This window comes from Pseudomonas fragariae (ex Marin et al. 2024), from assembly GCF_059621105.1.
The window spans coordinates 515,189-745,874 of the sequence record NZ_CM184369.1; the positions used below are offsets into that span (position 1 = coordinate 515,189).

Here is a 230,686-nt window from a genome sequence, read left to right on the forward strand (position 1 = left end):
GGCAACAGCTTGGAACCGGCCTGAAACGGCTTGTCCGGGTTCAGGTAATCCTTGGGCAGCCGGGTTTTCCAAGTACGGACAATGCGCCCGTCCGGGTGGCTCAGCTTGCCGTGTGCGCCTGCGCCGATGCCGATGAAATCACCGAACGCCCAATAGTTGAGGTTATGCCGCGCCGGTTTCCCGGGCTGTGCATACGCCGACACTTCGTATTGCGCGTAGCCATGAGTGGCCAGCAACTGCTGTCCGGTTTCCTGAATGTCCCAGAGAATGTCGTCTTCGGGCAGCACCGGTGGCTGATTCCAGAACACCGTGTTGGGCTCCAGGGTCAGTTGATACCAGGACAGGTGGGTCGGCGCGAGGGCAATGGCCTGGCGCAGATCGGCCAGCGCCTCGTCCTGGGATTGATCCGGCAGGCCGTGCATCAGGTCCAGGTTGAAGTTGTCGAAACCGGCCCGGCGCGCCATGTCGGCAGCACGAATCGCTTCGTCACCGTTATGAATGCGGCCCAGCGCCTTGAGTTTGGATTCCTGAAAGCTCTGAATGCCGATCGACAACCGATTGATGCCCAGGCCGCGATAGGCGCTGAACTTGACCTGTTCGAAGGTGCCGGGGTTGGCTTCCAGGGTGATCTCGATGTCGCTGGCAAAGCGGATGCGCTGTTCGACGCCTTGCAGCAGGCGCCCCAGCGCATCGGCGCTGAACAGGCTCGGCGTACCGCCACCAAAGAAGATCGATTGCAGCTCGCGGCCGTAGACGTGCGGCAGGTCAAGGTCGAGGTCGGCGAGCAGGGCGTCGACATATTCCTGTTCCGGCAGCACCGGGCTGGCGGTGTGCGAGTTGAAGTCGCAGTACGGGCATTTGCGCACGCACCACGGAATATGGATGTACAGCGACAGCGGCGGCAGGTGCGGCAGTGCAGGGCGCGGGCTCTCCGACGAGAAGCCGCTCTCGCCGAGAAACAGCGGCTGCGCAGGCGAATCGTGGGTCATTGCAGACCCAGGCGTTGCCGCAACAGGACCATGGCGCGGGCGCGGTGGCTGAGCTGGTTTTTTTCGGTCGGGCCCAGTTCGGCGCTCGAGCAGTTGCGCTCCGGCACCCAGAACAGCGGGTCATAGCCGAAGCCGTGTTCGCCGCTGGCGGCGTGCAGGATGCGCCCGTGCCACAGTCCTTCACAGAGGATCGGCAATGGGTCGTCGGCGTGGCGTACCAGTGCCAATACGCACACGAACTGCGCACCACGCTGTTCGTCCGGCACGTCTTTAAGCGCCTCCAGCAGCTTGGCGTTGTTGGCGGCATCGCCCTGGCCATCGGCGTAGCGTGCTGAATAGATACCCGGCGCACCGCCGAGAAAGTCCACTGCCAGCCCCGAGTCGTCGGCCAGCGCAGGCAGGCCGGACAGGCGCGCGGCGTTGCGTGCCTTGAGGATCGCATTCTCGACGAAGGACAGGCCGGTTTCTTCCGGCTCCACCAGACTGAACTCGCTGACCGAGCGCAGCGTTACGCTGTCGCCGAGCATGGCCTGGAGTTCCTTGAGTTTGCCGCCATTGTGGCTGGCCAGTACGAGTTGTGTGAGGTTCATGGTTGGCCTGTCGTGGTGCTTGGAAACGGTCGATTAAACGGCAATCCTGTGGTCCGTCAGCCCGGGGCTTGTGACGCGATAGATGCCGATCTCGCCGAGCAGATTAGGCCAGAGTTTGCTGGCCCAGCCGTGACGGTGCTGCTGATCGACCGCCAGCCTGTCGAGCACCTGCGCATCGCGCTCGCGGCACAGCTCTTCGAAGTCGCCGAAGGTGCAGAAGTGAATGTTCGGCGTGTTGTACCAGGTATACGGCAGGAATTCGGACACCGGCATGCGGCCCTTGCTCGCCAGATACCAGCGGCAGCGCCAGTGACCGAAATTCGGAAAGGTGATGATGCACTGGCGACCGACGCGCAGCATCTCGTCGAGGATGCGGTCCGGGTAATGCACCGCCTGCAGGGCCTGAGTCATGACCACGACATCGAAGCTGTTGCTGGCAAAGTTGCCCAGCCCCTTGTCGAGGTCCTGCTCGATAACGTTGATGCCCTTGGCAACACACTCGGCAATGTTGGCCGCGTCGTTTTCCAGCCCGTAGCCGGTGACCTGCTTGTGGTCACGCAGCCAGGTCAGCAATTCGCCGTCACCGCAGCCCAGGTCGAGCACGCGGCTGCCCGCGGGAATCCATTCCTGAATGATTTCCAGATCGGCTCTCATGGCGTCCTCACAACGAAATTCGGTTCATGTAATTACCGAAAGCCTGCAAGTAGCGCGGAATCGGGATCAGAAAGGCGTCGTGGCCCTGCGGTGCATCGATTTCCAGGTAGCAGACGTCCTTGCGCGCGGCCATCAGCGCGTCCACCAGTTCCCGCGAGCGGGCCGGCGAGAAGCGCCAGTCGGTGGTGAACGACATCACGCAGAACCTGGCGGTGGCGTTGGCGAAGGTCTTGGCCAGGTCGTCGTTGAAGTTTGCCGCAGGGTCGAAGTAATCCAGTGCCTTGGTCATCAACAGGTAGGTATTGGCGTCGAAACGCCCGGAAAACTCTTCGCCCTGATAGCGCAGGTAGCTTTCGACCTGGAACTCGACGCTGTGAAAGTCGTAGTTGAGTTTTTCGCTCTTCAGGCCACGGCCGAATTTCTCGCCCATCGAGTCATCCGACAGGTAGGTGATGTGCCCGACCATTCGCGCCAGCATCAGGCCGCGCTTGGGAATCACGCCGCGTTCCTGGAACGAGCCACCGTGAAATTCCGGGTCGGTGAGAATGGCCTGGCGGGCCACCTCGTTGAACGCGATGTTCTGTGCCGACAGCTTGGGCGCCGAGGCGATTGCCAGGCAATGGCGTACGCGGTTCGGATAACTGATGGTCCATTGCAGCGCCTGCATGCCGCCCAGGCTGCCGCCAATCACCGCAGCCCAGGTGTCGATGCCGAGCAGATCGGCCAGCCGGGCCTGGCTGTTGACCCAGTCTTCCACGGTCACCACCGGGAAATTGGCGCCGAACGGCTTGCCGGTGTCCGGGTCAATGCTGCTCGGCCCGGTCGAGCCGTTGCAACCGCCCAGATTGTTGAGGCTGACGACGAAGAACTTAGTGGTGTCGATCGGCTTGCCGGGACCGATACAGCTGTCCCACCAACCGGGTTTGCGGTCGTCAGCGCTGTGGAAGCCTGCGGCATGGTGATGCCCGGACAGCGCATGACAGATCAGCACGGCATTGCTGCGTGCGGCGTTGAGTTGACCGTAGGTTTCGTAAATCAGGTCATAGGCTGGCAACGAACGCCCGCAGGCCAGCGCCAGAGGCTCGCTGAAATGCGCCGTTTGCGGCGTGACCAGTCCGACAGAATCGTGAGGGAATACCGTGGGCATCGACCCTGCTCTCGCATAAATGAGGCGTAAGTCTAAAGACCGCGGGGTGCAGCGGCAATAAGGGATATTGTGAGACGCAAATCAACGGCACGATAGTTAAGGCTGTTGTAGGAGCGAACTTGTTCGCGAAGGCGTTGCTTGGGTCGATATATCCTCTTTGGATGTACCTACCCCTTCGCGAACAAGTTCGCTCCTACGGCCTACGGCCAGAATCAAAAGCGGACTTGTGTGTAACGTCGAGCATTGGAACGTTGGAACAAGAGTGCTTACATCAACAACCGCAGCACATCCGGCATGTTGCTCATGGCGGCGAGGTTGTTGATGACCAGCATGTCCAGCAGTTTAAGCACCAGGAATGCGAGGATCGGCGAGATGTCCAGGCCGCCCAGGTTCGGGACGATCTTGCGGAACGGTGCCAGTGCCGGTTCGCAGATCTGGTTGACCAGTTCCGCGCCGGGGTTGTGGCTGCCCGGTGCGACCCACGACAGAATCACGCTGATGATCAGGGCAAAGAAGAAGATCTTCAGGAACAGCGCGGTCACGCCGATGATCGACCACAGCAGCAGGTGCAGCGGGTCGCCCGTGGTGCCGAACATCAGCAGCAGGGTCAGGGCCATCAGGATCATCTGCACGATGATCGCCAGCACCAGCGACGACATGTCCAGCCCGAACAGGCTGGGGATGATGCGCCGCAGCGGCTTGAGCAGCGGCTGGGTGGCGCGCACGATGAACTGGCACAGCGGGTTGTAGAAGTTGGCCCGTACCAGTTGCAGGACAAAGCGCAACAGTACGATCAGCAGGTAAAGACTGCCAAGCGTCTGCAGGACGTAAATTGCAGCGGTGTTCAATCCGATCATCGATCTGCTCCAGAAAACCCGAAAATTATTTGCCCAGTTGTTCAGCCAGCTCGGCTGCACGATGGTCTGCGGCGGTCAGTGCCGTTTCCACGAGTGCCTCGAAGCCGCCCGCCTGAAATGCCTTGATAGCCGCCTCGGTGGTCCCGCCCGGCGAAGTGACGCGACGACGCAGTTCGCCCGCGCCTGCATCACTGCCAGTCGCGATCAGGGCCGAGCCCAGCGCTGTCTGCAGGGTCAGCTTTTTAGCGATGTCCTCCGGCAGACCCAGTTTTACGCCTGCCGCTGTCATCGCTTCCATCATCAGAAAGAAATACGCCGGGCCACTGCCGGAAACGGCCGTGACAGCATCCATGTGTTTTTCCTGCTCGACCCAGACCGCGATGCCGACCGCGGCCAGCAACGCCTCGGCCTGCTCACGCTGCTCGGGCGTGACGTTGTCGGTCGCGTACAGCCCGCTGGCACCCTGACGCAGCAGCGAGGGGGTATTGGGCATGCAGCGCACCACCGGCTGCTCGCCGAGCCATTGCGTCAGGCTGGCGCAGGTGATGCCGGCCGCGACCGAAACAATCAGCTGGTGAGGTTCGAGACTGGACTTCAAGGCCTGACAGACGGTTTTCATCATCTGCGGCTTGACTGCCAGTACCACCACGTCGACGCCCTTAATGGCTTCAGCGTTGTCAGCGAATACCTGGATGCCGTGATCGTTGGCAATGCGTTCGCGGGTTTCGGCACCCGGCGCACTGGCACTGATCAGTGCCGCCTCCACGCCCTGGGCGCGCAGGCCGCCGATCAGGCTGGCGGCCATGTTACCGGCACCGACGAAGGCAATACGGGTCTTGCTCATGAAGGGGTCCTTGTGAAGAGTTTATGGCTGGCCATAGTCGCGGGCGCCAAAAAGAGCGGTGCCGATGCGCACCCAGGTTGCGCCTTGTGCAATGGCGGCTTCCAGGTCGTGGCTCATGCCCATGGAAAGTGTGTCGAGCGCCAGGTTCAACTGCTCCTGCAGCGCGCGTACGGCGGCGAAGGATGCGTCCTGCGCCGCAGGATCGTCTGTGGGCTCGGGGATGGCCATCAGGCCGCGCAACCTGAGTCGCGGCAGGGCGATGATGGCAGCGGCCAGCGCAGGCAGGTCCTGAGGCGTACAGCCCGACTTGCTGGCCTCGCCACTGACGTTCACCTGAATGCAGATGTTCAGCGGTTCAAGCGCTTCGGGGCGTTGCTCGGACAGGCGTTGCGCGATTTTCAGGCGGTCCACGGAATGTACCCAGTCGAAGTTCTCGGCGATAGCTCGCGTCTTGTTCGATTGAATGGGGCCAATGAAGTGCCAGCACAAGGGCAGGTCGCTCAGTTCGAGCTGTTTGCCCAGCGCTTCCTGTAAATAATTTTCGCCAAAATCGCGCAAGCCTGCGTTGTAAGCTTCACGCAGGTCACTGGCAGGCTTGGTTTTACTCACCGCCAGCAGGCCGACGGACGCCGGATCGCGCTCGGCGGCAAGCGCTGCGTCGCGAATTCGCTGTTCGAGCGTTGAAATGTTAGCTGCTATCGTGGACATTGATTTGCGCCAGTCAGGCTAAGGTCTGCGGCATTCTATGTGATTGAGGAGCTGTATGGATATTACCGAGCTGTTGGCCTTCAGTGCCAAACAGGGCGCGTCGGACTTGCACCTCTCTGCAGGTCTGCCGCCGATGATCCGCGTCGACGGCGATGTGCGGCGTATCAACCTGCCCCCGCTGGACGCGAAGGAGGTCAAGGCGCTGATCTACGACATCATGAACGACAAGCAACGGCAGGATTTCGAAGAGCGGCTGGAAACCGACTTTTCCTTTGAAGTGCCGGGCGTGGCGCGGTTTCGGGTCAACGCCTTCAACCAGAACCGCGGTGCTGGCGCGGTATTCCGGACCATTCCCTCGAAAATCCTGAGCATGGAAGACTTGGGCATGGGCAATGTGTTTCGCAAGATTACCGACGTGGCGCGCGGCCTGATTCTGGTTACCGGGCCGACCGGCTCAGGCAAGTCGACCACCCTGGCGGCAATGATCGACTACCTCAATAACAATAAGCATCACCATATTCTGACCATCGAGGACCCGATCGAATTCGTCCACGAGTCGAAGAAGTGCCTGGTCAACCAGCGTGAGGTTCACCGCGACACGCTGGGCTTCTCGGAGGCGCTGCGCTCGGCGTTGCGTGAAGACCCGGACGTGATTCTGGTCGGTGAAATGCGTGACCTGGAGACCATCCGCCTGGCGCTGACCGCTGCTGAAACCGGCCACCTGGTATTCGGCACGCTGCACACCACGTCAGCCGCCAAGACCATCGACCGGATCGTCGACGTGTTTCCGGCTCAGGAAAAATCGATGATTCGCTCGATGCTCTCCGAATCGCTGCACGCCGTGGTCTCGCAGGCGTTGCTCAAGAAGGTCGGCGGCGGACGCGTGGCGGCGCACGAAATCATGATGGGCACCCCGGCGATCCGTAACCTGATCCGCGAGGACAAAGTGGCGCAGATGTATTCGTCGATCCAGACGGGCGGCTCAATGGGCATGCAGACGCTGGACATGTGCCTGGCCGATCTGGTCAAGAAGGGGCTGATCACCCGCGAAAGCGCACGCGAACGTGCCAAGGTGCCGGACAACTTCTGATCACAGGGATGCTGCAGGAACGAAAAAGGGGTCTTGAACGCGTTCAAGACCCCTTTTTCAGATGCAGCCTGCAGAGCGCAGATTCAGGCCAGGATCAGCGCTGAACCACGCGCATCTGCCCTGCCTGCTTGGGCAACACTCGCTTGGCGATCTTGTAGTGGCTGTTCCAATACGGCTTGTTCAGCGTATCGACAGTTACGGCCTTGCCACGGCGCGGCGCATGAACGAACTTGTTGTCGCCCAGGTAAATGGCGACGTGGTTGATGTTGCGGCTCTTGATGTTGAAGAACAGCAGATCACCGGGTTTCAGGTCCTTGCGATCCACCGTCTGACCATGACCCTGGGCCATGGCATTGGAGGTGCGCGGCAGGTCGACCTCACGGACATCCGTGTAGGCGTATTTGACCAGTCCGCTGCAGTCCAGGCCTTTGCCGGGCGTGGTGCCGCCCCAGCGATAAGGCGTGCCCACAGCCTGCAAGGCGCGTTTTACAACGGCGCTGCCTTGCTTGGCGGGGGCGGAAGCCTGCAAGGCCGCGACTTTCTTGGCGTTCTTGCGTGAAAGCGGCTTCTGGACGGCAGCGGTGGCGCCGTACTGAGTTCGGGTGGTGGTGGCTTCCTGGGGTGCATTGCGAGTCGCGAGTGCCGGTGAAGAGTGGCTTTTGGCGGTGTAGCCCGAGAAGCTCGCAGGAAGTTGTTGCTCACGATTGGTGGCGTGGGCGGCCAGAGGCATAAATAGGCAAATGGTTAGCCATGTCTTGAAAAAAGGACGCATTCGGCAGGGCTCATGGTGGTCAGCGCGCAACTTTATAACAGCTTTTTCAAAAAAACTGACCCCATTTGTCGAGCGCATCACAGTGGCATCATTGCGTTTTATGCGACAGACTCTTTCTTTTTTCGGGCTAATCCCTTTAGCGACAAGGGCTTGGCGGCATTAAACCGCCTCATGTGCCATACGTCGGAATAGGGAAACCAAGTCACAATTTTGTTATGTATTTTTTTCTATCAGCGCAAAGAGGGCAAAAATGAACGCCTATCGTTCAGACACACACAGCAAGGTCATGGGCTACCTGATGTGGATTTTCGGCTTCCTGGGAGCGCATCGCTTCTACTACGGCAAGCCGGTCACCGGGACCCTCTGGTTCTTCACGTTCGGTCTGTTTGGCATCGGCTGGCTGATCGACCTGTTCCTGATCCCGTCGATGGACCGTGACGCCGACCTGCGCTTCACACCCGGCTCCACCGACTACAGCGTGGCGTGGGTGCTGCTGACCTTCCTCGGCCTGTTCGGCGTGCACCGCATGTACCAGGGCAAGTGGATTACCGGGATCATCTACCTGTTTACCGGCGGGTTGTTTCTGGTCGGCATCCTTTATGATTTCTGGACATTGAATGACCAGATCTCGATGAAGAACGCCCGACGCGGGTGAGGCTGGGACGAAGGGCTGACGCAGAGCGCGGCCCGGACACCTATCGTTCCTCACGCTCTGCTTAGGAATGCCTGTCGTGACGCTCCGCGTCACAAATCTGCGCCGCGCCGCATGCTCAAGACCGGACGCAGAGCGTCCAGAACGGCATGCCGACGCGGAGCGTCGCACGGTAGTCGAAACCCTTCGCGAACAAGTTCGCTCCCACGGCCTTCGGCCAGAATCAAAAGCGGACTTGTGTATAACGATGAGCGCTCTGTGCGGGAGCGAGAGCCCGTAGCGGGCTCAGCGGCTGTAGCTGATCCGTCCATCCACCAGTGTGTAGCGTACCGAGCCGGGCAGGCAGTGGCCGATGAAGGGGCAGTTTTCGCCTTTTGACAGCCAGGTCTCGCCGGCAACCGTCGAGGCGGCCGGGTCGAACAGGACGATGTCGGCAGGCGCTCCTGCGCTCAGCTTGCCGGCTGGCAGGCGCAGCGCGGCGGCCGGGCCGCTGCTCAGGCGGGCGATCAGGGTTGGCAGGTCCAGCAGGCCGTCATCCACCAGCGTCATGGCCAGCGGCAGCAGCAGTTCGACGCTGCTGATGCCCGGCTCCGTAGCGCCAAACGGTGCCAGCTTGGCATCGCGTTCGTGCGGCTGGTGATGGCTGGAAATCGCCTGGATGACACCGCTCTTCACCGCTTCACGCAGGCCATCGCGGTCAGCGCGGGTGCGCAGCGGCGGCTGCACGTGATAGAGGCTGGAGAAGTCGATCAGCGCCTCGTCAGTCAGAATCAATTGATACAGCGCGACATCCGCCGTTACCGGCAGACCGCGCGCCTGCGCCTGGGCAATCAGCGCCGCGCCACGGGCACTGGTCAGTTGGCTGAAGTGCGCGCGTACACCGCTCTGTTCGACCAGCAACAGGTCGCGAGCCAGCGCCACGGTCTCGGCCGTCTCGGGAATGCCCGCCAGGCCCAGGAAGCTGGCCGTCGGACCATCGTGCGCCAGACCGCCTTCGGCCAGATCACGATCCTGCGAGTTGAAAATCACCGTCAGGTCAAAGGTCGCCGCATATTCCAGCGCCCGGCACAGCGTACGGGTGTTGCTGAAGCTGCTCAGGCCGTTGCCGAAGGCCACGCAGCCTGCGTCGCGCAGGGCGATCAGTTCTGCCAGCTGTTCGCCTTCCAGACCCTTGCTCAGCGCCCCGATGGGGAACACCTTGCTGAACCCGGCCTCACGGGCGCGATCCAGGATCAGCTCGGCCACTGCCGAGGTGTCGAGCACCGGTTTGGTACGTGGCGGGCAGCACAGGCTGGTCACGCCGCCTGCCACCGCCGCGCGGGTTTCGCTGGCGATGCTGCCCTTGCGACTGTAGCCAGGCTCGCGCAGGGATACGTTGAGGTCGACCAGGCCCGGTGCTGCGACCAGCCCGGTAGCGTCGATGGTCTGCGTGGGCTCGAAACCCGCCGGGGCCGAACCGATGGCGCTGAGTTTGCCTGCTTCGAGGTGCAGGTCAGTGATTTGATCCAGCCCGCTGACCGGGTCGATGACGCGAGCGCCGAGGATGCTGAGCTTCACTGGGCGTTCTCCTGTTCGAATTGGCGTTGTGCGTTCTGTCCGCTCATGGCCATGGACAGCACCGCCATGCGGATCGCGATACCGTAAGTCACTTGATTGAGAATCACCGAATGCGCGCCGTCGGCCACTGCCGATTCGATTTCCACGCCGCGGTTGATCGGGCCGGGGTGCATGACAATCGCATCCGGCTTCGCCGCCGCCAAACGGGCGGTGGTCAGGCCGAACAGGCGGTAGAACTCGCCTTCGCTGGGCAGCAGGCCACCGGTCATGCGCTCACGCTGCAGACGCAGCATGATGACCACGTCCACGTCCTTCAAACCTTCGTTGAGGTCGGTGTAGACCTTGACCCCGTATTGTTCGACGCCCACCGGCAGCAGGGTTTTCGGCCCGATCACGCGGATATCCGGGCAGCCCAGCGCCTTGAGCGCCAGCATATTCGAGCGTGCCACCCGTGAATGCAGGATGTCACCGACGATGGCCACCGACAGGTTCTCGAAACCGCCCTTGTGACGGCGGATGGTCAGCATGTCGAGCATGCCCTGGGTCGGGTGAGCATGGCGGCCGTCGCCGCCGTTGATGATCGCGACGTCCGGGCACACGTGCTCGGCAATGAAATGCGCCGCACCCGAGTCGGCGTGGCGCACGACGAACATGTCGGCGGCCATCGCTTCGAGGTTGCGCAAGGTGTCGAACAGCGTTTCACCCTTGCTGGTGGACGAGGTCGAGACGTTCAGCGTGATCACGTCGGCTGACAGGCGCTGGGCCGCCAGTTCAAAGGTGGTCCGGGTGCGCGTGGAGTTCTCGAAGAACACGTTGCACACCGTCTTGCCGCGCAACAACGGGACTTTCTTGACCGCCCGGGCGCCGACTTCGAGGAACGAGTCGGCGGTGTCGAGAATTTCGGTGAGCAGCTCGCGGGGCAAGCCGTCCAGAGACAGGAAATGGCGCAGCTGGCCCAGGTGGTTGAGCTGCAGCGGGCGCTTGGCGTCGAGAGGCGTCATCGCAATGGACTCTTAAAGGGCGGTGGAGAGGTCTTGAAGTTCGAGCGCCAGCGGCTCGGGGCCGGACAGCTTGATGCGTTCATTCGGTGCCAGCGACAGGGTGGCGCCGACCACGTTCGGACGTACCGGCAGTTCACCGGCGTCCAGGTCCAGCAGGCAGACCAGCGTGACACTGGCCGGGCGGCCGTAATCGAACAGTTCGTTGAGTGCAGCGCGGACGGTACGGCCGCTCATCAGCACGTCATCGATCAGCACCAGGTGCTGGCCTTCGATCTCGAACGGCAGTTCAGAAGGGCGCACTTGCGGATGCAGGCCGTTCTGGCTGAAATCATCGCGATAGAACGAAACGTCCAGGGTGCCCAGCGGAGCGGGGTTGTTCAGTGCCTTGAGCAGCGCCTGGGCAACCCAGACACCGCCAGTGCGGATGCCGATGAAACGAGGGTCGCTGATGCCGCGCTTGCTCAGGTGAGCGTTCAGGTCAGTGGCCATCTGACGAATCAGTTCGGCGGGATCGGGCAGGCTCATGGTTGCTCCTTAGAGGCTCGGGCAGCGTCGGTCCGTGGCGCGATGCTCAAGCGATAACGTGGAATCCGGGTATCTCGAAGCGATAAAGGCAGAAAAAGTCACACATTCAACAGTTCGGGGTGCTCGTCCAGCCAGCCTTGCAGCAAGAGTGCAGCGGCAATGGCATCCACCGGGTTGTCGCGATAGCTGCCTTTCTGGCCGCCGCGCGCCATGCGCTCGCCCTTGGCTTCGAAGGTGGTCAGGCGTTCATCATGGGTGTAGACCGTTACACCAAAGCGTCCGTTGAGCTTGCGCGAAAACTTTTCCGCGCGCGCGCTCATGTCGCTGGGCGTGCCGTCCATGTTCAAAGGCAGGCCGACCACGATCGCATCAGGTTTCCACTCGTTGATCAGCGCCTGGACCTTGTCCCAGTCCGGCACGCCATTCTGCGCCTTGAGCGTACAGAGTTCACGCGCCTGACCGGTAATCGCCTGGCCGACCGCAACGCCGATCTGTTTGGTGCCGTAATCAATGCCCAGCAGCAGCCGTAAGGCGGCCATCAAGCGTGCCCTGCCTGGGTCGAGATCAGGTTGAGATTGATACCCAGGCGTCTGGCGGCAGCCTCCAGACGCTGGTCGCTGTCGACATCGAACAGGATGGCCGGGTCGAACGAGCAGGTCAGCCAGGCGTTGTCGGCCATTTCAGCATCCAGTTGACCGGCATCCCAGCCCGCGTAGCCCAGAGTGATCACATTTTGATCAGGCCCGTAGCCATCGGCGATGGAGAACAGCACATCCTGCGAGGTCGACAAGGAAATCCCGCCCGGAAGATTGACCGTTGCCTGAAAGGTCTGGCCGCTGGGATGCAGGACAAAGCCCCGATCGGTCTGCACCGGCCCGCCGGTATGAATGACGATGTCCTGGCAGTGTCTCGGCGCCGGCAGTTCCGGTCGCAGTTGTTCGAGCACATCGGCCAGGGTCAGGCTTTGCGGGCGGTTGATCACCAGCCCCATGGCGCCATTGGCGTTGTGCTCGACAATGTAGGTCAAGGTCTGAGCAAAGTTCTCATCGTGCATGTGAGGCATGGCGATGAGGAAATGATGCTTGAGATAACTCGGAGAGACTTTTTTCATGAGCCCTAGTTTGGCGTTGCCTTGCCCGGCTGACAACTGACACGTGTGGGTGTCGGGCGTCAGCTGGCAAAAAGTTCAGTTGCTTGACAGCTTGTCTCCGCGTGCAAATTTCCAGGTGCGAATGATCTCCAGTCGATCGATATCCGCCAGATCGCCGGTGAACGGCGCAAAAGGCGCCGCCAGACGCACGATCCGCTGTGCGGCCTGATCCAGCAAAGGCTGTCCTGAAGATTCGAGCACCAGCACTTCATACAACGAGCCGTCCCGATTGATTGACACAAGAAGTCGCAAATTACCGTAGATCTGCTTGCGTCGTGCTTCCTCAGGATAGTTCAGGTTTCCGACCCGCTCGACCTTCTTGCGCCAGTCATCCTTGTACCAGGCGCCTTTGTCGCGCATGGTCGAGGCCGCATTGAGGCGATGGATCTTCGGGCGCTTGGCGTAAAGCTGCTGTTCGGTCGACAGTTCGGCTTCCAGGCTGGCGATTTCGTTGCTCAGTTCCGAGCTGTCGAAGGTTGGTGCGGCCTTGGTGGTGGGCTCGGGTTTGACCTCATCGCGCTTGGCAACGGTTTTCTGCTGGCTGGGCGCGGTGGTCGCGACGGCCGTCTTTGGCGCTTCCTGTTTGACCACCGGCTTGCTGGCTGGCGGCGGCGTGACCTTGTTGACCTTGGTGTCCTGATAGGGCGCCAGCTCAGTGGTCTTGAGCGTTTCGGCCTTGTCCAGGGTGCCGCTGCCCTGTTGATCGTCTTGCGCCAGAAAGTCAGCCTGTTTGGGCTTTTCTTCGCTTTTGAAGGTGGCCAGGGTGATTTCCAGCGTCTGCGAGATCTGCTCCGGCTTTACATAGGTGAACCCCACGCCAAGGATCACCGCGAGGTGAATCAGCGCCGCGATCATCATGGTAAAACCCAGGCGATCGGCAGGGCGCACACCGGCGTTGGCGAGTTCCAGGGGGAGGTCGTTGTTGGCCATGGATGTCATTGGCGGTTCAGCATCTCGTCAGCCTGCATGTCAAAATCCGTGTCGTGTTACAGGTGGCGCATGATAACGCAATGTGCCGCGCGGCTCTGCTGCGGATCGGACGAAGGGAATCGATCCGACGCCGTGGCGCACGGTGTTGCCCGTGGCCAGCGGCGTCAGCGGCTGATCAGCCCTTGCGCGCTTGCAGCTTCTTCTCGATCGCGTCCATCAGCAGGCCACCAATGTTGGTGCCGAAGGCGTTGTCGATTTCGCGGATGCAGGTCGGGCTGGTGACGTTGATTTCGGTAAGGTGCTCACCGATTACGTCGAGTCCGACGAACAGCAGGCCTTTTTCACGCAGGGTCGGGCCGATCTGTTCGGCGATCCAGTGGTCCTTGTCGCTCAATGGACGGGCCTCGCCACGTCCGCCTGCCGCCAGGTTGCCACGCGTTTCGCCGGCTGCCGGGATGCGCGCCAGGCAATACGGAACCGGTTCGCCATCGACCATCAGAATGCGCTTGTCGCCGTCCTTGATGGCGGGCAGGTAACCCTGCGCCATGATTTGCTGCGTGCCGTGGGCGGTCAGGGTTTCGAGGATCACTGACAGGTTCGGATCGCCCGCCCGATGGCGGAAGATCGATGCGCCGCCCATGCCGTCCAGCGGCTTGAGGATCACGTCGCCGTGCTGTTCGGCGAATTCGCGAATGATGTCCGCGCGGCGGCTGACCAGCGTCGGCGGCGTGCACTGCGGAAACAGCGTGGCGAACAGCTTCTCGTTGCAGTCGCGCAGGCTCTGCGGCTTGTTGACCACCAGGACGCCGGCACGCTCGGCCTGCTCCAGCAGGTAGGTGGCGTAGACGAACTCCATGTCGAACGGCGGATCCTTGCGCATCAGGATCACGTCCAGATCGTCGAGACCTGCGTCGACTTCGGCTTCGAACTCGAACCACTTGGCCGGATCGGCAAACACCTTGAGCGGCTTCATGCGTGCGCGGGCCTGGCCGGCGTTCTGATACAGGTCTTTCTGTTCCATATAGAACAGTGACCAGCCGCGTTCCTGGGCGGCAAGCAGCATGGCCAGCGAGCTGTCCTTTTTATAGGAAATGCGCTCAATGGGGTCCATGACAATCCCTAGGCGAACGCTCATGGGCAATATCCTCTGATCGGTAAGGGCCGCAACGGCCGTAAAATTGGCATCAGGGTGGCGCTCCGATTGCTCCCGGTCAAGGGGCAGGCCTGCCGCGATGCACCAGGGTGCACTTTATGGATTGCGTCTGGAGAGTGTGCTAAAAAGGCTCGGCATCCGGTCTTCGGTCCCAGTCGATCAACGAAGCGATACGGTCAGGCTCCCAGTGCCTCGCAGAATGCGCAAAAATTCGCTGCGGCGATGGAAGAGCAGCTATGGAACAACACGCCTCCGCCCTGAAAGTCATGGTCATCGATGATTCGAAGACCATCCGCCGCACCGCCGAAACACTGCTCAAGAACGCAGGCTGTGAAGTCATCACTGCGATAGACGGTTTCGACGCGCTGGCCAAGATTGCCGATAACCACCCGCGAATCATATTCGTCGATATCATGATGCCGCGTCTGGACGGTTATCAGACCTGCGCGCTGATCAAGAACAACCGGGCATTCAAGTCGACGCCGGTCATCATGCTGTCCTCCAAGGACGGCCTGTTCGACAAGGCCAAGGGGCGGATTGTCGGGTCCGATCAGTTTTTGACCAAGCCTTTCAGCAAGGAAGAACTGCTCAGCGCGATCAAGGCTCATGTGCCGGGCTTCGTTGCAGCAGAACAACACATATCATGACGCCCGCGCCTGATGTAGCGCGCTCGTAATCTGACGGGGAACACCCATGGCTCGAATATTGATCGTCGATGACTCGCCGACTGAAATGTACAAACTCACCGGCATGCTGGAAAAGCACGGTCATGAAGTGCTCAAGGCCGAAAACGGCGCTGATGGCGTGGCCCTGGCCCGTCAGGAAAAGCCCGATGCCGTGCTGATGGACATCGTCATGCCGGGGCTCAACGGCTTTCAGGCCACACGCCAGCTGACCAAGGATCCTGACACCACCAATATTCCGGTGATCATGATCACCACCAAGGATCAGGAAACCGACAAGGTCTGGGGCAAACGCCAGGGCGCGCGGGATTACCTGACCAAGCCGGTGGACGAAGAAACCCTGATGAAAACCCTGAATGCGGTGCTGGCCGGCTGATCGCCGGAATCGCCATGGCCGAGCCGCGCACCGCTTTTGAACTGCTTCTGGATATGGATCGACGCTGTCGTTCGCTGGCGGCGGGCCTGCCGCTGCAGGAAGCCCATCAGCAGGACTGGGTCGGCATCGGCTTTCGTATGGGCGAGCAACGGTTTGTCGCGCCGATTGGCGAGATCGCCGAGATCCTTCACGAACCCCATCATGCGGTAATGCCCGGTGTGAAGTTCTGGGTGGCCGGTATTGCCAACTTGCGCGGTCGGTTGTTGCCACTCATGGATCTGTGCGGGTTTTTCGGCCACGAACTGGTGCCGGTGCGCAAACAGCGACGGGTGCTGGTGGTCGAGCACCATGATGTATTTGCCGGTCTGCTGGTCGATGAAGTGTTCGGCATGCAACGTTTCAGTCAGTTGAGCCTCATACCCCAGACCCCGCAGGACATGGATCAGCGTATGGTGCCGTTCCTGCGCGGGCAGTTTATCCGCGAGCAGGCGTGGCTGATCTTCAGCCCGTGGGCGCTGGTGCAGTCTGCGGATTTCATGGACCTGGCTTCCTAGCATGTCGGGCCTGGTGTGTTTCACAATTGATCCAGGCGGGGGCCTGATTAATGAGTAGTACAGACCGGTCAAGGGAAGGCGCAAGAAGCCGGACGCAGATTATTCTGCTGTTCGTGGCGCTTATCGTTTTCATCATGTTGCTGTTCGCCAACTTCGCCTACCTCAACACTCAGTCCAACTACGACAAACAGTACATCGGGCATGCCGGTGAGCTGCGCGTGCTGTCGCAACGCATCGCGAAAAACGCCACCGAAGCGGCTGCCGGCAAAACCCAGGCGTTCAAATTGCTGGCCGATGCGCGCAACGATTTCGACGTGCGCTGGGGCTACCTGAGAAAAGGCGACCCGGCCACCGGCCTGCCTGCGGCACCCGAGCTGATACGCGACGAATTGCGCACCGTGCAACGTGACTGGGAAGGGCTGCGCAAGAGCACCGACGTGATTCTGGCCAGTGAACAGACCGTCCTGTCGTTGCATCAGGTGGCGGCAACGCTGGCCGAAACCATTCCGCAATTGCAGGCCGAATACGAAAAAGTCGTCGAGAGCCTGCTGCAAAGCCGTGCTCCTGCCGCACAGGTGGTGGTTGCGCAGCGCCAAGCGCTGCTCGCAGAACGGATTCTCGGCTCGGTCAATACCGTGCTGGCCGGTGATGAAACGGCTGTGCAGGCCGCCGATGCCTTTGGCCGCGACGCCAGCCAGTTCGGTCGTGTGCTCAACGGCATGCTGGAGGGCAACGCCACGCTGCGCATATCCCAGGTCGAAGACCGCGATGCGCGCGCGCGGCTGGCGGAGATCGCCGAACTGTTCGAATTCGTCTCAGGCTCGGTGGACGAGATTCTCGAGACTTCGCCCGAGCTGTATCAGGTGCGCGAGGCGTCGGGCAACATCTTCAACACCTCACAGACCCTGCTGGATGAAACCTCGGTACTCGCCAACAGCCTGGAAAACCTCGCCAAGCGCCGCACCGTGAACACCGTCGGCGGCTATGTGCTGGGCTTGCTGGCACTGGCGTCGATCATCCTCATCGGTCTGGTCATGGTGCGCGAGACCAATCGCCAGCTGCGCGAAACCGCGCAGAAAAGCGAGCGCAACCAGACAGCGATCATGCGCCTGCTGGACGAGATCGAGAACCTCGCCGACGGCGACCTGACGGTCACCGCCTCGGTGACCGAGGACTTCACCGGGGCGATTGCCGACTCCATCAATTATTCCATTGACCAGTTGCGCGAGCTGGTGGTGACCATCAACCTGACCGCCGAGCAAGTGGCGGCTGCGGTGACCGAAACCCAGGCGACGGCCATGCAATTGTCGGCTGCCTCTGAGCACCAGGCGTTGCAGATCAGTGCCGCTTCGACGGCGATCAACGACATGGCCGCGTCCATCGATCAGGTTTCGACCAACGCCTCGGAGTCCTCGGCCGTTGCGGAGCGCTCCGTGACAATTGCCAATAAAGGCAACGAGGTCGTGCAAAACACCATTCACGGCATGGACAACATTCGCGAGCAGATTCAAGACACCTCCAAGCGCATCAAGCGTCTGGGCGAGTCCTCCCAGGAGATTGGCGACATCGTCAGCCTGATCGACGACATTGCCGACCAGACCAATATCCTGGCCTTGAACGCCGCCATTCAGGCGTCGATGGCCGGTGATGCCGGACGAGGGTTTGCCGTGGTGGCTGACGAAGTGCAGCGCCTGGCCGAGCGTTCGTCGTCTGCGACCAAGCAGATCGAAACGCTGGTCCGGGCCATCCAGAACGACACCAACGAGGCGGTTATCTCCATGGAGCAGACCACCAGCGAAGTGGTGCGCGGCGCCCGGCTGGCGCAGGACGCCGGTGTGGCGCTGGGGGAAATCGAAGGGGTGTCCAGGGTGCTGGCCGAACTGATCGAAAGTATCACCGACGCTGCCCACCAGCAGGCCGAGTCTGCCGGGCAGATTTCGCAGATCATGACCGTCATTCAGCAGACCACTTCGCAGACCACCTCGGGCACATCGGCCACCGCCGAAAGCATCGGCAACCTGGCGAAAATGGCCAGCGAAATGCGTCGCTCGGTATCGGGTTTTGCCCTGCCGTCATCGAAGAAAGCCGGATGATGTACCGCACATGAACAACCTTGATTGGGTAACGGACGGTACTCGTCATGGCTGATCGTCACGATTACGTAGCTCTTGAATGGCTGAAGGGCGAAATCGCCGAAACGCTGCGCCAGGCCCGTCAGGCGCTGGACGGGGTCATCGAAGACCCGGCCAACGCTGCGGCGATGGCCGAGTGCCTGAACCTGGTGCATCAGGTTCACGGCAGTCTGCAGATGATCGAGTTCTATGGCGCCGCGTTGCTGGCCGAGGAAATCGAGCAACTGGCGTTGGCGGTCCAGCAGAACCGCGTCAGCCATCCGATCGAGTCCGAGCAACTGCTGATTCAGGCCATGAGTCAGTTGCCGGTTTACCTGGAACGCATTCATTCCGCGCGCCGCGACCTGCCGCTGGTGGTCTTGCCACTGCTCAATGACCTGCGCAGTGCGCGGGGCGAAAGTCTGCTCTCGGAAACCAGCCTGTTCGCCCCGCAACTGGTCGTCGTGCCGGCGCTTGATGAACAAGAGCTGGCGCGGCGCAATACCCCGGAATTGCCCAACCTGCTGCGCAAACTGCGCCAGACCCTGCAGGCGGCGCTGGCCGGCCTGATGCGCGAGCAGGGCGTGCAGACCCAGCTCGGCTACATGGCCAAGGTCTTTGCCCGGCTTGAGCAGTTGTGCGAAGACGCGCCGCTCGGTGCGCTCTGGCGGATCGCCTCGGCACTGGTCGAAACCATGCTCAACGGCAACTTCACCAACAGCCCGGCGCTGCGCAGCCTGTTGAAGGATGCCGACAAGGAACTCAAGCGTCTGGCCGAGCAGGGCGTCACCGGCATCAATCAGCCCGCCCCCGAAGAGCTGTTGAAAAGCCTGCTGTTCTATATCGCCAAGTCCGACAGCCTGGCGCCGAAGATGCTCGACCTCAAGGACCAGTACGCGCTGGCCGACGCCTTGCCCGGCAACGACGTGGTCAACGAAGAGCGCGCCCGCATGGCCGGTCCGGACCGTGACGCCATGCGTTCGGTGATCGTGGCCTTGTGCGAAGGGCTGGTCAGGGTCAAGGAACGGCTCGACGTGTTCGTGCGCGGCGACCGTCAGCATGTCAGCGAGCTCAACGCGTTGCTGCCGCCGTTGCGGCAGATTGCCGATACTCTCGCGGTGCTGGGTTTCGGCCAGCCGCGCAAGGTGATCATCGACCAGCTTTCCGTCGTCATCGGTCTGGCGCAGGGGCAGCGCGAGCCCAGCGACGCGGCGCTGATGGATGTCGCGGGTGCCTTGCTCTACGTCGAATCGACCCTTGCCGGCATGGCGGGCAGTCACGAGCAGGTCAGCCGCGAGGAAAGCCGCCTGCCGACCACCGACCTGACGCAGATTCATCAACTGGTGATTCGCGAAGCCCGCACGGTGTTGCAGCAGGCCAAGGACGTGATCCTCGATTACATCGACGGCGCGTGGGACCGACAGCGCCTCGATCCGCTGTGCGCGCTGATCGTGCAGGTTCGTGGCGCGCTGGCGATGATCCCGCTGGCCCGTGCTGCCAGCCTGCTGGCCGCCTGCAACGAATACATTCAGGAACACCTGCTGGTCGATGAAACCCGTCCCACCTGGGTTCAGCTCGATTGCCTGGCCGACACCATCACCGGCATCGAGTATTACCTGGAGCGCATGCTCGAAGACCATCAGGCGCCGGGCGACCAGGTGCTCGACATGGCCCAGCAGAGTCTGGCACGACTGGGCTATACGCCCGCTGCGGACACCCTCGACGTGCCATTGCTCGAAGAGGTCATCACTCAGGACGAGTTGCTGGAACTGGATGACCGCAAGGCGCTGGTCAGCCCCACGCAAACCATTGCTCAGGTCCTCGCCAGCCCGGTCTCGGCCGTCAACCCGCCCGCCCGCAACGTCCCCGCCAGCCTGTTGCCGCCCTCGGCCGGGGAAGAGGCGGTGGACGACGAGTTGCGCGATGTGTTTCTCGAAGAGGCCGACGAGGTGCTCGACGCGCTGCGCGAGTACCTGCCGCGCTGGTTCACCTCGCTCGGCAGCGACGGCCATTGGGACAGCACGGCGCTGACCGAAGTGCGTCGTGCGTTTCATACCCTCAAGGGCAGCGGCCGGATGGTGCGTGCGCTGATTCTCAGCGAACTGGCCTGGGCGGTGGAAAACCTGCTCAACCGGGTGCTGGAAGGCGACGTGTTGCCGGGCCTCGAAGTGCAGCAACTGATGACCGAAGTGCAGGCGCTGCTGCCGTCGGTCATCCGCGACTTTGCCGAAGGTGCACAGTGTCAGCGCGATGATGTCGACCTGCTGGCGGCCCGCGCCCATGCGTTGGCCAACGGGCTGGAGCCACCGATGCTGCCAGCCGCGGATGATCATGCGCCAGGCCAGCCTGTTGCCGACGAACCGCTCGATCCACAGTTGCTGGAGATTTTTCGTCAGGAAGCGCTCGGCCATCTGAATACCCTCGGTCGCTTCCTCGACAACGCCGAACAATCAGCGTCGCCGGCGATCAGCGACGCCGTGCTGCGTGCGCTGCATACGCTCAAGGGCAGCGCGCACATGGCCGGAGTGCTGCCGATTGCCGAACTGGCCAGCCCGCTCGATCAGCTGGTGCGTGAATACAAGGCCAACCTAATCGATATCGGCTCACCGGAACTTGCCCTGCTGCGCAGCGCCGAACCCTTGCTGCACAAGGGCCTCGAACAACTGGACAGCACGCCGCTGGCCGATATCCCGGGGGCCGCGCCGCTGATCGAGGCTGCCCTGGCGATGCTCAACGACCGCCTCACCGTGGTGCTGCGCGAGTCGGACAGCGGCCTGCGGATCAAGCGCAACCCCACGCTGCTCGCCGGTTTTCTGGCCGAGGGCATGGACATCGTGCTGGATGCGGAGAACCTGCTGCAGCGCTGGCGGCAGCACCCCGGCGAGCGCCAGGAACTGAGCGCGCTGCTCGACGAACTGACCACCCTCGGTCATGGCGCGCACCTGGCCGACCTGCCGCAGGTCGATGAGCTGTGCGAAGCCTTGCTCGACCTCTACGGTGCGGTCGAGGAAAGCAGTCTGGCGGTCAGCGAGCGGTTTTTCGATGTGGCAGAAAATGCTCACGAAGCGCTGATCAACATGCTCGATCAGGTGGCGGCCGGCCAGGATGTCGAGCCGCGTCCCGAATGCGTGCGCGCCTTGAACCAGTTGCTGGATCAGGCGCTTGACCCGTCGGCGACCGGGCTGGTCAAGAGCGACGGCCATCGTACCTTGAGCGTTACCGAGCTCAACGCCGCCACCGAGCAACTGGCCAGCGAGGCCGGACACACTGAAGTTGCCGGGCCGGACGACGAAATCGTCGAGATATTTCTGGAAGAGGCCGTCGATATCCTCGACAGCGCCGGTCAGGCGTTGCAGCGCTGGCTGGCCGATCCGGAAAACCCTGCGCCGCTGGCCTCCCTGCAACGCGACCTGCACACCCTCAAGGGCGGTGCGCGGATGGCTGAGGTGGCCGAAGTGGGCGATCTGGCCCACGAACTGGAAAACCTCTACGAAGGCTTGATCGACCGGCGCTTCAACCATTCGCCGACGCTGGCTGCGCTGCTGAACGAGAGCCACGACCATCTGGCGATTCTGCTCGAGCAATTGTATCGGCAGGAAGCGCTCAGCGACCCTTCGGCTTTGATCGAAGCGCTGCGCAGTTGCCGCACGCTCGAGAGCGCCGGACCCGAGGTGCAAGCCTCGCCTGCCGCCCATGAAGATCTTCCCGAGCATGACGCCGAGCTGCGTGAAGTCTTCCTCGAGGAAGGTTTCGACATCATGGAAAGCTCCGGTGCGGCGTTGGCCCGCTGGCAGGCTGATCCGCACAACATGCTGGAAGTCGAAAACCTGCTGCGCGACCTGCACACCCTCAAGGGCGGCGCGCGGATGGTGGAAATTGCTCCGATAGGCGACCTCGCCCACGAGCTGGAGACGCTTTACGAGGGGCTTTCCGCCGGGAGCCTGCAGCCTGCGCCGTTGATGATCGGCCTGTTGCAGAGCGGCCAGGATGTGCTGGCCGACATGCTCGATGCCGTGCGCAATGAAAAACCGCTGCCTGACGCCTCCTTGCTGATCGAGAGCATTCGCAGGCTGGCCACCGATGAGCCGTCGGGCGCACAGCTGGCTGCGCAGGACCCGGAAGTCCATCCGGAGTCCGTCTTAGCCGTGGCCCCGGTCGCCGAGGGCGAGGTCGAGCGCAGTGGCCCGGAAATGGTCAAGGTGCCTGCCGAGCAACTGGAAGACCTGGTCAACCTGGCCGGCGAAACCTCGATCTTCCGTGGACGCATCGAACAGCAAATTATTGACTCGCAGATCGCCCTGGTAGAGATGGAAACCACCATCGAGCGGATGCGCGATCAATTGCGTCGTCTGGACATGGAAACCCAGGGGCGCATTCTCAGCCGTGAGCAGGTCCAGGCCGAGCGGTTGGGCTATGAAGAGTTCGACCCGCTGGAAATGGACCGTCATTCGCAGTTGCAGCAGTTGTCACGCGCCCTGTTCGAATCGGCGTCCGACCTGATGGACCTCAAGGAAACCCTCGGTGCGCGCGCCCGCGACGCGGAAACGCTGCTGTCGCAACAGGCCAGGGTCAACACTCAGCTTCAGGAAGGCCTGATGCGTACGCGCATGGTGCCGTTCGAGCGACTGGTGCCGCGCCTGCGTCGCGTGGTGCGCCAGGTGGCCTCGGAACTGCACAAGAAGGTCCATTTCGAAGTGGGCAACGCCGACGGTGAAATGGACCGCAACGTGCTGGAACGAATGGTCGCGCCACTCGAGCACATGCTGCGCAACGCCGTTGATCACGGGCTTGAAAGCACCGAAAAACGTATCGCCGCCGGTAAGCCGGAACAAGGCCATATCAGTCTGGAACTGATGTACGAAGGCGGCGATATGGTCATCGAACTGAGCGATGACGGTTCCGGTGTCGACCTCGCTGCGGTACGCCGCAAGGCCATCAAGCGCGGCATGATCCATCCGGATGCCGATCTGTCCGACCATGAAGTGTTGCCGTTCATTCTGCAGGCGGGGTTTTCCACCAGCGAGATCATCACCCAGATTTCCGGCCGCGGTGTGGGCATGGATGTGGTGCACGCCGAGGTCAAGCAACTGGGCGGTTCGATGGTCATTGACTCGGTGCCGGGCAAGGGCACGCGCTTCCGTATTCGCCTGCCGATTTCGGTGTCGGTCAACCGGGCGTTGATGGTGACGTGCGGCGAAGAACAGTATGCGGTGCCGCTCAATACCGTCGATGGCATCGTGCGCGTCATGGCCAATGAGCTGGACGGCTATTACCAGACCAGCCCGCCGCGCTATCAATATGGCGGGCGCAGTTACGAGTTGCGCTATCTGGGCGAGTTGCTGGGCAGCAGTCCGCCCAGGCTGGCCGGGCAATTGCAGCCGCTGCCGGTGTTGCTGGTGCATCTGCAGGATCAGTGGGTGGCGGTGCAGGTCGATGCGCTGGCAGGCTCGCGCGAGATCGTGGTCAAGAGTCTTGGCCCGCAGTTCTCCAGGGTGCAGGGCATTTCCGGTGCGACCATTCTGGGTGACGGCCAAGTGGTGCTGATTCTTGATCTGATGGCGCAGATTCGTAACTTGCAGGGCTTGCCTTTCCGAGGGCTTATGGCGCCTGCCTATCACGAAGTCGAGCACGCCAGACCGTTGCTGGTGATGGTGGTGGACGATTCGGTGACGGTGCGCAAAGTTACCAGCCGTCTGCTGGAACGCCACGGTATGCACGTGCTGACCGCCAAGGACGGTGTCGATGCCATGACCCTGTTGCAGGAGCACACCCCCGACATCATGCTGCTCGATATCGAAATGCCGCGCATGGACGGCTTTGAAGTGGCCAGTCAGATCCGCCAGGACGAACAGCTCAAGGACCTGCCTATCATCATGATCACCTCCCGCTCGGGCCAGAAGCATCGCGATCGGGCGATGGCGGTAGGCGTCAACGAGTACCTGAGCAAGCCGTATCAGGAAACCGTGTTGCTGGAGAGCATCGCTTACTGGAGTCAGGCGCATGTCTGAAGGCACGTTCCAGACCAGCCGTCTGACCAGCCTGACCGGCTTGCTGGTGCCGTTGAGTGACCGGCATCTGCTGCTGCCCAACGTCGCGGTCGCAGAGTTGATCGATTACCAGGATTGCAGCGCAGAGCCGGGCGCCCCCGAGTGGTATCTGGGGCCGATCATCTGGCGCGAACTGACCTTGCCGCTGCTCAGCTTCGAAGCCGCCTGCGGAGGCCGCACCCGTGTCGGCGGCCGAGCCCGGATCGTGGTGCTCAACGCACTGGGCGGACGCAACGACGTCAGGTTCATCGCCCTGCTGACCCAGGGCATCCCGCGCTCGTGCAAGGTCGACAGCCAGTTGAGCTACGTCGACGTCCCGCTGGCCGAACTGGAACTGGCCGCCGTACAGATCGGCGAAACCATAGCCCGTATTCCCGACCTCGAAGGGCTGGAGCAATGGCTGGTGGATGCAGGGCTGTCATAGTTAAAGAGGACGCGGAGCGTCCAGAACTGCATGCGACGCGGAGCGCCGCACGATAGTTACAGGATTATCGTTCCTCACGCTCCAGCGTGGGAATGCCTTTCGTGACGCTCTGCGTCACAGATCTGCGTCGCACCGCACGCTCAAGGCAGGACGCGGAGCGTCCAGAACTGCATGCGACGCGGAGCGCCGCACGATAGTTACAGGATTATCGTTCCTCACGCTCCAGCGTGGGAATGCCGTGCGTGACGCTCCGCGTCACAAATCTGCGCCGCACCGCACACTCAAGACAGGACGCGGAGCGTCCAGAACGGCATGCGACGCGGAGCGCCGCACGATAGTTACAGGAGAGCGTCCAGAACGGCATGCCTACGCTGGAGCATGGCCACGATAGGGGTCAAACGCCTCACGACGAACAGCTGATTTCCAGGTGCTTGCCCCAGTCCGGCGGGCGTTGGGCGTAGCCTTGCATGCCGGATTGTTCGGTGAAGGGGTTGCAGAGCACCTGATGCAGGCGGCGGACTTCTGCGTAGTCGCCTTTTTCCGCTGCGGCGATGGCGTTCTGCGCCAGGTAGTTGCGCAGGATGTACAGCGGATTGACCGCATGCATGCGGTTCTGACGCTCCTGCTCGGTGCCGTTGTCCTCAAGGGCAATACGCGCCTGATACGCTTGCGCCCAGCCATCGAAGCCCTTGATATCGACAAAGTCGTCACGCAGCGTGCGCAACGCCTCGGCGGCTGGCTGGTCACCCAGGCGACGGAAGAACAGGGTGTAATCCACGCCACTGTTCTGCATCAATTTCAGCAATTGGCTGACCAGTTGTTCGTCCTGCTCATTCGCGACGGTCAGGCCCAGTCGACGGCGCATCAGGTCCAGGTAGTGCGCCTGATACAGCGGCAGGAACAAACCGATCGCCTCGCGCAACGCTTCCACGCTGATGAAAGGGGTCAGCGCCTGTGCCAGTGCGCTGAGGTTCCATTGCGCGATAGGCACCTGATTGCTGAAGGAGTAGCGGCCTTCATGGTCGGAGTGGTTGCAGATGAAGTGCTCATCGAAATCATCCAGAAACGCGAACGGTCCGAAGTCGAAGGTAATGCCCAGAATCGACATGTTGTCGGTGTTCATCACACCATGGCAGAAGCCGTAGGCCTGCCACTTGGCAATCAGCTCTGCGTTGCGCTCGACGATTTCCCGGAACATCGCCAGATACGGCTCCGGCTGCTCCTGACAGTGCGGGTAATGCATCGTCAGCACATGCTCGGCGAGGGTCTTCAACTGCTCTGGCTGCTTGGTGTAGAAGAAGTATTCCAGGCTGCCGAAGCGCACATGACTCTGCGCCAGACGCAGCACCATGGCTGCATGCTCCTGGGTTTCGCGCCATACCGGCGTGCTGGAGCTGACCACACACCCCGCGCGGCTGCTGGGGATGCCCAGTGCGTGCAGGGCTTCGGAGGCCAGAAACTCGCGGATCGACGAGCGCAGTACGGCGCGCCCGTCCCCCATGCGTGAATACGGCGTGCGGCCGGCGCCCTTGAGGTGCAGGTCCCAGTGCTCACCTGCATCGTTGTAGACCTCGCCGAGCAGCAGCCCGCGACCGTCGCCCAGGCGTGGGTTGTAGGAGCCAAACTGATGCCCGGAATACACCATCGCCCGAGGTTCTGCCTCCGACCACAGCTTGTGGCCGCTGAAGATTTCCGCGAACAGCGGCAGATCGGCCTGCTCAGGCGCCAGGTCCAGCAGCGCCAGCGCTGACTGGCTGGCTACTACCAGCTGCGGCGCATCGATGGGCTCAGGCAGCACGGAAGTGGAGAACGCATCGCCCAGACGGGCAAAGCGGTTGTCGAAAATGAGTTCGTCGAGTGCTTTCAAAGCGTATCGCCTCCAGAGGGGAATTTCAGGCTTTCAACGAAGCGGCGGCCTGCCTGGCTCGTCGGGCGTGTTGCAACGGTCAGAACCCGTAGACCGGGTGCCTGGGTGGTAGTTCTGGTGATCGGGCTGCGCCCGGACTACCGGTTCCGGCTTCGCTCGAAGGCGGCCAGGATCGTTCGTTCCGATTGCACCAGATAATCCTCGAGCATGCGCGTTGCCTCATCGGTCTTGCCCGCGTCCAGGCGCCCGAGTACCGCAGCATTCATGTCCAGATAGGGCGAATGCAGCAGTTCCGGATTGTTGAGCAAGCCGAAGGCCAGTCGCAACTCTGCCGATATCTGCGCATAAAACGCCACCAGTCGCGGGCTGTCGGACAGCTCGACGATGGCCTTGTGAAACATCATGTTGGCGGTACCCACGGCAATCCAGTCCTTCGCTTCACGCGCCTGCACGCCTGCCTCGACCGCATTGCGCATGTGCAGCACACCGGGATGCTGTGGGTAAGCCTGGGCAATCGCCCCGCACTCGATGAAGCGCCGAATTCGGTAGATATCGATGATCGACGCCATATCAGGCTTGGCCACGGTGACCCCGCGATTGGGCTCGTGGGTCAGCAGTCCTTCGCGGGTCAGTACTCTGAAGGCTTCTCTCAGGGTATTACGGGAAATATCCAGACTCTCGGCCAGAGCGGCTTCCGAGAGGCGCTGACCAGGCACCAGCTCGCCCTCGACCAGCATTCTGCGAAGCTCAGTGGTGATCGATTCTCCGAGGGTGCGAGGGAGGGCAGAAGCAGCGTCGTTCATAAAGGGTCCAGAGAAAGAAAAGCCAGGTCGATATTCCACGACAGCTGATTGGCTGGCAAGGACGAAGGTCAACAGATGCTTCATCAGGTAGCACACCTGAGTCCCTGCGTAACAACATGGTGCACATGGTTGATCCACACCATCTACATTGTTCAACAATATTATCTTTGTGTATCTACAACTTGGCGCGCTTGAATGACCTTTGGCATGGTCGTTGCTCAAGCAGATTACCTCTCATCTCAGGAATGCCGCCGTGACACAGACTGCCAATGAGTTCACCAAGGCGCGCCGCGCCTCATTGATCGCCGCGATCTTCATGATGGCGACCTCTGCCATCGGCCCTGGCTTTCTGACCCAGACAGCCACGTTCACCGCGACGCTGGGGGCGGCGTTTGCCTTCGGCATCCTGGCTTCGATCCTGATCGACTTCGTGGTACAGCTGAATGTCTGGCGCATCGTCACGCTGACCAGAATGCGCGCGGCCGACCTGGCCAACGCAGCGATCCCCGGCAGCGGTTATCTGCTCGCGGTATTGGTCATCTTCGGCGGCCTGGTATTCAGTCTGGGCAACATCGCCGGTGCGGGCCTGGGCTTGAACGCGTTGACCGGGCTTGATCCCAAATGGGGTGGCGCCTTGAGCGCGTTGATCGCCATCGCGATCTTTTCGTCGCACCGCGCCGGCATCGCCATGGACCGCATCATGATGGTGCTGGGCACCCTGAAGGTCTGCCTGATTCTGTTCGCCGCCTTTGCCTCGCATCCGCCGCTGGGTGAAGCGCTGCGCCAGACCGTCCTGCCGGACATGGTCGATTTCGCGGCCATCACCACCATTGTCGGCGGCACGGTCGGCGGCTATATCACTTACGCCGGTGCTCACCGCTTGCTGGATCGCGGTACCGTCGGGGTCGAGAACATCGATGTAGTGTCCAAGGCGGCGCTCACCGGTATTCTGGTCACCGGGGTTGTTCGTTACATACTCTTTCTGGCGATCCTCGGCGTGGTCGCCAGCGGCGTCGTCATCGACGTGTCCGGTAAGGGCGCAAACCCTGCGGCCCAGGCGTTCACCGCTGCCGCTGGCAACTTCGGCCTGATCATGTTCGGCCTGGTGCTCTGGGCGGCCGGTATCAGCAGCGTGATCGGCGCGTCTTACACGTCGATGTCGTTCATCACGGTGTTTTCCAAGCGCATCACCGAGCGAGCTCGTAACCTCGCCACGGTCGGCTTTATCCTGATCACCGTGGTCGTATACGTCATGTGGGGCAAACCACCGGCCGCGCTGCTGGTCTTTGCCGGGGGCTTCAACGGTTTGATCCTGCCACTGGGCCTGAGCATTTTTATGTACGTCGGCTGGCGCCGGTCCGACATGATGGACGGCTACCACTACCCGCGCTGGCTGCTGGTACTGGGCGTGCTGACCTGTCTGCTGTCGTGGTACATGGCTTTCAAATCAGTCGGTCCTATCTTTGCCTTCATCAATGCAGCCTGATTTCGGAGAATAAAAATGCCTGCAATAGACCTCAACAGTGATCTCGGTGAAAGCTTCGGCGCCTGGAGCATGGGCGATGACGAGGCGATTCTCGATGTGGTCAGCAGCGCCAACGTGGCCTGCGGCTTCCATGCCGGTGACCCGGCCGGGATCCTGCGCACCCTCGAGGCCGCTGCGGCCCGGGGCGTTGCCATCGGCGCGCATGTGGCCTACCCGGACCTGGTAGGGTTTGGCCGCCGCAACATGGACGTCCCGTCCGACCAGCTGACCGCCGATGTCATTTATCAGATCGGTGCGCTTCAGGGCCTGGCCCGCAGCGCCGGGACGAGCGTGAGCTACGTCAAACCCCACGGCGCGCTGTACAACACCATTGCTGGTGATCAGCGTCAGGCCGCGGCGGTCATTCAGGCGCTGCTGCGCATTGATCCCGAGTTGAAGCTGGTGTGCCTGGCTAATTCCCCGCTGCTCGACTGGGCACGCGAAGCCGGGCTTTCCTGCGTCGCCGAAGCGTTCGCCGACCGCGCCTATACCGCTCAAGGCACGCTGGTCTCGCGCTCGCGGCCCGGTGCGGTGCTGCACGACGCCGAACTGATCGCCGAGCGCATGCTGCGCCTGGTGCGCGAAGGCGTCATCGAGGCTGAAGATGGCCGCGAAATCAGCCTGCAGGCCGATTCGATCTGCGTGCATGGCGACAGCCCGGGCGCGGTGAACATCGCCCGCATCCTGAAAAACCGTTTGCACGATGCAGGCGTCACTGTCCGCGCATTCAATCGAGGCTGATCATGAACTCACTGCAACTCGCCCGCGAGGCAGCCAGCGCCGCCCGTACCCGTTATCGCCAGGGATTCGTCGCGCCGACCGCTGGCGAGGCGCCTGGTCTGACCCAGTGCAACATGATCACCCTGCCACGTGAATGGGCGTATGACTTTCTGCTGTTCGCACAGCGCAACCCGCAAGCCTGCCCGGTGCTGGATGTGACCGAGGCCGGCAGCCACACCACCCTGTTGGCCGAGCAGGCTGATCTGCGCACCGACCTGCCGCTGTACCGGGTCTGGCGCGACGGGCAACTGGCCGAAGAACTGAGTGATGTGAGCCACATCTGGGCGCAGCACACCGATCTGGTCAGCTTTCTGATCGGCTGCAGCTTCACCTTCGAAACCGACCTGATGCACGCCGGCATCGACGTGCGCCACATCAGCGAAGGCTGCAATGTGCCGATGTACCGCAGCAACCGCGTTTGCCGCCCGGCCGGGCGCCTGCAGGGCAACATGGTGGTGTCGATGCGCCCGATCGCGGCGGACCGGGTTGCCGAAGCGGCGCGGATCACCGGGCGCTATCCCGGTGTGCACGGCGCGCCAGTACACGTCGGCGAGCCTGGACTGCTCGGCATCAACGACCTGGCGAGCCCTGATTTTGGTGATGCGGTGACGATCAGGCCCGGCGAGATTCCGGTGTTCTGGGCCTGCGGCGTGACCCCGCAGGCGGTGGTCATGGCGTCCCGTGTGCCGTTTGCGATTTCCCACGCGCCGGGCCACATGTTCATTACCGATATCCCGGACAGCTATTACCACGTATAGGAGAGGCTCATGCGTTTCTACCCGGCCAACCTGGATGCACTCCTGGTTGAACTGTCGAATCTGGACGAGACCCTGGCCCTGTTCGAATCGTTACAGCAGATGCCCATCGCTGGCGTGGAGGAAATCGTCCCGGCCGCCCGAACGTTGCTGGTGCATTTTCGTCCGTCAGCCATCGGTTTCGAAGCACTGGCCACACAGATCGCCTCGCGCGACATTCGTGGCAAGGCGCGCGAGGCGGGCAAGCTGATCGAAATACCGGTACATTACAACGGCGAAGACCTGGCCGATGTCGCCCGCGAGCTGGACATCAGCGTCGAGGAGGTCATCAAGCGCCACACCGGCAGCGACTACAACGTTGCGTTCTGCGGCTTTGCGCCCGGATTTGCCTACCTCAGCGGCGGCGCCGGGTTCGTGGTGCCACGGCGCAGCACGCCGCGCACGCGTATTCCGGCTGGCGCAGTGGCACTGGCCGGTGGTTTCAGTGGCATTTATCCACAGGCCAGCCCCGGCGGCTGGCAGATCATCGGGGTGACCACCTCAACCATGTGGGACCTGGGCCGCGACGAGCCCGCCTTGCTCCAGCCCGGCTACCGCGTGCGTTTCCAGGATGCCGGTCCGCTCCCGGAGACCGGTGTGCAGGTTGCCGCACCTGTCCGGCCGCAGGCGACGACGGTCAGCGAAGACTATCTGCAGATCGAGACGCCAGGTCTGCAGACCCTGTTTCAGGACCTGGGGCGTCCCGGTCGCGCGGGGCAGGGTGTTTCCGCATCGGGCGCGCTGGATCGCGGCGCCTTGCGCGCTGCCAACCGCGCGGTGGGTAACGATCCGGCGACGGCGTGCCTGGAAATTCTCATGGGCGGCCTGACCTTTACCTGTCAGGGGCAGACCGTTGTGGCGATTACCGGGGCTCAGGTCAGCGTCGAGGTGCTGACCGCCGAAGGGCAAAAATTGCGGCCGCTGCTTTATGCGCCTTTTCCTCTACAGAACGGCGATCAGGTCAGCATCGGTTCCCCGACTGCCGGCCTGCGCAATTATCTGGCGGTTCGTGGCGGTTTCATTCATGAGCCGGTGCTCGGCAGCCTGTCCACCGACACGCTGGCCCAGGTCGGGCCCGCCGCGTTGGCAGCGGGTGACCGGCTGGGCTTCACGCGCAGAACCGGCGGCCTTTCAGTATCGACTGCCGAACAACCGGCCTTCGAGATGCCGCGTAGCGATGAGGTCATCACCCTGGATGTGGTCATGGGGCCGCGCAGTGACTGGTTCAGCGCCGAAGCACAGCAACTGCTGGCGCAACAGACCTGGCTGGTCACGCCGCAATCCAACCGTATCGGTATTCGCCTGGCGGGCGAGCAATCGCTGCAACGTGCCGTCGATGGCGAGTTGCCCAGCGAGGGCACCACGGTCGGCGCCATTCAGGTGCCGCCCAGTGGCCAGCCGGTGCTGTTTCTGGCCGATCACCCGTTGACCGGTGGTTATCCGGTCATCGGCGCAGTCGCCACCTACCACCTGGACAAGGCCGGGCAGATTCCGGTCAATGCCCGCATTCGCTTCAACCCGCTGAGCGCCTTCGAGCCAGTGCGCCCCGCCACTTCAGACGAGACCAAGAACAGATGAAAAAGGTTCTGATAGCCAATCGTGGCGAAATTGCCGTTCGTATTGCCCGTGCCTGCCGTGACTACGGAGTCGCCTCGGTGGCGGTGTACGCCGATGCCGATATCGACGCGCTGCACGTGCGTCAGGCCGATGAAGCCTACGGGCTGCAGGGCGAGCGCCCGACCGACACTTACCTGAACATCGAAAAGCTGCTGGCGGTTGCCGCGCGTGCCGGTGCCGACGCGGTTCACCCGGGCTACGGCTTCCTCTCGGAGCGCGCCGAATTCGCCCGCGCGGTGATCGACGCCGGTCTGATCTGGATCGGCCCCGATCCTGCGACCATCGACGCGCTGGGCGACAAGGTCCAGGCCCGACGTATCGCCCTGAAAGTCGGCGCACCCCTGGTGGCCGGTACGGAAGACCCGGTAAACGATGCCTCTGAGGTGGTCACATTTGCCGAGCAGCACGGCCTGCCGATTGCCATCAAGGCTGCCTTTGGCGGCGGTGGGCGCGGCCTGAAAGTCGCCTGGAAGCTCGATGAAGTCAGCGAGCTGTACGAATCTGCAGTGCGTGAGGCGGTGACCGCGTTCGGTCGTGGCGAGTGCTTCGTCGAGCGCTTCCTGGATCGCCCACGGCACATCGAAGCGCAGATCATCGCCGACCGTCATGGCCGGGTGGTTGTGGTCGGCACCCGTGACTGCTCGTTGCAGCGTCGCAACCAGAAGCTGATCGAAGAAGCGCCAGCGCCTTATCTGAATGACGAACTGCGCCAGCGCATTCACGAGTCGGCCCGCGCGGTCTGCGCCGAAGCGGGCTATGTCGGTGCCGGTACGGTGGAGTTCCTGCTCAGCGGCGATGGCACCCTGTCGTTCCTGGAGGTCAACACGCGCTTGCAGGTCGAACACCCGGTGACGGAAGAAACCAGCGGTGTGGACCTGGTCATCGAACAACTTCGCGTCGCCGACGGCCTGCCGCTGTCGTTCGATGGCACGCCTGTGCCGCGCGGTCACAGCTTTGAATTCCGCATCAATGCCGAAGACGCGGGCAACGGCTTTCTGCCGACGCCGGGGTCTATCACTTTATTTCAGCCGCCGTCCGGTCCGGGCGTGCGTCTGGACACCGGCGTGGCAGAAGGCTCACGGGTTTCACCAAACTTCGACTCGATGATCGCCAAGCTGATCGTCACCGGCGCCACCCGCGAACAGGCCATCAGCCGCGCCCGCCGTGCGCTGGCCGAGTTCAAGGTGGAAGGCGTGGCCACCGTGCTGCCGTTCCACCGGGCGGTCATGGACCATGCCGACTTCACCGCGGCCAATACCTTCGCCGTCCACACCCGCTGGATCGAAACCGACTTCGCCGAGCACGTCACCATCGCCCCGCGCAACGCAGAGCCGGTCGATCCCGGCGTGTTGCGCACCTTCGTTGAAATCGACGGCAAACGCCATGAACTGGGCCTGCCTGCTGCGCTGCTGGCCGGCATGAGCCTGAACGCTGCCGCCCCGGCTGACGCCAGCCAGCCAGTCGCCGATGCCCCGGACCCGCACGCCGTGCTGACGCCGGTAGCGGGCAACCTGCATGCCTGGGCGGTTGAAGACGGTGCGACGGTAGAAAAGGGTCAGGTGATCGCGATCATGGAGGCGATGAAGATGGAAACATCGATACTGGCACCGTGTGCCGGAACCGTGCAGATCAGCAAGGAGCCTGGGGGGTATCTGGAGGCGAAGGTGGTGATTGGGCGGGTTGAGGCCGCTACGTAATCAGGTTGTTAATTGCTCCGCGCAACCGGGTGTTGCAGCTCGGTTGGGCAGCATGGATAGCATCGCAGCGCGCAGTGCCAAGCTTCATGGTCGGCAGCAATCGCCAGCGCACCATCCACGGATCAGCACAACAGCATCAGCCCTTGCGCCGTATTCTTACCTCTCGTCCCCGCATGATTGGATGTTGGCGACGTTTCTCTCCGGAATTGCGGAGTTCGAACGTGATCTGATCCGCGAGCGAGTAAAATCAGGTCTCGCGGCTGCTCGTGCTCGAGGACGTAAGCTAGGGCGCCAAGTGGGAGTACGTCCAAAATCCGAAAAGCTTTATCCAAAAGTCATGGAAGCAATTGAAGCAGGCCGCAGCTACAGGTGGATCGCCCGAGATCTTGGTATCAGCAAAAACACCGTCACTGAAATTGTGCGTAGGCATCGCGAAACGGCTTAGGGTGTCATTTCGCTCCCAGCCACAACCGCCCCTATTTTGTCCGTTTTCTCTCTCCCCCAAGTAGATGAGGACCTGAGGGGGAAAGTGCGCCTGACATTAACGAAACACGTCGTAAAGTCGCGTAGGACCCGTTTTTAGAGGCCGATGACGCTCGAAAAAAGCGTCTCCCCAGTATCAATGCCACCTTAGCATCACGCGGAGGATGCCTTTTTCGACTGATTGGACACTACGTTACCTTTGTATGGAACCGAACCCATCTCAAGGGCCACTCAGGCGGCGCAACATATCTACGACATAGGTGTATGCATACGGGAGTGTAATTTTCAGGTAATCCTGGATGGTCCATTGGACTCCCTGCCAAACCATGTCAGCAACAATTGGGGTAGCGCCAATAGTTGCAATTTCAAGCGATCATATAGCTCAATTAACTTCTTAGGATAGTCATGATCACTCCGTCTCGACACCCAGGCATCTATATCGCCCCTCTCAGTAGCGAACCGACAGCAGCTCACACATTCAAAGAACAGGCAGAGGAAGCGCTTGACCATATCAGCGCCCGTCCCTCTGGCCGTGAGCTGTTACAAGAAATATCCAAGCTTGCCAGTAAAAAAGATAGAAAAGTCACCCTTAAAGAGATTGAAATAAATAACCAATGTTATACCGATGCTGTTCTGAGCAGGAGGCAACTGGAAAAGTACGAACCCGAAGACTTTAACGAGAATCGGCGCATTGCATCACGGCTATCACGAAAGGGGACCTTTACCAAAGGTGAAGGAAGCAATGCGATTATTGGCTGGTCACCAGACAAAGCAAGCATACGCTTAAATCAGAATGGCTCACCGTTACGCCTTGGAATGGATAACGACGACAAAATCACGACCTTGGCTCATGAGCTAGTTCATGTTCGACACGTGTTGAGTGGGAGTTCCTTAGCGGATGACGGAGATCGCTATAATCCACGTACGGGATCTGGCAAGGAGGAGCTTAGGGCCGTTGGATTAGATAAGTACAGCTATTCACTTACAAAAGAACCGTCAGAGAACTCCATCCGAGCTGAACACGGTCTGCCTCTGCGCATGAAGTACAGGCCACATCAATAGGGCAACCTACTGTAAGTTATTTTTTTAGATATGAGTACAGGCGATTATATCTCATTTCGCACAGAAGGAATTAAGACAAACGCCGAATTAGGACGCCCATGATTATCGATTTTTTTTTGCCTCGATTTGACTGGGCGTTCTGCCATCCAGCGTCGGCACATTATCGAGTTTGCGTATAAGCCCATCCAATTTTGCCAGGTCACCTTCAACAATAGCCCGCTCATCGGCCATCAGGGGCACGGCCTCCAGATAATGTCCGATGGAGGCTTTACTTTCCAACGCCTGCGCTCGGGCGCTGGCTTTAGGAACATTAAAATCACAGCCGGCACACGCCATTCGATGGGGGCAACTGCTCCAGAACGGATTTGAACAGTACGAATCGCCCAGATCATAAAAGGTATAGGGATCAGATGAATGGCGCGCGATTACGTCGTGGTCGATAAGCACTGACACCATGTGCGACATTTGATCCGCTTTAACAAATGATGCCGCCAGCTTGGTGGGGCGGATGCGGATGTAATGGAGCGTAGAACTGGGCGAACTGTGCCCAGACCACTGCATCAGCTCCATTAGCGACATACCCTGTGGAACACTGGCCAATGCAGTCACGACCGAGGCGCGCCCCCGATGGCTGGTAATACGACCGCGACTGTCGTCTAGCGGGACACCGGCCTTGGCACATAGCATCGGGATAATCGTACGGTTGATGACGCCCGCTCCCATGCGCTTGCCCCGAAACTGAAACAGGTAACTGACCTTCTCCCCGGTTCGTTCATCCACAAGCGGCGCCCGGTTCACCGGTCTTTCTTGAAGCCAGGCGTCGATTCGCTCTTTAACCACCACCGCCACGGGTTTGACAAAAGCCTTGAACGTCTTGCTGGCCGGAATATCGAGGTAGCACAAGGTCCCTGGTGGAATTGTGGTTCCGTCTTCGTGTACCACCTCATGGGGCTGGGCATGCGCACACCCTATGGACAGTCGCATAATTTCGTTACTCCGTAGCCCGGTGTGTGTCCACACTACAGCCGCCGCCTGCACCATCGCCAAGGGGTAGTGAATTTCCGAGAGCAAATCCTTACGCTGCAGGTTTAGGCTCACCCAGACCAGCTTGAGCCAGCTGGAGTCGTCGACAACGCGTGGATTGATACCCGAGTTGAACGCCACGGTACGAGGTGTGGCCAGGTGATGACGGGGGCTGAACTTTAGACGTCCCCAGCCCCACAATTCAAAGTCGATGAAAAAACGGCGTAAGGCATGCAGAAACGCTCGTTTTGAGTTCGGTGCAATCGGTTGACCAAGCCCTTTCAACTTCGTACCGAGCGCTGACTCCAAAGCCCACTCACCAACGGTCATCCGGTCAATAGCCGCGATGACGGCCGCGCAGGTTGATGTGTTCCAATCGACGGGGGAGCTCACCCACGGCTGCTCGCGCGTCAACCAGATGCCGGTTCTCAACATGAAGCTGTAGTTACTTTCCCGTGTACGGGGACGTAAGGTTGAGGTGTCTCGCCAGCGACGACACCACCTGACGCAGACAGGGTCAATGCCCTCTATACTCTTTTCACGCCAGTCAACATAGCCACGCATGCGTAACGGCTTCTCCAAAATACCCAGCGCAGCTAGGCCATGGGAGACTTTGCCAACTAGCCTGGTCTTTCGAGATACCTACCATAAACGTCAGACAGGCTACAGATAATGAATATAGGTTAAGGTACTTTGATGGGGTTAATGCGCAGAAAGAAGGGCGTTATCTGTTTGAAACTTTTCCGGCAAATCGAGAAAGCTTGGCCTTGAGAACAGAGTGGAATCAGATGACCTATCTTGCCCAGTTCAAGGTCGCCCCAGGCACAACGATAATCGAGGGGCGAGCCTCAGCCCAAGGCGTGGGTCTTTTGGGCGGCCAAATTCAAAAATATATTCTTAATCTTTCGGATCTTTTACAGCCATGAAATCCTTGAATAAATGCATAGAAAAAATCATACATGCCATCAAGTGTATTGACGAAGCTATCAACCTAGACGATCCAAACGTGCTGGCATTCACCACAGTAAGCCAGCTCAAGCATTTCAAACAAAAACTTCAAGTCGTTCCAGACTTGATTGCGCAAAATGATATCCCAGAAAAACAGAACCGCGATCTGGGTATCTCAAGAGTCATCGTCGACCAATGGCCCTATGACTCGAAGCTCGGCGTGGTCATTGTTGAAGCTGAAAAGGCCTTCAAAGGGCTGTAGAGTCCGGCTTGCACACCCTGAATGACCGACAGCAATTATAACGCTGCCGGTCATTCCACGCTCAACCTCAATCCAGCCGCAACTCAGGCGGCTCTGGCGCATCCTTGGTCGCCGGGGTCACTTGGGTATTCACCGGTTGCAGGGTCGTCTGCCCAGCCGGTGCGCCGTGCTTGTCGACCGGCTCTGCGGGCACCAGTTTGTATTCCAGGCCCTGGGTGTTCTTGAGGTAGATCTCCATCTGGCGGAACGAGATGTTGATGTGCTGCTTCTTGAACTCGCGATTGATGAAGCGGTTGATCTCGTCGAGCACCGGGTTGCGGTCGCCCAGGTCGCGTACGTGCATGCGCAGTTCGTGGTCGAGGGTGCTTTCGCCGAAGTTCAGGAAGTAGACGATCGGTTCTGGCTCCTTGAGCACCCGAGGGTTTTCCCGGGCGGCTTGCAGCAGCAGGGAGCGCACCAGGTCCAGGTCCGAACCGTAATCCACGCCCAGCTTGAGGGTTACGCGGGTGACGGTGTCGGTCAGCGACCAGTTGATGAGCTGGCCGGTGATGAAGGTCTTGTTCGGGACGATGATGTCCTTGCGGTCGAAGTCGGTGATGGTCGTGGCGCGGATGCGGATCTTGCTGACCGTCCCCGACAGGGCACCGATGGTGATGGTGTCGCCGATCCGTACCGGACGTTCGAAGAGGATCATGATGCCGGAAATGAAGTTAGCGAAGATTTCCTGCATGCCGAAGCCCAGGCCCACCGACAGTGCCGCGACCAGCCACTGCAATTTGTCCCAGCTCACGCCCAGCGTCGACAGCGTGGTGACGAAGCCGACACCGGCGATGGTGTACGACAGCAGCGTGGTCGTCGCGTAGGCACTGCCCTGCGCGAGGTTCATGCGTGACAGCACCAGCACTTCCAGCAGGCCGGGCAGGTTGCCGGCGAGCACGAAGGTGATGACGATGATCACCCCCGCACCCAGGAAGTCGCTCAGGCTGATCGGCACCATGCTCATGTTGGCACCGGTGCCACTGGTGTATTCGTAGAGAATGATGTTGTCCAGGTAGGCGAACACCGTGATCAGCTCGGCCCACACCAGGTACAGTGCGCCGACGAATCCGGCCAGCAGGGCCAGACGGATCAGGCGCAGCGACTGCTGGTTGACCTGTTCGATGTCCAGCTTGGGTTCTTCGACCGGAATGTCGCTGTCGCCGTTTTCTCTGGCTGCCTGACGCTTGGCCAGCGCACGCTGATAGGCCAGGCGCCGGGCGGCCACGCTCAGGCCGCGGACGAACGTCGCCTCGACCATCAGCCAGATCATCATCAGGTACAGGGTGTCGATCAGACGGTCGCTGAGCTTGAGCGCGGTGTAGTAGTAGCCAAAGCAGACTGCGAGGAAGAGCGCGACGGGCAACGCCGTGAACAAAACGCCGACGGTTTTGCGGAACAGTGAGGCATTGTGATGCGTGGGGCTAGAGATCAGCAGGCGGCCAAGCAGCCAGGTCATCAGGGCGTAACAGGTCAGCACCACGCCGATTCCCAGCACGTCGTCGGCCAGTGCGGCAGGCTGGTGTTCGGCGACGGCCACTACCGCCACCAGGGCCAGGACCACCAGCCCCAGGCGCCGCACCCAGCCACGCAGGAACTCGACCTGCGCCGTTTCCCAACGGAAGTGCAACTGCGCAACGCCAGACGGCGCAAGCACGCGATAGGCGGTGTAGAACACCAGCCAGGCCAGGGCGATCTGCAGCAAGGCCTCGCCCAGATTGGCGTTTTGACCGCGGGCGTCGATCTGCAGCGCGTAACCGCACAGCGCCAGCCCCAGTGCGACGGGCATGGCCAGCAGCACGTTGATCAGCAGCGCCAGAGGCGTCTTCCATTGGCTGTCACGCTTGAAGTGACCGATGTCGGCGTGCAGGCGATTGAGCTTCTGGTACAGCGCCTTGCGCCGCCAGGTCAGTATGCCGATCAACAGCAGCAAGGGCAGGAACAGCAGCGGCCGCTGGGTCAGGCCGTCTGACAGTTCGCTGAGGCTGGACGTCCACGGCAGGGTAGCGACCTGCTTTTTCAGGCGCGGCCAGATATTCTGAAACCATTCCACGTCCAGCGGCTTGTTGCTGGGGATCCAGAACATCTGCTCGTCGAGTGTGGCGCGCAGCCCCTGAGCAGTGCTGGTCAGTTGCTTCTGGTTCAGTTGCAGGGTGATTGATTCGTTGAGCAACGCGCTCAGTTCGCGATTGAGGCGCTCCAGCAAGTCACTGCGGGTGATGGCCAGGTCCAGCAGCGTCCGGCGCAGTTGCGGGGTGACGTTTTCAGGCGGCTGGGTAGCGAGCAGCTTTTCGACGTAAGCGGTCGGCGTGCTCATCTGTTCGCGTTGCTGGTTGATGTCGAACTGATACAGGCGAATGTTGGCGATTTCATCGGCCAGCCCCTTGTCCAGCTCAAGGTGCGGCAATGCCTGTTTCTGTTTGTAGAGAATCTTGGACAGCAGCAGGCTGCCGCTCAGCACGTTGATCTGCTCGCTGAGGGCTTGATCGGTCTGGGTCAGGTTGTCGAGCTGCTGCTTGGTCTTGAGGTTCTGCTGGGTCAGTTCGTTGAGGCGATCGGTGCCGCGCAACAGGTAGTCCGAGAGCTTGAGGTTGGCAGCGCTTTCGGTCGCCAGCAGGCTGCTGCCGCCTGACTTCTGCGCTTCCAGGGACAGGTCGGCAACCGTTTTCTGCGACTGGGCGCGGCGCTTGTCGTTGATCAGGGTCTGCAGGTCCTGAATTTCCTGCTCCTGGCGCGCGACCTTCTCGGTCAGCAAGTCATGCTGGCTGTTGCCCAGGTCCTGCAACTGGCTGTTGCCGGCCAGTTCCTGGCGGCGCAGCAGGTTGAGGGCGTTGATCGAGGCCAGCTCTGCATTGAGCAGGTTGCGCTGGTCGGCGCTCAGGGTCTTGCCGTTGTCCTTGCCATTCTTGAGGATGGCGTTGATCTGCTGGATGCGCGTCTGGTTGGCGCTGATTTCAGTCTGGGCACGCTCCGGCCGTGTTTGCGCGGTAATGGCCAGGCTGTTGGCGTCGTTGAGTTCGCTCTGCAGATCACTCTGCTGGGTGCTGCGCTGACTGAGCAGTTGCTCCAGCTGCGGCACGTCGAGGCCGCCATAGCGCTGGGCCACAGGCACCACTTTGCTTTCTTTCAGGCGGGCCAGTTCACGCTGGTTTTCCGAAGTCTGTTTTGGCGCCTGGGCGAGCTGCTGTTTGAGCGCTTCGAGTTTCTGTTCGCTGTCCTGCTTGCTGTTCAGAAACGCCAGTGTCTGTTCGAGGACCTGTTGCAGTGCCTTTTGCTCGGCATCAGGCAGCTTGCGGTCGGCAATCTTGTCGAGGCTTTGCTGAACAGCGGCGCTGCTGGGCGGGTCGGCGGCGAGCGCCGGGAAAGAAGACAGGCAGAGCGCAAACAGTGCGGCAGCACAAAAGGAACGCAGGGAAAACATAGACACCGGTCGCATGATGATACGTGTGGGTTGGCAGTTTAAAGGAACAGTCCGGGGCCCGGGCGGGTTCCTTCGGGGAATTTGACGCCCACTTTCTGGATCTTGTTCCCGTCCATGACGGCAACCGTCCAAATAGTTCCATTCCATTCAACCTGGTCGCCGACCACCGGTTCGCCACGGTTCTTCTGCACGATGAACTGGCTGAGCGGCATTCCAGGGTCGATGCCGTCGAGTTTCAGGCCATACAGGGCCGCCACTTCACCCAGCCTTGCGTCGCCTTCGAGCACGAAGTCGCCGAAGAAACGCAGGTCCAGCCCACGCTGCGGCGCCTGGCTGAACAATTTGCCCAGCGCTGGAAGGTCGTGTTCGTGGCCGATCACGCACAGCAGATCACCGACTTCCAGGGTTGTACTGCCGGACGGGTGGAGCAGTTGCTGGCCGCGGAACAGTGCCGCGATACGCGTGCCTTCCGGCATCTTCAGCTCACGCAGCGCCGCGCCGATGCACCACTTTTCAGCGCCCAGGCGGTAGACGAACAACTCCCATTCGCTGGTGACGTGTACCTCCAGCGCGGCCCGGGAAATCGGCGCGGGATCAGGCGGAACCGTCACTTTCAGCAGTTTGGCCATCCACGGCAGGCTGGTGCCTTGCAGCAACAGCGAAACCAGCACGATGAAGAACGCCAGGTTGAAGTACAGCTGCGCATTGGGCAGCCCGGCCATCAGCGGGAACACCGCCAGAATGATCGGCACCGCACCGCGCAGGCCGACCCAGGCGATAAAGGCTTTTTCGCGGCCATGGAAGGCCTTGAACGGCAGCAGGCCGACCATCACCGACAGTGGGCGTGCCACCAGAATCATCCACAGCGCCAGACCCAGCGCCGGTATCGCAATCGGCAGCAGATCGTGCGGCGTAACCAGCAGGCCCAGCACCAGAAACATGCCGATCTGCGCCAGCCAGGCCATGCCGTCGAGCATGTGCAGGATGCCATGGCGGCTGCGAATCGGTCGGTTGCCGAGCACCAGACCGCACAGGTAGACCGCGAGAAAACCGCTGCCGTGGATGGCGTTGGTCAGGGCGAAGATCGCCAGGCCACCGGCAATCACCAGAATCGGGTAGAGGCCAGCGGCCAGATTGATGCGGTTGACCAGCTGCAGCAGGATCCAGCCGCCGCCCAGACCGATGAAGCTGCCGATCCCGAATTCCTGGATCAGGTGCCCCAGCAGTCCCCAGTGCAAGCCGGTCTGACCGCTGGCGAGCATGCCGATCAGGGTGACAGTCAGGAACACCGCCATGGGGTCGTTGCTCCCCGACTCGATCTCGAGGCTGGCGGTAACGCGCTCGTTCAAACCTTTGCCGCCCAGCAGGGAGAACACCGCCGCGGCGTCTGTGGAGCCGACGATCGCGCCGATCAACAGGCCCTGGATAACGCTGAGATTGAACAGCCAGGCGGCCACCATGCCGGTCAGTACCGTGGTGATCAGCACGCCCACCGTCGCCAGCGACAAGGCGGGCCACAGCGCGACCCGGAAACTGGCCACCCGAGTTCGCAGCCCGCCGTCGAGCAGGATCACCGCCAGCGCAAGGTTGCCGACCAGGTAGGCGGTCGCGTAGTTGTCGAAGATGATCCCGCCGCCATCGACGCCTGCAACCATGCCTACGGCCAGAATAATGACCAGAATCGGAATGCCCAGGCGCGACGAAAGAGAACTGACCAGGATGCTTGCGGCTACCAGCAACGCGCCGATCAGGAACAGGCTGTTGATGGTGGTGGCGTCCAAGGGCGGTACTCCGTAGAAAACTGAATTGCAACGAGAGGGGCGAAAACTGACCATGCAGTCCGCATGCCAAGCGATTTAACCTGTTGAATTGCTTGGCTGTCAAAGATCAATTCAGGGCGATTGACCCAGAGCGACGCTCCCGGGCTCACGATTGGTTGCAATCCAGCGGCTGACGCATAGCTATATACCGCAGACCAGACCTTCTTGCTCACTACTGTCGGGGCTCCTACCACCAAGAAGGTTTTCATCATGGATGATGAGTTTGCAGCACATTACGACTTCGACGATGCCGACAGGGCTGGCGGTGATGACTCTGACGCAGCGTTCCGGAAACGGGTAGACGAAGACTTTTCGGTCAGCGATTACTTCCGGCTCAACCCGATCAACCTGCAGTCACCTGCCGCCCTGGCTGCGCGGGATGTGGCACAGGAATGCCAGTCGCGGTGGGGCGTCGAGATTGATCCGGACGACACCCTGATCGCCACGCTGTATATCGAAGATCCGAGGCTCTACCCCGCACCTCACCGCGCCAATGTCGTTCACTCGATGACACTGACCCAGGCGCTGCTGCGTAACTGGCAGCAAAAGGGCAATGGCAACTGGTTTGATCATCTCGGGCATTTGCAACCCCACAGTGACGGCGGTTTCGACTGCCAGGTCGTGGACGAGAAGCTGCTCGCTTCCGACTGCGTCGCTTACGAGGCCATCTACCGAAAAACCAGCCCGCAGCGCTATGACGCAACGACACAACTTGGCATCAATGCCGAGGCATTCAAGCAATACATCTGGGATCACAATCTGCAATCAGGGTATATCGCTTATCTGAAGCAGTTCTGGCACGCGCATGGCGAAGACTACAACCTGATGCTAAAGGCCGGGTTGTTCAAGGCAGCCTGGCTGCAAGCCGACGAAAATACCCTCAAGGCCGAGCACAAGGCCATGGTACTTGAGGCGCTTGGCCTGCCCGGCGATCAGGGCTGGAAAACGCTGAGTTTCGACGATTTTGTCGCTGCCCCGATTGCCACCCGTGTGACGATTTCCGAGCTGCTGGTCCACGGTTACAGTGCCGTCGACATCATGGTCATACGCAGCGCCGATTCGCCGACCGTGCTGCTCTATATACCCGGTAATTCGTCACCCATTCATGCCTTCAAGAACGCAGACGAACTCAAGGACTGGGTCGCGCTGATGTGCAGGGACCCCGGCAAGCGCCGTTCTTTGGAGGCGCACTTCAGTGCTGCCGATGACCTGGATGGCTTTTTCTACAGTGGTGTGGCCACTGCCCTGAAAGGCTTTGCCGTCTACCCGAAGCTGCTGGACTCCGCGACGGGGGCATGGAACCCCCGAAAGCTGGTGCAGTTTGGCGAACCTCTGCAGCCTTGGCCGTTCTCGCACTTCAAGACTCGGGTCAGGGCAAAGTCCGAAATCGATGCGCTGCAAAAAATCCGCAGCCATGGCGACTACTGGAAAGAGGAAGCCAGCAGCGGTTTGAGCGAATGCGTGTCCGTTCTGGGTGGCGTTGCCATCGTCTTTCCCGAGCTGATGCCGGTGGTCGCAGGGCTGTCTCTCGCGCTGGTCGGGTTGGGTGTTGACGCCGCCGTGAATGGTCACACGCTGGAGGAGCGTCAGGCTGGGCTCGGGCGGATTGCCTTCGGCGTCTTGAACGCGCTGCCGATTCTCGGCGAGGAGGGTGAGGCGGTCGAGGCCGGAGTTGAAACAGGGCTGGTTGACGAGACGGGTGGCGGCTATGAGGTGCCAGGGTCATCGACTGAGATCGACCCTGTCATCGATATTGAGCCAGCCCCGGTTTTCAGGCCCGAACCCCCGGCACTGCGCTCGCTTGACAAGAAAATGCGCCGTCTGTTGCGCGCGCTTGAAGCGCCTCAGGAACTGCCGGGACTTGCGTCGGGCGAAGTGGCGGGTATCTATCCGCTCGAAGGCAAACGCTACATCGAACTGCATGATCGTGCGTTCCGGGTGGAGTGGGTGCCGCAGGAGAAACAGTACCGAATTCGCTCCGCCGCGGATCCTCGTGTGTGGGGGCCCTATGTGAAGACTGTCGACACCGGCTACTGGGACCTGGACCTCAAGCTGGGGCTGCGCGGCGGGGAAAGTTTCGACGGTACGCAGTTGCCGCCTGCCAGTGAAGCAGAAAGCGTCGTAGTACCGGTGGTGCCCGGCGAGCCGAAAATCGAAGTCCAGCGCTGGGCCCCCAAGTTGCAGGTCGAATTGCCTATGGACGGTATCAGCATCGAGGAGGTACTGAGTCAATCAAGAGGGACCGTCATAGAGAAGTATTTCGTTCAGGTGAGGGGGGAAAAGACGAATGTCTATTACGACCCCGATATTCGTTGCTGGCGAACTGACCCATCTGACAGGGACGGCTTGGTGTGGCTGGATCGCGACGGGGTGTGGAACCGCGGTTCCAAAGACACATTCCAGAAACTTGAGGCAAATCTGCCACAGAGCCAGCGTTTCGAGTTCTATACTTTTCCTCGTGTACCGAGCCTGCCGGCAGACGCCAAACCCATAAGCCGCATCGTTCACCACATCTGGATGGGGGAACGAACGCCGGGTGCAGACCTCCTGGAAAAGATGCTGAGCAACATGCGCACCAGTCCGGATTTGCGCTTTCAACTGCACATAGATATCGATGACCCGGCAGCTGACCAGCAGTTGTTCGATTACTTTTTTGAACAGCCGCAAATGCATATTTCCCGCCTCAAGGAAGAAGCGTTCTATCCAGACTTCCTGAGCGGCGAAAACGGCGAGGCATTCAATTACTTCAGGCACTCGGATAACCGTAATTACGCCGCTGCCTCGGATATTTTGCGCTATCGGCTGATTGACGAGTATGGCGGTATCTATGTCGATTGCGACGACACGATCAACGTCCCTTTCGCAAAATTTCCATTGAAAGCCGGTCCGAATGACGTACTGCTGGGAAGGGAGCTGCAGGCGGAGCATCTGGGTTATAAAGGGCCGGGAAACAGTCACTTCGGCAGTCACCCGAACAATCCTGTTTTAAAACAGATGCTCAAGGAGATAAAGGTACGCTTCGACAGCGAGAAGCAGATCAACGAAGCGTTCTTCAGCACCCGCAGGCCCTACATCGACCGTACCGACGACGCCACGAAAGCCGCATCAAAAGCCAGGATGACGCCTTATATGACACGTATTTCGGACCTGACCGGCCCCAAGCTGATGTCAGATGTTTTGCGAAGGCTGCGACCTGACTGCTTCGATTTGCTGGCGCGCTCCTATCTTCCGCCTGATCAAGTCCTGTCCGTCATATACGAGGCCTATCTGAAGGATACCGTGGACTTCTATTTCCCCTTCAAGGCCACGGCGAAGATTACTCCAGGCTCTGCGAACGAGTGGTAGCGTTCAGTGGACAGTCCAGTGGCTGAGCCCGAACCATCGACAGGCGCGTGACGGCATAGATAGTTAGTGCCATGAACACTGCGATGGGTGATTACGTGCATGACTTCTCTCACACAGGAAGACGTTATGTCACCCCCACCCTCGCAAGCCTCCAAAACCGATCAGCAACTGCTGCGCGAACGTGCGCAGCAGTTTGTTCTCGACTATCCCGATCTGCACGATCTGGCCTATATCGCAGCCAGCAAGATCATTCTTCAACACACCCACAGGATGTTCAATCCTGAAAAGGTGTACTGGCATCGTTTCGGTTCCGCCAGCAGCAGCCCGCGTACCTTCACCGGCTGGCAGCATTCCGGAAAGCCTGTGCAGTCGATGACGTTGATCGAGCTGCTCATGAAGCACTTCAGCGCCCACGACCAGGAAGCCAGCGATGAGCTCTCCCTGTACGGTGGTTTTTATACCGATGGCCCGGACCACGGGTTTTTCGACGAGCGCAATGAGGTGCCCATGCTGCCTCAGGATGTGCTCAACGACATGTGGACGCTTGATTTCAGTTCGTTGTACACCCGCCGAATGGAGCGCTTCTGGAACACCCACAGTGACAACTTTTGCATTCTGGCCAAGGCGCAATATCTGGTTGCCGCCGGCCATTGCCTGCGCAAGGGCCAACTGTCACCCGACGATTTCAAACAGGTCACCCGCATCGTGATTGTCGATCCATTGCAAACGCCTACGCTGAAAGCGTTGCAGGAGCCGCTGCCGTTGCCGCCCGGTGTGTCGGTACATACGCTGGATATCGACGGCATCAAGGCCCACGACCTGCTGCGTATCGTCATTGCCGGTGGGCGGGAGGTGATTTACTGGCCTGATGCCGAACAGCCTTTTATGGCGTTCGACAGCGAGCGCGCCTTGTACCACTGGCTCAAGGAACAGTTCATGGGCGAGCAGGCAGCCAAGGCGATGACAGGCCATTTCCTGCGTGGTGAGGCGTCCCGGACACAAGATGGCGCCAGGTTTGCGCGCGCGGTGAGCGATTTGCTCGCGCACGATTGGCGTGCTGACGTTCGACTCATCAACCAGTCGCAAGCGCCTATTGCAGGGGATCCCTTTGTTTACCTGCGTGACGTTGCCCGGCAGGCAATGAGCGCCGATGCACGCGAGATCCTGACGTCCAATACCGACCTGCTCAAGCAGATATGGATCGGCTATCTGAGCGCATTCCTGCGGGCGTTTGGCGGGCTTGCGCCGCTGAGCTGGCCGGTTGCTTTGACGCTTGTCGGGGCAAGTCTTGCCAATACCGGGTTGAATATTGATCAGGCGGTCAATGGCAAAACCCCTGCGCAACGCAAGGCTGGTGTGCTGGGCGCGATTCTCAACACGCTTTATCTACTCTTCAATCTTCCTCTGCTGATGTCCATACGTGTCGCTCCCCAGCCTTTACAGGTAACGACAACGGACGTCGCATCGATCTCCAGTGAGGCCCTGGAGGGCGGCAGCGTGCTTGCCGACCCGCTGGATAACATGGAAGGCAACCTGCTGCTCGACACCCTCACGCCCTCAGCCGAAGAGGGCAGGTTGCGCGGCGTCTACACGCTGGGTAACGGCGAAACCTGGATCAAGCTGGCGCACTTGCCTTATCGCGTAATGTTCAATGAGCAACAGCAGTGCTGGATGGTCGTCAATCCTGATAACCCGTTTGCGTTCATCGGCAGCAAGCCGGTTCGTCTGAACGCCGAAGGGAAATGGACGCTGATGGCGTCGCCCGGCTTGCAGGGCGGCTCTCCCATGGATGTGCAGATTCCTTCTGGCAGCGCATCTGCCCCGGTTGGCAAACCTTATGCGACAGTAGGTTCCTCGTTCTGGGACCGGTATTTGCAAACTGACATTTTCAATGAGCAGCACTTTGCAGAAACAGCTCTGGCCCGGCAGAAACAGGTCATGTCAATCTGGGACGCGACCCCGGAGGATGTCCTGGAGTCCGATTCTTCGCCCGATGGCAACGAGGTATACAGGGACCCCTGGCAGGGCAAACATCGGGTTTTCAAGCTTGGCGATGACGACTATTACGCCGCCAACATCACGCTGTATACCCAGGATGATGCGCAATTCAACAGGTTCCTGCGTACCGGTGAGAGCCTGGGCCGAAACCAGGTCAGAGCCATCGAACGCCTGGCCGATGACATCCATGTGGTGGGGTACAACAATGATGTCGAGTTGTACCGTGGCGGCAGTGGTGATCGGGGCACCTCGGGTGCCGTGTTCCGCAGCGGGCAGATCAAGGTCGGCGACGTGCTGGTCAATACCGATGTCACCTCGTTCAGCGAAAACCCCTACGTGGTCAGCGCCTTCGCCAGCAGTCGGGCCGGTGCGCCCGCTAGCGCCATGCTTGGGCCGGTCACGTTCGATGACACCTCGGTGGTCTTCGTTTTGCCCAAAGGGCGTTATCTGCGGGCCACGCCCGTTGCGCCATTCTCGGCCTCGCCCGATGAGGCCGAATCGATCTTCTTGCCCGGATGCTACTTTCAGATCGACAGCATCGAAGAAGTGAGCGGTGAGTTTTATCGCATCATGAAAGTCCAGATGCAGGAGGTCGATCGTCCAATCCAGGGGCGGGCGCTTTACGATATGCGCACGGGCGAGCCATTCAGTCGAGAGCAATACGCGCTTAAGCTGGGGACAGATGCCAAGGTACTGGTCGACCGGTTTTTTCCGCAGAATCCAATGACAGACCTGTTCAGCCCGCACTGATCAACAGCCAGCCTGGTTTTGATCAGAACCAGTCATCGCGCATTGCCAGACAGGTGTCATCGCGGTTTTCCAGAATCGTCAGTTCATGATGGCAGCCCGGTACTTCCCACGTCAGGAAATACCGGGCAGCTTGCAGTTTGCCGTGGTAGAAGTCGCTGTCGGCCGAATTACCCTTACCCAGGCCTTCCTCGGCGCGGATTGCCTGTTCCAGCCAGCGCCAGCCGATTACCGTGTGACCGAATGCCTTGAGGTACAGCGCCGAGTTGGCCAGTGTGCTGGTGATCCTGCCTTGCGCCAGATCGCCCAGCAGCCCCAGAGTGACAGCCTGTAAGCGAGCAATCACTTGCTCCAGAGGCTGGCGCAGTTCAACGAGTGACTCGTGAGCCTGCGCGCGCTCGCAGGTGTTGGCGATCAGGCGCAGCAGTTGCTTGAGGCCGGTGCCACCGTTCTGCGCCAGCTTGCGCCCGAGCAGGTCCAGTGACTGAATGCCGTGAGTGCCTTCATGAATCGGATTGAGCCGGTTGTCACGGTAGTACTGCTCAACGGGGTACTCGCGGGTGTAACCATGACCGCCGAGCACCTGAATCGCCAGTTCATTGGCCTTCAGGCAAAACTCCGAAGGCCAGGATTTGACGACGGGGGTCAGCAGGTCCAGCAGCTCATGGGCGTGCTTGCGGACGTCTTCGGTTTCTCCGGTCTGGGTGTCGTCGAACAGCCGTGAGGCATACAGACACAGGTCAAACGCGCCCTCTACGTAAGCCTTCTGGGTCAGCAGCATGCGCCGCACGTCAGCGTGCTGGATGATCGGCACGGGCGTGCTCTCGGGGCTTTTGCTGTCGGGCAGGCGACCCTGAGGTCGATCCCGGGCGTAATCCAGCGAAAACAGATAACCGGAGTAGCCCAACATGACAGCGCCCAGGCCAACGCCGATACGCGCTTCGTTCATCATCTGGAACATGTAGCTCAAACCGTGATGAGGCTTGCCGACCAGATAGCCGACGCACTCGCCGTTATCGCCGAAATTCAGCGCTGTAGAGGTCGTACCTTTCCAGCCCATCTTGTGAAACAGACCTGCCAGCAGCACATCATTGCGTTTGCCGAGGCTGCCGTCGTCGTGGACCAGAAACTTGGGTACGATGAACAGTGAGATGCCTTTGACGCCCCCTGGCGCATCTGGCAGTTTCGCCAGCACCAGGTGCACGATATTTTCCGACAGCGAATGATCGCCCCCGGAAATGAATATCTTGTTGCCGCGCAGCCGATACGTACCGTTATCTGCCGGTTCGGCGCGTGTGCGGATGTCTGACAATGATGAACCCGCATGGGGCTCGGTCAGCGCCATGGTGCCGAAAAAGCGCCCCTCGATCATCGGTTGCAGAAAGCGTTGCTTCTGCTCGTCACTGCCAAAACTTTCGATCAGGTTTGCGGCGCCCATGGTCAGAAACGGATAGGACGTCGTCCCGACGTTGGCGGCCTGGAAGTGGGCAAAGCAGGCCTGCGACAGCAAGGTAGGCAACTGCATGCCACCCACGTCGAAATCACGCGATGCGTTGAGAAAGCCCGCCGCAATAAACGCATCCACCGCAGGCTTGACCTCCGGGATCAGAATCGCCTCGCCCTTTTCATAGCGCGGCTCGTTTTCGTCAGCCTTGCGGTTGTGCGGTGCAAAGTACTTTTCTGCAATGACTCGCGCCGTCCCCAGCGCCGCATCAAAGGTTTCCCGCGAGTGCTCGGCAAAGCGCTCGCGACGCGTCAGACCTTCGGCGTCCAGCACTTCATACAGCTCGAAAGCCAGATTTCGGGAACTGAGCAGCGACTCGGACATGATGGCGTACCTGTTCTTGGAATGGCTCAAGTCTAGGTCGGGTTGAGGGGCGAGGGTAGCAAGATTGATTCGGGTGATGGTCGAGCGTGGGTGAGGGTGCATCGAGAGCGGACGCAGAGCGTCCAGAACTGCGTGCCAACGCAGAGCATTGGCACGGTAGTCATTGCAGAGCAGGGGAACGGTCGGTGTCTTTCAGACACCTCTCGTTCCGCACGCTCCGCGTGGGAATGCCGTTCTTGACGCTCTGCGTCATCTGTTACCGAGCGGCATCAGCCGATCGTCATCAGGCTCGCATTGCCACCCGCCGCCGCAGTGTTGACGCTCAATGCCCGCTCGATCACCAGACGTTCCAGCGGTACGTTGGTTTCGCCGTGAGACAGGCCGTTTACGCCGACGATGGCACCGCTGCGTTGTGCGATCTGCTGGCAGATGGCACGTAGCTGATCGGAGTCGCCATGGTGCAGGACGGCGTCGAAGGTGACTTCGTCCTTGGCCCAGTCAGGTATCAGTTTGATGCGCGCCTGAACGTCCTTTGGCAGGCGAGCACGCAGCGGTTTGCTGATGTCGGTTTCCGGCCACACGGCAGAGCTGCCGACCGCCAGTACGGCTGCCAGTTGAATCAGCAGGTCGTTCTCTTCGTCAGCCAGGCAAAGTACGTGTTCACGCGGCAGGATCGCGTAGCTGTTGCGTTCGCCGGTCGGGCCTGCCAACTGGCGGGTGATGCCGCTTTGCGATTGCTCGGCGTATTGACTGCACAGGGCGTCCAGGTCGCTTTGCTGGTTGCTGGCAGCCCAGGCCTTCAATGCCTGCAACGGCTTGCCGAGGGCTTCACGCAGGCGGGTATCCGGCGCAGACAGCGCGTCGCTGCGGACGAACGATTTCTCGATAGCATCCTGCGGGCGCGTCGACAGCAGGCGATACAGGTACAACGGGCCACCCGCTTTGGGGCCGGTGCCGGACAGGCCTTCGCCGCCGAATGGCTGAACACCCACCACGGCGCCGACGATGTTGCGGTTGACGTAGACGTTGCCGGCATTGACGTTATCGATGACCTTGGCGATGGTCTCGTCGATGCGGGTGTGCACGCCCAGGGTCAGGCCATAACCGGAAGCGTTGATCTGATCGATCAGCAGGCCGAGTTCCTTGCGCTTGTAGCGCACCACGTGCAGTACCGGACCGAAGATTTCGCGTTGCAGCTCATCGAAGCTTTCCAGTTCGATCAAGGTCGGCATCACATAAGTGCCACGCTTGAGTTCGGCGCTGTCGGCGATGGCCACCTGATAGACCGTGCGGCCCTTGTCGCGCATGGCCTGGATGTGTTTTTCGATACCGGCCTTGGCCTCTGCGTCGATTACCGGGCCGATGTCTACCGACAGGCGCTCCGGATTGCCGAGGCGGTTCTCGGCCATCGCGCCCTTGAGCATTTCGATGACGCGGTCGGCAGAATCTTCCTGCAGGCACAGCACGCGCAGTGCCGAGCAGCGCTGACCGGCGCTGTCGAACGCCGAAGACACTACGTCGATCACCACCTGTTCGGTCAGCGCCGAAGAGTCGACGATCATCGCGTTCTGGCCACCGGTTTCGGCGATCAGCGGAATGGGGCGACCCTGTGAGTCGAGGCGACCTGCCACGTTGCGCTGCAGCAGGCGGGCGACCTCGGTGGAGCCGGTGAACATGACGCCTTTGACACGCTCGTCGCCGACCAGCCCGGCACCTACGGTTTCGCCGCGACCCGGCAGCAATTGCACCACGCCTTCCGGAATGCCCGCTTCAAGCAGCAGGCGCACGGCCTGTGCGGCGATCAGCGGCGTCTGCTCGGCAGGTTTGGCCAGCACCGGGTTACCGGCAGCCAATGCAGCAGCTACCTGACCACTGAAAATCGCCAGCGGGAAGTTCCACGGGCTGATGCAGACCACCGGCCCCAGCGGACGATGGCCGTCGTTAGTGAAGTCATTGCGCGCCTGCACGGCGTAGTAACGCAGGAAATCCACGGCTTCGCGCACTTCGGCGATGGCGTTGGCGAAGGTCTTGCCCGCTTCACGAACCAGCAGGCCCATCAACGGCTGGATTTCAGCCTCCATCAAGTCAGCGGCACGCTCCAGAATCGCAGCGCGCTCGACAGGCGGAGTGGCCTGCCAGATCGGGCCAGCGCTCAAGGCGCACTGGATGGCGTTATCGACATCCTGAAGGGACGCTTCCTGCACATGACCGACCACGTCACGCAGGTCCGATGGGTTCAGCGCGGCACTCAGCGTGCCAGCGCTGGCCGGGCAGCCCAGCATCGGGGCGGCTTTCCAGTCGTTGTGCGCGGTAGCCAGCAGGGCCGAAGACAGCGAAGCCAGACGATGCTCGTTGGCCATGTCGATGCCGCTGGAGTTGGCGCGTTCGGTTCCGTACAGATCACGCGGCAGCGGAATGCGTGGGTGCGGCAGGCCGAAACCGCCTTCCTGGGTCGCCATGCGTTCGATCTGGCTGACCGGATCGGCGACCAGTTCCTGAATCGAGATCGAGTGGTCGGCAATCCGGTTGACGAACGAGGTGTTGGCGCCGTTTTCGAGCAGGCGCCGCACCAGATAGGCCAGCAGCGTTTCATGAGTGCCAACCGGGGCGTACACGCGGCAAGGACGATTCAGTTTGCCGTCGGCGACTTTGCCTACAACCTGCTCATACAACGGCTCGCCCATGCCGTGCAGGCACTGGAATTCATACTGGCCAGGGTAATAATTCTGCCCGGCGATCTGGTAGATCGCCGCCAGGGTGTGGGCGTTGTGTGTGGCAAATTGTGGATAGATGACTTCCGGTGCCGCGAGCAACTTGCGGGCGCAGGCGATGTAGGACACGTCGGTGTACACCTTGCGCGTGTACACCGGATAGCCTTCCAGGCCTTCGACCTGGGCGCGCTTGATCTCGCTGTCCCAGTACGCGCCCTTGACCAGACGGATCATCAGGCGATGGCGGCTGCGGCGCGCCAGGTCGATCACGTAATCGATCACATAAGGGCAGCGCTTCTGATACGCCTGAATCACGAAGCCGATGCCGTTCCAGCCGGTGAGCTGTGGTTCGAAACACAGGCGCTCGAGCAGATCCAGCGACAGCTCCAGGCGATCGGCTTCTTCGGCGTCGATGTTCAGGCCGATGTCGTACTGCTTGGCGAGCAGGGTCAGCGACAGCAGGCGCGGGTACAGCTCATCCATCACCCGCTCGTACTGGGCGCGGCTGTAGCGTGGATGCAGTGCCGACAGCTTGATGGAAATCCCCGGGCCTTCGTAGATGCCGCGACCGTGGGAGGCTTTGCCGATGGAGTGGATAGCCTGCTCGTAGGACGCGAGGTATTTCTGCGCGTCATGTTCGGTCAGCGCCGCTTCACCCAGCATGTCGTAGGAATAGCGGAAGCCTTTGGCTTCGAAGCGGCTGGCGTTGGCCAGGGCTTCACCGATGGTTTCGCCGGTGACGAACTGCTCGCCCATCAGGCGCATGGCCATGTCGACGCCCTTGCGGATCATCGGTTCGCCGCTTTTGCCGATGATGCGGCTCAGCGAGGATGTAAGGCCCGCTTCATTGTGAGTGGCGACCAGCCTGCCGGTGAGCAGCAGGCCCCAGGTGGCGGCGTTGACGAACAGCGACGGGCTGTTGCCCAGGTGCGGCTGCCAGTTGCCGTTGCTGATCTTGTCGCGAATCAAGGCATCGCGGGTGCCCTTGTCCGGAATACGCAGCAGCGCTTCGGCCAGGCACATCAGCGCGACGCCCTCCTGGGAAGACAGTGAAAACTCCTGCAACAGGCCCTGAACGATGCCCGCGCGACCACCGGCACTTTTCTGGTTACGCAGTTTCTCCGCAATCGACGCGGCCATCTTGTTGGTGGCTTCGGCAACCGGCGCGCTCAGGCGTGCCTGCTCGAGCAGCATAGGCACCACTTCCGGCTCGGGGCGGCGGTAGGCGGAGGTGATGGCTGCACGTAACACGGACTGCGGTTGAATGCTCTCGGCAAAATCCAGAAAGCATTGCAGCCCCGCCTCTTCTGCCAGCTCGCCGCGGTCTTCGTTGTCCTTGCCGGCAGCACCGTCGAGCTCCAGCAGGGTTGCACCACTCTCGAGCTTTTCCAGGTAATTGAAAATCGCCTGCTTGATCAACCAGTGCGGCGTACGGTCGATGGAGTGAGCTGCGGCTTTCAAACGCTCGCGGGTCGGGTCGTCAAGTTTGACGCCCAGAGTGGTGGTGGCCATGTGTTGTCCTCTTTATAGCCACGTGGAAGTGGCATCGGCTTTGGCGCAGATTAGCCTCGGGACAGGGTGGGGTGCAACTGGGTGCAACCCGATTTGCAGGATATTTTGTGACGTTCCGGGTGAGCGGCTGATAAAAATGGCGCTACGCTCGGTGCTGGTGCGTGATTTTTTGTAGATTGCGCTGAAAGCGCCCTAAAATGGCGCGTAAATGCATGTGTCACGAGTTTTTTGTAACAGGTGCAACTTGCAGGATGAAATGGGTTGCACCTTGTTTGGATTGTTTAATAGGATTCGTTCCCGCGGTGCAACCGCCAGTCATTGATTGCCGATCCTTGCGGAGCGATCAGTCAACGCGGTGTCGGGTGCAAAAGCAGGGATGTGCCGAATATCGGTCGCTATTCCCTTTGGCATCGGGTGCCAACATAAAAACAATGCCAAGGCAGAACTCATGAGTGTCAGCAACCCTACCTTGATCACGTTCGTGATCTATATAGCGGCAATGGTATTGATCGGCCTGATGGCCTATCGCTCTACCAACAACCTTTCGGATTACATTCTCGGCGGACGCAGCCTCGGCAGCGTGGTCACCGCTCTTTCAGCAGGAGCCTCGGACATGAGCGGCTGGCTGTTGATGGGGTTGCCCGGTGCCATCTATATGTCCGGCCTGTCGGAAAGCTGGATCGCCATCGGCCTGATCATCGGCGCCTACCTGAACTGGCTGTTCGTGGCCGGCCGTCTGCGTGTGCAGACAGAGCACAACGGTGACGCACTGACGCTGCCGGATTACTTCAGCAGCCGTTTCGAAGACAACAGTGGCCTGCTGCGCATCATTTCGGCCATCGTGATTCTGGTGTTCTTCACCATTTATTGCGCCTCTGGCATCGTTGCGGGCGCGCGTCTGTTTGAAAGCACCTTCGGCATGTCCTACGAAACCGCCCTGTGGGCCGGCGCTGCGGCGACCATCGCCTACACCTTCGTCGGTGGTTTTCTGGCGGTGAGCTGGACAGACACCGTGCAGGCCACGCTGATGATCTTCGCCCTTATCCTGACGCCGGTCATCGTTCTGCTGGCAACGGGCGGCGTCGACACCACCTTTCTGGCGATCGAAGCGAAAGACCCGACCAGCTTCGACATGTTCAAGAACACCACATTCATCGGCATCATTTCCCTGCTCGGCTGGGGCCTGGGTTATTTCGGTCAGCCACATATCCTGGCGCGCTTCATGGCGGCCGATTCGGTCAAGTCGATTGCCAGCGCCCGACGCATCTCCATGGCCTGGATGATCCTGTGCCTGGGCGGCACCGTGGCGGTGGGTTTCTTCGGCATCGCTTATTTTTCCGCGCACCCTGAGGTCGCCGGGCCGGTTACCGAGAACCCGGAGCGGGTGTTCATCGAGCTGGCCAAGCTGCTGTTCAATCCGTGGATTGCCGGCGTGCTGTTGTCGGCCATTCTGGCTGCGGTGATGAGTACGCTGAGCTGCCAGTTGCTGGTGTGCTCCAGCGCGTTGACCGAGGACTTCTACAAGGCTTATCTGCGCAAGGGCGCTTCGCAGGTCGAGCTGGTCTGGGTAGGTCGGGCAATGGTGCTGCTGATCGCGATCATTGCCATTCTGCTGGCGGCCAATCCTGAAAACCGCGTGCTGGGCCTGGTGAGTTACGCCTGGGCCGGTTTCGGCGCAGCCTTCGGCCCTGTGGTACTGATTTCGGTACTGTGGAAGGGCATGACTCGCAACGGCGCTCTGGCCGGGGTCATTATGGGTGCGGCCACCGTGGTGCTCTGGAAGCAATTCAGTACCATGGGGCTGTATGAAATCATCCCCGGGTTCATCCTGGCCAGCATCGCCATCGTGGTATTCAGCCTGATCGGCAAGCCTGCTTCTGCGTCCATGCAGACCCGTTTCCTGGCCGCCGAACAGGATTTCAAAGCCAACCGCTGACAGGTCTGACTGAAACACAAACGGCCCGTTCTTCTTCGTGAAGCGCGGGCCGTTGTGTATTCAGGCTGAGAGCTGCGTGCCGCTCAGCTCTGGTTGTGATCGATGTCGAGGTTGTAGAACGTCGCCTTGCCACCCTCCGAGGTGTACCCGGTATTGTCCTGGGTATACACCCCCGCCTTGAAGTACAGAGGCTTGTCGCGCCAGGTCTCACTGATGCGCGTGCTCCAGTCCTGATCCTTGGCGCTGACGGACAGTTTTCCGCCCTTGCTCAGGTGAATGACGTAATTGAATGTCTCATTGAGCTTCACACCCTCTACGATGGTGTAAACCTTGCTTTCATCGTCGTCATAGCGGTTGCGGACTTTTGCAACGATATCGCCGGTCTTGGTGTCTTCCTTGTATTGAAACTCGACTTTCAGGAGCGGCTCTGTGCTCTCGTATGCGTGTATTTGTCCGATGACAATCTTGCCTGAGGAAGGTACTTGGTCGACTTCCAGTTTGGCATTCAGAAAGTTGTCGGCATCCGGGTACACCCAATTATGCAGCGAACCATCGGACCACGTTTCCCGAAGTTCGCTTCGGGAATATTTGGCGTTCTCGGTTTTAGTGCCGGTGACGGGCGACCAGAACACAATGGCGTCGGTTTTGGATTTGAAATATTTACCGTCGTAGCCTTTTACTAACTGAGCGGTTTCGATGGTCTTGGGGGGCGACCCCACCGGGATGCTGAGATTCCACGATCCAAGATCTACCATTTTGTCTCCGTCCGTAAATGTCTTTGTATCGCTCATAGAGAAAGCCTCTGGCACGAGGCTTCAGCCAGCTTTTATACGGCTTGTAGGACAATTTGTTAATAAAAAAATGTCGAACGGATGGCGTCAAAGTGCTGTCACTTCTTCTGCAGGGCAGAGCCTGTAAGGGGTGCAGAGAATGACCGTTAGTCGGCTAGATCGAACTTTGACAGTAGGGAAGAGGCGCCTTGCTTCTGCTTTTGGCGAGACGAGGCTAGAGTTATTCCAAAGTATGACGGTCGTCCTGAGTCTCAGGCGTCATGCCCACACAGAGAAGCAGCATGGAACGCGTGCCAAACCAGCCAGATGATGGCTCTTCAGTTTTACTTGTTGTAGACGATTACCCGGAAAATCTGGTGACGATGTGCGCTGTTCTGCAAAGAACGGACTGGCACATTGTGACTGCAAGTTCCGGAATAGAAGCATTGACCGTACTTCTCGAGCAGGAAGTCGACCTGGTTTTGCTGGATGTGCAGATGCCGGGTATGGACGGCTTCGAGGTCGCGCGACTGATGCGTGGCAGTCAGCGCACCCGCCTTACGCCGATTATTTTTCTCACCGCCAATGAGCAGACCCAGGATGCGGTGCAAAAGGGCTATGCGAATGGTGCGACGGACTATCTGTTCAAACCCTTCGACCCGAATGTGCTCAAGCCCAAGGTGCAGACCCTGCTTGAGCAACAGCGCAATCGTCGTGCGCTGCAACAGCTGTCACTGGAGCTGGAGTCGGCCCGTGCGTTCAACGCATCGGTGCTGGCCAACGTCGCCGAAGGCATTCTGGTCGTTGACGAAGCAGGCACCATCAGCTTTGCCAACCCGGCTATCTGTCAGTTATTGAACACCTCCGTCGATCACCTGCGCGGCACCCAGGTGCTGGACTACATCATCGAACCGAAGGTAGGCCACTGGCTGGATTCGGGCTTTTACCAGCACTATCGCAAGTCCGACACCTATCGGGTGCACGACGCCATTCTGCGTACGGCGCAAGGCACGCAACTGCCAGTGGCGTTGTCCTGCGCGGCGCTGCCCGCCGAACAGAAGGCAATGGTGCTGACGGTTCTCGATATGTCGGTGGTTCGTGATCTTTATCAGCAGCTGGAAAAACAGGCCGTCACCGATGCGTTGACCGGCCTGCTCAATCGCCGGGGACTTTATCAGGCCGTTGAAAGCATGCTGTTGCGCAACGAGCGGGCGGATAAATACCTGGTCGTGCTGTTCATGGATCTGGATGGTTTCAAGCAGATCAACGACACGCTGGGCCACGAGGCCGGTGATCAGGTATTGCTCTGGGTCGCCGAGCAGTTCAAGGACAGCATGCGCCCCTATGATGTGCTGGCACGCATCGGCGGCGACGAGTTCACCGTCGTAATCGACGGGCTTGATTACCCCGAACAGGCGGCCAAGATCGCCGAAAAGCTCATCGAGCGGGTATCCGGAAGACGCCAGGTCGACGGTGTCGAGATCACCCTGGGTGCCAGCGTCGGCATTGCGACCTTTCCGGATTGCGGCTCGAATCTGGACGGTCTGCTGCGCGCGGCAGATATCGCCATGTACGAGGCCAAGCGTGCAGGGCGGCAACAATACCGGTTTTACGATCAGAACATGAACGGGCGCGCCCGCTCGCGACTGATGCTTGAGGAAAGCGTGCGTACGGCCATCGACGGTCGGGATTTTTCAGTGGTGTACCAGCCCCAGATTCACGTGGCGGATGGTCGCTTGCGTGGTTTCGAGGCCTTGCTGCGTTGGCAGCATCCAGCGGTCGGAGAGGTCCCGCCTGCGCTGTTCATTCCGCTGCTGGAAGAGACCAGACTGATCAATCGGCTCGGCAGCTGGATCTTTGACCAGGGCGCCGAGCAGCGTCAGGCATGGAGCCACATCTTCGCGCCCGACATGGTGTTGAGTGTCTGTGTCAGCCCCACACAATTCTGCCTGCCCAATCTGGCCTCGGAATTGAAACGCGCCATGGATCGCTTCGAGCTGAAACCGGGGCAGATAGAGGTGGAAATCACTGAAACCGCCCTGGTCAACAACCTGACGCACAGCCACAAACAGCTGAAGTTGTTGCATGAGGTCGGTGTGCGCATTGCGCTCGACGACTTTGGTACCGGCGAATGCTCGCTGTCGCACCTGCGCAATCTGCAACTCGACACCTTGAAGCTGGACAGGCGTTTTGTGGCCAATATTGCAGGGTCAAAGCGCGAGGCGGCGATGGCCAGCAGTATCATCGACCTGAGCCGCAACCTCGATATGCTGGTTATTGCCGAGGGGGTCGAGACTGCCGAGCAATACCAGTGGCTGGCAGACAACGGCTGTCAGGTCATGCAGGGCTTTTTGATCGCTCATCCGATGTTGCCAGAAGATGCGTTGCGCTTTCCCGGGCACTTTGATGTGGCGGGCTTCAGGCAAACCAGATTGTTGTAGAATGGCGTTTTTCGATCTCATGCAAAGGCCCCATGACTGCATCCAGCCCTGCTCCGCTCAAATACCTGCAGGCCTATCCGCAGGCCCTGCAGGATCAGGTGCAGCAGCTGATTGCCGAGGATCGTCTGGCGGATTACCTTGAGCAGCGCTACCCCGCGCGGCATCAGGTCCAGAGCGACAAGGCCCTTTACGCCTATGCGCTGGCGCTCAAGCAGGATCACCTGCGCAACGCGCCAGCCATCAAGAAGGTTCTTTTCGACAATCGTCTCGACCTGACCCACCGCGCGCTGGGCCTGCACACCAAGATATCCAGAGTGCAGGGCGGCAAGCTCAAGGCCAGTAACGAGATCCGTGTGGCCGCGCTGTTCAAGGAAGCGCCGCCAGAGTTTCTGAAAATGATCGTCGTGCACGAGCTGGCTCACTTTCGTGAGTCGGATCATAACAAGGCCTTCTACCAGTTGTGCGAGCACATGTTGCCCGGTTATCACCAATTGGAGTTCGATTTGCGCGTGTACCTGACGTACCGCGATCTGCAGGCCGCGCGAGCGCCATGCTGAGCCAGGCACTGAAAAAGGATTCGACGATGCAGGTCAGCAAGACCAAAAGCAGTTTCTATCGCCGCCTGTACGTGGCGTATCTGATCGATTCACAGATCGCCAGCAGTGTTCCGGAGCTGATAGCGGCAACCGGCATGCCGCGTCGGACCGCGCAGGACACTATCAGTGCGCTTGCCGATCTGGACATTGTGTGTGATTTCGAGCAGCTCGAAGGCGGCCGCAATCACGCCGGCAGCTACCGGATCCGTGACTGGGGCGCCGTTGACAAGGGCTGGATTGCCGACAATCTGCCGCGCATCAAGGCCGTGCTGGAGTATCCCTGAGCGGCTTTCAGTCCAGATCGCGACGCATGCCGATATGCGGAATGTCGTCTTCCAGGTAGACCTCGCCCACCGGATTGAAGCCGTAGCGGCTGTAATAGCCTTGCAGATGGGCCTGGGCCGATAGGTAGATGGGCTGGTCGGGCCATTTGCGTTCGGCGTTTTCCAGGGCCTGCTCCATCAGTTCATGGCCGATGCCCCTGCTGCGGATCGAAGGCGCAGTCACCACCCGGCCGATGGTCACGTCGCCGCCTTGCTGGATCGGGTCGAGCAAACGCAGGTAGGCGACCAGCTTGTCTTCCTGCCAGGCCATCAGGTGGCAGGTGTCGCCCATCAGGTCCTGTCCGTCGACGTCCAGGTACACGCATTGCTGCTCGACCACAAACACCTCGGCACGCAGTTGCAGCACGGCATAGAGTTGCTCGATGCTCAGCTCGGTGTGATGTTTGCAGATCCATTTGATAGACATGTCGCAGACTCGCAGGGAAACCAGAAGCGAAGTCTAAACGTATCCGGCGACATTCCCAATAAACGCCGTCAACGATATGAATGCTGCGCCGGTTGAGCATGTTGCCTGCCCGGCTTGTCTACTGCCTGCTTGAGGTCTTCAATTAGAACTGCAGGCGCCCTCACGGGCGAGCGTTTTCCTGCCGATAGGATTAAATCGGGCATGCTGCCCCTTTCAGGAACCTGAGCATGTCGCAGTTGCTTCGAGCGGTGGGGGTGCTGGTCTTTCTGCTGATGGCGCACGTCAACGCAGCTGAAAAGTTGCGTCTTGTCGCCGATCCCTGGCCACCTTTTACCGACGCGCTGCTGCTCAACGGCGGGCTGGCAACCGATATCGTCAATACGGCGCTGCGCCGTGCCGGGTACACCACGCTGTATGAGCAAGTGCCCTGGGCACGGGCGATACTGGGCTTGAGCCAAGGGCGTCATGATGTGCTGATCAATGCGTGGTTCAGCGATGAACGTACGAAAATTGGCCAGTTTTCTGCGCAATACCTGCTCAACCGGATACGTTTCATCAAGCGCAAGGAGTCGCCCATTGGCACCCTGACCCATGACCAGCTCCACCAATACGTGATCGCGGTGGTCCGGGGTTATGCTTATGCCCCTGCGTTTGACAGCGACAGCCAGTTGCAGAAAGTCCCTGTGCAAAACTTCTCCACCGCCATACGCATGCTCGCCGCCGAGCGTGTCGACCTGACCCTGGAAGACGAATACGTAGCCCGTTACAACCTGGCGATGGAACCGGATGAGGTGCGTGACCGGGTCGAGTTTCTACCGGGCTCGTTGAGCGAGAACAGCCTGCATATTCTGGTCAGCCTGAAAAATCCCCACCACGACAAGATCGTCGCCGACTTTGATCGCGAAATTGCCGCCATGAAAGCCGACGGCACCTACGATGAGCTGCTCAGACTGCATGGGTTGCAGCAACCTCCGGAGCTTTGATCAAGTGCGCGGCGAGGGTGCGCAGCGGAGCCAGCTGGCGGCAGATCAGCGCCAGTTGGGCCTGCACCAGTCGCTGACTTTCGTCCATGTCTTCGGGCAGTTGCTCCAGTTGCGCGGCCAGCCCTTCCTCGGCATCGCTCTGCACCGCAACCGGCTTCTTCTCGGCCAGCCCTGCGGCGATTTCGTCGATGCTGGCGGCCAGTGTGGCACCGACGTTATCGATCAGGTGTTCGCGGACATCACTCGGCAACTGCGTATCACGGTGCGCGCCGAGGCCGGAGAGGTAGCTCAGCAGTGTGTGTGACAGCACCAGAAAGCGGAAGCCGACGTCGGCCTCCTTGCGGAAGTGGCCGGGCTCCATGAGCATGTTCGCCAGCGTGGTCGACAGCGCGGCGTCGGCGTTGTGGGCGTTGCGTCGCGCCAATCGATAGGCCAGGTCGTCACTCTTGCCCTTGGCGTACTGTTGCATGATCTGCCGCAGGTAGATGCTGTTGCAGGTCAGGGTATTGGCCAGCACCTTGTTCAGGCGTCGTCCCTGCCAGTCCGGCAGAAACAGGAACACGGCGAGACCGGCGATAAGGCTGCCCAGCAATGTATCGAACAGCCGCGGCAGGAACAGGCCATAACCATCACCGACCTGATTGAAGCAGAACAGCACCATCACCGTGATGGCGGCGGTCGACAGGGTGTAGCGCGTGGTCCGATTGACGAAGAACACCACCCCGGCCAGCACGGCGCACATCGATTGCAGGATCGGGCTGGTAACCAGATCGAACAGCACCCAGCCGACCGTCAGGCCGATCGCGGTGCCGATGATCCGCTGGCCGAGCTTGAGCCGGGTGGCGCCGTAGCTGGGCTGGCAGACGAACACCGTGGTCAGGATGATCCAGTAGCCCTGTGACGGGTGAATCAGGTGCACCATCGCGTAACCGATGGTCAATGCCAGCGGCAGGCGCAGGGCGTGACGAAACAGCAGCGAGGTCGGGGTCATCTGCAGGCGCAGGCGCGTCCAGACATCCTTGAGGTTGCGCGGCGAGCGGTCCAGCAGGCTGCTGTCGGTGGCATCGGCCACGGCGTCCGGGTTGCTGGCGTCGCTGATCAGGCGATCCAGGGTGCCAAGGTTGGCGGCCAGCGCGCGCAGCGAACGCAGCAGGCCGCGCCACGCAGGGTTGCTCTGGATGCGCAGATGTTCAAGGGACGCGTGCAGGTCTTCCATGGCTTCGGCGAAGCTTGGGTCATACACGAATGGCTGACGTAACTGGATGGATTCCGACAGCGCCTGGCAGGCGACGCCCTGTTGACGCAGCAGGCGCTGGCAGCGGAACAGCACGTCGCTGTGGAAAAACGCATCGGCCAGTGAGTTGTAGGGGTAATGCGACGAGCTGGCGCGCTCGTGGATGTCCTGGGCGATGAAGTACAGCTTCAGGTAGCGGCTGACTTTGGAGCCGGGGCGGCCGCTGCCGACGCGGTGCAGGATGATTTCCTTGGTGGAGTTCAGCGCAGCGACCACTTTGCCGTTCTGCTGCGCCAGCTCCAGGCGACGGGCCTCCACGTTGAGCGTGCGAATCGGTTCGAACAGGGTCGACTTGAGTTTCAGGTACTGGCCCAGCTCGCGAAACAGTCGCGCCAGCGCCTGTTGCACCGGCTGGTTGGAAAACAGCATCTGCCAGAGCACCGACAGCAGGCCGTACCAGGCTGCGCCCGCCACCAGCAGCATCGGTTCATGCCAGAAGTCCAGTACTTCACCGCCACGCTGATCGACGCCGATCATGGTGTAGACCGAAAGGATCAACGTGCCGTAGGCAATCGCGCCATAGCGTTCACCCAGTGCGCCGAGCATGGTCAGGCAGAAGCTGGCCAGCGCCAGTGAACAGACAAACAGGATGGGGTAGGGGAAGAGCAATTCGACGGCGAGGGCGGCGATGCTGAAACACACCAGTGTCACGGCCAGTGCATTGAGTCGGCCCTGCCAGCTGTCGTCGGTCTCGGCCAGGGCGCAGGCGATAATCCCCAGAAACAGCGGGATCAGTAACGCCATTTCATTTTGATACCAGCACAGTGCCATGCTGCCGGTCAGTGCGATAAAGACTCGAACGCTATAGCTGAATTTATCCAGCGCCCACAATCGACGGAATGTATGACGGAGAGATTTCGATGCCATGGGTTAGCTTGACGGCCCTGTTCGCAATTGATCGATCGTGCAGGAGGATATGTACAGACCAAATGACTGGCTGTACATCCGCCTCGCAAAATTTATACCGGTTTGCCGTGTCGTGATGTTGCATATCAGCGACCAGGTCACACGTAGTGTGCGGCAGCATAGGCCGAGGCCCACGCCCACTGAAAGTTGAAACCGCCCAGATGACCGCTCACGTCGAGCACTTCGCCCACGAAATAAAGACCGGGGGATTTCAGCGATTCCATGGTCTTGGACGACATTTCACGGGTGTCGATACCGCCCAGCGTCACTTCGGCCGTGCGATAACCCTCGGTGCCCGCCGGGACCACCTGCCAGCTCGCCAGCTTTTCGGCGATCTCGGCCAGTTCGGCGTGGGTGTACTGCTTCATCGGTTTGGAAACGAACCAGTGTTCGGCGATCAGGTTGGCCATCTTCTTGGTGAAAATCTCGCCCAGCAGGGTTTTCAGTTCACTGTTGGGGCGCTCGGCCTGCTGCTGGTTGAGCCAGGCGGGCACGTCATGATCGGGCAGCAGGTTGATTTCCACGGTGTCGCCGGGCTGCCAGAACGAGGAAATCTGCAGGATCGCCGGGCCGCTGAGGCCGCGGTGGGTGAACAGGATGTTTTCGCGGAAGCTGGTGTCGTTGCAGCTCACCAGACAATCCACCGAGGTGCCTGACAGCTCGGTGCACAGCTCCTTGAGCTGATCGGTGATGGTGAACGGCACCAGCCCGGCGCGGGTCGGCAGCAGCGTGTGGCCGAACTGCTTGCCGACCTGATAGCCAAAGCCGGTCGCGCCCAGCGTCGGAATCGACAGCCCGCCCGTGGCAATCACCAGCGACTGGCAGTTCAGGGTGCCCAGCGTGGTCTGCAGGCTGTAGCCGTCGTCGGTTTTTTCGATCTGCTGCACGGCGGTGTCCATGTGCAGGCTGACACCGGCTTGTCGGCATTCTTCCAGAAGCATTTCCAGAATGTCGCTGGACTTGTTGTCGCAAAACAGCTGGCCGAGCTTTTTCTCGTGATAAGGCACGCCATGCCTGGCGACCATCGCGATGAAATCCCATTGGGTATAGCGGGCCAGGGCCGATTTGCAGAAATGCGGGTTCTGCGACAGGAAGTTTGCCGGCTCGGTGTACATGTTGGTGAAGTTGCACCGCCCGCCACCGGACATCAGGATCTTCTTGCCGGGTTTGTTGGCGTGGTCGATCAACATCACCTTGCGCCCGCGAGCGGCAGCGGTGAACGCACACATCAGACCGGCAGCACCGGCGCCAATGATTACAACGTCAGTAACGGGCACAGCGTGGTTCCTCGATCTTCAGGTCACGATCGTTCCCATGCTCCGCGCCAAGCTATGCACAAGCCTGTTTTTGATTCTGGCCGCAGAAGCCTGAAAACCGCGTTTTCAGGACCTTCGGGGCCTGTATATGACGCTCGGCGCGGCGTGTAGGGACTATCAGGGTCAACGATAAACTTTACAAAATCCGCACGCGCAGCGACTTGCCCTTGATCTTGCCATTGTTCAAACGCTCCAGGGCCTGTTTGGCCATGCTGCGCTCGACGGCAACGTAGGCCTGGAAGTCGAAAATCGCGATCTTGCCGACCTGAGTGCCCGCAATGCCTGCCTCGCCGGTCAGTGCGCCGAGGATGTCGCCCGGACGCAGCTTGTCCTTGCGGCCCGAACCGATGCACAGGGTGGTCATGGCGGGCAGCAGCTTGCCGCCTTCCTTGATGCTCAGTCTGTCGTATTGCTGCCAGTTCAACGGCGCTTTCTGCAATTCTTCGATGGCACGGGCGCGCTGGCTTTCCGACGGGGCCACGAGGCTGACCGCGATGCCTTTCTCGCCGGCACGACCGGTACGGCCGACGCGGTGAATGTGGATTTCCGAATCACGCGCCAGCTCGACGTTGATCACCATGTCCAGCGCGTCGATATCCAGACCGCGCGCGGCTACGTCCGTGGCGACCAGTACCGAGGTGCTGCGGTTGGCGAACATCGCCAGTACCTGATCACGGTCACGCTGTTCCAGATCACCATGCAGGCCGACGGCAGACATGCCCTTGGCGGTCAGGTGATCGACCACTTCCTGGACCTGCTGCTTGGTGAAGCAGAACGCCACGCAGGACGTCGGACGGAAATGGCCGAGTACCTTGACCACCGCTTCCAGGCGCTGCTCCGGGGAGATCTCGTAGAAAATCTGCTCGATCTGGCTGTCGGCGTGCAGTGCTTCGACCTTGACGGTCTGCGGATCACGCATGAACTTCGAGGACAACTGCTTGATGCCGACCGGGTAGGTGGCGGAGAACAGCAGGGTCTGACGGCGCTGCGGGGTCTGCTCGATGATGTCGGCGATGGCGTCGTAGAAGCCCATGTCCAGCATGCGGTCGGCTTCATCGAGAATCAGCGTGTTCAGGCCGTCCAGGACCAGCGAGCCCTTGCGCAAATGCTGCTGTATGCGACCCGGAGTACCGACGATGATGTGCGCGCCATGTTCCAGCGAGCCGATCTGCGGGCCGAATGAAACGCCGCCACACAAGGTCAGGACCTTGATGTTGTCCTCGGAACGCGCCAGACGGCGGATTTCCTTGGCCACCTGATCCGCCAGTTCGCGGGTCGGGCACATGACCAGTGCCTGACAACCGAAGAAACGCGGGTTGATCGGGTTGAGCAGGCCGATGCCGAACGCAGCGGTCTTGCCGCTGCCGGTCTTGGCTTGCGCGATCAGGTCCATGCCCTTGAGGATCACCGGCAGGCTCTGCGCCTGAATCGGTGTCATTTCGGCATAACCAAGCGACTCCAGGTTAGCCAGCATGGCAGCGGACAGAGGCAGGGAATTGAAAGCGGTGTTAGTCACGACGGTGGACCTGCAAAACAAAAATGTCGCGTAGTGTATCACCCGCCAGTCAGACCTGGCACCGCGATAAAGGTCGTGGGAGCGAGCTTGCTCGCGAAGGGGCCCTTACAGTCCCAGAAGATGGGGCGTCTGGACCATGGTCTTCGTGAGCAATGCGGATCGCCGCCCCGGTCACTCCCACAGGATCCAGCAATGAGCGCGGAGCATGGGCGCGATATCCAGGGCAAAAAAATCCCCGCTGGAGGGCGGGGTTGAGGTTCGAGCGTGGCAGCTCGCAAGGGTGTACAGCAAGGCCCGTCCTGGGACGGGCCTGCAGGGCTTACAGCAGGATTGTGCGGATGTCCGCCAGCAATTCGCTCAAGCGCTTGGTGAAGCGGGCAGCAGCTGCGCCGTTGATCACGCGGTGATCGTAGGACAGCGACAGCGGCAGCATCAGTTTCGGCTGGAAGGCTTTACCGTCCCAGACTGGCTGGATGGTTGCCTTGGACACACCGAGGATCGCCACTTCCGGCGCGTTGACGATCGGCGTGAAGCCGGTGCCGCCAATGTGGCCGAGGCTGGAGATGGTGAAGCACGCGCCCTGCATGTCGTTCGCCGTCAGTTTCTTGTTGCGCGCCTTTTCCGCCAGTGCGGCGGCTTCGGCGGCCAGTTGCAACAGGCTCTTCTGGTCGACGTCGCGGATGACCGGGACCAGCAGGCCGTCCGGGGTGTCCACGGCAAAGCCGATGTGCACGTACTTCTTGCGAATCACGGCCTTGCCGCTAGGCGCCAGCGAAGCGTTGAAGTCCGGCAGCTCCTTGAGCAGGTGGGCGCAGGATTTGAGCAGCAGCGGCAGGACGGTCAGCTTGACGCCAGCCTTCTCGGCAGCGCCTTTCTGCGCCACACGGAAAGCTTCCAGGTCGGTAATGTCGGCCTGGTCGAACTGCGTGACGTGCGGAATGTTCAGCCAGCTGCGGTGCAGGCCGGAAGCGCCGAGTTGCATCAGGCGCGTCATCGGTACTTCTTCGATCTCGCCGAAACGGCTGAAATCGACTTCCGGAATCGGCGGGATGCCCGAGCCGCCGCTTGCGCCGCCAGCTGGAGCTTCCTTGGCCTTCTGCATCATGGTTTTGACGTAAGCCTGAACGTCTTCTTTCAGCACACGGCCGTGCGGGCCGGTGGCGCTGACAGCGTTCAGCTCGACGCCGAATTCGCGGGCCAGCTGACGAACGGCCGGGCCGGCATGAACCTTGGCACCGTCTTTGGCCGGAGCCGCTGGAGCCGCTGGCGCAGGTGCTGCTTCTGCTTTGGGAGCAGGGGCAGCTGGAGCCGCGGCCTCAGCCTTGGCCGGGGCCGCGGCGGGTGCGCTGGCGGCAGGCGCCGGAGCAGCGGCAGGCGCGGCGCCTTCGACTTTCAGTTTCAGGATCAGGTCGCCGGTACCGACTTCCTGGTCCAGCTTGACTTCGATGCTCTCGACAACGCCTGCTGCCGGAGAAGGGATCTCCATGCTGGCCTTGTCGGATTCCAGGGTGATCAGCGACTGATCGGCCTGGATGCTGTCACCGACCTTGACCATCAGTTCGATGATCTTGGCCTTGCCCGACGAACCGATGTCCGGTACGTGGATGTCCTGAACGCTGGCGCTGGCTGCCGGAGCAGGCTCGGCGGCGGCCGCAGGTGCAGGTGCCGCTTCAGCCGGCTTTTCGGCAGCAGCAGGGGCAGGGGCAGGGGCAGGGGCAGGTTCGGCAGCAGGTGCCGGGGCCGCAGCCGCAGCCGCTTCGCCTTCCACTTCCAGTTCGAACAGCTCGTCGCCTTCTTTCAGGCGGTCACCCAGCTTGACCTTCATGGTCTTGATGACGCCAGCCTTGGGAGCAGGGATTTCCATGCTCGCCTTGTCCGACTCAAGCGTCAGAACGCTCTGGTCGGCTTCGATGCGATCACCGACCTTGACCATCAATTCAATGACTTCGCCTTCACCGTTGCCGATGTCGGGTACACGAATTAACTCACTCACTATGTCTCTCCTTAGGAGAACCTGTTCACTCACGAATACGCTGGTTCAGTTACAACGAAACAGCGTTGGATGCTCATTTACGTCGAGTAAATTCCGCATCCTCGGCTGTTTACGCTCTGATCAGCGCTCTTGAAGCAGACTCTTAGCAGTCCAGTGGATTGCGTTTTTCAGGATCGATACCGAACTTGGCGATGGCTTCCGCCACGACTTTAGGTTCGATATCGCCACGATCAGCCAAGGCTTCCAGGGCTGCCAGCACCACGAAGTGACGATCGACTTCAAAGAAGTGACGCAGCTTCTTGCGGCTGTCGCTACGGCCGAAACCGTCGGTGCCCAGGACTTTGTATTCCTTGGTTGGAACCCACTGACGAATCTGATCAGCGAACAGCTTCATGTAATCCGTCGATGCGATGACCGGACCTTTGCGACCGTTCAGGCATTCCTCGACATAGCTCAGCTGCGGCTTCTGGCCAGGGTGCAGGCGGTTGTTGCGCTCTGCAGCCAGACCGTCGCGACGCAGCTCGTTGAAGCTGGTGACGCTCCACACGTCGGCACCGATGTTGAACTCGTCACGGAGAATCTTCGCTGCTTCGCGGACTTCACGCAGGATGGTGCCCGAGCCCAGCAACTGGACGTGGTGCGCCGCTTCCTTGGTGTCTTCTTCGAGCAGGTACATGCCCTTGACGATGCCTTCTTCCACACCGGCCGGCATGGCTGGCTGGGCGTAGGACTCGTTCATCACGGTCAGGTAGTAGAAAACGTCCTGCTGCTCTTCGAACATCCGGCGCATGCCGTCCTGGATGATCACTGCCAGTTCATAACCGTAAGTCGGGTCGAAGGTGCGACAGTTCGGGATGGTCGATGCCAGGATGTGGCTGTGACCGTCTTCGTGCTGCAGGCCTTCACCGTTCAGCGTGGTACGGCCGGCGGTGCCGCCAATCAGGAAGCCACGGGTACGGCTGTCGCCAGCGGCCCAGGCCAAGTCGCCGATACGCTGGAAACCGAACATCGAGTAGAAGATGTAGAACGGAATCATCGGCTGGTTGTGGCTGGAATACGAAGTACCGGCAGCGATGAAGGAGGACATGGCGCCCGCTTCGTTGATGCCTTCTTCGAGGATCTGGCCTTTCTTGTCTTCGCGATAGAACATCACCTGTTCTTTATCGACTGGCTCGTAGAGCTGGCCGACCGACGAGTAGATGCCCAGTTGGCGGAACATGCCTTCCATACCGAAGGTACGCGCTTCGTCCGGGATGATCGGCACGATGCGCTGACCGATTTCCTTGTCCTTGACCAGTTGCGTCAGGATGCGCACGAAGGCCATGGTGGTGGAGATTTCGCGATCGCCCGAGCCATCCAGGATGGCCTTGAGGGTCTCGAGTGGCGGGGTCGGCAGGCTGAAGCTCTGCGCACGACGCTGCGGCACGAAACCACCCAGCGCAGCACGACGCTCGCTCAGGTAACGGGCTTCGGCGCTGCCTTCTTCCGGCTTGTAGAACGGCAGGGCTTCGAGTTCGGAGTCCTTGACCGGGATGTCGAAGCGGTCACGGAAGTGACGCAGGCTGTCGACATCGACCTTTTTGGTGTTGTGCGCAGTGTTTTTCGCTTCACCGGCGCCGGTGCCATAACCCTTGATGGTCTTGGCCAGAACCACGGTCGGTTGACCCTTGTGGTTGACGGCTTCGTGGTAGGCCGCATAGACCTTGTACGGGTCGTGGCCGCCACGGTTGAGTTTCCAGATCTCGTCATCGGACAGATCGGCAACCATGGCCTTGAGTTCAGGCGAGTTGAAGAAGTGCTCGCGGACGAACGCGCCGTCCTTGGCCTTGTAGTTCTGGTATTCGCCGTCGATGACTTCGTCCATGCGACGTTGCAGGATACCGTCGACGTCCTTGGCCAGCAGTGGGTCCCAGAAACGGCCCCAGATGACTTTGGTGACGTTCCACTGGGCGCCACGGAACACGCCTTCGAGTTCCTGGATGATCTTGGCGTTGCCGCGAACCGGGCCGTCGAGGCGCTGCAGGTTGCAGTTGACGACGAAGATCAGGTTGTCGAGCTTCTCGCGACCGGCCAGGGCGATGGCGCCCAGGGATTCCGGCTCGTCGGTCTCGCCGTCACCCAGGAAGCACCAGACTTTCTGCTTGCCTTCCGGGATGTAACCGCGGTGCTCCAGGTACTTCATGAAGCGCGCCTGGTAGATCGCCTGGATCGGACCAAGGCCCATCGATACGGTCGGGAACTGCCAGAAATCCTTCATCAGCCACGGGTGTGGGTAAGACGACAGGCCATTGCCGTCGACTTCCTGACGGAAGTTGGTCATTTGCTCTTCGGTGATGCGGCCTTCCATGAACGCACGGGCGTAAACACCTGGCGATGCGTGACCCTGGAAGTAGATCAGGTCGCCGCCGTGTTCGTCGGTCGGGGCCTGGAAGAAGTAGTTGAAGCCGATGTCGTACAGCGTGGCGCTGGAGGCGAAGCTGGAGATGTGGCCGCCCAGATCCGGGTCGCCGATGTTGGTTTTGACAACCATGGCCAATGCGTTCCAGCGCACCAGCGAGCGAATGCGGCGTTCCATGAACAGGTCGCCAGGCATGCGTGCTTCGTGGGTGACAGGAATGGTGTTGCGATATGGCGTGGTGATGGCGTACGGCAGCTGCGAACCACTACGGGTGGCCAGCTCGCCCAAACGGGTCATCAGGTAGTGAGCGCGGTCTTCGCCTTCTTTGTCGAGAACCGATTCCAGGGCGTCCAGCCATTCCTGGGTTTCGACGGGATCGAGGTCTTGCATGGCTTGCTCCAGGGCGGAAAGGCTTCCAGAATCGGTTGCCTGAGTTTGCGACTGGCCTTGTGGGCAGACGACATAAATTCTTGGATTTCCGGAGGGTGGGATCCGGCGGCGTGTAGTTTTACTACAAATCGACGACGATTTCAGCCCTCCGAGTATCGGACCCAGTAGTAAAACTACAGAGAAGCGACTCAATCGCTCCTGTTGTCGTGTAGCTTAAAACGTTACTGTTGATCGCTATTGAACATCTTGCAGGGAAAAAGCGGATTTTTATGCTTCTAATTTGATTTTTCCAGCAATTTATAACCTTTGTTCGACAAGCGGTGCTGGCAGACGCGTCTCGCCGTAACGACGGACGGGCGTCTGCACGCCGATCAAGGATAGACCATGAGCCTACCTTTACTGGCCGAATTTCCGGCCATTCTGCTGCCATCGATCAGCCGCGCCCGCCAGATGTTTCAGGCTGCGCTGACTGCCCTGTCCGAGGACGCGCTGGCTTCTTTCCAGGCCTGGCCCGAGGCGCGACAGGCAGCCTTCGACCGGGTCTGCGCCGCCAGTGATTTTGTAACCGAACAAGTCTGCCGTGATCCGCAGATGCTCCTGCAGCTGGCCGATTCGGGCGAGCTGGAGCGTAGCTTCTCTGCCGGCCAATTGCGCGGTCAGCTTGCCGACGCGCTGTCGAGCGTCGCCAGCGAGGATGAATTGGGGCGTAATCTACGTCGACAGCGCGCGCGCCAGCAAGTACGGATTATCTGGCGCGACCTGAGCCGTCAGGCAAACCTGATCGAAACCTGCCGTGACCTGTCGGACATGGCCGATGCGTCGATCGATCTGGCTTACCAATGGTTGTACGCCCGGCATTGCCAGCAGTTCGGCACCCCGACCGGTCGTCATTCCGGAAAGCCGCAGCACATGGTCATCCTGGGTATGGGCAAGCTCGGCGCGGTGGAACTGAACCTGTCCTCGGACATTGACCTGATCTTCGGCTACCCGGAGGGCGGCGAAACCGTCGGTACCAAGCGTGCGCTGGACAATCAGGAGTTTTTCATTCGTCTGGGCCAGCGGCTGATCAAGGCGCTCGACCCGGTGACCGTCGACGGGTTCGTGTTCCGGGTCGACATGCGTCTGCGCCCCTACGGTTCGTCCGGAGCACTGGTGCTCAGCTTCAATGCGCTGGAGCAGTATTACCAGGACCAGGGCCGTGACTGGGAACGTTACGCGATGATCAAGGCGCGCGTGGTCGGGGGCGATCAGGCGGCCGGTGCCGAATTGCTGGCGATGCTGCGTCCGTTCGTCTATCGCCGCTATCTGGACTTCTCGGCCATCGAAGCGCTGCGCACCATGAAGCAGCTCATTCAGCAGGAAGTGAAGCGCAAGGGCATGGCGGAAAACATCAAGCTGGGTGCCGGCGGCATTCGCGAGGTGGAGTTCATCGCCCAGGCCTTTCAACTGATTCACGGCGGCCGCGACCTGAGTCTGCAGCAGCGACCGCTGTTCAAAGTGCTGAAAACCCTTGAGGGGCAGGGCTATCTGCCCTCGGCGGTGACCGAAGAGTTGCGCGAGGGCTACGAGTTTCTGCGCTACACCGAGCATGCCATTCAGGCGATTGCCGACCGTCAGACGCAGATGCTCCCGGACAACGAACAGGATCAGGCGCGTGTTGCCTTGATCATGGGCTTCGCTGACTGGGCTGCCTTTCATGAACGGCTGATGTACTGGCGTGGCCGTGTGGCCTGGCATTTCCGCCAGGTCATTGCTGACCCCGACGCCGATCCGGATGACGAGCAAGATGAAGATGGCGAAGTGGTGGTTGGAGGCGAATGGCTGCCGTTGTGGGAAGAGTCCCAGGACGAAGAGGCCGCAGGTCGCCAACTGTTGCAGGCCGGCTTCGTCGATGCCGAGAGGGCGCTGAAAAATCTGGCCAACCTGCGCAGCAGCCCCAACCTGCGTTCGATGCAGCGTCTGAGCCGTGAGCGGCTGGACGCGTTCATCCCCCGTCTGCTGGCTCAGGCGGTGGAGCATGAGAAGCCCGACCTGGTCCTGGAACGCGTGCTGCCGCTGGTAGAAGCCGTCGCCCGGCGCTCGGCGTACCTGGTGCTGCTCACGGAAAACCCCGACGCACTGCGGCAACTATTGACCCTGTGCGCCGCCAGCCCGTGGATTGCCGAACAGATCGCGCGTTTCCCGTTGCTGCTCGATGAATTGCTTAACGAGGGACGCCTGTTCAATCCGCCGCTGGCCCCGGAACTCGCCGCCGAGCTGCGCGAACGGCTGATTCGTATCCCCGAGGACGATCTCGAGCAACAGATGGAAGCCCTGCGGCATTTCAAGCTGGCGCACAGCCTGCGGGTCGCGGCATCCGAGATATCCGGCAGCCTGCCATTGATGAAAGTCAGTGATTACCTGACCTGGCTGGCCGAGGCGATTCTCGATCAGGTGCTCGCGCTGGCCTGGCGCTACAGCGTGGCCCGCCACGGTACGCCGTTACGCCCGGATGGCTCGTTGTGCGATCCGGGCTTCGTGATCGTCGGCTACGGCAAGGTCGGCGGCATCGAACTGGGGCACGGCTCCGATCTGGATCTGGTGTTCATTCATGATGGCGATCTGGAAGCCGAGACCGACGGTGCCAAACCGATCGACACCGCGCAGTTCTTCACCCGGCTGGGGCAGCGGGTGATCCATTTGCTGACCACGCAAACCAACTCCGGTCAGCTGTATGAGGTCGACATGCGCCTGCGGCCTTCGGGGGCGTCCGGCCTGCTGGTCAGCTCTCTGGGCGCTTTCGCCCGTTATCAGGCCAATGAAGCCTGGACCTGGGAGCATCAGGCACTGGTCCGGGCGCGGGTGATGACCGGCAGCCGGGATGTTGGCGAGCAATTCGAGAAAGTCCGTGCCGATGTGCTGGGGCGCGAACGCGATCTGGACAAGCTGCGCGCCGAAGTCAGCGAAATGCGCGCCAAGATGCGTGACAACCTCGGGACCCGCGTGACAGCGGCCGGCAGGGCGGCCAATGCCTTCGAGGCGGCGGTGCCATTCGACCTCAAGCAGGACGCCGGAGGTATCGTCGATATCGAATTTATGGTGCAATACGCCGCCTTGGCGTGGTCCAGAGAGCATCCCGCGCTGCTGCAATACACCGACAACATCCGGATTCTCGAAGGGCTGGAAGAGGCCGGGCTGCTGCCGGATACGGATGCCGGCCTGTTGCGCGAAGCCTATAAGGCGTATCGCTCGGCGGCACATCGCCAGGCCTTGCAGAAGCAGGCGGGCGTGGTCAGCGGCGATCAGTTTCATGCCCAGCGGCGTGAGGTGATGCGGATCTGGACGCAGATGGGGTTGAGCTGAGCCTCACGGCAACGCCACATTCCGCTGCAACACTCTATAAAGCTATGACAGGGAGGCGACAGGTTGTGTGGGAACGTCACGCAGTCTGATCGGCCTCCCTGATCGTTTCTGGTCGTTTTTGGATAGAACATGAAAATTCTGATCGTTGGGCCTAGCTGGGTCGGTGACATGGTGATGGCACAAACGCTGTTCCAGTGTCTGAAACAGCGTCATCCCGAGTGCGAAATCGACGTGCTGGCCCCTGAATGGAGCCGTCCGATACTGGAGCGCATGCCGCAGGTTCGCGCTGCGCTGAGTTTTCCGCTGGGGCACGGTGCCCTGGAACTGGCGACCCGTCGCCGGATCGGCAAGTCCCTGGCTGGCCAATACGATCAGGCTATCCTGCTGCCCAATTCGCTGAAATCCGCGCTGGTGCCGTTTTTCGCCGGTATCCCGAAACGTACCGGCTGGCGCGGCGAGTTTCGCTACGGCCTGCTCAACGACGTGCGCATCCTCGACAAGCAGCGCTACCCGCTGATGATCGAACGTTTCATGGCCCTGGCCTTCGACAAGGGCGCCGAGTTGCCGCGTCCTTACCCGCGGCCGAGCCTGCGCATCGACCCGGCCACGCGCGATGCCGCACTGAGCAAATTCGGCCTCACGCTGGATCGCCCAGTACTGGCGCTGTGCCCCGGCGCGGAGTTCGGCGAGTCCAAGCGCTGGCCTGCCGAACATTACGCACAGGTTGCCGACGCGAGCATCCGCGAAGGCTGGCAGGTCTGGCTGTTTGGCTCGAAAAAGGATCATCCGGTCGGTGAGAGCATTCGCCAGGAGCTGATTCCCGGCCTGCGCGAGGAGTCCGTCAACCTAAGTGGCGAGACCTCGCTGGCCGAAGCCATTGACTTGCTGTCGTGCGCCGACGCGGTGGTCTCCAACGATTCCGGCCTGATGCATGTGGCCGCAGCGCTGAACCGGCCGCTGGTGGCTGTCTACGGCTCGACCTCGCCGGGCTTCACGCCGCCGCTGGCCGACGCAGTGGAGGTGGTGCGACTGGGCATCGAGTGCAGCCCGTGCTTTGAGCGCACCTGCCGTTTCGGCCATTACAACTGCATGCGTCTGCTTGAGCCGGACGCGGTGACTCAGGCGCTGAGCCGTCTGAGTAGCACGCCGGTGGAGGTTGCCTGATTTTGCGGGTACTGCTGATCAAGACGTCTTCACTGGGTGATGTGATCCATGCCTTGCCCGCGCTGACCGACGCGGCGCGCGCGCTGCCCGGTATTCGCTTCGACTGGGTGGTCGAGGAAGGCTTCGCGGAAATTCCCGCCTGGCATCCGGCGGTCGACAGGGTCATCCCGGTGGCGATCCGCCGCTGGCGCAAGCACCTCTGGCAGACCTTCAGGTCCGGCGAATGGCGGCGCTTCAAGCAGCAGGTGCGCGAACAGCGTTATGATCTGGTGATTGATGCGCAGGGCCTGTTCAAAAGTGCCTGGCTGACACGCTATGTCGAGGCACCGGTGGCCGGCCTGGACCGCGATTCGGCACGCGAGCCGGTCGCCAGTCGCTTTTACGATCGCGCTTTTCCAGTGGCACGCGGGCAGCATGCGGTCGAGCGGCTGCGTCAGTTGTTCGCTCAGGCACTGGGCTATCCACAGCCGTCCGGCATGGGCGATTACGGTCTCAAGCCGCTGGCGACGCTGGATGACAGTTTGCAGGCCCCGTTCGTGCTGTTCCTGCATGGTACGACCTGGGACACCAAGCACTGGCCCGAGCTGTACTGGCGGCAACTGGCCGAATTGATGGCAGCGCGTGGTCTGCAGGTGCAGTTGCCGTGGGGCAATCCGGCAGAGAAGGCCCGCGCCGAGCGCATTGCCGAGGGGCTGAGCGGCGCGCACGTGCTGCCCAAGCTCAATCTGGCAGGGGTTGCGCGGGTGCTGGCCAGCGCGCAGGCGTGCGTCGCGGTAGACACCGGCATCGGGCACCTGGCCGCGGCACTGGATGTGCCGACCATTTCCCTGTTCGGCCCGACCAATCCGGGCCTGACCGGAGCCTACGGCAAGTCGCAGGTGCATCTGGCCAGCGACTACCCGGGCTGCACGCCATGCCTGCAAAAGAAATGCACGTACCAACCGACCGCCGACGATCAGCGCCGGTTCGACCTTAAGCGCGAGTGGCCGATGTGCTTCACTCGCTTGAATCCCGAGCGAGTAGCGAGCCAATTGGGCACGCTGTTGCTGGCAAAGGAACCTGGCTGATGCAACTGGCTTTTGTACTCTACAAATACTTCCCGTTCGGTGGCCTGCAACGCGACTTCATGCGCATCGCGCTGGAGTGTCAGCAGCGCGGTCATCAGATCCGCGTTTACACCCTGATCTGGGAAGGCGATGTGCCGCCCGGTTTCGAGGTGCTGGTGGCGCCGGTCAAGGCGTTCTTCAATCATCGGCGCAACGAAAAGCTCAGCGCCTGGATGGAGGCGGACCTGGCCAAGCGCCCGGTAGACCGCCTGATCGGTTTCAACAAGATGCCCGGTCTGGATGTGTATTACGCCGCCGACGGCTGCTTCGAGGACAAGGCGCAGAACCTGCGCAGCCCGCTCTATCGCAAGTGGGGCCGTTACCGCCACTTTGCCGACTACGAGCGCGCAGTGTTTGCCAGGGACTCGAAAACCCAGGTGTTGATGATTTCCGAAGTGCAGCAGCCGCTGTTCATCAAGCATTACGACACCCCGCCGTCGCGCTTCCATTTGCTGCCGCCGGGTATTTCCCAGGATCGCCGCGCGCCGCCGGATGCCCCTGAGATCCGCGCGGGCTTTCGCAAGGAATTCGGCCTTGCCGACGATGACCTGTTATTGGTGCAGATCGGCTCCGGTTTCAAGACCAAGGGCGTGGATCGCAGCCTCAAGGCGCTCGCGGCTCTGCCCGCCGAACTGAAGAAGCGCACGCGGCTTTTTGTAATCGGTCAGGACGACCCCAAAGTATTCCAACTGCAGAGCGCGGCGCTCGGCCTGGGTGATCAGGTGACCTTTATGAAAGGGCGCAGCGATATTCCGCGTTTTCTGCTGGGCTCCGACCTGCTGATTCATCCGGCCTACAACGAAAACACCGGGACCGTGCTGCTCGAAGCGCTGGTTGCCGGTTTGCCGGTCCTGGTCAGCGCGATCTGTGGTTACGCTCACTATATTGCCGAGGCCGATTGCGGGCGGGTGCTGGATGAGCCGTTCGATCAGGCGCAGCTCAATCGCTACCTGTCGGAGATGCTTCTGGACAACGCCGCACGCAGCGCGTGGTCGCGCAACGGCCTGACCTTTGCCGACACGGCAGACCTTTACAGCATGCCGCAACACGCTGCGGATGTGATTCTGGCGGAGCACTATTGATGAAGCTGTTCCTTGCTGAGCCGTTCAAGAGCCTGTGGGCGGAGCGCGATGCGTTCGTCGAGGTCGAAGGCCTGAGCGGTGAGGTCTACCGCGAACTGGAAGGGCGCCGCACGCTGCGCACCGAGGTCGACGGGCGCGGTTACTTCGTCAAGATTCACCGCGGCATTGGCTGGGGCGAGATCGCCAAGAACCTGGCAACCGCCAAGCTGCCGGTTCTGGGCGCGGGCAAGGAATGGGACGCCATCGAGCGTCTGCATGAAGTCGGCGTCCCGACCATGACCGCCGTGGCCTATGGTGAGCGTGGCAGCAACCCTGCCGCGCAGCACTCGTTCATCGTCACTGAAGAACTGGCACCGACCATCAGCCTTGAAGACATCAGCCTCAACTGGCGCAGCGAGCCGCCCGAGCCGCGTCTGAAAAGAGCCTTCATTGCCGAAGTCGCCCGCATGGTCGGCATGATGCACCGCGCAGGCGTCAATCATCGCGACTGCTACATCTGCCATTTTCTGCTGCACACCGACAAGCCAGTGACCGCTGACGATTTCAAACTGTCGGTCATCGACCTGCACCGTGCCCAGACCCGCCGTGCGATCACGCCGCGCTGGCGCAACAAGGACCTGGCCGCGCTGTATTTCTCCGCGCTGGACATCGGCCTGACCCGCCGCGACAAACTGCGTTTTCTCAAGGGTTATTTCCAGAAGCCGTTGCGCGAAATCCTGCTCAAGGAAGCGACGTTGCTGACCTGGCTGGATAAAAAAGCCGACAAGTTGTATCAGCGCAAAGTGCGCTACGGAGACGCTCTCTGATGGCGGGCTGGAAGCTCGAGCCCGAGTACGCGTTCCTGGAACAGGAATTCGGTAGCCTGGATGCCGTATTTGCCTTGCAGGGACAGCAGTTGACCCGCGACCCGCTGTCCGACGTCATTCGCGTCGAGCGCGGCGGGGTTTACTACTACGTCAAACGCTACGTGGGCGCGGGCAAGGGCCTGCGTCGCTATATGGGCAAGCCGAGGGTCAAGTCCGAGTGGCAGAACCTCAAGCGCTTTGCCAAATGGGGCATTCCCACCGCAGAAGTCGTGGCCTGGGGGCTGGAGCGCAACGGCGCGGCGTATGATCGCGGCGCACTGATCACGCGAGGCTTGCCGAACACCGAAGACTTGTCGGCACTGGCGCAACGCAAGGACCCGCGACTGGCCGACCGCCACTGGGTCGATGCAGTCAGTCGCCAACTGGCTGCCTTTACCCGGATCATGCACGACAACCATTTCACGCATAACGATTTGAAATGGCGCAACCTGTTGGTCGATAACGAGGGCAAGCTGTTTTTCATCGATTGCCCCAATGGTGCATTCTGGTGGAGCTTCATGCTGCGCTATCGGATCACCAAGGATCTGGCCTGCCTGGACAAGGTCGCCAAGTATCATTTGTCAGCCACCCAGCGCCTGCGCTTCTACCTGCAATACCGCCAGCGAACGCGTTTGAACTCCTCCGACAAGAAACGTATTCGACATATCGTCAGCTTTTTCGAGGGCCGTGAATGAGCGTTTTTATTGCCAGTGCCGACCAGCCTTTACTGGCGCGTCACAACCTGGCTGATTTTGAATCGCTTTGGAACATCAGGCTTGATGCGGTCGATGAGCCCAATACCGGGCGCGGCGGCTGGAGCAGTGTGTTCCGCCTCGACCTGGACGGTCAGGGTTTTTACCTCAAGCGTCAGAGCAATTACCTGACGCACACGTTGCATCACCCGTTTGGCGAACCGTCGTTTTCGCGCGAGTTTCGTAACATCAGTCGCTATCGCAAGCTGGGGATTCCGGCGTTGCAGGCGGTGTTCTATGGCGAGCGCAAGGTCGACGGCGAACGCCGGGCGATCCTGATGACGCGTGCGCTGGACGGCTGGACCGATCTTGACGAGCTGTTGCAGCAGTGGAACCAGATGGAGGCCCCTCAGCGTCAGGCAATACTGCACGCCTGCGGCCAGCTGGCGCGCACGCTGCACCGCGCCGGACAGGTACATGGCTGCTTCTACCCCAAACATATTTTTCTTCAGGCAGCCGGTACCGGGTATCAGGCGCAACTGATCGACCTGGAAAAGACCCGCCCGGTGATTTTTGGCAAGCGTGACCTTGCCCGCGACCTCGAACCGCTGCTGCGCCGCGCGCCGATGTGGAATGAGGCCGATCGGCGCGAGCTGCTGGCGGCTTATCTGCACGCCACGCCAAACAGCCTGCTGGTCGACGCCTGGAGTGCGCGCCTTGGCAAACGCGGCGCTCACAAACGAGACCTTCAACACAGCGATGATAAAGAGACCCGTTGATGCGCCTGTCTGAACTCAAGACCGCCGGCCGTACCCCCGAGTTGCCGATGAGCCTGACGCTGGCCGATGCTGCCGGATCGGCTGAACTGCAATTGCTGACCCTGCTGCGTGTATTGCCGGGGCAGCGCTATGTCGGGGCCGGTGTCTGGCGAGGCCGAGCGGTGCTGGCAAAACTGCTGGTGGGCGACAAGGCGGCCCGACACTTTCAGCGTGAGCTGGCCGGAGTAAGGCTGCTTGCCGAACAGGGCCTGACCACACCGCTGCTGCTGGCCGACGGTTTACAGGACGGCGAGGGTGGCTGGCTGTTGTTCGAGTTTCTCGAACAGGCGCCAAGCCTGGGCGATGCCTGGAACGCCGTTCAGCACCTGCCACCGCTGGCAGACGAGCAGCAAGCGGTGCTTGGCGAGGCGCTATCGGCCATTGCCCGGCAGCACGCAAAAGGCCTGTGGCAGGAAGACCTGCACCTGGACAACCTGCTGCGCCACAACGGGCAGTTGTACCTGATCGATGGCGCCGGCATTCGTGCTGAACAGGCCGGTACGCCGTTGTCCCGGCAAAAGGTGCTGGAAAACCTCGGCGTGTTCTTTGCCCAGTTGCCCAGGACTTTCGAACCGTTTACTGAAGAGCTGCTGGTGCATTACCTGTTGAGCAATGCCGAACATGGTTTGCCGATGGAAGCGCTGCAAAAGCAGATCGACAAGGTTCGCAGCTGGCGGCTCAGGGACTTCATGAGCAAGACCGTGCGCGACTGCAGTCTGTTCAGCGTCGAGGACAGCGCTTCGGTGTTCCGCGCCATTCGTCGCGAGGAAGAATCCGCAATGCTGCCGGTGCTAAGTCAGGCGGATGCCTTGCTCGACCAGGGGCATCTGTACAAGACCGGGGGCGCTGCGAGTGTCGGGCGGGTTGAGGTCAGTGGTCGTCCGTTGGTCATCAAGCGCTACAACATCAAGAATTTCAGCCACTGGCTCAAGCGCTTCTGGCGCCCCAGCCGGGCCTGGCATTCGTGGCGCGAAGGCAATCGGCTGATGTTCCTCGGTATCGCCACACCCAAGCCGCTGGCCGTGCAGGAAAAGCGCTTTCTCGGCTTGCGCAGCAAGGCCTGGCTGGTGACCGAATTCATCGATGGGCCGGACATCATCGAACGCTTCGCCCCCTATGTTGAAAGCGGTGATGCGCCAGAGGTCGAACTGCAGGCGCTGGATCGGCTTTTTGTGCAGCTTATCCAGGCGCGCATCAGCCATGGCGATTTCAAGGGGCATAACCTGTTCTGGCACGTCGATCGCTGGGCGATGATCGACCTGGACGCCATGCAGCAGCACAGTTCGCAATCGTCATTCGCGGCGGCCTACGCCCGTGACCGGGCCCGCTTCATGCGCAACTGGCCCGCGCACAGCGCGCTGCACCAGTTGCTGGAACAGCGCTTGCCGAAGCTCGCGTCAGACTGAATCCACCAGACTCTCGTGCCAGCGCGGAGCGCTCATCGGTAGGTGCAGGTTATCGTGCCAATGCTCTACGTTGGCATGCAGTTCCGGACGCTCCGCGTCCTGTGTGTGACGCAGAGCATGGGAACGATCATCGGTAGCGGCTGACTCTCGTGCCAATGCTCTGCGTGGGCATGCAGTTCTGGACGCTCCGCGTCCTCTGTGTGACGCAGAGCGTCACGAAAGGCATTCCCACGCGGAGCATGGGAACGATCATCGGTAGTGGCTGATTCTCGTGCCAATGCTCCGCGTTGGCATGCAGTTCCGGACGCTCCGCGTCCTCTGTGTGACGCGGAGCGTCTGCATCCTCAGGTAGCGCGCGTGAGGTTCATCGCTTCGAGTGCCGCCACCAGTGCATCGATGTCGTCGAAGGGTTTGAGGTGGATGCGCGGCCAGCGCAGGCGTTCGATGTACAGCTTGCCTTCGGCATTGCGCAGCACTGGCGTGCGGTGAATCCAGGTGTCGCGTGCGCGATGGACGATGGTTTGCAGGTTGCCTTCACCCTCCTGCACCAGAAACATTCCCGGCCTGGAAAGGCGGTTTTCGATGCTCGGCAGCCTGACCGGCTGTGACCGCAGTACCTCCATCTCCACCCGATAATCAGCTTTGATGTAGACCTTGTCATCCGCTATGCCACCCGAGACGAGCTCTCCCTGATCCAGCGTTATACCCCTCGAATGGCCCGGAGCCACATCGACGACCCGCAGGCCGATTCCTCCTTCCAGTTCGGCAATGCCAGGCACAACGCCCTGGTAGGTATTGGAATGGCTGTTGCCAACCAGCGCGATCCACTTGTGCGAGCCCATCACCTCCTGATGCCTGCGGATCGTGCGTGAGGCAAAGTAATTCATCATTTGTTGGCGGATAAGGGGCTCGTCCTCGGCGATGCCTTTGAGGTGGTAACTGCTTGCGCAATCGATGGCGCGAATCTCCAGGCCCTGCTGCCGCGCCTTGATGATCAGCCGCTCGAAGGTGTAGACGCCGTCCGGATCGGTGTGATGCCCGCGGTCCAGGGTTTTCAGGTCGTGCAGCAGGGTTTTGCTCATCTGCCCGGTTTCGAGGAAACGATCCAGGTCCGCCTGATGCAGATCGCTCAGCAGGTGCTCCATGTACAGCGTTTTGACGTTCTGCTGCGACAGCAACGGCAGGTTGTCGATGATCAGCTTTTTGCTGGCGACCGAAGAGTGTGACTCGCCAATGACGAGGCCTTCTGTATGGCGATACAGTGTTTCAAGCAGCCCGGCAGTGCTTGTCTGGGGTTCAATGGCTGGCAATGTCGGGCGAGGCGGCAGTTGCGCGGCACTGATGCTGGCGGCGTCCTTTTGCAGATTCTTGCGCCGCAGGTCGAACGTATTGCGCACAGTGTCGAGTTCGATGTCTTCAAAAAAATACTCCATATCGAGCCCCTTCTTTTCGAAGTTCGCCAGGCGATGCAGCGTGGTTCTGGTATCCGGCGGCATTTCGTAGGTGGCATCGGTCAGCGATTGCTGGATGGCCGTCATCGGCCTGTCAACGCTCCAGTCATCGGCTTCCACGCGCAGCCAGGTATGGTTTTCGTCAAGGACGAACCCGTACTCGCCCGCCCAGCGCTCACCCTCGGCAATCGCGGTCGGGTCGCCCAGCTCGCGGATCAACGTGTTATCCAGAGCAGTGGCAGGGGGCAGCGGCCTGGCGGGCAGCGTCGGGTCGGCAAACGCTATGCTGAAGTCGCAGTGAGACGGCGTGTTTTCATGCGCCTCACCAGCGCCTTGCCTGATGCGGGTCGGACGTCCGGCGGGGATGTCCTGGACCTGCACACTGACGGCGCCCTGCATTTCAGCGATGCCGGGCACTTGATCGTGCGTCGTGGCCAGCTTCTGGTCGAGCAGCGCTACCCAACGCCTGGCAGAGGCCGGCTCGATATCGTGGTTGATGAGCCTGTGCCCGAAGAAATTGCTCATTTTCATGGCGGCTGCCGGGTCATCGGCAGCGCTCAGCACTGTATGGCCGAGAAACGGATAGCTGATCGACGAACTGAACGGGCGCACCTCGATCCCGTAACGGTGGGCTGCCTTGATCAGGTGGTAGTAATCGAATTCGCTGCTGGCGTTGTTCAGGGCGCCGCGATTGGTCTCTTGCAGGTAATACTTGAGTTCATGAGAGCCGGAGCGACTCTTTTTGCCCAGTTGGCGATACCTGGCCAGCTTGCGCAGGTGTTTGTCGGTCAGCAGGTGCTCGATGTACAGCACCTCGACACGCTGCTCTGCGAGCAAGGGCATGTTGAGCAGCAGCAGACGCTTGCTGGCCACCGATTTCGGGGCTTCGCTGAACACCAGTCCGTTACTGTGACTGAAGATGTGCTTGATGAGCGTGTCGACGCTGCCGGGCAGGCCATAGGCGGGCAGGGTCGGCCTGGGTGGAGGCGTGAATCGGGCAAAAAAGGCCTGGGCGTCCTGATAGAGTTGTTCCCGACGCGCCGTGAAGGTCTGGCGCACCTCGGTGAAATACGTTTCGAAATAGACGTCCAGGCCTGCGCCGGTCGGGTCGAAGACTTCCTTGTTGATGACGATGTCCAGGTGCGCGCGCATGCCGCTCGGCATCTCATAGTCGCTCAAGGTATTCAGCGAGCTTGAGCTTGCGCTGGCTTGCTCAGGTAGCGGTCGATAAGTGCCCGGAGTGTCCAGCCCGCCGCCGCGCAGGCGCTGCCGTTCGACAAGCAGCCACTGGCCCTGATCATTCAGGCGAACCGGCTGTTTGCCGAAGAAGGCGAACGGATTGGCCGGGTCGATGATCTGCCAGTACTGCCAGTAGGCGTCGTACTGAACCTCAAAGGCCTGGTCTGAGAGCTGGATATAGTATTTTCCATTGATCGCATGCACGCCTTTTGCGTGACCCTCGGCGATACGTGGCACGTTCTCCAGGGAGATGTCGACGGCCAGATCGATGCGCAAACCTGATGGCGCGCGCTGTGCCGTCGGGGGCAACGGGAGCAGCGGCTGCCAGGCGCCCCCAATCTCGCGCGCAGCGAACTGGCCGGTTGCCAGCGGCGGTGCCGAGGCGACATGGGACGCCTGGAAAACCGCAGCATGCCCATGAACGTTGGGCTTGCCGAGCAGAAATACTTGCTCTTGCAGCTCTACCGGGTACAGATCCTCGTAACGCGGCAGGGAAGGCTGGCGCTGGAACGAGCGCAGTACCGGGGTCGAATGCTGACTGTTCTCAAGCTGGTGCAACGCGCCGCCAAGTCCTTTCAGACCCACCAGCAAATCGCTGCCTGCTCCGAGGCCGTTGAGCAGTGCCGACAGCATGTAGTTCGTGGCGCGTTCCCGGTCGCCTGCGCTCAGCGCGGCGAGTGCTTGCCCGCTGTCATGCAATGAAATCAGGCTGCCCACCGCAAAGCTTGCCGGCGGGAAGGGCAGGGTCAGGGCCGTGGCAACGATTTCGACACTGACCCGGATCAGCTTCGACAGCATGTCGTTACGGCCGGTGGTGGTTTCTTCCACGTCACGCAGCCTGCGCTCCAGCGGCCGGTTGAAACAGGTATCGGCAACGTCTGCAATGAATGCCCTGGGGATGACCGGAGGCTTGTTGGCGTTGCCCTTCTGCATGTCCCGCAGGAAGAACGACAGGGTCCGGCGTGCCTTGATGCGGCAGCGATCCTTGTAGTAATCGATCATCCCGTCGCTGTTCAGCGAGCTCACGAAGTCGCTGAACAGACGGAATTCGATACCATCAGGTGCCTGCGGCGTATAGAGCAGCGCGGCGTGACGGATCTGTGTCGGCAGGATGACCAGGCAGCCCTGAACGGTTTCGATGTGGGTCAGCAGCGGGCTGGGGATAACCAGTTGATCGACATCGGTCAGTCCCGAGGCGATCAGGGGTTTATCCACATGTATTTGCAGGGGGTAAAGGGGATATCGCTCGCGTGACGCCGGGTCGCTCAGGTGCGCGTTATCCAGTGATTGCGTGAGCCAGGCATACTGCGCGGCCTCGACATGACCTTTCAGCAGGCTGCGCAGTGCAGCCGCCTTCATCTGCAATTGGGTGATCATCACGCTGTATTGGCGACGGTAGGCGTAGCCATCGTTTTCGCTGTTCAGCAGGGTGTTTCTGATCAGCGCAATGTACTCGTCCGCCAGCCACTGGCCGCGTACCGAACCTGCGACAGCAGCGGGTGACAGCGCGCTCAGGTCGATCCCCGGCGGGCCGCTGAACGTGGCGTCGGTAGCTGCCGAAGTGCTCAAGGGGTCGATGCTGTCGTTGTAGCCTTTGAGCAGCATGTCGGTGTAGGTCTGCGTTTCGCGCTCGCTGGTGATCACGATCTGATCGGGGTCTACCGTGCCTGCGGGGACGCCCAGCAGTTTGCCGAGCTGCTGGCTGGCACGCTGGTGTACGTAGTCCTTGAACGACTGAACCCCGGTGTGCGCCTGGGCCTGATAGTTGTCGAGGGCGCCATTGATGGCGCGTTCAAGGGCCAGTAATTCCCGACGCTGGGCGCGGCTGGCGCGCAGGTACCAGTCCGGGGTATGGCGGGCCTGTTCGGAGAGCAATACGCGGGTCTGCTCGTCGGTAAAACGGCGCAGTGCCGTCTCGCAGTCGGGGTGATCGATGAATTGCAGGAAGTCCTTTGCGGGCTGGGGTTTCTCGCGCAGCGCGGTCAGTTGCGCAGCCAGTTCCGGGCGGGCAGCGACCTCTACCTGATCAAGCAGCCAGGCCGTCATTGCGGGCGATGCGGTCCAGCCGACCACCTCATGCAGCAGTTGGGTGTCGGTGTCGAAGGCCTTGAAATACTGCTGCCCGGGCGCCTCGCTGGCGAACATGATCAGCCGTTGCGTCCGGCCTTGAGCATCCTGCTTGCGACACACCAGCAGTCTGGCCATCACGTTGCGGTCGTTCAGCCTGATCTGCTGCACGCGCAGCGCGGGATCAGGCGTCCCCGTCGCCGCGCTGGTCAGCGCTGCGACGATGGCAAAGTCATCGGGCCGGATATGCCCCTGCATCTTCGCCGCCCAGCCGAGCGTGGTCAGTCGGACACGCGCCAGTGCGCGCAGCATCTGTTGGTTGTGTTCCTGTTGATAGGCCTGGCGTTGAAAATCGCCAAACACCGCGCGCAGATCGAGTTCGTCAATCACTCTGGCAAGGTAGGCCGGGTTCAAGGCCGAATAGGCGGCGTCCAGCGGCTGGCCATCGAGGGTGATGAGCGTCTGGTCGAGGAAGTCCGAGCCCGCTGTCTCGTCATCCGGATGCAGGCCATAGAGCGCCAGTTCGGTCAGCGGCAGCTTCACGCGGTAGGTCTCGCTCGTCGCTGGCAGCGTGCGGCGGGTGTCGATGGTCAAGGCCCCAGGGTCCAGATCATGGCCCAGGTCATTGGCCAGGCGTGTGCGCAACTGCATTTCGGCAAACCGCTCCGGCGACGCCGCGCTGCCCAATACACTCAGCATCGCAGCATGCGCCGCGTCGTAGCGTTGCAGGTGCAGGGCATAGGTCTGCAGATCAGCCGCGCTGGCGATCTTCATCCACTCCGGCAAGTCCCGCTCGTACTGACGTCGTCTGTTGGTCAGTTCACGCAGCTCTAGCATGGCCGCCGGGCCGAACAGGCCAGGCATGTCGATGGCTTGCTGGATCAGCGATTGACGCTTGAGCCGATCCGCCGTGCCGGGCTGTTCGCAGGCGTAACGGATGTCGTTGCGCTGCTTGTTCAGCAACCGGTCGAAGGCGTGAATGAACGGTGCCGTGGTAACAACCGGCTGCAATTGCACGTCGGCAGCCGTGAAGGGTTCCAGGTACAGGTCGGCGTCCTGGAGTATCTCGGTCAAACGCTCCTGATGCTGTCGTTGCGCGTTGCTGAGCAGCGCATCGCGCAGCGTTGGCGTGTTGAGCCACTGCACAAGGGTTGCGACCATCATGGCCTGCGTGGCAAAACCGCTGATCCCGAGCCCTGGCAGCATCAATAACGTGCGCCCCTGATCCTGGGAAATCACCAGCACGCCGGCCATTTCAATCTGTTCGTCATCATGCAACTGCACCCGCACTGTCGAATAGGCGAGCGCCGGGCCTTCCTGATCGGGCGAGTCGGGCGAGTCGGGCAGGCAGGCCAGGTAGCCACTGTCGAGATCGCGCTCGTGAATCCTGACGCGAGCTTCGTCATGCAGGGACCTTTGCAAGGCGGGCAAGAGGCGATCACGGCGGCTTTCACCGGTTTCGCCCGGGTCCGTCCAGTAGTCTTCGATCTGCTGCAACAGGCCGAAGATCTGCAACTCGCGTTCGGACACGTCAGCGCCGTCGAGGGCGCTCAGCAGGGCTTCGCCAGCCTGGGGCAGCGCGTCCAGCTCCCTGGCCAGCAGGGTGCGCAGTTCGTCGAGCCTTTTCAGCGCTGCGGACGCGCCAGCCCAGGTATCGCTGGGCGTCATCGGTACAGGACTCGGCGTTGAAAGGTTGAAATCCAAAGAGGGTGGTGTTTGCGTCATGACAGGCTTTCCATTGCGCTAGGCGCTGAGGTGTGATCGGCGGCCTCGGGGGCTGCGACTGAAGGCCTCAATTAATCAGGTGCAACGGGCAGCAACGCTGTAGATAAATATGCGAGGCGGCGAAAGAGACGTTTCGTACACCGTCTGGCGGGCCGCCTTGAGTGACATTTCAGCGCGTCGAGCCAATCCTTGGTCATTACGTTATAATCCCGCCCTTTAGCTGCCCTCAGCCCGCTGTGCGGGGGCACACTTTTTCCCGGGCGCCCTGCGCCTGCATGCAGACTAAAGAGGCTAGACATAGTGGCATTGACGATCCTTGGCCTGTCCGGCGCCCTTAGCCATGATCCTTCCGCAGCGCTTTACATCGACGGCAAGCTGATAGCAGCGGCCGAAGAAGAGCGCTTCGTTCGTGACAAGCACGCAAAGAACCGCATGCCCTACGAGTCGGCGAAGTTCTGTCTGGAGCAGGCAGGCATCAAGCCTTCGGACGTCGACGTGGTCGCGATTCCGTTCGCCCCGATCAGCCTGTTCGGCAAGGCCCGCTGGCATTACGCCAAGCGTTACTGGTACGCACCGGATCGCGCCCTCGATGCGCTGCTGATGGGCAATCGCCGTTACAAGCGCTACCGCAACAAGATTGTCTGGTGCCTCGAGCAACTGGGCTTCGATCCGAAAAAGATCAAGATCGAGCCGGTCGAGCATCACCTGGCCCACGCTTCCAGCGCCTACCACTGCTCCGGTTTCACCGAAAAAACGGCGATCATGGGCATCGACGGCAAGGGTGAGTACGCCACGACCTTCTTCGGCTATGGCGAAAACGGCAAGATCCACAAGATCAAGGAGTTCTTCGATCCGGACTCGCTGGGCGGCCTGTACGGCGCGATCACCGAGTTCCTCGGTTTCGAGATGCTCGACGGCGAATTCAAGGTCATGGGCATGGCGCCGTATGGCGATGCCAGCAAGTATGACTTTTCGCGTCTGGCGACCTTCGAGAATGGCGAGCTGGTCATCAATACCGAACTGGCCAACGTTATTGGTCTGCGTCGCTACAAAGAGAACGGCAAGGGCTTCTATTTCTCGCCAAAGCTGATCGAGTGGCTCGGCCCGAAACGCGTCGGCGACGTGGCCGACGAACCCTACATTCACTACGCCGCGAGCATGCAGGCGCTGTTCGAAAAGCTCGCGCTGCAGATGATGGATCACTACCTGGGTGACATCCTCAAGGAAACCGGCAAGATCGCTTTCGCCGGTGGTTGTGCGCTGAACGTCAAGCTGAACCAGCGCATCATCGCCCGTCCTGAAGTCAAGGAACTGTTCGTGCAGCCTGCGTCCGGCGATGCCGGTACGGCGGTGGGCGCTGCGGCTTATGTCTCGCACGCCCGCGGTGTGCCGGTCGAGAAGATGGAACACGTCTACCTCGGACCTGCGTACAGCAACGAAGATGTGATTGCGGCCTGTGCCCGTCATCCGAGCAAGCCGGTCTGGCGCCAGATCGACAACACGCCGGAGCGGATTGCCGAGATCATGGTCAAGGGCAACCCGGTTGCCTGGTTCCAGGGGCGTATGGAGTTCGGCCCGCGCGCGCTGGGCGGCCGCTCGATCATCGGTTGCCCGAGCGTGACCGGCGTGGCCGACCGTATCAACCATCAGATCAAGTTCCGCGAGCGCTGGAGGCCTTTCTGCCCGTCGATGCTCGACACCGTCGCCCCGCAGATGATCAAGATCGATCACCCGGCGCCGTTCATGACCTTCACCTTCGAAGTGGCCGAGGAGTGGAAAACCCGCGTTCCGGAAGTCGTCCATGAAGACGGCACCTCCCGTGCCCAGGTGCTCAAGCGCGAATACAACCCGCGTTACTACGACATGATGAAAGCGCTGGAAAACCTGACCGGCAATGGCGTGTCCCTGAACACCTCGCTGAACCGCCGTGGCGAACCGATGATCTGCTCGCCGACCGATGCGCTGAACATGTTCTTCGGCTCGGACCTCGAGTACCTGATCATGGAAGACATCCTGGTGGTTAAAGAGGGCGTCGAGGCTTATGACACGCTCGGTTGAACGACACGTACTGCAGTTCTGTCACGGTTATGACGGGCCGTTTCTGGACTGCGCGCGGCAATACGCCAGCCTGTTCGCCGGCAAGGGCTATCGGGTGACGACGGTGTTTCTGACCGGTGCCGCCGATCCGGATGTCGTTGCTGACTGCGGTTCGGACGAAGTGCTGTTCATGGAGTACAGCTCCAGTGCCATTCGTGGCCTGAAGCTGGGCGCCATTCGGGATCTGCGCAAAATTGCTGCCACGCGCAGTTTCAGCTTCTGCATCGCGCACCGCTTCAAGCCGGTGTACATAGCCCTGCTGGCGACGAAGCTGCCGGTGATCGGTGTGCATCATGCGTTCGGCGATTACCACCGGCGCAGTCGCAAGCTGTTCGCCAACCTGTTTCGCAAGCGCCTGAGCCTGCTCGGTGTTTCCGACGCGGTTCGCGACGACATGCGCGGCAGCCTGCCCAAGTGGCCGTCCGAGCGCATTCAGACCCTGTACAACCGGATCGATGTCGAGCAACTGCAGGGCAGTCAGTTTTCCGCTGAAGATGCCCGCGCAGAGCTGGGCCTGTCGGCGTCGGCCTGGATCGTCGCCAATGTCGGTCGTCTGCATCCCGACAAGGATCAGGCCACGCTGTTGCGCGGTTTTGCCGAAGCGCTGCCCGATCTTCCCGAGAACAGCCAGCTGGTGATTCTCGGCAAGGGGCGTCTGGAAGAAGATCTCAAGGCGCTGGCGCTGGAACTGGGCATCGGTCCGCAGGTGCTGTTCCTTGGGCAAGTGCCTGACGCGCGCCGCTACTTCAAGGCCTTCGACGTGTTCGCCTTGAGCTCGGACCACGAACCGTTCGGCATGGTCCTGCTGGAAGCGATGGTCGCCGGTGTGCCACTGGTTGCAACCTCATGCGGCGGCGCCAAGGAAGTGGTCGAAGACGTTGGCCTGCTGTTCCCGCTCGGTGATGTGCACAGCCTGGCACACGGCCTGGTGCACATGGCCGGCCTGGATGCCGAACAACGTCAGGATTGTGCCGAGCGCATGCTGTTGCGCTTGCGCGAACGTTTTTCCGATCACGCTGTGCGTAATGTCTTCTGGCGTCTGCCACAAGTCTCCAGCCTGACAGCGGGGGCCTGATGCTCAATCGATTCAAGGGCTGGCGCGAGCGTGGCTGGGTGCAGATCGATGCGGCTGCCTACGAGCAAGCCTGGCAGCGGTTTGGCGGCAGCGTCGCCACTCATCCGCTGGTGGTCGCGCGCCTGTCGGCCTTTTCCGGCATCGCTGTGCGTTATCTGGCCTGGGAGCAGGGCGGTGAAGTAAAGGCCGCGATTGCCACCTGGGGGCGCTCGCTGGCGCTGTCCAAGGACGAACTCAAACGCCACGGCAAGAAAGGGCTGTTCGACCTGGGTAATGCCGAGCTGATTCTGCCGGTGGCCGATGACATCGAGGTGCCGGTCCGGCATCGGGCCCGCTATGTGTCTGCGCTCAACGAAGGCCGCATCAGTACCTTCAAGCCACAGACCGAATCCCTGGCGATGGCGCGTACGCCTGAAGAACTGTCCAAGAAATTTCGTTACAACCAGCGTCGTGAGCTTCGCTTGCTGGAAGAGGCCGGCGGGACGGTAAGGCCTGTCAGCGAGTTCAGCAGCGCCGAACTGGCGAGCATGTACTGCGACCTGTTTCAGCGGCGCTGGGGCTTCGAAGCAACCGGCGCCCGGCACAAGGCCGAAGTCATCGAACTGTTGCGCGAGCTGCTGATCGGTTCGGTGGTGTTTCTCAACGATGCGCCGATTGCCATTCAACTGGTGTATCGCGTCGAAGCGCCGCAGTGGGTCAGCATCGAGTACGTCAACGGCGGTGTCGATCCCCAAACCCGTGATTTCAGTCCGGGCAGCGTGCTCAGCTTCGTCAATACCCAGTCCGCCTGGGAGAACGCCCGCGCACTGGGCAAATCGCTGCGTTTTTCCTTCGGTCGTGCCGACCGCGAGTACAAGGACCGATGGTGCAACCCCGTTCCGGTGTTCCAGATTTGAGTCGCAAGCAGCAGTTGCTCAAGCGCCATCGCCGTAACAAGCGACTGGCGTTGCTGGGTGGACTGCTCCTGCTGATCGCGGTGGGCGTGCTGGTGGCCTGGTGGCTGGCCCCGGTGCTGGCCGTGTGTGCCTGGGTCGCCCATGAGGCCTGGTTCGCCGATCATCTGTTCTATTCGCCGTCTGACGACTATCAGTACACCTTTGCTGCCGACAGCGAAGTGCCGGGCGTGCGCCTCGACGGCGGGACGTTGCTGATCGACCCCGCTGTGCAACTGAACGGCGACGAAACGCTGATACTGGCACTGACGGTCAAAAGCACCTGGCTCGGGCGCTTTCTCGATCCGGTGGTCGAGCTGCAAGGTCAGGGCCTCAACGACCAGCAGGCATTCGAACGCGGGGTCAGCGGCGTGCGCTATCTGAACCTGACCGGGCTGGGCGAGCCGTTGGCCGCAGGTGTGCTGAAACTGCGCGGGCGTTGCTGCCGCCTTGCCGGCACACCGCGTCTCTGGCTGTTTCGCCAACCGGATGCGCGAAAACAGCGTGTCATGGTCATCGCACCGCACGCCGATGATGCCGAGCTGGCCGCCTTCGGGCTGTACAGCCAGGCCGAGGAGGCGTGGATCATCACGCTGACCGCCGGTGAGATCGAGGCCGAGCATTATCGGCAGATGGGCATGGAGCGTGCCGAAGCTGCGCGTATGAAGGGCCGCTTGCGGGCCTGGGACAGTATCGCCGTGGCGCGCTGGGGCGGGGTGCCCGAGTCGCAGTGTGTGCAATTGGGCTATTTCTGCCTGCAACTGCCCGCCATGCAGGCTGCGCCGGATACGCCGATTGGTTCGCGGGAAGCCGATCTGACCGATACCCGCCTGTTTCGTCAGTTCAATACCCTGCCATTGCCCGGCGACAACGGCCAGCCGACCTGGAATAACCTGCTCGCCGACCTGCGCGCGCTGATTCTCAAGGCCCGGCCGCAGGTTGTGGTGATGCCGCATCCTGCCGTCGACCCTCATCCCGATCACATCTGCGCCCAGGCTGCGGTGCGTGAAGCGCTGCTCGGGCTCGAATGGCAGCCGGAGGTGGTGCTCGGTTATGCCAATCACCTGCACGACAACGACCGCTGGCCGATGGGCGATGCCTACAGCGGCATCAGCCTGCCGCCGGTTTTCGATGCCGCGCTGCCGCTGGTGCCGTACAGCCTTCAATTGTCGGTCGCCGCGCAACGCGACAAGGCCATGGCACTGGGCATGATGCATGACCTGCTGCCACGCATGCCGTTCAAGCGCCGTGTGCGCCGTGCGCTGCAACGCGTTCTGGCCGGTCGTCACTGGCCAGCCGAGGGCGAGAACGAATTCTTCCGCAAGGCGGTGCGACGACACGAGTTGTTCTGGTGCAGCCGTGATCTCTGATTCAGCAGGCGCAGTACTGCAAGGAAAACCATGAAAGTTCTACTGCTGGTCCAGAAAGAGCAGCGTGCGATTCTGGACCGTCTCTATGACGGCATCGCCGCACATTGTGAATGCGAAGTGCGCTGGCTGAGCTCTGCGGAGCAACGCAACCTGCGTGGTTATTTCCGCCGCGAGGTGGACGTCAGCCGCTATGACCGGATCGTGTTTTTCCTGCGTTTCAAGCAGGAAGTGCGTCAGGTCGGGTTTATCCGCACGATTCCCAATCTGGTCATCCTCGAACACGATGCCTACCAGAACTACATTCCGTGCAAATACACCGGCAAGTTCAGCGCGCACTACCGCAAGCTGCCCTGGGCGCGGGTGATCTGTTCAGGGTTCATGGTCAGCGAGCGCCTGCGCCAGGAAGGCTTCGACGCGGTGTTCGTGCCCAAGGGCTATGACCAGAGCCTGCTGCAGTTGCAGGCACGCGAGCGTGACATCGAACTGGCCTTCGTGGGCAGCACCAACAGCGTCGCCTACAGCGGCCGCAAGGCGTTGCTGGACGAGTTGGGCCAGGTCGAGAACCTGCTCGTCACACGGACCAAGTCCGGCGAAGAGTATTGCGACACCCTGAACCGCATCCGTTTTTTCGTCAGTGCCGACGTGGGCATGGGCGAATACATGATCAAGAATTTCGAGGCCATGGCATGCGGCTGCGTGCTGCTTGCCTTCGATCAGGGCGCTGAAGAAAACCGCGCGCTGGGCTTTGTCGACATGCACAACATCGTGCTCTATCGCGACATTCCCGAGCTTCGCGAAAAGCTGGCGAAATTGCGCGATAACGTCACACTGGCCAGTGAAATATCCTGTAATGGGCAGACTTTGGTCGAGGAACGCTTTACATTCCATGCCCTTGGAAAAGCCATCGTGGACGCCATGCATGCGCCACTGCGCAGCATGCCGGCGGCGAGCTGGATCGATCGCCTGCGGTCACGATTGGGATGGTAGGGAATTATGAATATTCAATGATTGGGAACGAATGATGGTATTCAGCGAAAACAGCGACATTACGCTGGTCGTCACCAGTTGTGGTCGATTCGACCTGTTGAAGCGCACCCTGGAAACGTTCGACCATTTCAACACTGCGCCCATACGCCATGTGCTGATTACCGAAGACTCCGGCGATGACCGGGTTCAGGCATGCATTCCCGAACACTGGCACCCGCATACGCGATTCATCATCAACAACCCCAAGCTGGGGCAGATGCGCTCTGTCGACGCGGCCTATTCGCTGATCGAAACGTCCTGGGTGTTCCATTGCGAAGATGACTGGGATTTCTACCGTCCGCACTTCATCGAAGAGTCGATGACGCTGCTGGAAAACGACCCTCAGGCCTTGCAGGTCTGGTTGCGCAGCTACAATCATGATCTGCGTATCCACAGCCCTTACGTTTACCTGAACGAGCGTGAAGTGGTCGAGGGTATCGCGTTTTACAAGTTGGGCTCGCACAAGCCGGAATGGCAGGGGTTTTCCTTCAATCCTGGGCTGCGCCGCCTGGCTGATTACCAGCAGCATGCGCCTTATGCCGAACACGGTGGCGAGAAGAAACTTTCACAATTATTCGCTGCACAAAACCGTTACGCTTTGATTCTGGAAAATGATGCCGTGTTGCACACCGGGTTTGGTGAGCACGTGGAGGTGCCGCAGGAGCGGCTTGACAAACAGCGTCGCAAACGTCGGGATCGCATCAAGCTGATCGTCGCTGTGCTCGCTGGCCTAGTAGCAGGTTGGTTGCTTAATAATGTCAGTTGACCCGATAAGAGTACCCGGCAGCAAAGTACAGCAGTACTTCACCGCTGCCATCGTCATCTTCCTGCTGAGTTTCATCCTCAACCCATCAGCCAAGATCACCAACAATCTGTTTTATGCATTCACGGCGCTGCCGGGCTTGTTCTTTCTGATCAAGTACCGCAGCGCTGGCGTATTTGCCAAGCCTCTGGGTATCGCCTGGGCGGTGTTCATGGCCTGCTTTCTGGTTCCCGCACTGCAGGCGCAGGAGTTCCAGTATTACAAGCACATCATCTACGTCAGCCTGTTTGTCTTTGTCGTGGCCGGGATTACCGACAACGGCTTCTTCAGGCGCGGGGTCTTCGTGCGCAGCATGTTCTGGGCCATATGCCTGTACATCCTGCTCAGCAGCATTCACAGCTGGGTGACCGGGCAGTTCGAATTCGGCCAGCGTGTGGCGATTCTGCCGGGGCGAATGGAGAACGTGATCTACGCCAGTGCCTGGCTGGTCTGCAGCCTTGCGTTGGCCATGCCGCTGTGGGCAAGAGAGCGTCGCTGGGTCGAGGCTGTCTGCGCCGTTCTTGTCACCCTGGTGATATGTGCCTTCGTAGTGCAGACGCGTACTGCACTGGTGGGTTGCGCCGTTCTGTTTGCCGTCTGCACCGCCTATTCGCTGTACCGTTTCCCTCTGCGTACGATAGTGGCTTTGTTGGCGCTTGGCGTTGTGGCGGCAGCAGCCTTCTGGTTCGTCAAGGATGAACAGTGGGTCGCGCTGCTGACGGCCAGAGGTGATTCCTACCGCATCGAGCTGTTTGAAATCATGACCGGTGAATGGCGTCGCTGTGGCTGGATGCTCGGCTGCGGTGTCGATTTCTATACGACCCAGACCCTGACGGGCGGCATACCGATCCAGCACCCGCACAATATTTTCGTGTCGCTGGGGCTGTATACCGGCGCGGCGTCGCTGGTGATGTTTCTGGTCGTGATGGCGATGACGCTGTGGGACGCCTTGCGCAACGGCGATGCCTGGGGTCTTTACCTGGTATGCGCGCTGGTCATGCTTAACTTCGACGGTGGCCAGCTGGTCGGTAATCCCGACGAGCTCTGGGTGCTGGTGCTGTTACCGGCGACCATGGTGCTCGGGAGAGTGGTGCAGACGCATCGGCTCAGGCAGCAGCAATAGCATCAAAAAAATGGCCGCTTCGACAGCGGCCATTTTTCATGGGGCAGGTTATTGAACAGCCTGGGCCAGTTCAGAGGTATCGCAGAGGGTCTGAGCGCTCATGTAGCCATCGAGGAAGGCCGGGTTGCCGTTGTCCAGCAGCCATTGGCGGTCTTCCTGATAGCGCAGCATGTGCTTGAAATTGCGCAAGCGGAGGCTTTTGCGCAAGGCGCGGCGATAGGTTTTCATGTCGGCGATGTCAATCAGGCCGAGGCTGCCTTCCGGCGTGAGGATCACGTTGCCAAGATGGGCCGAGCGAAAGTAGATGCCCTTTTCGTGCAACCCGGCAATGAAGCTTCCCAGTTGCGTGCGCAGCTTGTCGTCGGCAACCGCACTGCCCAGCAGCTGGCGCAGGGTGAAGCCTGCCAGCGGATCATAATGCACGGCATCGCGCTCGATCTCGGCGATGCGGCTGACCGAGCGTATGCGCGGGCAGGGAATACCGCGCCTGGCCAGCGTTTCACAGTTGTCTGCGAAGCGCTGCGCGTAGGGGTACCAGGCTGCGGAGCTGACAAGGCGTTTGCGCCGAAACAATTTCAGCATGGAGCCGTCACGCAGACGGAGTACCTTGTCGCCCGTGCCGTCGGCTTCAAGTACTTCGGCACCTTGAACCCGTTCAAGGTAATGGGCGTGGTCAAGCGCTTGCATCGATACTCCGGTTTTTACGCCCCAGGGAATGGACGAGCCGCCTATGTTACCGCAGCAGGCAGCCGCGAAAACCGCTGTGATACAATTCGGCCTCTTTTTAACACGACGGATTCTCATGACAACCTCCGAATCGTCCGCAACCTCCAGCGTGAAAATCTATTTCCGCCTGTTGTCTTATGTGCGTCCGTATGTGGGCATTTTCCTGCTCAGCATCATTGGTTTCGTGATCTTCGCCTCGACCCAGCCGATGCTCGCCGGCATCCTGAAATATTTCGTCGACGGCCTGACCAATCCCGAAGCGGTGCTGTTTCCCAATGTCCCTTATCTGCGCGAGTTGCAGCTATTGCAGGCCGTGCCGCTGCTGATCGTGCTGATTGCCGCATGGCAGGGGCTGGGCTCCTTTCTGGGCAACTATTTCCTGGCCAAGGTTTCCCTGGGGCTGGTGCATGACCTGCGGGTAGAGCTGTTCAACAAGCTGCTGGTGTTGCCCAATCGCTACTTCGATACAACCAATTCCGGTCATCTGATCTCGCGCATCACCTTCAACGTCACGATGGTGACCGGCGCTGCCACCGATGCTATCAAGGTGGTGATTCGCGAAGGCCTGACCGTGGTGTTCCTGTTCATCTATCTGCTGATGATGAACTGGAAGCTGACACTGGTCATGCTCGCGATCCTGCCGTTGATTGCCGTGATGGTCGGCACCGCGAGCAAGAAATTCCGCAAGCAGAGCAAGAAGATCCAGGTGGCGATGGGCGATGTCACGCATGTTGCCTCGGAAACCATTCAGGGCTATCGCGTAGTCCGCAGCTTCGGTGGCGAGGCCTACGAGCAGGCGCGCTTTGCCCAGGCCAGCAACAGCAACACCCAAAAGCAGCTGCGCATGACCAAGACCGGCGCCATCTATACGCCGATGCTGCAACTGGTGATCTACAGCGCCATGGCGGTGCTGATGTTCCTGGTGCTGTTCCTGCGTGGCGAGGCAACAGCGGGTGATCTGGTTGCCTATATCACCGCTGCGGGCCTGCTGCCCAAGCCGATTCGGCAGCTGTCGGAAGTCAGTTCGACGATCCAGAAAGGCGTCGCCGGTGCCGAGAGCATCTTCGAACAGCTGGATGTGGAAGAGGAAGTCGACACCGGCACCATCGAGCGTGAGCGCGTGACCGGCCACCTCGAGGTGAAGAACCTCAGCTTCTTCTACCCGCAGACTGCGCGTCAGGTGTTGAACGACATCAGTTTCTCCGCCGCGCCGGGGCAGATGATTGCCCTGGTAGGACGCTCCGGCAGCGGCAAGTCGACCCTGGCCAACCTGATCCCGCGTTTCTACGGGCACGACATCGGCAACATCCTGCTCGATGGCGTCGAGATCAACGATTATCGCTTGCGTAACCTGCGCAGGCACATCGCTCAGGTCAATCAGAACGTCACGCTGTTCAATGACACGATTGCCAACAACATTGCCTACGGCGATCTGGCCGGTGCGCCGCGTGCCGACATCGAAGCGGCTGCCGCTGATGCGTACGCCAAGGAATTCATCGACCAGTTGCCGCAGGGTTTCGACACCCAGGTGGGCGAAAACGGTGTGCTGCTGTCCGGCGGTCAACGCCAGCGTCTGGCAATTGCCCGCGCGCTGCTCAAGAACGCCCCGTTGCTGATTCTCGACGAAGCCACCTCGGCGCTGGACACCGAGTCCGAGCGGCACATCCAGGCGGCGCTGGATCACGTCATGAAGGGCCGTACCACGCTGGTCATCGCCCACCGCCTTTCGACCATCGAGAAGGCCGACCTGATTCTGGTCATGGACGCCGGGCAAATCGTCGAACGCGGTACGCACACCGAGCTGCTGGCGCAGAACGGCTATTACGCCCGCCTGCATGCCATGGGGCTGGACGAGCCGGCTCCGGTCGGCGCGGTCTAACCTGACTTTCACCGGGCGGACCCAGGCGGTCCGCCTGCCTTTTGAGTGGCGTGATTCAACAGCCTGTCGGTTGCAAACCCCTGTGCTAAGATTCCGCCCCTGTCCATTTTTCAAGTACGGGTTGTTCCATGAAGCTATCCATGCCGCGCTTTGATCAGGCCCCTGTCCTGGTGGTGGGCGATGTCATGCTCGACAGATACTGGCATGGTGGTACCTCGCGTATTTCCCCTGAAGCGCCAGTGCCTGTGGTCAAGGTCGATCAGATCGAGGACCGTCCGGGTGGCGCTGCCAACGTGGCCTTGAACATCGCTGCGCTGGGCGCACCGGCTTCGCTGGTCGGTGTGACGGGGGATGACGAAGCTGCCGAGAGTCTGACCAACAGCCTCAAGGCTGCTGGCGTGCTGGCGCGCTTTCAGCGCATCGCCGATCAGCCGACCATCGTCAAACTGCGTGTCATGAGTCGCCACCAGCAGCTGTTGCGCATCGATTTCGAAGAACCGTTCAGGACCGACCCGCTGGCCCTGAGCGCAGAGGTCTATAGCTTGCTGGATGGCATCAAGGTGCTGGTCCTGTCGGATTACGGCAAGGGCGCACTGAAAAACCATCAGGCGCTGATCCAGGCCGCCCGCAAGCGCGGCATTCCGGTGCTGGCCGACCCCAAGGGCAAGGATTTCGCGATTTATCGCGGTGCCAGCCTGATCACACCGAACCTCAGCGAATTCGAGGCCATCGTCGGTCATTGTGTCGATGAGGCACAATTGGTCACCAAGGGTGCGCAGTTGATGCAGGAGCTCGATCTCGGCGCGCTGCTGGTGACCCGTGGCGAACATGGCATGACCCTGCTGCGTCCTGATCAGCAGGCGCTGCACCTGCCGGCCCGTGCCCGCGAAGTGTTCGATGTGACCGGCGCTGGCGATACAGTGATTTCTACCCTGGCTGCGGCGATCGCTGCCGGTGAGGAACTGCCGCATGCGGTAGCGCTGGCCAATCTGGCCGCGGGCATCGTGGTCGGCAAGCTGGGCACCGCGGCCATCAGCGCCCCCGAGCTGCGCCGTGCCATTCAGCGCGAAGAGGGCTCCGAACGCGGCGTGCTGGGGCTGGAGCAACTGCTGCTGGCGGTCGACGATGCGCGCGCGCACAAGGAAAGGATCGTTTTCACCAACGGCTGTTTCGACATTCTCCACGCCGGTCATGTGACCTATCTGGAGCAGGCGCGCGCCTTGGGCGATCGCCTGATCGTTGCCGTCAACGACGATGCGTCCGTCAGCCGCCTGAAAGGGCCGGGCCGACCGATCAACAGCGTTGAGCGGCGCATGGCGGTGCTGGCAGGTCTGGGAGCCGTGGACTGGGTCATCAGCTTCCCGGAAGGAACCCCGGAAAACCTGCTGACCCACGTCAAGCCCGACGTGCTGGTCAAGGGCGGTGATTATGGTGTCGATCAGGTGGTCGGTGCCGATATCGTTCAGGCGTACGGCGGCGAAGTGCGTGTGCTGGGGCTGGTGGAAAACAGCTCCACCACCGCGATCGTCGAAAAGATTCGAGGGCAGGGGTAGGGGTAGGGGTTAGCTGCAAGCTGCAAGCCTCAAGCTGCAAGCTACAAGCTACAAGCTACAAGCTACAAGCCAAAGCAGATCAAATCAAAAGGCTTGAGGCTTGAGGCTTGAGGCTTGAGGCTTGAGGCTTGAGGCTTGAGGCTTACAGCTTGCCACTAATGGAGTGCAACAGCTCCCGGGCCTTGCCGGTCAGGCGTTTGAGTCCTGACTTCTTCGCCGGTGGGGCCATGCCCTGCTGACGCAGCCAGTCCTTCCAGCGAATCCGCTCTTCACGCACCACCCAGCCATCCTGCGCGGCGAAACTCTCGGCCAGGTACAGCCCTCTCGTGCCGGCCGGGATCAGCTTGTCGCGCTTGAGCGTGTACAGCTCAGGCAGAGGCGCGCCATTCTCCAGCGGCATGAGGTACAGGTCAGGTTTGCTGCGGTTGAGGCGGGCGACCAGTTGATCGTTTTCCAGGGCTTCGTCGACATGGAAAAGGCTGACCGGTCGCGCTTCCTTGGGGATTTCCAGGCGCATGTCGTAAATCAGCTGCAACGACGCCGTGGGCAAATGCACATAGGCCCGTGGGCGTTCCAGCAGGGTCAGGCTGCCGGTTCGCACAGGTCTCGCGGCGCCGGAGAGGGGGCTGAGACGAAACGGCATGGCCTCGCGATAATGCAGCGCGGCAGCATAGGGCGCAGGCAGCCAGGTCTCCTTGAACAGCCCGCTCAGCCAGCCCTGCGGTGTTTCGATCAGGCACTCTTCGGCCACTTCCTGAATCGCGGTGTGCAGCGGCAGTGTCAGCTCATGGGCCGGGACATAACCCGAGATCAGCTTGAGTACGACGTCGCCGCGGTCCTGACGACGCTGGCGGACCAGCACCCAGTAATCGCGATTCTGCCAACTGACGGTCAGGCGAACGGACACCCCCAGATTGGCCAGCTCGGTGGCGAAACGTTCGGTGTCCGGCACGTCGATCTTGCGCCGCCGCTGCAAGGTCTGCGCGAAGTTCATCGGCATGCCGACGCTCTGGTAGCTCAGGCTTTCCGGAGTGGCCTCGACAAACAGCGGCAAGGTCTTGAAGTTGCTGGGATTCTTCCGGATCAGTGTTCGCGGCATAACGGCTCCTTCTTGCGTTGGGGTCGGCCGCCTTAATCAGGCTTGACGGCAAATCACGGCTGCGGCAGTTGCAACGTTGTGTGCCAGGTGCAACGGGTTGATGGTGCCGACAATAGCACTGGCAACCGCCGGATGTTCAAACAGTAGCTGGAAACTGGCGTGGACCGGGTCCGTGCCGGCTGTCAGGCAGACATGACCACTGGCCAGCGCTTTCTTCACCAGAATGCCTTTGCCATGAGCCTGCGCGTAATCCAGTACCGGCTTTTCGTCCTGCTCGTTGAGGTTGTAGGTGACCATTGCGCAGTCACCCTCACGCAGCGCCAGCAGGCCGCCTTCGACGGTCTTGCCGGAAAAGCCGAAGCCACGAATCTTGCCTTCGCGCTTGAGGTCGGCGAGCGTCTGGTACACCTCGGCGTCGTTGAGGATCGCCAGGTCGTTGCCGTCCGAATGCACCAGAACCAGATCGAGAAAGTCAGTTTCAAGACGTTTCAGGCTGCGCTCGACCGATGTGCGTGTATGGGTGGCGCTGAAGTCATGGCTCGACTGGCCGTTGACGAATTCCTCGCCAACCTTGCTGACGATCACCCAGTCCTGGCGCTGACCGCGCAGCAGCGGCCCCAGGCGCTCTTCGCTGGTGCCGTAGGCGGGCGCCGTGTCGATCAGGTTGATGCCCATGTCGCGGGCCATGCGCAGCAGCATCTGCGCCTGTTGGTCATCGGGAATCTTGAAGCCGCTGGGGTATTTGACGCCCTGGTCGCGCCCCAGTTTGACGGTGCCCAGCCCCAGCGGCGATACGTTCAGGCCGGTACTGCCCAGCGGGCGATGCAGATCGTGCAGGGTTTTCAGGCTCATGGCAGCAGTTCATCCCAGACAGGTATGGCCATCGGAGGCCGTGGCACATCGCTCAGCGCAGCTTGCGGGGTCGGGTGGATGCCGTCTCTGGACAGCTGCGACAGGACCCGGTCGGCGAAGTCCGGGGCCAGCGCCAGCTTGGTCGGCCAGCCGATCATCAGGCGTTGCTGGCTGTCGAGGAAGGCGTTGTCCGGGCGCACCAGTCCTGATTGAGCCGGCTCGGCACGATCAACACGCAGGGTCGCCCACTGCGCCTGACTCAGGTCGACCCACGGCAGCAGGGCTTCAAGCTCTTTGCGGGCGACCGCGATCTGCGCGTCCGGTTGGCGCGCCACGCCATCGGCTTCGGCCAGATCGCCACCCAGATACCACACCCACTGGCCATCTGCGGCCGGGTGCGTGGTCACGGTGATGCGGGGCTTGGGCCCGCCACCCAGGCAATGAGCGTACAGCGGCTTCAAGGTCGGCCCCTTGACCAGCACCATGTGCAACGGGCGGCGTTGCATCTGCGGTTGCGACACGCCCAGTGCGTTCAGCAGGTCAGCATTGCCGCCGCCGGCACTGAGCACGATGCGCTGCGCATGGATATCGCGGCCATCGACGCGCAGACCGATCAGTTCATCGCCCTCGAAGAGCGGCTCGATGTGCTGACCGGCCAGCAGGCTGTCACCGGCCAGCTCGGCAAGCCGCCCGATCAGGCTGGGTACATCGACCACCAGCTCGGCAAGCCGATAGACCTTGCCTTTGAATTTGGGGTTTTGCAGGGCCGGCGGCAGTTGCTCGCCCTTGACCTGATCCACACGACCGCGCACGGCCTTGCTGGCGAAAAAACTGGTGAGGTTGCCGGCGATGGTGCCTGGTGACCACAGGTAATGGGCCTCGGACAGCAGACGTACACCGGACAGGTCCAGCTCGCCCTTGCCATCGAGGGCTTCACGCCAGCGGCGCGGCATGTCGGCGATGGCCTCGGAGGCACCGGACAGCGCGCCGTGCAGTGCGTACTTGGCGCCGCCGTGGATGATCCCCTGAGACTTGAGGCTTTGCCCGCCACCCAGGCTGGCGCTTTCTACCAGCACTGTCGAGAACCCTTGACGACGCAACCGGGCATTGAGCCAGAGACCGGCGACGCCAGCCCCGACAATCAGCACGTCAGTGGAAATAACCGATGGCATGAGCACCTCAGTGAGCGAAAAGTACCAGCATTATAAAGGATCGGGTTTTCAATGCCCGGCGGTTTTCGAGAACAGCTGAATGACCGCCACGCCCGCCACGATCATGCCCATGCCCAACAACGCGGGCAGGTCGAGTTTCTGGCCGTAGATGAAGAACGCCGCGATGCTGACCATGACAATGCCCATGCCCGACCAGATGGCGTAAGTGATGCCCACCGGGATCGTGCGCATCACCAGAATCAGCATCCAGAACGCGATCGCATAGCCGGTAATCAACAGCACCAGGGGCAGCGGGGTGCTGAACCCCTTCACGGCTTTCATGGACGTGGTGGCGATGACTTCCGCGCAAACGGCGATAGCCAACAGGTAATAAGCGTTCATGGTGCATTCCTTTTCGTCAGGCTGCGCATTCTAGCGACTTGTAATGGCGGGCTGATAAACTCCGCGCCCATGAATAGAACTCTTTATACCGTACTGTTTCATCTCGGCCTGCCACTGGTTGCCCTGCGCCTGTGGCTGCGGGCGCGTAAGGCCCCGGCGTATCGCCAGCGCATCGGCGAGCGCTTCGCCCGCGGCTTGCCGGTCATGCAGCGGGGCGGTATCTGGGTGCATGCGGTGTCGGTGGGTGAAAGCATCGCCGCCGCGCCGATGATTCGCTCGCTGCTGGTGCAATATCCGCAGTTGCCGATCACTGTGACTTGCATGACGCCCACAGGTTCGGAGCGAATCAAGGCGCTGTTCGCCAGCGAGCCGCGGATTCAGCATTGCTACCTGCCCTACGACCTGCCGTGGGCGGCCGCTCGCTTTCTCGATCAGGTGCAGCCACGGCTGGGCATCATCATGGAAACCGAACTGTGGCCCAACCACATCCATCAGTGTTTCCTGCGCGGGATTCCCGTGGTGCTCGCCAATGCCCGGCTTTCGGAGCGTTCGGCGCGGGGTTACGCGCGTTTTGCCGGGCTGACGCGACCGATGCTCGCGGAAATGGCCTGGTTCGCAGTGCAGACTGAGGCTGAGGCGCAGCGCTTTCGTGATCTGGGCGCACGTCCCGAGTGCGTGGCGGTGACCGGCTCGATCAAGTTCGACCTGAGTATCGACCCGCAACTTCTGCAGCGTGCCGCCCAGCAGCGTGAACAATGGCAGACCACGCAGCGGCCGGTCTGGATCGCGGCCAGCACGCATGCGGGCGAGGATGAAAGCGTGCTGGCGGCTCATCGCACGTTACTGACCAGTCACCCCGATGCGCTGCTGATTCTGGTGCCGCGTCATCCCGAGCGTTTCGACAGCGTGCATACGTTGTGTCAGCAGCAGGGTTTTGCGACGGTAAGACGCTCAACCGCGCAGGCTGTCACAGCGGATGTTTCGGTGCTGGTGGGCGATACCATGGGGGAATTGCTGTTTCTCTATGCGCTGGCTGACATCGCTTTCGTTGGCGGCAGCCTGGTGCCCAACGGCGGGCACAACCTGCTGGAGCCTGCGGCGCTGGCCATGCCGGTGCTCAGCGGCCCGCACCTGTTCAACTTCCTCGAGATCGCCGCCCTGCTGCGCAAGGCCGGTGCGTTGCAAGAGGTCAATGATGCAGCAGCGCTGGCCACCGCCGTGCAGGGCCTTTTCGACCAGCCGCAGCAGGCGCGCAACATGGCTGATGCCGGGCTTGCGGTGATGAAGGCCAATCAGGGCGCGCTGCAACGCCTGCTCGACGGGATCGGGCGGTTGATGGGCAGGCGCTGAATCGGGAGGACGCAGAGCGTCCGGAACGGCATACCCACGCGGAGCATGGGCACGATAGTGTTCTTCCAGACACCTTGCTTTTTTCACGCTCTTCACGCTCGCCCAGACGCCTATCGTTCCTCACGCTCCAGCGTGGGAATGCCTTGGGTGACGCTCCGCGTCACAAATCTGCGTCGCGCTGCATGACTTGAAGTCGGGCGCAGAGCATCCGGGGCGGCCAGCCATCTCAGCGCTTTGCAGGTCGCTCGAAGTTCTTCTGCGCAGCAGTCGCCAGGTCCGGCGGCAGGAAGTCCTTGTCCGGGTTGTAGTCGGCCTTCAGGTAGCGCGACAGGTCCTGCAGGTCGCCCGGGTTCAGGGTGCCTGCTGCCTGCTTGAGGCGCAGGTTGTCGAGGATGTAGTCGTAACGCGTGTTGTTGTAGTCACGCACCGAGGCATACAGCTGGCGTTGCGCATCCAGCACGTCGACGATGTTGCGGGTGCCGACCTGATAACCGATTTCTGTGGCTTCCAGCGCGCTCTGGTTGGAAATGATCGACTGCTTGCGGGCCTGGACCTGCTCCACATCGGTATTCACCGCGCGATGCAGGTTTCGGGTGTTTTCCACCACCTGACGACGCAGGCTTTCACGGCGCTGCTCGCTCTGGCTCAGGCGCGCATAGGCTTCGCGTACCTGCGAGCTGGTCAGCCCGCCGCTGTAGATCGGGATATTCAACTGCACGCCAATGCTGCGCTGCTCGACGTCGCCGCCGTAATTGCGCCCGGTGTAGTTGGGGTTGCTGAAACCCAGTGCATCGTTATCGCCACGCTGATAGGTCGCCACGGCATCGAGCGTCGGCGCGTGTCCGGCCTTGCGCTGGCGCAGGGTTTCTTCGGCGGCATTGACCGCGTAGTTGCTGGCCAGCAGATTGAGGTTCTGCTGCGCGGCAGTATCGACCCAGGCCTTGGCATCGTTGGGCGTCGGCGCCAGCACCGGCAGGGTATGCACGATGCCTTCGATCGAGTTGTATTCGCGGTTGGTCAGCGTCACCAGCGCCTGAAAGGCATCCTCGACCTGACGTTGGGCAATGAGTCGGCTGGCGCGTGACGTGTCATAGCTGGCCTGCGCCTGCAGCACATCGGTCTTGTCCGACAGGCCGACATCGAAGCGCTCGTTGGCCTGATCCAGCTGGCGCTTGAAGGCCGCTTCCTCGGCCTTGGTCGAAGCCAGGTTGTCCTGTGCACGCAGTACGCTGAAATAGCTCTGTGCCGATTGCAGGATCAGATTCTGCTCGGTAGCCGACAGCTCCAGTGCCGCCTGTTCGTTGCTCGCTTCGGCAGCCTGCAACTGGAACCAGCGGTCGGCGCGGAAGATCGGCTGGCTCAGCGTGGCCTGGTAGAGGTTGCCGCTGCGGCTGGCCACGGCTCTGGGCTGATCGATGCTGGTGCGGGTGCTGCTGTTCTGGGCGCTGCCGGAAATGTTCGGCAGCAAACCGGCGCGGGCCTGCGGCACGGCTTCCTTGCGCGCATCGTAATCGGCGCGCGAGGCCGCGAGGTCGGCGTTGTTGTCCACGGCCTGCTGATAAACGCTCAACAGCCCTGTCTGCGTTGGCATCGGCAATTCGGCTGCCCAGGTCAACCCGCTGGACGCAAACGAAACAGCCACGACCAACGAAAGTTTGCGCAACATGAGGCATTCCCTGTTCATGAAGAAAATAATTACAGTTCGGGTTGAAGAGAAACCGGGCTAGGGAGTGTAGAGCCAGACGCTTTTGGCAACAATCGTCGATTTACGCCATTTATCGAGGTCTGTGCAAATAGGCTGGCATTGCGACCGCACCCCGTCATAGACTGACCGCGTTCTTGTCGGGGTGCCTTGCTATGAGGCTGAGATCGGTTAAACCGGATCCCGTTGAACCTGATCAGGTTAGCGCCTGCGTAGGGAACAAGATTTCTCGTCTCCCGGCGAGTCCTCTTGAGTGCCGTCCGGGGTCGATTGTTCAAATAATGAACAGTTTCGCCTCCTTTCGCTACTCAGCACCAGCACTGGTGCACCCGTCCGTCATGTCAGGTCACTCCGACAATAAATCCGCAACTGGATGTCTGGAGAGCCGTGATGAGTATAAAAGCAAAAAACGCAGCCCATTTGAGCGAGTCGGCGCAGGTCGATTCCGGATCGGTACAGCCGTTTACCCGTTCGCAGAAAATCTACGTTCAGGGCTCGCGCCCGGACATCCGCGTGCCGATGCGCGAAATCACCCTGGATGTCACCCCGACTGACTTTGGCGGCGAGATCAACGCCCCGGTCACGGTCTATGACACCTCGGGGCCCTACACCGACCCCAATGTGATCATCGACGTGCGCAAAGGCCTGGCTGACGTGCGCTCGCCATGGATCGACTCGCGCAATGACACCGAGCGTCTGCCGGGCCTGAGTTCCAACTTCGGCCAGCAACGCCTGAGCGATGCCGAACTCACCGCGCTGCGCTTTGCCCATGTGCGCAACCCGCGCCGGGCCAAGGCCGGTGCCAACGTCAGCCAGATGCACTATGCGCGTAAGGGCATCATTACCGCCGAGATGGAATACGTCGCCATCCGCGAGAACATGAAGCTTCAGGAAGCCCGCGCCGCAGGTCTGCTGACCCAGCAACATGCCGGGCACAGCTTTGGCGCGAGCATTCCGAAGGAAATCACTGCCGAGTTCGTGCGTGAAGAGATTGCCCGGGGCCGCGCGATCATCCCGGCCAACATCAACCACGTCGAGCTTGAGCCGATGATCATCGGCCGCAATTTCCTGGTGAAGATCAACGGCAACATCGGCAACAGCGCACTGGGCTCTTCCATCGAAGAGGAGGTGGCCAAGCTGACCTGGGGTATCCGCTGGGGCTCGGACACGGTCATGGACCTGTCCACCGGCAAGCACATTCACGAAACCCGCGAGTGGATTATCCGCAATTCGCCGGTGCCGATCGGTACGGTGCCGATCTATCAGGCGCTGGAAAAAGTGGGTGGTGCAGCCGAGGACCTGACCTGGGAGCTGTTTCGCGACACGCTGATCGAGCAGGCCGAGCAGGGCGTCGATTACTTCACCATCCACGCCGGAGTGCTGCTGCGTTACGTGCCGCTGACCGCCAAGCGTGTCACCGGTATCGTCAGCCGTGGCGGTTCGATCATGGCCAAATGGTGCCTGGCGCACCACAAGGAAAACTTCCTTTACACCCATTTCGAAGACATCTGCGAAATCATGAAGGCCTACGACGTCAGCTTCTCGCTGGGCGACGGCCTGCGTCCGGGCTCGATTGCCGACGCCAACGATGCGGCGCAGTTCGGCGAACTGGAAACGCTTGGCGAACTGACCAAGATTGCCTGGAAACATGACGTGCAGACCATGATCGAAGGCCCCGGCCATGTGCCGATGCAGTTGATCAAGGAAAACATGGACAAGCAGCTGGAATGCTGCGACGAAGCGCCGTTCTACACCCTGGGCCCGCTGACCACCGACATCGCGCCGGGTTACGACCACATCACCTCGGGCATCGGCGCGGCCATGATCGGCTGGTTCGGCTGCGCCATGCTGTGTTACGTCACGCCCAAGGAGCATCTGGGGCTGCCGAACAAGGATGACGTCAAAACCGGGATCATCACCTACAAGATCGCGGCCCATGCGGCGGACCTTGCCAAAGGCCACCCGGGTGCGCAGATCCGTGACAACGCGTTGAGCAAGGCGCGTTTCGAGTTCCGCTGGGAAGACCAGTTCAACCTCGGCCTGGACCCGGACACCGCGCGTTCGTACCACGACGAAACCCTGCCCAAGGATTCGGCCAAGGTCGCGCATTTCTGCTCCATGTGCGGGCCTAAATTCTGCTCGATGAAGATCACTCAGGAAGTCCGCGAGTACGCCGCCAATCAGCGCATCGATGCGGTAGACGTCGACGTTGCCAAGGGCTTGGCCGAACAGGCCGAGCGCTTCAAGCAGGAGGGCAGTCAGCTGTACAAGAAGGTGTAGAGGGCGATAGCCCGTCGTTATACACAGTTCCGCTTTGATTCTGCCCGAAGGGCGTAGGAGCGACCGGGGCGGCGATCCGCATTGTTCGCGAAAGCTTTATTCCGGGCGATACATCTTCAGCGGATGTAACGACCCTTTCGCGAACAAGTTCGCTCCCACGGCCTTCGGCCAGAATCAGAAGCGGACTTGTGCATAGCGATGCATCGGACGCAGAGCACGCTTCTGCCCGAAGGGCGTAGGAGCGACCGGGGCGGCGATCCGCATTGTTCGCGAAAGCTTTATTCCGGGCGATACATCTTCAGCGGATGTAACGACCCTTTCGCGAACAAGTTCGCTCCTACGGCCTTCGGCCAGAAGCCCGCTCTGCGTCCGATTCTGAGGGTGCAGTGCGGCTTCACCCGGTTCCTTGACTTCCCACACGAGACACCCCTGTGAATACACCCGGCACCTATTCTCCCGATACCCCAGTCCCCGCCAGCCAGCGTGTGTTCGGCGGGCGGGATCTGTTTTCCCTGTGGTTTTCCCTCGGCATCGGCTTGATGGTGTTGCAGACCGGTGCCTTGCTGGCGCCGGGGCTGGGCATGTCCGGCTCGATGCTGGCAATTTTCCTCGGCACGCTGGCGGGCGTCTTGCTGCTCGCCAGCGTTGGCGTGATCGGCAGCGATACCGGCCTGTCGTCCATGGCCGCGCTCAAGCTCAGCCTGGGCAGCAAGGGCGCGTCGCTGCCAGCGGTCTTGAACCTGCTGCAACTGATCGGTTGGGGGGCGTTCGAGATCATCGTCATGCGCGACGCAGCCAGTCTGCTCGGCGCTCGGGCCTTTGCAGAGGGCAGCCTGTGGAGCAGTCCGCTGCTCTGGACGCTGCTTTTCGGCGCACTGGCCACGTTGCTGGCGGTCAGCGGACCCTTGACCTTCGTGCGCCGGTTTCTGCGCAAGTGGGGCCTGTGGATACTCTTGACGGCGTGTGCATGGCTGACCTGGAACCTGCTGGCCAAGGCTGATCTGACCGCGCTGTGGGCAACCTCCGGCGATGGCTCGCTGCCGTTTGCCTCGGGGTTCGACATTGCCATCGCCATGCCACTGTCGTGGCTGCCGCTGATTGCCGACTACTCACGCTTCGGGCAACGCGCGAAAAGTGTCTTCGGCGGCACGGCTGCGGGCTTTTTCATCGGCAACTTCTGGCTGATGAGCCTGGGCGTCGCCTACACCCTGGCGTTCGCCCCGAGCGGCGAGGTCAATGCCTTGCTGCTGGCACTGGCCGGCGCAGGTCTGGGTATCCCGCTGCTCCTGATTCTGCTGGACGAGACGGAAAATGCGTTCGCCGATATTCACTCGGCTGCAGTCTCCAGTGCTCTGTTGTCACGCATCAAGGTCGAGCATCTGGCGTTGGTGATTGGCGTGATCTGTACGCTGATCGCCTGTCTGGCACCGCTGGCGCAGTATCAGAACTTTCTGTTATTGATCGGCTCGGTATTCGCGCCACTGTTCGGCGTCGTGCTGGTTGACCATTTCATCCTGCGTGGTCGCAGTGGTCAGGCAGCGGAGGGCGGTTTGCGCTGGATGAGCCTGCTGGCGTGGCTCGGCGGGCTCAGCACCTACCACCTGCTGGCCAATCTTTATCCGGAAGTGGGCGCAACACTGCCAGCGCTCATTGTCGCTGGCGTGTTGCAACTGCTGATCGGCGGTGCGATCAACCGCGGCCGGGGAACAGTTCCGGCTTGAGGATGCCATTGAGCTGAGGATAAGGAATTTTCAGCTCGATGTGACCCATCGAATACGGCGCGATGGTATCGACCGAGTACTTGAGGATCACTGCACCGTAGGTCAGCGCAATGTGGGGCGTGCGCTTGAACGGCCAGGTCTTCATGAACTCGCTGTCTTCATTCATCTTGGTCGATACCAGCCAGCCCTGGTGGGCCAGTTGGGCTTTTTGCCAGAACTCGCTTTCCTTGCCCGGGATGATCATGTCAGCCAGGGTCAGGACTTTCTGCTGCTGACGCGAATAGTTGATGAACGCCCGACCCGGGTTGCCGTGGGCACCGCCGGTCTCCAGATAGCTGGACAGTTCGACCACTACGATACCGTCATGCTGCTCGCGTACCTTGGCCTGCAGATAGCTGGCGTTGCGACCCTGGGCCTGACTCAGGAACTGTTCCTGATAGGCTTTGATCGACGCAGGTGGCGATGCGCTGCTGTCGGCAACGGTCAGTTGCAGCAACGTCTTCTGAACGATGGCGTCCAGTCGCGGCTCATCGGGGAAGTGCACGGTATCGATGTTCACCAACGGGCAGTCGGCCGTGGTGCAGCCCGGCTTGATCAGCTCGGAAGCATCGCGCTGGACTTGCAGCGGTGTGCGCATGTTGGGCGTGAAGAGGCTTTGGCAGGCGCCGAGCAACAGGGCCAGGCAAGCCAGTGAAGTGATCCTCAATAACGACATGTTGATCCTTGGCAGTGTCAGTAAAGGCGGTTGCGTTGTACGTATGCAGGCTGGTTGGACTGTAGACAACGTCTTCGGTTCGATCATGGCAGATTAGAATTGTTTTAAGTCCCGGCCGTCTACCCTGCATCTTCAAGGGGGCTGCATCTGACTGCCGATGCGCGTTAGGATGGCCCGATGTCAAACACGGCGGCCAGCGAGAAACCCATGACCCAGACCACACGATCTGCACCAAGCGCTTTTGAAACCATAAAGCGTGAAAACTGCTTCAAGGGCTTCTATAAGCTGGACAAGCTGCATGTGCGCCACGAATTGTTCGCCGGCGGGATGAGCAAGGAAATCAGCCGCGAACTGTTCGTTCGCCACGACGCCGTCTGCGTGCTGCCTTATGACGCCAAACGTGACGAAGTGGTGCTCATCGAGCAGTTTCGTGTAGGCGCCATGAAAAAGACCAGCAACCCTTGGCTGGTCGAACTGGTCGCAGGTCTGATCGACAAGGACGAGCAGCCGGAAGAAGTTGCTCATCGCGAGGCGGAGGAGGAAGCTGGGCTGAAGTTCGAAGCGCTGTGGCCGATCACCAAATACTTCCCCTCGCCGGGTGGCAGCGACGAGTTCGTTCACCTGTTTCTGGGGCGTTGCAGCAGTGAAGGGGCGGGCGGCTTGCACGGGCTGGAGGCCGAAGGTGAAGACATCCGGGTAACAGTCTGGTCATTCGATGACGCATTGCAGGCGATGAAAGACGGAACAATCAAGAACGCATCGACGATCATCGCCTTGCAATGGCTGGCGCTGAATCGTGCCGAGATAAGGGGTTTATGGTCGTGAATCTATTGCGCGAGCGCTACCGTGTCGATCTTGCCGGACTGCAGGCTGCGTGCGAGGCCAACTACGCGCGCCTGATGCGCCTGTTGCCCGACATGCGCAACGAACAGCGCTCACGCCGCGTCGCCGTTACCCAGGGTGATCAGATGCTGGGCGTACTGGCCGTCGAAGTGTTGCTCGACTGCCCGTACACCACCACCTTGCAAGTCCGCCAGGAACACAGCCTGCCGTGGCTGCCGGTGCCAGTGCTCGAAGTACAGGTCTATCACGACGCCCGCATGGCCGAAGTCATCGGCGCCGAACACGCGAGGCGCTTTCGCGGCATCTATCCCTACCCCAATGCCGACATGCACCAGCCAGACGAAAAGGCCCAGCTCAACCTGTTTCTGGGCGAATGGCTGAGTCACTGCCTGGCGTGTGGGCATGAGTTTGAGGCGGTGCGCTGATCGCTTCTCGACACACTGATGGTTCTTGCCACCCAAGACCGTGAATCAGCAAATGTGACCAAATGCTCGTCCGTACGCACATTCCCGGTTTACCCGCCCGTTGCCGCATCACATAATCGCGCTGAATCCTCTCTGGGAGACGGTCTTGCCGAGCGCAGCCCTTTCGTCGTCAGTTTTGCTGGTCCAGCTGTCCGACAGCCACTTGTTCGCCGAGGCGGACGGTGCGTTGTTGGGTATGAGCACCCGCGACAGTCTGGAAAAAGTCGTTGATCGAGTGCTGGCCGAGCAGCCGCACATTGATCTTGTGGTCGCCAGCGGCGATATCTCCCAAGACGGCAGCGTCGAGTCTTACCAAGCGTTTCGTCGGATAAGCGGGCGGATCGATGCGCCAGCGCGCTGGTTCGCCGGTAATCACGACGAACTGCCGCAGATGGAGCAGGTTGCGCAGCATAACGGGCTGCTCGACCCTGTGGTGGATATCGGTCAATGGCGGGTGACGCTGCTGGATTCGGCGGTGCCTGGTTCGGTGCCGGGTTTTCTCGCGGACACGCAATTGCAGTTGCTGGAGCAGTCGCTGAGCGAAGCGCCTGATCGGCATCATCTGATCTGTTTGCACCATCACCCGGTGGCTATTGGTTGTGAGTGGATGGCGCCGATCGGCTTGCGCAATGCCGATGCGTTATTTGCTGTGCTCGATCGTTTTGCACAGGTTCGCGCCATACTGTGGGGGCATGTGCATCAGGAGTTCGACCAGATGCGTAACGGTGTGCGCCTGCTGGCGTCGCCCTCGACCTGTATTCAGTTCGCCCCGGGCAGTGCCGATTTCAAGGTGGACACCACGGCGCCGGGCTATCGCTGGCTGCGACTGCACGACGATGGACGGCTGGAAACGGCTGTTTCCCGAGTGGTCGGCCTGGAATTCGAGGTCGATTACGGCGGCACCGGCTATTGATCGGGCAGGCGGATACGTTTCCGGTGAGGTGCTGTAGCGTAAGTCCCTGTAAACTACACGGCTTTGCCTTGCACCCGGGAGCGACAGCGTGACGAGCGATACACCTTCACTGCTATACATCCATGGCTTGAACAGCTCGGCCCTGTCGAGAAAGGCCTGTCAGTTGAGCGCGCTGATGAAGTCCCTGGGTCTGGCTGATCGTCTGCAAGTCCCTGAACTGCATCACCATCCGCGTCAGGCCATGCTCCAGCTTGAAGCGGCCATCACGGCGCTGGGACGGCCATTACTGGTCGGCAGCTCCCTCGGCGGCTACTATGCGACTCATTTGGCGCAGCGGCACGGCCTCAAGGCGGTGCTGATCAACCCGGCAGTCAATCCGCATCAGCTGTTCGACGGGTTTCTCGGCGTGCAACAGAACCTGTACACCGGCGAGCAGTGGCAGTTGACCGAAGACCATATTCGGGCGCTGGCCGAGCTGGAGGTACCCGCGCCGCAGGATCCGCAGCAGTTTCAGGTGTGGTTGCAGACCGGTGACGAGACGCTCGATTATCGTCGTGCCGAGAAGTTTTACCGCAGCTGCGCCTTGCGTATTCAGGCGGGCGGCGACCACAGCTTTCAGGGCTTTGCCGAGCACATGCCAGCACTGCTGACCGTTGCCGGATTTGCCCCCGATCTGTTGCAGAAGATCGATCTGTCGGCGCTGTAGGTGATCGATGCCCGGTCACATGAATGCAAGAACATTGAACCCCCGAAATTCCATGAAAGATTGATATCGAGAACCCATGGCCAATCCCAGCGCTAGCTCTTATAACGCAGACGCCATCGAAGTCCTCTCGGGCCTCGATCCGGTTCGTAAACGTCCGGGCATGTACACCGACACCTCGCGGCCCAACCACCTGGCTCAGGAAGTCATCGACAACAGCGTCGACGAAGCCCTGGCCGGCCACGCGCGTTCGGTACAGGTCATCCTTCATGCCGACAATTCGCTCGAGGTGTCCGACGACGGCCGCGGCATGCCGGTGGACATCCACCCGGAAGAAGGCGTGTCCGGCGTCGAGCTGATCCTCACCAAGCTTCACGCAGGCGGCAAGTTCTCCAACAAGAACTATCAGTTCTCCGGCGGCCTGCACGGCGTGGGCATTTCCGTGGTCAACGCGCTGTCCACTCAGGTTCGGGTGCGGGTCAAGCGTGATGGCAACGAATATGAGATGACCTTCGCTGACGGCTACAAGGCCACCGAACTGGCGGTCGTCGGCACCGTCGGCAAGCGCAACACCGGGACCAGCGTCTATTTCGCCCCCGATCCGAAGTATTTCGATACACCGAAGTTTTCTGTCAGCCGTCTCAAGCATGTGCTCAAGGCCAAGGCAGTTCTGTGCCCGGGCCTGCTGGTCAGCTTCGAAGACAAATCCAGCGGCGAGAAAGTCGAGTGGCATTACGAAGACGGCCTGCGCTCCTACCTGCAGGACTCGGTCACCGAGTTCCTGCGCCTGCCGGACGAGCCGTTCTGCGGCAGCTTCACCGGTAACAAGGAAGCGGTCGACTGGGCGCTGCTGTGGCTGCCCGAAGGGGGTGACAGCGTTCAGGAAAGCTACGTCAACCTGATCCCGACCGCGCAGGGCGGCACCCACGTGAACGGCTTGCGCCAGGGTTTGCTGGATGCCATGCGCGAGTTCTGCGAGTTCCGCAACCTGTTGCCGCGTGGTGTGAAGCTGGCCCCGGAAGACGTCTGGGAACGCATTGCCTTCGTCCTGTCGATGAAAATGCAGGAGCCGCAGTTCTCCGGGCAGACCAAGGAACGTCTGTCGTCCCGTGAAGCGGCGGCGTTCGTCTCCGGCGTGGTCAAGGATGCGTTCAGCCTGTGGCTCAACACGCACTCCGAGCTGGGCCTGCAACTGGCCGATCTGGCGATCAACAACGCCGGTCGGCGCCTCAAGGCGAGCAAGAAGGTCGAGCGCAAGCGCATCACCCAAGGGCCGGCATTGCCGGGCAAGCTGGCCGACTGTGCCGGACAGGACCCGGCACGCTCCGAACTGTTTCTGGTCGAGGGTGATTCTGCCGGCGGTTCCGCCAAGCAGGCTCGCGACAAGGAGTTCCAGGCGATCCTGCCGCTGCGCGGCAAAATCCTCAACACCTGGGAAGTCGATGGCGGCGAAGTGCTCGCCAGTCAGGAAGTCCACAACATTGCCGTGGCCATCGGGGTTGACCCCGGCGCAGCCGATATCAGCCAGTTGCGTTACGGCAAGATCTGCATCCTGGCTGACGCCGACTCGGACGGTCTGCACATTGCGACGCTGCTGTGTGCGTTATTCGTGCAGCACTTCCGCCCGTTGGTTGACGCCGGGCATGTGTACGTCGCCATGCCGCCGCTGTACCGGATCGACCTCGGCAAGGAAATCTACTACGCGCTGGACGAAGCCGAGCGTGACGGGATCCTTGACCGTCTGGTCGCTGAAAAGAAACGTGGCAAGCCGCAGGTCACCCGATTCAAGGGCCTGGGTGAAATGAACCCGCCGCAGTTGCGCGAAACCACCATGGACCCGAACACCCGGCGCCTGGTGCAGCTCACGCTGGATGATTTCGCAGCCACGTCGGAAATGATGGACATGTTGCTGGCTAAGAAGCGTGCAGGTGATCGCAAGTCCTGGCTCGAATCCAAGGGCAACCTTGCCGAGGTCCTGACTTGATACGAGCCTGGCTCGCCGCCCTGATCCTGATTGCCGCGCCGGTTGTCGCTGCGCCACTCGAGGCCCTGAAGCTGCAATCCGAGCATCCGGTGGACGACATGGCGGGTGGCAATCTGTCAGGTCTGGCGATGTGCAATGGCCAGTTGTGGACCGTGTCCGACCGTGACGACGATGTGCTGTACAGCCTGGATGTGTCGCAAGACACCTGGAAGGCTCAGTCACATCATATTGACGCACCTGCGCCACAAAGCTATCTGCCGTTGAAGTTGCGTTTCATGGCCGGGCTTTCCGCGCTGATACGCGGCGGTAGTCTGGATTTCGAGGGTGTCAGCTGTGATGCAGCCGGCAATCGCTATCTGGTCAGCGAGGCTTATGGCACGGTGCTCAAGGTTCCGGTGAGTGGCAAACCGTTCTGGCTGGATTTGCCGAAGGAACTGGTGGATCAGGCGCGGGCTCAGGGCATGTTGCAGCGTTTCAACGCGATTTTCGAAGGGATTGCCGTCAGTCCGGCAGGCGACCGTCTCTGGCTGGCGGCCGAACGCGAGAAGCGCGGCTTGCTGGTGGTGCAACGCGACAAGGAGCAGTGGACCTGCGGGCAAAGCTGCGTGCTGCTGTCCGAGTCCGGTCTGGACGCGTTGCCGCCGGAGCAGGGCAGCAAAAAGGTGTCGACGGATTTTTCTGATGTGTCGTTGTACAACGGCAAGCTGTTCACGCTGGAACGTGCGGTGTATCGCATCTGTCGGCGTGATCTCGAAACCGGGCAGGTCGAGCGTTGCTGGTCGTTCGCCAAGGAAGCCATGGTGCCGTCGCGTCGTTACGATCAACCCTACGGGCTGACCGAGGCACTGGTGGTGGACGAGAAGGGCGCGTGGATCGGCATCGACAATAATTTCGGTGTGCGTGCCGACGGTGAGAAACGCCCGATCGTCTGGCGTTTCGCTGCGCCTGAGGCGGGCTGGAGTGCCGGGCAGTGAGCGACGTGCAGCCCGGCAAGCGCGCTGGCAAGGTGCTGATGATCATGGCTTGGGCGGCCGGTCTGTTTCTCGCGACGCGCTTTTTCGGCGATTGGGAAGACCGGCAGCAGAATCCCAACGCCGTGGTCACCTCGCAACACGGTGACGGCTATATAGAAGTGCAGCTGGCAGGCAATCGACAGGGGCACTTCGTCACGACAGGCCAGATCAACGGCCGGACAGCGGAGTTCATGATCGACACTGGGGCGACCGATGTGGCCGTACCCGGTGATATGGCTGACCGCCTGGGGCTCAAGCGTGGCTTTCCGGTCACGGTCAGTACGGCCAATGGTAACAGTCAGGGTTTTCGAACCACGCTTGACCGCTTGCAACTGGGCGATATCGTCCTGACCAATGTGCGTGCCCTGGTGGCACCCGGTCTGGACGGTGAACAGGTGCTGCTGGGTATGAGCGCAATGAAACAACTCGAATTCACACAGCGTGGCGGCAATTTGCTGCTGCGCCAGTCAACGAAATGATGAGGCCCGCATGAGCGACTCCCTTGACCTCAGCCTGGATGGTGTAGAACGCCGATCACTGGCGGACTTCACCGAACAGGCCTACCTCAACTACTCCATGTACGTGATCATGGACCGTGCCTTGCCGCATATCGGTGACGGCCTGAAGCCTGTTCAGCGACGCATCATCTACGCGATGAGCGAACTGGGCCTGGGTGCCGACGCCAAGCACAAGAAGTCGGCGCGTACCGTCGGCGACGTGCTCGGCAAGTTCCACCCGCACGGCGACTCGGCCTGTTACGAGGCGATGGTGCTGATGGCTCAGCCGTTCAGCTATCGCTACACGCTGGTGGACGGGCAGGGCAACTGGGGTGCGCCGGATGATCCCAAATCCTTTGCCGCCATGCGCTACACCGAGGCGCGTCTGTCGCGCTACTCGGAAGTCCTGCTCAGTGAACTGGGTCAGGGCACCGCTGACTGGGTGCCGAACTTTGACGGCACGCTGGACGAACCCGCGGTGTTGCCGGCACGTCTGCCGAACATCCTGCTCAATGGCACCACCGGCATTGCCGTCGGTATGGCGACCGATGTGCCGCCGCATAACCTGCGCGAAGTCGCCAGTGCCTGCGTTCGTCTGCTGGACGATCCCAAGGCTACGGTTCCGGAGCTGTGCGAGCACATTCTCGGGCCGGACTATCCGACCGAAGCGGAAATCATCACGCCGCGTGCCGACCTGCTGAAAATCTACGAGACCGGGCGTGGCTCGGTGCGCATGCGTGCGGTTTACCGTATCGAAGATGGCGACATTATCGTCACCGCACTGCCGCATCAGGTCTCCGGTGCCAAGGTGCTGGAACAGATCGCCGCGCAGATGCAGGCCAAGAAACTGCCGATGGTTGCCGACCTGCGCGACGAGTCGGACCACGAAAACCCTTGCCGTATCGTGATCATCCCGCGCTCCAATCGGGTTGAGCTGGACGAGCTGATGCAGCACCTGTTCGCCACTACCGAGCTGGAATCCAGTTACCGGGTGAACATCAACATCATCGGTCTGGATGGCAAGCCGCAGCTCAAGAACCTCAAGACACTGCTCGGCGAATGGCTGACGTTCCGCATCGGTACGGTGCGTCGCCGTCTGCAATTCCGTCTGGACAAGGTCGAGCATCGTCTGCACCTGTTGGACGGTTTGCTCACGGCTTACCTGAACCTCGATGAAGTGATTCACATCATCCGTACCGCCGAGCATCCGAAGGCGGAGCTGATTGCGCGTTTCGATCTGTCGGAAATTCAGGCCGATTACATCCTCGACACCCGTCTGCGTCAGTTGGCGCGCCTGGAAGAGATGAAGCTGCGCAGCGAACAGGATGCCCTGCGCAAAGAGCAGGCCAAGCTTCTGGCGCTGTTGAGCAGTGAGTCCAAGCTGCGCAAGCTGGTGCGTGCCGAACTGATTGCCGACGCTGAAACCTATGGCGACGAGCGTCGTTCGCCCATCGTTGCCCGTGCCGAAGCCAAGGCGCTGTCTGAAAACGAATTGATGCCCACCGAGCCGGTGACTGTCGTGCTGTCGGAAAAAGGCTGGGTACGCTGTGCCAAGGGCCACGACATCGATGCGACCGGGCTTTCTTATAAAGCCGGGGATGGTTTCAAGACCTCGTCCATCGGCCGCTCCAATCAGTTCGCCGTGTTCATCGACTCGACCGGGCGCAGCTATTCGGTTGCCGCCCACACCCTGCCATCCGCGCGGGGCCAGGGCGAGCCGCTGACGGGCAAGCTGCAACCGCCACCGGGTGCGACCTTCGAATGCGTATTGCTGCCGGAAGATGATGCGTTGTACGTGATCGCGTCGGATGCCGGTTATGGTTTTGTCGTCAAAGGCGAAGACCTGCAAGCCAAGAACAAGGCGGGCAAGGCGCTGCTGAGCCTGCCGGCCGGGGCGAAAGTCATCCTGCCTCGCCCTGTGCCTGATCGTGAGCAGAACTGGCTGGCGGCGGTGACCACCGAAGGCCGCCTGCTGGTGTTCAAGATCAGCGATTTGCCGCAGTTGGGCAAAGGCAAGGGCAACAAGATCATTGGCATTCCGGGCGAGCGGGTGGCCAGTCGTGAAGAGTATGTGACCGATCTTGCGGTGATCGGACAAGGCGCTACGCTGGTACTTCAGGCGGGCAAACGAACGCTGTCGCTGAAACCTGAAGACCTCGAACATTACAAGGGGGAGCGCGGCAGACGTGGCAATAAACTGCCAAGGGGCTTCCAGAGGGTCGATGCATTATTGGTGGAAAATAGCTGAAAACATTGATCTGGCACCAAGGTTCTTCGTTTTGCCATGAAGTACGATGCATAATCGCTGGAGTCATGGTGCATATTCACGGATGATATGGGGTCTTGGGGTGCATGCGTGGCTCAGTGCCTGCATGGGTCTTGAAAGTACTTATACTGTGGCCTGTCTCTGGACGGCCACCTGGATGGGATGATGAATTTTCTACGCCTTCCCTTGATCCTGCTGATGACTGGCGTTCTGGGTCTGGCTGGTTGCAGTGTGCGCCAGCCGACCGCGCTTTATCAGCTCGATAGTGGTGAGCCTGGTCAGCCGAAACAGAGTAGTGGTCTGGCAGTTTTGCTGGGTCCTGTTTCGGTGGCCGACTATCTGCAACGCGAAACCCTGCTGCAACGCCAGCCTGACGGGACCTTGACCGCTTCGTCCGATGGGCGCTGGGCGGGCAACCTGTCTTCGGATATAGATCAGTTGCTCTTGCGTCAGCTGGCCTGGAAGCTCGACAGCCAGCGCGTCGTCATGGCGCCTGCGACGGCCAGTTTCACGCCCGATGTTCAGGTCGTGCTGTCCATCACCCGTCTGGACTCCGGGGCCAAGCAGCCTGCGGTACTGGATGCGCAATGGCGTCTTCTGGACCGTAAGGGCCATGTCCGTGACAGCCGACTGGTTCACCTGGAACAAGTCCATGCTGGCAGCTCTGCCGATCAGGTCAAGGCCCAGGGCATGCTGTTGCAGCGCCTGGCTGATCAGGTCAGCACGGCGATCAAGCCGATTTCCTGGCAGGCGCTCGATGAGCCGAAAAAAACGCCTGTCGCCAAGGCCAAAGAGCCTGACAAGCCAAGAATTCCGCTGGCTTCCCCCATACGCACCGATCTTGAAGTGTTCCGCTTCTAGGATTGGCCCAACAAAAAGCCCGCAGCGATGCGGGCTTTTTGTTGGGCGCTCATCTCTGGTTCCCACGCCCCAGCGTTCCTGACGCTTCGCACAGTCAGGATAGGACGCAGAGCGTCCAGAACGGCATGCCCACGCTGGAGCATGGGCACGATGGTGAACTGCGTGACGTCCCGGTGCGTGGGGCATGGGCACGGTGGTGACCTTGCGGACGCCTATCGTTCCTCACGCTCTGGTGTGACCCCCGAAGGTTGGACAATTATCCACCTACGCTGCCTTGGCGGCCTGCATTCTGTATTCCACAGGACTCAGGCCGTTAAGCTTCAGTTTTATGCGTGAGTGATTGTAATACTCAATGTACTCTTCGATACCCGCTTGAAGCTCATCCAGATCGTTAAATTTGTTCAGGTAGAAAAATTCGGATTTCAGCGTGCTAAAAAAGCTCTCAATAGCCGCGTTGTCGTAGCAGTTACCCTTGCGCGACATGCTGGCTGCGATCGAATTCTCATTGAGCAGTCGCTGGTAAATAGGCATCCGATATTGCCAACCCTGGTCGGAATGCAAAATCGGCTTTTCATGCGGTCCAAGCCGCTTAAATGCTCCTTCAAGCATTTCGTCGACCATGGAGTACAGCGGGCGCCTGGCAATCGCATAGGAAATGATTTCGCCGCTGTACAGATCCATGATCGGCGACAGATAAAGTTTCTGGCCTCCTACTTTGAATTCGGTCACGTCGGTGGCCCATTTCTGGTTAGGGTATTGCGCTTTGAAATCACGCTTTAGCAGGTTAGGCGCGGCCTTGCCTGTTTCGCCTTTGTAGGAACGGTATTTCTTCACGCGTATCAGGCTCTTCAGGCCTAGCTGCCCCATTAGTTTCTGCACCGTCTTGTGGTTCACAAGATGGCCCGCCCTGCGCAACGCTGCCGTGATGCGACGATAGCCATACCGGCCCTTGTGCTCGTAGAAAGTTGCCTGAATCAGGTCTTTCAGCCCGGCGTATTTGTCATCTGCCAGCAGTACCTTTTGTTGATAGTAAAAAGTGCTGCGTGCCAGACCGGCAAACTTCAGCAGGCCGTCCAGAGAATGTAAAGGCCTCAGTTCCATCACGATTTGCGCTTTTTCTGCTGCGCTATTCGTTGCTTCTTCTGAACCAAGGCATCGAGCTTTTTTAGATAATCGACCTCCATCCGCAGTTGCTTCACCTCGGCAAGCAACTCGTCACGCGAGCGCGATTCATCGTTGATCGGAGCGGAGTTCACAGGGGGAAGGGGCGTCGTCATCTTTCTTGGGCGTCCAACTTTCTTAGGGGGCTTTGAGGATGCGTTAAGAGCACCTTCGTCAAAAAGGCGCTGCCATAGATTGATGATGCCGAACTGACGGATATCGAACAAGGCCGCTGTCTGGCGCAGTGATAATCGCTCATCATGCATGCGCTTCAAAACAGCTAGCTTGAATTCGTCACTGTAACGCTGCCGCCTTTTCTCTTTAAGAGCGGCTGGGCCGTGGATCTGATAAGCCGCGACCCACTGACGAAGGCAGGAAAAGTCCACATCGTGGCGACGCGCAACATCCCTCAAACCTGCCTTGCCGGCACAATACTCTTTCACGGCTGCGAGTTTTGCCTGCTCTGTATATTTACCCATGACGCCTCCAAAGGTTGCATCCAACCTTCGGGGGTCACACCACTCCGCGTGGGAATGCAGGTCGTGACGCTCTGCGTCATCTGTTTGCGCCGGGAGAGGTTGATCAGGATAGGACGCAGAGCGTCCGGAACGGCGTGCCCACGCAGAGCATGGGCACAAGCGTCTCACTTCAAGCGTGAGCGGAGGAGAGGATCAGGCCTTGTTGGATTCGTGCATGCGCGCCAGCTGGCGCTCGAGCATCGACGGGTAGGGCTCCATCAGGCGTTCTACGCAGCAGGCACCTTCCGGGCTGGCGATCGGGCGGATGCGGGCGCGTTGGCGGATCAACTGATCGTCGTTGATGCGGCGCTCGACCAGCAGCAGGTTGCGGCTGTGCTGAGACAGCGCCAGTGCGTCCTGCGCGGTTTCGGTCAGCAACAGATCGATCTGGCTCAGACCGCTCAAGCCTTCACCCAGCGTCAGGCCCAGTTGCAGTTGCAAGGTGATGCCGCTATCGGCCACCTCGATCTGCAAGGCATGACTGAGTGCGCGCAACAGCTCGCCGCAGCAGATCGCGTTGGTCAGGTAGTCATCACCGCTTTCGTGACTGTGGAACAGCATCAGCGTGCTGCCGTCATTCAGCGTATGCAGCTCGCTTTCATACAGCGAGGCGGCCTGATCGAGGCAGTCGCGGTAGCGTTGCAGCAATTCGGTAAGGCGTGCACGCGGCAGGCGACGCAATTGATCCTGTGCACCCAGCTGCACGGCCAGCACTGCACTGTTGTGCGGCTCGACCGGCGCTACCGAGGCAGCCGCCGGGCGAACGGCTGGTGAGTTGTCCGAGTGGTCGCGCAGATCGGCGAACGGATCCTCATCGTCGTCTTCATCTTCCTCGGCAACGATGCGGCGCTGCACCGGTGGTGCCGGCAAGCGCGGTTTTGCTTCGCTGCTACGAGCTGAAACCACTGGCGCAGGCTTCTCTTCCGGCTCCAGATACGGATCTTCGCTGTCGTCTTCCTCGCCGTCATACTCGGGCTCGGGCAGCGGTTCTGGCTCCGGCACCGGCGGCGCGAACGAGGTGCGCAGCTGCCGCGCCAGATCACCGATTTCATCCTGGCGATCAGTGGCGGGTGTGTACGGGTCGATATCGCGTAGCCAGATACGCATCTGCATCAGTGGCGTGGAGATGTGGCGGCCAAGGCGCAGACTCAGGGCCAGCGCCAGGGCCAGCAGGATACCGGCCAGAATGCCCATGCTCTGCAGGCTGATGGTCAGCGGCTGCTGGAACTGCGACATGTCGAGGCTGATACGCAGATGGCCCGCCATCACGTCCTGGAACGTGATCTTGATTTCATACAGGCCCTGAGCTTCCCCCAGAAGCCCGTTTTTCGGGCGCTGGCCGGCCTCCGCGAGGATGCGGTTATCCACACTGTAGATAGCCGCATGCGCGACCAGCGGATTCTTGACCAGATTGCCCAGCAGCACGTTGAGACTGAGGATGTCGTTGGACACCAACAGCTCGGTAGCCGAGGTGGCGGTCTGGGTGGTCAGGGCCTGCCCCAGCGCATCAGCCTGTTCATGCATGGCCTGCTTGAACTGCAGGCCCATGACACCGGCGTAGATCACCAGCGCCAAAGCGACCAGGATCACGTTATGGCTGGCAATGCGCAAAGCGATCGGTACACGGCGATGACGCAGGGCACGAAAGATGAGCAGGAAGAAATTATCGGTTTTAACGGGCGTGGGCCGGTTCACAGAGCACGGCTCTTTCGGTGAAGTTGTCGCGCAGTATAACGAGCGACCCAGTGGCGGCAAAGCGCTGCCTGTGCCCGGTGGTCACTGAATGTGGTTAGAATGCGTTTTTTTTCCACTGCGGGGGTGCGCCTTGCGCGAAATCGTCCTGATTAACATCACCGGTGTCGACCGTCCCGGTCTCACTGCAGCCATCACCGGCGTCCTCGCCCAGGGTGGCGTGAACATTCTCGATATTGGTCAGGCGGTGATCCATGACACCCTGTCGTTCGGCATCCTGGTTGAAATTCCGGATACCGTGCAGGGATCTTCGGTGCTCAAGGACATCCTGTTCACCGCCTACGAACTGGATCAGCAGGTCCGTTTCACTGCGGTCTCCGAAACCGACTATCAACACTGGGTCGAAGGTCAGGGCAAGGCGCGCCACATCGTTACGCTGCTGACCCGCAAAGTCACGGCCGAGCAATTGCAGCGCGTCAGCGCCATCACTGCCAGGTACGGGCTGAATATCGATCAGATCGATCGGTTGTCCGGTCGCATGCCGCTTGACACCCCGGCTGACAAGGGCAAGGGCTGCATCGAGTTCACCGTGCGCGGCGAGCCCGCCGACCCGAAAGCCATGCAGGCCGAATTTCTCGCGGTCGCCCAGGATCTCGACGTCGATATCGCGTTCCAGCAGGACTCGCTGTTCCGCCGCAACCGGCGCCTGGCGGTGTTCGACATGGACTCGACCCTCATCGAGGCCGAAGTCATCGACGAACTGGCCAAGGCCGCAGGCGTCGGCGAGCAGGTTTCCGAGATTACCGAACGTGCCATGCGCGGCGAACTGGATTTCAGCGAAAGCTTCAAGGAACGTCTGGCTTTGCTCAAGGGCCTCGACGTGAGTGTGCTGGATGAAATCGGCGCGTCCCTGCGTCTGACCGAAGGTGCTGAAACACTGTTCTCCGAGCTCAAGCGGCTGGGTTACAAGACGGCGATTCTGTCGGGAGGCTTCACCTATTTTGCCAAGCAGCTGCAAGCAAAGCTGGGCATTGATTATGTCTTCGCCAATGAGCTGGAAGTGGTTGACGGCAAGGTGACCGGCGTAGCGGTCGAGCCGATCGTCAATGCGCAGCGCAAGGCCGATCTGTTGCGCGAACTGGCCCACAAGGAAGGGTTGAGCCTGGAGCAGACCATCGCGGTCGGCGACGGTGCCAATGACCTGCCGATGCTGGCGATTGCCGGGCTGGGTGTAGCGTTTCGCGCCAAGCCACTGGTCAAGCAATCGGCCAAGCAGGCCATTTCGACGCTGGGGCTCGATGGCGTGCTGTATCTGCTGGGCTTGCGCGACCGCGAGGGAAAGCGCTGACGCTCAGGCCGTCGTGGTCTGCTCCTGATGGCGAGGGGCAATCGCGACGGCTGTCGCAATGATCGCTACAGCGTGCCCCACAAGGAATCGAATTCCTGATCCAGCATGGCCTTTTCGGTTTCGGCGGCTTTCGGGGCGTCGTACATCTGATACTCAAACTGATTGTAACTGGCGCTGCTGACCTGCCGGTTGCTCAGTGAGGCGCGGCGTTCTTCGCCGTTGACGTTGATCATCACCATGCTGCCTTCCTGAAAAGGCAGGCGCGGTGCGAGCACGGTGGGCGGTTTTTCCATGGCGCGTACTTCGGGCAGCATCAGAGTTCGCAGGTACTGGCTGTTCTGTTGTTCGCGAATCAGTTGCATGCCGCACGGCTGGGCAAACGGGGCGATCAGTTCGATGCCCATCTGTGTGCCCCCGCTGCGTACCTGACGGATCCAGCGCACGATGGCAACGCTCCAGCCCTGGCCTGCGTCGTCCTGAATACCCACCAGTTCGCCAGCCTGCAACTGTTGAGGCACGTCCTTCTGCCACGCCAGGCAGTAACCGCCCGGGCTGTGGTTGACGATATTCAGGTCGAAGGTCGGAAACGTGTGCTGGTTGTTGGACAGCGAGTCGCTGTCGCCGTCGTTTTTCGGGTATTCAATCTCTTCGTAGGGCAGCAGAACGGATGAGGTCTTGCCACGCTGAGTATCGAAGGCAGAGGCCCACGGGTCGTCCGCGTCATCATTGGCCATCTTCAACGAAAAGCTCGCTGCACTGGTGGCGCTGTTCAATTGCAACAGCTCGCTGAACGACTTCTGGCCAGCGACATAGAAATGCAGCGCGCTCATGCCGATGCACAATCTCAGCGTGCCCTGACCGGGCGTACGTTGAAAGGTGCGTTCGGCCACATCACCCCAGGCGACCGCCAGATGTTGCAGCAGGTCGGTGTTGATACCGGTTGGGATCAGCAGCGGTGAGGGCGTGCGCTGGTCGTCCGGCAGGGCCAGGTACTGATTGATCGCTTCCGCCAGCGCCAAGGTATTGATGCCCAGCAGCCGGGGTGATTGTTCGTCACTGAACAGGGTGCGATACAGCGGCGGTTTGTCTGCCGTCGGGTCCAGGGCGAATAGGCTGCTTTGCGTGGCAGGCGACTGCAGTTTTACCAGCGCGCTCCAGGCCTCCAGCGCATCGGCCAGTTTGCCGATGTTCAGTTGGCGCATCTGATTGCAGCGCGAGCAGCCCATCAGCAGTGCGATCACATAGGTCTGTTCAACGCTCAGCACTTTGCTGTGATGGGCCAGGGGTTCTTCGACCGGCGTGTTGTGTAGCTGGTACTGACGGGCAATCTGATAAATCTGGTGCAGCTCGAGCCACAGGCCGTCCTGAACGGGACAGTAAAGCTGGTTGGCGCGAATCAGCGGCCCGTTGAGCCCGTGCACTGCTCGTTGCAGTGCGGTGCTGAACAGCCCGGCCTGGTCTCGGGTGTAGCGCGGGGCGACCTGCTGAATGATTTGCTTGTAACCGGTCGCCAGATGGTTTTGCAGCGCCTGGCAGAGGTTGGCAACCTTGCGTGGTCGCTCGTCCAGCACAATGGCCTGATTGAGAAAGTGACGTTCGAGGTGCTTGCAGACGAAGTACACCTCGGGCCGCAGCAATTCAAGCAATTGCAGGCGGTTTTCACTCGGGGTGATCAACTGGTTCAGCTCGGTCAGCCCCTGATAGAGCTGACGCGCCATTTCTCCGAGGTTTGCCTTGGGCAGTCTGGAGATCCAGCGTTTGAGGTCGCGGGGATTGGCTTCACTGAATGTCAGGCTCGACTGCGTCGGCGTGGGCGCACGCAATAGCAGAGGGAGGCTAAAATTACTCATGTGACAGACAAACTCCAACAACTCACTGGCCTGGATGATGGCTTCATAGGGGGGTCGAGGTTATCGCGCACCCGCGATATGCCGAGCATACGCCCATGAAAGTGCGAAGTATCCTACAGCATCGATCGGGCGACTTTACCAGTATCGACATAGGTTCGCAGCAATTATGGCCGGAGGCCATTATCGTCCGGTGGCATGCTGCATGAGTGCCAATATCCATCATCGGGCACTCATGCATCGAGGCTCAGGTCGCGATCATGCCTGTGCCGGAACGGCCAGTGCCTGGCCCATTTGAACCTTGGAGCCGGCCGTCAGTTGTTCGGCCCATTTCACCTGACCTGGACCGAACAGCACGATGGCGGTAGAGCCCAGCTTGAACCGACCCATCTCGGCACCTTTTTCCAGGTGGATCGGCGCACGCGCCGCTTCGTCGTAGCTGAACGTCTTCAATTCACGCTTGGGCGGTGTGACCAGTCCGGCCCATACCGTTTCGACAGACGCCACGATCATCGCGCCCACCAGTACCACTGCCATTGGTCCGCGCTCGGTATCGAACAGGCAGACCACTCGCTCGTTACGGGCGAACAGCTCGGGTACGTTTTCAGCGGTGGTCTGGTTGACCGAGAAGATGCGGCCCGGTACGTAGACCATTTCACGCAGCGTGCCGGCCAGTGGCATGTGAACGCGGTGATAGTCCTTCGGCGACAGGTAGACGGTCGCGAACTCGCCGCCCATGAACGGCGCCGACAGCTTGGGGTCGCCGCCAAGCAGTTCCAGTACGCTGAAACTGTGGCCCTTGGCCTGGAAGATCCGGCCGTGGTCGATAGGGCCCAACTGGCTGATGGTACCGTCGGCCGGCGAGAGAATCGCGCCCGGCGTGGCATCGAGCGGGCGCGCGTCAGCTTTCAATGCGCGGGTGAAGAACGCGTTGAAGTGCTCGTAGGACGTCAGGTCTTCGACCAGTGCCTGCGACATGTCCACCTGATAACGGCGGGCAAACCACGCAGTGAAAGCGTTTTTGAACCAGCGTACGCGGCATTCGGCAACGCAGCCTGCCAGTCGGGACAGCAGGTGGTGTGGCAGCAGGTACTGGCTGATGATGAACAAGCGGTCTTTCATTGAAGGTCCTGAGGATGAGTGTCCTGAATATTTCTGTGAGGTCCGTCCCGGTTCGGTGGCGCGGACCGGTTCGACGGTTTCGGCCGGGGCTGGCTGGGCAGGCTCTACGGGTTGCGCAACCTCGACGGGCGCGGCGGCCACATTCGGTACTTCTACCGGCGTATCCGGATGATTGCCCCATTCGCCCCACGAGCCGGCATACGCCTTGACTCTCGGGTAGCCCAGCGCCTTGGCCACCAGATAGGTGAAGCCCGAGCGGTGATGGGTTTGGCAGTGCGTGATGATTTCCTTGTCGGGCGTGATGCCCAGATCACGAAGGATCTCCGGCATGTCCTGGCGAATACGCAGGTTGCGCGCCTTGTCCATGCCCGCCGTCCACTCGAAGTTGACGGCGCCGGGTATGTGGCCGCCTTTGGCCGCGACCACTTTTTCGCCCGAATACTCTGTCGGCGCGCGGGCATCCCAGATCGCCAGGTCGGCGGCGCCCAGACGGCTTTGCAGGTACTCGCGCGTGGCGGTAGGTTCATCGTGCAGCGTCAGCGTTACCGGAGTATCGGCAGCAGGCGGCACGTCGGTGCTCAGCGGCAGCAATTGCGCTTCCCAGGCCAGCAGTCCACCGTCCAGATAGTGATAACGGCTGTGGCCGATGACATCCAGCAGCCAGATGAAACGCCCGGCCCAGCCGCCGCCTTCGTCATCGTAGACGACATAGACAGCGTCAGGGTTGTGGCCCAGCTCGCCGAACACTTGCTCAAGACCGGCCGTGTCGGGCAGCAGGCCGGGGGCAGGAGGCGTGCCCAGTTGTGTACGTTTCGGATCGACGAAGCGGGCACCGCGAATGTGCCCGGCTTCGTAGCGAGCGCTGCTGGTCAGATCCACGAGGATCAGTTCCGGGGCGTCTAGACGCTCAAGCAGATCGTTGGGTTCGATGACCAGCGACAAGCCAGTGAATGCGGACATTTGCAGCCTCCGATGAAAGGAAAGGGGCGAATTGTACGCCAGGCCTCAGGCTTTGCGATGACTAAAGATGCCCAGTGCCCGTTCAATACATTGCGCGGTTTTTCCGAATGCCTGGACGGAAATTTCCGACAAGGCCCCGCCGCCCTGGTCGGCGACCACCAGCAGCATGACTTTGCCGTTGTTGCTCAGCGAGCGAATCAGCCAGTGCTGGCCACTGAACAGGGTTTTCAGCGGCGGGGGCAGCAGGACGGCAAATTGCGCACTGTTGGCGGGCGTCATGCGTAACTGCGTCGGCTGGGTCAGCAAGCGCTGCAGTACGGTGCTTTCCTTGATGAACAGCTGCAAGGCAGCGGCGTCCTTCGGCAGTCCGGCAGTCTGATTGACGCGCAGCACGGTTGAGGTCTTGTCCAGCATCAGCAGCATGACCCGCTCCATGCCGCACGAGATGAAGGCGTCGCGCGCCGAGGTGGTCAGGTGCATGGCGTTGATGAACGGGCTGGGGTCCTGCAGCAGTTCGGCGCATTGCTTGCGCCACATTTGCAGGGCGTCAGCCGATGGCGGAGGTGCAGGCTCATTGTCGCGCCTTACACGCCGTGCATCCCACGGCCAGATCAGCGATTCGGCCGGGTGCCAGAGGTCTTTTTCCGCATGGACGCGTGCGCTGCTGGCCGCATTCTGGTGCGCCTGTTGCTGTACTTCGTTGATCGACTGTTGCAGGTACAGGCTGGTCAGCCGTTCCCAGCGCAGGCAATGCGGGCTGTTCCAGGCCTGTTGTGCGGCCAGCGCCAGGCCGTTGCCCAGCAACACGGTATTGGCGGGCTGGTTCAGCCAGCGGCGCAGGTTGGGGTCGTCGTCCATGAGTTGTTGCTGCTGCAGCGGGCTGTTGTCTTCGCGGGCGATACGCAGCGCCTTGGCCAGATCGCGTCGCTCGTTGATCAACAGTTTATAGCCGCGCGTAACCCAGATCGGCAGGCGCCAGAACTCGGCGAGTGCCAGGCACAGTTCCAGCAGGTTGACGCCGAACAGCTCTTTTTCCACTGCAGCGCTGGAATGGCCCTTGTGGATAACCCGCAGTTCCAGCTCTTCGAGCAGCTTCGGATAAGCCAGCGCCATCGGCCAGAGCGGCGACAGAAACAGCAGGCTGCCCATGTGGATGTCCTGCCAGAGTCGCGCCAGCCGGCTGGCGAACAGGCCGTTGGCTTGTTGCGTGGCGTGCTGGCTGACCAGAATCAGTTGGCGATAGGCCGCAGGAATTTCTTCGGGCGGCTTGGCCGGTAAACGGCCCAGCAGGACTTCGGTACGCGCCAGACCCAGGCGGTTGATGGCAATTTCAAGGCTCTCGGCCTGCTCGGTCAAACCGTGGGTGTGATGGTTGGCCTCGCGCATCACGCTCAGCACCAGCGCAGGACTTTCCTGCATCATTTCGGCGATTTCACGCAGCGAACGACGGCTGTCGTTCAGTGCGGCGCGGACGTGTCCATGATTGACGGCAGGGACCGGCAACGCGATGCCGTCAAGCAGTTTGACCCAGGCATCCAGCGTCTTCGGAACGAGGTGATGTGCTGCGTGTACTGTCGGCATTCGAGGGCCTGTGCGGCTGATTATCTGAGCTGGGAAACCGCCAGCGTACGGGGTGCTGAGGCCATTTTCCTCCTTTTATGGAGGCGCATAAATGGGTTTTTCAAAAGAACCGGCTATAGTCTGGCCCAGTTAGGCCGATAAGGAGAAGAAGAGATTCAACAACTTCCGGACTGTCCCTGAACCCGACTCAGTAAAGTATTTTTTCCTATGGCTAAAATCATCGGCATCATTGTCGTTCTCGCAAGTGTCATCGGCGGATATGTGCTGTCCCATGGCAAGGTCATGGCGCTGTTCCAACCGTACGAGGTCTTGATTATCGGCGGTGCTGCACTGGGCGCGTTCCTCCAGGCCAACCCTGGCTACATGTTCATGCACGTGTTCAAGAAGTCGCTGAAGATGTTCGGTACGCGCTTCACACATGCCTATTACCTTGAAGTGCTGGGGCTGGTCTACGAAATCCTCAACAAGAGCCGCCGTGAAGGCATGATGGCGATCGAAGGGGATATCGAAGACGCTGCCTCCAGCCCGATCTTCGCCAAATACCCGGGTGTCCTCAAGGATGAGCGCATGACTGCGTACATCTGCGATTACCTGCGCATCATGTCGTCCGGCAACATGGCTCCTCACGAGCTGGAAGGTCTGTTCGACATGGAGCTGCTGAGCATGAAAGAAGACCTCGAGCATCCATCCCACGCCATTACCGGTATCGCCGACGGTATGCCCGGCTTCGGTATCGTGGCTGCGGTACTGGGTATCGTGGTGACCATGGCGTCGCTGGGTTCGGGCGACAAGGCAGCGATCGGCATGCACGTAGGTGCGGCGCTGGTCGGTACGTTCTTCGGTATTCTCGCGGCTTACGGTTTCTTCGGTCCTCTGGCCACCAGCCTTGCGCATGATGCCAAGGAAGAAATGAACGTCTACGAGAGCATCAAGGCGTCGCTGGTGGCCTCGGCCTCCGGCATGCCGCCTTCGCTGGCTGTCGAATTCGGCCGCAAGGTTCTCTATCCGCTGCATCGCCCCAGCTTCAGCGAGCTGGAACAAGCGGTTCGCGGTCGCTAAGTCATGGAAAATAATCAGCCGATTATCATCAAGCGCGTAAAGCGCTTTGGTGGCGGACATCACGGCGGTGCCTGGAAGATCGCGTTTGCCGACTTCGCGACGGCGATGATGGCGTTCTTTCTGGTGCTGTGGCTGATGTCGTCTGCCACCCCGGAGCAGTTACTCGCGGTCGCCGGTTATTTCAAGGATCCGGTCGGCTTCTCGGACAGCGGTTCGCCCTATGTGATCGATCTGGGCGGTTCGCCAGAGATGTCGCCGAACCAGACGCTGAACCCCGAGGTGCAGACCACGCCGTCGCCGGACACCGTGCCGCTTGAGGCGGAAAATGCCGAGACCAAGGCTGAAGCGGTGGAGCAGGAACGTCTGGAGATGCTGCTCCAGGAATTGCAGACCAAGGTCGAGGAAAACCCGCAACTGCAGAAATTCAAGGACCAGATTCTGTTCGAGATCACTCAGGACGGCTTGCGTATCCAGATCATGGATGCGGAAAACCGGCCGATGTTCGACTCGGGCAGCGCGCGTCTCAAACCATATTTCGAAGACATTCTGCTGGCCCTGGCTGACACCATCAAAAGTGTGCCGAACAAGGTCAGTATCAGCGGCCACACCGATGCAACGCCTTTCGTGGGCAGTGGCGGGTTCGGCAACTGGGAATTGTCGGCCAACCGTGCCAACGCTGCACGCCGTGCGCTGGTAGCCGGGACGTATCCGGATTCACAAGTGGCCAGGGTGGTGGGGTACGCGTCGTCTGCTCTGTATGATCGCAAGAACCCGACTAACCCGATCAATCGCCGCATCGATATCGTGGTGCTGACCAAAAAGGCCCAGCACCGCATCGAGGGCGATCAGAACTCCGGCGGTGCGCCAGCCACGCCTGCGGCGCCGACAGCACCCGCACCGGCGGTGCCTGCTGCTCCAGGTGCTCCCGCTGCGCCGGGGGCTTCGACAGCGGCGCCGCCCGACCCGCAGGCCTACGCACAGCCGCACGAGATCCGGCAGAAGCTGAATATCTTTGACGATGGCAAATTGCGGGTCGAGCCGGCCCAGAACTGAGCTGCAACCGATACAAAAACGCCGCGATGATCGCGGCGTTTTTGCGTGCGGCGTTCGGTGCTCAGTAACTGTCTTGCGGCAGGCTGGCAATGATCGAGCGGTAGCTGTTCATGCGCTGCTGCTGAACGCGGCCGTCCTCAAGCCCCTTGAGCAGGGCGCAGCCCGGTTCGCGGTCGTGCTTGCAGTCACGAAAGCGGCACGTGCCGATCAGGTCGTTGAACTCGATGAAGCCTGCCTCTACGTCGGCACGGCTGACGTGGCCAAGGCCGAATTCACGAATGCCCGGCGAGTCGATCAGATCGCCGCCGCGCGGGAAGTGAAACAGGCGGGCGGTGGTCGTGGTGTGTGTGCCCTGACCGGAAACCTCGGACAGCGGACCGACCCGAGTGTCCGTTTCCGGCAACAGGCTGTTGACCAGCGAGGACTTGCCGACGCCGGACTGGCCGACGAACACGCTGATGTGCCCGTCAAGCTGGCTTTGCAGGCTCTGCATGCCGTCACCGTGGTGCGCGGACACTTCCAGTACCGGGTAACCCAGTGTGCGATAGACCGCCAGCAGCGCATTGAGCGCGGGCGCATTCTGCTCGTCGATCAGGTCGGCCTTGTTGAGCAGCAGCAACGGACGAATCCCGGCATGCTCGGCGGCCACCAGGTAGCGGTCGATCAGGTTGGCATGCGGCTCGGGCATCGGCGCGAAGACGATCACGATCAGGTCGACGTTGGCCGCCACAGGCTTGAGCTGGCCGCGTGAATCCGGGCGGCGCAGTTCGGTGGTGCGAGGCAGTTGCGCGACAATGACGCCAATGCCCTGATTGCCGGCGCGCCATACCACGCGATCACCGGTCACCAGTGCAGGCAGGTTGGCGCGCAGGTGGCAGCGAAAGACCTGGCCGGTCACTTCGCCTTCCTGAGCTTCCACTTCGACTTGCACGCCGAAGTGGGCGATCACCAGGCCCGTCTGCTCGGGGCCGAGGTCGCCACCCTCGAGTGTTTCAAGCGTAGCGGACTCGCGTTTTGCTGCGCGGGCAGCACGCTCGCCCTGAATTTTTTCGATGCGCCAGTTCTGACGACGATTGAGTTGGCGTTTGGCCATGGGTGTTCCGATGTGATGTAACCGATGAATTAGGCAGTACGATTGATCGGCAGGAGTCTAGCACGGCAGGGTGAGCTAAACTGCGCGCCTACGCTGAGGAGTCGACACATGCAGAACAAGCAGAACCTGATCTGGATCGATCTGGAAATGACCGGTCTGGACCCTGATACCGATGTCATTATCGAAATGGCCACGATCATCACCGATAGTGAGCTGAACACCCTGGCCGAAGGCCCGGTGATCGCTGTGCATCAGAGCGACGAGACACTGGCGAAAATGGATGAGTGGAACACGCGCCAGCACGGCGGCTCGGGCCTGACCCAGCGCGTGCGCGAAAGTACCGTCAGCATGGCTGAAGCCGAGGCGCAGACCCTTGAGTTCATCAAGCTGTGGGTGCCGGAGCGCAGTTCGCCGATCTGCGGCAACAGCATCTGCCAGGATCGCCGCTTCCTGTATCGCCACATGCCGACGCTGGAAAACTGGTTCCACTACCGCAATCTGGATGTCTCGACCCTCAAGGAACTGGCTGCGCGCTGGTCCCCCGAGCTGAAATTCAAGAAAGGCAGCACCCACCTGGCGCTCGACGACATCCGTGAGTCGATTGCCGAGCTGCGCTTCTACCGTGAGCACTTCATCAAGCCTTGATCGAGACTCGCGCGTGCAGTGAATAATCTTCGCTGCACTCTTTCAGTGCGCAGGTCGGCTGGTTAGACTGCGCGCCTTTGTCGCAGAGTCGCCGCCATGTTGCTGATGCTTTATCTGATCGCTATCACTGCTGAAGCCATGACGGGAGCCCTGTCTGCGGGGCGACGCGGGATGGACTGGTTCGGCGTGGTGCTGATCGCCTGCGTCACTGCGCTGGGTGGCGGGTCGGTGCGCGACGTACTGATCGGTCATTACCCGCTGACTTGGGTCAAGCATCCGGAGTATCTGGTCCTGACCAGTGTGGCGGCCCTGGTGACGATCTTCATCGCGCCACTGATGCGTCATCTGCGCTCACTGTTTCTGGTGCTCGACGCGCTGGGGCTGGTGGCTTTTACCCTGATCGGCTGTATGACTGCGCTGGAGGCCGGGCACGGTCTGCTGATCGCGTCAGTGTGCGGCGTGATCACCGGGGTATTCGGCGGCATCCTGCGCGACATCTTCTGCAACGACATCCCGCTGATCTTCCGCCGCGAGCTGTACGCCAGCGTGTCATTTCTGGCCGCGTGGTGTTTTCTGCTATGCCAGTACCTGCAGTTGCCGGACGAGCAAGCGGTGCTGATCACCTTGTTCGGTGGCCTGCTGCTGCGCCTGCTGGCGATTCGTTTCCGCTGGGAAATGCCCAAGTTTGTCTATAAAGACGAGCCTTGAAGAGGGGGAGAGGGCCACGAGCGGCATGCCCAAGCTAGTCTTGTGGGAGGCAATGTTGTTCAGTCATAACCATGTAGGAGCGAGCCGGGCCACGCTTCGCTTGCTCGCGAAGGCTGACTGACAGAGGCATAAATCTCCGGCGATTGTCCCTGCCTCTTCGCGAGCAAGCTCGCTCCCACAAGATCAGCGCTGCTGCAGAACATCTAGGTGGCTCGAAAACACCCCCGACCTGCGGGAGTGTTCCACAGGGCTTGAAAACACGGCGGACCTGTGGGAGTGAGCTTGCTCACGAAGAGGCCGGTGCAGTCGCTGAAAATCTATATATCGTGACTACGCCTTCGCGAGCAAGCTCCCACAGGAATATCCAGGGGGTACCTTTAAAGCGGCGCCACGCCATGTCTCTGCAGCGCCCATTCCACATGTTCTCTGACCAGTTCCGACGGGTAGTCGCGCCGTGCTTGCAGGGCCTCGATCACCGGGATGGTAGAGGGCGCGTTGCCCAGCCCCACGGCCAGGTTGCGTAGCCAGCGCTCATAACCCGCCCGGCGCAGTGGCGAGCCTTCGGTGCTGCCGAGGAATTTCTCTTCATCCCAGAGGAACAGCTCGGCCAGCCCGGCATTGTCCAGATTGTGGCGCGGCTGAAAGTCGCTCTGCTCGGTTGGCCGGGCGAAGCGGTTCCACGGGCAGACGATCTGGCAATCGTCACAGCCGAACACCCGGTTACCAATCAACGGCCGCAGCTCTTCGGGAATCGCCGTCTTCAGCTCGATGGTCAGGTAGGAAATACAGCGCCGCGCATCCAGCACATAAGGCCCGACAAACGCCGCAGTCGGGCAGATGTCCAGGCAGGCTGTACAACGACCGCAGTGTTCGGTCGCATGGGGCGCATCCACCGGCAGCGGAATATCGACAAACAGCTCGCCAAGAAAGAAGAAGCTGCCCGCCTTGCGGTTGAGCACCAGCGTGTTCTTGCCGATCCAGCCCAGCCCGGCCTGTTCGGCGATGGCCTTTTCCAGCACTGGCGCGCTGTCCACGAAGGCTCGAAAGCCAAACGGCCCGATGGCCTGCTGAATACGCTCGGCCAGTTGCTGCAGGCGCTTGCGGATGAGTTTGTGATAATCACGGCCCAGCGCGTAGCGTGAGACGTAGGCTTTTTCCGGCTCGGTCAGGCGCTGCGCCATCTCGGTGTCGCCCGGCAGATAATCCATGCGCAGCGACACCACGCGCAGCGTTCCCGGCACCAGCTCATCGGGGTGGGAACGTTTGCTGCCATGGGCTGCCATATAGTCCATTTCCCCGTGATAGCCTGCATCGAGCCAGCGTTGCAGATGCTGTTCGTGCTCTGCCAGGTCCAGGCCGCTGATCCCGACTTCCTGAAAGCCCAGCTCACGCCCCCACGCCTTGATTGAAACGGCAAGGGCGGCAAGATCATCGGAAGTGGGAAGTACAGCAGTAATAGCGGACATGCGCAGAGAGAAACCGGGGCCAAGGTGCGTATAATTCTGCCAGACATCGGAGCCCATAGACGCATGTTCGACACTAAACCTCATTTACCCGACGCGCTGTACAGCGCTGCGCAGGTCCGCGACCTCGACGCACGGCTGATTGCGGCCGGTACACCCGGCCTGGAATTGATGCTGCGTGCCGCGCAGGCGTTGTGGCACACGCTACTTCGGCGCTGGCCTCAGGCCAACGAGCTGACCGTATTGACCGGGCGTGGTAACAACGCCGGTGACGGGTATCTGGTGGCTGCAATGGCGCACAAGGCCGGCTGGCAGGTCAGGGTGCTGGCCGTCGGCGACCCGGCTGCACTGACCGGTGATGCTGCGGCGGCGCATGCTGCGGCTTTCGGTATTGATATTCAGGCATGGGCCGGGCAGTCGCTGGCCGGTGTCGTGCTGGATGCCTTGCTCGGTACCGGGCTCGACGGCGAGGTGCGCGAGCCCTATGTCTCGGCCATCAAGGCTGTCAACGACAGTGGTCTGCCCGTCGTGGCGGTGGATATTCCGTCTGGCTTGAGCGCAGATACCGGCCAGACGCTGGGTGTCGCGGTGCGTGCCGATGTGACCGTTACGTTCATCGGCCTCAAACTGGGGTTGCTGACGGGGGATGCGGCGGATCTGGTGGGTGAGCTGATTTTCGACGACCTGCGAGCAGACCCGGCGCTGGTGGCGCAGACGCCGTTCAGCGCGAAACGCCTCGATAAACACAACCTGCCACATCTGGCAGCGCGTCCGCGGACCGCTCATAAAGGCATGTTTGGCCGCGTGCTGGTCATCGGTGGCGATCACGGTTTTGGTGGTGCAGCGTTGCTCAGCGCCGAAAGCGCCCTGCGCAGCGGTGCAGGCATGCTGACGCTGGTCACACGGCCCGAGCACGTTGCGGCCGCCCTGACACGCATGCCGGAAATCATGAGCGCGGCAATTCATTCGGCCAACCAGCTGATGGGCTTGATCGAGCCAGCCAGCGTGCTGGTGGTCGGCCCCGGGCTGGGGCAGGCGGCCTGGGGGCGCAGCCTGCTGTCGGCAGCTGCCAATGCGGATCGTCCGCAGGTGTGGGACGCCGATGCGCTGAATATGCTGGCCGACGGGCTGGTCAGCCTGCCCAAAGGCAGTGTCATCACCCCGCATCCGGGCGAGGCGGCACGCTTGCTGGGCGTGGGCATCAAGGAGGTTCAGGCGGACCGGGCCGCTGCAGTACGAGCGCTGGCGCGTAAATTCGATACGGTTTGTGTGCTCAAGGGCTCCGGCAGCCTGATTGCCGACGCGCACGGGCAACTGGCGCTGTGCGACCGCGGTCATCCGGCCATGGCCACTGCGGGACTGGGTGACGTGCTGGCCGGATTGATCGGTGCGTTGATGGCGCAGCATCTCAAGCCATTCGACGCGGCCTGTCTGGCGGTATGGCTGCACGCAAGCGCCGGTCAGAAAGTCGGCGAGTACGGTCGCGGGTTGGCCGCCAGCGATATTATTCCTGCCATTCGTCAGTTACTGGAGGAGCTGCAACCGTGTCAGATTTAACGCTGCATGTGGTTGGCGAAGAGGCAATGATGGATTTTGGTGCACGCCTGGCCAAGGTTACAGAAGGCCTTGGCGTCATCTTTCTGGATGGCGATCTGGGCGCTGGAAAAACCACGCTTTCGCGGGGATTGATTCGCGGCTTCGGGCATGCCGGGGCTGTCAAGAGTCCTACTTTCACGCTGGTCGAGCCGTACGAAATCGGTGCGATAAAGGTCTTCCACTTTGATCTTTACCGGCTGGTCGATCCTGAAGAACTCGAGTTCATGGGCGTGCGTGATTATTTCGACGGCGATGCACTTTGTCTGATTGAATGGCCCCAACGCGGTGCAGGCTTTTTGCCAAAGCCCGACCTGACCATTACCATTGTGCCGCACGGTGAAGGTCGGTCCGTGATATTGAGCCCGCTGGGCTCGCGTGGCGAACAGTGGTGTGCCACTTTGGCTTTGGAATTCAAATAGATATGGGGTTAGGTATGCGCATGCGCGCGCTGGTTACTGTAGTGGGTCTGCTGTTGATGGCCATGGCTGTCGAGGCGGTTGCCGCTACGCAAGTACGAAGTGTCCGCTTATGGCGAGCGCCGGATAACACACGTCTGGTCTTCGACCTGACGGGGCCGGTTCAGCACAGCCTGTTTACCCTGACTTCGCCTGACCGTCTGGTGATCGATATCAATGGTGCGACGCTCGGCGGACCCTTGAACGTACCCACGGCCAATACGCCGATCAGCAGCATGCGTTCTGCGCAGCGCACACCTACCGACCTGCGCGTGGTCATCGACCTGAAAAAGGGTGTGACCCCGAAGAGCTTCACGCTGGCGCCCAACCAGCAATACGGCAACCGTCTGGTGGTCGACCTGTACGACAATGCCGCCGATGCCAACCCCACGCCGGTGATTCCCGACACCGCTGCCAACACCGCACCCGCAGTTCCGGTCAGCCCGGCCAAGCCTGAAATCAAGCTGACCCCGGTGCCGAATGGCAAGCGCGATATCGTTGTGGTGATCGATGCCGGGCACGGCGGGGAAGACCCTGGTGCCTCGGGCGGCGCCGGTCAGAAAGAGAAAAACGTGGTGCTGTCGATTGCCAAGGAGTTGCAGCGCCAGGTGAATGCCGAGAAAGGCTACCGTGCCGAACTGACGCGGACCGGCGACTACTTTATTCCGCTGCGCAAACGTACCGAGATCGCCCGCTCCAAGGGCGCTGACCTGTTTGTGTCGATCCACGCCGACGCCGCGCCGTCTTCCGCTGCGTTCGGCGCATCGGTGTTCGCCCTGTCTGATCGTGGCGCCACTTCCGAAACCGCCCGCTGGCTGGCGGACAGTGAAAACCGTTCTGACCTGATCGGTGGGGCCGGCGCAGTCAGCCTCGATGACAAGGACCGCATGCTCGCGGGGGTGTTGCTGGACTTGTCCATGACCGCCTCGCTGTCTTCGAGCCTGAACGTTGGCCAGAAGGTATTGAGCAATATTGGCCGCGTGACCTCGCTGCACAAGGCACGCGTCGAGCAGGCGGGCTTCATGGTGCTCAAGTCGCCGGATATCCCGTCGATTCTGGTGGAAACCGGCTTTATCTCCAACGCCAATGAGGCCAACAAGCTCGGTTCTGCGTCGCATCAGCAGGCGCTGGCGCGTTCGATCACGTCGGGTGTCAAGCAGTTCTTCCAGCAGAACCCGCCGCAGGGCACCTACATTGCCTGGCTGCGTGACAACGGCAAGCTGGCCCAGGGGCCGCGCACTCATGTCGTTCGTTCCGGCGAAACCCTGGCCATGCTTGCTGCACGCTATGACATGAACATCGCCACTTTGCGCAGCGCCAACAATCTGAAGTCCGATGAATTGAAGATCGGCCAGGATCTGCGTATTCCAAGTTCCGAGGTGGCGACTCAGTAATGACCGATCTCCTGCTCGACGGCACCGAAGCCGATAACGCTCAGACTGCCCTGAACGCAGCACGCATCGAACTGCTCAGTCCGCGTCTGGCCAACCAGATTGCGGCGGGCGAAGTTGTCGAGCGTCCGGCTTCGGTGATCAAGGAGTTGCTGGAAAACAGCCTCGATTCCGGCGCGCGGCGCATCGATGTCGACGTCGAGCAGGCCGGCATCAAATTGTTGAAAGTGCGCGACGATGGCAGCGGCATCTCTTCGGACGATCTGCCGTTGGCGCTGGCACGCCACGCGACCAGCAAGATTCGCGACCTGGAAGACCTCGAGCGGGTCATGAGCCTGGGGTTTCGCGGCGAAGCGCTGGCTTCGATCAGCTCCGTGGCACGCCTGACCCTGACCTCGCGCACCCGCGACGCCGATCAGGCATGGCAGGTCGAAACCGAAGGTCGTGACATGGCGCCACGCGTGCAGCCGGCCGCGCATCCGGTAGGCACCTCCGTTGAAGTACGCGACCTGTTCTTCAACACGCCCGCCCGGCGCAAGTTTCTGAAAGCCGAGAAAACCGAATTCGATCATTTGCAGGAAGTCATCAAGCGCATGGCGCTGGCGCGTTTCGACGTGGCCTTCCATCTGCGGCACAACGGCAAGACCGTGCTGAGCCTGCATGAGGCGCATGACGACACCGCCAGAGCGCGACGTGTCTCGGCAATCTGCGGGCCGGGCTTTCTGGAGCAGGCGCTGCCGATCGAGATCGAGCGCAACGGCCTGCATTTGTGGGGCTGGGTCGGGCTGCCGACCTTCTCGCGCAGCCAGGCCGACCTGCAATATTTCTTCGTGAATGGCCGGGCAGTGCGCGACAAGCTGGTCGCCCACGCGGTGCGTCAGGCGTATCGCGACGTGCTGTTCAATGGCCGTCACCCGACTTTCGTGCTGTTCTTCGAGGTCGACCCGGCCGCTGTGGACGTCAATGTTCACCCGACCAAGCATGAAGTGCGCTTCCGCGACGGGCGCATGGTGCATGACTTCCTGTATGGCACGCTCTACCGTGCGCTGGGCGATGTGCGCCCTGAAAATCAGTTGGGTGGCAGTGTGCCGGTTGTCGCCGAGACGCGCCCGAGCGGGCCTGAAGCGGGCGAATTCGGGCCGCAGGGTGAAATGCGTCTGGCCAACAATGTGCTGGAGCAGCCCCAGGGCGAGCCTTTTGCCCGGCCTGCTGCCGCTGGCGGCGCTGGCAGCGGTTATCAGTATCAATACACGCCTCGGCCCACCGCTGGCGTGCCGGTCGCCGAAGCGCAAAGCGCCTACCGTGAATTCTTCGCGCCGCTGCCCAGTGCCGCGCCCGCGTCGCTGCCTGAATCGCCCGGTGATATTCCGCCGCTGGGTTATGCGCTGGCGCAGCTCAAAGGTATCTACATTCTTGCTGAAAATGCTCACGGCCTGGTGCTGGTGGACATGCATGCCGCTCACGAGCGGATCATGTACGAGCGCCTTAAAATAGCCATGGCCAACGAAGGCCTGAGCGGCCAGCCATTGCTGGTGCCCGAGTCCATCGCGGTTAGCCAGCGTGAAGCGGACTGCGCCGAAGAACACCTTGCGACCTTCCAGCGCCTGGGCTTCGAACTGCAGCGGCTCGGCCCGGAAACCCTGGCGATCCGCCAGATCCCTGCGTTGCTCAAGCAGGCCGAGGCCAACCGGCTGGTCAGCGATGTGCTGGCCGACCTCATGGAATACGGCACCAGCGACCGGGTGCAGGCGCACATGAACGAGCTGCTCGGCACCATGGCCTGTCACGGCGCGATTCGTGCCAATCGGCGTCTGGCCATCCCGGAAATGAACGGCCTGCTGCGTGACATGGAAAACACCGAGCGCAGCGGGCAATGCAACCACGGTCGTCCTACCTGGACCCAGATGGGTCTCAATGACCTGGATAAATTATTCCTGCGCGGTCAATGAATGAACGCTTTACCTCCGGCCATCTTTCTCATGGGGCCTACCGCTGCAGGCAAGACCGACCTTGCGATAGAGCTGACCAAAGTGCTGCCCTGCGAGTTGATCAGCGTCGATTCTGCGCTGGTCTATCGCGGCATGGACATCGGCACCGCCAAGCCGTCGAAGACGCAGCTGGCTGAGCATCCTCACCGTCTGATCGACATTCTCGACCCGGCGCAAAGCTACTCCGCAGCCGATTTTCGCAGTGACGCTCTGGCGGCCATGGCGGAAATTACCGCACGCGGAAATATTCCTTTGCTGGTCGGCGGCACTATGTTGTATTTCAAGGCTCTATTGGACGGGCTGGCGGATATGCCGGCGGCCGATGCACAGGTCAGGGCGCAGCTTGAGGCGGATGCACAGGCCTTCGGCTGGCAGGCATTGCACGATCAGTTGGCGGTGGTCGATCCCGTTTCGGCGGCACGTATTCACCCCAACGATCCGCAACGGCTGATCAGGGCGCTTGAGGTGTATCGCGTCAGCGGAATGAGCATGACGGCACATCGCGAGCAACAAACTGCGCAAAGTACCGAAGCAGCCGCATCAGGGCGCCAGCAATTGCCCTATACTGTCGCGAACCTTGCCATTGCTCCGGCTGATCGCAAGGTGCTGCACCAACGCATCGCGCTACGTTTCGAGCAAATGCTGGATCAGGGGTTTCTGGACGAAGTACTGGCATTGCGCTCAAGAGGTGACCTGCATTCGGGGTTGCCATCGATAAGAGCCGTCGGTTATCGCCAGGTCTGGGATCACCTGGATGGGAAACTGACACGGGATGAAATGCAGGAGCGCGGCATCATTGCGACGCGCCAGCTGGCCAAAAGGCAGTTCACCTGGCTACGTAGCTGGGACGACCTGCACTGGCTGGACAGCCTGGCCAGCGACAATCTGTCGCGCGCCTTGAAATACCTGGGATCGGTCTCCATATTGAGCTGAGTCCCTGCAATAGCCGTCTATCCTTGGGGGGTGGTCGGTCAAGCAAATCGAATTCGATTTATTATTTTATTGATCCTTAAAGGAGTGCGGCACATGTCAAAAGGGCATTCGCTACAAGACCCTTACCTGAATACCTTGCGTAAAGAGAAGGTCGGGGTATCGATCTATCTGGTCAACGGTATCAAGCTGCAGGGTACGATCGAGTCTTTCGACCAGTTCGTCATTTTGCTGAAGAACACGGTCAGCCAGATGGTCTACAAACACGCCATTTCCACCGTCGTACCGGTTCGTCCGATCCGCCTGCCAAGCGCTACAGACGCTGACGGCGCGGACGCCGAGCCAGGTAACGCCTGATAGGAGTCTGCCTTGTTCTTTGAGCGCCACAGTGGTGGTGAACGTGCAATTCTCGTTCATCTGGATGGTCAGGACCCTGAGGCGCGCGAAGATCCGCAGGAGTTTCAGGAATTGGCCATCTCGGCCGGTGCCGATACCGTTGCGTTTATCAACGTGCCGCGTCATCGGCCTTCGGCCAAGTATCTGATCGGCTCTGGCAAGGTCGAGGAGCTTCGCGATCAGGTCAAGGCTGAGCAGGCCGATCTGGTCATCTTCAATCACACCCTCACGCCCAGTCAGGAACGCAACCTCGAACGCGTTTTCGAGTGTCGTGTGCTTGATCGTACCGGTCTGATTCTCGATATCTTTGCGCAGCGGGCGCGTACTCATGAGGGCAAGCTTCAGGTCGAACTGGCCCAGCTTGAACACATGAGTACCCGTCTGGTCCGTGGCTGGACTCACCTTGAGCGACAGAAAGGTGGTATCGGCCTGCGCGGTCCGGGTGAAACCCAGCTCGAAACCGACCGACGTCTTCTGCGGGTTCGCCTGCGGCAGATCAAGGGACGGCTGGAGAAGGTTCGCAGCCAGCGTGATCAGGCCCGTCGCGGGCGTCGTCGCGCGGATATTCCATCGGTTTCACTGGTGGGGTATACCAACGCCGGCAAATCCACCCTGTTCAACTCGGTAACCGATTCGGATGTGTTCGCGGCGGACCAACTGTTCGCCACGCTCGATCCGACCTTGCGTCGTCTGCAGCTCGATGACCTGGGTCCTATCGTGCTGGCCGATACCGTGGGCTTTATTCGCCACCTGCCGCACAAGCTGGTCGAGGCCTTTCGCGCGACGCTTGAAGAATCGAGCAACTCCGATTTGCTGCTGCATGTGATCGACTCCCACGAGCCGGATCGCATGTCGCAGATCGAGCAGGTGATGGCGGTGCTCGGCGAGATCGGAGCCGAGGGCTTGCCGATCCTCGAGGTCTATAACAAACTCGATCTGCTTGAAGGCGTAGAGCCTCAGATACAGCGCGATGCCGACGGCAAACCGCAGCGTGTCTGGGTGTCTGCCCGTGATGGTCGAGGGCTTGATCTGCTCAAACAGGCTATCGCCGAATTGCTCGGCGACGATCTGTTTGTCGGCACGCTGCTTCTGCCTCAAAGTCTTGCCCGGCTGCGTGCCCAGTTCTTTGAACTGGGTGCGGTGCAGAGCGAAACGCATGACGAGGAAGGTGCCAGCGTGCTGGCCGTACGACTGCCGCGCGTTGAACTCAATCGACTGGTGAGTCGCGAAGGATTGCAGCCGCTGGAGTTCATCGAGCAACACACTTTGCAATAAAAGCACGAGAAAGCCGTTGTACGGCTTTCCCGAGCATTCTGTAGCATTGGTCGGCGCGCCGCGGGCGCGTCTTTGCTTTATCAGATGGAGAGCGCTATGGCTTGGAATGAGCCGGGTGGCAACTCGAATAATCAAGATCCCTGGGGTGGCAAACGCCGTGGCGGCGACCGCAAGGGACCACCTGATCTCGACGAGGCCTTCCGTAAGCTGCAGGAAAGCCTGAAGGGGTTGTTCGGCGGCGGTAACAAACGCGGCAGCGATGGCGGCAGCAGTGGCAGTGGTGGCGGTTCAGGCAAGGGCGGTGGCTTCGGTCTGCTCGGCATCGGGCTTGTCGTACTCGTCGCTTTCTGGCTGTACAGCGCTATCTATGTGGTCGACGAGCAAGAGCAGGCTGTCGTGCTGCGTTTTGGTCAGTACCACGAGACCGTGGGCCCGGGCCTTAACATCTACTTCCCGCCGTTCGATCGCAAGTACATGGAGAACGTGACTCGCGAGCGTGCCTACAGCAAGCAGGGCCAGATGCTCACCGAAGACGAGAACATCGTCGAAGTGCCGCTGACCGTGCAGTACAAGATCAGCGATCTTCAGGCGTTCGTGCTGAACGTCGATCAGCCTGAAATCAGCCTGCAGCACGCGACTGAAAGTGCGTTGCGTCATGTCGTGGGTTCCACGGCGATGGATCAGGTCCTGACTGAAGGCCGCGAACTGATGGCCAGCGAAATCAAGGAGCGTCTGCAACGCTTCCTCGATACCTACCGCACCGGTATCACCGTGACCCAGGTGAACGTGCAGAGCGCCGCCGCGCCGCGTGAAGTGCAGGAAGCCTTTGATGACGTGATTCGCGCCCGTGAAGACGAGCAGCGTGCACGTAACCAGGCTGAAAGCTACGCCAATGGTGTGATCCCGGAAGCCCGTGGTCAGGCTCAGCGTATTCTTGAAGATGCCAACGGTTATCGCGATGAAGTGGTTTCGCGCGCCAAGGGTGAGGCGGATCGCTTTACCAAACTGGTTGCCGAGTACCGCAAGGCACCTGAAGTCACCCGCCAGCGTCTGTATCTGGACACCATGCAGGAAGTCTTCAGCAACACCAGCAAGGTGCTCGTGACCGGCGACAAGGGGCAGAACAACCTGCTTTACCTGCCGCTCGACAAGATGATCGAGAGCAGCCGCAGCAGTAACGGCAATGGCTCCAATTCAGGTACGCCATCGCAGTCGGCCAATGATGCTGCCGCTGCTGCTGCCGCTGCCCGGGCGAATGAGGCTCAGCAGCGTGGTGAAGTACGTACCAGGGAGACTCGCTGATGAGTAACAAATCACTGATCACCCTTATTGTCGGCGTGGTACTGGCGGTCATTGCCTGGAACAGCTTCTACATAGTGTCCCAGACCGAACGCGCTGTTCTGCTGCAATTCGGTCGTGTGGTCCAGGCTGACGTTCAGCCGGGTCTGCATGTGAAGGTTCCTTACGTGAACCAGGTGCGCAAGTTCGACGGTCGTTTGCTGACCCTCGATGCACCGACTCAGCGCTTCCTGACACTGGAAAAGAAAGCGGTCATGGTCGATGCCTACGCCAAGTGGCGTGTGAAGGATGCGGAGCGTTTCTACACCGCGACTTCCGGCCTCAAGCAGATCGCCGACGAGCGTCTTTCGCGTCGTCTGGAATCCGGCCTGCGTGACCAGTTCGGCAAGCGCACCCTGCACGAAGTCGTGTCGGGTGAACGAGACGCGCTGATGGCGGATATCACCGGTTCGCTGAACCGCATGGCCGAGAAAGAACTGGGGATCGAAGTTGTGGATGTCCGGGTCAAGGCCATCGATCTGCCGAAGGAAGTGAATCGCAGCGTTTTCGAACGTATGAGCACCGAGCGTGAGCGTGAAGCCCGCGAACACCGTGCCAAGGGTAACGAGCTGGCTGAAGGTATCCGTGCCGACGCCGATCGTCAGCGTCGTGTGCTGCTGGCCGAAGCCTATCGCGAGGCGGAAGAAGCGCGTGGTGATGGTGATGCCCAGGCTGCCGCGATCTATTCCAAGGCGTATGGTCAGGACCAGGAGTTCTACGCGTTCTATCGCAGCCTGCGTGCCTACCGCGAAAGCTTTGCGAACAAGAGCGACGTGATGGTGCTTGATCCGAACAGCGAATTTTTTCGCTACATGGAAAAAGCCAAGCCGTAATTAATCACCCCGCCGGGCGGCAAAACCGCCCGGTGGGGTGAACGTACGGTGAAACGTGTGTATCATGCGGCAGCCGGGAAATTCCCGGCTTTTTTGCGTCTGCACGATTGATTGGCCGTATCTGAATCGGAACGCGGCAAGATTTTTCGAGGAAAGTGGTCTGCAAGGCCTGTCTCGGGCATTTGTCGTGCCCGTCATACGGCGCATCACTTTCTGCTTCACTCAAGGTCGGCCTCTAGGCTGGCCGCCTGGATCACAGGGGAATGGCGTAATGGCAACGGTCGACCGCTGGCTGCTACCAGATGGCATCGAAGAAGTACTGCCACCGGAAGCGGCGCGCATTGAAGTAGCGCGCCGTCAGGTGTTGGATCTGTTTCAGAGCTGGGGCTATGAGTTTGTCGTCACCCCGCATATCGAGTATCTCGAGTCCCTGCTGACTGGCGCGGGTTCGGATCTGGATCTGCGCACCTTCAAGGTTATCGACCCGCAATCGGGCCGGCAGATGGGCTTTCGTGCCGACATCACGCCGCAGGTTGCACGTATCGATGCCCACACCCTCAAGCGTGAAGGCCCGAGCCGTCTGTGCTACGCAGGCAGTGTCCTGCATGCCCAGCCGCGTGCGCTGTCGTCCTCGCGCAGCCCCATACAACTGGGTGCCGAGTTGTACGGCGATGCGAGCCCGAGCAGCGACGTCGAAGTCATCAGCCTGATGCTGGCCATGCTGCAACTGGCCGATGTGCCGGATGTGCACATGGACCTCGGGCATGTCGGTATCTATCGCGGTCTGGCGCGCGCCGCCGGCCTGTCGGGTGAAGTCGAGCAGCAGCTGTTCGATGCGCTGCAGCGCAAGGCCATCGATGAGGTGATTGCCCTCACCGCCGATCTGCCGCAAGAGCTGGCAATGATGCTGCGCGCACTGGTTGATCTGTGTGGTGGTCGTGAGGTGCTCGACGCCGCGCGTGATCGTCTGGCCGGCGCGCCGACGCCAGTGCTGGCCGCGCTGGATGACCTGCTGTCGATCGCCGAGCGTCTGGCTGCGCGTTTCCCGCAGTTGCCGCTGTACTTTGACCTGGGCGAACTGCGCGGCTACCACTACCACACCGGTGTGGTGTTCGCGGTATTCGTACCGGGCGTGGGTCAGTCGATCGCTCAGGGCGGTCGTTACGATGACATCGGTGCCGACTTCGGTCGTGCCCGTCCGGCGACCGGCTTTTCCACCGACCTGAAAACCCTGGTTACCCTGGGGCAGGCAGAAATCGTCTTACCGTCTGGTGGCATCTGGGTGCCGGACAGTACGGATGCGGCACTCTGGCAGATGGTTTGCCAGTTGCGCAGTGAAGGTCAGCGTGTGGTTCAGGCGTTGCCTGGGCAGCAGGCGAGCGCCGCGCGTGAAGCCGACTGTGACCGGCAATTGATTCAGCATGGCGAGCACTGGCAGGTAATGCCGCTGGCTTCTTGAGTATTCCTGCCGGCCGCCGCCGGCACCAAGTTTGCGTGAATGAGGACAAGTGTTATGGGTAAGAATGTCGTAGTCCTGGGCACTCAATGGGGTGATGAGGGCAAAGGCAAGATCGTTGATCTGCTGACCGAACATGCTACCGCCGTAGTTCGCTATCAGGGTGGCCACAACGCCGGCCACACGCTGGTGATCGACGGTGAGAAAACCGTTTTGCACCTGATTCCGTCCGGTGTGCTGCGCGAAGGCGTGCAGTGCCTGATCGGTAACGGTGTGGTGGTTGCTCCCGACGCGCTCCTGCGCGAAATCGTCAAGCTGGAAGAGAAAGGCATTCCGGTGCGCGAGCGCCTGCGCATCAGCCCGTCCTGCCCGCTGATCCTGTCGTACCACGTGGCACTCGACCAGGCGCGTGAAAAAGCCCGCGGCGAGTTCAAGATCGGCACCACCGGTCGTGGTATCGGCCCGGCCTACGAAGACAAGGTTGCACGTCGCGGTCTGCGCATCGGCGACCTGTTCCATCGCGAGCGTTTCGCCGCCAAGCTGGGCGAGCTGCTCGACTATCACAACTTCGTGCTGGTCAATTACTACAAAGAGCCTGCCATCGACTTCCAGAAGACGCTCGACGAGTGCATGGAATACGCTGACATGCTCAAGCCGCTGATGCTTGACGTCACCGCTGCGCTGCATGAAATGCGTCGCGACGGCAAGGACATCATGTTCGAAGGTGCCCAGGGTTCGCTGCTGGACATCGACCACGGTACCTACCCGTACGTCACCAGCTCCAACACCACTGCGGGCGGCATTGCCACCGGTTCCGGTTTTGGTCCGATGTACCTGGATTACATCCTGGGCATCACCAAGGCCTACACCACACGCGTGGGTTCGGGTCCGTTCCCGACAGAACTGTTCGACGACGTCGGTGCCTTCCTGGCCAAGCGTGGTCATGAGTTCGGTGCCACCACCGGTCGTGCACGCCGTTGTGGCTGGTTCGATGCCGTCATCCTGCGTCGCGCCATCGAAATCAACAGCATCTCGGGCCTGTGCCTGACCAAGCTGGACGTGCTCGATGGTCTGGAAACCATCAACATCTGCGTGGGCTACGAGAACGAAGAGGGTGCAGTCATCGACGCGCCTACCGACGCTGACAGCTATCTGGGTCTGCGTCCGGTCTACGAGCAGATGCCAGGCTGGAGCGAATCCACGCTGGGTGCCAAAACCCTCGAAGAGCTGCCTGCTGCCGCTCGCGCTTACATCAAGCGTGTCGAAGAGCTGGTGGGTGCGCCTATCGACATCATTTCGACCGGTCCTGACCGCAACGAAACCATCGTGCTGCGTCATCCGTTCGGCTGATACGTCACCGGGCTGTGCCAAAAAGGGTCGCATGTGCGGCCCTTTTTTATTTTCGCGCCGAGGGCCGGGAAGCGCACAAAAGTGAGACTTGTGTCACGGCACGGCGCTTGCTACAAAGATGACAGAAAAGTGCCATCATTTTAGTGGCGCTGAGGGTGGAGGGATTCTCCTGTGTCTGCTGTCTTATCTCTGTTGCAAAGTCGTTTGTTGCGCCCGGTCTTCATTGCCTTGGGCATCGCCCTTTTGGTGCAGGTGGTGGTGGCGGTTGCGCTTACCCGGAGCACGGTCACCGCGCTTGAGGCTGATCTCGCCAGTCGTCTCGGGGTAGATTCGCAACATCTTTCCTCAGAGCTGGAGTCGGCGAGTAGCGAAGTGAGGTCGAGCCTCGATGCGTTGTCAGCCAGCACTCGTCAGCGCCTGAGTGTCGGGCTCTCTACCCGTCTGAAGGACGAGCAGGCTCAACTGCGTGCCACGCTGGAGAAAGACCTTCGCGAGTCCGCGACCGACATGGCTGAACTGCTCGCCGCCGTCGCTCCACGCGCCATGTGGGACAACGACACACCAACGCTTTCCGAATTCGCACGCCGTGCCCAGCGCAATCCCAATGTACTGTTCGTGGTTTATGACGACGCCGCAGGCGAGCACCTTACGCGTTACATGAACCGCGACAATCCGCTGGTCAAGGCCTTGCTGGCCAAGGGCGAAGGCGAGCGGGCGATGGACAAGGTCCTCAATGCGGCGAAAAACGATCCTTCTGTGTATTACGTTGAAGCGTCCATCAGCCCTAACGGTGTGGAGATCGGCAAGGTGCGCATGGGTGTATCCACGGCAACGGTCGAAGAGAATCTTGCCGCCCTGGACAAGCGTTTCGCGACCCTGATCACCAGTGGTGAACAGTTAGTGTCCGACAGCCTTGCCAGTGCCTCGAAAGACAGCTCGACCGCCTTGCGCACGCGTCTGCAGTCGGCTCAGGCGGCAGGGGTGGCGATGACCGCCAACACGCGTGTTGCGGTTCAGGAAGCTGCCGAAACACTGCGCTGGAGAATCGGCATGGGTCTGGCGCTGGTCGGCCTGTGTGTCTTGCTGTTACTGGCGGTGGTGCTCGGACGTCGGGTTGTCAGCAAGCTGCATCTGCTGATCGCGGCACTCAATGACCTGGCGGCGGGTGAGGGTGATCTGACCAAGCGCGTCAAGCTGGACAGTAATGACGAGATTGGTGATATGTCGGCCGCGGTCAACCGCTTCATCGACAAGCTGCAACCTATCGTCCGCGAGGCAGGCGAAGTGGCGCAGCGCACCGGGCAGGAAATCGGTGTCATGAGCGAGCGTAACGCCGGCGCCGATGCGGCGGCCGAATTGCAGCGGGACGAAGTAGCGGCCAGCCTCAAAGCGCTGGAGCAGATGGCCGACGAGGCGCAGTCGGAAAGCCACGCGATGCAGGCGGCTTTGCGTCAGGTTATCGACATCAAGCAGGCGACCGACGAAAACACCCGCACGTCCAGTCAGGTTGGCGGGCTGATCGAAGCGTTGGCGGGGCAGGTCGAGACCGGTGCGCAAGTCATCGAGCGTCTGGCGCAGCAAAGTCAGCAGATCGAGGTGGTGCTGGAAGTCATTCATGGTATTGCCGAACAAACCAACCTGCTGGCGCTGAACGCAGCTATCGAAGCGGCCCGTGCAGGGGAGACGGGCAGGGGCTTTGCCGTGGTGGCCGATGAGGTGCGGGCGCTGGCCAGCAAGACTCAAAGCTCGACGGGCGATATTCAGGAACACATCGTGGCCTTGCAGCGCGGCGCGAAAGAGGCGGTCGCTGCCATCGGCATCGCCGGGCGTCAGGCCAAGGAGGGGCTGGAGGTATTGCGCGACAGCGCCAAGCGCCAGCAGACGGTGCAGGCATCCGTGGAGCAGGTGCATGCGGCCATTGGTCTGGCGACCAAGGCGGCCGTTCATCAGGCTGAAGGTGCCCAGGCGGTGCGTGGTCGGGTAGAGGTGATCCATGCTCAGGCCGAGCGTGCTGCGAAGGCTGTGGTGGAGACGACCGCCAGCGGCAAAGTGCTCGATGGACTGGCTGCACAGTTGAAGGCGAGCCTGGGGCAGTTTCGGGCTTGACGTGTTGAGCGTTTTTGGAAAAAGGTCTGGTTTATACCCTGGTCTGCGGGGGCGCCCAGCACGATGGTTGACAAAGTGCTGACATCGTAGCGAAGCGTCGCGGACTTATTTTCAAGGACACGAAGTTGGTTGTGTCTGGCTAATCGCAAGAAGTCTATTTTTAAAACGTCAACCTGTTACTTCTGATAGTGATCCTGCAAGCAATGACCCTCTACAGTGAATAAGTGCTCATGATGACTGATGAGCACTCTGTACTGTGCTGGCCTCAGAACGTACAGCCGGATAGATAACTTTATTTCTATGGAAGGAATGAATATGACTGTCTTATTGGAGGTTCCTCTTGCCCCGGTAGGTGTTGGGGGCGTCTGGAGAACTGATGCGGCTACAGGAGTAAAATATGTTCAGCTAGGCTACCCCGACAAGCCGTCATCGCCCCCCTCGCCGTTGGATATGTCCTACCTTGCAGGGCGGGGGCTCGGAGTCAGGCTGTCGCCGATATGGAACACTTATTACTTGAATTTCGCTCCTGGCGAGCACGTTCAGATTAATTTCAAGGGTAAGTCTCAGAGTGGATCGCTGATTAGTTGGAGTACGTCTTACACAGCGCGATCTGTCGTGGGTGGGGATGTACGTACCGTGACGGTGCCGTCTGATATTGTGAAAGCACTCGCCGGTCAAACGGCGACTATTCAGTATGTCGTCAGGCCCGCAAGTTCCAACAAGACTGGCAAGGTTCGCACATCGCGACCTGCTGAGTTTCAGATTCGAGGTCTTTATCTGCCGGCTCCCGAATTGTTGGAAGCCGTCAACGACTCTATCGACCCGGACCACATCAGTGCCAAGGCCGCAGTCAACTTTGTAACGGTCAGTCTCGATTACCCAGGTATTCAGCTTGGGGACACTGTCAAACTGGTCAGGGAAGGCGTGGACGCCAAGCAGAATGCAATTAACTTTACTGACAAAGACCGGCCCATCAGTGCCAGCAATCTACAGCGTCGTCCAATGAAAATTACCTGGACAGATACCGAGATCAAGCCGCTGGTCAATGGGATCATGAGTATCTACTACAAGGTTTATAGAGACGGCGTCTGGTATACCTCGCCCAAGCGCAATATCTATGTCGGACCCAGTCTTGCGAGTTTGCCGCCATTTATCAACGAGGTTTCTGATAATCGCCTCGATCCGGACAAAATTGCTGACTCTATCAATGTTCATATTCCTTCCGCTGGAACCCTGGTAAAAGACAAAATCACGCTGTTCTGGAGTGACTCGTCAAAACAGAAGACGTTTACCGATGAGGGAGTTATTACCCAGCAGAATGTCGATGGCGACATGTCATTTGATGTGTATCTGGATAATCCCATTGAATTCAACCGAGGCAAGGTTGTGACGGTTTTTTACCGGCTTGAGCGTGTCCTGCCAGATGGACGTAAAGTCAGTTTTCGTTCTGCTGACTATCAGTTTTTTGTCGGCAGCCAGAAGGATCAGGAGGCTGCAGATGCCAGGGTTTTGACCGGCGCTGTGGTGGACGGTGTCAAAGACGGCAAGATGGATGCTGCTCTTGCGAGCGTTGGAACAAAACTCACCGTGCCTTACGCCGAGACTCAGGTGGGAGACAGTGTTACGGCTTATTGGCAGCCGGCCGAGGGGGGGGATCCGGTCGTATTGGGTGTTCAGGCTGTTGATGCAGCCAACGTGAATATCGACCTGGTATTCAATATTTCCGCGGCCTCCGTCAGTACAGCGCTCAACAAAAAGGCCATTGTCTACTACGTTATTGAGCGAAAAGGGCTTGGCGGCAAGACTCAGAAGTTCAGGTCTCAAGAAGAACTGTTTTCGGTAGGCACTCAGGTGGCTGGTCTATTGCTTCCTGCTCCTGAGGTTCCGGCGTCTGTTGACTGGGTCCTTGATCCGATGGCCGTGCAAAATGGCACGACAGTGGTTGTTCAGCCTTACCCCACCATTGCTGTCGGCGACAAGGTCCGGCTCTTCTGGATCGGTACTGACGGCCCCGGGACGCCAGCTATAGCCGAACAAACGGTCGGCAGTGTGAGCAAGGCATTGGAGTTCGTTATTCCAGCCTCGGCAATTGGTTCCAATACCGGGGCAGAGGTCTGGGTCTATTATCAGGTCACGCGCAACGGGCTGATCAATCCGATAGATTCTGACGACACCATCATCGAGGTCGATACACTGGGTGGGGATAACCTGTCTCTGCCAGTGGTCGGCCAGGCACCTGCAGATCTGCTGGATCTGGCCTCGGTAAAAACCGACATCGTGGTAACGCTCAAGAAGTGGCCATTCATGGCCGCCGGTCAACGGGTGTGGTTGCGCCTGGAAGGTACTGCCCAGGATGGTAGTGCCGTGGAGATCAACGTCTGGACGGCCAGAATATTGACCGATGCCGATGCAAAGCAGGACTTGGCTATTACTATCACTCGGGCCCAGTTCGATAAGTTGGCGGCGGGCAGTCAGTTGCAGGTATTTGCAAAGGTTACGTTCGATGGTGACTTCAGTGACACCTACGCTGAAGACTTTCCGACGCTGAGTTTGACAATCAAACCGCAAGGCAGCTTGCTGAGTGTCAAGTTTTCAGATGTTTCCTTAAGCGCTGCGTATCCGAAGCCAGGCAGCACTGCTGCAGTGCCGCCTGATTCAAGTCAGTTGATGGTTGTTAGTGGCGGTAAAGGTCCTTATACGTTCGTGTCCGGGGATTCGTCTATCGTTGAGGTCGATGCTAAAGGCCTTTTGATGGCCAGGAAGAACGGATCTGTATATGTCCAGGTGCGAGATTCCCTTGGCCAGGTTGTGTACGTAACGGTCACTGTCCAAGGTATTTCCACGTTGGAGTACCTGAATTTCAGTACTTACACAGAGTGTAAGAAAATTGCCGACAGCAGGGGGCTTGTCATTCCGGAGCTGGCTACCTGGCGCAGGCTTCGTGCCGAGGGTGGCGGAAAGTTAAGCCTCGACCTCCCGGCAGCGCCTGCGGGACAGCAGTGGGATAGACGGGTCTGGGCAAGTGATGGTGGTAGTCTTCCGTTTACCAGAAAGAGCTATTTCCCGGATGATGACAAGGATAAGGATCTGAAAGACATCGTGATAGGTGGCGATACAGCCTATGGCTTTGGCTTGAAGATATAAACGACATTTGTCTTGCAGGTCCATTAGTGCCCGGGGAAAGTCTGTCGCTGTCATAGTGAAAGGCTACCTTGGGCAGTTTTTAGCTATTCATTCCCCTGTCGTCGCTTTTCGATGTTCTTCGGGTAAGGGCCGTTCCATGCCGCAGTACATGTATAGCTATTGCACTGTAATTAATAGTTTCAGTGTGCCTGAGTCATTGCGAAAGGTCTGATTTTTCCTGACGACTTACCTATTATTTCCGATAGTCATGCCTGTGGATTTGACCCTCTACCGTCAACAGCAGCTTGTGTTGAGGAAAGAGCTTTCCACTCTGTGTCCGACCGAAAAAGCACAGAGGGATAACTGATTTTTATTCTAAGGATGGAATACAATGACAATTTTAAATGACGTGCCTGCTGCCCCGATCGTCGTAGGAGGGGTCTGGAGGACTGATCCCGTCACAAGAGGGAATTATGTTCAGCTGGGCTATCCCGACAAGCCATCATCTCCGCCATCGTTAGCGGACATGGCCTATCTGGGCGACCGCGCGCTGAGCGTAAGGGCGGCGTCGGCATTTGCTCAGTTTTACCTGAATTTTGAGCCGGGCGATCATGTTCAGATGCACTTCAAAGGCACGGCCCAGAATGGAAAGCCGGTCAGTAGGGCGACGTCTTATACTGCGCAGAACATTGCAGGGGGTGATGTACGTACCTTGACCGTGCCGTCCGATGATGTGAAGTCGCTCGCCGGCCAGACGGCGACTCTTCAGTACGTGGTCAGGCCGGGGCCGGACAACAAATCCCGTAAGATTCGCTCGTCGTACCCTCTGACTTTTCAAGTCCGTGGCCTTTATCTGCCGGCTCCCGACTTGCTTGAAGCCATCAATGATTCCATCGATCCGGATCATATCAGTGTCAAGTCGACGGTCAACTTCGTGACCGTCAGCCTCGATTATCCGGGCATGCAGCTGGGTGATACGGTCCGGCTTGTCAGGGAGGGGGTTGACGTCAACCAGAAGGCTATCAACTTCACGGATCAGGACCGGCCCATCAGTTCAAGCAATCTGAAACGTCGTCCGGCCACATTCACTTGGGCGGGTGCAGACCTAAAGCCGCTGTTGAATGGCGTCATGAATATCTACTACAAGGTGTATAGAGACGGGGTGTGGTACACCTCGCCCAAGCGCACCCTCTATGTGGGCCCAAGCCTTGCGGGCTTGCCACCCTTTATCACCGAAGTTGCCGATGGACGGCTCGATCTGGATAACCTTACGGCGCCTGGCAAACCTGACGTTGACTTGATCTCTGTTCACATTCCCCCCGCAGGCACCTTGGTCGGCGATAAGGTCACGCTGTTCTGGAGTGACTCTTCGAAGCAGAAGAGTTTTTCGTATGAGGGCACTATTACTGCGTTGAATGTCGACGCAGACATGAAGTTTGACGTCTATCTGGACGACCCGATCGAGTTCAATCGAGGCAAGATAGTCACGGTTTATTACCTGCTTGAGCGTGTCTTGCCAGGCGGAGAGAAAGCCAGCTTCCGTTCTGCCGACTATCAGTTTTTTGTAGGCAGCCAGAAGCAGCAGGAAGCGGCGGATTCCAGAGTGTTGGCGGGCGCGATGCTGGAAGGTTTCAAGGATGGCAAGATTAGTCCTGCGCCTGTAAGCAAAGACATAAACCTCATCGTGCCTTTTGCAGAAACTCAGGAGGGAGACAGCGTTACGGCTTACTGGCAGCCGGCTGAAGGGGGCGCTCCTGTTACGTTGGGTATCCAGGCGGTTGATGCTGCCAATGTCAGTCTTGACCTGGTATTCAACATTCCTGCTGCGACTGTCAATGCAGCACTCAACAAGAAGGCTTCTGCCTATTACGTCATAGAGCGACAGGGGCTGAGTGGCAAGACCCAGAAGTTCAGGTCTCAGGAAGAGTCGTTTTCGGTCGGTCCTCAGCCGGCTGATCTTTTGCTTCCCGCTGCCGAGGTTCTCGCGTCAGTCGAAGGGGCGCTCGATCCGATGGCTGCGCAAAACGGCACAACGGTCGTGGTCCAGCCTTATCCTGGTATTGCCATTGGCGACACGGTCAGGCTTTTCTGGATCGGAACCGACGGTCCAGGAACACCGGATATAGCGCCACAGACGGTCAGTAACGTGAGCAAGGCGCTGGAGTTCGTTATCCCGGCCCCGGCGATTGGTGCAGATATCGGTGCAGAGGTCTGGGTCTATTATCAGGTCACGCGCAATGGGCTGACCACGCCGGTAGAGTCTGAATACACCATTATTGATGTCGAGATGCTGGGTCTGGACGACATGCCTCAGCCGGTGATAGAGCAAGCGCCTGGAGAGTTGCTGGATCTGGTCGCGGTAACAACCGACATCGTGGTTGCGCTCAAGAAATGGCCGTTCATGGCAGCCGGTCAAAGAGTGTGGCTACGTCTGGAGGGCACGGACAAGGGTGGGGGCCCGCTGGAAATCAAAGTGTGGACAGCCAGGGAAATTGCCAACGCTGATACGAGGCAGGATCTGAAGGTCTCTATTGCTCGCGCTGAATTTGACAGTCTCATGAGCGGCACCGAGTTGAAGGTCTATGCTCAGGTGACGCATGACGGAGACTTCAATGATGCTTATGCCGAAGCTCTGCCGCCGCTGATCTTGACAGTTCGGCAATTCGTACCGCCGCAGGAAAACCTTCTGAGTGTGGCGTCTTCAAAAATAACACTGACAGTAACGTACCCTCCACCGAACGGAGTTAGTTTGCTGACTTCGGGAGCAACACAGTTTTTAGACGTGAGTGGTGGCGTGCAGCCTTACTCTTATGAGTCAAGCGACGAGTCTGTGGTGTACGTCTATTCGGACGGGCTCATACTGGCGATAGATAATGGGTCTGCAATCATCGAGGTCAAAGATTCCAACAAGCAGGTAGTGAGTGTCGAAGTGACTGTTCAGGGAGTTGCCATGCTGAAGTTTCTGGCGTACGGCACCTATTCAGCTTGTAAGGCCATTGCTGAGAGTAGAGGTCTAGTGATTCCAAGTGTCGCCACTTGGCGTAAGCTCAGGATTGACAGTCGGGGCATGTTCGGCTTTGATTTTATTCCTCTCGGATATAAAGCCCCTTTCTACCCTGGTTTAGCGGTCTGGACGAGCGACAAGGGCGCATCTCCTCGGACCGTAAAGGGTTTCTGGACCGGACCAGATAGGGCCATTGATCGGGATGATTTAAAAATGGGAGGAATAGAACATTTTGGTTATGGTGTTAGCCGCTCGATTTTTCCTGACTAGTTTAGTGTCCAAGTAATGCACTAACCCATCGATCCACAACGAAAAAACCGAGCCATTGGCTCGGTTTTTTTGAATTGGTGCCCAGAAGAAGACTCGAACTTCCACGACCTTGCGGTCACCAGCACCTGAAGCTGGCGTGTCTACCAATTTCACCATCTGGGCAGCATCAGCAGCGCGTACGCCGTTGATGGGGCGCACTATACGGCGATCGTTTTACTCTGTAAACCCCTGTTTTGATTTAATAATCAAACCCTGAAAATGCAAAAACCCGCTTTCGCGGGTTTTTGTGAGGCTTGAGACTGTTGTAGTCTGTTGCCTGAATTGGTGCCCAGAAGAAGACTCGAACTTCCACGACCTTGCGGTCACCAGCACCTGAAGCTGGCGTGTCTACCAATTTCACCATCTGGGCAGTATCAACAGGCATCAACCTGTCGATGGCGCGCACTATACGGAGCGCCTTTTAGGCTGTAAAGCCCGGCAGTGAAAAAAACCCGAAAAAAATCGCGGGCGGCGTGTTTCGGGTGTTTCAGCGGGGTCCAGGAGGCTTTTTGTCCAGTGGATTGAGCGTGAAATTTCCCGTTTCATGAGGTCTATGCCAAACTAACCCCTATATATACAAGGTGAAAACTATCTAATGGCCGATTGGCAGTCCCTCGATCCCGAGGCCGCTCGTGAAGCGGAAAAATACGAAAACCCTATTCCCAGCCGCGAGCTGATCTTGCAGCACCTTGCCGAGCGCGGTTCGCCGGCCAGTCGCGAGCAACTGGTCGAAGAGTTCGGCCTGACCACCGAAGATCAATTCGAGGCTCTGCGCCGCCGCCTTCGGGCGATGGAGCGTGACGCCCAGTTGATCTACACCCGTCGCGGCACTTACGCACCGGTAGACAAGCTTGACCTGATCCTCGGTCGCATCTCCGGGCATCGTGATGGCTTCGGCTTTCTGGTGCCGGACGACGGCTCCGACGACCTGTTCATGAGCCCGGCGCAAATGCGCCTGGTGTTCGACGGTGACCGGGCGCTGGCGCGTGTTTCCGGCCTTGACCGTCGCGGCCGCCGCGAAGGCGTGATCGTCGAAGTGATCTCGCGTGCTCACGAAAGCATAGTGGGTCGCTATTTCGAAGAAAGCGGCATTGGTTTTGTCGTACCCGACAACCCGAAAATCCAGCAGGAAGTGCTGGTAACGCCGGGTCGTAACAACGGCGCCAAGATCGGCCAGTTCGTCGAGGTGAAAATCACCCATTGGCCGACACCGCGATTCCAGCCGCAGGGCGATGTGATCGAAGTGGTGGGCAACTACATGGCGCCCGGCATGGAGATCGATGTCGCGCTACGTACCTACGACATTCCGCACGTGTGGCCCGAGGCCGTACTCAAAGAGGCTGCCAAGCTCAAGCCGGAAGTCGAAGAGAAGGACAAGGAACACCGCGTCGATCTGCGCCATCTGCCGTTCGTGACCATCGACGGCGAAGACGCTCGCGACTTCGACGATGCGGTCTATTGCGAAGCCAAACCGGGCAAACTGCGTTTGTTCTCCGGCGGCTGGAAGCTCTACGTGGCGATTGCCGACGTATCGAGCTACGTGAAGATCGGCTCGGCGCTGGATGCCGAATCCCAGGTGCGCGGCAACTCGGTGTATTTCCCCGAGCGCGTCGTGCCCATGCTGCCTGAGCAATTGTCCAACGGCCTGTGCTCGCTGAACCCGCACGTCGATCGTCTGGCCATGGTTTGCGAGATGACCATCTCCAAGACCGGCGAGATGACTGACTACGTGTTCTACGAAGGCATCATCCACTCCCACGCTCGCCTGACCTACAACAAGGTCAGCACGATTCTGGAACAGCCGAAAACCGCTGAAGCCAAGAGCCTGCGTGGCGAGTACGGCGATGTGGTGCCGCACCTCAAACAGCTTTATGCCATGTACAAGGTATTGCTGGGCGCGCGTCATGTGCGCGGTGCGATCGATTTCGAGACGCAGGAAACCCGGATCATCTTCGGTTCCGAGCGCAAGATTGCCGAAATCCGTCCGACCACCCGTAATGATGCCCACAAGTTGATCGAGGAATGCATGCTGGCCGCCAACGTGGCCACCGCGCAGTTCCTGAAGAAGCATGAAATTCCTGCGTTGTACCGCGTCCACGACGGTCCGCCGCCAGAGCGCCTGGAAAAACTGCGCGCATTCCTCGGTGAGCTGGGTCTGACGCTGCACAAGGGCAAGGAAGGTCCGACACCGAAGGATTATCAGGCGCTGCTCGAAACCGTTCGCGACCGTCCCGACTACCACCTGATCCAGACCGTGATGCTGCGTTCGTTGAGTCAAGCGGTCTACAGCTCGGACAACAACGGTCACTTCGGTCTGAATTACGAAGCGTATACGCACTTCACGTCGCCGATCCGTCGTTATCCGGACCTGCTGACTCATCGCGCGATCCGCAGCGTCATTCGCTCCAAGCAGGATACGCCGCACGTTCGTCGTGCCGGTGCTGCGACGATTCCGAAGGCGCGCATTTACCCGTACGACGATGCGCTGCTCGACCAGTTGGGCGAACAATGCTCGATGAGCGAGCGCCGTGCCGACGAGGCTACGCGCGACGTAGTCAACTGGCTCAAGTGCGAATACATGAAGGATCGCGTCGGCGAGTCGTTCCCGGGCGTGATCACCGCTGTAACCGGCTTTGGTCTGTTCGTCGAGCTCACCGATATCTATGTCGAAGGCCTGGTCCACGTGACCGCCTTGCCGGGTGACTACTACCACTTCGATCCGCTGCACCACCGCCTTGCCGGCGAGCGTACCGGGCGTAACTTCCGCCTGGGCGACACCGTTGAAGTGCGGGTCATGCGCGTCGATCTGGACGAGCGCAAGATCGATTTCGAGATCTCCGAAGCGGCAGCGGCTGCGAAGCCGACGGCGCGCAAGCGTCGTGGTAATGACACCGCGGCACCTGCTGCCACAACCACGGCTGAAAAGGACAAGGCGCCGGCCAAGTCCGGGCGTCGTAGCGCTTCGACCAAGGAAAGCAGCCCCGAAGCGTATCGCCCGAGCGATGCCGCGGCGAAAAACGCAGAAGTGCGTAAAAGCCGCGAGCTGAAAAAAGCGCTTCTGGCAGACGCGAAGGGTGGTAGCAAGGCATCGTCGGGAAAGTCTGACAGGTCGGGCTCTGCGCCTTCATCGGGCAAGCCGGCCAGCAAACACCGTAAAGGCTCGTCAAAAACGGGCTCCGCGCCAGCTGCGAAAAGCAGTGGCGCTCGTAAACCCAAGGCCAAGTCATGAGTCAGCTGGAAAAAATCTACGGCGTTCACGCCGTAGAAGCGTTACTTCGTCATCATCCGAAACGCGTCAAGCACATCTGGCTGGCCGAGGGTCGTAACGACCCTCGCGTCCAGACGCTGGTGGCGCTGGCAGCCGAGAATCGCGTGACCATCGGGCAGGCCGAGCGCCGCGAAATGGATGCCTGGGTCGAGGGCGTGCATCAGGGCGTTGTTGCTGATGTGAGCCCGAGTCAGGTCTGGGGCGAGGCCATGCTCGACGAACTGCTGGACCGCAGTGAAGGCTCGCCGCTGCTGTTGGTGCTGGACGGCGTGACCGATCCGCACAACCTCGGCGCTTGCCTGCGTACTGCTGATGCAGCAGGTGCGCTGGCGGTCATCGTACCCAAGGACAAATCCGCAACCCTGACGCCAGCCGTGCGCAAGGTCGCCTGCGGTGCCGCCGAGGTCATTCCGCTGGTGGCGGTTACCAACCTGGCACGTACGCTGGAAAAACTGCAGCAGCGCGGATTGTGGGTGGTGGGGACTGCGGGCGAGGCCGAGGTCGAGCTGTATCAGCAGGACCTGACCGGGCCGACCATCATTATCATGGGCGCCGAAGGCAAGGGCATGCGTCGCCTGACCCGTGAGCATTGTGATTATCTGGTGCGCCTGCCGATGGCGGGCAGTGTCAGCAGTCTGAACGTGTCGGTCGCGACCGGCGTGTGTCTGTTCGAAGCGCTACGCCAGCGATCCGCCAAGCGGAAGCCGGCTTAGTAGCAGCTGCAAGCCTCAAGCTACAAGCTACAAGCTACAAGCTACAAGCTACAAGCGGACTGCTTCTACTTGTAGCTTTCCACTTGCAGCTTGTAGCTCCTTCCCCATTTGTAGCTTTCCACTTGCTTGCAGCTTGCAGCTTGCAGCTTGCAGCTTGCAGCTGCTTCCCTGTTTGTAGCTTAACGCTTGCAGCTTGCAGCTGCCTTCTCTACACTTGCGCCCCTTGCTGTCACGGCAGGCGCGCATGTGCCTGTCCCTGAGCAAGACCAACAGTGTCATTCACTCCTTGTCTGACCGCTATTTGAGCGGCAGGCTACAACCCGTAAGGAGCATTCATGCGTCATTACGAAATTATCTTTTTGGTCCATCCGGATCAAAGCGAGCAAGTCGGCGGCATGGTAGAGCGTTACACCAAGCTGATCGAAGAAGACGGCGGCAAAATCCACCGTCTGGAAGATTGGGGCCGTCGTCAACTGGCTTACGCAATCAACAATGTTCACAAGGCTCACTACGTGATGCTGAACGTTGAGTGCACTGGCAAGGCTCTGGCCGAGCTGGAAGACAACTTCCGTTACAACGATGCTGTGATCCGTAACCTGGTCATCCGTCGCGACGAAGCCGTAACCGGCCAGTCCGAGATGCTCAAGGCTGAAGAGAACCGCAGTGAGCGCCGTGAGCGTCGTGACCGTCCTGAGCACTCCGACAGCGCCGATGGCGATGACGGCGACAACAGCGACGTTAGCGATAACGCTGACGAGTAATCCACGGACCTTTTGAGGAGCCAATTACATGGCACGTTTCTTCCGTCGTCGTAAATTCTGCCGCTTCACCGCTGAAGACGTCAAAGAGATCGATTACAAAGATCTCAACACTCTGAAAGCCTACGTATCCGAGACCGGCAAAATCGTTCCAAGCCGTATCACGGGTACCAAAGCACGTTATCAGCGTCAGCTGGCCACCGCTATCAAGCGTGCCCGCTTCCTGGCCCTGCTGGCCTACACCGACAGCCACGGCCGCTGAGACCAGGTAGTCGACAAAACGTAACAAAGGATAGAAAGCATGCGTGCCCTGGCTGAATTCATCATGCGCGGCCGTATGCAGGCCACTCTTGTAGTGGCTGGATGTGCGGCATTGCCGCTGTTGTTCTGGTTGAGTGCTGCCGCAGGGTGCCTTGTGCTCCTGCGACGCGGGTTCAGTGATGCCGTTGGTGTCCTGTCCTGGGCTCTGCTGCCGGCTTTGGTCTGGTGGTATTTCGGTGAACCTCGTACAGCCATGGTGCTGGCGGGTTCACTGAGTTTGGCAATGGTTTTGCGTGCCAGCGAGTCCTGGGTCCGCGTGCTGCTGGTCAGCGTGGCGTTGGGTGTGGTGTATGCAGTAATTCTGGGCACGGTTTTTCGCGAACCTCTGGAAGCAATGTCGCAGGAGTTGCAGAAACATCTGCCGACAATGCTGGCCGGGCTCTACGAGCAGTTGAACGTAGAAGAGCGAGCGCGTCTGGGGGCACTGATTGCACCCGTCCTGAATGGCCTGATAGCGGCTGTGCTGCAAATCGTCAGTGTGCTGTGCCTGATTCTTGGGCGGTACTGGCAGGCGATGTTGTACAACCCTGGTGGTTTCGGGCGTGAATTTCGCGCCGTGAAACTCCCGCTGGTACCCGCGTTGGTGCTGGTGGTGTGCATGCTGGTGGGGCCGAATTTCGGTCCGCAGATAGCGATGCTTACACCGCTGTGCAGCGTACCGCTGGTCTTTGCGGGCCTGGCCCTGATTCACGGACTGGTCGCTGAAAAGCGTCTGTCCAGGTTCTGGCTGGTGGGGATGTACATCACGCTGCTGGTGTTCATGCAGCTGATTTATCCGTTGCTCGTGGTAATTGCCATTGTCGACAGCCTGATTGATTTTCGCGGTCGCCGGAGCTCGAAAGATTCCGGCAATGGTCCTGCGAACGGTGAAGGTTAAAAGTTAAGAGGATTTCCACATGCAACTGATCCTTCTGGAAAAAGTCGCCAACCTGGGCAACCTGGGCGACAAAGTAAACGTTAAGGCCGGCTACGGTCGTAACTACCTGCTGCCTTACGGCAAAGCAACCGCTGCAACCGCTGCCAACGTGGCTGCGTTTGAAGAGCGTCGTGCCGAGCTGGAAAAACTGGCTGCAGACAAGAAAGCATCTGCCGAAACTCGCGCTGCCCAACTGGCTGAGCTGGAAGTGACTATCACTGCCACCGCTGGTGACGAAGGCAAGCTGTTCGGTTCGATCGGCACCCACGACATCGCTGATGCACTGACCGCCTCTGGCGTTGAAGTTGCAAAAAGCGAAGTTCGTCTGCCGAACGGCACTATCCGCAACGTTGGTGAATTCGACGTAGCCGTGCACCTGCACAGCGACGTAGAAGCAACCGTACGCGTTGTCGTAGTGGCTGCTTAAGCAACACGTAATCGTCTGGCGGCATTGCTGCCAGAGGATTAACATCGGGCACGATCCTGTTTACAGGTCGTGCCCTTTGTCTTTGTGCCATCCCCATTCTGCAAACCCCGAATTAAAGTGGCCATGAACGATATTTCCGCCCCCGAGCAATACGATCTGCAAACCGCCGCCCTGAAGGTGCCGCCACATTCCATTGAGGCCGAACAGGCTGTACTCGGTGGTCTGATGCTGGACAACAACGCCTGGGAGCGGGTGCTCGATCAAGTTTCCGATGGCGATTTCTATCGACATGACCACCGCCTGATATTCCGCGCCATCGCCCGATTGGCCGACCAGAACAGCCCGATCGACGTGGTCACCCTGGCTGAACAGCTGGACAAGGAAGGGCAGACCTCGCAAGTGGGCGGCCTGGGCTACCTCAGTGAGCTGGCGAAAAACACGCCTTCTGTCGCCAACATCAAGGCCTACGCGCAGATCGTCCGGGCCCGGGCCACGCTTCGGCAGTTGATCGGCATCAGTACCGAAATCGCCGACAGTGCGTTCAACCCCGAAGGCCGGACCGCCGAAGAGATTCTTGACGAGGCTGAACGGCAGATCTTCCAGATCGCCGAAGCGCGCCCCAAGACCGGCGGTCCGGTCAGCGTCAACGACCTGCTGACCAAGGCCATCGACCGTATCGATACGCTGTTCAACAGCGACAACGCCATTACCGGGCTGTCGACCGGGTATACCGATCTCGATGAAAAGACCAGCGGACTGCAACCCTCCGACCTGATCATCGTCGCCGGACGTCCGTCGATGGGTAAGACCACCTTCGCCATGAACCTGGTCGAGAACGCGGTGCTGCGCAGTGACAAGGTGGTGCTGGTCTACTCGCTGGAGATGCCAGGCGAATCGCTGATCATGCGTATGTTGTCCTCGCTGGGGCGCATCGACCAGACCAAGGTGCGGGCCGGCCAGCTTGATGACGATGACTGGCCGCGTCTGACATCGGCGGTCAATCTGCTCAATGACCGCAAGCTGTTCATCGACGACACGGCCGGTATCAGCCCGTCCGAAATGCGCGCGCGGACGCGGCGGATCGTGCGTGAGCATGGCGACATCGCCATGATCATGATCGACTACTTGCAGTTGATGCAGATTCCCGGCTCCAGTGGCGACAACCGTACCAACGAGATTTCCGAGATCTCGCGCTCGTTGAAAGCACTGGCCAAGGAATTCAACTGCCCGGTGATTGCCCTGTCGCAGCTCAACCGCTCCCTTGAGCAGCGTCCCAACAAACGCCCGATCAACTCCGACCTCCGGGAATCCGGAGCGATCGAGCAGGATGCCGACGTCATCATGTTCGTTTACCGGGACGAGGTGTATCACCCGGAAACCGAGCACAAGGGTATTGCCGAGATCATCATCGGCAAGCAGCGTAACGGCCCTATCGGTACCACGCGCCTGGCATTCATCGGCAAGTACACGCGCTTCGAGAACCTGGCGCCCGGCAGTTATAACTTCGACGACGATTGATTTTGCCGCCAGATGCTGTTCCCGTTTCATCATGGATCGTGCTGAGACGGTGGTGGCATCTATCAGTGCGTATCCCCGATCCGGTGTGGATACCATGCCCCGGTTTCCTGATTTTTTGCCAGTAGCAAGCGGATTCTACCTCTACCTTTGGCGCCGGCTACGCTGGTAAGATCCAGCGAGATTTCGTCTTTTACCTTGTGTGCTGATGCGCCTTTAAAACCTCGCTCATTGAAACTGACGATCGCTTTGGTGACGGCTGATTTCAGATCATCCTCGCTATATTTATTTTGGGCAGTCTTGAATTCGGCGGATTCAAAAAAGTCGCCGATAGCAACCTTGGCGGATCTTGTCGCCCGCTTGTTTTTTACTGAGACATTAAGGCTGGGGGCTGCAAGCGTGGATGTACCTTCTTTTAAGCTGCGATAATACGCTAGGGCTTCAGGAGATACGGTGGGTTCTGACGTCTCAGTAATAGATGTCCGGTTGCTCACGTTGCTTAAGGTGCTCACATTGCTCACATTGCTCGCGCGGCGGGACAGGTCAGGATACTCTGCGGCCCTAAGCTCCATGTGGATGAGTTTCGTTGACTGGCTTAAGAATTCAGGCGATTTGCTGTGTTTTTTGAAAAAGTCTTGCTGGACTGATTTGGGGAGGTAATACGCATGTACCGATCCAGTCGGGTCGTCGTGCCGAAAAAATATATCCCTGGGTCTCGCGTTGACGCTGCTCATGAAGCCGTGAAGTTCTTTAATCTCATTGCTGTCAAGCCCAAACTCACTGGCCGCACTATCAGAAAAAGCCCTATAGTCCTTTAGTCTGGCGTTTTTCCGGGTCCACGAGGTGTAGGCTAGAAGTGCCCAGGTGGTCAGTCCCATAGCGACTACCCCAATAGTAATGCCTATGGAAATGAGCGTCATGCCGTCAAAATCAATGCTCTGGCCACCCTCTGGGTCGACTCTGCTGACGGGGTTGTTTCTGGTCATTCGGTAAAGGTTCAGCCCCTCTACATCGCCTAGCGGGTCTGCACTCATCCAGCGCATCAGCCAAGGCGCGTAATACCTCACGCCGTAGTAATAAAGACCCGTGCTGTCCCGCTCCTTGCCAGAGTAGCGGATGACTTTATAGGACGCTTCAACAGCCGAGCGCGCAGCCCACCATGCGGTCCCTCCGAACGGGTAATACCCTTCATGGCTGATCAGCTTTGCCTGGGCATCCAGCTCAAGTGTGCTTGAGCCCAGGTGGTCACCGATGCTGTAGCGGAGCTGATTGTTGTCTATCGCATCCGGTTTGCCCTCTAGCCAGTGCAGGCAGCGCACGTTAGTCCGTCCGGCGTACACTGTGATGACTTCCAGTCGCTCGCCGGTTGCACTGTTTGTACGGATTTCCAGGCCTGGCAAATAGCGCACGTCGCATTGGTGCTGGAATGTCCGGGTCATGGCCTTCGCTGTTTTACGCATGCGCTGGCCGCTAGCGTCGTAAGCGTAGTGTTCGCCGTCTTCTGGTTGCTCGGAACGAGTAACGGCATCCACCTTGATCAGGCGGTTTCCCGAGTCCCAGTGCAGCGCTCGTCCCGCAACCAGCGCTTGCTGATTGCCATTGGCGTCGAATTGTTTATCGAAGTCTGGTGGCGCGTTACCCTCGCTCCAGGGCAAGGCCCGGTTGCTTTTGGTATCGACGATCATGTGACGTGTGTACGCTTGCGCACCCTTGTGAATGAGCTTTAAGAGATTGCCCGCATCGTCGTAGGAATAACGTTGGGTGTAATTGAGTAGCTGACTTTCATCCACTGGTAGCCGGGCGAGCTCCGGTAATTCAGGGCGAATCCCCGCCAGGGCGGTTTCGCGACCGCTGGCCCTGATTAACTGGTAAAGGCTGTCATATTCGTATTCATTGACGGCATCAATGCGCTGGCCTGAACAGTGGCGTGCGGGCTGTGCCTCGTCCCGAATCCTGGTTACATTTCCCACTGGGTCGTAGTCGTACAGCAGGTGCTGCAGTTGCTTGACTCCCGGACGGTAGGTGATTAGCTCACCCATGCGACCATCAGCAGGATCAAAGCTTGCGCAACTGATGACTCCGTTACCGGCTGTTTGCGACTCGATACGGCCATGCGCGTCGTACATCAATCCATGCAGCAGTACCTGATCGCTCCCGTTCATCACCCTCAGGCGGGTAGCCTTCAACTGGCCCGACACGTCATAGGTCGACGTATGACGATTGCCTGATGCATCGGTTTGGTCAAGTACCTCGCCCATAGCGTTGAAGCGTGCTTTGCTTGAGAAACCAGGGCCGGGCTCCAGCAGCTCATCCTGATGCAGAGCGTCTTCAGGCCAGTTCGGTAGATCGTTCTTCTGCAGAAAGCGTCGGGTCTGCTGGAGAATCTGCCCTGATACGCCACAGGCATCGATAAGATCGCTACCCGATCCGTCGTAAGTCTGAATCAGGTGGCCGCAGACATTGTTGGCAGCGGCCAGCTCTGAACTATCGGCATATGAGAAACGTTCTGATGTTCGGCAGGGCTGGCCCCTGGGCTTTTCGTTGATCGCCAAGGGGCGCAGCAGTTCGTCGTAGCGGGTTGTCCAGTGGGTACCGCGTGCGTCATGGTGTTCCAGCAACTGACCCGCCTCGCCATAAAGGGAAACCCGGCAGCCTGCGTCGACACTGTTTACCGCCAGGGGCGCGCCGGTGAGGCTGAATACCGTGCTCAGGTTCGGGCGAGTGAATGGCTCGGTGGTCAATTGCCTGAATAGCCTGGCGTCCCATCTGGCGACGGGTCTTGCCGCTGCATCATACTGCTGGCGTTCCGGGCGCGCCTGCGAACTATCACCCGGTGTGCCGCGGTAATAACTCACACTGCGGATTGGCAGCCCCCGGCTATCAGTCACCATAAGCGTGGGTGTATGTCGGTGCAGGGAATCAGGCATGGTCGTAGATTTCCATCAGAGCGCGGAATCAGGGTATTCCGACTCGATAAGTCGCGGTACTGTGATAAATAGCAGTGAGGCGCGCCAGGCGAATGATCTTGCTATTCCGACCATTGCCGTCGGACTTGATCAAAAAATGTGCTATATTCCGCGCCCGCGATTTTTCCAACGTGCAAACGTAGGTCCTGAACATGCAATCAGCCAAGCCGTTATTTGACTATCCCAAGTACTGGGCCGAATGTTTCGGACCAGCACCTTTCCTGCCCATGAGCCGGGAAGAAATGGATCTGCTTGGCTGGGATTCCTGCGACATCATCATCGTTACCGGTGATGCGTACGTGGATCACCCGTCTTTCGGCATGGCGATCATCGGTCGTCTGCTCGAATCCCAGGGCTTTCGGGTCGGGATCATCGCGCAGCCCGACTGGCAGTCCAAAGACGACTTCATGAAGCTCGGCGAGCCGAATCTGTTTTTCGGTGTCGCTGCCGGCAACATGGACTCGATGATCAACCGCTATACCGCGGACAAGAAAATTCGCTCCGATGACGCCTATACCCCGGGCGGCATGGCCGGCAAACGTCCGGACCGCGCAAGTCTGGTGTACAGCCAGCGCTGCAAGGAAGCCTACAAGCACGTGCCTATCGTGCTGGGTGGCATCGAAGCTTCGCTGCGCCGCATCGCGCACTATGACTACTGGCAGGACAAGGTTCGCAACTCGATCCTGATCGACGCCTGTGCCGACATCCTGCTGTACGGCAATGCCGAACGTGCGATTGTCGAAGTCGCCCAGCGCCTGTCCTACGGCCACAAGATTGAAGACATCACCGACGTGCGCGGTACGGCGTTCATTCGTCGTGACACGCCGCAGGGCTGGTATGAGGTCGATTCCACGCGTATCGACCGTCCGGGCAAGGTCGACAAGATCATCAACCCGTACGTCAACACCCAGGACACTCAGGCCTGCGCCATCGAGCAGGAAAAGGGCAACGTCGAGGACCCCAACGAAGCCAAGGTGGTGCAGATTCTTGCCAGCCCGCGCATGACCCGCGACAAGACGGTCATCCGCCTGCCTTCAGTGGAAAAGGTCCGTAACGACGCTGTGCTGTATGCCCACGCCAACCGCGTGCTGCACCTTGAAACCAACCCGGGCAACGCTCGCGCGCTGGTTCAGAAGCATGGCGACGTTGACGTCTGGTTCAACCCGCCGCCCATTCCGATGACCACTGAAGAAATGGACTACGTGTTTGGCATGCCTTACGCGCGCGTCCCGCACCCTGCGTACGGCAAGGAAAAGATCCCTGCCTACGACATGATTCGTTTCTCGGTGAACATCATGCGTGGCTGCTTCGGCGGCTGCACCTTCTGCTCGATCACCGAGCACGAAGGACGGATCATTCAGAACCGCTCCGAAGAGTCGATCATTCGCGAAATCGAAGAGATCCGCGACAAGGTGCCGGGCTTTACCGGGGTCATTTCCGACCTGGGCGGGCCGACCGCGAACATGTATCGCATCGCCTGCAAAAGCCCGGAGATCGAGTCGGCCTGCCGCAAGCCGTCCTGCGTATTCCCGGGTATCTGCCCGAACCTGAATACCGATCACTCGTCGCTGATCCAGCTGTATCGCAGCGCGCGCGCCTTGCCGGGCGTGAAAAAGATCCTGATCGCCTCTGGCCTGCGCTACGACCTCGCGGTCGAGTCGCCGGAGTACGTCAAGGAACTGGTCACGCACCACGTCGGTGGTTACCTGAAGATCGCCCCGGAACACACCGAGGAAGGTCCGCTCAACCAGATGATGAAGCCGGGCATTGGCAGCTATGACAAGTTCAAGCGCATGTTCGAGAAGTACACCAAGGAAGCCGGCAAGGAGCAGTACCTGATTCCTTACTTCATCGCCGCCCACCCGGGTACCACCGATGAAGACATGATGAACCTGGCTTTGTGGCTCAAGGGCAATGGTTTCCGTGCGGACCAGGTGCAGGCGTTCTACCCGTCGCCGATGGCCACGGCCACGGCCATGTACCACTCGGGCAAGAACCCGCTGCGCAAGGTCACCTACAAGAGCGATGCCGTCACCATCGTGAAGAGCGAAGCGCAACGTCGTCTGCACAAGGCTTTCCTGCGCTATCACGACCCGAAAGGCTGGCCGATGCTGCGTGAGGCACTGGAACGCATGGGCCGTGCCGACCTGATCGGGCCGGGCAAGGATCAACTGATCCCGTTGCATCAGCCGGCTACCGACAGCTATCAGAGTGCGCGCCGCAAGAACTCGACGCCGGCGGGCAGTCACAAGGTTGCGAAAAACGCCAAGACCACGCTGATCCAGACCCAGCACACCGGCCTGCCGCCGCGCGGAAGCGATGGCAGCAAGCCGTGGGACAAGCGCGAAGAGGCCAAGGCTGCCGCCATGGCGCGCAACAAGCAGGCCGCCAAGGAGCGCATGGATGCAGCCAAAGGCAAAGGCACCAAACCGCCCAAGCGCAAGCCGGTGGTGCCACGCTAACCTGGGGTATCAGGGCAGACGCAGAGCGTCCGGAACTGCGTGTCCATACATAGGTTCTGAAGGCCGCTGAATAGCGGGCTTCTGCCCGGAGGGCGTGGGAGCGAACTTGTTCGCGATCTGCCGGGGACCGGCAGTAAGGCGGACGCAGAGCGTCCAGAACGGCATGTCGACGCGGAGCGTCGCACGATAGTCGAGATCATCGTTCCTCACGCTCCAGCGTGGGAATGCCGTTCGTGACGCTCCGCGTCACACCACTCCCGCCGTGCCGCTCTATCCATCAACGCCACATACCCACGCCGCTCACAATTCTTCACCCCCCACTCATTCCCTCTGCCACACTGTCTGCCTTATTAGCGTGCAACCCTTGCACCGCTGGCTTCGGCCGGCACGATTTTGGTGCTGCGCCCGTTCAGGCGGGGAGTTCCAATCTCGTTGGCGCACGACTTTGACCGGATGGCATAAGTCTTGCGCGGCTCAATTACCGTTCAGGCTCGCAGGAGGCACGCCGTGTCGATTCATATTGCCTTGCACCATGTCACGCATTATCGCTACGACCGCGCGGTCGAACTGGGTCCGCAGATCGTTCGCCTGCGCCCGGCCGCCCATAGCCGCACACGCGTGCTGTCGTATTCGCTGAAAGTCCTGCCTGAAAACCATTTCATCAACTGGCAGCAGGACCCTCAAGGTAATTACCTGGCGCGTCTGGTCTTCCCGGAAAAGACCGATGAATTCCGCGTCGAAGTCGATCTGGTCGCCGAGATGGCGGTGTTCAATCCGTTCGACTTCTTCCTCGAGCCCTACGCCGAGAACATCCCGTTCACCTACGCCAGCGAAGAGCAGCGCGAGCTGGCGCCGTACCTCGAAAAACTGCCGCTGACCCCGAGATTTCAGGCGTACCTGGACAGCATCAGTCGCGAGCCGATTCCGGCCATCGACTTTCTAGTCGGCCTCAATCAGCGCCTGAGTCAGGACGTGGCTTACCTGATCCGCATGGAACCGGGCGTTCAGACTCCGGAATTCACCCTGGAAAACGCCTCGGGCTCGTGCCGTGACTCGGCCTGGCTGCTGGTGCAACTGCTGCGTCATCTGGGCATGGCGGCGCGCTTCGTGTCGGGCTACCTCATTCAGCTCAAGGCCGATGTCGAGGCGCTCGATGGGCCGTCGGGTACGGATGTCGACTTCACCGATCTGCACGCCTGGTGCGAGGTCTATCTGCCGGGTGCGGGCTGGGTCGGGCTGGATGCCACTTCCGGCCTGTTCGCTGGTGAAGGGCACATTCCCCTCGCATGCAGCCCTGAACCGTCCTCTGCAGCACCGATCAGCGGTCTGGTCGAGCCCTGCGAAACCGAATTCAGCCATGAAATGTCGGTCGAGCGTATCTGGGAGGCGCCGCGCGTCACCAAGCCTTACACCGAGGCGCAATGGCAGGACATCCAGGCCCTGGGCCGACAGATCGACGCCGATCTGCTGCGCGACGATGTGCGCCTGACCATGGGCGGCGAGCCGACCTTCGTGTCCATCGACGATCGCGATGGCGCCGAATGGAACACCGCCGCGCTGGGGCCGCGCAAGCGTGAGCTGTCCGCCGAGCTGTTCCAGCGCATGCGCGGGCATTACGCGCCGCTGGGCATCGTGCATTTCGGGCAGGGCAAATGGTATCCGGGTGAGCAGTTGCCGCGCTGGTCGCTGAACTGCTTCTGGCGCAAGGACGGCCAGCCGGTGTGGCGCAATAATGCACTGATCGCCGATGAAACCCGCGACTACGGCGCTACCGGCGAACTGGCGGGGCGTTTTCTGGTCAGCGTTGCCGAGCGTCTGAAGCTGCCGGCCCGCTTCGTGTTCCCGGCTTACGAAGACAATTTCTACTACTTGTGGCGCGAAGGCGCGTTGCCGGTCAACGTCACGGCCGAAGACTCGCGGCTGGGCGATGAGCTGGAGCGTGCGCGCCTGCGCAAGGTCTTTGCCCAGGGGCTGGACAAGATGATCGGTCAGGTCCTGCCGCTGGCCCGCAACGCGGACGGTGACAGCTGGCAGAGTGGCCGCTGGTACCTGCGTGACGAGCATTGCCGTCTGGTGCCGGGCGATTCTGCGCTGGGCTATCGATTGCCGCTGGCGTCGCAGCCTTGGGTCAAGGCGGCGGAATACCCGTTCATTCACCCGACCGACCATAACCAGGACTTCCCCGAGCTGGCCGACAGCGACTCGTTGACCTCGGCGCTCAAGTCCACAGACACGGACGCCGAGCGCGCGCCGAAGATCGATGAGTCGGCCGACTGGCTGACCCGCACGGCGTTGTGTGCCGAAGCGCGCGAAGGGCGGCTGTACCTGTTCATGCCGCCGCTGCAAAAGCTTGAGGAATACCTTGAGCTGGTGGCCGTGATCGAAGCGACGGCAGAAGAACTGCAGTGCCCGATCCTGCTGGAAGGCTACGAGCCGCCAAGCGATCCGCGGCTGTGCAATTTCCGGATCACCCCGGACCCTGGCGTGATCGAGGTCAACGTGCAGCCTTCGGCGAGCTGGGACGAGCTGGTCGAGCGCACCGAGTTTCTCTATGAACAGGCGCGCCTCACGCGTCTGACCACCGAGAAGTTCATGATCGATGGCCGTCACACCGGCACCGGCGGGGGCAACCATTTCGTCCTGGGCGGCGCGACGCCGGCGGACTCGCCGTTTCTAAGGCGTCCGGACCTGCTGCGCAGCCTGATCAGCTACTGGCACAACCATCCTTCGCTGTCGTACCTGTTTTCCGGCCTGTTCATCGGCCCGACGTCCCAGGCACCGCGCATCGACGAGGCGCGCAACGACTCGCTCTACGAGATGGAAATCGCTTTTGCGCAGATGCCGGCGCCAGGCGAGGAAGTTGCGCCGTGGGTGGTGGACCGTCTGCTGCGTAACCTGCTGATCGACGTCACCGGCAATACCCACCGTGCCGAGTTCTGCATCGACAAGCTTTACTCGCCCGATGGTGCAACCGGACGTCTGGGGCTGCTGGAGCTGCGTGCGTTCGAGATGCCGCCGCATGCACGCATGAGCCTGGCGCAGCAGTTGTTGCTGCGCGCCCTGGTGGCGCGCTTCTGGCGTGAACCCTACGCCCCCGCGAAACTGGCGCGCTGGGGCACGCAACTGCATGACCGCTTCATGCTGCCGCACTTCATCGAGCAGGATTTTGCCGATGTGGTTGCCGACCTCAACGCGGCAGGCTACCCGGTGCAGGCCGACTGGTTCTCTGCGCACCTGGAATTCCGCTTCCCGAAAGTGGGCGATTACGCCGTCAACGGTATCGAGCTGGAACTGCGTCAGGCGCTGGAGCCCTGGCATGTCCTGGGTGAAGAGGGCTCGGCCGGCGGCGCGGTGCGCTACGTCGATTCATCGCTGGAGCGTCTGCAAGTGCATATCAGCGGGCTGCCGCCGCAGCGCTACGTGCTGACCTGTAACGGTGTGGCAGTGCCTCTGCAGCCGACCGGGCGGGCCGGCGAGTTCGTTGCCGGTGTGCGTTATCGCGCCTGGCAGCCGGCCAACTGCCTGCAACCGACCATCGGCGTGCATGCGCCACTGGTTTTCGATCTGCTCGACACCTGGATGCACCGCTCGCTGGGTGGCTGCGAGTATCATGTCGCCCATCCGGGCGGCCGTAATTACGAAACCTTGCCGGTCAACGCCAACGAAGCGGAAAGCCGTCGCCTGTCACGTTTCTTCCGCATCGGCCACACCCCGGGCAAACTGGACGTTCCGTCGCTCAACATTAACGACGAGCTGCCGATGACGCTGGATATGCGTCTGCATTAAAAAAACAGTGGCTCTGTGCGTCAGATGCACACGGACGTGACATCTGACTGCACTAATCTGAAGTCCTTACGTTGCCTGCCGAGCCTTCCATGCCCGACCTGCTTGACCATTACCCGCTGTCCGAGGGTACTTACCACGAAATGCTCGACGCCGACGGAGCCGTTCGCCCGCACTGGCGTCGTCTGTACGAGCACATGCGGCGCAGCAGTGCAGCGCAACTGATCCAGCGTCAGGCCCTGCTGACCCGGCAGATTCAGGAAAACGGTGTCACCTACAACGTGTATGCCGACCCCAAGGGCGCGGATCGCCCGTGGGAGCTGGACCTGTTGCCGCACATCATTGCAGCGGATGAATGGCAGCACGTGGCGGCAGGGATTGCCCAGCGTGCGCGGCTGCTCAACGCAGTGCTTGCCGACCTTTACGGCCCGCAGACGCTGATCGCCAATGGCCTGTTGCCCGCCGAACTGGTGTTTGGCCACAACAACTTTCTCTGGCCGTGCCAAGGCGTGAAGCCTCCGGAAGGCACGTTCCTGCACATGTACGCCGTTGATCTGGCGCGTACCCCGGACGGGCGCTGGTGGGTGACTGCCGACCGTACCCAGGCGCCTTCGGGTGCCGGTTATGCGCTGGAAAACCGCCAGAGCGTCGCGCGCGCCTTGCCGGAAACCTACCGCGACCTGCAAGTCCGGCACCTGTCGGGTTTCTTCGATGCGCTGCAGCAGACGTTGGCCCGTCAGGCGCCGACCAGCAACGAAGCCCCCCTGATCGTTCTGCTGACGTCGGGCCGTTTCAACGAAAGCTACTTCGAACACTTGTACCTGGCGCGGCAACTGGGCTATCCGCTGGTCGAGGGGGGCGATCTGACGGTGCGCGATGCCACGGTCTACCTGAAAACCCTCAGCGGCTTGCGTCGGGTTCACGCCATCATGCGCCGTCTGGACGATGACTTCTGCGACCCTCTGGAATTGCGTACCGATTCTGCGCTGGGTGTGCCGGGGCTGCTTGAGGCGGTGCGTCAGGGCAATGTACTGGTCGCCAACGCGTTGGGCAGTGGTGTGCTGGAGTCGCCTGGGCTATTGGGCTTTTTGCCGAAAATCAGTCAATACCTGTTCGGCGAGGATCTGATCCTGTCCTCGGTGGCGACCTGGTGGTGCGGAGAGCCGCCGGTGCTGGCCCAGGCGCTGGAAAAACTGCCGGATCTGTTGATCAAACCGGCGTTCCCCTCGCAGCACTTTGCGCCGGTGTTCGGTCGTGATCTGAATGAGGAGCAGCGCCTCGCACTTGCCCAGCGCATGCAGTCGCGGCCCTATGCCTACGTCGCGCAGGAGCTGGCGCAGTTGTCCCATGCTCCGGTGCTGCAGGCCGATGGCACCGGTTTGCAGCCGCGCGCCATCGGCATGCGTGTGTATGCCGTGGCCAGCCTCGACGGCTATCGCGTGCTGCCGGGCGGCCTGACCCGAGTGGCCGCTGAAGCCGACGCCGACGTGGTTTCGATGCAGCGTGGCGGGGCGAGCAAGGACACCTGGGTGCTGGGCGAGCGCTCGCACCTCGGCGAGCCGTGGAAAGGCCAGCGTAAGCTGGGTGTCTACGACCTGATCCGTCGCGATCCTTATCTGCCGTCACGGGTGGTGGAAAACCTGTTCTGGTTCGGCCGTTACTGCGAGCGCTGTGACGACAGTGCGCGCCTGCTGCGCATCATGCTGACGCGCTACGTCGACGATGATGACCCTCTCGCGCTGCAAGCCGCCGTTGCGCTGGCCGAGAGCCTGGGCATGCTGCCCGAGGCGCAGGAGGGCGAAGAGCTTAGGGATCGCCTGCTTGTCGCGCTGATGGGCGACGAGTGGCCGTTCAGCCTTCGGGCCAATTTGCAGCGTCTGCAATGGGCCGCTTCGCAAGTGCGGGGCAAGTTATCCAAGGAAAACTGGCAGGCGCTGGTCGAGTTGCAGCGCGAAGCCTTGAGCCTGGAAAGCGAAGAGCCGGATTTCGGCGAACTGCTGGATTTTCTCAACCGTCTGGTGATGTCGCTGGCGGCCCTGTCCGGGTTCGCCATGGACGACATGACCCGCGACGAGGGCTGGAGCTTTCTGATGATCGGGCGACGGATCGAACGCCTGAAGTTTCTCAGCACCAGTCTCTCGGCGTTTTTGCGCGGGCTGGTGGTTTTCGAGCGGGCCGGGCTGGAGTGGTTGCTGGAGCTGGGCAACAGCAGCATCACCTATCGCTCGCGCTACATGGCGGTGCCGCATCTGATTCCGGTGCTGGACCTGTTGCTGCTGGACGAGCAGAACCCGCATGCGGTGCTGTTCCAGCTTAAACTGGTGCAGCGCTCGTTGCGCCGCTTGAACGACGAGTTCGATGCGCCGCGCGACAGCAGCCTGGCGGTGCTGGCCCAGCGTCTTGCCGCGTTCGACCTGGGCAGCCTGGAGAATCCCTTGTTTGGCCAGAGCAGTATCGACGCCGTGCTCGACGGGCTGGCGGACCTGCTGCAGAGCATCGGTGATTGCAGTGGACAGGCATCCGATCGCCTGGCGTTGCGCCACTTTGCCCACGTCGATGATGTCAGCCAACGCACGGTGTCTGTCTGATGAGCGCTTTCTACCAGATTTTCCATGACACGCATTACAAGTACGACAGCCCGGTCTCGCTGGCCCAGCAACTGGCGCACCTGTGGCCGCGCACCAGTCCCTGGCAGCGTTGCACCGAGCAGGCGCTGGAGATTCTTCCGGAGCCCACCACGCGTCGTGATGAGCTGGATGTGTTCGGCAACCCGCTGACCCGTCTGGCCTTCGAGCGTCCGCACGATGAGTTGCAGGTCAATGCGCGGTTGCGTATCGAGGTCATGGAGAAGCCGTTTCTGGATTTCAATCTGTCGCCGGAATGGGAAGTGACCCGCAGTGCGCTGACGTACAGCGCCAAGCCGATGACCGAGGACATTCTGGAGGCCTGCCGCTATCGCTTCGAATCCCCCTACGTTCACCTGAAGCGCTCGTTCGTCGAGTTCTCGCAGGTCTGTTTCCCGCCGGGCCGCCCGTTATTGCTGTGCGTACAGGCGTTGATGGAAAAGATTTTCGAGGAGTTCACCTTCGATGAAGAAGCCACTCAGGTCGCCACGCCGCTGGTGGAAGTGCTGGAGCGGCGGCGCGGCGTGTGTCAGGACTTCGCCCATTTGATGCTGGCGTGTCTGCGCTCCCGTGGCCTGGCGGCGCGCTATGTGAGCGGCTATCTGCTCACCCAGCCGCCACCGGGGCAGCCGCGGCTGATCGGTGCCGATGCCTCGCACGCCTGGGTCTCGGTATTCTGTCCGGCCTCGGGCTGGGTCGACTTCGACCCCACCAACAACGTGCAGCCTGCGCTGGAGCACATCAGCCTGGCCTGGGGACGCGATTTCTCCGATGTCTCACCGTTGCGTGGCGTGATTCTGGGCGGCGGCACGCATGATCCGGAGGTGCGGGTCACGGTGATGCCGGTCAGCGGCTAATTACCGGGTCCCGTGAATCGTTCTTCAAAAGGACGCTCTGTCACGAGCGTCCGAGAGACGATTTGACGCACGTCCTTGGAACCCCGGCGCTGATCGGGCACTCTCTTCTTACATCAGTTTTACGTTAATCAAGTCCTGCCCTGGAGATTCAAATGATTCGCAAGCTTGTAGCGATTTCGCTGTTGTCATTGGCCAGTGGTCAATTGCTGGCTGCCGAGTGCTCGGTCACAGTCGATTCGACCGATCAAATGATGTACGACACCAAAGCCATTGAGATCGACAAGAGCTGCAAGGAATTCACCGTCAACCTGACTCACTCCGGCAGCCTGCCGAAGAATGTCATGGGCCATAACTGGGTGCTGGGCAAAAAGGCCGACACCCAGGCAGTCGTCACCGACGGCATGGCCGCGGGCATCGACAAGGACTATTTGAAGCCGGACGACAGCCGCGTCATCGCCCACACCAAAGTCATCGGCGCTGGCGAAAAGGACTCGGTGACGTTTGACGTGTCGAAGCTCGACCCTGCCCAGGAATACCAGTTCTTCTGCACCTTCCCCGGGCACATCAGCATGATGAAAGGCGCTGTGACCCTCAAGTAACGGCAGGTCTCCGGAGCGTCTGAGAGTATCGTTCCTCACGCTCCGCGTGGGAATGCCGTTCGTGGCGCTCTGCGTCACAGATCTGAGCCGCTGCGCACATTCAGGATCGGACGCGGAGCGTCCAGAACTGCATGCCGACGCAGAGCGTCGGCACGATAGCCAGCAATGAGCGTCACAAATCCGTGCCGCGCAGATCACTCACGGCGCGTACGGCAACTCGCGTTTGTGCTGGGTCTTGGCGTAGGTTTCGCAAATGATCCGGAACGCTTCCTCGCGTACCGGTTCGCCGTGCAGGAAGGCGTCGATCTCGGCGTAGGTCACGCCGTGCGAAGCTTCGTCCGGTTTGCCGGGTGACAGGTCTTCCAGGTCCGCAGTCGGCACTTTCTCGACCAGTGATTCAGGTGCGCCGAAATGGCGGGCGATGGCGCGTACCTGGTTTTTCACCAGGCCGCTCAACGGTGCCAGGTCGCATGCGCCGTCGCCGAACTTGGTGAAGAAGCCCATCACCGCTTCGGCCGCGTGATCGGTGCCGATCACAAGGCCATGGTAAGCGCCGGCGACGGTGTACTGCGCGACCATGCGCATGCGCGCCTTGGTGTTGCCGAGCACGAAATCCACCGAGGTCGCTGGAAGCCCGTCGAAGGCCTTCACCTCGGCTGCCAGGGCCTTGACGCTGCTGCCGATGTTGATGGTATGGCGCTCGTCCGGCTCGATGAAGTCGACAGAGGCCTGGGCTTCGTGCTCATCGGCCTGCACCACATAAGGCAGGCGCACAGCGATGAAGCGGTAGGCGTTGTCACCCGTGCTTTCACGCAGTTCCTTGACCGCGCGTTGGGCGAGCAGGCCGGCCGTCAGCGAGTCGACCCCGCCGCTGATGCCGAGCACCAGGGTCTTGAGCCGTGCGTTCTGCAGGCACTCCTTGATGAAGTTGATGCGGCGGGCTACCTCGGCCTGCAGCGCGTTCTGGTCCGCGAAAGGTGGCTGGACCTTGAGCTGTTCAGCAATCTGGCGCTGTACGGCGTGCATGATTCACTCCTCGTAGATAGGACAATTCAAGCGGGTTTTTCCGGGGTCGGCAAATCCGGCACCTTGAACACATGCCGCAGGTAAGCGACAAAGTTCGGGTCCTTGCACTGCGTCTTGCCGGGCTCGTCAGAGATCTTCGCCACGGCCTGACCGGCGCACGCCGTCATTTTCAATACCATGTTCATCGGCGCAATGCCGGGGATGTCGGCCGTCAGGTTGGTGCCGATCCCGAAGCTGACATTGATGCGTCCGCGCAACGCGCGAAAGATATCGAGCGCCTTGGGCAGGTTCAGCCCATCGGAAAACACCAGGGTCTTGCTCATCGGGTCGATACCGAGCTTCTGGTAATGCGAGATGCATTTTTCGGCCCACTTCACCGGGTCGCCCGAATCATGGCGCAAACCGTCGAACAGCTTGGCGAAGTACAGATCGAAGTCGTTCAGGAAGGCATCGGTGGTGATGCAGTCGGTCAGCGCGATCCCCAGCAGGCCGCGATATTCACGGACCCAGCAATCGAGCGCGGCAATCTGACTGTCGATCAGACGCGGTCCCAGCTGCTGATGGGCCATGATCCATTCGTGGGCCATGGTGCCCAAGGGCTTGAGGTCAAGCTGGCGGGCCAGATGCACATTGCTGGTGCCGACGAACTGGCCTGGAAAGTCGTTTTTCAGGACGCCGAGCATTTCTTCCTGCACGCGGTAGGAAAACCGCCGGCGCGTGCCGAAGTCCGCCACTTTCAGCTCGGCCAGCTCATCCGTCGTGGCATGCGTGGTCAACCATTCGAACTTGTCATACAGACGATCCCGCGCCTGGCTGAGCAGGGTGTCCGGGTAGCGATGCCGGTTGCGCACTTCGCTGACGATGGCCAGCAGCGGCACTTCGAACAGGATGACGTGCAGCCACGGCCCGTGCAGGCGAATGCACAGTTCGTCATTCTCGATGGTGGTTTTCACGTAGCGGGTATTGAAGCGGAACAGCCCGAGAAAGCGCAGAAAATCCGGTTTGATGAAGGTGATGCGTTCCAGAAAGGCCAGATGTTCGGGGCTTAGCGACAGCTCGCACAACAGCTCGATCTGGTGCTTGATTTCATCCAGATAGGGGCGAAGGTCCTCCCCGTTGCGGCAACGGAATTCCCACTCGACGTCCACGTTCGGGTAGTTGTGCAGGACGGCCTGCATCATGGTCAGCTTGTAGAAATCGGTATCGAGCAGGCTTTGCACGATGCGATTGGAAAAGGCGCTCTCGCTCATTGAATCAGGCTCTCCAGAGCAGCCGGATAAAGTGGGGCGCGTGACTTCCTGTCTGTCACCATGGAAGGCTCACGGCCGGATGGGTGTGCATTGTCGCCCTTAAGCGGGGGGTTGATCCAACTGTTCCAGCATCCACTGTAGAAAAACCCGGATTTTGGGCACGTCGGCGGTATGTTCCGGATAGGACAGGTAGTAGGCGCTGTTAGTGCTGGGCAATGCGTAATCCCAGGCAATCACCAGTTTGCCCTCGGCCAGTTCCTCCTCGACCAGAAAGCGTGGCAGCAGCGCAACACCGCAGCCGACCTGTGCCGCGCGGATGCACATATAGAAGGTTTCAAAGCGCGGCCCGTGATAGCTGTGGTCGGTGTGATAGCCCTGGCTTTCGAACCATTCATGCCAGGCTTCGGGACGGAAGGCATTCTGCAACAGGACCAGTTCACTCAGTTGAGTCGGGTCGGCGAGAGGCTCGTCCGGCAGGCTTTCGGGGGCGCACACCGGAACCAGTTCCTCACCGAACAGCTTCACGCTTTCGGCGCCGGGCATGGCCGCCTGGCCGAAATAGAACGACACGTCACAGCGGCCCTTGATCAGGTCATCGGATTCCTGTTCGTTGATCAGGTCCAGGTGAATGTGCGGGTGACGCAAGCGCCAGCCCTTGAGGCGCGGCACCAGCCAGCGGGCGCCGAATGTCGACGGGGTGGAGACGCGCAACACCTCGGTTTCTCCGCCGTAGGAGCGCAGGAAGTGGGTAGACATCTCGATCTGGGTCAGGATCTTGCGCACTTCAGCCAGGTACAGCGCCCCGGCTGGCGTCAGTTGCAGACGGCGGCGCACGCGCTGAAACAGCAGGTGCTGAACCAGCTCTTCGAGTTGCGCGACCTGCTTGCTGACGGCGCTCTGGGTCAGGTTGAGTTCTTCTGCAGCGCGCGTGAAGCTCAGGTGCCGGGTCACTGCCTCAAAGCATTGCAATGCGGCTATCGAGGGCAGATGACGTTTGTTCAGCATGATGACTTCTCTGTCTGCGGCGCGCGCGGGCTGGCGTAAGCGTTATGAATAATCGGAATGATATCTCGCTTAAAGGTCGTTTGTCGGGTGTATGCGGGGAGGTTATTACTGGCGTCGCGTGACGCGCTTTTCAGAATCTGACGATGGCTGCGGCAGGTCTCGTTTAATCCGCTAGCCTCAAATGGTGCGTCTCGTAGCGTTCACGCACCGGGCGTGTGCAATTCGGTGACGTGTGCTGTTACAGGTGGGTTGCCCATCCCGGCATGTGCTGGTTGCTACTCGAGTGCGCGTGGGTTGCTCTTTTTTCGTCCGGGGTTGCACCTTGCGCGTCTGAAGTAACCACGGTGCCCTGTTGCGCGGCGTTGAATGATGGAATGACACGAAAAACACGACATCGCCCTCAACCAAAAAGCGATGGCACGCGCCTTGCTCTGAGCAACTCTGTATCTGTTCGATCATGAAAGTGCCAACTAAAAAAATACCCTCAGGAGCACCACTTATGTCGCATACGTTTTACAGGAAAGATTTTCTGGCAATCGCAGTGGCTACTGCATTGGGCGTGTCTTCGTTTGCACAGGCGGACGTGAAAATCGGCGTAGCGGGCCCAATGACCGGCGCGAACGCGTCGTTTGGTCAGCAGTACATGAAGGGCGCGCAGGCAGCAGCCGATGCGATCAATGCGGCAGGGGGTGTCAACGGGGAGAAAATCGTACTGGTCGCGGGCGATGACGCTTGTGAGCCCAAGCAGGCCGTGGCAGTTGCCAACCGCCTGGTGGATCAGGACAAGGTGATTGGCGTGGTCGGGCACTTCTGCTCGTCGTCAACCATCCCGGCGTCTGAGATCTATGACGAAGCAGGCGTGATTGCCATTACGCCCGGCTCGACCAACCCGACAGTGACCGAGCGTGGTCTGAAAGATATGTTCCGCATGTGCGGTCGCGATGACCAGCAGGGTGTCGTTGCGGGGGACTACATCGTCGACGTGCTCAAGGGCAAGAAAGTCGCCGTTATCAATGACAAGGACACCTACGGCAAGGGCCTCGCGGACGCAACGGCCGCTCAGTTGACCAAGCGTGGCGTCGAGCCGATCCTCGAAGAGGGTCTGACCCGTGGCGAGAAAGATTTCAGTGCGCTGGTCACGAAGATTCGTTCGGTGGGCGCTGACGTCGTGTACTTCGGCGGTCTGCACCCGGAAGCCGGTCCACTGGTTCGGCAGATGCGCGAGCAAGGCCTCAAGGACGTCAAGTTCATGTCCGATGATGGTGTCGTGACCGACGAGCTGGTGACCACTGCAGGTGGCGCACAGTACGTCGATGGCGTGTACATGACCTTCGGCGCTGACCCGCGCGCATTGCCGGACAGCAAGGCTGTGGTGGACCAGTTCCGCAAGGCCGGTTACGAGCCTGAAGGTTACACGCTGTACGCTTACGCTTCGGTACAGGCCCTGGCGGCCGGTTTCAATGGCGCCAAGTCCAACAAGGGTGACGCAGCCGCCGTCTGGCTCAAGGCCAACCCGGTCAAGACCGTCATGGGTGAAAAAGCCTGGGATGCCAAGGGTGACCTGAAAGTCTCCGACTACGTGGTTTACCAGTGGGACGCCGCCGGCAAATACAAGCAACTCGAAAAACAGAAGTGAGATAGACCTCGCGTCAGTCCTGCGCGTCAGGTGCTGACCCGGTGATGGGCTCGCCCATGAGCGAGCCTGCATCTCTTTTATCGTTTTCGGACCTGTCGGTCATGCCTCACGAGGGTGTGACTGGCGGGGTGCTGAGCTGCCTTTTTGTGTGAGCGTGCGTGATGGATGGAATCTTCCTGCAACAAATGGTCAACGGACTCACTCTCGGGTCTGTCTACGGCCTCATCGCCATCGGTTATACGATGGTCTACGGCATCATCGGCATGATCAACTTCGCCCATGGCGACGTGTACATGATTTCCGCCTACCTGGCCGCCATCGGCCTCGCGGTTCTGTCGTTCTTCGGCGTGGAATCCTTTCCGTTCCTGATTCTCGGTACGCTGGTGTTCACCATTGTGGTCACCGGGGTTTACGGCTTCGTCATCGAGCGTGTGGCGTACAAGCCGCTGCGCAACTCGACCCGCCTGGCACCGCTGATCAGCGCTATCGGCATTTCCCTGATCCTGCAGAACTATGCACAGATCAGCCAGGGCGCGCGCCAGCAAGGCGTGCCTACGCTGCTTGAAGGCGCGTGGCGCTTCGAGGTCGGCAGCGGCTTCGTGCAGATCACCTACACCAAGATCTTCATCCTCATTGCCGCCTTCGTCGGCATGGGCGTGCTGACCTACATCATCAAGTACACCAAGCTGGGCCGCATGTGCCGGGCCACCCAGCAAGACCGCAAGATGGCCTCGATCCTCGGCATCAACACCGACCGGGTCATTTCCTATGTGTTCATCATCGGCGCTGCCATGGCGGCACTGGCCGGTGTGCTGATCACCATGAATTACGGCACGTTCGACTTCTATGCCGGCTTCATCATCGGCATCAAGGCGTTTACTGCCGCCGTGCTGGGCGGGATCGGCTCGTTGCCGGGTGCCATGCTGGGCGGCTTGATCCTGGGGGTTGCCGAGTCGCAGTTCTCCGGTCTGATCAACTCCGATTACAAAGACGTGTTCAGTTTCGGCCTGCTGGTGCTGATCCTGATTTTCCGTCCCCAAGGCCTTCTGGGTCGCCCACTCGTGGCGAAGGTATAAGTATGTCCGCTCCTGTTGCTGTTCCTGTTTCCAAACCTGTCGAAATCAAGAAGAGTCTGATCGATGCCGTAGTCGCCGGGTTGCTGGCGCTGATCGTATTCGGCCCCATTGTCGGGATCGTGCTCGATGGCTACAGCTTCAACCTGCAACCGACGCGCGTGGCCTGGCTGGTGGGCGTGGTCATGATCGGTCGCTTTTTGATCAGTCTGTTTCTGCAAACACCCAGAGGCCTGCGTGTTTCCCAGAGCTTCGAAAGCTCCGACTCCGGCGTGCATGTACTCAAACCGGATCATCGATCGAGCCTGTACTGGGTCATTCCGCTGCTGATCGTGATTGCCATCGTGTTCCCGATCTTCGCCAACAAGTACATTCTGACCGTGGTCATCCTCGGTCTGATCTACGTGCTGCTGGGCCTGGGGCTGAACATCGTGGTCGGTCTGGCGGGGCTGCTCGATCTTGGCTACGTGGCGTTTTACGCCATCGGTGCTTATGGTCTGGCGCTGGGCTATCAGTATCTGGGCCTGGGCTTCTGGTCGGCCTTGCCGCTGGCGGCGATCGCGGCGGCGCTGGCCGGGTGCATTCTCGGCTTCCCGGTGTTGCGCATGCATGGCGACTATCTGGCCATTGTGACGCTCGGGTTCGGCGAGATCATTCGCCTGGTGTTGAATAACTGGCTGTCGTTCACCGGCGGCCCGAACGGTGTGCCGGTGCCGGCGCCCACCTTCCTCGGGCTGGAATTCGGCCGACGCGCCAAGGACGGCGGGGTGCCGATCCATGAATATTTCGGCTTCGATTACAACCCGGACCTGAAATTCATCTTCATCTACACCGTGCTGTTTCTAGTCGTGCTGGCGGTGCTGTTCATCAAGCATCGCCTGACCCGCATGCCGATCGGGCGTGCCTGGGAAGCCTTGCGCGAGGACGAGATCGCCTGTCGTTCGATGGGCCTCAATCATGTGCTGGTCAAGCTGTCGGCGTTCACCATCGGTGCGTCGACCGCAGGCCTTGCCGGAGTGTTTTTCGCCAGCTATCAGGGCTTCGTCAACCCGACTTCATTCACCTTTTTCGAGTCGGCGCTGATTCTGGCGATCGTGGTGCTGGGCGGCATGGGCTCGACTGTCGGTGTAGTGATCGCCGCGTTCGTGCTGACCGTTGCGCCTGAACTGCTGCGCAGCTTCTCCGAATACCGCGTGCTGCTGTTCGGGATTCTGATGGTGCTGATGATGATCTGGCGACCACGCGGCCTGATTCGCATCAGCCGCACCGGGGTAAAACCGCGCAAGGGCGCGCTGGTGACAGAGAGGGCTGCGCGATGAGCACTGAAGTGATTCTCTCCGTCGAGCACCTGATGATGCACTTTGGCGGCATCAAGGCCCTCAGCGACGTCAGCCTCAAGGTCCGGCGCAATTCGATCTTCGCCCTGATCGGCCCCAACGGTGCAGGCAAGACCACGGTCTTCAACTGCCTGACCGGTTTCTACAAGGCCACTGGCGGGCGCATCGAACTGCACACTCGTGGCAAGACCACCAACGTGATCAGGCTGTTGGGCGAACCGTTCCAGGCGACCGACTTCGTGTCGCCGAAAAGCTTCCTCAGCCGGGTGTACTACAAGATGTTCGGCGGCACCCATCTGGTCAACAGGGCAGGGCTGGCGCGCACGTTCCAGAACATTCGCCTGTTCAAGGAAATGTCAGTCGTCGAAAACCTGCTGGTCGCCCAGCACATGTGGGTCAACCGCAGCCTGATCAGCGGGATTCTGAATACCAGGGGCTATCGCAAGGCCGAAGAGGATGCGCTGAACACCGCGTTCTACTGGCTGGAGGTGGTCGATCTGGTGGACTGCGCCAACCGTCTGGCTGGCGAGTTGTCCTACGGGCAGCAGCGCCGTCTGGAGATTGCGCGAGCCATGTGCACGCGGCCGCAGGTGATCTGCCTGGATGAGCCGGCTGCCGGTCTCAACCCGCAGGAAACCGAGGCACTCAGCGGCATGATCCGCCTGCTGCGTGACGAGCACGACATGACCATTGTGCTGATCGAGCACGACATGGGCATGGTCATGGGGATTTCCGACGATATTGTGGTGCTCGACCATGGCAACGTGATTGCGATGGGCGGGCCGGAACAGATCCGTAACGATCCGAAGGTGATCGCCGCGTATCTGGGCGCTGATGAAGAGGAGCTGGTATGAGCAAGCCGATCCTCGAACTGAAAGAGATCGATGTGTTTTACGGGCCGATTCAGGCCCTGAAGAAAGTCTCGCTGCACATCAATGAGGGTGAAACGGTGAGCCTGATCGGCTCCAACGGCGCGGGCAAGTCCACGCTGCTGATGTCGATCTTCGGTCAGCCGCGCGCGGCCAGCGGGCAGATCATCTATCAGGGCACCGACATCACCCAGAAGTCCTCGCATTACATCGCCTCCAACGGCATTGCGCAGTCGCCGGAGGGACGGCGGGTCTTTCCCGACATGTCGGTCGAAGAAAACCTGATGATGGGCACCATTCCGATTGGCGACAAGCATTCGGCCGAAGACATGCAGCGCATGTTCGAGCTGTTCCCCAGGCTCAAGGAGCGCCGCAATCAGCGCGCCATGACCATGTCCGGAGGCGAGCAGCAAATGCTCGCCATCGCCCGTGCGCTGATGAGTCGTCCGAAATTGCTGCTGCTCGATGAGCCAAGCCTGGGTCTGGCCCCGATCATCGTCAAACAGATCTTCTCGACCCTGCGTGAACTGGCAGCCACGGGCATGACGATATTTCTGGTCGAGCAGAACGCCAACCATGCGCTCAAGCTGTCCGACCGGGCCTATGTCATGGTCAATGGCGAGATTCGCCTGTCCGGCACGGGGCAGGAATTGCTGGTAAATGAAGAGGTAAGGAACGCTTATCTGGGCGGGCACTGAGTTCGTCAAAACCCTGCCGTTTTCGTCGCGCGCCCCGGATGCTCAAACATCCGGGGCGCGGTCGTCTGCAATTGTGGAAAACAATTTTGGCGCGTCTGATAAGTGCGACATAAAACCGCTGCAAACGGTTGTTTTGTCACCGTTTTGACTTGTTCAGGTTTACTGTGGAACCGGCTGTTAATAACTTGGGAGTATTTACCTGCAGCCCTTTATGCATAAGGCCTGCAGAAGAATGATCAAATTTCGTACAGAGGTTTTCGGCCGACGTGACGGGGCATTTGTCAACAGCATCCGGGCTGGTCGTTCATACAGGCTTTACAGGCGAACAGCCTGTGGATAAGTCTGTTAACAAGCCTTGGAAAGACTGCCCCGGACGTTATGGGGTCTGGGCTACAGGCCATCACTGTTTTCTGACGCTTGGCGACCCCTTGGCGGTCTCGGGCAAAGTCAAGGAAAAAACTTCGCCTGATACGCTGCAGGCCCCGAAACACGTGATGTTCAGCGTACCTGACTTGCCCCCAGAGATTGTGGGTCTGACTGTGGATAAGGTGGGCAAAAGTGCCTGTGAGGCCCGTAGCGCATGGCCCGCTCCGGGTTGGTTGTTTTTTGTACAAATACACTCGGTTGTTGCATCGATGTCCCGCTGACGGGCATTCTGCTGCCCTTGCCAGAAACTTATTAACAGGCAGCGCTGTTTTTGCGCCATGTCAGGAGAATGAAATGACTTCCACTGTATTCATCACGGGCGCCACTTCCGGTTTTGGCGAGGCGTGTGCCCGTCGTTTCGCCGAGGCGGGCTGGTCGCTGGTGCTGACCGGTCGACGCAAGGACCGCCTGGATACCTTGAGCGCCGAGCTGTCGAAGCAGACCAAGGTGCATACGCTGGTGCTGGATGTACGTGACCGCAAGGCGATGGAGAGCGCCATCGCAGGTTTGCCTGAAGAGTTCGGCAGCATTCGCGGGCTGATCAACAATGCCGGTCTGGCGCTGGGAATCGATCCTGCGCCCAAGTGCGATCTGGATGACTGGGACACCATGATCGACACCAACGTCAAAGGTCTGGTGTACACCACGCGTCTGCTGCTGCCGCGTCTGATCGCGCACGGTCGCGGCGCGAGCATCGTCAACCTGGGTTCGGTCGCCGGTAACTACCCGTATCCGGGCGGCAACGTCTACGGTGGCACCAAGGCCTTTGTCGGGCAGTTCTCGCTGAACCTGCGCAACGACCTGATCGGCACCGGCGTGCGCGTCACCAACCTTGAGCCGGGGCTGTGCGAGAGCGAGTTTTCGCTGGTGCGTTTCGGCGGTGATCAGGCCAAGTACGACGCCACCTACGCAGGTGCCGAGCCGATTCAGCCTCAGGACATCGCCGACACCATCTTCTGGATCATGAACACACCCGCGCACGTCAACATCAACAGCCTGGAACTGATGCCTGTCAGCCAGACCTGGGCCGGCTTTGCGATTGATCGCAACCGCGGTTGATTGATTGCTGATCGGGCCGCGCAGCTGCGGCCCGATCAGCTGTCTGCGGGTGTTGGCGGCGGGAATGCACTGACGAAGCGATTTTCGACGAAATCTGCCAGGCCGATGTAGCAGGTCGCCAGGTGGTAGGGCGTGGTCGACGGCATGTCGCTGCGGCTGACCCTGCCATCGGGCTCGACGCACTCGTTCCAGCCCCTGGCATGCAGAAAGCGCTGCTCGAAGGCCGACAACTGCTGGGTCAAGGCCGCTTCGCAGTCCGGGCGCAGGGCCATGGCCCGCAGGTATTCCGCCTGGGCCCAGATACGCTGGGTGGCATCGCGTACCGTACCATCGAGCGCCAGCATCGCCGTCACAGCGCCGCTGTGTGGATCGACGCCCTGCGCCTGAGCGTAGGCGAACGCGCGGGTCATGGATTCATGCAGCTCGCGCCCGTGCAGTTCCGGCGACGATTGCAGCAGAAAGAACCATTCGAACTGATGCCCTGGCTCGTACCAGTTATCCACAGCGCCCAGAGGCTTCTCCAGCATCACGCCGGTTGCGGTATCGACGAAACGGCGCTGCATGTGGATAACCAGTGCGTCCAGTGCCGCCTGCGTGGCAGGGTCGGCACGCACCGACAGGGCAGCCAGAAACGCCTCTGCCAGATGCATCAAGGGGTTTTGCAACGGTCCGGTACCCAATACCGACCAGTCCTCAGCGAGCTGCGCCTCGTACAGCCCGTCGTCGTCGGCAAAGCGTTCTGCCACAACGTTGAGCGCTGCGTTGAGCACCGACTCTGCCAGCGGGTCCTGCACGTTCGCCCAGTAATGGGCGCAGGCAAAGATAATGAAGGCGTGGGTGTAGAGGTCCTTGCGGCGATCCAGCGGCTTGCCTTGTGGATCAATGCTGTAGAACCAGCCGCCATGCTCGGCATCGTGGAAGTGCTGTTGCAGGGAACGGAACAATTCACCGGCCCGCGCCCGTGCATCCGGCACTTGCGCGTGATCGATGAGGCTGGAAAACAGAAACAGCTGACGCGCACAGGCCATGGCGCGATAGCGTTGCGGCGGTAACGGTTGATCACTGGCGTCGAGTGCTTCGTAGGGCAATGCCAGTTGTGCGTTCCAGCCAGGCCCCTGCCACAGCGGAACGACGACCTGCATGAAGTGCTGCTGCAGGGCGGCGAACAGCGAGGTCAATTCAGGCGTGGAGGCGGAGCGGGTCACATGAGGCATCGGCTGGCATCGCGGCAGTGTCGAGGTGCGCAGCATGTTATCAGGATTGCTGCACGAGGGCGGGTGATGATCGTTCCTCACGCCAGGCGCGTGAGGAACCTCTGGCAGTCAGCCAATCAGCGCCAGTCGTTCATTGATCGCGGCTTCGATCCCTTGGGCATCCAGGCCGCACTCGGTGAGCATCTGCGCAGGCTTGGCATGCTCGACGTAGACATCCGGCAGCCCCAGGTGCAATACCGACTTGAGGATATTGGCGCGTGCCAGGAACTCGCTGACTGCAGCACCGGCACCGCCCATGACGGCGTTTTCTTCCAGTGTGACCAGCAACTCGTGATTGGCGGCAGCTTCGCTGACCAGGGCTTCGTCCAGTGGCTTGACGAAACGCATGTCGATCACCGTCGCGTCGAGCTTCTCGGCCACCACCAGCGCTTCGGCCAGTTGCACGCCGAACGCCAGTATCGCAACGCCCTGGCCCTGACGCCGCACAATGCCCTTGCCGATCTCGACCGGTTCAAGATCGGCCTCGATCACCGCGTTAGGGCCGGTGCCGCGTGGGTAGCGCACTGCTGCAGGGCCGGTATGCAGGTAACCGGTGCTGAGCAGCTTGCGCAGCTCGTTTTCATCGCTCGGCGTCATCACCAGCATGCCGGGGATGCAGCGCAGGTAGGAGAGGTCGAAGCTGCCCGCGTGAGTCGGGCCGTCTTCGCCCACCAGTCCGGCGCGGTCGATGGCGAACAGCACGTCGAGGTTCTGTACTGCGACGTCGTGAATCAGCTGATCGTAGCCACGCTGCAGGAAGGTCGAATAGATCGCCACCACCGGCTTGCTGCCTTCGCACGCCATACCGGCCGCCAGGGTCACTGCGTGTTGTTCGGCGATGGCCACATCGAAGTAGCGCTCGGGGAAGCGTTCGCTGAACGCGACCAGATCCGAACCTTCCTTCATCGCGGGCGTGATGCCGACCAGCCGTGCGTCAGCGTCGGCCATGTCACAGATCCACTGGCCGAACACGCCGGAGTATTTCGGTGCGCTGATCTTTTTCTGCGCGGCAGGCGCATTCAGCGGCTCGAGCTTGGTAATGGCGTGATAGCCGATCGGATCGACTTCGGCCGGCGCAAACCCCTTGCCCTTCTTGGTCACCACATGCAGAAACTGAGGGCCCTTCAGGTCACGCATGTTGCGCAGCGTGGCGATCAGGGTCGGCAGGTCGTGGCCGTCGATAGGACCGATGTAGTTCCAGCCCAGCTCTTCGAAGAGCGTGCCCGGGACCAGCATGCCTTTGGCGTATTCTTCGGTACGCCGCGCGATTTCCCAGGCACCGGGCAGGCGCGAAAGCACCTTTTTGCTGCCTTCACGCATGCTGCTGTAGGTGCGGCTGGAAAGAATCTTGGCCAGGTAGTTCGACAGCCCGCCGACATTGCGCGAGATTGACATGTCGTTGTCGTTGAGAATGACCAGCATGTCGGCGGCCACTTCCGGCGCGTGGTTCAGCGCTTCGAAGGCCATACCGGCAGTCAGCGCGCCGTCGCCGATCACGGCAATCGATTTGCGCTCGCTGCCCTGCAGGCGCGAGGCAATCGCCATGCCCAGCGCGGCGCTGATCGAGGTGCTGGAGTGCCCGACACCAAAGGTGTCGTACTCGCTTTCACTGCGACGCGGAAAGGCGGCAACCCCTTCCTTCTGGCGCAGGGTGGACATGCGCGCACGACGGCCGGTGAGGATCTTGTGCGGATAGGCTTGATGACCCACGTCCCACACCAGACGGTCGTCCGGGGTGTCGAAAACGTAATGCAGCGCGATGGTCAGCTCGATGACCCCGAGGCCGGCACCAAAATGCCCTCCGGTCTGGCCAACGGAATACAGCAATTCCAGGCGCAGTTCATCGGCCAGGGTTTCCAGCTCGGCTTCGCCCAGACGGCGCAGGCCGTGCGGGGTATCGGCTCGGTCGAGCAACGGCGTGACCGGGCGCTCGCGGGGGATCTCTTTGAACGTCGTGGGCATCAGGCGAATCGTTATAAGTAAAAGAGGCGGCAGTTTACCTTATGCATCGTACGCTGCCCATGAAGTGAGTCGGCGGATGATCTGCCGACTGACATGTGTAATGACTGAGACCACGATGAAGCGTGGTTGATTCAGCGGATTTTCCGGTCCGGTGACAGTGATCAGTGGCGACGTTCGACGATGTAGCGTGCCAGCTGGCGCAACGGCTCTGCGGCGGCATCGAACGGGCTCAGCGCTTGCAGCGCCTGATCACGCAGTTCCAGTGCGTAGTGTTTGGCCGCTTCCAGGCCCAGCAGCGCCGGGTAGGTCGGCTTGTCGCGGGCGATGTCGGCGCCCTGACGCTTGCCGAGGGTCGCGGTATCGCTTTCGACATCGAGAATGTCGTCCTGAACCTGAAACGCCAGGCCGATTGCCCGCGCGTAGACCTGCAGAGCATCGAGGCGCGGCTGATCGGCGTGACCGCTGGCCAGTGCGCCAAGCCGGACGCTGGCTTCGATCAATGCGCCGGTCTTGTGGCGATGCATGTATTCCAGCGCGGCCCGATCGAGCTTCAGCCCCACTGAACCCAGATCGATAGCCTGACCACCCACCATGCCCGCCGGTCCGGCCGCAGTCGCGAGGGCCGTGACCATCTGCAGACGCGTCTCGGCATCGCGTGACGTCAGGTGAGGGGCGAGCAGGGCCGTGAAAGCCAGGCTTTGCAGGCCGTCACCGGCGAGGATCGCGCAGGCTTCATCGAAGGCCTTGTGCGTGGTCGGCTGACCGCGACGCAGGTCGTCGTCGTCCATTGCCGGCAAATCGTCATGTACCAGCGAATAGGCATGAATCAGTTCAACGGCACAGGCGGCGCCGTTGGCATCCTCGGCTACACCGCCCAGTGCTTCGCAGGCGGCATACGCGAGCAGCGGGCGCACGCGCTTGCCGCCGTTCATCACGCTGTAGCGCATGGCTTGGTAGAGGCGTTCGAGCTCAGGGCCCGGAGCCTTGAACAGCCCGTCGAGTGCTGCGTTGACGCGAGTCTGGCTTTGCGCTTGATAGCTCGCGATCATTCGGGGAGTTCCGCATCGTCGAACGGCTCTTCGCTCAGCTCGCCATCGCGCTCCAGCAGCACCTGAACCTTCTGCTCGGCCTGGGTGAGGGCGCTCTGGCAGTCGCGGGTCAGGCGTACACCTTGCTCGAAGGCGGTCAGGGAGTCTTCCAGCGACAACTCGCCATTCTCCAGCCGCTCTACCAGCGCTTGCAGATCAGCGAGTGACTGTTCGAAATCCAGTGCAGCTTTCTTGCGGGCCATGAGGGCATTTCCGGTAGAGGTTAAACCGCGCGACACTAGCAGAGCGATGGCGTCTGGGCAAATTGCGGCGACGGAGCCGCGCTCTTCAAGCGGCTGCCGGGGTCACTCTGCCGCGAATCCGTTGCGCAGGTCTGCGATCAGGTCTTCCGGGCTTTCCAGGCCGACCTGCAGCCGCAGCATCGGCCCTGCACCGCGCTCGGGACCGTGTTGTTCCACTTCCGTGATCAGGCTTTCAAAACCACCCCAGGAATAGCCGATGCCGAACAGTTTCAACGCGCCGGTAAAGCGATCCAGCACTTGCCGGTCAGCGGTGTTGAATTCGAAACTGAGCAAGCCGTTGCAGCCATGGAAATCGCGCTTCCAGATGGCGTGGCCCGGATCGTCCGGCAAAGCGGGATAGAGCACGCGGGCAACCTGAGGCTGGGCCTGCAGCCATTGTGCGATCTGCAGCGCATGGCGCTCATGCATGGCCATGCGCGCCGCCAGGCTGCGGGCACCACGCAGCACCAGATAGGCATCGTCGGGGCTGACGGTATTGCCCACGGCGGTGTTCATGGTTTTCAGGGTATGCCAATGCGCTTCGGTGGTGCTGACGCTGCCCATCATGACGTCGGAATGGCCGGCCACGTACTTGGTCAGGGCCATCAGCGAAATGTCCGCGCCCAGCGCCAGCGGCTTGTACAGCACCCCCGAGCCCCAAGAGTTATCCACAGCCAGCAGCAGATTCCTTGCTTTGCACAGCTGCGACAGAGCGGGCAGGTCACACATGTCGAATGTCAGCGAGCCGGGCACCTCGGCATAGATCATCCGGGTGTTGGCCTTGATCAGCGATTCCACGTTACTGCCGTCGGCCGCGTAGAAGTCGAACTGGATGTCGAAGGCGGTCAGCATGGTTTTCGCCAGCCGTCGAACAGGGCCATAGACCGATTCGGTGATCAGGACATGATCGCCTGGGCGCAGAAACGATTGAAACATCTGTGCCACTGCGGCCAGCCCGGTCGGGTACAGGCAGGTGCCGTGTGCGCCTTCGAGCTCGGAGATCAGGTCCTGCAAGGCAAACGCAGTCGGGTTGCCGTTGGCGCCGTAAGTCAACGAGCGCTCCGGCTCCGTGGTGCGAATTTCCGCCTGCCGCAAGCTTTCCAGACTGTCGAACAGCACCGTACTGAGGCGCACGACGGGTGGGTTGACCGCAATCCCGGGCCCGCTGCTGGCACTGCGGCCGCTTTGCGACAGGGCGGTGTGGGCGCGAGGGTCTTTGTCTTGCGGCATTGGAGGCTCCGGGTGGAAAAGGCTTGCAGGCTGCGGCTCAGGTGCCCGCAAGCGTAATGCATCGTGCGCCTGGCAGGTATCACTGATCGTTCAACACAGCGCTTGCGTAGAATTCATGCAGTTTCGCTTGCAGTAACTGTCTGTCCGGCAGGCGGGTCTGGTACTCGGCAATCAACGCGGGTGAAAGCGAGCGGTTCAGAGCGTACTCGACGACTTCGTCGTTTTTGCTGGCGCAGAGTAAAACGCCAATGGCCGGGTTTTCATGGGGTTTGCGTTCGTTGCGGTCCAGCGCCTCCAGATAGAAGTCCAGCTTGCCAAGGTATTCGGGCTCAAAGCGGCCGACCTTGAGCTCAATGGCAACGAGGCAGTTGAGGCCTCGATGGAAAAACAGCAGATCCAGAGCAAAGTCCTGGCCGCCGACCTGCAACGCGTACTCGGAGCCGACAAAACAGAAATCGCGGCCTAGCTCGATCAGAAAGTCCCTCAGGCGTTTCAACAAGCCGCCATGCAGGTCCGCTTCGGCGTGCCCCGGTGGCAGCTCCAGAAACTCCACCATGTAGGCATCACGGAATATATCCAGTGCGGCCGGCCGGGTTTCCTTGAGCATCGCCGAGGCTTTGGCTGGCTGGGTGACAGTGCGCTCGAATAGAGCGTTCTTGAATTGGCGCTCAAGTTCGCGTTTTGACCACCTTTCCTGAGTTGCCATTTTCAGGTAGAACTCGCGTTCTTCAGGACGCTTGCTCTGGCTGAAAATGATCAGGTTGTGTGACCAGGATAATTGTCGCGCCAGTGGCGCGACTTTCTCTTCTGCACGGTAAATCTCATAGAATTGACGCATGCGAAAGAGGTTGCTGCGCGTAAAACCACGCAGCCCTGGCTGGGTGGTGGCCAGATGCTCGGCAAGCTGGGTGACCACCGCGTCACCCCATTCAGCGTTTTCAAGCTTGCGACTGATGTAGGCGCCGACTTGCCAGTAAAGCTCGATCAATTGGGTGTTCACCGCCTGTGCGGCCTGCTGTCGAGCGCTCCGTATCATGGCGAGCACTTCATCAAAGCGATCATGTACAGGCGTATGCGGTGTGTTGGGAGTACTCATACTGAAAGTACTCCACTGCGTGGCAACCTGATGGGCGATTGCAAGCGAAAGTCTGGAAGAACAGTTGTTCGGCTCATAAAGGCGCCTCCTTGGGCGGTGGCTAAGGTCGGCTACTTTACGTGCAGATCAGGACGTTCTGTTCCAGAGTTTCCTGTGGGTTTGTAGCATCAGGTTTCTGTCCGCGAAGGACTTGACGTGTGCCTTATTTATCCAGGTCGGACGCCTGATGCCGCTCTGGAACCTGATCGGCTTCTTCGCCCCAGGTGCGATTGACCTTCTGGCCTTTGATCACCGCCGGGCGTGCGGCGATTTCTTCTGTCCAGCGAATCAGGTTCGGGTATTCGTGTACCGAAAGGAATTCGGCAGCCGAGTACACCTTGTTCTGCACCAGTGCGCCATACCATGGCCAGACCGCGATATCGGCAATCGTGTAGGTGTCGCCGGCCAGGTAGCGGTGCTCGCCCAGGCGACGGTTCAGCACATCGAGTTGGCGCTTGGCCTCCATCGCGAACCGATTGATGGGGTATTCGAGTTTCTCCGGCGCGTAGGCATAGAAATGCCCGAAACCACCACCCAGATACGGCGCAGCGCCCATCTGCCAGAACAGCCAGTTCAGCGTTTCGGTTCGGCCTGCCGGGTCGGCGGGCAGGAAGCTGGAAAACTTTTCGGCCAGGTACAGCAGGATAGAGCCGGACTCGAATACCCGAACAGGTGTTTCATGGCTTCGATCCAGCAATGCCGGGATCTTGGAATTGGGATTGATCTCGACAAAACCGCTGGAGAACTGATCGCCCTCGGAGATACGGATCAGCCAGGCATCGTATTCCGCACCGCTGTGCCCGAGCGCCAGCAGCTCTTCGAGCATGATCGTGACTTTCACACCGTTGGGGGTGGCCAGTGAATAAAGCTGCAGCGGGTGCTTGCCGACCGGCAGCGCCTTGTCGTGCGTGGGGCCGGCGACGGGCCGGTTGATGCTGGCGAACGTGCCGCCCGCTTTTGTTTCCTGCTGCCAGACCTTCGGCGGGGTGTAGGACGTTTGGGTCATGAGGAGCCTCGCTTGTTCAAGGGTGTTCGCTGGACCGGTCGTGTTGCAAAGGACCATAGACGTTATAGATCAACGTACGGGCTGGGAAGTGCCTTGCGATCGTGAACGAGTGTAGCGAGGCAGCGAGTGGCCCATTTCGCTACCTTTGGGAGTTTGTGGAATATTCCTACGGCAACTAAGGCGTCGTCCTATAGCTGTAGCCAGGTAAAAGAAGAGAATATGTGTTCGCAGCACGAGGATCATAAGGTTATCCATTCATGATCCTGGTTGTCAAAGTTGCTCTCTCTGATTTTCCCATTAATAGCTGGATACCGTATGCCGTCTTTTTGCAGCCCTGGCGTGATGAAGTGGCGCGACCTGATCATTAATCTTGTCATCAAGGAAATAAAAATCCGCTACATGGGCGCAACATTGGGCTTTATCTGGTCATTGGGCAATCCGCTGGTTGTCACGCTCACGTATTACACGGTGTTCACGTATATTCTGCCCAGTAGTCAGGACCGCTTTGCGCTGCACCTGGTGACAGGTATCGTCCACTGGATGCTTCTGGCACAAATTGTTTCGCAAAGCGGAGAGTGGCTGATCAATAACGGCAACCTCATTCGAAAGTTGCGGTTTCCCCGTCTGTTGCTACCCATTTCCGGGGCACTGGCAATCGTTGTTTTCTGGGCCGGCTGCATGCTCGTCTATGCATCATTATTTGCCGTGCTCGGCGGCGTCTTTTCGCGTGCGCTGTTGTTTTATCCGATTGTGCTGATCGCGTTCATGGCATTGATCATGGGCGTTGGTCTGGCACTCAGTGTCATCCAGGTCACCGTACGGGATGCCAAGCACTTCATCGACGTGTTTCTACCCTTGTTGTTCTGGCTCACACCCATTGTATGGGTGAGCTCATCGCTGCCCGTCGGTATCGCCAACATTGCGGCCTATAACCCGATAGGTCTGTACTTCAACAGCTTTACCAGCATTCTGCATGCCGGAGTCGTTCCAGAGCCCCGTGATCTGCTGCTGTGCGTGTTCATGGGCGCCGCGTCGCTGCTGGTGGGGTTGTTCATGTTCAGGAAGGTGGACAGCGTGGTGGAGTATTTATGAGTCGCGTCGTCATCAAGGCAGAAAACCTCACCAAACAGTTTGTTCTGCGCCACAACAGGGGCGGTTTGAAGAAGAAGTTTCTCGGGCTGTTTGACGCTCGATATCGTGAACGTGCCGAAACATTCACGGCAGTCAGCGATGTATCGTTCACCTTGCACAAAGGCGAGTCGCTTGCACTGGTGGGGCATAACGGTTCAGGTAAAAGTACCTTGTTGCAACTGGTTTCACGCATTCTTTTGCCGACCAGTGGGCGTCTGACCAGCGTGGGCCGGGTAGCACCGCTAATCGAAATAGGGGTGGGTTTTCACCCTGAACTGACCGGCGAGGAAAATATCTACCTCAATGCCAGTCTGTTTGGATTGAGTAACAAGGAAGTGCGTTCGCGCTTTAATGAAATTGTCGATTTTTCCGGGTTGGGAAACTTCATCGATACACCGGTAAAGAACTATTCGTCTGGCATGTACATGAGGCTGGGTTTTTCAGTCGCCGTTCATGTCGAGCCTCAGACATTACTGGCTGACGAAGTACTTGCGGTAGGTGACGAAGACTTCAAGCGCAAATGCCACGAACGAATTCGCATGATGCAGGATGACGGGATGGCCTTGATTCTTGTTACCCACGCAGTAGAAGAAGGTAAAGAGTTTTGCCAGCGTTACTTGACGCTTGAGCGTGGCCTGATGACCGAGCACGGTTATTACTGATTCATTGTTTCGCGATGCCATGCTTCCAGTCAACTTGGCCATCACTCAATTCATAAAGGTATTTCCATGTTGCAAATTATCGTTCCGATGGCCGGGGCCGGGAGTCGCTTTGCGGTTGCGGGCTACACCGATCCCAAACCGTTGATCCCTGTACATGGTGTACCGATGATCAAGGTCGTGATCGACAACCTGACGCCGGAGTGCCCGCACAGATTCATCTTTATCTGTCAGGCGGAACAGGTCGCCCGTTACGGGCTGAGGGAAAAACTGAATGCCTGGGCGCCCGGCTGCGAGGTCGTCGAACTCGGCGGCCTGACCGGGGGCGCTGCGTGCTCGGTGTATGCAGCAAGACACCTGCTCGACGACAGCCAGCAAGTGATGATCGCCAACAGCGACCAGTACGTCGATGTGGATATAAACGCCTATCTGCAGGCAATGAACGAGAGCGATGCAGAGGGTTTGATCATGACCATGAAAGCCAACGATCCGAAATGGTCTTTCGTGGGCTTCGGTGCAGCAGGCCTGATCGACCGTGTGGTGGAAAAAGAGGTTATCTCTGACGAGGCCACTGTCGGCATCTATAACTTTCGCCGCGCAGGTCAACTGATATCGGCCATCGAGGCGATGGTCGCGAAAGATCTTCGCGTCAATGGCGAGTTCTATGTCGCACCGGTTTACAACGAGCTCATCGGGCAGGGCGCCAAGGTCATTCATTACAGCATTGGTGCAGAAGGTCATGGCATGTATGGCCTGGGCATCCCGGCAGACCTCAACCAGTTCCTGTCGTTGCCGCTGAGCAGGCAGGCAGCCTCGGGAAAAGAGGCCTGAGATGCAGATCATCAGCCATCGCGGCTATTGGCTGCAAAAGCCGGAGCGCAATCTGCCCGAAGCTTTTCATCGATCATTCGACCTTGGCTTCGGCACCGAAACCGATGTCCGTGATGTGGCGGGCCAACTGGTCATTTCCCACGACATGCCCGCGGGCGGCGAGCTGACGCTGGATGGCCTGCTCGACATCATGGCGGGCCGCAACCTGCCTCTGGCCATCAACGTCAAGGCGGATGGCCTGGCACAGGCTCTCGCTGCAACCTTCGCCCGTTACGGCCATACCAACTGGTTCACCTTCGATATGGCGGTGCCGGACATGCGCAGTTACCTCAACGCCAACCTCACCACTTACACCCGTCTCAGCGATGTTGAGCCGTCGCCAGCCTGGCTCGAACAGGCAGCCGGCGTCTGGCTTGACGGTTTTGAGGGTGAGTGGTTCTCCAACCAGGTCATTGGCGATCTTCTTTCCCTGGGCAAGCGAATTTGTGTGGTGTCACCCGAATTGCACGGGCGTGATCATGACGCCCTGTGGCAGCAATTGCTCGAGTTCAGGTCGCAGGACCGTTTGACGCTGTGCACTGATCTTCCCGCAGACGCAGCCACTTTCTTCACGTGAGGCAATCATGATCAAGGCAGTGATTTTCGATATGGACGGTGTCCTTATCGACGCCAAAGAATGGCATTACGACGCACTGAACAAAGCGCTCAGCCTGTTCGGTTACAACATCAGTCGCCACGAACACCTCACCGCCTACGACGGTCTGCCCACCTCGCGCAAACTCGACATGCTGAGTGTCGAACGCGACCTGCCGGTTGCCTTGCACGCCTTCATCAACGAGATGAAGCAGCAGTACACCATGGAGATCGTTTACGCCCAGTGCAAACCGACCTTTGTGCATCAGTACGCGTTGTCGTCACTGAAAACGCTGGGTTACAAGCTGGCAGTGGCGTCCAACTCCATCCGCAACACCGTGGAGGTCATGATGAACAGGGCAGATCTCGACCAATACCTCGATCTGCGCCTCTCCAATGAAGACGTCAGGCATGCCAAGCCAGCGCCGGACATTTATACCAAGGCCATCAGCCAACTGGGTCTTCGGCCTGAAGAATGCCTCATCGTCGAGGACAACGAGAATGGCATCAAGGCCGCCAGAGACTCAGGCGCACATGTTCTGGTCGTGGCTGAAACCTGCGACGTAAACCTCAATAACATTCTTGGCAAAGTCGAACAGATCAACTTCGACAAGGCGGCTGTCCTGTGAGCGCGTTGAATATCATCCTTCTGACCGGCAGGCAGTCAGAGGCGCTGCACGATGAGGGCGAGTACCCGCACTACCTGTGCGAATACAACGGCAAGCCACTGATTCATACACTGATAGACAACTGTGCGGTACTTCAGCCGCGCAGGATGATCTGCACATTCTCGAACCACGATATCGCCCGGCTGCACCTTCGCAGCATGCTCCCGCAGATGCACCCGTCGGCCAGTGTTCTAGCGGTTCACAACGTCACCCGGGGCGCGGCGTGCACGGCGCTTCTGGCGAGCGAAGAAATCGACAACGATGACGAATTGCTGATTCTCAGTGTCAGCGACTTCCTGGATATCGAGCTGCAGGATGTAGTGCGCACGTTTCGGCAAAGCCATGAGGATGCCGGAGTGGTCATCTTCAATTCTCTGCACCCTCGTTATTCATTCGCGCGCCTGGATAGCGACTGCCGGGTTATAGAAGCTGCCGAAAAAAATCCGATCAGCTCAAACGCCATTGCAGGTGTGTACTGGTTCAAGTCCGGCTCGCTGTTCGTATCGGCGGCCAAGGAGATGATTCGCAAGGACGCCAGGGTCAACGACAATTTCTACATAGCTCCCGCCCTCAATGAGCTGGTGCTGTTGCAGAAGAGGATCGGCGCCTACCGGATCGAACCCAATCAGTACCGGCCACTGAAAACCGACAGTCAGCTCCACGCTTTCGAAGCAGGAGAAATGCGATGAAAACGGCCAGACTGGAAGACATGGTCAAAGGCTGGTTCGTGGGCGGATTCGAACCTGCAGTTTTCAGTACCGAGTCCTGTGAGGTCGGGGTCAAGACCTACAAGGCAGGTGAAAAGGAAGCGGCTCATTACCACAAGGTCGCCACCGAAATAACCTTGCTCATTGCCGGGTCGGTCAACATGCGCGATCAGGTCTGGCATGCCGGCGACATCATCGTTCTGGAACCGGGCGACATCACGGCGTTCGAAGCGCTCACCGATGCGACCACCGTTGTCGTGAAGGTGCCGGGTGCGCTTGCTGACAAGTACGTCGTCTGACCATGAAAACGACCCATCTGCAGCATCACCCAGGCCTCGGTTACATAGCGGCTGGCAATCTGCGCAGCCTCCCGGTGGGGCTACTGCTGCCCCATGAGTGTTCCAGCTTCATCTCGTTCCGCGCGCATCCGTTTCGCAAGCCTGAACGGGTGATCAGGAAACTGCATGCCGCACAGCGTCCGTTGTGTCTGTATGGGGCGGGTAGCTACTGTTTTTATGGTGTCCAGAGTGATTCGCCGCTGGCACCCCTGTTGCTGTGGGACGGTGCGCACTTTCTGAATGTTGGCGAAAAAATAACGGTCATCGAAGACACGCCTATCGAGTGTTATCTGGATCGTGATTACTTTGCGGGATCACTCAAGGTGATTGCGCGTTCGGCCAACTCGGTCACTTACAGGAAAGTATCCAGGCTGACTGCGGAATCTAACGATGATCTCGACAGCTGGACCTTCGGCATTCCTGTCGGTCCAGGCGACGCCACCGTTCTCAATGCCGTCGTGAAGCGCATTCTGGAAATTGACATCCCGCACAAGGAGATACTGCTGTGCGGCACACCGGGAAGTAATTTCGTCTATTTCGACAAGGTCCGCATCGTGGGGGAGGACATCACTGCCCCGCCCGTGCAGATCTGCAAGAAGAAAAACCGTCTCGCGCTGGAGGCCAGACACAGCAATCTGGTGATCCTGCATGACCGCGTCTTTCTGCCAAAACACTTCGGGGAAGTTGTCCGCCGCTTTGGCCCGCGCTATCCGTTGATGACCTTGCAAAGCATGTTCTTCGATAACCGAATCAGCATGCACCCGCGTCGCTACTCGGATTACGGCATGGCCATGGACGAGGTCGCTCAGGGGCTGCTGGGGCTGCACCGCACCAGCGGTAATGCTCAGTCCATTGCGCCGTCAATATTCCCGGACGTCGACCGGACCGGGTTCTGTTTCGCCAGCCCGATGCGCTACAACAGCGACGCCAGCTACCCGACAGGCAGCCTCTACATTTGTCGCAAGGATGTCTGGAATGCCTGCCCGCTGGACGAGTCCCTGCACTGGGTGGAATACGAAGACATCGAGCATGCACTACGCGCATCCCGGGCAGGTATTCCAAATCGGATCAACCCTTTTGGTATCACTCAGTCGGTGACCTCCCGGGCGCTGCTGGGTGGCAAGGGCTCAGTCGAATCGGCTAACGGGCGCCTTGAGGTGTCCGGGCCTTGCTATGTGTCCCTGCTTCAAAAGAAACCTCTTTTCAATCTGTCTGCCGAGGCCGCATTGGCCAGACTGCAACAGTTCGGGGACAAATACCTGGCCAATCCATCGGCGGTTGTCATTCCTACCGGTCTTGATCGCATCTCTGTTCGAGTCTGGGTCGAACTGATCGATCGCGTGGCCCAGCAGTCCAGCTTCAGAAATGATATCGACGCAGTCAGAGAATTTCTCGCCGACTTCGAGAGGCTCATGCTGTTCGACCAATTGACAGAAACCCGTCAGGAGTTTCTGGTCAATCGCTTCCTCACAGACCCTGTGCTGGCCAAACAGACGCTGATCACGCAAAGCTGTGAGGTACGCAATATGTTGCGTCAACGCAGTACGCAGACCTGGTTCGTCCGCCAGCAGGATGACTACTTTCACCACAATCTTCTTTCGCTCCCCGGCATTCTGATTTCTGCGATTCGTGTGTACAGAAATAACGGGAAAATCTTCTATTTTGAAAGCCTGTGGGCTGCTGTGAAGGCCGTCTACAACTCCACACCTTTCAAGTCCTACATCCAGGGGGCGAAGTGAAGGTATTCGTCGTTTCTCATCTGAGCCCCAGCCCCTCCAGTCATCAGTTGATCTGTCAGCTGGCGCACATTCAGCACGAGCACAGAAAGACCGTTCCCGTGCTTGTGATTGATGACCGCTACAACCTGAGCGAACTGCCCGTCAGCGATCTACCGACGGAACACGCCCTGTTCAGCCTGGAGGATTTTCTTCACGACAATGGTTTGAGCGGCATTGTGGCGAACAGAATTGCCCGGCACATGGATAAAGTCGAAAGCGACTGGGTGCTGATTGATTTTGGCCAGCATGACTCGGCTACCTGCATGGACTTCATCCAGAAAATTGCTCGTTACAACTATCTGAGCGCGAGGCTGCGAAAGCGAAACCTCGTGATCATGGTGCCCGCCATGCATCTGGGCATTTATTCGCGAACCCTCAATGCGTCGTTCAACAATTTGCCGGCAAGCACAACCGCCTCAGCCCGTTCCGTTCAGATCAGAAGGTTATTGATGGTCACTCGTCTTGAGCGAGTACTGATAAGTCTTCCATTGCTGGCGGGCATTCTGCGTCGAATACGGCGTGTTGCTCTGCGCGTCTTTCGGCGTGTTGCAAGATCCCATTGACCGATCTGCCGCTAGCCGTCGGTAGCAGGCGCTTCTCATTACAAGGTTAAACACATGCCTCATCTTGTGGCCGTCGATTCCAGAAAAATCAGCGTGGTTATTCAGGGCCCCCTGTATCGCAACCTGAGTTCCAAACGAAACATCTTCGCCTGCATCGCGTCGATCCGGACGCACCTGCCAGATGCCGAAATCATCGTTTCGACCTGGCGTCATGAAGATACGTCCGGTGTGAAGGCGGACCAGATCGTCATGTCGGATGATCCGGGTGCCTTCGTCGATGACGCCGGTAATCAGATCAACATCAATCGCATGCTGCGATCGACGTTATGCGGTATTCAGAGCGCTTCAAGACCCTATGTCATGAAAATGCGCGCCGATCACAACCTGACCAGCGCTGCACTGGCCGTCATAGGCCAGTCTGATGATACCGAGCCGGGCGAGACACAACTGTTCGACACGCCCATCACCACCACGACGCTTTATATTCGCGACCCTGAACGGTTGCCGATGTTGTTCCACATATCGGATCTCGTTCAATTCGGCACGCGCGACGCGATGCTCGCCATGTGGGAGCAACCCCTGTTCGAAAGGGAAGCGCTGTTCAACGACAGGCCGTCTCGCAACCCGTTTGGCAACTTCATTGGCTACACATCCGCGCGCCTGGTGAGCGAGCAGGCACTGATGCTGGGTGTCATGCACAGGAAGGGCATCGACGCCCGGCTTGCGCGGCCCTGCGAGGTAGGGCTGAGCAACCTGAAATTATGGGACAACGTCTTGAGACGCAACTTCAGAGTCCTCAACCACTGCGAGGCTGGCGTCGACTTCCCGGAACGCTTTCTGACCAGCCGCCGCGTATTGACCACACTCTACAAAGCCTCTGCGATAGAGCAATTGCAGAGGCTCGACCCGCAGGGCTACAGGCTGAGGATCGCGCGCATCTGGCTCAATCAATACCTGCTGACATGCCTGCGCCCCGGCTGGTGGGTGTCCTTTGCGACCATCGTACTGTTCAGCACTTCGCCAACCCTTGCCAAGCGCATCCGTTCGTATTGGCGCACGCTGAGGAAGGTCGCGCATGCGGAGTCTTATCGGGTCTAGTCATCTCGACCCCGAGTGCTTCCACGATGTTAACGAAGTGCGACTGTATCGATAATATTTGATGTTATTTCAAGTCGGTTACTTTATTCTCGCCGCGCTCTTCTGTGTGGCCAATCGCCACTTTTTTTGCGGCATGTACTCGCTACGCATGGAAGCGCCCCCAACATAAGGAATGAATCGTGAACGCTGTGATGTTTCGCAAGACCCTTCTCGCAATGGCTATGGCTGCAACTGCTGTTCCGGCTTGTGCTGAAACAGTCGAATTGACCAACGCTGGCTACAAGAGCGAGCGTCAGACCCATACCGGCAATCTCGAAATCAACGGTGCCTATTCGGGCAGTGCAGTTAAAGATGCGATCCAGCTAAGTGGTTCGACTATTGAAAAGGGTCTGATCCTCAACGCGAACATCAGCGGTTCCGGCAACTTTGCCAGTGGGGAAGCAGCCAAAGGTATCAGCCTTGAGGGGGGCAAGATTAACGGCAGCGTCATTAACCGCGGCCTGGTTGACGTTACTGGCCAAGGCGCGACGGCCCTGGATGTCGCCACGAGTCTGAAAGCTTTCGAAAACCATGGCAGCCTCTCCGCTAGCGGCACGGGGTCTCAAGGTCTTCGAATCGACGGGGTCACCTTGATAGGCAATAGTGCGGATCTGATCAATACGGGGACGATCCGCGGCGAGGGCGCTGCTATCGTGATGGGCACTACCAGGTTCGCTATGATCGGCGCTCAACCCTGGTACATAGAACGGGGCGACTTCAATATCTACAACGACGGTTCGATCATTTCCGCTGACAGGGCCATCGACGCCTCTAAAAGCAATCGTCCGGTCGAGCTGATCCTGAGAAAAGGCAGCGTCGTTGTCGGTAACCTGATCGACCTGAGCAATATCGAACTGGAAGGGGATACTTCCTTCACAGGTACTGACAGCCGTACGGATGGCTACAACATTCGCCTCAAGAGCGGCGGATCGGTTTACGTTGGCGGCAGCTCCGACAGTCCTACTACCATGACGTTCGAGTCCGCACACAGCAGCATTAATGGCGATCTGTATGTCGACGGCAACTCGGCGCTCAGCCTGAATCTGAGCAAGGCCACTGATACTAAAACCGCGGTGCTGAAAGTTACCGGCATTACTCAGTTCGAACCGGGAGCGCAAGTAAAGCTCGCGGCCAAGGGTGACGACTTCAGCGCCAACGGCACGGCTTACAAGCTTATCGAAGCCGGCAAGATCGAACTGCTGACCAAGGATGGAAACGCGGTCGATCCTGCCGGCAAACTCGATGTGGTCAGTACCTCGGCGCTGCTTAAAATCGACAGCTATACCGTTGACGGCAAAAACGTGGTGGCTGTGGTCACCGCCAAGGGCAGGGAAGAGGTCGCTCAGGTAGTTGCCGACAACGGCGGTTCAGTTAATGAACAGACGACACTGGTCAACCTGACTGGCGATAGCATCATCAGCAAGCTGAACGACAGCGATGCGTTCAAACAGCTTTTGTTGAATGCTGACGGGGGGCAGCTCGCCAAGCTGGCCTCTCAGCTGTCGCCGGAGGTCAACGGCGGGGCCAGAAGCGCCGCTACTACCAGCCAAGGCCTGATCAGCAATGTAACTGGCAGCCGCACCAGCTCGATACGCGGTGCTTCCTCTGGTGAGGGCTTCAAAGATGCAGGTGTCTGGGTCCAGTCGCTTTACAGCGACGCCACTCAAGGCCAGCGTGACGGGATTGCGGGCTACAACGCGTACAGCAGCGGCGTCGCTGTGGGGGCTGACGGCAAACTCAACGAAAACCTGACGCTGGGCCTGGCCTACAGCTTCATCAATACCGACGTGAATGGCAAAAGTGGCAACAAAACCGAAGTCGACAGCCATGCATTCACGTTGTATGGCGGCTTCGAGCAGGGCAATTACTTTGTCGACACAAGCCTGACTTACGGCTTCAATGACAATCAGGGCAAACGCAGCATCGCCGGTACACGTGCCAAGGCCAATTATGACAGTGACCTGCTGGGGCTGAATCTGGTGGGCGGTTACACCTATCACGTCAGCCCGCAAGTCCTGGTCGAGCCGCGCGTGGCGGCGCGTTACAGCCAGGTGAATATCGACGGCTATCGCGAGAAGGGTTCGTCAGCTGCGCTGAAGGTCGAAGATCAGCGTTATGAAACCATTGAGTTGGGTGCAGGCATGCGCGTGGCTGGCAGCTTCCTCTTGGGCGCCGGAACGCTGGAGCCACAGGCCAAGCTGATGGCCTACCACGACTTCGCCGCCGACGAAGCGCAGAGCACGTCCACCTTTTTGCTCGGCAGTACACCGTTTGTAACCAGCGGTGCCAAGGCTGTGCGTGACAGTTACGAAGCGGGTGTGGGTGCCGACTACAAACTGGGTGCAGTTACACTGGGCGTCAACTACGACTACATCGGGAAATCGGACTTCGATGCCGATGTGTTCTCCGCAAAAGTGCGTTACGACTTTTGATGTGGAGTTACCGCCTCGGTCGAAAACGCTTGGGCGGTATCCTTGCCGTTGTGATGGCGCTGCTGTTGAGCGGTGCCATTGCCGGTTGTCAGTCGCCGCGCGCTGATCTACAGCAATTGGCGGAACAGCATGGCCGACGGATGCAGATTCTGTCGGCTCAGCCCCTTCCACTGGCGGCGCTATTACCGCCAGAGACTTTCAGGACGAACCGTCTGCGAGTCTATCTGGAAGGCGACGGTCATGCCTGGGCCACCGCCACTCAACCCAGTCTCGACCCGAGCCCACGCAAGCTGCTCGTCGCGCGGCTGGCAATCAACGATCCCACTCCCAGCGCCTATCTTGCGCGACCTTGTCAATTCATCATGGGCCCGGCCTGCAACTCTGCACTCTGGACCAGTCGCCGCTTCTCCCAGGAAGTGGTCACCAGCCTCAGCAGCGCGCTGGACCATATGAAACAACGTTACGGTAATAACGAGTTCGAGCTGATTGGTTATTCAGGTGGCGCAACCCTCGCGTTGCTGCTGGCTGGACAACGAAACGACATCACCCGGATCCAGACCATCGCAGGCAATCTCGCCCCGAATCAGTGGACCCAGCTAAAAGGACTTTCGCCTCTCACTGGATCGTTGGACCCACTCGATTACATTCAGCGCCTGGCCTTGATACCCCAGCGTCACTTGTCGGGAGCGCGTGACGAAATGATCCCGACTGAACTTGCAACGCTTTACAGCAGGCAACTGGGCAGCGGCGCGTGCAGTCAGTTGATTATCCTCTCGGGACCGAGTCACGAAGACGGGTGGGAAGAGGTCTGGACGCTGTGGAGAGGGCGGGACTTAGAAGTCTGTCCGTGACAGTCTGTGGTTGAGCAGAACGTACGGCATCTCACACGTTACGCAAGCGTTCATCCAGCATCTCCAGCAAAGCTTGCTGACTCATCGAAGCCTGCCTGGCATAGCACGAGACCAGCAGCTCAAGCGGATGAATTCCGATCCTGGTCGCGAGCTGGTCCAGCTTCTCAAGCGTCGGGCTCTTCAACCCGCGTTCGATCTCGGACAGATAAGTCCTGCCACTGACCCCGACAAAATCCTCCTGCGTGAGACCCTTCGCTTCGCGCGCTTCTTTCAGTGCTGCTCCGATTGCGTTGCTCAGATCCATGGCGCTGCTGTCGCGATCTTCAATCATGGCGAGCCATCGATTCCAGCTTACTGAGCAACGCATATGGATCAGTCCCGATCCCCCGACAGACATCCATGAACTCAATGACATCGAGCCTGCGCTCGGCATTCTCTGTCTTTGAGACAAACGACTGCGGCCGCCCTAGCCTGACGGCTAATTCTTTTTGCGTCATACCGGCTGCGTTGCGCGCTTCCAGCAAAAGATCAAGCAACGCCTGGTAGCGAGCATTATGGATGGTTTTCACTTGGGCACGCCGTCTGAATAGTCCGGCTACCTAAATAAACCCGATTTGGGATTATCCCAAAATAGGTTTTTCGATTAAGATATGTACCTCAAGGATGTACGCACACGTTCAAGGAGGTCTTATGAAAATCAGAAAAGCCCAGTTGCTGCGCCGTAGGCGTCTTTACCTTGGCTTGTCGCTTACGCGAAACCTATGTCCACAATGTCGTGCGCTAAAGCAACGCTCTAACGCCACCTCATCCGCCCCAGTACCTGATGTCATGACCCAGTGCCAAATCGTCAGCGCAATGTATGCCTATCTCATGACCAGCTGGGAAGAACTGCCCGAACAGAACAAGCGTGCGCTTGGCTTCGATTCAATCGTGGGCGATGAAGAGGAAGAGGCAGCGCTGAATCGATTGGCAACGCTGTTTATGGAGTATGCGGATGTTTCCCTGCGCAGGGCGCTGGTGGCGCGGCGGAGGCGTTTGGGGGAGGGAAAGTGATTGAGCGCCGAACGCGACATCTCAAAGAGTTATTCCCGAACCTGAGGGACTGGTCAGCCAGCAATCTCAAATACCCGCGCTTCTGTGCACCGCATTGCCCGGATCTTCGATTTGGTCAGCGAGCTGATGACCAAACTGAACAGCGCCGTAGAACGCGATAGCTATGCCTGGCAGACTGTTATGCTCTGCTGCAGCACGCTGGGGCAAAACGTCACGAACCGACCAGTTGAAATGAGCGTTGTCTTTGCAGTGGACTGCTATTTTGATAGTCAAAACAGAGCGTAGATGAGACCTAGGGGGCGGCTATCTCTGGACTGAGATTGCTGGCAGTCAACCGCTTTAACGCAATGCCGAGAGCTTGATCATCGAACAGCCTACTTTTCCGAGCCGCCGCACCTGCGCCTCCATCCCAATGTTTCAATGCTTCGCGCACTGCCGGAACCGTTGGAGAAACTCCCGACTTACTCAATAACCAGTCAACCGTCGCCAACAGCTCCATGCCGAAAGGCGACTCAAAGCCGTCAATCAGCTCTGCTGTGCACTCCAGGGCTTGGGAATATTCCTTGGCCTCTGTTTTCAGATAGGTTTGCAGAAAAGCCTTACGGCCCTCGTCAAACCAGATCACGTCGTTAATACCTGCGTCGCTGATGCGTTTATCGCAATGCAGGTAGCTGCCATCGAGATTGTCGAGCAGATGCTCAAGGCGATTGGCGTATGGCCCATATTTGTGGGCTACAAATTTGAGATCCAAGGGGTTCTTTGCGCTTGGCAATTGTTCTATCGAACGCTCCAGAAACCAAGCGAGCTTCTGAATCTCAAGCAGGCTACATTCCATGCCCAAAACCCAGTAGCGCCGAACGAGTTCGGCGATGAGTGCGCGTGCAGGCGTCAGCTTCTCGACACCGCTGCGCTTCGCGACATTCAGATATTGATCGGTGGGTTCAAAGACAAGTACATCGACATCCAGATTACTCAAGACATCAACAATCTGCTCACGGACCTCTACCCATTTCAAACCGCCATTACCAGCACCGAGAGGTGGAACTGCTACGGATTTGACTTGGTTATCGATCAAAAAGCGGCGCAGGTCCCGTAAGCCTTCAGTTATCCATGCCATCTGCGAGGGGGAACGCCAGTGACGCTTGGTAGGAAAATTCACTATCCAGCGCGGCCCGTCCAGTTCGTTGACTGTCGTTACGTGAACCTTTCCGGTCTCTACCTCACCAGCCTTGCACGCCGCCGAATAGAGGCGGTAGTTTTCGGTAAAGCGCTCCTTGAACATCAGTGCAATGCCTTTTCCCATCACGCCTACCGTGTTCACCGTGTTCACGAGAGCTTCGGTATCTGCTTCCAGCAGATTGCCTTGGGTGAATCTGATCATTGGAAATACCATCCCGGGCGCGCGTGGACAGGCAAGGTCAGACCTCTGGCGGCAACGTCTTGCTCAATACGTTCTTTCGTTGCATCGTCGTAGCACATGATGCCAAGGAGTCCTGTGATCGGTAGGTGATGGTGAATGAGCGCTTCGGCCTGATAACGCTCCATCCTACGTGGATCATCAGCATCGCGCTTGAAATCGCGTCGCTGGATTATAGACCAGTCGACCCGGTCAAGATCTGCCAGATCGCTGTAGTAGTCGGTCCAGTCGGGATAGGCATGTGCGTTGGTGAAGACGAAAGCGAGACCGAGATGTTCGGCGCGGGGAAGGCTTGAGACCAGAATCACTATCTCTTCATTGCTACGCTGCTGAACGCTCCACCCGGACTGGATGTTTTTCATCATCACAGAGAAAGGTGTGAAGTAGAACGGCACGTAGTCAGACAATACGCCCCCGGGAGCAAGGGGAACAACGCGGTTGCGGCGTTTGTCGATCAGGTCGGTGTTGCCGATGTTCACATAATACGGTGCCTGCACGTCGGAGCTGGCGCAATGTAGGCCGTTATCCAGAATCCAGGGCAGATTATCGCGATGGACGATCCGCCAAATCAGAGCTTTTTCTGGATTCAGACTGCGATAAATCATCTAAGAAACATTCCCCTGTTCACCCCGAGCTGCACATTAAAACCAGCGTCGCGCATTTTAGCCCCGCAGAAGGCCTCAATCTCGGCATTCGAAACAAAAATCTTGAAGAAATCTTGAGGGGAAACAATATTGGGCGATAGGCACTCTGCCATGCAGACGCTTTTACATTCGGCATCATGATAGTCCCTTACATTCATGACGGCCCAATTGATAGCTTCGAAGCCTTCGGCATAGTCGAGTAGCTGAATGGCATGATTAGCTAGTGGGTGTTGAGGGATGATCTTCCAGCGGTTTTTGAGCGCGAAGTTTCGATGAATCGTGATCACGGCAAATTGAAGGTCAGGCGCTGCTGCGCTGGACGCTTCCTTGTGCTGGCGGAGATTCATGTTGCTTAAGATAGCGAATATCCACTGTCCAGCCGCAGTAAGAAAACTGTCGGCATTAAAAAGCCGGCTTGTGGCCGGCTTCTCGTAGGCGGTTCTGATCTATTTTTGATAGACCGCAATCGCCTTCAACAGATGCGCCTCTTGAAGAAGCGCGAATAGGCAACAGGGCAAACGGATCACATGCCCCGTTCAAACACCGCATCGCATGACTGCGTCGTGTGCTCTGGATGGCGAACAGGATACTGAACTTCGCCTTCCATGCCCAGCCCGAATGCCTTTCAGCCGTAAACGCCTCATAACAGCAGCATGGCATTGCGTCGGCTGTTCAGTGTCGACCACCAGAATATCCAGCCCAGAATCCGTATTTTCTCCCGGTCGATGTCTTCGGCGCTGAACAGTTCGTCCGGGTATTCGGCGTCGTTGTGGCTGCGCAGGCGCAGGCCGCCGTTGGGCAGGCGGTAGAGGTAGCGGACGCGCAGGATGCCGCCGTGTTCGAGGGCGTAGATTTCGCCGTCGATGACCTGGGTCAGCTCGCGGTCGACGCCGAGGATCGAGCCATCCTGGATCTTATCGGCCATGCTGTTGCCGACCATGGCGACGCACATGCAGTTTTTCGGGTCGATGCCCATGTTCTGCAGGACTTGCAGGGGCAGGCGGATTTTCTGTCCGGGGGCTTCGGCGAGGACGGTCTTGCCGACGCCGTGGGTGGATTCGGCTTCCATGAAAATCTGGATTTCCACATCGCCGCGCGACACGTTTCTGGCCTGATGAATGATGACGCGGGTATCGCCGCCGGTGTTTTCATTGGCGCATTCGTTAGGGTGTTTGGGGCCTTCGCCGGTGCGCAGCCAGCGGGCGTTGACGGTCAACAGTTCAGCCACCTCGTCAATCCGCGCCATGGGCACGCCGCGCTTGAACCAGTTATTGACGTGTTGCGGCGTGATTTTGCGGTTGGCGGCAAAATCAGTCGCTGTGAGATGGCACTCCCGAAGGAGGATGCGGAGTCGATCACCTGATGTATTCATAGTGGCGAAGTCTACGGGCGTCGCCGGGGCGTTTAAATGAACGAGGTGTTGACGTCGACGTTATCCCAGGGTGGGCGTGGCTATCCGGACTACGGATGGAATGAATGTCGTGTAGGTGGATTCCGTAATAGCGCTTTTGCGGCTAAACGACGTAGTGCGCGTTTACCCCCGCTATACGGGCCTTAACGAACTGTTCATTGAATGTCTAAAAGCCGGGCACATTTTTAAACGTGCGAGTTGCAAAAAAGATGGATTGTGTTTCGGCGAGCGAGGTGTTCGGGGAGGTACAGCGAGGAGGGGGACGCGTGTTTCAGGGCACGGGTGTGGCGTGCCCTGAAACGCCAATCGATGATCAGCCTTTGTACGCTGCAACCGATTTGGTGATCTCGGCACGGGCAGCGTCAGCGTTGCCCCAACCTTCGATCTTCACCCATTTGCCTTTTTCGAGATCCTTGTAGTTCTCGAAGAAGTGCTTGATCTGCTCGAGCAGCAGCGGCGGCAGGTCGGTGTACTCTTTCACGTCGACGTACAGCTGGGACAGCTTGTCGTGTGGCACTGCGATAACTTTGGCATCGCCGCCGCCGTCGTCAGTCATGTGCAGGATGCCGACCGGGCGTGCGCGGATAACCGAGCCAGGGGTAACCGGGTATGGCGTTACCACGAGCACGTCCAGCGGGTCGCCGTCGTCAGCCAGGGTGTTGGGGATGAAACCATAGTTGGCCGGGTAGAACATCGGGGTGGCCATGAAACGGTCAACGAACAGGCAATCGGAATCTTTGTCGATTTCGTATTTGATCGGCGCGTGGTTGGCCGGGATTTCGATGGCGACGTAGATGTCGTTCGGCAGGTCTTTACCAGCCGGAATCTTGCTGTAGCTCATTGGGCATTGCCCCCCTGGTTGAACAGACAGATTGTGGCGCGAACCGCCATAAAGTGGTCCGGATTATAGGCATATTCTGTTTTGGTTGCCACGCATGGCCTTGGAGGCCGTCAGCTGTCCCGGTATGCCGGGTCCTGTTGACGCAGCAGGTCGAGCCGCGCCAGGGTGTCCTGACGGTAGAACGCTTTCAGTTGTTCGTAGACGGCCGGGTAACTGCCGTGCAGCAGGTCGGGCGCGCTGAAGAAGTATTCGCTGGTCACGGCGAAGAACTCGGCGGGGTCTTCGGCGGCATAGGGGTCGATGGCGGGTTCTGCGTCGGGGTTGTGGTCCAGTTGCCGGTTGAGATCATCGAACGCGCTTTGCATGACGCGGGCCCACTCGGTCACCTGCATGTCGCTGTGCAGCGGCGGCAGGCCATTGGCGTCGCCGTTGAGCATGTCGAGCTTGTGCGCCAGTTCATGGATCACCAGGTTGTAGCCATCCCAGCCGCCGCTGCTCAATACGCCGGGCCAGGCCAGAATCACCGGGCCCTGCAGCCAGGCTTCGCCGCTGTGCTCGCCATCCCACTCGTGTTCGACGCCGCTGGCATCGCGATGGCGCTGCGGGCTGACGAAGTCGTCGGGGTACAACACGATTTCGTGAAAACCCTGATACCAGTTCAGTTCGCCGAGGTTCAGCAGCGGCAGCTGCGCCTGGGCGGCGAGGAACAGCCGACGCTCGTCATCCAGATCAACGCCCGGCAGCGCGCTGAGGTGTTTGTCATGCAGAAACAGCACGCAGGCGTCACGCAGTTGCGCGTGCTGCCCGTTGCTCAGGCCATCGAGGATCGGCAGACGTGCGCAGACGTTCTGCCATAGCTCTTCAGCAACCGGGTGTCGGGCCAGCGTGCGCTGCCTGCGCCAGTGGCTGAATGACCACATGATTCAGCGCGCGTCGACCGGACGCGCGCTGCGGCTGCGCACTACGCCAATGACCATCGGCACCAGCGACAGCAGGATGATTGCCAGTACCAGAAAGGTCAGGTTGTGCTTGATGAATGGCACGTTGCCGAAGAAGAAGCCCAGTGTCACCAGGCTGCCGACCCACAGCACCGAGCCCAGCACGCTGAAGCCCACGAAGCGCGGATAGGACATTCTGCCGACGCCCGCGACGAAGGGCGCGAAGGTGCGGATAATCGGCAGGAAGCGCGCCAGCGTGACGGTCTTGCCGCCGTGGCGTGCGTAGAAATTCTGGGTGCGCAGCAGGTAGTCGCGGCGGAAGATTCGCGATGACGAATTGCTGAACAGTTTTTCGCCGACCGTGCGGCCAATCACGTAGTTGGTGCTGTCGCCCAGAATCGCTGCGAGCATCAGCAACCCGGCCAGCAGGACCGGGTCCATGCCGCCGCCAGCAGCCACGGCGCCAGCGATGAACAGCAGCGAGTCGCCCGGCAGGAAGGGCATGATCACCAGTCCGGTCTCGCAGAAAATCACCAGAAACAGAATCGCATAGACCCATGTACCGTAGTTGGTCACCAACAGGTCAAGGTAAACGTCGAGATGCAGAATAAGGTCGAGCGGGTTGAATTCCATTAAGGCACCTGAGGCGAGAACCCTGTCCGGGGTCGCATGCGGAAGAAACGACTGCGCGGCATTATAGAAGCAGAATGCGCAGAAGGGGTTTTGGAATAAACGGCGGGGTTGAACGGGAGGGAGCAGTACAGCCTTGAGGAGGGAAGAGCAGGCCGCAATGTTCATCCGGGCTTATGCCGCAAGCCGGGAGGGTTACGCGAATCTGCCCGGCGGCTGTGAACGGCATAAGCCAGTGTGGTGCCTAGTGTGGCGCGGCAGGGCCGTCGAGCAGGAAGTTGCCGATGGGTTTGTCTGAATGATCGCCAGCGCCGTCTGATTCCAGAGTCTGCAGTTCAGCCTCGTCTTTCAGGTTGACCCCGGAAATCTGCCGCCTGCAGGCCTCGCGCATCAGGTACAGCAGCCGATGAGCGGCCATGCCGTAGCTCAAGCCTTCCAGGCGAACATTGGAAATACAGTTGCGGTGCGCATCGTTCAGCCCGACCTTCGGCGCGTAGGTGAAGTACAGGCCCAGACTGTCGGGGGAGCTGAGGCCGGGGCGCTCGCCGATCAGAATGACCACCATCTTCGCACCGAGCAGTTCACCGACCTCATCGGCCACGGCGACGCGGCCCTGCTCGACCATGATCACTGGCGACAGCGACCAGCCTTCGGCGCTGGCCTGTTCTTCCAGGCGAATGAGGAACGGCACCGCATGCCGATGCACCGCCAGGGCGGACAGACCGTCGGCGACGACTATCGCCAGATCGAGACCGCCCGGATGAGCTTCGGCGTAGTCGCGCAACGTCTGCGCTGATTCGTCATTCAGGCGACGGCCCAGGTCCGGGCGCTGCAGGTAGCTGTCCCGGTCGGCGGCGGCGCTGTGCAGCAGCAGGGTTTCACGACTCTTTTCCGTCAGTTGTGCGCTGATCGCGGCATGGTCGAAGGCCAGATGCACCGCGTCGCGTGCCTGCGCATGGGCGGCTTGAAAGTCCAGCTGCGCAGAGGTCGGCAGGCTGGTGCCGGTACGCCCCAGCGCAATACGCGCAGGGGTCAGGCGGCGCAGTTCCAGCCAGGGATTGGCGGGGGCGGCGCTGTCTTGTAGTTCGTTCATCGGCTCGTCACTCATGCTAGATGCGCCAGCGCCTGACGGAAGGCTGGCGGCAGGCTGTCGCCGAAGCGCACACGGCCGTCGGCCTGGGTGAAGATGCCCATTTTTTCCAGCCAGGCTTCGTATTCCGGCGCAGGACGCAGGCCCAGGCTTTGCCTGGCGTAAAGCGCGTCGTGGAACGAGGTGGTCTGGTAGTTGAGCATGATGTCGTCGGAGCCGGGGATGCCCATGATGAAGTTGATCCCCGCGACGCCCAGCAGGGTCAGCAGGGTGTCCATGTCGTCCTGATCGGCCTCTGCGTGGTTGGTGTAGCAGATGTCACAGCCCATCGGCACGCCCAGCAGCTTGCCGCAGAAGTGATCCTCCAGACCGGCGCGGATGATCTGTTTGCCGTTGTACAGGTACTCGGGGCCGATGAAACCGACCACGGTGTTGACCAGAAACGGGTTGAAATGCCGGGCGACGGCGTAGGCGCGGGTCTCGCAGGTCTGCTGGTCGACGCCATGATGCGCGTTGGCCGACAGCGCGCTGCCTTGTCCGGTCTCGAAATACATCAGGTTTTGCCCGAGGGTGCCGCGATTCAGGCTCAGGCCCGCTTCATAGCCTTCCTGCAACAGCTTGAGGCTGATGCCGAAGCTGGCGTTGGCGGCTTCAGTGCCGGTGATCGACTGAAACACCAGGTCGACCGGCACGCCACGGTTGATCACTTCAATGGAGGTGGTGACGTGGGTCAGTACGCAGGACTGGGTCGGTATTTCATAGCGCTGAACAATGGCGTCGAGCATTTCCAGCAGGGCGACGATGGACGAGGTGCTGTCGGTGGCCGGGTTGATGCCGATCATGGCATCGCCATTGCCGTACAGCAGACCGTCGAGCACGCTGGCGGCAATGCCGGACGGGTCGTCGGTCGGGTGATTGGGTTGCAGGCGTGTCGACAGCCGGCCGCGCAGGCCCATGGTGTTACGGAAGCGCGTGACCACGCGGATTTTCTGCGCCACCAGCACCAGATCCTGCACGCGCATGATCTTTGAAACGGCGGCGGCCATTTCCGGGGTCAGGCCGGGGGCCAGTGCGCGCAGACTGGTTTCGTCAGCCTTGTCGCTGAGCAGCCAGTCGCGAAAGCCGCCGACTGTCAGATGACTGACTGGGGCGAACGCCAGTTTGTCGTGGGTATCGATGATCAGCCGGGTGACTTCGTCCTGTTCATAGGGAATCAGGGCTTCTTCAAGAAAGTGCTTGAGCGGAATATTCGCCAGCGCCATCTGCGCAGCGACCCGTTCGCCGTCGTTCTGCGCAGCGACTTCGGCCAGGTAATCACCGGAGCGCGCAGGACTGGCCTTGGCCATGACTTCTTTGAGGCTGTCGAAGCGGTACGTCTGCGCACCGACAGAATGGGAAAAGCTCGCCATACAGATTCTCCATGACGTCGCGCTGTTCGCGTCGGACGTGGTCTTTCGGTCGAACCGGTGACGTCCCGGTTCAAACGACTATGGGAAGCAACGTAAGCAATTAATACTCCATCCCGACCGGGAGTGCGAGTTTGCAGGCGTAAGCGGATCAGTCCAGGGCAGGATACATCACGCCGCAGCGTTAAGCCGGGGCGTGATGCACAGGGTTGGTGCGTGATGTGTTTCTTGTTACCGCGCAATAGGGCTCGGTGCTATACACAAGTCCGCTTTTGATTCTGGCCGAAGGCCGTGGGAGCGAACTTGTTCGCGAAAGGGCCAGTACATTCTCCGGGAAGGTATCGTCTGAACTACCGTCTTCGCGGACAAGCGAAGCGTCGCCCGGTCCGCTCCTACAGGGGGCGTGTTCCAACCTGAGCAGGGGACCTGAATACCTAGAAGAAACCCAGCGGGTTGGTGTCGTAGCTCACCAGCAGGTTTTTGGTTTGCTGATAATGCTCAAGCGCGATTTTGTGGGTTTCGCGGCCGACGCCGGATTTCTTGTAGCCACCGAACGCGGCGTGTGCCGGGTACAGGTGGTAGCAGTTGGTCCACACGCGTCCGGCCTTGATCGCCCGGCCCACGCGGTAGGCGCGGTTGATGTCGCGGGTCCACAGGCCTGCGCCCAGGCCGAACTCGGTATCGTTGGCGATGGCCACGGCTTCGGCTTCGTCCTTGAAGGTCGTGACGCTGACCACCGGGCCGAAGATCTCTTCCTGGAACACGCGCATTTTGTTATTGCCTTTGAGCAGCGTCGGCTGGATGTAGTAGCCGGTGGACAGGCTGCCCTCCAGCTTCTCCACTTTACCGCCGGTCAACAGTTCGGCGCCTTCGCCCTTGGCGATGTCCAGGTACGAAAGAATCTTGTCGAATTGTTGCTCGGATGCCTGAGCGCCGACCATGGTGTCGGTGTCCAGCGGGTCGCCGCGCTTGATCTTCTCGACCTTGCGCAGCACCGCTTCCATGAACTGTGGATAGATCGACTCCTGCACCAGCGCGCGGGACGGGCAGGTGCAGACTTCGCCCTGATTGAAGAACGCCAGGACCAGGCCTTCAGCGGCCTTGTCGATGAACTCCGGCTCGGCGCTCATGATGTCTTCGAAGAAGATGTTCGGCGACTTGCCGCCCAGTTCCACGGTGGACGGGATGATGTTGTCCGCCGCCAGTTTCATGATGTGCGAGCCGACCGGTGTCGAGCCGGTGAAGGCGATTTTGGCGATGCGTTTGCTGCTGGCCAGCGCTTCACCCGCCTCGCGGCCATAACCCTGCACGATGTTCAGCACGCCGGGAGGCAGCAGGTCGCCGATCAGTTCGATCAGCACGCTGATGCCCAGCGGCGTCTGCTCGGCAGGTTTGAGCACGATGCAATTACCGGCCGCCAGCGCAGGGGCGAGTTTCCAGGCCGCCATCAGGAGCGGGAAGTTCCACGGGATGATCTGCCCGACCACGCCCAGCGGCTCATGAATGTGATAGGCCACGGTATTGCCGTCGATTTCGGCGGCGCTGCCTTCCTGCGCGCGCAGCACGCCGGCGAAGTAGCGGAAATGGTCGGCGGCCAGCGGGATATCGGCGTTGAGGGTTTCGCGGATCGCTTTGCCGTTGTCCCAGGTTTCGGTGATGGCCAGGACTTCCAGATTGGCTTCGATGCGATCGGCAATCTTCAGCAGGACCAGCGAGCGGGCCTGTACCGAGGTCGAGCCCCAGGCTGCAGCGGCGGCGTGCGCAGCGTCGAGTGCCTTGTCGATGTCTTCGGCGGTGGAGCGCGGAAATTCTGCGATGGCCTTGCCGGTGACCGGCGAGGTGTTGGTGAAATACTGGCCTTTGACCGGCGCGACGAACTCGCCACCGATGTAGTTACCGTAGCGTTCCTTGAAGTTGACGATGGCGCCTTCGGTACCGGGATGAGCGTAACGCATGGTATGTCTCCTGGTTCTTGTTGTGAGGGAGTCTGTGTCGATTCTGCTTTCGGGTATCTGGCAACGAGCGTTCAAGAATAGGCCATTTGCATTCGGCCGTGGCTAGGACTTTAGGCTTATCTGCCGGGCATTGAAATGGGCCGTGCGCGCAAGACGACGGACAAACTCAGGGTGCCATTTCACCGTCCCTACGTTAACCTGCGCAGATGTTCTGAGAGGTTGGTCATGCATATTCATATCCTTGGTATCTGCGGCACGTTCATGGGGTCTCTGGCGGTGCTCGCCAAAGAGTTAGGGCACCGGGTCACGGGCTCCGACGCCAACGTCTACCCACCGATGAGCACCCAGTTGCAGGCGCAGGGCATCGAGCTGACCCAAGGCTATGATCCCGTGCAACTGATCCCCGCGCCGGACCTGGTAGTGGTCGGCAACGCGCTGTCGCGTGGCAACCCGGCGGTTGAATATGTGCTCAACACAGGTTTGCCGTATGTGTCTGGCCCGCAGTGGCTGGCGGACCATGTGCTGCAAGGCCGCTGGGTACTGGCCGTGGCCGGCACGCACGGCAAGACCACCACCAGCAGCATGCTGGCCTGGGTGCTGGAACACGCGGGCATGAGCCCCGGCTTCCTGATCGGTGGCATCCCGCAGAACTTCGCCGTGTCGGCACGTCTGGGCGAGACCCCGTTCTTTGTGGTCGAGGCCGATGAATACGACAGCGCGTTCTTCGACAAACGCTCCAAGTTCGTCCACTACCGTCCGCGGACAGCGATTCTCAACAATCTTGAGTTCGATCATGCCGACATCTTCCCCGACCTGCCGGCCATCGAACGTCAGTTTCACCATCTGGTGCGTACCATTCCGAGCGAAGGCCTGGTGATCCATCCGACGACCGAGCCGGCGTTGTCGCGGGTCATCGAGATGGGCTGCTGGACGCCGGTACAGACCACGGGCCAGAACGGTCAGTGGCAGGCACGGCTGTTGAGCGAAGACGGCTCGCGCTTTGAAGTGCTGTTCGAAGGCGAACTTCAGGGCGCCGTCGACTGGGACATGACCGGTCAGCACAACGTGGCCAACGCCCTGGCGACACTGGCAGCCGCTCGCCATGTGGGCGTCGTGCCGTTGCTGGGGGTGCAGGCGCTCAGTGCGTTCAAGAGCGTCAAGCGGCGCATGGAAAAGGTCGCCGACGTGCGCGGCATCACTATTTATGATGACTTCGCCCATCACCCCACGGCTATCGCCACCACACTGGACGGCCTGCGCAAGAAGGTCGGTGATGCGTCGATCATTGCGGTCATCGAGCCGCGCTCCAACTCGATGAAGCTTGGCGCGCATCGCGACGGCCTGCGGGAAAGCGTGGGTCAGGCGGATCAGGTGGTCTGGTACGCTCCGCCCAATCTGGGCTGGGACCTGGCGGCAACAGTCGCGGGAGGCACTGTGCCTGCGTTGGTCTGTGATTCCCTCGAGGCAATCATCGCCCAGGTCAAAAGCCAGGCGCAGCCCGGCACGCACATCGTGATCATGAGCAACGGCGGCTTTGGCGGCTTACATGGCAAACTGGCCGAGGCGTTGCAATGAGCGGCCCGGAGCGCGTTACGGTTGCCATGACCGGCGCTTCCGGCGCGCCATATGGCCTGCGCCTGCTGGATTGTCTGGTGCGTGAGGATCGGGAAGTGCACTTCCTGATCTCCAAGGCGGCGCAACTGGTGATGGCCACCGAGACCGACGTACGCCTGCCGCCCAAGGCGATGATGATGCAGGCGTTTCTGACGGAGTACACCGGTGCGTCTGCCGGGCAGATTCGTGTCTATGGGCGCGATGACTGGATGTCGCCAGTGGCCTCCGGCTCGGGTGCGCCGAGCGCGATGGTGGTGGTGCCGTGTTCCACCGGTTCGCTGTCGGCGATTGCCACCGGGGCCTGCAACAATCTGATCGAGCGCGCCGCTGACGTGACGCTGAAGGAGCGGCGCCAATTGATTCTGGTGCCGCGCGAAGCGCCGTATTCCAGCATTCATCTGGAACACATGCTCAAGCTGTCGAACATGGGTGCAGTGATTTTGCCGGCGTCTCCCGGCTTTTATCACCAGCCGCAGACCATCGACGACCTGGTGGACTTTGTCGTTGCGCGGATCCTCAATCTGCTGAATATTCCTCAGGACATGCTGCCGCGCTGGGGCGAACACCATATTGGCAGCGATGAATAAGCTGCTGCTGGTCGCGCTTGCGCTGGCGCTGACCGGCTGCGCAACGGCACGCACGCTCAATGCGGCCAAACCGGGCGCGCCGGTGGTGTATGCCGGTACGCGCTTGAATATGTATGCGCTGCAGGGTGGTTGCTGTGCCGCCGACCGATTCGGTGCACAAGCTCCCAGCTACCCTGGCCTTGACCTGCCGGGCAGTGCGCTGCTCGACACCCTGCTGCTGCCACTGTCATTGCTGACGGCCGCGGGACTGGGGGTTCAGGCTACGGGCGGGCTTTAATGTGACGCAGATCATTCCCATGCGGAGCTGATCGTTATATACAAATCTGCTTTTGATTCTGGCCGCAGGCCGTAGGAGCAAGCCGGGCGACGCATCGCTTGTTCGCGAAAGGGGCGGTATGATCGCCGAAAATGTACCGTCTGAAACATCGCATTCGCGAACAAGTTCGCTCCTACGGCCTCCGGCCAGAATCAAAATCGGACTTGTGTTTAAAGATGAGCGCGGAGCGTGGGGACGATCATCGCTGAGCCTCGGCGAACCTACTTGCCCAGCTTGCGCAGCTCATCCGATTCGACGATCCGTTCGCCGTTCTGCTCTTCCAGCGCCAGCCGCCACAGGGCGCGGGCCAGGTGGCAGGCTTCGATGGCGCCGTATTTGCCGGGGATCAGTTTGGCGATAGGCGCCGCCAGTTGCTCGACCCAGCGGGTTTCAGGACGGCTGCCCACCAGCAGGGAAGGGCGGGCGATGGTCAGTTGCGGCCAGCCCTGCGCACGAAGCGCCTGTTCCATTTCGCCTTTGACGCGGTTGTAGAAGGTGCTGGACTGCGGATCTGCGCCGACTGCGCTGATCACCAGCAAATGGCGAGCGCCGAGCTCGCGGGCGCGGCTGGCGAACGCTGTGACCATGTCCAGATCGACCGCCTTGAAGGCGTCCTGCGAGCCCGCCTGTTTGATCGTGGTGCCCAGGCAGCAGAATGCGATGTCTACCCGGCCAGACAGCGTTGGCAGCAGCGTCGCCAGCTCGCCGACCGGATTTTCCAGGTGCGAGTGTTCGGCCAGCGGCTTGCGCGTCGGTGCCAGCACGCGGGTGACGGTCGGCTCGCTGAGCAGCCGGTCCAGCAAATGCTCGCCTGTAAGGCCCGTGGCTCCTGCGAGCAGGATGTGTTGCGGCGTCAGGTACATATCGTTCTCCTTGATACTGCTAAGCCTAGCGGCTAGTCGAAGTCTTCGCTTCCGTGCGGTTCAACGCCGTGCTCAACGCGCGTTCGGCCTGGCTCTTGCGCAACTGCTGCCAGCGCGCCAGGACTCCTTTGGGTGCCCATATCTGCGGTTCGGAGGCCTCGAAGTTGTCTTCGGTCTCACGTTGCGCAACATAGGCCTGCGCTTCGTTGAAAGCGTGTTGCAGGTCATCGGTTTCGACCAATGCCCTGGCAAATAGTGCATCGCCAAAATAAGTGAAGTCGGCCTCTTCCGAGCAGCCGAACGAGACGCGGTCGGCGCGCGAGGCGGTCATGATCAGCGTGCGTTCATCTTTCAGGTCGGGAATGAAGCCGCCGGAATAACAGGCTGAAATCACCACAACCTTGTCACGGTTCTTCAGTGGCGCGAGGGCCGCGGCCAATGCGTCGGCGGGCAGGTCTGCCAGCGACAGGCGCGGCTGGTCGAGCACCAGTTCATGATCCTGAGTGCCGTGGCTGGTCAGGTAAATGAACACCAGGTCTTCCGGGCCGGTGCGCTGGGCGAGTGTCTGCACTGCGCGGGTGATGGTTTCACGCGTCGCCATCGGCCGGTCATCCATGTGATCGCGATGATTGACCAGGCTGACTTGCCCGACGGCACCGAAGCGCGACTTGAGCAGATTGCTCACGTAGTCCGCTTCGCGCATGAACACGCTCTGCTTGCCGTCGCCACCCACGACCAGCGTGTACAGCTCGGTGGCCGGTGTCGACGCCGGCACTGCTGCCAGTGCCTTGTCCAGCAGCGAACCCTGGACCAGCAACCCGGCCTCGAGTGGGTCAGGGAGCAATTTGCCTTTGGCATCACGGATTCGCTCGCCGTTGGCCCAGATGCCGCGCTGCTCCTTGCCATCCGGAGAAATCAGCACGCCGTCGCCCTGGTAGGTGTCATCGGCGAACTGGCCGATGTAGCGGCTGCCATCGGCCAACAGCAACTGGCCCTGACCCATGAAGCGCCAGTTGTCGAAATCTCCCTGATAGCGGCTGCCGTCAGAACCGATCAACTCGCCTTTGCCGGTCAGCGCGCCTTCCTTGAACTCACCGCTCCAGACGTCACCGTCGCTGTTTTCATAGCGCCCCTTGCCGTCCAGCTGGCCGTTGCGGAAATTGCCGACGTATTGATCGCCTTCAGCACTGTTGAAGCTGCCGGTGCCCTGCAATTGACCGTCGATGAAGTTGCCACTGTACTGGTTGCCGCTGGCGTCACTGCGCGACCCCTCGCCGTTGGCCTTGCCATTGGCGAACATGCCTTGATGCTGGCTGCCGTCTTCCAGTTCCAGGCGACCGGGGCCGTCGTATACACCGGCCTTGAACTGGCCACGATAAAGCACGCCCTTGTCTTTCTGGGTGCCTTCGCCGTCACGCATGCCAAGTTTGAAGCTGCCGACATAACTCGCGCCAGCGCGGGTGGTCAGTCGGCCCTGGCCATTGAACAGACCTTGCTCGAAGCCGCCCTTGTAGACGTCGCCATTGCTGGCGTGCCATTCGCCCTGACCCTGCCGCAGGCCGTTTTCGAACTGACCTGCGAACCAGCTGCCGTTGGGGTAATCGATGCGGCCCTGGCCCTGCAGGACGCCGTTGACCAGATCGCCCCGGTAGCGTCCGCCGTCGGGCAGGCGACCGTCGGGTGGCAAAATTGATTCGCCATCACCGCAGCCTGCGATCAAGAGTGTCAAAGCCAATGGAGCGAGCGCGCGCATGTGAGATCCCGGAAGAATGATTCAGGGGCGAGCCCGGCTCCGCTTGAGCAGATGTTAGGGGGCACGACCGCAGGGGAGTATGCCGCAGCGAGTCAACGGGATGAAACAGTCTGTTACGACTGTTTCATGTTTTAAACGCTTTATACGAAACACAACGTTAAAGGTTCGGCCACAAAAGCGGGTTTTTCCTGACCTTCGATCTCCAGCGTGGCCGTTGCCTTGAGCAACCACTGGCCGGGTTTTTTCTCGCTCACGTCGGTCAGCTGGACCTTGAGACGCACCCGCGAGTTGACCGTCACCGGTTGAACGAAGCGCACACTGTCCATCCCGTAATTGACCGCCATCTTCAAGCCTTCGGGCAGTACCATGATGCCCTCCATGAGCTTGGGAATCAGCGACAACGACAGGAAGCCATGTGCGATGGTCGCGCCGAACGGCGTCTGCGCCGCTTTGACCGGGTCGACATGGATGAACTGGAAATCCCCTGTGGCGTCGGCGAACAGGTTGATACGCTGCTGGTCGATAGTCAGCCAGTCTGAATAGCCTGCGTCCTTGCCGATGTACTGCCTGAGTTCTGTGACGGGTACAGAAGGCATACTGCTCTCCTTGTCTGATGAGGGTGTACTGAACGGCCACTGCCCGCAGCAGCCAATGCGTGCAGGCGAATCACCAGATCAGCAGAGGGGAGCTGGCCGGTCAAGCAACTGCAGCAATGCGAATACCCACTCATGACCTCTGGCGCAGCGTGTTTATAATGACGCCGATCGTTCGCCGGGTTCGTTTATCTGCTGGAGTCTTCATGCTGTTAAGGGGTTTGACATGGCTGGTGCTGTTCCAACTGCTGGGGACCGCGCTCAACCACCTGTTTCTGTCGATTTTGCCAGGGCCGATCATCGGCCTTGTGCTGCTTATGGCGTATTTGATGTGGCGCGGTGAAGTCAGCGAGCCGATCAGCATGGCGGCCAGCAGTCTGCTGCGCTATCTGCCGTTGCTGCTGGTGCCGCCTGCGGTCGGGGTGATGGTGTACGCGTCGGCCATTGCCGAAGACTTCTGGGCGATCTTTGGCACCCTGACCCTGTCGCTGATGATTTCCGTGGTCTTTGTCGGCTGGCTGATGCAGTCATTGATCAAGCGTCAGGCCCAGCGCCGGGAGTTGCCATGAGTCTTGACTGGCACGGTGCATGGCTGTCGGTGATTCATCACCCGCTTTTCGGCATCGCGATCACCCTGAGTGCCTACCAATTGGCGATGGCCGCCTATGAAAGAACCCGCTGGCTTTTTCTGCAGCCTGTGCTGGTCTCGATGGTGGTGGTGATCGGGATCGTGCTGTTCTGCGACCTTGAATACACCGAGTACCGCAAAAGCACCGAGATTCTGGGCACGCTGCTGGGGCCTGCAACCGTTGCGCTGGCGGTCCCGCTCTATTTGAATATGCGACGGATCCGCCAGTTGTTCTGGCCGGTCTTGACTACGCTGGTAATCGGCGGGGTGTTTGCCACCGGTTTGTGCGTGGGGTTCGGGGTGCTGTTCGGTGCCGACCACATGATTCTGATGACCATGGCGCCCAAATCAGTGACATCGCCCATCGCCATGCTGGTCGCCGAGCAGATCGGCGGGGTTGCCGCCCTGGCGGCTGTTTTTGTGTTGATTACTGGCGTATTCGGTGCCATTTTCGGCCCCGGTCTGCTGTCACTGATCGGGGTGGACAATCCTGCTGCCCGAGGCATGGCGCTGGGGCTTACCGCGCATGCGGTAGGCACATCCGTGGCATTGCAGGAGGGGGAAGAAACGGGGGCTTTTGCTGCGTTGGCAATGAGTCTGATGGGCGTTGCGACGGCGTTGTTCCTGCCGCTGGCAATGTCGCTGGCCATTTAAAAGGAGGCTTTTCTATGACGCTGCCATTGTTTCCGCTGAATGCTGTGCTGTTTCCAGGGTGCGTGCTTGATCTGCAGCTGTTTGAAGCCCGTTACCTGGACATGATCGGCCGCTGCATGAAGCAGGGGGAAGGGTTCGGTGTGGTGTGTATCACCGAGGGAAGTGAAGTTGGCTCCGCGCCGGACGGCCATTCGTTGATCGGCTGCGAAGCGCTGGTCATGGATTTTCAGCAGCAGGAGAACGGCTTGCTGGGCATTCGTGTGGTCGGGGGGCGTCGCTTCCGGGTTGTCGCCACTGAGGTTCAGCGCGATCAACTGCTGGTGGCCGAGGTCGAGTGGCTTGAAGAGCCCGTGGAGCGCCCGCTGCAGGAGGAAGACGCCGACCTTGTGGCCCTGCTCGAAGCGCTGGCCGAGCATCCAATGGTGGCTTCCTTGAACATGGGCGTGTCTGCCGGTGGGCAATACGCGTTGTCCAACCAGCTTGCCTATCTGCTGCCGTTCACCGAAAAAGACAAAGTGGAACTGCTGGAAATCGACGACCCCG

178 protein-coding genes, 2 tRNA genes, 2 pseudogenes and 1 riboswitch (2 of these 183 cut by a window edge) are annotated in these 230,686 nt (G+C 60.1%); of the genes and pseudogenes, 109 read left to right on the forward strand and 73 right to left on the reverse strand.

What is annotated here, in order from left to right; genetic code table 11:
• From hemW to AC54XV_RS02400, 7 genes are all read right to left on the reverse strand, one after another.
• A protein-coding gene (gene hemW, locus AC54XV_RS02370) for a radical SAM family heme chaperone HemW (protein ID WP_011266423.1) crosses the window boundary here: on the reverse strand, nucleotides 1-989 show its 5' portion. Its footprint begins 226 nt before the window's first position; only the first 989 of its 1,215 coding nucleotides appear in the window; it begins with the start codon at nucleotides 987-989; its stop codon lies beyond the left edge, outside the window.
• Entirely contained in the window at nucleotides 986-1,579 is a 594-nt protein-coding gene (gene rdgB / locus AC54XV_RS02375) for an RdgB/HAM1 family non-canonical purine NTP pyrophosphatase (RefSeq protein ID WP_011266424.1), read from the reverse strand. The genes hemW and rdgB overlap by 4 nt, the downstream gene beginning before the upstream one ends.
• 33 nt (nucleotides 1,580-1,612) lie before the next feature.
• Nucleotides 1,613-2,233, reverse strand: coding sequence for a methionine biosynthesis protein MetW (metW, locus tag AC54XV_RS02380; protein WP_003316724.1), 621 nt, complete (start codon nucleotides 2,231-2,233; stop codon nucleotides 1,613-1,615).
• A gap of 7 nt (nucleotides 2,234-2,240) precedes the next feature.
• Complete coding sequence (gene metX, locus AC54XV_RS02385; protein WP_011266425.1) at nucleotides 2,241-3,380, reverse strand: homoserine O-succinyltransferase MetX; 1,140 nt, start codon at nucleotides 3,378-3,380, stop codon at nucleotides 2,241-2,243.
• 266 nt (nucleotides 3,381-3,646) lie between these two features.
• Nucleotides 3,647-4,237 carry a YggT family protein gene (locus AC54XV_RS02390; protein WP_003404543.1) on the reverse strand — a complete coding sequence of 197 codons (591 nt, stop codon included), beginning with the start codon at nucleotides 4,235-4,237 and terminating at the stop codon, nucleotides 3,647-3,649.
• A 25-nt stretch (nucleotides 4,238-4,262) separates the two neighbouring features.
• Entirely contained in the window at nucleotides 4,263-5,081 is an 819-nt protein-coding gene (gene proC / locus AC54XV_RS02395) for a pyrroline-5-carboxylate reductase (RefSeq protein WP_003404546.1), read from the reverse strand.
• Between the two features lie 21 nt (nucleotides 5,082-5,102).
• On the reverse strand, nucleotides 5,103-5,789 hold the full coding sequence (locus tag AC54XV_RS02400) for a YggS family pyridoxal phosphate-dependent enzyme (protein ID WP_003404548.1): 687 nt from the start codon (nucleotides 5,787-5,789) through the stop codon (nucleotides 5,103-5,105).
• A gap of 55 nt (nucleotides 5,790-5,844) precedes the next feature.
• On the opposite strand from AC54XV_RS02400, the gene AC54XV_RS02405 reads away from it, so the two are divergent.
• On the forward strand, nucleotides 5,845-6,879 hold the full coding sequence (locus tag AC54XV_RS02405; RefSeq protein ID WP_003404551.1) for a type IV pilus twitching motility protein PilT: 1,035 nt from the start codon (nucleotides 5,845-5,847) through the stop codon (nucleotides 6,877-6,879).
• Between the two features lie 94 nt (nucleotides 6,880-6,973).
• On the opposite strand, the gene AC54XV_RS02410 is transcribed toward AC54XV_RS02405, so the two are convergent.
• Nucleotides 6,974-7,651, reverse strand: a complete 678-nt coding sequence (locus tag AC54XV_RS02410; protein ID WP_050427262.1) for a C40 family peptidase — start codon at nucleotides 7,649-7,651, stop codon at nucleotides 6,974-6,976.
• Nucleotides 7,652-7,901: 250 nt separating this feature from the next.
• Here AC54XV_RS02410 and AC54XV_RS02415 point away from each other — a divergent pair, with 250 nt between their 5' ends.
• Nucleotides 7,902-8,306 carry an NINE protein gene (locus AC54XV_RS02415; protein ID WP_003404557.1) on the forward strand — a complete coding sequence of 135 codons (405 nt, stop codon included), beginning with the start codon at nucleotides 7,902-7,904 and terminating at the stop codon, nucleotides 8,304-8,306.
• A 282-nt stretch (nucleotides 8,307-8,588) separates the two neighbouring features.
• Here the strand turns inward: AC54XV_RS02415 and AC54XV_RS02420 are convergent, their stop codons facing one another.
• From AC54XV_RS02420 to gshB, 7 genes are all read right to left on the reverse strand, one after another.
• On the reverse strand, nucleotides 8,589-9,860 hold the full coding sequence (locus tag AC54XV_RS02420; protein WP_003366140.1) for a dihydroorotase: 1,272 nt from the start codon (nucleotides 9,858-9,860) through the stop codon (nucleotides 8,589-8,591).
• A complete protein-coding gene (locus AC54XV_RS02425) occupies nucleotides 9,857-10,861 on the reverse strand; it encodes an aspartate carbamoyltransferase catalytic subunit (protein ID WP_003366142.1) in 1,005 nt (334 codons plus the stop codon). Before AC54XV_RS02425 ends, AC54XV_RS02420 begins: the two co-directional genes overlap by 4 nt.
• Before the next feature lie 12 nt (nucleotides 10,862-10,873).
• Nucleotides 10,874-11,386, reverse strand: coding sequence for a bifunctional pyr operon transcriptional regulator/uracil phosphoribosyltransferase PyrR (pyrR, locus tag AC54XV_RS02430; RefSeq protein WP_003366144.1), 513 nt, complete (start codon nucleotides 11,384-11,386; stop codon nucleotides 10,874-10,876).
• Between the two features lie 98 nt (nucleotides 11,387-11,484).
• On the reverse strand, nucleotides 11,485-11,925 hold the full coding sequence (ruvX, locus tag AC54XV_RS02435; RefSeq protein ID WP_002551734.1) for a Holliday junction resolvase RuvX: 441 nt from the start codon (nucleotides 11,923-11,925) through the stop codon (nucleotides 11,485-11,487).
• Nucleotides 11,925-12,497 carry a YqgE/AlgH family protein gene (locus tag AC54XV_RS02440; RefSeq protein WP_011266431.1) on the reverse strand — a complete coding sequence of 191 codons (573 nt, stop codon included), beginning with the start codon at nucleotides 12,495-12,497 and terminating at the stop codon, nucleotides 11,925-11,927. Before AC54XV_RS02440 ends, ruvX begins: the two co-directional genes overlap by 1 nt.
• 75 nt (nucleotides 12,498-12,572) lie before the next feature.
• Nucleotides 12,573-13,475, reverse strand: coding sequence for an energy transducer TonB (locus tag AC54XV_RS02445; RefSeq protein ID WP_004414710.1), 903 nt, complete (start codon nucleotides 13,473-13,475; stop codon nucleotides 12,573-12,575).
• A 166-nt stretch (nucleotides 13,476-13,641) separates the two neighbouring features.
• The gene (gene gshB, locus AC54XV_RS02450; protein ID WP_058398796.1) at nucleotides 13,642-14,601 is read right to left on the reverse strand and encodes a glutathione synthase; all 960 of its coding nucleotides are present in this window, start codon (nucleotides 14,599-14,601) and stop codon (nucleotides 13,642-13,644) included.
• A gap of 254 nt (nucleotides 14,602-14,855) precedes the next feature.
• On the opposite strand from gshB, the gene pilG reads away from it, so the two are divergent.
• The 6 genes from pilG to AC54XV_RS02480 are packed head-to-tail and all read left to right on the forward strand — an operon-like array spanning nucleotide 14,856 to nucleotide 24,814.
• Nucleotides 14,856-15,266, forward strand: coding sequence for a twitching motility response regulator PilG (gene pilG, locus AC54XV_RS02455; RefSeq protein WP_002551738.1), 411 nt, complete (start codon nucleotides 14,856-14,858; stop codon nucleotides 15,264-15,266).
• A 46-nt stretch (nucleotides 15,267-15,312) separates the two neighbouring features.
• A complete protein-coding gene (gene pilH, locus AC54XV_RS02460; RefSeq protein ID WP_003404569.1) occupies nucleotides 15,313-15,678 on the forward strand; it encodes a twitching motility response regulator PilH in 366 nt (121 codons plus the stop codon).
• A 14-nt stretch (nucleotides 15,679-15,692) separates the two neighbouring features.
• Nucleotides 15,693-16,232, forward strand: coding sequence for a chemotaxis protein CheW (locus AC54XV_RS02465; protein WP_024641078.1), 540 nt, complete (start codon nucleotides 15,693-15,695; stop codon nucleotides 16,230-16,232).
• A 50-nt stretch (nucleotides 16,233-16,282) separates the two neighbouring features.
• A complete protein-coding gene (locus AC54XV_RS02470) occupies nucleotides 16,283-18,325 on the forward strand; it encodes a methyl-accepting chemotaxis protein (RefSeq protein ID WP_011266434.1) in 2,043 nt (680 codons plus the stop codon).
• Nucleotides 18,326-18,372: 47 nt separating this feature from the next.
• On the forward strand, nucleotides 18,373-24,351 hold the full coding sequence (locus AC54XV_RS02475; protein ID WP_496717791.1) for a hybrid sensor histidine kinase/response regulator: 5,979 nt from the start codon (nucleotides 18,373-18,375) through the stop codon (nucleotides 24,349-24,351).
• Nucleotides 24,344-24,814 (forward strand): chemotaxis protein CheW, encoded by a 471-nt coding sequence (locus AC54XV_RS02480; protein WP_003404582.1) that lies wholly within the window; start codon nucleotides 24,344-24,346, stop codon nucleotides 24,812-24,814. Before AC54XV_RS02475 ends, AC54XV_RS02480 begins: the two co-directional genes overlap by 8 nt.
• A gap of 403 nt (nucleotides 24,815-25,217) precedes the next feature.
• Here the strand turns inward: AC54XV_RS02480 and selO are convergent, their stop codons facing one another.
• Entirely contained in the window at nucleotides 25,218-26,681 is a 1,464-nt protein-coding gene (gene selO, locus AC54XV_RS02485; protein WP_496717793.1) for a protein adenylyltransferase SelO, read from the reverse strand.
• A 137-nt stretch (nucleotides 26,682-26,818) separates the two neighbouring features.
• Complete coding sequence (locus AC54XV_RS02490) at nucleotides 26,819-27,484, reverse strand: GntR family transcriptional regulator (RefSeq protein ID WP_016567019.1); 666 nt, start codon at nucleotides 27,482-27,484, stop codon at nucleotides 26,819-26,821.
• A 253-nt stretch (nucleotides 27,485-27,737) separates the two neighbouring features.
• On the opposite strand from AC54XV_RS02490, the gene AC54XV_RS02495 reads away from it, so the two are divergent.
• The 7 genes from AC54XV_RS02495 to xopG all read left to right on the forward strand — a co-directional run bounded on the left by AC54XV_RS02495 (nucleotide 27,738) and on the right by xopG (nucleotide 35,442).
• On the forward strand, nucleotides 27,738-28,970 hold the full coding sequence (locus tag AC54XV_RS02495; protein ID WP_011266439.1) for an NRAMP family divalent metal transporter: 1,233 nt from the start codon (nucleotides 27,738-27,740) through the stop codon (nucleotides 28,968-28,970).
• Nucleotides 28,971-28,985: 15 nt separating this feature from the next.
• Nucleotides 28,986-29,750, forward strand: a complete 765-nt coding sequence (locus tag AC54XV_RS02500) for a LamB/YcsF family protein (RefSeq protein WP_024641081.1) — start codon at nucleotides 28,986-28,988, stop codon at nucleotides 29,748-29,750.
• A gap of 2 nt (nucleotides 29,751-29,752) precedes the next feature.
• Complete coding sequence (locus AC54XV_RS02505) at nucleotides 29,753-30,547, forward strand: putative hydro-lyase (protein WP_496717796.1); 795 nt, start codon at nucleotides 29,753-29,755, stop codon at nucleotides 30,545-30,547.
• 9 nt (nucleotides 30,548-30,556) lie between these two features.
• Entirely contained in the window at nucleotides 30,557-32,161 is a 1,605-nt protein-coding gene (locus AC54XV_RS02510) for a 5-oxoprolinase subunit B/C family protein (protein ID WP_496717798.1), read from the forward strand.
• Entirely contained in the window at nucleotides 32,158-33,897 is a 1,740-nt protein-coding gene (locus tag AC54XV_RS02515) for an ATP-binding protein (protein ID WP_496717800.1), read from the forward strand. The genes AC54XV_RS02510 and AC54XV_RS02515 overlap by 4 nt, the downstream gene beginning before the upstream one ends.
• Nucleotides 33,898-34,078: 181 nt before the next feature.
• A complete protein-coding gene (locus AC54XV_RS02520; protein ID WP_080397960.1) occupies nucleotides 34,079-34,342 on the forward strand; it encodes a recombinase family protein in 264 nt (87 codons plus the stop codon).
• 443 nt (nucleotides 34,343-34,785) lie between these two features.
• Nucleotides 34,786-35,442, forward strand: coding sequence for a XopG/HopH/AvrPtoH family type III secretion system effector (xopG, locus tag AC54XV_RS02525; protein WP_440058625.1), 657 nt, complete (start codon nucleotides 34,786-34,788; stop codon nucleotides 35,440-35,442).
• Between the two features lie 102 nt (nucleotides 35,443-35,544).
• Here xopG and AC54XV_RS02530 read toward each other — a convergent pair.
• Nucleotides 35,545-37,092, reverse strand: a pseudogene (locus AC54XV_RS02530) (tyrosine-type recombinase/integrase); the annotation flags it as partial.
• Between the two features lie 316 nt (nucleotides 37,093-37,408).
• Between AC54XV_RS02530 and AC54XV_RS02535 the strand changes: the two are divergent.
• Nucleotides 37,409-37,675, forward strand: a complete 267-nt coding sequence (locus AC54XV_RS02535) for a hypothetical protein (protein WP_058822325.1) — start codon at nucleotides 37,409-37,411, stop codon at nucleotides 37,673-37,675.
• Between the two features lie 67 nt (nucleotides 37,676-37,742).
• Here AC54XV_RS02535 and mscK read toward each other — a convergent pair whose 3' ends face one another.
• Together mscK and AC54XV_RS02545 are read right to left on the reverse strand one after the other, a co-directional pair.
• Nucleotides 37,743-41,132 (reverse strand): mechanosensitive channel MscK, encoded by a 3,390-nt coding sequence (mscK, locus tag AC54XV_RS02540; protein ID WP_058822322.1) that lies wholly within the window; start codon nucleotides 41,130-41,132, stop codon nucleotides 37,743-37,745.
• Nucleotides 41,133-41,170: 38 nt separating this feature from the next.
• Nucleotides 41,171-42,913 carry a potassium/proton antiporter gene (locus tag AC54XV_RS02545; RefSeq protein ID WP_003432036.1) on the reverse strand — a complete coding sequence of 581 codons (1,743 nt, stop codon included), beginning with the start codon at nucleotides 42,911-42,913 and terminating at the stop codon, nucleotides 41,171-41,173.
• A 249-nt stretch (nucleotides 42,914-43,162) separates the two neighbouring features.
• Here AC54XV_RS02545 and AC54XV_RS02550 point away from each other — a divergent pair, with 249 nt between their 5' ends.
• Together AC54XV_RS02550 and AC54XV_RS02555 are read left to right on the forward strand one after the other, a co-directional pair.
• Nucleotides 43,163-46,297, forward strand: coding sequence for a dermonecrotic toxin domain-containing protein (locus AC54XV_RS02550; RefSeq protein ID WP_496717804.1), 3,135 nt, complete (start codon nucleotides 43,163-43,165; stop codon nucleotides 46,295-46,297).
• Between the two features lie 99 nt (nucleotides 46,298-46,396).
• Complete coding sequence (locus AC54XV_RS02555; protein WP_080396022.1) at nucleotides 46,397-49,045, forward strand: dermonecrotic toxin domain-containing protein; 2,649 nt, start codon at nucleotides 46,397-46,399, stop codon at nucleotides 49,043-49,045.
• A 22-nt stretch (nucleotides 49,046-49,067) separates the two neighbouring features.
• Here the strand turns inward: AC54XV_RS02555 and AC54XV_RS02560 are convergent, their stop codons facing one another.
• Together AC54XV_RS02560 and putA are read right to left on the reverse strand one after the other, a co-directional pair.
• On the reverse strand, nucleotides 49,068-50,870 hold the full coding sequence (locus AC54XV_RS02560) for an acyl-CoA dehydrogenase (protein ID WP_058398803.1): 1,803 nt from the start codon (nucleotides 50,868-50,870) through the stop codon (nucleotides 49,068-49,070).
• A 269-nt stretch (nucleotides 50,871-51,139) separates the two neighbouring features.
• The gene (gene putA / locus AC54XV_RS02565) at nucleotides 51,140-55,093 is read right to left on the reverse strand and encodes a trifunctional transcriptional regulator/proline dehydrogenase/L-glutamate gamma-semialdehyde dehydrogenase (RefSeq protein WP_058398804.1); all 3,954 of its coding nucleotides are present in this window, start codon (nucleotides 55,091-55,093) and stop codon (nucleotides 51,140-51,142) included.
• A gap of 448 nt (nucleotides 55,094-55,541) precedes the next feature.
• Here putA and putP point away from each other — a divergent pair, with 448 nt between their 5' ends.
• Nucleotides 55,542-57,029, forward strand: a complete 1,488-nt coding sequence (putP, locus tag AC54XV_RS02570; protein ID WP_024641089.1) for a sodium/proline symporter PutP — start codon at nucleotides 55,542-55,544, stop codon at nucleotides 57,027-57,029.
• An 83-nt stretch (nucleotides 57,030-57,112) separates the two neighbouring features.
• Here putP and AC54XV_RS02575 read toward each other — a convergent pair whose 3' ends face one another.
• Nucleotides 57,113-57,784, reverse strand: a complete 672-nt coding sequence (locus AC54XV_RS02575) for a polysaccharide lyase family 7 protein (protein ID WP_003404605.1) — start codon at nucleotides 57,782-57,784, stop codon at nucleotides 57,113-57,115.
• A 317-nt stretch (nucleotides 57,785-58,101) separates the two neighbouring features.
• On the opposite strand from AC54XV_RS02575, the gene AC54XV_RS02580 reads away from it, so the two are divergent.
• The 3 genes from AC54XV_RS02580 to AC54XV_RS02590 are packed head-to-tail and all read left to right on the forward strand — an operon-like array spanning nucleotide 58,102 to nucleotide 61,120.
• Nucleotides 58,102-60,240 (forward strand): two-component system response regulator, encoded by a 2,139-nt coding sequence (locus tag AC54XV_RS02580; protein ID WP_024640337.1) that lies wholly within the window; start codon nucleotides 58,102-58,104, stop codon nucleotides 60,238-60,240.
• Nucleotides 60,241-60,272: 32 nt separating this feature from the next.
• Complete coding sequence (locus AC54XV_RS02585; protein ID WP_003404609.1) at nucleotides 60,273-60,797, forward strand: M48 metallopeptidase family protein; 525 nt, start codon at nucleotides 60,273-60,275, stop codon at nucleotides 60,795-60,797.
• Nucleotides 60,798-60,823: 26 nt separating this feature from the next.
• Nucleotides 60,824-61,120, forward strand: coding sequence for a winged helix-turn-helix domain-containing protein (locus AC54XV_RS02590; protein ID WP_011266452.1), 297 nt, complete (start codon nucleotides 60,824-60,826; stop codon nucleotides 61,118-61,120).
• Nucleotides 61,121-61,127: 7 nt separating this feature from the next.
• On the opposite strand, the gene AC54XV_RS02595 is transcribed toward AC54XV_RS02590, so the two are convergent.
• Nucleotides 61,128-61,586 (reverse strand): GNAT family N-acetyltransferase, encoded by a 459-nt coding sequence (locus tag AC54XV_RS02595; protein ID WP_003404616.1) that lies wholly within the window; start codon nucleotides 61,584-61,586, stop codon nucleotides 61,128-61,130.
• Nucleotides 61,587-61,813: 227 nt separating this feature from the next.
• On the opposite strand from AC54XV_RS02595, the gene AC54XV_RS02600 reads away from it, so the two are divergent.
• Nucleotides 61,814-62,569, forward strand: a complete 756-nt coding sequence (locus AC54XV_RS02600; protein ID WP_032655164.1) for a substrate-binding periplasmic protein — start codon at nucleotides 61,814-61,816, stop codon at nucleotides 62,567-62,569.
• Here AC54XV_RS02600 and yccS read toward each other — a convergent pair.
• From yccS to aceE, 5 genes are all read right to left on the reverse strand, one after another.
• The gene (gene yccS / locus AC54XV_RS02605) at nucleotides 62,532-64,730 is read right to left on the reverse strand and encodes a YccS family putative transporter (RefSeq protein ID WP_011266454.1); all 2,199 of its coding nucleotides are present in this window, start codon (nucleotides 64,728-64,730) and stop codon (nucleotides 62,532-62,534) included. The genes AC54XV_RS02600 and yccS overlap by 38 nt on opposite strands.
• 137 nt (nucleotides 64,731-64,867) lie before the next feature.
• The gene (locus AC54XV_RS02610; RefSeq protein ID WP_496717810.1) at nucleotides 64,868-66,046 is read right to left on the reverse strand and encodes a BaiN/RdsA family NAD(P)/FAD-dependent oxidoreductase; all 1,179 of its coding nucleotides are present in this window, start codon (nucleotides 66,044-66,046) and stop codon (nucleotides 64,868-64,870) included.
• 175 nt (nucleotides 66,047-66,221) lie between these two features.
• The gene (gene dbpA / locus AC54XV_RS02615; protein ID WP_010440122.1) at nucleotides 66,222-67,601 is read right to left on the reverse strand and encodes an ATP-dependent RNA helicase DbpA; all 1,380 of its coding nucleotides are present in this window, start codon (nucleotides 67,599-67,601) and stop codon (nucleotides 66,222-66,224) included.
• 319 nt (nucleotides 67,602-67,920) lie between these two features.
• Nucleotides 67,921-69,594, reverse strand: a complete 1,674-nt coding sequence (gene aceF / locus AC54XV_RS02620) for a dihydrolipoyllysine-residue acetyltransferase (protein WP_496717812.1) — start codon at nucleotides 69,592-69,594, stop codon at nucleotides 67,921-67,923.
• 142 nt (nucleotides 69,595-69,736) lie between these two features.
• A complete protein-coding gene (gene aceE / locus AC54XV_RS02625) occupies nucleotides 69,737-72,382 on the reverse strand; it encodes a pyruvate dehydrogenase (acetyl-transferring), homodimeric type (protein ID WP_003422379.1) in 2,646 nt (881 codons plus the stop codon).
• A gap of 384 nt (nucleotides 72,383-72,766) precedes the next feature.
• On the opposite strand from aceE, the gene glnE reads away from it, so the two are divergent.
• The 8 genes from glnE to AC54XV_RS02665 all read left to right on the forward strand — a co-directional run bounded on the left by glnE (nucleotide 72,767) and on the right by AC54XV_RS02665 (nucleotide 82,837).
• Nucleotides 72,767-75,724: a bifunctional [glutamate--ammonia ligase]-adenylyl-L-tyrosine phosphorylase/[glutamate--ammonia-ligase] adenylyltransferase gene (gene glnE, locus AC54XV_RS02630; protein WP_024651313.1), complete on the forward strand. Its 2,958-nt coding sequence runs from the start codon at nucleotides 72,767-72,769 to the stop codon at nucleotides 75,722-75,724.
• 129 nt (nucleotides 75,725-75,853) lie between these two features.
• Nucleotides 75,854-76,888 carry a lipopolysaccharide heptosyltransferase II gene (gene waaF / locus AC54XV_RS02635; protein WP_058398808.1) on the forward strand — a complete coding sequence of 345 codons (1,035 nt, stop codon included), beginning with the start codon at nucleotides 75,854-75,856 and terminating at the stop codon, nucleotides 76,886-76,888.
• Nucleotides 76,889-76,890: 2 nt separating this feature from the next.
• Nucleotides 76,891-77,955 carry a lipopolysaccharide heptosyltransferase I gene (gene waaC, locus AC54XV_RS02640; protein WP_058398809.1) on the forward strand — a complete coding sequence of 355 codons (1,065 nt, stop codon included), beginning with the start codon at nucleotides 76,891-76,893 and terminating at the stop codon, nucleotides 77,953-77,955.
• On the forward strand, nucleotides 77,955-79,076 hold the full coding sequence (locus tag AC54XV_RS02645) for a glycosyltransferase family 4 protein (protein WP_058398810.1): 1,122 nt from the start codon (nucleotides 77,955-77,957) through the stop codon (nucleotides 79,074-79,076). Before waaC ends, AC54XV_RS02645 begins: the two co-directional genes overlap by 1 nt.
• On the forward strand, nucleotides 79,076-79,882 hold the full coding sequence (gene rfaP / locus AC54XV_RS02650) for a lipopolysaccharide core heptose(I) kinase RfaP (protein ID WP_011266462.1): 807 nt from the start codon (nucleotides 79,076-79,078) through the stop codon (nucleotides 79,880-79,882). Before AC54XV_RS02645 ends, rfaP begins: the two co-directional genes overlap by 1 nt.
• A complete protein-coding gene (locus AC54XV_RS02655) occupies nucleotides 79,882-80,616 on the forward strand; it encodes a lipopolysaccharide kinase InaA family protein (protein ID WP_058398811.1) in 735 nt (244 codons plus the stop codon). The genes rfaP and AC54XV_RS02655 overlap by 1 nt, the downstream gene beginning before the upstream one ends.
• Nucleotides 80,613-81,392 carry a lipopolysaccharide kinase InaA family protein gene (locus tag AC54XV_RS02660; protein ID WP_011266464.1) on the forward strand — a complete coding sequence of 260 codons (780 nt, stop codon included), beginning with the start codon at nucleotides 80,613-80,615 and terminating at the stop codon, nucleotides 81,390-81,392. The genes AC54XV_RS02655 and AC54XV_RS02660 overlap by 4 nt, the downstream gene beginning before the upstream one ends.
• Nucleotides 81,392-82,837, forward strand: coding sequence for a lipopolysaccharide kinase InaA family protein (locus AC54XV_RS02665; RefSeq protein WP_058398812.1), 1,446 nt, complete (start codon nucleotides 81,392-81,394; stop codon nucleotides 82,835-82,837). Before AC54XV_RS02660 ends, AC54XV_RS02665 begins: the two co-directional genes overlap by 1 nt.
• 344 nt (nucleotides 82,838-83,181) lie before the next feature.
• On the opposite strand, the gene AC54XV_RS02670 is transcribed toward AC54XV_RS02665, so the two are convergent.
• A complete protein-coding gene (locus AC54XV_RS02670) occupies nucleotides 83,182-89,319 on the reverse strand; it encodes a membrane-targeted effector domain-containing toxin (protein ID WP_058398813.1) in 6,138 nt (2,045 codons plus the stop codon).
• Nucleotides 89,320-89,619: 300 nt separating this feature from the next.
• Between AC54XV_RS02670 and AC54XV_RS02675 the strand changes: the two genes are divergently transcribed.
• From AC54XV_RS02675 to AC54XV_RS02705, 7 genes are read left to right on the forward strand one after another with little or no spacing between them, the layout of a single operon-like run.
• Nucleotides 89,620-91,377 carry a carbamoyltransferase family protein gene (locus AC54XV_RS02675; RefSeq protein WP_003431977.1) on the forward strand — a complete coding sequence of 586 codons (1,758 nt, stop codon included), beginning with the start codon at nucleotides 89,620-89,622 and terminating at the stop codon, nucleotides 91,375-91,377.
• Nucleotides 91,361-92,491 (forward strand): glycosyltransferase, encoded by a 1,131-nt coding sequence (locus AC54XV_RS02680; protein WP_024651306.1) that lies wholly within the window; start codon nucleotides 91,361-91,363, stop codon nucleotides 92,489-92,491. The genes AC54XV_RS02675 and AC54XV_RS02680 overlap by 17 nt, the downstream gene beginning before the upstream one ends.
• A complete protein-coding gene (locus AC54XV_RS02685; protein ID WP_024651305.1) occupies nucleotides 92,491-93,387 on the forward strand; it encodes an antimicrobial resistance protein Mig-14 in 897 nt (298 codons plus the stop codon). The genes AC54XV_RS02680 and AC54XV_RS02685 overlap by 1 nt, the downstream gene beginning before the upstream one ends.
• Entirely contained in the window at nucleotides 93,384-94,793 is a 1,410-nt protein-coding gene (locus AC54XV_RS02690; protein ID WP_024659471.1) for a PIG-L family deacetylase, read from the forward strand. Before AC54XV_RS02685 ends, AC54XV_RS02690 begins: the two co-directional genes overlap by 4 nt.
• A gap of 30 nt (nucleotides 94,794-94,823) precedes the next feature.
• The gene (locus AC54XV_RS02695; RefSeq protein WP_024643004.1) at nucleotides 94,824-95,780 is read left to right on the forward strand and encodes a glycosyltransferase family protein; all 957 of its coding nucleotides are present in this window, start codon (nucleotides 94,824-94,826) and stop codon (nucleotides 95,778-95,780) included.
• 31 nt (nucleotides 95,781-95,811) lie between these two features.
• Complete coding sequence (locus tag AC54XV_RS02700) at nucleotides 95,812-96,585, forward strand: glycosyltransferase family 2 protein (protein WP_003404680.1); 774 nt, start codon at nucleotides 95,812-95,814, stop codon at nucleotides 96,583-96,585.
• Nucleotides 96,575-97,744, forward strand: a complete 1,170-nt coding sequence (locus AC54XV_RS02705) for an O-antigen ligase family protein (RefSeq protein WP_024651303.1) — start codon at nucleotides 96,575-96,577, stop codon at nucleotides 97,742-97,744. The genes AC54XV_RS02700 and AC54XV_RS02705 overlap by 11 nt, the downstream gene beginning before the upstream one ends.
• Before the next feature lie 48 nt (nucleotides 97,745-97,792).
• On the opposite strand, the gene AC54XV_RS02710 is transcribed toward AC54XV_RS02705, so the two are convergent.
• Nucleotides 97,793-98,431 (reverse strand): BUD32 family EKC/KEOPS complex subunit, encoded by a 639-nt coding sequence (locus AC54XV_RS02710; protein ID WP_024643006.1) that lies wholly within the window; start codon nucleotides 98,429-98,431, stop codon nucleotides 97,793-97,795.
• Nucleotides 98,432-98,546: 115 nt separating this feature from the next.
• Here AC54XV_RS02710 and msbA point away from each other — a divergent pair, with 115 nt between their 5' ends.
• Nucleotides 98,547-100,349: a lipid A export permease/ATP-binding protein MsbA gene (msbA, locus tag AC54XV_RS02715; protein ID WP_003404683.1), complete on the forward strand. Its 1,803-nt coding sequence runs from the start codon at nucleotides 98,547-98,549 to the stop codon at nucleotides 100,347-100,349.
• A gap of 128 nt (nucleotides 100,350-100,477) precedes the next feature.
• Nucleotides 100,478-101,902: a bifunctional D-glycero-beta-D-manno-heptose-7-phosphate kinase/D-glycero-beta-D-manno-heptose 1-phosphate adenylyltransferase HldE gene (gene hldE, locus AC54XV_RS02720; RefSeq protein WP_003404685.1), complete on the forward strand. Its 1,425-nt coding sequence runs from the start codon at nucleotides 100,478-100,480 to the stop codon at nucleotides 101,900-101,902.
• A gap of 142 nt (nucleotides 101,903-102,044) precedes the next feature.
• On the opposite strand, the gene AC54XV_RS02725 is transcribed toward hldE, so the two are convergent.
• Genes AC54XV_RS02725 through AC54XV_RS02740 form a run of 4 tightly spaced genes read right to left on the reverse strand, consistent with a single transcriptional unit; the run spans nucleotide 102,045 to nucleotide 105,406 of the window.
• On the reverse strand, nucleotides 102,045-103,001 hold the full coding sequence (locus AC54XV_RS02725) for a hypothetical protein (RefSeq protein ID WP_003404692.1): 957 nt from the start codon (nucleotides 102,999-103,001) through the stop codon (nucleotides 102,045-102,047).
• 36 nt (nucleotides 103,002-103,037) lie between these two features.
• Nucleotides 103,038-103,853, reverse strand: a complete 816-nt coding sequence (locus tag AC54XV_RS02730; protein WP_024650887.1) for an aldo/keto reductase — start codon at nucleotides 103,851-103,853, stop codon at nucleotides 103,038-103,040.
• Nucleotides 103,850-105,025 carry an NAD(P)/FAD-dependent oxidoreductase gene (locus AC54XV_RS02735; protein WP_003414437.1) on the reverse strand — a complete coding sequence of 392 codons (1,176 nt, stop codon included), beginning with the start codon at nucleotides 105,023-105,025 and terminating at the stop codon, nucleotides 103,850-103,852. The genes AC54XV_RS02730 and AC54XV_RS02735 overlap by 4 nt, the downstream gene beginning before the upstream one ends.
• Nucleotides 105,026-105,073: 48 nt before the next feature.
• A complete protein-coding gene (locus AC54XV_RS02740; protein WP_003346798.1) occupies nucleotides 105,074-105,406 on the reverse strand; it encodes an SMR family transporter in 333 nt (110 codons plus the stop codon).
• A 69-nt stretch (nucleotides 105,407-105,475) separates the two neighbouring features.
• Here AC54XV_RS02740 and waaA point away from each other — a divergent pair, with 69 nt between their 5' ends.
• A complete protein-coding gene (waaA, locus tag AC54XV_RS02745; protein WP_024660275.1) occupies nucleotides 105,476-106,756 on the forward strand; it encodes a lipid IV(A) 3-deoxy-D-manno-octulosonic acid transferase in 1,281 nt (426 codons plus the stop codon).
• 226 nt (nucleotides 106,757-106,982) lie between these two features.
• Here waaA and AC54XV_RS02750 read toward each other — a convergent pair whose 3' ends face one another.
• A complete protein-coding gene (locus tag AC54XV_RS02750; protein WP_011266478.1) occupies nucleotides 106,983-108,422 on the reverse strand; it encodes a TolC family outer membrane protein in 1,440 nt (479 codons plus the stop codon).
• A gap of 167 nt (nucleotides 108,423-108,589) precedes the next feature.
• A riboswitch (TPP riboswitch) is annotated at nucleotides 108,590-108,694 on the forward strand.
• A 154-nt stretch (nucleotides 108,695-108,848) separates the two neighbouring features.
• Between AC54XV_RS02750 and thiC the strand changes: the two genes are divergently transcribed.
• Entirely contained in the window at nucleotides 108,849-110,738 is a 1,890-nt protein-coding gene (gene thiC / locus AC54XV_RS02755; RefSeq protein ID WP_024660515.1) for a phosphomethylpyrimidine synthase ThiC, read from the forward strand.
• Between the two features lie 431 nt (nucleotides 110,739-111,169).
• Nucleotides 111,170-112,459 (forward strand): putative hydroxymethylpyrimidine transporter CytX, encoded by a 1,290-nt coding sequence (gene cytX / locus AC54XV_RS02760; protein ID WP_011266480.1) that lies wholly within the window; start codon nucleotides 111,170-111,172, stop codon nucleotides 112,457-112,459.
• On the opposite strand, the gene AC54XV_RS02765 is transcribed toward cytX, so the two are convergent.
• Nucleotides 112,428-113,174 carry an RsiV family protein gene (locus AC54XV_RS02765; RefSeq protein WP_003402864.1) on the reverse strand — a complete coding sequence of 249 codons (747 nt, stop codon included), beginning with the start codon at nucleotides 113,172-113,174 and terminating at the stop codon, nucleotides 112,428-112,430. The two genes, cytX and AC54XV_RS02765, sit on opposite strands and share 32 nt — an antisense overlap.
• Before the next feature lie 207 nt (nucleotides 113,175-113,381).
• Between AC54XV_RS02765 and AC54XV_RS02770 the strand changes: the two genes are divergently transcribed.
• The 9 genes from AC54XV_RS02770 (at nucleotide 113,382) to AC54XV_RS02810 (ending at nucleotide 122,718) form a co-directional block, all read left to right on the forward strand.
• Nucleotides 113,382-113,999 carry an NUDIX domain-containing protein gene (locus AC54XV_RS02770; RefSeq protein WP_024660513.1) on the forward strand — a complete coding sequence of 206 codons (618 nt, stop codon included), beginning with the start codon at nucleotides 113,382-113,384 and terminating at the stop codon, nucleotides 113,997-113,999.
• Entirely contained in the window at nucleotides 113,990-114,442 is a 453-nt protein-coding gene (locus AC54XV_RS02775) for a DUF1249 domain-containing protein (RefSeq protein ID WP_002551796.1), read from the forward strand. The genes AC54XV_RS02770 and AC54XV_RS02775 overlap by 10 nt, the downstream gene beginning before the upstream one ends.
• Nucleotides 114,443-114,587: 145 nt before the next feature.
• Nucleotides 114,588-115,394, forward strand: coding sequence for a 3',5'-cyclic-AMP phosphodiesterase (gene cpdA, locus AC54XV_RS02780; RefSeq protein WP_080377231.1), 807 nt, complete (start codon nucleotides 114,588-114,590; stop codon nucleotides 115,392-115,394).
• An 88-nt stretch (nucleotides 115,395-115,482) separates the two neighbouring features.
• The gene (locus AC54XV_RS02785; protein ID WP_058398814.1) at nucleotides 115,483-116,100 is read left to right on the forward strand and encodes a YqiA/YcfP family alpha/beta fold hydrolase; all 618 of its coding nucleotides are present in this window, start codon (nucleotides 115,483-115,485) and stop codon (nucleotides 116,098-116,100) included.
• 76 nt (nucleotides 116,101-116,176) lie between these two features.
• Complete coding sequence (gene parE, locus AC54XV_RS02790; RefSeq protein ID WP_003431952.1) at nucleotides 116,177-118,081, forward strand: DNA topoisomerase IV subunit B; 1,905 nt, start codon at nucleotides 116,177-116,179, stop codon at nucleotides 118,079-118,081.
• Complete coding sequence (locus AC54XV_RS02795; protein WP_003402876.1) at nucleotides 118,078-119,055, forward strand: esterase-like activity of phytase family protein; 978 nt, start codon at nucleotides 118,078-118,080, stop codon at nucleotides 119,053-119,055. The genes parE and AC54XV_RS02795 overlap by 4 nt, the downstream gene beginning before the upstream one ends.
• A 38-nt stretch (nucleotides 119,056-119,093) precedes the next feature.
• On the forward strand, nucleotides 119,094-119,573 hold the full coding sequence (locus AC54XV_RS02800) for a retropepsin-like aspartic protease family protein (RefSeq protein ID WP_161633373.1): 480 nt from the start codon (nucleotides 119,094-119,096) through the stop codon (nucleotides 119,571-119,573).
• Between the two features lie 10 nt (nucleotides 119,574-119,583).
• Entirely contained in the window at nucleotides 119,584-121,839 is a 2,256-nt protein-coding gene (parC, locus tag AC54XV_RS02805) for a DNA topoisomerase IV subunit A (protein WP_011266486.1), read from the forward strand.
• Between the two features lie 183 nt (nucleotides 121,840-122,022).
• Nucleotides 122,023-122,718: a PqiC family protein gene (locus AC54XV_RS02810; protein WP_024641182.1), complete on the forward strand. Its 696-nt coding sequence runs from the start codon at nucleotides 122,023-122,025 to the stop codon at nucleotides 122,716-122,718.
• Between the two features lie 264 nt (nucleotides 122,719-122,982).
• Here the strand turns inward: AC54XV_RS02810 and AC54XV_RS02815 are convergent.
• Nucleotides 122,983-124,358 (reverse strand): IS3-like element ISPsy9 family transposase gene (locus AC54XV_RS02815; RefSeq protein WP_099081513.1). Its coding sequence is split into 2 segments (ribosomal slippage): nucleotides 122,983-123,887 and nucleotides 123,887-124,358, totalling 1,377 coding nucleotides; the frame shifts between segments, so codons are not numbered across the junction.
• 192 nt (nucleotides 124,359-124,550) lie between these two features.
• Nucleotides 124,551-126,092 carry a HAMP domain-containing protein gene (locus AC54XV_RS02820; RefSeq protein ID WP_054092320.1) on the reverse strand — a complete coding sequence of 514 codons (1,542 nt, stop codon included), beginning with the start codon at nucleotides 126,090-126,092 and terminating at the stop codon, nucleotides 124,551-124,553.
• 130 nt (nucleotides 126,093-126,222) lie between these two features.
• On the opposite strand from AC54XV_RS02820, the gene serB reads away from it, so the two are divergent.
• Entirely contained in the window at nucleotides 126,223-127,437 is a 1,215-nt protein-coding gene (serB, locus tag AC54XV_RS02825) for a phosphoserine phosphatase SerB (protein WP_003402884.1), read from the forward strand.
• Between the two features lie 65 nt (nucleotides 127,438-127,502).
• Here the strand turns inward: serB and AC54XV_RS02830 are convergent, their stop codons facing one another.
• The 4 genes and pseudogenes from AC54XV_RS02830 to AC54XV_RS02845 form a co-directional block, all read right to left on the reverse strand.
• On the reverse strand, nucleotides 127,503-129,287 hold the full coding sequence (locus tag AC54XV_RS02830) for a cyclic-di-GMP receptor FimW-related protein (RefSeq protein ID WP_024642708.1): 1,785 nt from the start codon (nucleotides 129,285-129,287) through the stop codon (nucleotides 127,503-127,505).
• 255 nt (nucleotides 129,288-129,542) lie between these two features.
• The gene (gene asd / locus AC54XV_RS02835; RefSeq protein ID WP_024642707.1) at nucleotides 129,543-130,406 is read right to left on the reverse strand and encodes an archaetidylserine decarboxylase; all 864 of its coding nucleotides are present in this window, start codon (nucleotides 130,404-130,406) and stop codon (nucleotides 129,543-129,545) included.
• Between the two features lie 147 nt (nucleotides 130,407-130,553).
• Nucleotides 130,554-131,366: pseudogene (locus AC54XV_RS02840) on the reverse strand (rhodanese-like domain-containing protein); the annotation flags it as partial.
• Nucleotides 131,367-131,411: 45 nt separating this feature from the next.
• Nucleotides 131,412-132,947 (reverse strand): HDOD domain-containing protein, encoded by a 1,536-nt coding sequence (locus AC54XV_RS02845; protein WP_496717824.1) that lies wholly within the window; start codon nucleotides 132,945-132,947, stop codon nucleotides 131,412-131,414.
• 207 nt (nucleotides 132,948-133,154) lie between these two features.
• Between AC54XV_RS02845 and motA the strand changes: the two genes are divergently transcribed.
• On the forward strand, nucleotides 133,155-134,006 hold the full coding sequence (motA, locus tag AC54XV_RS02850) for a flagellar motor stator protein MotA (RefSeq protein ID WP_003402900.1): 852 nt from the start codon (nucleotides 133,155-133,157) through the stop codon (nucleotides 134,004-134,006).
• Nucleotides 134,007-134,009: 3 nt separating this feature from the next.
• Nucleotides 134,010-135,059 (forward strand): flagellar motor protein MotB, encoded by a 1,050-nt coding sequence (motB, locus tag AC54XV_RS02855; RefSeq protein WP_096104631.1) that lies wholly within the window; start codon nucleotides 134,010-134,012, stop codon nucleotides 135,057-135,059.
• A gap of 61 nt (nucleotides 135,060-135,120) precedes the next feature.
• On the opposite strand, the gene rsgA is transcribed toward motB, so the two are convergent.
• A complete protein-coding gene (rsgA, locus tag AC54XV_RS02860; RefSeq protein ID WP_003366295.1) occupies nucleotides 135,121-136,152 on the reverse strand; it encodes a small ribosomal subunit biogenesis GTPase RsgA in 1,032 nt (343 codons plus the stop codon).
• A gap of 108 nt (nucleotides 136,153-136,260) precedes the next feature.
• On the opposite strand from rsgA, the gene orn reads away from it, so the two are divergent.
• Together orn and AC54XV_RS02870 are read left to right on the forward strand one after the other, a co-directional pair.
• Nucleotides 136,261-136,797 (forward strand): oligoribonuclease, encoded by a 537-nt coding sequence (gene orn, locus AC54XV_RS02865; protein WP_003402903.1) that lies wholly within the window; start codon nucleotides 136,261-136,263, stop codon nucleotides 136,795-136,797.
• Between the two features lie 96 nt (nucleotides 136,798-136,893).
• A complete protein-coding gene (locus AC54XV_RS02870) occupies nucleotides 136,894-137,505 on the forward strand; it encodes a trimeric intracellular cation channel family protein (RefSeq protein ID WP_003393544.1) in 612 nt (203 codons plus the stop codon).
• 377 nt (nucleotides 137,506-137,882) lie between these two features.
• Here AC54XV_RS02870 and queG read toward each other — a convergent pair whose 3' ends face one another.
• Nucleotides 137,883-138,971 carry a tRNA epoxyqueuosine(34) reductase QueG gene (queG, locus tag AC54XV_RS02875; protein ID WP_011266491.1) on the reverse strand — a complete coding sequence of 363 codons (1,089 nt, stop codon included), beginning with the start codon at nucleotides 138,969-138,971 and terminating at the stop codon, nucleotides 137,883-137,885.
• A 63-nt stretch (nucleotides 138,972-139,034) separates the two neighbouring features.
• On the opposite strand from queG, the gene AC54XV_RS02880 reads away from it, so the two are divergent.
• The 14 genes from AC54XV_RS02880 to AC54XV_RS02945 all read left to right on the forward strand — a co-directional run bounded on the left by AC54XV_RS02880 (nucleotide 139,035) and on the right by AC54XV_RS02945 (nucleotide 160,479).
• Nucleotides 139,035-140,525 (forward strand): bifunctional ADP-dependent NAD(P)H-hydrate dehydratase/NAD(P)H-hydrate epimerase, encoded by a 1,491-nt coding sequence (locus tag AC54XV_RS02880; RefSeq protein ID WP_058822303.1) that lies wholly within the window; start codon nucleotides 139,035-139,037, stop codon nucleotides 140,523-140,525.
• Complete coding sequence (gene tsaE, locus AC54XV_RS02885) at nucleotides 140,513-140,983, forward strand: tRNA (adenosine(37)-N6)-threonylcarbamoyltransferase complex ATPase subunit type 1 TsaE (RefSeq protein WP_024660843.1); 471 nt, start codon at nucleotides 140,513-140,515, stop codon at nucleotides 140,981-140,983. Before AC54XV_RS02880 ends, tsaE begins: the two co-directional genes overlap by 13 nt.
• A 2-nt stretch (nucleotides 140,984-140,985) precedes the next feature.
• Nucleotides 140,986-142,413 carry an N-acetylmuramoyl-L-alanine amidase gene (locus AC54XV_RS02890; protein WP_197709718.1) on the forward strand — a complete coding sequence of 476 codons (1,428 nt, stop codon included), beginning with the start codon at nucleotides 140,986-140,988 and terminating at the stop codon, nucleotides 142,411-142,413.
• Nucleotides 142,413-144,359: a DNA mismatch repair endonuclease MutL gene (gene mutL / locus AC54XV_RS02895; protein ID WP_096104632.1), complete on the forward strand. Its 1,947-nt coding sequence runs from the start codon at nucleotides 142,413-142,415 to the stop codon at nucleotides 144,357-144,359. Before AC54XV_RS02890 ends, mutL begins: the two co-directional genes overlap by 1 nt.
• Nucleotides 144,360-145,331, forward strand: a complete 972-nt coding sequence (gene miaA / locus AC54XV_RS02900; protein WP_011266496.1) for a tRNA (adenosine(37)-N6)-dimethylallyltransferase MiaA — start codon at nucleotides 144,360-144,362, stop codon at nucleotides 145,329-145,331.
• Nucleotides 145,332-145,424: 93 nt separating this feature from the next.
• Complete coding sequence (gene hfq, locus AC54XV_RS02905) at nucleotides 145,425-145,685, forward strand: RNA chaperone Hfq (protein WP_002551819.1); 261 nt, start codon at nucleotides 145,425-145,427, stop codon at nucleotides 145,683-145,685.
• A 12-nt stretch (nucleotides 145,686-145,697) separates the two neighbouring features.
• Entirely contained in the window at nucleotides 145,698-146,999 is a 1,302-nt protein-coding gene (gene hflX / locus AC54XV_RS02910) for a ribosome rescue GTPase HflX (RefSeq protein ID WP_002551820.1), read from the forward strand.
• A 96-nt stretch (nucleotides 147,000-147,095) separates the two neighbouring features.
• A complete protein-coding gene (gene hflK, locus AC54XV_RS02915; RefSeq protein WP_003366313.1) occupies nucleotides 147,096-148,301 on the forward strand; it encodes an FtsH protease activity modulator HflK in 1,206 nt (401 codons plus the stop codon).
• On the forward strand, nucleotides 148,301-149,170 hold the full coding sequence (gene hflC / locus AC54XV_RS02920) for a protease modulator HflC (protein ID WP_024638303.1): 870 nt from the start codon (nucleotides 148,301-148,303) through the stop codon (nucleotides 149,168-149,170). The genes hflK and hflC overlap by 1 nt, the downstream gene beginning before the upstream one ends.
• A gap of 271 nt (nucleotides 149,171-149,441) precedes the next feature.
• Nucleotides 149,442-150,629, forward strand: coding sequence for an ATP phosphoribosyltransferase regulatory subunit (locus AC54XV_RS02925; RefSeq protein WP_024638302.1), 1,188 nt, complete (start codon nucleotides 149,442-149,444; stop codon nucleotides 150,627-150,629).
• Nucleotides 150,630-150,683: 54 nt separating this feature from the next.
• Nucleotides 150,684-151,976, forward strand: a complete 1,293-nt coding sequence (locus AC54XV_RS02930) for an adenylosuccinate synthase (protein ID WP_003366319.1) — start codon at nucleotides 150,684-150,686, stop codon at nucleotides 151,974-151,976.
• 171 nt (nucleotides 151,977-152,147) lie between these two features.
• Complete coding sequence (locus tag AC54XV_RS02935; protein WP_496717825.1) at nucleotides 152,148-154,082, forward strand: methyl-accepting chemotaxis protein; 1,935 nt, start codon at nucleotides 152,148-152,150, stop codon at nucleotides 154,080-154,082.
• A gap of 315 nt (nucleotides 154,083-154,397) precedes the next feature.
• Nucleotides 154,398-157,226 carry an Ig-like domain-containing protein gene (locus AC54XV_RS02940; RefSeq protein ID WP_024641918.1) on the forward strand — a complete coding sequence of 943 codons (2,829 nt, stop codon included), beginning with the start codon at nucleotides 154,398-154,400 and terminating at the stop codon, nucleotides 157,224-157,226.
• Nucleotides 157,227-157,596: 370 nt separating this feature from the next.
• Complete coding sequence (locus tag AC54XV_RS02945) at nucleotides 157,597-160,479, forward strand: hypothetical protein (protein ID WP_024638299.1); 2,883 nt, start codon at nucleotides 157,597-157,599, stop codon at nucleotides 160,477-160,479.
• Nucleotides 160,480-160,554: 75 nt separating this feature from the next.
• Here the strand turns inward: AC54XV_RS02945 and AC54XV_RS02950 are convergent.
• Nucleotides 160,555-160,641 (reverse strand) — tRNA-Leu (locus tag AC54XV_RS02950).
• A 160-nt stretch (nucleotides 160,642-160,801) separates the two neighbouring features.
• Nucleotides 160,802-160,888: transfer RNA gene (locus tag AC54XV_RS02955), tRNA-Leu, on the reverse strand.
• Between the two features lie 225 nt (nucleotides 160,889-161,113).
• Between AC54XV_RS02955 and rnr the strand changes: the two genes are divergently transcribed.
• The 7 genes from rnr (at nucleotide 161,114) to dnaB (ending at nucleotide 168,439) form a co-directional block, all read left to right on the forward strand.
• Nucleotides 161,114-163,747 carry a ribonuclease R gene (gene rnr, locus AC54XV_RS02960; protein WP_004407829.1) on the forward strand — a complete coding sequence of 878 codons (2,634 nt, stop codon included), beginning with the start codon at nucleotides 161,114-161,116 and terminating at the stop codon, nucleotides 163,745-163,747.
• On the forward strand, nucleotides 163,744-164,499 hold the full coding sequence (rlmB, locus tag AC54XV_RS02965) for a 23S rRNA (guanosine(2251)-2'-O)-methyltransferase RlmB (RefSeq protein WP_003414481.1): 756 nt from the start codon (nucleotides 163,744-163,746) through the stop codon (nucleotides 164,497-164,499). Before rnr ends, rlmB begins: the two co-directional genes overlap by 4 nt.
• A gap of 335 nt (nucleotides 164,500-164,834) precedes the next feature.
• Nucleotides 164,835-165,260: a 30S ribosomal protein S6 gene (gene rpsF / locus AC54XV_RS02970; RefSeq protein ID WP_002551828.1), complete on the forward strand. Its 426-nt coding sequence runs from the start codon at nucleotides 164,835-164,837 to the stop codon at nucleotides 165,258-165,260.
• Nucleotides 165,261-165,288: 28 nt separating this feature from the next.
• Nucleotides 165,289-165,519 carry a 30S ribosomal protein S18 gene (gene rpsR / locus AC54XV_RS02975; protein ID WP_002551829.1) on the forward strand — a complete coding sequence of 77 codons (231 nt, stop codon included), beginning with the start codon at nucleotides 165,289-165,291 and terminating at the stop codon, nucleotides 165,517-165,519.
• 39 nt (nucleotides 165,520-165,558) lie between these two features.
• The gene (locus AC54XV_RS02980; RefSeq protein WP_010427802.1) at nucleotides 165,559-166,455 is read left to right on the forward strand and encodes a YybS family protein; all 897 of its coding nucleotides are present in this window, start codon (nucleotides 165,559-165,561) and stop codon (nucleotides 166,453-166,455) included.
• 19 nt (nucleotides 166,456-166,474) lie between these two features.
• Complete coding sequence (gene rplI, locus AC54XV_RS02985) at nucleotides 166,475-166,921, forward strand: 50S ribosomal protein L9 (RefSeq protein WP_003317208.1); 447 nt, start codon at nucleotides 166,475-166,477, stop codon at nucleotides 166,919-166,921.
• A gap of 123 nt (nucleotides 166,922-167,044) precedes the next feature.
• Nucleotides 167,045-168,439: a replicative DNA helicase gene (gene dnaB, locus AC54XV_RS02990; protein ID WP_003317209.1), complete on the forward strand. Its 1,395-nt coding sequence runs from the start codon at nucleotides 167,045-167,047 to the stop codon at nucleotides 168,437-168,439.
• Between the two features lie 62 nt (nucleotides 168,440-168,501).
• Here dnaB and AC54XV_RS02995 read toward each other — a convergent pair whose 3' ends face one another.
• On the reverse strand, nucleotides 168,502-171,363 hold the full coding sequence (locus AC54XV_RS02995; protein WP_496717831.1) for an RHS repeat-associated core domain-containing protein: 2,862 nt from the start codon (nucleotides 171,361-171,363) through the stop codon (nucleotides 168,502-168,504).
• On the opposite strand from AC54XV_RS02995, the gene AC54XV_RS03000 reads away from it, so the two are divergent.
• The 6 genes from AC54XV_RS03000 to azu all read left to right on the forward strand — a co-directional run bounded on the left by AC54XV_RS03000 (nucleotide 171,362) and on the right by azu (nucleotide 181,727).
• The gene (locus AC54XV_RS03000; protein ID WP_129398343.1) at nucleotides 171,362-171,580 is read left to right on the forward strand and encodes a hypothetical protein; all 219 of its coding nucleotides are present in this window, start codon (nucleotides 171,362-171,364) and stop codon (nucleotides 171,578-171,580) included. The two genes, AC54XV_RS02995 and AC54XV_RS03000, sit on opposite strands and share 2 nt — an antisense overlap.
• Nucleotides 171,555-173,864 carry a YgiQ family radical SAM protein gene (locus tag AC54XV_RS03005; RefSeq protein ID WP_011266500.1) on the forward strand — a complete coding sequence of 770 codons (2,310 nt, stop codon included), beginning with the start codon at nucleotides 171,555-171,557 and terminating at the stop codon, nucleotides 173,862-173,864. The genes AC54XV_RS03000 and AC54XV_RS03005 overlap by 26 nt, the downstream gene beginning before the upstream one ends.
• A gap of 507 nt (nucleotides 173,865-174,371) precedes the next feature.
• Nucleotides 174,372-177,650, forward strand: coding sequence for a transglutaminase family protein (locus AC54XV_RS03010; protein WP_496717834.1), 3,279 nt, complete (start codon nucleotides 174,372-174,374; stop codon nucleotides 177,648-177,650).
• An 89-nt stretch (nucleotides 177,651-177,739) separates the two neighbouring features.
• Nucleotides 177,740-180,235, forward strand: a complete 2,496-nt coding sequence (locus AC54XV_RS03015) for a circularly permuted type 2 ATP-grasp protein (RefSeq protein ID WP_496717835.1) — start codon at nucleotides 177,740-177,742, stop codon at nucleotides 180,233-180,235.
• Nucleotides 180,235-181,128 carry a transglutaminase family protein gene (locus tag AC54XV_RS03020; protein WP_058398824.1) on the forward strand — a complete coding sequence of 298 codons (894 nt, stop codon included), beginning with the start codon at nucleotides 180,235-180,237 and terminating at the stop codon, nucleotides 181,126-181,128. Before AC54XV_RS03015 ends, AC54XV_RS03020 begins: the two co-directional genes overlap by 1 nt.
• Before the next feature lie 152 nt (nucleotides 181,129-181,280).
• Nucleotides 181,281-181,727, forward strand: a complete 447-nt coding sequence (azu, locus tag AC54XV_RS03025) for an azurin (RefSeq protein ID WP_004407854.1) — start codon at nucleotides 181,281-181,283, stop codon at nucleotides 181,725-181,727.
• 198 nt (nucleotides 181,728-181,925) lie between these two features.
• Here azu and nadE read toward each other — a convergent pair whose 3' ends face one another.
• The 3 genes from nadE to AC54XV_RS03040 all read right to left on the reverse strand — a co-directional run bounded on the left by nadE (nucleotide 181,926) and on the right by AC54XV_RS03040 (nucleotide 185,008).
• Nucleotides 181,926-182,753, reverse strand: coding sequence for an NAD(+) synthase (gene nadE, locus AC54XV_RS03030; protein ID WP_496717836.1), 828 nt, complete (start codon nucleotides 182,751-182,753; stop codon nucleotides 181,926-181,928).
• Between the two features lie 26 nt (nucleotides 182,754-182,779).
• Nucleotides 182,780-184,003, reverse strand: coding sequence for a nicotinate phosphoribosyltransferase (pncB, locus tag AC54XV_RS03035; RefSeq protein WP_057450409.1), 1,224 nt, complete (start codon nucleotides 184,001-184,003; stop codon nucleotides 182,780-182,782).
• Nucleotides 184,004-184,102: 99 nt separating this feature from the next.
• Nucleotides 184,103-185,008: a LysR substrate-binding domain-containing protein gene (locus AC54XV_RS03040; protein ID WP_004407856.1), complete on the reverse strand. Its 906-nt coding sequence runs from the start codon at nucleotides 185,006-185,008 to the stop codon at nucleotides 184,103-184,105.
• Nucleotides 185,009-185,507: 499 nt separating this feature from the next.
• Here AC54XV_RS03040 and AC54XV_RS03045 point away from each other — a divergent pair, with 499 nt between their 5' ends.
• The 6 genes from AC54XV_RS03045 (at nucleotide 185,508) to AC54XV_RS03070 (ending at nucleotide 192,106) form a co-directional block, all read left to right on the forward strand.
• Nucleotides 185,508-186,644: a branched-chain amino acid ABC transporter substrate-binding protein gene (locus AC54XV_RS03045; RefSeq protein ID WP_058398825.1), complete on the forward strand. Its 1,137-nt coding sequence runs from the start codon at nucleotides 185,508-185,510 to the stop codon at nucleotides 186,642-186,644.
• Between the two features lie 161 nt (nucleotides 186,645-186,805).
• Nucleotides 186,806-187,720, forward strand: coding sequence for an ABC transporter permease subunit (locus AC54XV_RS03050; RefSeq protein WP_011266504.1), 915 nt, complete (start codon nucleotides 186,806-186,808; stop codon nucleotides 187,718-187,720).
• A 2-nt stretch (nucleotides 187,721-187,722) separates the two neighbouring features.
• A complete protein-coding gene (gene livM / locus AC54XV_RS03055) occupies nucleotides 187,723-189,036 on the forward strand; it encodes a high-affinity branched-chain amino acid ABC transporter permease LivM (protein WP_060400210.1) in 1,314 nt (437 codons plus the stop codon).
• Nucleotides 189,033-189,908 carry an ABC transporter ATP-binding protein gene (locus AC54XV_RS03060; RefSeq protein ID WP_003317225.1) on the forward strand — a complete coding sequence of 292 codons (876 nt, stop codon included), beginning with the start codon at nucleotides 189,033-189,035 and terminating at the stop codon, nucleotides 189,906-189,908. The genes livM and AC54XV_RS03060 overlap by 4 nt, the downstream gene beginning before the upstream one ends.
• The gene (locus tag AC54XV_RS03065; protein WP_004407872.1) at nucleotides 189,905-190,621 is read left to right on the forward strand and encodes an ABC transporter ATP-binding protein; all 717 of its coding nucleotides are present in this window, start codon (nucleotides 189,905-189,907) and stop codon (nucleotides 190,619-190,621) included. Before AC54XV_RS03060 ends, AC54XV_RS03065 begins: the two co-directional genes overlap by 4 nt.
• A gap of 720 nt (nucleotides 190,622-191,341) precedes the next feature.
• Entirely contained in the window at nucleotides 191,342-192,106 is a 765-nt protein-coding gene (locus AC54XV_RS03070) for an SDR family oxidoreductase (protein WP_024638287.1), read from the forward strand.
• A gap of 35 nt (nucleotides 192,107-192,141) precedes the next feature.
• Here AC54XV_RS03070 and AC54XV_RS03075 read toward each other — a convergent pair whose 3' ends face one another.
• From AC54XV_RS03075 to yghU, 7 genes are all read right to left on the reverse strand, one after another.
• Nucleotides 192,142-193,356: an AGE family epimerase/isomerase gene (locus AC54XV_RS03075; protein WP_024638286.1), complete on the reverse strand. Its 1,215-nt coding sequence runs from the start codon at nucleotides 193,354-193,356 to the stop codon at nucleotides 192,142-192,144.
• A gap of 72 nt (nucleotides 193,357-193,428) precedes the next feature.
• Nucleotides 193,429-195,321, reverse strand: a complete 1,893-nt coding sequence (gene dxs / locus AC54XV_RS03080) for a 1-deoxy-D-xylulose-5-phosphate synthase (protein ID WP_053275870.1) — start codon at nucleotides 195,319-195,321, stop codon at nucleotides 193,429-193,431.
• Nucleotides 195,322-195,482: 161 nt separating this feature from the next.
• Complete coding sequence (locus AC54XV_RS03085; protein WP_096126988.1) at nucleotides 195,483-196,370, reverse strand: polyprenyl synthetase family protein; 888 nt, start codon at nucleotides 196,368-196,370, stop codon at nucleotides 195,483-195,485.
• On the reverse strand, nucleotides 196,367-196,612 hold the full coding sequence (locus tag AC54XV_RS03090; protein ID WP_002551852.1) for an exodeoxyribonuclease VII small subunit: 246 nt from the start codon (nucleotides 196,610-196,612) through the stop codon (nucleotides 196,367-196,369). The genes AC54XV_RS03085 and AC54XV_RS03090 overlap by 4 nt, the downstream gene beginning before the upstream one ends.
• Nucleotides 196,613-196,714: 102 nt before the next feature.
• On the reverse strand, nucleotides 196,715-197,881 hold the full coding sequence (gene metC / locus AC54XV_RS03095; RefSeq protein WP_103754814.1) for a cystathionine beta-lyase: 1,167 nt from the start codon (nucleotides 197,879-197,881) through the stop codon (nucleotides 196,715-196,717).
• 79 nt (nucleotides 197,882-197,960) lie between these two features.
• Complete coding sequence (locus AC54XV_RS03100) at nucleotides 197,961-198,977, reverse strand: PDDEXK nuclease domain-containing protein (protein WP_011266508.1); 1,017 nt, start codon at nucleotides 198,975-198,977, stop codon at nucleotides 197,961-197,963.
• A 202-nt stretch (nucleotides 198,978-199,179) separates the two neighbouring features.
• Complete coding sequence (yghU, locus tag AC54XV_RS03105) at nucleotides 199,180-200,022, reverse strand: glutathione-dependent disulfide-bond oxidoreductase (RefSeq protein ID WP_024650738.1); 843 nt, start codon at nucleotides 200,020-200,022, stop codon at nucleotides 199,180-199,182.
• A gap of 315 nt (nucleotides 200,023-200,337) precedes the next feature.
• On the opposite strand from yghU, the gene AC54XV_RS03110 reads away from it, so the two are divergent.
• The 12 genes from AC54XV_RS03110 (at nucleotide 200,338) to AC54XV_RS03165 (ending at nucleotide 211,750) form a co-directional block, all read left to right on the forward strand.
• On the forward strand, nucleotides 200,338-201,114 hold the full coding sequence (locus tag AC54XV_RS03110) for an ABC transporter permease (RefSeq protein ID WP_024640887.1): 777 nt from the start codon (nucleotides 200,338-200,340) through the stop codon (nucleotides 201,112-201,114).
• Nucleotides 201,111-201,815, forward strand: a complete 705-nt coding sequence (locus AC54XV_RS03115) for an ABC transporter ATP-binding protein (protein WP_024640888.1) — start codon at nucleotides 201,111-201,113, stop codon at nucleotides 201,813-201,815. The genes AC54XV_RS03110 and AC54XV_RS03115 overlap by 4 nt, the downstream gene beginning before the upstream one ends.
• A gap of 66 nt (nucleotides 201,816-201,881) precedes the next feature.
• Nucleotides 201,882-202,643 carry a glycosyltransferase family 2 protein gene (locus tag AC54XV_RS03120; protein ID WP_024640889.1) on the forward strand — a complete coding sequence of 254 codons (762 nt, stop codon included), beginning with the start codon at nucleotides 201,882-201,884 and terminating at the stop codon, nucleotides 202,641-202,643.
• Nucleotide 202,644: 1 nt separating this feature from the next.
• A complete protein-coding gene (locus tag AC54XV_RS03125; protein ID WP_496717843.1) occupies nucleotides 202,645-203,259 on the forward strand; it encodes a PI-PLC domain-containing protein in 615 nt (204 codons plus the stop codon).
• A gap of 7 nt (nucleotides 203,260-203,266) precedes the next feature.
• A complete protein-coding gene (locus AC54XV_RS03130) occupies nucleotides 203,267-203,905 on the forward strand; it encodes an HAD family hydrolase (RefSeq protein WP_024638277.1) in 639 nt (212 codons plus the stop codon).
• Nucleotides 203,902-204,633 (forward strand): glycosyltransferase family 2 protein, encoded by a 732-nt coding sequence (locus AC54XV_RS03135; protein WP_024638276.1) that lies wholly within the window; start codon nucleotides 203,902-203,904, stop codon nucleotides 204,631-204,633. The genes AC54XV_RS03130 and AC54XV_RS03135 overlap by 4 nt, the downstream gene beginning before the upstream one ends.
• Nucleotides 204,630-204,950 carry a hypothetical protein gene (locus tag AC54XV_RS03140; protein ID WP_024638275.1) on the forward strand — a complete coding sequence of 107 codons (321 nt, stop codon included), beginning with the start codon at nucleotides 204,630-204,632 and terminating at the stop codon, nucleotides 204,948-204,950. Before AC54XV_RS03135 ends, AC54XV_RS03140 begins: the two co-directional genes overlap by 4 nt.
• A 2-nt stretch (nucleotides 204,951-204,952) precedes the next feature.
• Complete coding sequence (locus AC54XV_RS03145) at nucleotides 204,953-206,728, forward strand: hypothetical protein (RefSeq protein WP_496717846.1); 1,776 nt, start codon at nucleotides 204,953-204,955, stop codon at nucleotides 206,726-206,728.
• Entirely contained in the window at nucleotides 206,725-207,330 is a 606-nt protein-coding gene (locus AC54XV_RS03150; protein WP_011266517.1) for a hypothetical protein, read from the forward strand. Before AC54XV_RS03145 ends, AC54XV_RS03150 begins: the two co-directional genes overlap by 4 nt.
• Nucleotides 207,331-207,384: 54 nt before the next feature.
• On the forward strand, nucleotides 207,385-208,428 hold the full coding sequence (locus AC54XV_RS03155; protein ID WP_024638272.1) for a WavE lipopolysaccharide synthesis family protein: 1,044 nt from the start codon (nucleotides 207,385-207,387) through the stop codon (nucleotides 208,426-208,428).
• A gap of 191 nt (nucleotides 208,429-208,619) precedes the next feature.
• Nucleotides 208,620-210,899, forward strand: a complete 2,280-nt coding sequence (locus AC54XV_RS03160) for an autotransporter family protein (protein WP_496718908.1) — start codon at nucleotides 208,620-208,622, stop codon at nucleotides 210,897-210,899.
• A complete protein-coding gene (locus tag AC54XV_RS03165) occupies nucleotides 210,899-211,750 on the forward strand; it encodes an alpha/beta hydrolase (RefSeq protein WP_024660346.1) in 852 nt (283 codons plus the stop codon). Before AC54XV_RS03160 ends, AC54XV_RS03165 begins: the two co-directional genes overlap by 1 nt.
• 31 nt (nucleotides 211,751-211,781) lie before the next feature.
• Here AC54XV_RS03165 and AC54XV_RS03170 read toward each other — a convergent pair whose 3' ends face one another.
• Both AC54XV_RS03170 and AC54XV_RS03175 read right to left on the reverse strand, forming a co-directional pair.
• Nucleotides 211,782-212,054, reverse strand: coding sequence for a helix-turn-helix domain-containing protein (locus tag AC54XV_RS03170; protein WP_060400227.1), 273 nt, complete (start codon nucleotides 212,052-212,054; stop codon nucleotides 211,782-211,784).
• Between the two features lie 19 nt (nucleotides 212,055-212,073).
• Entirely contained in the window at nucleotides 212,074-212,319 is a 246-nt protein-coding gene (locus tag AC54XV_RS03175) for a helix-turn-helix domain-containing protein (protein WP_060400217.1), read from the reverse strand.
• 121 nt (nucleotides 212,320-212,440) lie between these two features.
• On the opposite strand from AC54XV_RS03175, the gene AC54XV_RS03180 reads away from it, so the two are divergent.
• Nucleotides 212,441-212,803, forward strand: coding sequence for a hypothetical protein (locus tag AC54XV_RS03180; protein ID WP_024650731.1), 363 nt, complete (start codon nucleotides 212,441-212,443; stop codon nucleotides 212,801-212,803).
• A 292-nt stretch (nucleotides 212,804-213,095) separates the two neighbouring features.
• On the opposite strand, the gene darG is transcribed toward AC54XV_RS03180, so the two are convergent.
• From darG to exaC, 10 genes are all read right to left on the reverse strand, one after another.
• The gene (darG, locus tag AC54XV_RS03185; RefSeq protein ID WP_024650730.1) at nucleotides 213,096-214,184 is read right to left on the reverse strand and encodes a type II toxin-antitoxin system antitoxin DNA ADP-ribosyl glycohydrolase DarG; all 1,089 of its coding nucleotides are present in this window, start codon (nucleotides 214,182-214,184) and stop codon (nucleotides 213,096-213,098) included.
• The gene (gene darT / locus AC54XV_RS03190; protein ID WP_024641059.1) at nucleotides 214,181-214,825 is read right to left on the reverse strand and encodes a type II toxin-antitoxin system toxin DNA ADP-ribosyl transferase DarT; all 645 of its coding nucleotides are present in this window, start codon (nucleotides 214,823-214,825) and stop codon (nucleotides 214,181-214,183) included. The genes darG and darT overlap by 4 nt, the downstream gene beginning before the upstream one ends.
• Nucleotides 214,822-215,211, reverse strand: a complete 390-nt coding sequence (locus tag AC54XV_RS03195) for a DarT ssDNA thymidine ADP-ribosyltransferase family protein (protein ID WP_024650728.1) — start codon at nucleotides 215,209-215,211, stop codon at nucleotides 214,822-214,824. Before AC54XV_RS03195 ends, darT begins: the two co-directional genes overlap by 4 nt.
• Before the next feature lie 293 nt (nucleotides 215,212-215,504).
• Nucleotides 215,505-216,236, reverse strand: a complete 732-nt coding sequence (locus tag AC54XV_RS03200; RefSeq protein ID WP_004409537.1) for a LexA family transcriptional regulator — start codon at nucleotides 216,234-216,236, stop codon at nucleotides 215,505-215,507.
• 352 nt (nucleotides 216,237-216,588) lie between these two features.
• Complete coding sequence (gene ppa, locus AC54XV_RS03205; RefSeq protein ID WP_003317259.1) at nucleotides 216,589-217,116, reverse strand: inorganic diphosphatase; 528 nt, start codon at nucleotides 217,114-217,116, stop codon at nucleotides 216,589-216,591.
• Between the two features lie 110 nt (nucleotides 217,117-217,226).
• Complete coding sequence (locus tag AC54XV_RS03210) at nucleotides 217,227-218,036, reverse strand: M90 family metallopeptidase (protein ID WP_496717852.1); 810 nt, start codon at nucleotides 218,034-218,036, stop codon at nucleotides 217,227-217,229.
• 3 nt (nucleotides 218,037-218,039) lie between these two features.
• Nucleotides 218,040-218,687 (reverse strand): DedA family protein, encoded by a 648-nt coding sequence (locus AC54XV_RS03215; RefSeq protein WP_004407930.1) that lies wholly within the window; start codon nucleotides 218,685-218,687, stop codon nucleotides 218,040-218,042.
• Nucleotides 218,688-218,928: 241 nt separating this feature from the next.
• Nucleotides 218,929-219,792 carry an ethanolamine ammonia-lyase subunit EutC gene (eutC, locus tag AC54XV_RS03220; RefSeq protein ID WP_431191787.1) on the reverse strand — a complete coding sequence of 288 codons (864 nt, stop codon included), beginning with the start codon at nucleotides 219,790-219,792 and terminating at the stop codon, nucleotides 218,929-218,931.
• On the reverse strand, nucleotides 219,789-221,183 hold the full coding sequence (locus AC54XV_RS03225) for an ethanolamine ammonia-lyase subunit EutB (RefSeq protein WP_004407936.1): 1,395 nt from the start codon (nucleotides 221,181-221,183) through the stop codon (nucleotides 219,789-219,791). Before AC54XV_RS03225 ends, eutC begins: the two co-directional genes overlap by 4 nt.
• 431 nt (nucleotides 221,184-221,614) lie before the next feature.
• Nucleotides 221,615-223,135, reverse strand: a complete 1,521-nt coding sequence (exaC, locus tag AC54XV_RS03230; RefSeq protein WP_003414571.1) for an acetaldehyde dehydrogenase ExaC — start codon at nucleotides 223,133-223,135, stop codon at nucleotides 221,615-221,617.
• Between the two features lie 225 nt (nucleotides 223,136-223,360).
• Here exaC and mpl point away from each other — a divergent pair, with 225 nt between their 5' ends.
• The 3 genes from mpl to AC54XV_RS03245 are packed head-to-tail and all read left to right on the forward strand — an operon-like array spanning nucleotide 223,361 to nucleotide 225,613.
• Entirely contained in the window at nucleotides 223,361-224,710 is a 1,350-nt protein-coding gene (gene mpl / locus AC54XV_RS03235) for a UDP-N-acetylmuramate:L-alanyl-gamma-D-glutamyl-meso-diaminopimelate ligase (RefSeq protein ID WP_024641063.1), read from the forward strand.
• Nucleotides 224,707-225,336 carry a flavin prenyltransferase UbiX gene (gene ubiX / locus AC54XV_RS03240; protein ID WP_003393457.1) on the forward strand — a complete coding sequence of 210 codons (630 nt, stop codon included), beginning with the start codon at nucleotides 224,707-224,709 and terminating at the stop codon, nucleotides 225,334-225,336. The genes mpl and ubiX overlap by 4 nt, the downstream gene beginning before the upstream one ends.
• The gene (locus AC54XV_RS03245; protein ID WP_024638259.1) at nucleotides 225,329-225,613 is read left to right on the forward strand and encodes a YceK/YidQ family lipoprotein; all 285 of its coding nucleotides are present in this window, start codon (nucleotides 225,329-225,331) and stop codon (nucleotides 225,611-225,613) included. The genes ubiX and AC54XV_RS03245 overlap by 8 nt, the downstream gene beginning before the upstream one ends.
• Nucleotides 225,614-225,873: 260 nt before the next feature.
• On the opposite strand, the gene AC54XV_RS03250 is transcribed toward AC54XV_RS03245, so the two are convergent.
• The 3 genes from AC54XV_RS03250 to AC54XV_RS03260 all read right to left on the reverse strand — a co-directional run bounded on the left by AC54XV_RS03250 (nucleotide 225,874) and on the right by AC54XV_RS03260 (nucleotide 228,864).
• Nucleotides 225,874-226,515, reverse strand: coding sequence for an NAD(P)H-binding protein (locus tag AC54XV_RS03250; RefSeq protein ID WP_011266528.1), 642 nt, complete (start codon nucleotides 226,513-226,515; stop codon nucleotides 225,874-225,876).
• A 25-nt stretch (nucleotides 226,516-226,540) separates the two neighbouring features.
• On the reverse strand, nucleotides 226,541-228,268 hold the full coding sequence (locus AC54XV_RS03255; protein WP_496717857.1) for a C13 family peptidase: 1,728 nt from the start codon (nucleotides 228,266-228,268) through the stop codon (nucleotides 226,541-226,543).
• A gap of 140 nt (nucleotides 228,269-228,408) precedes the next feature.
• Nucleotides 228,409-228,864, reverse strand: a complete 456-nt coding sequence (locus AC54XV_RS03260) for a MaoC family dehydratase (protein WP_011266530.1) — start codon at nucleotides 228,862-228,864, stop codon at nucleotides 228,409-228,411.
• Between the two features lie 203 nt (nucleotides 228,865-229,067).
• Between AC54XV_RS03260 and AC54XV_RS03265 the strand changes: the two genes are divergently transcribed.
• The 3 genes in view from AC54XV_RS03265 to AC54XV_RS03275 are tightly spaced (at most 14 nt apart) and all read left to right on the forward strand, a layout consistent with a single transcriptional unit that may run on beyond the window.
• A complete protein-coding gene (locus tag AC54XV_RS03265) occupies nucleotides 229,068-229,430 on the forward strand; it encodes a CidA/LrgA family protein (RefSeq protein WP_004407954.1) in 363 nt (120 codons plus the stop codon).
• A complete protein-coding gene (locus AC54XV_RS03270; RefSeq protein ID WP_011266531.1) occupies nucleotides 229,427-230,143 on the forward strand; it encodes an LrgB family protein in 717 nt (238 codons plus the stop codon). The genes AC54XV_RS03265 and AC54XV_RS03270 overlap by 4 nt, the downstream gene beginning before the upstream one ends.
• A 14-nt stretch (nucleotides 230,144-230,157) precedes the next feature.
• Nucleotides 230,158-230,686: the 5' portion of an LON peptidase substrate-binding domain-containing protein gene (locus AC54XV_RS03275; protein WP_004407958.1), read on the forward strand. The gene runs 62 nt beyond the window's last position; only the first 529 of its 591 coding nucleotides appear in the window; its start codon is at nucleotides 230,158-230,160; its stop codon lies off the right edge, out of view.

Coding starts and splice junctions, on each gene's coding strand:
- rdgB (WP_011266424.1), bottom strand. CDS start 1,579: ATGAACCTCACACAACTCGTACTGGCCAGCCACAATGGCGGCAAACTC.
- metW (WP_003316724.1), bottom strand. CDS start 2,233: ATGAGAGCCGATCTGGAAATCATTCAGGAATGGATTCCCGCGGGCAGC.
- metX (WP_011266425.1), bottom strand. CDS start 3,380: ATGCCCACGGTATTCCCTCACGATTCTGTCGGACTGGTCACGCCGCAA.
- AC54XV_RS02390 (WP_003404543.1), bottom strand. CDS start 4,237: ATGATCGGATTGAACACCGCTGCAATTTACGTCCTGCAGACGCTTGGC.
- proC (WP_003404546.1), bottom strand. CDS start 5,081: ATGAGCAAGACCCGTATTGCCTTCGTCGGTGCCGGTAACATGGCCGCC.
- AC54XV_RS02400 (WP_003404548.1), bottom strand. CDS start 5,789: ATGTCCACGATAGCAGCTAACATTTCAACGCTCGAACAGCGAATTCGC.
- AC54XV_RS02405 (WP_003404551.1), top strand. CDS start 5,845: ATGGATATTACCGAGCTGTTGGCCTTCAGTGCCAAACAGGGCGCGTCG.
- AC54XV_RS02410 (WP_050427262.1), bottom strand. CDS start 7,651: ATGCGTCCTTTTTTCAAGACATGGCTAACCATTTGCCTATTTATGCCT.
- AC54XV_RS02415 (WP_003404557.1), top strand. CDS start 7,902: ATGAACGCCTATCGTTCAGACACACACAGCAAGGTCATGGGCTACCTG.
- AC54XV_RS02425 (WP_003366142.1), bottom strand. CDS start 10,861: ATGACGCCTCTCGACGCCAAGCGCCCGCTGCAGCTCAACCACCTGGGC.
- pyrR (WP_003366144.1), bottom strand. CDS start 11,386: ATGAGCCTGCCCGATCCCGCCGAACTGATTCGTCAGATGGCCACTGAC.
- ruvX (WP_002551734.1), bottom strand. CDS start 11,925: ATGGCCGCCTTACGGCTGCTGCTGGGCATTGATTACGGCACCAAACAG.
- AC54XV_RS02440 (WP_011266431.1), bottom strand. CDS start 12,497: ATGAAAAAAGTCTCTCCGAGTTATCTCAAGCATCATTTCCTCATCGCC.
- AC54XV_RS02445 (WP_004414710.1), bottom strand. CDS start 13,475: ATGACATCCATGGCCAACAACGACCTCCCCCTGGAACTCGCCAACGCC.
- gshB (WP_058398796.1), bottom strand. CDS start 14,601: ATGAGCGTTCGCCTAGGGATTGTCATGGACCCCATTGAGCGCATTTCC.
- pilG (WP_002551738.1), top strand. CDS start 14,856: ATGGAACAACACGCCTCCGCCCTGAAAGTCATGGTCATCGATGATTCG.
- pilH (WP_003404569.1), top strand. CDS start 15,313: ATGGCTCGAATATTGATCGTCGATGACTCGCCGACTGAAATGTACAAA.
- AC54XV_RS02465 (WP_024641078.1), top strand. CDS start 15,693: ATGGCCGAGCCGCGCACCGCTTTTGAACTGCTTCTGGATATGGATCGA.
- AC54XV_RS02470 (WP_011266434.1), top strand. CDS start 16,283: ATGAGTAGTACAGACCGGTCAAGGGAAGGCGCAAGAAGCCGGACGCAG.
- AC54XV_RS02475 (WP_496717791.1), top strand. CDS start 18,373: ATGGCTGATCGTCACGATTACGTAGCTCTTGAATGGCTGAAGGGCGAA.
- AC54XV_RS02480 (WP_003404582.1), top strand. CDS start 24,344: ATGTCTGAAGGCACGTTCCAGACCAGCCGTCTGACCAGCCTGACCGGC.
- AC54XV_RS02490 (WP_016567019.1), bottom strand. CDS start 27,484: ATGAACGACGCTGCTTCTGCCCTCCCTCGCACCCTCGGAGAATCGATC.
- AC54XV_RS02500 (WP_024641081.1), top strand. CDS start 28,986: ATGCCTGCAATAGACCTCAACAGTGATCTCGGTGAAAGCTTCGGCGCC.
- AC54XV_RS02505 (WP_496717796.1), top strand. CDS start 29,753: ATGAACTCACTGCAACTCGCCCGCGAGGCAGCCAGCGCCGCCCGTACC.
- AC54XV_RS02510 (WP_496717798.1), top strand. CDS start 30,557: ATGCGTTTCTACCCGGCCAACCTGGATGCACTCCTGGTTGAACTGTCG.
- AC54XV_RS02515 (WP_496717800.1), top strand. CDS start 32,158: ATGAAAAAGGTTCTGATAGCCAATCGTGGCGAAATTGCCGTTCGTATT.
- AC54XV_RS02520 (WP_080397960.1), top strand. CDS start 34,079: ATGTTGGCGACGTTTCTCTCCGGAATTGCGGAGTTCGAACGTGATCTG.
- xopG (WP_440058625.1), top strand. CDS start 34,786: ATGATCACTCCGTCTCGACACCCAGGCATCTATATCGCCCCTCTCAGT.
- mscK (WP_058822322.1), bottom strand. CDS start 41,132: ATGTTTTCCCTGCGTTCCTTTTGTGCTGCCGCACTGTTTGCGCTCTGC.
- AC54XV_RS02550 (WP_496717804.1), top strand. CDS start 43,163: ATGGATGATGAGTTTGCAGCACATTACGACTTCGACGATGCCGACAGG.
- AC54XV_RS02555 (WP_080396022.1), top strand. CDS start 46,397: ATGACTTCTCTCACACAGGAAGACGTTATGTCACCCCCACCCTCGCAA.
- AC54XV_RS02560 (WP_058398803.1), bottom strand. CDS start 50,870: ATGTCCGAGTCGCTGCTCAGTTCCCGAAATCTGGCTTTCGAGCTGTAT.
- putA (WP_058398804.1), bottom strand. CDS start 55,093: ATGGCCACCACCACTCTGGGCGTCAAACTTGACGACCCGACCCGCGAG.
- putP (WP_024641089.1), top strand. CDS start 55,542: ATGAGTGTCAGCAACCCTACCTTGATCACGTTCGTGATCTATATAGCG.
- AC54XV_RS02575 (WP_003404605.1), bottom strand. CDS start 57,784: ATGGTAGATCTTGGATCGTGGAATCTCAGCATCCCGGTGGGGTCGCCC.
- AC54XV_RS02580 (WP_024640337.1), top strand. CDS start 58,102: ATGGAACGCGTGCCAAACCAGCCAGATGATGGCTCTTCAGTTTTACTT.
- AC54XV_RS02585 (WP_003404609.1), top strand. CDS start 60,273: ATGACTGCATCCAGCCCTGCTCCGCTCAAATACCTGCAGGCCTATCCG.
- AC54XV_RS02590 (WP_011266452.1), top strand. CDS start 60,824: ATGCAGGTCAGCAAGACCAAAAGCAGTTTCTATCGCCGCCTGTACGTG.
- AC54XV_RS02595 (WP_003404616.1), bottom strand. CDS start 61,586: ATGTCTATCAAATGGATCTGCAAACATCACACCGAGCTGAGCATCGAG.
- AC54XV_RS02600 (WP_032655164.1), top strand. CDS start 61,814: ATGTCGCAGTTGCTTCGAGCGGTGGGGGTGCTGGTCTTTCTGCTGATG.
- yccS (WP_011266454.1), bottom strand. CDS start 64,730: ATGGCATCGAAATCTCTCCGTCATACATTCCGTCGATTGTGGGCGCTG.
- aceE (WP_003422379.1), bottom strand. CDS start 72,382: ATGCAAGACCTCGATCCCGTCGAAACCCAGGAATGGCTGGACGCCCTG.
- glnE (WP_024651313.1), top strand. CDS start 72,767: ATGAGCCTACCTTTACTGGCCGAATTTCCGGCCATTCTGCTGCCATCG.
- waaF (WP_058398808.1), top strand. CDS start 75,854: ATGAAAATTCTGATCGTTGGGCCTAGCTGGGTCGGTGACATGGTGATG.
- AC54XV_RS02645 (WP_058398810.1), top strand. CDS start 77,955: ATGCAACTGGCTTTTGTACTCTACAAATACTTCCCGTTCGGTGGCCTG.
- rfaP (WP_011266462.1), top strand. CDS start 79,076: ATGAAGCTGTTCCTTGCTGAGCCGTTCAAGAGCCTGTGGGCGGAGCGC.
- AC54XV_RS02655 (WP_058398811.1), top strand. CDS start 79,882: ATGGCGGGCTGGAAGCTCGAGCCCGAGTACGCGTTCCTGGAACAGGAA.
- AC54XV_RS02660 (WP_011266464.1), top strand. CDS start 80,613: ATGAGCGTTTTTATTGCCAGTGCCGACCAGCCTTTACTGGCGCGTCAC.
- AC54XV_RS02665 (WP_058398812.1), top strand. CDS start 81,392: ATGCGCCTGTCTGAACTCAAGACCGCCGGCCGTACCCCCGAGTTGCCG.
- AC54XV_RS02670 (WP_058398813.1), bottom strand. CDS start 89,319: ATGACGCAAACACCACCCTCTTTGGATTTCAACCTTTCAACGCCGAGT.
- AC54XV_RS02680 (WP_024651306.1), top strand. CDS start 91,361: ATGACACGCTCGGTTGAACGACACGTACTGCAGTTCTGTCACGGTTAT.
- AC54XV_RS02685 (WP_024651305.1), top strand. CDS start 92,491: ATGCTCAATCGATTCAAGGGCTGGCGCGAGCGTGGCTGGGTGCAGATC.
- AC54XV_RS02695 (WP_024643004.1), top strand. CDS start 94,824: ATGAAAGTTCTACTGCTGGTCCAGAAAGAGCAGCGTGCGATTCTGGAC.
- AC54XV_RS02700 (WP_003404680.1), top strand. CDS start 95,812: ATGATGGTATTCAGCGAAAACAGCGACATTACGCTGGTCGTCACCAGT.
- AC54XV_RS02705 (WP_024651303.1), top strand. CDS start 96,575: ATGTCAGTTGACCCGATAAGAGTACCCGGCAGCAAAGTACAGCAGTAC.
- AC54XV_RS02710 (WP_024643006.1), bottom strand. CDS start 98,431: ATGCAAGCGCTTGACCACGCCCATTACCTTGAACGGGTTCAAGGTGCC.
- msbA (WP_003404683.1), top strand. CDS start 98,547: ATGACAACCTCCGAATCGTCCGCAACCTCCAGCGTGAAAATCTATTTC.
- hldE (WP_003404685.1), top strand. CDS start 100,478: ATGAAGCTATCCATGCCGCGCTTTGATCAGGCCCCTGTCCTGGTGGTG.
- AC54XV_RS02725 (WP_003404692.1), bottom strand. CDS start 103,001: ATGCCGCGAACACTGATCCGGAAGAATCCCAGCAACTTCAAGACCTTG.
- AC54XV_RS02730 (WP_024650887.1), bottom strand. CDS start 103,853: ATGAGCCTGAAAACCCTGCACGATCTGCATCGCCCGCTGGGCAGTACC.
- AC54XV_RS02735 (WP_003414437.1), bottom strand. CDS start 105,025: ATGCCATCGGTTATTTCCACTGACGTGCTGATTGTCGGGGCTGGCGTC.
- AC54XV_RS02740 (WP_003346798.1), bottom strand. CDS start 105,406: ATGAACGCTTATTACCTGTTGGCTATCGCCGTTTGCGCGGAAGTCATC.
- waaA (WP_024660275.1), top strand. CDS start 105,476: ATGAATAGAACTCTTTATACCGTACTGTTTCATCTCGGCCTGCCACTG.
- AC54XV_RS02750 (WP_011266478.1), bottom strand. CDS start 108,422: ATGTTGCGCAAACTTTCGTTGGTCGTGGCTGTTTCGTTTGCGTCCAGC.
- thiC (WP_024660515.1), top strand. CDS start 108,849: ATGAGTATAAAAGCAAAAAACGCAGCCCATTTGAGCGAGTCGGCGCAG.
- AC54XV_RS02765 (WP_003402864.1), bottom strand. CDS start 113,174: ATGTCGTTATTGAGGATCACTTCACTGGCTTGCCTGGCCCTGTTGCTC.
- AC54XV_RS02770 (WP_024660513.1), top strand. CDS start 113,382: ATGACCCAGACCACACGATCTGCACCAAGCGCTTTTGAAACCATAAAG.
- AC54XV_RS02775 (WP_002551796.1), top strand. CDS start 113,990: ATGGTCGTGAATCTATTGCGCGAGCGCTACCGTGTCGATCTTGCCGGA.
- parE (WP_003431952.1), top strand. CDS start 116,177: ATGGCCAATCCCAGCGCTAGCTCTTATAACGCAGACGCCATCGAAGTC.
- AC54XV_RS02800 (WP_161633373.1), top strand. CDS start 119,094: ATGATCATGGCTTGGGCGGCCGGTCTGTTTCTCGCGACGCGCTTTTTC.
- parC (WP_011266486.1), top strand. CDS start 119,584: ATGAGCGACTCCCTTGACCTCAGCCTGGATGGTGTAGAACGCCGATCA.
- AC54XV_RS02810 (WP_024641182.1), top strand. CDS start 122,023: ATGAATTTTCTACGCCTTCCCTTGATCCTGCTGATGACTGGCGTTCTG.
- AC54XV_RS02830 (WP_024642708.1), bottom strand. CDS start 129,287: ATGAGTAATTTTAGCCTCCCTCTGCTATTGCGTGCGCCCACGCCGACG.
- asd (WP_024642707.1), bottom strand. CDS start 130,406: ATGAAAGACCGCTTGTTCATCATCAGCCAGTACCTGCTGCCACACCAC.
- AC54XV_RS02845 (WP_496717824.1), bottom strand. CDS start 132,947: ATGCCGACAGTACACGCAGCACATCACCTCGTTCCGAAGACGCTGGAT.
- motA (WP_003402900.1), top strand. CDS start 133,155: ATGGCTAAAATCATCGGCATCATTGTCGTTCTCGCAAGTGTCATCGGC.
- motB (WP_096104631.1), top strand. CDS start 134,010: ATGGAAAATAATCAGCCGATTATCATCAAGCGCGTAAAGCGCTTTGGT.
- rsgA (WP_003366295.1), bottom strand. CDS start 136,152: ATGGCCAAACGCCAACTCAATCGTCGTCAGAACTGGCGCATCGAAAAA.
- orn (WP_003402903.1), top strand. CDS start 136,261: ATGCAGAACAAGCAGAACCTGATCTGGATCGATCTGGAAATGACCGGT.
- AC54XV_RS02870 (WP_003393544.1), top strand. CDS start 136,894: ATGTTGCTGATGCTTTATCTGATCGCTATCACTGCTGAAGCCATGACG.
- queG (WP_011266491.1), bottom strand. CDS start 138,971: ATGTCCGCTATTACTGCTGTACTTCCCACTTCCGATGATCTTGCCGCC.
- AC54XV_RS02880 (WP_058822303.1), top strand. CDS start 139,035: ATGTTCGACACTAAACCTCATTTACCCGACGCGCTGTACAGCGCTGCG.
- AC54XV_RS02890 (WP_197709718.1), top strand. CDS start 140,986: ATGGGGTTAGGTATGCGCATGCGCGCGCTGGTTACTGTAGTGGGTCTG.
- mutL (WP_096104632.1), top strand. CDS start 142,413: ATGACCGATCTCCTGCTCGACGGCACCGAAGCCGATAACGCTCAGACT.
- miaA (WP_011266496.1), top strand. CDS start 144,360: ATGAACGCTTTACCTCCGGCCATCTTTCTCATGGGGCCTACCGCTGCA.
- hfq (WP_002551819.1), top strand. CDS start 145,425: ATGTCAAAAGGGCATTCGCTACAAGACCCTTACCTGAATACCTTGCGT.
- hflK (WP_003366313.1), top strand. CDS start 147,096: ATGGCTTGGAATGAGCCGGGTGGCAACTCGAATAATCAAGATCCCTGG.
- hflC (WP_024638303.1), top strand. CDS start 148,301: ATGAGTAACAAATCACTGATCACCCTTATTGTCGGCGTGGTACTGGCG.
- AC54XV_RS02925 (WP_024638302.1), top strand. CDS start 149,442: ATGGCAACGGTCGACCGCTGGCTGCTACCAGATGGCATCGAAGAAGTA.
- AC54XV_RS02930 (WP_003366319.1), top strand. CDS start 150,684: ATGGGTAAGAATGTCGTAGTCCTGGGCACTCAATGGGGTGATGAGGGC.
- AC54XV_RS02940 (WP_024641918.1), top strand. CDS start 154,398: ATGACTGTCTTATTGGAGGTTCCTCTTGCCCCGGTAGGTGTTGGGGGC.
- AC54XV_RS02945 (WP_024638299.1), top strand. CDS start 157,597: ATGACAATTTTAAATGACGTGCCTGCTGCCCCGATCGTCGTAGGAGGG.
- rnr (WP_004407829.1), top strand. CDS start 161,114: ATGGCCGATTGGCAGTCCCTCGATCCCGAGGCCGCTCGTGAAGCGGAA.
- rlmB (WP_003414481.1), top strand. CDS start 163,744: ATGAGTCAGCTGGAAAAAATCTACGGCGTTCACGCCGTAGAAGCGTTA.
- rpsF (WP_002551828.1), top strand. CDS start 164,835: ATGCGTCATTACGAAATTATCTTTTTGGTCCATCCGGATCAAAGCGAG.
- rpsR (WP_002551829.1), top strand. CDS start 165,289: ATGGCACGTTTCTTCCGTCGTCGTAAATTCTGCCGCTTCACCGCTGAA.
- AC54XV_RS02980 (WP_010427802.1), top strand. CDS start 165,559: ATGCGTGCCCTGGCTGAATTCATCATGCGCGGCCGTATGCAGGCCACT.
- rplI (WP_003317208.1), top strand. CDS start 166,475: ATGCAACTGATCCTTCTGGAAAAAGTCGCCAACCTGGGCAACCTGGGC.
- dnaB (WP_003317209.1), top strand. CDS start 167,045: ATGAACGATATTTCCGCCCCCGAGCAATACGATCTGCAAACCGCCGCC.
- AC54XV_RS03000 (WP_129398343.1), top strand. CDS start 171,362: ATGGTCGTAGATTTCCATCAGAGCGCGGAATCAGGGTATTCCGACTCG.
- AC54XV_RS02995 (WP_496717831.1), bottom strand. CDS start 171,363: ATGCCTGATTCCCTGCACCGACATACACCCACGCTTATGGTGACTGAT.
- AC54XV_RS03005 (WP_011266500.1), top strand. CDS start 171,555: ATGCAATCAGCCAAGCCGTTATTTGACTATCCCAAGTACTGGGCCGAA.
- AC54XV_RS03015 (WP_496717835.1), top strand. CDS start 177,740: ATGCCCGACCTGCTTGACCATTACCCGCTGTCCGAGGGTACTTACCAC.
- AC54XV_RS03020 (WP_058398824.1), top strand. CDS start 180,235: ATGAGCGCTTTCTACCAGATTTTCCATGACACGCATTACAAGTACGAC.
- azu (WP_004407854.1), top strand. CDS start 181,281: ATGATTCGCAAGCTTGTAGCGATTTCGCTGTTGTCATTGGCCAGTGGT.
- nadE (WP_496717836.1), bottom strand. CDS start 182,753: ATGCACGCCGTACAGCGCCAGATTGCTGAACAGCTCAAGGTCCAGCCA.
- pncB (WP_057450409.1), bottom strand. CDS start 184,003: ATGAGCGAGAGCGCCTTTTCCAATCGCATCGTGCAAAGCCTGCTCGAT.
- AC54XV_RS03040 (WP_004407856.1), bottom strand. CDS start 185,008: ATGCTGAACAAACGTCATCTGCCCTCGATAGCCGCATTGCAATGCTTT.
- AC54XV_RS03045 (WP_058398825.1), top strand. CDS start 185,508: ATGTCGCATACGTTTTACAGGAAAGATTTTCTGGCAATCGCAGTGGCT.
- AC54XV_RS03050 (WP_011266504.1), top strand. CDS start 186,806: ATGGATGGAATCTTCCTGCAACAAATGGTCAACGGACTCACTCTCGGG.
- livM (WP_060400210.1), top strand. CDS start 187,723: ATGTCCGCTCCTGTTGCTGTTCCTGTTTCCAAACCTGTCGAAATCAAG.
- AC54XV_RS03060 (WP_003317225.1), top strand. CDS start 189,033: ATGAGCACTGAAGTGATTCTCTCCGTCGAGCACCTGATGATGCACTTT.
- AC54XV_RS03065 (WP_004407872.1), top strand. CDS start 189,905: ATGAGCAAGCCGATCCTCGAACTGAAAGAGATCGATGTGTTTTACGGG.
- AC54XV_RS03070 (WP_024638287.1), top strand. CDS start 191,342: ATGACTTCCACTGTATTCATCACGGGCGCCACTTCCGGTTTTGGCGAG.
- AC54XV_RS03075 (WP_024638286.1), bottom strand. CDS start 193,356: ATGCTGCGCACCTCGACACTGCCGCGATGCCAGCCGATGCCTCATGTG.
- dxs (WP_053275870.1), bottom strand. CDS start 195,321: ATGCCCACGACGTTCAAAGAGATCCCCCGCGAGCGCCCGGTCACGCCG.
- AC54XV_RS03085 (WP_096126988.1), bottom strand. CDS start 196,370: ATGATCGCGAGCTATCAAGCGCAAAGCCAGACTCGCGTCAACGCAGCA.
- AC54XV_RS03090 (WP_002551852.1), bottom strand. CDS start 196,612: ATGGCCCGCAAGAAAGCTGCACTGGATTTCGAACAGTCACTCGCTGAT.
- metC (WP_103754814.1), bottom strand. CDS start 197,881: ATGCCGCAAGACAAAGACCCTCGCGCCCACACCGCCCTGTCGCAAAGC.
- AC54XV_RS03100 (WP_011266508.1), bottom strand. CDS start 198,977: ATGAGTACTCCCAACACACCGCATACGCCTGTACATGATCGCTTTGAT.
- yghU (WP_024650738.1), bottom strand. CDS start 200,022: ATGACCCAAACGTCCTACACCCCGCCGAAGGTCTGGCAGCAGGAAACA.
- AC54XV_RS03110 (WP_024640887.1), top strand. CDS start 200,338: ATGCCGTCTTTTTGCAGCCCTGGCGTGATGAAGTGGCGCGACCTGATC.
- AC54XV_RS03115 (WP_024640888.1), top strand. CDS start 201,111: ATGAGTCGCGTCGTCATCAAGGCAGAAAACCTCACCAAACAGTTTGTT.
- AC54XV_RS03120 (WP_024640889.1), top strand. CDS start 201,882: ATGTTGCAAATTATCGTTCCGATGGCCGGGGCCGGGAGTCGCTTTGCG.
- AC54XV_RS03125 (WP_496717843.1), top strand. CDS start 202,645: ATGCAGATCATCAGCCATCGCGGCTATTGGCTGCAAAAGCCGGAGCGC.
- AC54XV_RS03130 (WP_024638277.1), top strand. CDS start 203,267: ATGATCAAGGCAGTGATTTTCGATATGGACGGTGTCCTTATCGACGCC.
- AC54XV_RS03140 (WP_024638275.1), top strand. CDS start 204,630: ATGAAAACGGCCAGACTGGAAGACATGGTCAAAGGCTGGTTCGTGGGC.
- AC54XV_RS03145 (WP_496717846.1), top strand. CDS start 204,953: ATGAAAACGACCCATCTGCAGCATCACCCAGGCCTCGGTTACATAGCG.
- AC54XV_RS03155 (WP_024638272.1), top strand. CDS start 207,385: ATGCCTCATCTTGTGGCCGTCGATTCCAGAAAAATCAGCGTGGTTATT.
- AC54XV_RS03160 (WP_496718908.1), top strand. CDS start 208,620: ATGTTTCGCAAGACCCTTCTCGCAATGGCTATGGCTGCAACTGCTGTT.
- AC54XV_RS03165 (WP_024660346.1), top strand. CDS start 210,899: ATGTGGAGTTACCGCCTCGGTCGAAAACGCTTGGGCGGTATCCTTGCC.
- AC54XV_RS03170 (WP_060400227.1), bottom strand. CDS start 212,054: ATGGATCTGAGCAACGCAATCGGAGCAGCACTGAAAGAAGCGCGCGAA.
- AC54XV_RS03180 (WP_024650731.1), top strand. CDS start 212,441: ATGAAAATCAGAAAAGCCCAGTTGCTGCGCCGTAGGCGTCTTTACCTT.
- darG (WP_024650730.1), bottom strand. CDS start 214,184: ATGATCAGATTCACCCAAGGCAATCTGCTGGAAGCAGATACCGAAGCT.
- darT (WP_024641059.1), bottom strand. CDS start 214,825: ATGATTTATCGCAGTCTGAATCCAGAAAAAGCTCTGATTTGGCGGATC.
- AC54XV_RS03195 (WP_024650728.1), bottom strand. CDS start 215,211: ATGAATCTCCGCCAGCACAAGGAAGCGTCCAGCGCAGCAGCGCCTGAC.
- AC54XV_RS03200 (WP_004409537.1), bottom strand. CDS start 216,236: ATGAATACATCAGGTGATCGACTCCGCATCCTCCTTCGGGAGTGCCAT.
- ppa (WP_003317259.1), bottom strand. CDS start 217,116: ATGAGCTACAGCAAGATTCCGGCTGGTAAAGACCTGCCGAACGACATC.
- AC54XV_RS03210 (WP_496717852.1), bottom strand. CDS start 218,036: ATGTGGTCATTCAGCCACTGGCGCAGGCAGCGCACGCTGGCCCGACAC.
- AC54XV_RS03215 (WP_004407930.1), bottom strand. CDS start 218,687: ATGGAATTCAACCCGCTCGACCTTATTCTGCATCTCGACGTTTACCTT.
- eutC (WP_431191787.1), bottom strand. CDS start 219,792: ATGAGTGACGAGCCGATGAACGAACTACAAGACAGCGCCGCCCCCGCC.
- AC54XV_RS03225 (WP_004407936.1), bottom strand. CDS start 221,183: ATGGCGAGCTTTTCCCATTCTGTCGGTGCGCAGACGTACCGCTTCGAC.
- exaC (WP_003414571.1), bottom strand. CDS start 223,135: ATGCGTTACGCTCATCCCGGTACCGAAGGCGCCATCGTCAACTTCAAG.
- mpl (WP_024641063.1), top strand. CDS start 223,361: ATGCATATTCATATCCTTGGTATCTGCGGCACGTTCATGGGGTCTCTG.
- ubiX (WP_003393457.1), top strand. CDS start 224,707: ATGAGCGGCCCGGAGCGCGTTACGGTTGCCATGACCGGCGCTTCCGGC.
- AC54XV_RS03245 (WP_024638259.1), top strand. CDS start 225,329: ATGAATAAGCTGCTGCTGGTCGCGCTTGCGCTGGCGCTGACCGGCTGC.
- AC54XV_RS03250 (WP_011266528.1), bottom strand. CDS start 226,515: ATGTACCTGACGCCGCAACACATCCTGCTCGCAGGAGCCACGGGCCTT.
- AC54XV_RS03255 (WP_496717857.1), bottom strand. CDS start 228,268: ATGCGCGCGCTCGCTCCATTGGCTTTGACACTCTTGATCGCAGGCTGC.
- AC54XV_RS03260 (WP_011266530.1), bottom strand. CDS start 228,864: ATGCCTTCTGTACCCGTCACAGAACTCAGGCAGTACATCGGCAAGGAC.
- AC54XV_RS03265 (WP_004407954.1), top strand. CDS start 229,068: ATGCTGTTAAGGGGTTTGACATGGCTGGTGCTGTTCCAACTGCTGGGG.
- AC54XV_RS03270 (WP_011266531.1), top strand. CDS start 229,427: ATGAGTCTTGACTGGCACGGTGCATGGCTGTCGGTGATTCATCACCCG.